Origin of the sequence: Serratia sp. CY76391, from assembly GCF_052166695.1 — a bacterium.
Taxonomy (GTDB): Bacteria; Pseudomonadota; Gammaproteobacteria; order Enterobacterales; family Enterobacteriaceae; genus Serratia; species Serratia nematodiphila.
Genome location: NZ_JBJNOJ010000001.1, coordinates 273,729 through 498,228 on the forward strand (window position 1 = coordinate 273,729; position 224,500 = coordinate 498,228).

Annotated in this window: 214 protein-coding genes, 12 tRNA genes, 2 other RNA genes, 1 pseudogene and 1 riboswitch (2 of these 230 only partly in view); of the genes and pseudogenes, 128 read left to right on the forward strand and 101 right to left on the reverse strand. The window is 60.8% G+C overall.

The window, feature by feature from the left end; genetic code table 11:
* The 5 genes from corC to miaB form a co-directional block, all read right to left on the reverse strand.
* Positions 1-245, reverse strand: the 5' portion of a protein-coding gene (gene corC, locus ACJ8PN_RS01495) for a CNNM family magnesium/cobalt transport protein CorC (RefSeq protein ID WP_004939973.1). Its footprint begins 634 nt before the window's first position; the window shows 245 of its 879 coding nt (coding positions 1-245); its start codon is at positions 243-245; its stop codon lies beyond the left edge, outside the window.
* Between the two features lie 85 nt (positions 246-330).
* Positions 331-804, reverse strand: a complete 474-nt coding sequence (gene ybeY, locus ACJ8PN_RS01500) for an rRNA maturation RNase YbeY (protein WP_004939970.1) — start codon at positions 802-804, stop codon at positions 331-333.
* Complete coding sequence (locus ACJ8PN_RS01505) at positions 801-1,856, reverse strand: PhoH family protein (protein ID WP_004939969.1); 1,056 nt, start codon at positions 1,854-1,856, stop codon at positions 801-803. The genes ybeY and ACJ8PN_RS01505 overlap by 4 nt, the downstream gene beginning before the upstream one ends.
* Positions 1,857-2,090: 234 nt before the next feature.
* Entirely contained in the window at positions 2,091-2,426 is a 336-nt protein-coding gene (locus ACJ8PN_RS01510; protein WP_442534550.1) for a zinc ribbon domain-containing protein YjdM, read from the reverse strand.
* A gap of 120 nt (positions 2,427-2,546) precedes the next feature.
* A complete protein-coding gene (gene miaB, locus ACJ8PN_RS01515) occupies positions 2,547-3,971 on the reverse strand; it encodes a tRNA (N6-isopentenyl adenosine(37)-C2)-methylthiotransferase MiaB (RefSeq protein ID WP_033633929.1) in 1,425 nt (474 codons plus the stop codon).
* Between the two features lie 197 nt (positions 3,972-4,168).
* Here miaB and ubiF point away from each other — a divergent pair, with 197 nt between their 5' ends.
* A complete protein-coding gene (ubiF, locus tag ACJ8PN_RS01520; RefSeq protein WP_442534551.1) occupies positions 4,169-5,350 on the forward strand; it encodes a 3-demethoxyubiquinol 3-hydroxylase in 1,182 nt (393 codons plus the stop codon).
* Positions 5,351-5,437: 87 nt separating this feature from the next.
* On the opposite strand, the gene ACJ8PN_RS01525 is transcribed toward ubiF, so the two are convergent.
* The 12 genes from ACJ8PN_RS01525 to nagB form a co-directional block, all read right to left on the reverse strand.
* Positions 5,438-5,512, reverse strand: a tRNA-Gln gene (locus tag ACJ8PN_RS01525).
* Between the two features lie 4 nt (positions 5,513-5,516).
* A tRNA-Met gene (locus ACJ8PN_RS01530) sits at positions 5,517-5,593 on the reverse strand.
* 41 nt (positions 5,594-5,634) lie between these two features.
* A tRNA-Gln gene (locus tag ACJ8PN_RS01535) sits at positions 5,635-5,709 on the reverse strand.
* 44 nt (positions 5,710-5,753) lie between these two features.
* Positions 5,754-5,828, reverse strand: a tRNA-Gln gene (locus tag ACJ8PN_RS01540).
* 30 nt (positions 5,829-5,858) lie between these two features.
* Positions 5,859-5,943, reverse strand: a tRNA-Leu gene (locus ACJ8PN_RS01545).
* Positions 5,944-5,959: 16 nt separating this feature from the next.
* Positions 5,960-6,036, reverse strand: a tRNA-Met gene (locus ACJ8PN_RS01550).
* A 218-nt stretch (positions 6,037-6,254) separates the two neighbouring features.
* Positions 6,255-7,919 (reverse strand): asparagine synthase B, encoded by a 1,665-nt coding sequence (gene asnB / locus ACJ8PN_RS01555; RefSeq protein WP_004939961.1) that lies wholly within the window; start codon positions 7,917-7,919, stop codon positions 6,255-6,257.
* A 284-nt stretch (positions 7,920-8,203) separates the two neighbouring features.
* Entirely contained in the window at positions 8,204-9,646 is a 1,443-nt protein-coding gene (locus ACJ8PN_RS01560; protein ID WP_033633926.1) for a carbohydrate-binding protein, read from the reverse strand.
* A 190-nt stretch (positions 9,647-9,836) separates the two neighbouring features.
* Positions 9,837-10,589: an HAD-IIA family hydrolase gene (locus ACJ8PN_RS01565; RefSeq protein WP_004939957.1), complete on the reverse strand. Its 753-nt coding sequence runs from the start codon at positions 10,587-10,589 to the stop codon at positions 9,837-9,839.
* 67 nt (positions 10,590-10,656) lie between these two features.
* Positions 10,657-11,877 (reverse strand): DNA-binding transcriptional regulator NagC, encoded by a 1,221-nt coding sequence (gene nagC / locus ACJ8PN_RS01570; RefSeq protein ID WP_004939956.1) that lies wholly within the window; start codon positions 11,875-11,877, stop codon positions 10,657-10,659.
* A 27-nt stretch (positions 11,878-11,904) separates the two neighbouring features.
* Entirely contained in the window at positions 11,905-13,044 is a 1,140-nt protein-coding gene (gene nagA, locus ACJ8PN_RS01575; protein ID WP_004939953.1) for an N-acetylglucosamine-6-phosphate deacetylase, read from the reverse strand.
* 18 nt (positions 13,045-13,062) lie between these two features.
* Positions 13,063-13,863: a glucosamine-6-phosphate deaminase gene (nagB, locus tag ACJ8PN_RS01580; RefSeq protein WP_004939952.1), complete on the reverse strand. Its 801-nt coding sequence runs from the start codon at positions 13,861-13,863 to the stop codon at positions 13,063-13,065.
* A 334-nt stretch (positions 13,864-14,197) separates the two neighbouring features.
* Between nagB and nagE the strand changes: the two genes are divergently transcribed.
* From nagE to ACJ8PN_RS01605, 5 genes are all read left to right on the forward strand, one after another.
* Positions 14,198-16,234: an N-acetylglucosamine-specific PTS transporter subunit IIBC gene (nagE, locus tag ACJ8PN_RS01585; RefSeq protein WP_031299992.1), complete on the forward strand. Its 2,037-nt coding sequence runs from the start codon at positions 14,198-14,200 to the stop codon at positions 16,232-16,234.
* Positions 16,235-16,474: 240 nt separating this feature from the next.
* Positions 16,475-18,139: a glutamine--tRNA ligase gene (gene glnS / locus ACJ8PN_RS01590; RefSeq protein WP_171453476.1), complete on the forward strand. Its 1,665-nt coding sequence runs from the start codon at positions 16,475-16,477 to the stop codon at positions 18,137-18,139.
* Between the two features lie 578 nt (positions 18,140-18,717).
* A complete protein-coding gene (chiP, locus tag ACJ8PN_RS01595) occupies positions 18,718-20,121 on the forward strand; it encodes a chitoporin ChiP (protein WP_004939945.1) in 1,404 nt (467 codons plus the stop codon).
* Between the two features lie 46 nt (positions 20,122-20,167).
* Positions 20,168-20,494: a ChiQ/YbfN family lipoprotein gene (gene chiQ / locus ACJ8PN_RS01600; protein WP_004939944.1), complete on the forward strand. Its 327-nt coding sequence runs from the start codon at positions 20,168-20,170 to the stop codon at positions 20,492-20,494.
* A gap of 13 nt (positions 20,495-20,507) precedes the next feature.
* Entirely contained in the window at positions 20,508-23,165 is a 2,658-nt protein-coding gene (locus ACJ8PN_RS01605) for a beta-N-acetylhexosaminidase (RefSeq protein WP_442534552.1), read from the forward strand.
* A gap of 248 nt (positions 23,166-23,413) precedes the next feature.
* Here ACJ8PN_RS01605 and fur read toward each other — a convergent pair whose 3' ends face one another.
* The 4 genes from fur to ybfF all read right to left on the reverse strand — a co-directional run bounded on the left by fur (position 23,414) and on the right by ybfF (position 26,302).
* A complete protein-coding gene (gene fur / locus ACJ8PN_RS01610; RefSeq protein ID WP_004939939.1) occupies positions 23,414-23,860 on the reverse strand; it encodes a ferric iron uptake transcriptional regulator in 447 nt (148 codons plus the stop codon).
* 329 nt (positions 23,861-24,189) lie between these two features.
* Positions 24,190-24,729 carry a flavodoxin FldA gene (gene fldA / locus ACJ8PN_RS01615; RefSeq protein ID WP_004939938.1) on the reverse strand — a complete coding sequence of 180 codons (540 nt, stop codon included), beginning with the start codon at positions 24,727-24,729 and terminating at the stop codon, positions 24,190-24,192.
* Between the two features lie 255 nt (positions 24,730-24,984).
* The gene (ybfE, locus tag ACJ8PN_RS01620) at positions 24,985-25,272 is read right to left on the reverse strand and encodes a LexA regulated protein (RefSeq protein WP_004939936.1); all 288 of its coding nucleotides are present in this window, start codon (positions 25,270-25,272) and stop codon (positions 24,985-24,987) included.
* A gap of 256 nt (positions 25,273-25,528) precedes the next feature.
* Positions 25,529-26,302 (reverse strand): esterase, encoded by a 774-nt coding sequence (ybfF, locus tag ACJ8PN_RS01625; protein ID WP_442534553.1) that lies wholly within the window; start codon positions 26,300-26,302, stop codon positions 25,529-25,531.
* 224 nt (positions 26,303-26,526) lie between these two features.
* Here ybfF and seqA point away from each other — a divergent pair, with 224 nt between their 5' ends.
* The 4 genes from seqA (at position 26,527) to ACJ8PN_RS01645 (ending at position 29,919) form a co-directional block, all read left to right on the forward strand.
* Positions 26,527-27,069 carry a replication initiation negative regulator SeqA gene (gene seqA / locus ACJ8PN_RS01630; protein ID WP_131164582.1) on the forward strand — a complete coding sequence of 181 codons (543 nt, stop codon included), beginning with the start codon at positions 26,527-26,529 and terminating at the stop codon, positions 27,067-27,069.
* 77 nt (positions 27,070-27,146) lie between these two features.
* Positions 27,147-28,790: a phosphoglucomutase (alpha-D-glucose-1,6-bisphosphate-dependent) gene (pgm, locus tag ACJ8PN_RS01635; protein ID WP_351106953.1), complete on the forward strand. Its 1,644-nt coding sequence runs from the start codon at positions 27,147-27,149 to the stop codon at positions 28,788-28,790.
* A gap of 191 nt (positions 28,791-28,981) precedes the next feature.
* Positions 28,982-29,620 (forward strand): PadR family transcriptional regulator, encoded by a 639-nt coding sequence (locus ACJ8PN_RS01640; protein ID WP_015376959.1) that lies wholly within the window; start codon positions 28,982-28,984, stop codon positions 29,618-29,620.
* Positions 29,620-29,919 (forward strand): DUF3861 domain-containing protein, encoded by a 300-nt coding sequence (locus tag ACJ8PN_RS01645; RefSeq protein WP_004939927.1) that lies wholly within the window; start codon positions 29,620-29,622, stop codon positions 29,917-29,919. The genes ACJ8PN_RS01640 and ACJ8PN_RS01645 overlap by 1 nt, the downstream gene beginning before the upstream one ends.
* Before the next feature lie 27 nt (positions 29,920-29,946).
* On the opposite strand, the gene kdpE is transcribed toward ACJ8PN_RS01645, so the two are convergent.
* The 6 genes from kdpE to ACJ8PN_RS01675 all read right to left on the reverse strand — a co-directional run bounded on the left by kdpE (position 29,947) and on the right by ACJ8PN_RS01675 (position 37,884).
* Positions 29,947-30,636, reverse strand: coding sequence for a two-component system response regulator KdpE (gene kdpE / locus ACJ8PN_RS01650; protein WP_033637458.1), 690 nt, complete (start codon positions 30,634-30,636; stop codon positions 29,947-29,949).
* 16 nt (positions 30,637-30,652) lie between these two features.
* Positions 30,653-33,349, reverse strand: coding sequence for a two-component system sensor histidine kinase KdpD (gene kdpD, locus ACJ8PN_RS01655; protein ID WP_033633919.1), 2,697 nt, complete (start codon positions 33,347-33,349; stop codon positions 30,653-30,655).
* Positions 33,350-33,422: 73 nt separating this feature from the next.
* Positions 33,423-33,992: a potassium-transporting ATPase subunit KdpC gene (kdpC, locus tag ACJ8PN_RS01660; protein WP_015376963.1), complete on the reverse strand. Its 570-nt coding sequence runs from the start codon at positions 33,990-33,992 to the stop codon at positions 33,423-33,425.
* An 18-nt stretch (positions 33,993-34,010) separates the two neighbouring features.
* Positions 34,011-36,080 carry a potassium-transporting ATPase subunit KdpB gene (gene kdpB, locus ACJ8PN_RS01665; protein ID WP_351106959.1) on the reverse strand — a complete coding sequence of 690 codons (2,070 nt, stop codon included), beginning with the start codon at positions 36,078-36,080 and terminating at the stop codon, positions 34,011-34,013.
* Between the two features lie 26 nt (positions 36,081-36,106).
* Positions 36,107-37,795: a potassium-transporting ATPase subunit KdpA gene (gene kdpA / locus ACJ8PN_RS01670; protein WP_004939918.1), complete on the reverse strand. Its 1,689-nt coding sequence runs from the start codon at positions 37,793-37,795 to the stop codon at positions 36,107-36,109.
* Positions 37,795-37,884: a K(+)-transporting ATPase subunit F gene (locus ACJ8PN_RS01675; RefSeq protein WP_016928742.1), complete on the reverse strand. Its 90-nt coding sequence runs from the start codon at positions 37,882-37,884 to the stop codon at positions 37,795-37,797. Before ACJ8PN_RS01675 ends, kdpA begins: the two co-directional genes overlap by 1 nt.
* Before the next feature lie 441 nt (positions 37,885-38,325).
* On the opposite strand from ACJ8PN_RS01675, the gene ACJ8PN_RS01680 reads away from it, so the two are divergent.
* The 12 genes from ACJ8PN_RS01680 (at position 38,326) to nei (ending at position 48,614) form a co-directional block, all read left to right on the forward strand.
* Complete coding sequence (locus ACJ8PN_RS01680) at positions 38,326-38,535, forward strand: YbfA family protein (RefSeq protein ID WP_004939916.1); 210 nt, start codon at positions 38,326-38,328, stop codon at positions 38,533-38,535.
* A 141-nt stretch (positions 38,536-38,676) separates the two neighbouring features.
* Positions 38,677-39,633: a YbgA family protein gene (locus tag ACJ8PN_RS01685; protein ID WP_084826673.1), complete on the forward strand. Its 957-nt coding sequence runs from the start codon at positions 38,677-38,679 to the stop codon at positions 39,631-39,633.
* A 15-nt stretch (positions 39,634-39,648) separates the two neighbouring features.
* The gene (gene phrB, locus ACJ8PN_RS01690; RefSeq protein ID WP_437189226.1) at positions 39,649-41,079 is read left to right on the forward strand and encodes a deoxyribodipyrimidine photo-lyase; all 1,431 of its coding nucleotides are present in this window, start codon (positions 39,649-39,651) and stop codon (positions 41,077-41,079) included.
* Between the two features lie 22 nt (positions 41,080-41,101).
* Positions 41,102-42,082: an MBL fold metallo-hydrolase gene (locus tag ACJ8PN_RS01695; RefSeq protein WP_351106967.1), complete on the forward strand. Its 981-nt coding sequence runs from the start codon at positions 41,102-41,104 to the stop codon at positions 42,080-42,082.
* An 18-nt stretch (positions 42,083-42,100) separates the two neighbouring features.
* The gene (locus tag ACJ8PN_RS01700) at positions 42,101-42,844 is read left to right on the forward strand and encodes a type 2 GTP cyclohydrolase I (protein ID WP_351106970.1); all 744 of its coding nucleotides are present in this window, start codon (positions 42,101-42,103) and stop codon (positions 42,842-42,844) included.
* A gap of 156 nt (positions 42,845-43,000) precedes the next feature.
* On the forward strand, positions 43,001-43,657 hold the full coding sequence (gene pxpB, locus ACJ8PN_RS01705) for a 5-oxoprolinase subunit PxpB (protein WP_099032706.1): 657 nt from the start codon (positions 43,001-43,003) through the stop codon (positions 43,655-43,657).
* Positions 43,651-44,583, forward strand: a complete 933-nt coding sequence (gene pxpC / locus ACJ8PN_RS01710) for a 5-oxoprolinase subunit PxpC (protein ID WP_171453484.1) — start codon at positions 43,651-43,653, stop codon at positions 44,581-44,583. Before pxpB ends, pxpC begins: the two co-directional genes overlap by 7 nt.
* Complete coding sequence (gene pxpA / locus ACJ8PN_RS01715) at positions 44,573-45,313, forward strand: 5-oxoprolinase subunit PxpA (RefSeq protein ID WP_171453486.1); 741 nt, start codon at positions 44,573-44,575, stop codon at positions 45,311-45,313. The genes pxpC and pxpA overlap by 11 nt, the downstream gene beginning before the upstream one ends.
* 54 nt (positions 45,314-45,367) lie before the next feature.
* Positions 45,368-46,099, forward strand: coding sequence for a DUF969 domain-containing protein (locus tag ACJ8PN_RS01720; protein WP_015376970.1), 732 nt, complete (start codon positions 45,368-45,370; stop codon positions 46,097-46,099).
* Complete coding sequence (locus tag ACJ8PN_RS01725; RefSeq protein WP_442534554.1) at positions 46,096-47,115, forward strand: DUF979 domain-containing protein; 1,020 nt, start codon at positions 46,096-46,098, stop codon at positions 47,113-47,115. The genes ACJ8PN_RS01720 and ACJ8PN_RS01725 overlap by 4 nt, the downstream gene beginning before the upstream one ends.
* Positions 47,116-47,123: 8 nt before the next feature.
* The gene (pcp, locus tag ACJ8PN_RS01730; RefSeq protein ID WP_049186579.1) at positions 47,124-47,768 is read left to right on the forward strand and encodes a pyroglutamyl-peptidase I; all 645 of its coding nucleotides are present in this window, start codon (positions 47,124-47,126) and stop codon (positions 47,766-47,768) included.
* A 54-nt stretch (positions 47,769-47,822) separates the two neighbouring features.
* Positions 47,823-48,614 carry an endonuclease VIII gene (nei, locus tag ACJ8PN_RS01735; RefSeq protein WP_171453487.1) on the forward strand — a complete coding sequence of 264 codons (792 nt, stop codon included), beginning with the start codon at positions 47,823-47,825 and terminating at the stop codon, positions 48,612-48,614.
* 56 nt (positions 48,615-48,670) lie between these two features.
* Here the strand turns inward: nei and ACJ8PN_RS01740 are convergent, their stop codons facing one another.
* Positions 48,671-49,963 (reverse strand): citrate synthase, encoded by a 1,293-nt coding sequence (locus tag ACJ8PN_RS01740; RefSeq protein ID WP_016928730.1) that lies wholly within the window; start codon positions 49,961-49,963, stop codon positions 48,671-48,673.
* 728 nt (positions 49,964-50,691) lie between these two features.
* On the opposite strand from ACJ8PN_RS01740, the gene sdhC reads away from it, so the two are divergent.
* The 8 genes from sdhC to sucD all read left to right on the forward strand — a co-directional run bounded on the left by sdhC (position 50,692) and on the right by sucD (position 60,448).
* Positions 50,692-51,081, forward strand: a complete 390-nt coding sequence (gene sdhC, locus ACJ8PN_RS01745; RefSeq protein ID WP_004939893.1) for a succinate dehydrogenase cytochrome b556 subunit — start codon at positions 50,692-50,694, stop codon at positions 51,079-51,081.
* Entirely contained in the window at positions 51,075-51,422 is a 348-nt protein-coding gene (gene sdhD, locus ACJ8PN_RS01750) for a succinate dehydrogenase membrane anchor subunit (protein ID WP_004939891.1), read from the forward strand. Before sdhC ends, sdhD begins: the two co-directional genes overlap by 7 nt.
* Positions 51,423-53,189 carry a succinate dehydrogenase flavoprotein subunit gene (sdhA, locus tag ACJ8PN_RS01755; RefSeq protein WP_015376974.1) on the forward strand — a complete coding sequence of 589 codons (1,767 nt, stop codon included), beginning with the start codon at positions 51,423-51,425 and terminating at the stop codon, positions 53,187-53,189.
* A gap of 16 nt (positions 53,190-53,205) precedes the next feature.
* Positions 53,206-53,922 carry a succinate dehydrogenase iron-sulfur subunit gene (locus ACJ8PN_RS01760; protein ID WP_015376975.1) on the forward strand — a complete coding sequence of 239 codons (717 nt, stop codon included), beginning with the start codon at positions 53,206-53,208 and terminating at the stop codon, positions 53,920-53,922.
* 275 nt (positions 53,923-54,197) lie between these two features.
* A complete protein-coding gene (gene sucA, locus ACJ8PN_RS01765; protein ID WP_015376976.1) occupies positions 54,198-57,005 on the forward strand; it encodes a 2-oxoglutarate dehydrogenase E1 component in 2,808 nt (935 codons plus the stop codon).
* A gap of 64 nt (positions 57,006-57,069) precedes the next feature.
* The gene (gene odhB / locus ACJ8PN_RS01770) at positions 57,070-58,287 is read left to right on the forward strand and encodes a 2-oxoglutarate dehydrogenase complex dihydrolipoyllysine-residue succinyltransferase (protein ID WP_015376977.1); all 1,218 of its coding nucleotides are present in this window, start codon (positions 57,070-57,072) and stop codon (positions 58,285-58,287) included.
* Between the two features lie 122 nt (positions 58,288-58,409).
* Complete coding sequence (gene sucC / locus ACJ8PN_RS01775; protein WP_015376978.1) at positions 58,410-59,576, forward strand: ADP-forming succinate--CoA ligase subunit beta; 1,167 nt, start codon at positions 58,410-58,412, stop codon at positions 59,574-59,576.
* Entirely contained in the window at positions 59,576-60,448 is an 873-nt protein-coding gene (sucD, locus tag ACJ8PN_RS01780; protein WP_004939878.1) for a succinate--CoA ligase subunit alpha, read from the forward strand. The genes sucC and sucD overlap by 1 nt, the downstream gene beginning before the upstream one ends.
* Positions 60,449-60,520: 72 nt before the next feature.
* Here the strand turns inward: sucD and ACJ8PN_RS01785 are convergent, their stop codons facing one another.
* Entirely contained in the window at positions 60,521-62,419 is a 1,899-nt protein-coding gene (locus tag ACJ8PN_RS01785) for a bifunctional metallophosphatase/5'-nucleotidase (RefSeq protein WP_437189224.1), read from the reverse strand.
* Positions 62,420-63,102: 683 nt separating this feature from the next.
* Here ACJ8PN_RS01785 and cydA point away from each other — a divergent pair.
* From cydA to pnuC, 21 genes are all read left to right on the forward strand, one after another.
* Entirely contained in the window at positions 63,103-64,671 is a 1,569-nt protein-coding gene (gene cydA, locus ACJ8PN_RS01790) for a cytochrome ubiquinol oxidase subunit I (RefSeq protein ID WP_004939873.1), read from the forward strand.
* Between the two features lie 14 nt (positions 64,672-64,685).
* Positions 64,686-65,825 (forward strand): cytochrome d ubiquinol oxidase subunit II, encoded by a 1,140-nt coding sequence (gene cydB, locus ACJ8PN_RS01795; protein WP_015376980.1) that lies wholly within the window; start codon positions 64,686-64,688, stop codon positions 65,823-65,825.
* Between the two features lie 17 nt (positions 65,826-65,842).
* The gene (cydX, locus tag ACJ8PN_RS01800; RefSeq protein WP_004939868.1) at positions 65,843-65,956 is read left to right on the forward strand and encodes a cytochrome bd-I oxidase subunit CydX; all 114 of its coding nucleotides are present in this window, start codon (positions 65,843-65,845) and stop codon (positions 65,954-65,956) included.
* Entirely contained in the window at positions 65,956-66,252 is a 297-nt protein-coding gene (gene ybgE / locus ACJ8PN_RS01805; protein WP_004939866.1) for a cyd operon protein YbgE, read from the forward strand. The genes cydX and ybgE overlap by 1 nt, the downstream gene beginning before the upstream one ends.
* Positions 66,253-66,382: 130 nt before the next feature.
* Positions 66,383-66,787, forward strand: coding sequence for a tol-pal system-associated acyl-CoA thioesterase (ybgC, locus tag ACJ8PN_RS01810; RefSeq protein WP_004939863.1), 405 nt, complete (start codon positions 66,383-66,385; stop codon positions 66,785-66,787).
* Entirely contained in the window at positions 66,784-67,467 is a 684-nt protein-coding gene (tolQ, locus tag ACJ8PN_RS01815) for a Tol-Pal system protein TolQ (RefSeq protein ID WP_004939862.1), read from the forward strand. The genes ybgC and tolQ overlap by 4 nt, the downstream gene beginning before the upstream one ends.
* 12 nt (positions 67,468-67,479) lie before the next feature.
* Positions 67,480-67,908 carry a colicin uptake protein TolR gene (gene tolR / locus ACJ8PN_RS01820; protein ID WP_004939859.1) on the forward strand — a complete coding sequence of 143 codons (429 nt, stop codon included), beginning with the start codon at positions 67,480-67,482 and terminating at the stop codon, positions 67,906-67,908.
* An 81-nt stretch (positions 67,909-67,989) separates the two neighbouring features.
* On the forward strand, positions 67,990-69,216 hold the full coding sequence (gene tolA / locus ACJ8PN_RS01825; protein WP_411261180.1) for a cell envelope integrity protein TolA: 1,227 nt from the start codon (positions 67,990-67,992) through the stop codon (positions 69,214-69,216).
* A gap of 133 nt (positions 69,217-69,349) precedes the next feature.
* Complete coding sequence (gene tolB / locus ACJ8PN_RS01830) at positions 69,350-70,642, forward strand: Tol-Pal system beta propeller repeat protein TolB (protein WP_004939856.1); 1,293 nt, start codon at positions 69,350-69,352, stop codon at positions 70,640-70,642.
* 44 nt (positions 70,643-70,686) lie between these two features.
* Positions 70,687-71,202 carry a peptidoglycan-associated lipoprotein Pal gene (gene pal, locus ACJ8PN_RS01835; RefSeq protein ID WP_004939853.1) on the forward strand — a complete coding sequence of 172 codons (516 nt, stop codon included), beginning with the start codon at positions 70,687-70,689 and terminating at the stop codon, positions 71,200-71,202.
* A gap of 9 nt (positions 71,203-71,211) precedes the next feature.
* Positions 71,212-72,006 (forward strand): cell division protein CpoB, encoded by a 795-nt coding sequence (cpoB, locus tag ACJ8PN_RS01840; RefSeq protein WP_004939852.1) that lies wholly within the window; start codon positions 71,212-71,214, stop codon positions 72,004-72,006.
* A gap of 178 nt (positions 72,007-72,184) precedes the next feature.
* Positions 72,185-72,260, forward strand: a tRNA-Lys gene (locus ACJ8PN_RS01845).
* Between the two features lie 131 nt (positions 72,261-72,391).
* A tRNA-Val gene (locus ACJ8PN_RS01850) sits at positions 72,392-72,467 on the forward strand.
* Positions 72,468-72,474: 7 nt separating this feature from the next.
* A tRNA-Lys gene (locus ACJ8PN_RS01855) sits at positions 72,475-72,550 on the forward strand.
* 152 nt (positions 72,551-72,702) lie between these two features.
* A tRNA-Lys gene (locus ACJ8PN_RS01860) sits at positions 72,703-72,778 on the forward strand.
* 13 nt (positions 72,779-72,791) lie between these two features.
* Positions 72,792-72,915: non-coding RNA, RtT sRNA (locus ACJ8PN_RS01865), on the forward strand.
* A gap of 45 nt (positions 72,916-72,960) precedes the next feature.
* A tRNA-Val gene (locus ACJ8PN_RS01870) sits at positions 72,961-73,036 on the forward strand.
* A 6-nt stretch (positions 73,037-73,042) separates the two neighbouring features.
* Positions 73,043-73,118 (forward strand) — tRNA-Lys (locus ACJ8PN_RS01875).
* Between the two features lie 75 nt (positions 73,119-73,193).
* Positions 73,194-73,318: non-coding RNA, RtT sRNA (locus ACJ8PN_RS01880), on the forward strand.
* 321 nt (positions 73,319-73,639) lie between these two features.
* Entirely contained in the window at positions 73,640-74,701 is a 1,062-nt protein-coding gene (gene nadA / locus ACJ8PN_RS01885; protein WP_015376982.1) for a quinolinate synthase NadA, read from the forward strand.
* Between the two features lie 20 nt (positions 74,702-74,721).
* Positions 74,722-75,447 carry a nicotinamide riboside transporter PnuC gene (gene pnuC, locus ACJ8PN_RS01890; protein ID WP_351106984.1) on the forward strand — a complete coding sequence of 242 codons (726 nt, stop codon included), beginning with the start codon at positions 74,722-74,724 and terminating at the stop codon, positions 75,445-75,447.
* A 35-nt stretch (positions 75,448-75,482) separates the two neighbouring features.
* Here the strand turns inward: pnuC and zitB are convergent, their stop codons facing one another.
* The 3 genes from zitB to ACJ8PN_RS01905 are packed head-to-tail and all read right to left on the reverse strand — an operon-like array spanning position 75,483 to position 80,250.
* A complete protein-coding gene (gene zitB, locus ACJ8PN_RS01895) occupies positions 75,483-76,445 on the reverse strand; it encodes a CDF family zinc transporter ZitB (RefSeq protein ID WP_351106987.1) in 963 nt (320 codons plus the stop codon).
* Complete coding sequence (locus ACJ8PN_RS01900) at positions 76,445-79,648, reverse strand: ATP-binding protein (protein WP_442534555.1); 3,204 nt, start codon at positions 79,646-79,648, stop codon at positions 76,445-76,447. Before ACJ8PN_RS01900 ends, zitB begins: the two co-directional genes overlap by 1 nt.
* Positions 79,645-80,250: a response regulator gene (locus ACJ8PN_RS01905; RefSeq protein WP_442534556.1), complete on the reverse strand. Its 606-nt coding sequence runs from the start codon at positions 80,248-80,250 to the stop codon at positions 79,645-79,647. Before ACJ8PN_RS01905 ends, ACJ8PN_RS01900 begins: the two co-directional genes overlap by 4 nt.
* 212 nt (positions 80,251-80,462) lie before the next feature.
* Here ACJ8PN_RS01905 and aroG point away from each other — a divergent pair, with 212 nt between their 5' ends.
* From aroG to ACJ8PN_RS01920, 3 genes are all read left to right on the forward strand, one after another.
* Positions 80,463-81,515 (forward strand): 3-deoxy-7-phosphoheptulonate synthase AroG, encoded by a 1,053-nt coding sequence (gene aroG / locus ACJ8PN_RS01910; protein WP_033633901.1) that lies wholly within the window; start codon positions 80,463-80,465, stop codon positions 81,513-81,515.
* A gap of 259 nt (positions 81,516-81,774) precedes the next feature.
* Positions 81,775-82,965: a YjgN family protein gene (locus tag ACJ8PN_RS01915; RefSeq protein WP_411261177.1), complete on the forward strand. Its 1,191-nt coding sequence runs from the start codon at positions 81,775-81,777 to the stop codon at positions 82,963-82,965.
* 7 nt (positions 82,966-82,972) lie between these two features.
* A complete protein-coding gene (locus ACJ8PN_RS01920) occupies positions 82,973-84,010 on the forward strand; it encodes a M48 family metallopeptidase (RefSeq protein WP_351107000.1) in 1,038 nt (345 codons plus the stop codon).
* A gap of 46 nt (positions 84,011-84,056) precedes the next feature.
* Here ACJ8PN_RS01920 and gpmA read toward each other — a convergent pair whose 3' ends face one another.
* The 9 genes from gpmA to modE all read right to left on the reverse strand — a co-directional run bounded on the left by gpmA (position 84,057) and on the right by modE (position 93,117).
* Positions 84,057-84,809 (reverse strand): 2,3-diphosphoglycerate-dependent phosphoglycerate mutase, encoded by a 753-nt coding sequence (gpmA, locus tag ACJ8PN_RS01925; RefSeq protein WP_004939834.1) that lies wholly within the window; start codon positions 84,807-84,809, stop codon positions 84,057-84,059.
* 216 nt (positions 84,810-85,025) lie between these two features.
* Entirely contained in the window at positions 85,026-85,373 is a 348-nt protein-coding gene (locus ACJ8PN_RS01930) for a PsiF family protein (protein WP_033633898.1), read from the reverse strand.
* Between the two features lie 197 nt (positions 85,374-85,570).
* A complete protein-coding gene (galM, locus tag ACJ8PN_RS01935) occupies positions 85,571-86,614 on the reverse strand; it encodes a galactose-1-epimerase (RefSeq protein ID WP_442534557.1) in 1,044 nt (347 codons plus the stop codon).
* A complete protein-coding gene (galK, locus tag ACJ8PN_RS01940) occupies positions 86,608-87,759 on the reverse strand; it encodes a galactokinase (protein WP_116403658.1) in 1,152 nt (383 codons plus the stop codon). Before galK ends, galM begins: the two co-directional genes overlap by 7 nt.
* Positions 87,756-88,808: a galactose-1-phosphate uridylyltransferase gene (gene galT, locus ACJ8PN_RS01945; RefSeq protein WP_351107006.1), complete on the reverse strand. Its 1,053-nt coding sequence runs from the start codon at positions 88,806-88,808 to the stop codon at positions 87,756-87,758. Before galT ends, galK begins: the two co-directional genes overlap by 4 nt.
* A gap of 286 nt (positions 88,809-89,094) precedes the next feature.
* Positions 89,095-89,913, reverse strand: a complete 819-nt coding sequence (locus ACJ8PN_RS01950) for a CPBP family intramembrane glutamic endopeptidase (protein ID WP_048322415.1) — start codon at positions 89,911-89,913, stop codon at positions 89,095-89,097.
* Positions 89,914-90,080: 167 nt separating this feature from the next.
* Positions 90,081-90,653 (reverse strand): cysteine hydrolase family protein, encoded by a 573-nt coding sequence (locus tag ACJ8PN_RS01955; protein WP_004939825.1) that lies wholly within the window; start codon positions 90,651-90,653, stop codon positions 90,081-90,083.
* A gap of 94 nt (positions 90,654-90,747) precedes the next feature.
* Positions 90,748-92,235, reverse strand: a complete 1,488-nt coding sequence (gene modF, locus ACJ8PN_RS01960; RefSeq protein WP_442534558.1) for a molybdate ABC transporter ATP-binding protein ModF — start codon at positions 92,233-92,235, stop codon at positions 90,748-90,750.
* Between the two features lie 90 nt (positions 92,236-92,325).
* Positions 92,326-93,117 carry a molybdenum-dependent transcriptional regulator gene (gene modE / locus ACJ8PN_RS01965; RefSeq protein WP_442534559.1) on the reverse strand — a complete coding sequence of 264 codons (792 nt, stop codon included), beginning with the start codon at positions 93,115-93,117 and terminating at the stop codon, positions 92,326-92,328.
* A gap of 188 nt (positions 93,118-93,305) precedes the next feature.
* Here modE and ACJ8PN_RS01970 point away from each other — a divergent pair, with 188 nt between their 5' ends.
* The 9 genes from ACJ8PN_RS01970 (at position 93,306) to modC (ending at position 102,018) form a co-directional block, all read left to right on the forward strand.
* Complete coding sequence (locus tag ACJ8PN_RS01970; protein ID WP_171453505.1) at positions 93,306-95,468, forward strand: TonB-dependent siderophore receptor; 2,163 nt, start codon at positions 93,306-93,308, stop codon at positions 95,466-95,468.
* 4 nt (positions 95,469-95,472) lie between these two features.
* Positions 95,473-96,468, forward strand: a complete 996-nt coding sequence (locus tag ACJ8PN_RS01975; RefSeq protein WP_442534560.1) for an ABC transporter substrate-binding protein — start codon at positions 95,473-95,475, stop codon at positions 96,466-96,468.
* A gap of 1 nt (position 96,469) precedes the next feature.
* The gene (locus ACJ8PN_RS01980; protein ID WP_171453509.1) at positions 96,470-97,225 is read left to right on the forward strand and encodes a class I SAM-dependent methyltransferase; all 756 of its coding nucleotides are present in this window, start codon (positions 96,470-96,472) and stop codon (positions 97,223-97,225) included.
* Position 97,226: 1 nt separating this feature from the next.
* Entirely contained in the window at positions 97,227-98,252 is a 1,026-nt protein-coding gene (locus ACJ8PN_RS01985) for a FecCD family ABC transporter permease (RefSeq protein ID WP_442534561.1), read from the forward strand.
* Positions 98,253-98,275: 23 nt separating this feature from the next.
* A complete protein-coding gene (locus ACJ8PN_RS01990; protein ID WP_442534758.1) occupies positions 98,276-99,037 on the forward strand; it encodes an ABC transporter ATP-binding protein in 762 nt (253 codons plus the stop codon).
* 145 nt (positions 99,038-99,182) lie between these two features.
* Positions 99,183-99,332, forward strand: a complete 150-nt coding sequence (locus tag ACJ8PN_RS01995; protein ID WP_004939813.1) for an AcrZ family multidrug efflux pump-associated protein — start codon at positions 99,183-99,185, stop codon at positions 99,330-99,332.
* A 158-nt stretch (positions 99,333-99,490) separates the two neighbouring features.
* A complete protein-coding gene (gene modA, locus ACJ8PN_RS02000; RefSeq protein WP_075685567.1) occupies positions 99,491-100,264 on the forward strand; it encodes a molybdate ABC transporter substrate-binding protein in 774 nt (257 codons plus the stop codon).
* Positions 100,261-100,950 carry a molybdate ABC transporter permease subunit gene (gene modB / locus ACJ8PN_RS02005; protein WP_015377003.1) on the forward strand — a complete coding sequence of 230 codons (690 nt, stop codon included), beginning with the start codon at positions 100,261-100,263 and terminating at the stop codon, positions 100,948-100,950. Before modA ends, modB begins: the two co-directional genes overlap by 4 nt.
* On the forward strand, positions 100,951-102,018 hold the full coding sequence (modC, locus tag ACJ8PN_RS02010; protein ID WP_004939810.1) for a molybdenum ABC transporter ATP-binding protein ModC: 1,068 nt from the start codon (positions 100,951-100,953) through the stop codon (positions 102,016-102,018).
* A gap of 31 nt (positions 102,019-102,049) precedes the next feature.
* On the opposite strand, the gene ACJ8PN_RS02015 is transcribed toward modC, so the two are convergent.
* Positions 102,050-102,868, reverse strand: coding sequence for a pyridoxal phosphatase (locus tag ACJ8PN_RS02015; RefSeq protein ID WP_004939809.1), 819 nt, complete (start codon positions 102,866-102,868; stop codon positions 102,050-102,052).
* Between the two features lie 178 nt (positions 102,869-103,046).
* Between ACJ8PN_RS02015 and pgl the strand changes: the two genes are divergently transcribed.
* Positions 103,047-104,042 (forward strand): 6-phosphogluconolactonase, encoded by a 996-nt coding sequence (gene pgl, locus ACJ8PN_RS02020; RefSeq protein ID WP_004939808.1) that lies wholly within the window; start codon positions 103,047-103,049, stop codon positions 104,040-104,042.
* A gap of 64 nt (positions 104,043-104,106) precedes the next feature.
* Here the strand turns inward: pgl and ACJ8PN_RS02025 are convergent, their stop codons facing one another.
* A complete protein-coding gene (locus tag ACJ8PN_RS02025; RefSeq protein WP_131164562.1) occupies positions 104,107-104,589 on the reverse strand; it encodes a kinase inhibitor in 483 nt (160 codons plus the stop codon).
* Positions 104,590-104,621: 32 nt separating this feature from the next.
* A complete protein-coding gene (gene dmeF / locus ACJ8PN_RS02030; protein ID WP_131164561.1) occupies positions 104,622-105,590 on the reverse strand; it encodes a CDF family Co(II)/Ni(II) efflux transporter DmeF in 969 nt (322 codons plus the stop codon).
* Between the two features lie 78 nt (positions 105,591-105,668).
* Here dmeF and ACJ8PN_RS02035 point away from each other — a divergent pair, with 78 nt between their 5' ends.
* Positions 105,669-105,944 (forward strand): metal/formaldehyde-sensitive transcriptional repressor, encoded by a 276-nt coding sequence (locus tag ACJ8PN_RS02035; RefSeq protein WP_004939805.1) that lies wholly within the window; start codon positions 105,669-105,671, stop codon positions 105,942-105,944.
* Positions 105,945-105,946: 2 nt separating this feature from the next.
* Complete coding sequence (locus ACJ8PN_RS02040; protein WP_025301916.1) at positions 105,947-106,348, forward strand: YkvA family protein; 402 nt, start codon at positions 105,947-105,949, stop codon at positions 106,346-106,348.
* A 4-nt stretch (positions 106,349-106,352) separates the two neighbouring features.
* Here ACJ8PN_RS02040 and bioA read toward each other — a convergent pair whose 3' ends face one another.
* Positions 106,353-107,627, reverse strand: a complete 1,275-nt coding sequence (gene bioA, locus ACJ8PN_RS02045) for an adenosylmethionine--8-amino-7-oxononanoate transaminase (RefSeq protein ID WP_442534562.1) — start codon at positions 107,625-107,627, stop codon at positions 106,353-106,355.
* A gap of 88 nt (positions 107,628-107,715) precedes the next feature.
* Here bioA and bioB point away from each other — a divergent pair, with 88 nt between their 5' ends.
* Genes bioB through bioD form a run of 4 tightly spaced genes read left to right on the forward strand, consistent with a single transcriptional unit; the run spans position 107,716 to position 111,322 of the window.
* Positions 107,716-108,753: a biotin synthase BioB gene (gene bioB, locus ACJ8PN_RS02050; protein ID WP_025160023.1), complete on the forward strand. Its 1,038-nt coding sequence runs from the start codon at positions 107,716-107,718 to the stop codon at positions 108,751-108,753.
* Positions 108,753-109,904: an 8-amino-7-oxononanoate synthase gene (gene bioF / locus ACJ8PN_RS02055; RefSeq protein ID WP_411261162.1), complete on the forward strand. Its 1,152-nt coding sequence runs from the start codon at positions 108,753-108,755 to the stop codon at positions 109,902-109,904. Before bioB ends, bioF begins: the two co-directional genes overlap by 1 nt.
* Positions 109,888-110,655: a malonyl-ACP O-methyltransferase BioC gene (gene bioC, locus ACJ8PN_RS02060; protein ID WP_015377013.1), complete on the forward strand. Its 768-nt coding sequence runs from the start codon at positions 109,888-109,890 to the stop codon at positions 110,653-110,655. Before bioF ends, bioC begins: the two co-directional genes overlap by 17 nt.
* Entirely contained in the window at positions 110,648-111,322 is a 675-nt protein-coding gene (gene bioD, locus ACJ8PN_RS02065) for a dethiobiotin synthase (RefSeq protein WP_442534563.1), read from the forward strand. Before bioC ends, bioD begins: the two co-directional genes overlap by 8 nt.
* Before the next feature lie 26 nt (positions 111,323-111,348).
* On the opposite strand, the gene ACJ8PN_RS02070 is transcribed toward bioD, so the two are convergent.
* Positions 111,349-112,071, reverse strand: a complete 723-nt coding sequence (locus tag ACJ8PN_RS02070) for an ATP-binding cassette domain-containing protein (RefSeq protein WP_154870526.1) — start codon at positions 112,069-112,071, stop codon at positions 111,349-111,351.
* Between the two features lie 1,108 nt (positions 112,072-113,179).
* On the opposite strand from ACJ8PN_RS02070, the gene uvrB reads away from it, so the two are divergent.
* Both uvrB and ACJ8PN_RS02080 read left to right on the forward strand, forming a co-directional pair.
* A complete protein-coding gene (uvrB, locus tag ACJ8PN_RS02075) occupies positions 113,180-115,192 on the forward strand; it encodes an excinuclease ABC subunit UvrB (RefSeq protein ID WP_004939786.1) in 2,013 nt (670 codons plus the stop codon).
* 100 nt (positions 115,193-115,292) lie between these two features.
* Positions 115,293-115,559 carry a VF530 family DNA-binding protein gene (locus ACJ8PN_RS02080; RefSeq protein ID WP_044031724.1) on the forward strand — a complete coding sequence of 89 codons (267 nt, stop codon included), beginning with the start codon at positions 115,293-115,295 and terminating at the stop codon, positions 115,557-115,559.
* Positions 115,560-115,565: 6 nt separating this feature from the next.
* Here the strand turns inward: ACJ8PN_RS02080 and ACJ8PN_RS02085 are convergent, their stop codons facing one another.
* Positions 115,566-116,483 (reverse strand): gluconeogenesis factor YvcK family protein, encoded by a 918-nt coding sequence (locus tag ACJ8PN_RS02085; protein WP_171453524.1) that lies wholly within the window; start codon positions 116,481-116,483, stop codon positions 115,566-115,568.
* 260 nt (positions 116,484-116,743) lie between these two features.
* A riboswitch (molybdenum cofactor riboswitch) is annotated at positions 116,744-116,888 on the forward strand.
* Here ACJ8PN_RS02085 and moaA point away from each other — a divergent pair.
* The 6 genes from moaA to ACJ8PN_RS02115 all read left to right on the forward strand — a co-directional run bounded on the left by moaA (position 116,875) and on the right by ACJ8PN_RS02115 (position 120,437).
* The gene (gene moaA, locus ACJ8PN_RS02090; protein WP_162091434.1) at positions 116,875-117,861 is read left to right on the forward strand and encodes a GTP 3',8-cyclase MoaA; all 987 of its coding nucleotides are present in this window, start codon (positions 116,875-116,877) and stop codon (positions 117,859-117,861) included. Its footprint overlaps the riboswitch before it by 14 nt.
* 24 nt (positions 117,862-117,885) lie before the next feature.
* Positions 117,886-118,401, forward strand: coding sequence for a molybdenum cofactor biosynthesis protein B (gene moaB, locus ACJ8PN_RS02095; protein ID WP_019453987.1), 516 nt, complete (start codon positions 117,886-117,888; stop codon positions 118,399-118,401).
* A gap of 3 nt (positions 118,402-118,404) precedes the next feature.
* Entirely contained in the window at positions 118,405-118,884 is a 480-nt protein-coding gene (gene moaC / locus ACJ8PN_RS02100) for a cyclic pyranopterin monophosphate synthase MoaC (RefSeq protein WP_004939770.1), read from the forward strand.
* Positions 118,881-119,126 carry a molybdopterin synthase sulfur carrier subunit gene (moaD, locus tag ACJ8PN_RS02105; protein ID WP_004939768.1) on the forward strand — a complete coding sequence of 82 codons (246 nt, stop codon included), beginning with the start codon at positions 118,881-118,883 and terminating at the stop codon, positions 119,124-119,126. The genes moaC and moaD overlap by 4 nt, the downstream gene beginning before the upstream one ends.
* A gap of 2 nt (positions 119,127-119,128) precedes the next feature.
* A complete protein-coding gene (gene moaE / locus ACJ8PN_RS02110; RefSeq protein ID WP_033633871.1) occupies positions 119,129-119,596 on the forward strand; it encodes a molybdopterin synthase catalytic subunit MoaE in 468 nt (155 codons plus the stop codon).
* Between the two features lie 130 nt (positions 119,597-119,726).
* On the forward strand, positions 119,727-120,437 hold the full coding sequence (locus ACJ8PN_RS02115) for a Bax inhibitor-1/YccA family protein (protein WP_004939761.1): 711 nt from the start codon (positions 119,727-119,729) through the stop codon (positions 120,435-120,437).
* Positions 120,438-120,507: 70 nt separating this feature from the next.
* On the opposite strand, the gene ACJ8PN_RS02120 is transcribed toward ACJ8PN_RS02115, so the two are convergent.
* Genes ACJ8PN_RS02120 through cecR form a run of 5 tightly spaced genes read right to left on the reverse strand, consistent with a single transcriptional unit; the run spans position 120,508 to position 126,226 of the window.
* Positions 120,508-121,614, reverse strand: coding sequence for an ABC transporter permease (locus ACJ8PN_RS02120; RefSeq protein WP_015377019.1), 1,107 nt, complete (start codon positions 121,612-121,614; stop codon positions 120,508-120,510).
* A gap of 12 nt (positions 121,615-121,626) precedes the next feature.
* The gene (locus tag ACJ8PN_RS02125; protein WP_033633869.1) at positions 121,627-122,781 is read right to left on the reverse strand and encodes an ABC transporter permease; all 1,155 of its coding nucleotides are present in this window, start codon (positions 122,779-122,781) and stop codon (positions 121,627-121,629) included.
* Positions 122,778-124,514 (reverse strand): ATP-binding cassette domain-containing protein, encoded by a 1,737-nt coding sequence (locus tag ACJ8PN_RS02130; protein ID WP_442534564.1) that lies wholly within the window; start codon positions 124,512-124,514, stop codon positions 122,778-122,780. Before ACJ8PN_RS02130 ends, ACJ8PN_RS02125 begins: the two co-directional genes overlap by 4 nt.
* 8 nt (positions 124,515-124,522) lie before the next feature.
* Positions 124,523-125,509, reverse strand: a complete 987-nt coding sequence (hlyD, locus tag ACJ8PN_RS02135; RefSeq protein ID WP_442534565.1) for a secretion protein HlyD — start codon at positions 125,507-125,509, stop codon at positions 124,523-124,525.
* A gap of 18 nt (positions 125,510-125,527) precedes the next feature.
* Complete coding sequence (cecR, locus tag ACJ8PN_RS02140) at positions 125,528-126,226, reverse strand: transcriptional regulator CecR (RefSeq protein WP_021503995.1); 699 nt, start codon at positions 126,224-126,226, stop codon at positions 125,528-125,530.
* A gap of 297 nt (positions 126,227-126,523) precedes the next feature.
* Between cecR and rhlE the strand changes: the two genes are divergently transcribed.
* The 3 genes from rhlE (at position 126,524) to dusC (ending at position 129,964) form a co-directional block, all read left to right on the forward strand.
* Positions 126,524-127,873: an ATP-dependent RNA helicase RhlE gene (gene rhlE, locus ACJ8PN_RS02145; RefSeq protein WP_171453527.1), complete on the forward strand. Its 1,350-nt coding sequence runs from the start codon at positions 126,524-126,526 to the stop codon at positions 127,871-127,873.
* Between the two features lie 114 nt (positions 127,874-127,987).
* Positions 127,988-128,947 (forward strand): D-2-hydroxyacid dehydrogenase family protein, encoded by a 960-nt coding sequence (locus ACJ8PN_RS02150; RefSeq protein ID WP_171453528.1) that lies wholly within the window; start codon positions 127,988-127,990, stop codon positions 128,945-128,947.
* Positions 128,948-129,031: 84 nt separating this feature from the next.
* Positions 129,032-129,964 carry a tRNA dihydrouridine(16) synthase DusC gene (gene dusC / locus ACJ8PN_RS02155; protein WP_004939740.1) on the forward strand — a complete coding sequence of 311 codons (933 nt, stop codon included), beginning with the start codon at positions 129,032-129,034 and terminating at the stop codon, positions 129,962-129,964.
* A 41-nt stretch (positions 129,965-130,005) separates the two neighbouring features.
* On the opposite strand, the gene ACJ8PN_RS02160 is transcribed toward dusC, so the two are convergent.
* The 8 genes from ACJ8PN_RS02160 to ACJ8PN_RS02195 form a co-directional block, all read right to left on the reverse strand.
* The gene (locus ACJ8PN_RS02160) at positions 130,006-130,272 is read right to left on the reverse strand and encodes a hypothetical protein (protein WP_004939738.1); all 267 of its coding nucleotides are present in this window, start codon (positions 130,270-130,272) and stop codon (positions 130,006-130,008) included.
* A gap of 246 nt (positions 130,273-130,518) precedes the next feature.
* On the reverse strand, positions 130,519-131,565 hold the full coding sequence (gene fbpC, locus ACJ8PN_RS02165) for a ferric ABC transporter ATP-binding protein (RefSeq protein ID WP_171455031.1): 1,047 nt from the start codon (positions 131,563-131,565) through the stop codon (positions 130,519-130,521).
* Positions 131,566-131,576: 11 nt separating this feature from the next.
* Entirely contained in the window at positions 131,577-133,655 is a 2,079-nt protein-coding gene (locus ACJ8PN_RS02170) for an ABC transporter permease (protein WP_437189204.1), read from the reverse strand.
* Positions 133,656-133,722: 67 nt separating this feature from the next.
* Positions 133,723-134,754 (reverse strand): ABC transporter substrate-binding protein, encoded by a 1,032-nt coding sequence (locus tag ACJ8PN_RS02175; protein WP_004939729.1) that lies wholly within the window; start codon positions 134,752-134,754, stop codon positions 133,723-133,725.
* Entirely contained in the window at positions 134,751-136,073 is a 1,323-nt protein-coding gene (gene uhpC / locus ACJ8PN_RS02180; protein ID WP_351107249.1) for an MFS transporter family glucose-6-phosphate receptor UhpC, read from the reverse strand. Before uhpC ends, ACJ8PN_RS02175 begins: the two co-directional genes overlap by 4 nt.
* A 66-nt stretch (positions 136,074-136,139) precedes the next feature.
* The gene (locus ACJ8PN_RS02185; protein WP_015377032.1) at positions 136,140-137,681 is read right to left on the reverse strand and encodes an MASE1 domain-containing sensor histidine kinase; all 1,542 of its coding nucleotides are present in this window, start codon (positions 137,679-137,681) and stop codon (positions 136,140-136,142) included.
* Positions 137,681-138,310: a response regulator transcription factor gene (locus ACJ8PN_RS02190; protein WP_033633858.1), complete on the reverse strand. Its 630-nt coding sequence runs from the start codon at positions 138,308-138,310 to the stop codon at positions 137,681-137,683. Before ACJ8PN_RS02190 ends, ACJ8PN_RS02185 begins: the two co-directional genes overlap by 1 nt.
* A 123-nt stretch (positions 138,311-138,433) precedes the next feature.
* Positions 138,434-139,198 carry an arylamine N-acetyltransferase family protein gene (locus ACJ8PN_RS02195; RefSeq protein ID WP_442534566.1) on the reverse strand — a complete coding sequence of 255 codons (765 nt, stop codon included), beginning with the start codon at positions 139,196-139,198 and terminating at the stop codon, positions 138,434-138,436.
* Between the two features lie 151 nt (positions 139,199-139,349).
* On the opposite strand from ACJ8PN_RS02195, the gene ACJ8PN_RS02200 reads away from it, so the two are divergent.
* Positions 139,350-140,102 carry an SDR family NAD(P)-dependent oxidoreductase gene (locus ACJ8PN_RS02200; RefSeq protein WP_049187178.1) on the forward strand — a complete coding sequence of 251 codons (753 nt, stop codon included), beginning with the start codon at positions 139,350-139,352 and terminating at the stop codon, positions 140,100-140,102.
* Here the strand turns inward: ACJ8PN_RS02200 and ACJ8PN_RS02205 are convergent.
* Positions 140,087-140,983 carry a LysR substrate-binding domain-containing protein gene (locus ACJ8PN_RS02205; protein WP_351107062.1) on the reverse strand — a complete coding sequence of 299 codons (897 nt, stop codon included), beginning with the start codon at positions 140,981-140,983 and terminating at the stop codon, positions 140,087-140,089. The genes ACJ8PN_RS02200 and ACJ8PN_RS02205 overlap by 16 nt on opposite strands.
* A gap of 117 nt (positions 140,984-141,100) precedes the next feature.
* On the opposite strand from ACJ8PN_RS02205, the gene ACJ8PN_RS02210 reads away from it, so the two are divergent.
* Positions 141,101-141,880: a HalD/BesD family halogenase gene (locus ACJ8PN_RS02210; RefSeq protein ID WP_351107065.1), complete on the forward strand. Its 780-nt coding sequence runs from the start codon at positions 141,101-141,103 to the stop codon at positions 141,878-141,880.
* A 38-nt stretch (positions 141,881-141,918) separates the two neighbouring features.
* Here the strand turns inward: ACJ8PN_RS02210 and ansP are convergent, their stop codons facing one another.
* Both ansP and ACJ8PN_RS02220 read right to left on the reverse strand, forming a co-directional pair.
* On the reverse strand, positions 141,919-143,385 hold the full coding sequence (ansP, locus tag ACJ8PN_RS02215) for an L-asparagine permease (RefSeq protein WP_171453536.1): 1,467 nt from the start codon (positions 143,383-143,385) through the stop codon (positions 141,919-141,921).
* Positions 143,386-143,816: 431 nt separating this feature from the next.
* Positions 143,817-144,254, reverse strand: a complete 438-nt coding sequence (locus tag ACJ8PN_RS02220) for a PACE efflux transporter (protein WP_004939694.1) — start codon at positions 144,252-144,254, stop codon at positions 143,817-143,819.
* 112 nt (positions 144,255-144,366) lie between these two features.
* Between ACJ8PN_RS02220 and ACJ8PN_RS02225 the strand changes: the two genes are divergently transcribed.
* Positions 144,367-145,260 carry a LysR family transcriptional regulator gene (locus ACJ8PN_RS02225; RefSeq protein WP_004939692.1) on the forward strand — a complete coding sequence of 298 codons (894 nt, stop codon included), beginning with the start codon at positions 144,367-144,369 and terminating at the stop codon, positions 145,258-145,260.
* A gap of 16 nt (positions 145,261-145,276) precedes the next feature.
* On the opposite strand, the gene ACJ8PN_RS02230 is transcribed toward ACJ8PN_RS02225, so the two are convergent.
* Together ACJ8PN_RS02230 and ACJ8PN_RS02235 are read right to left on the reverse strand one after the other, a co-directional pair.
* Positions 145,277-145,840: a DedA family protein gene (locus ACJ8PN_RS02230; RefSeq protein WP_004939690.1), complete on the reverse strand. Its 564-nt coding sequence runs from the start codon at positions 145,838-145,840 to the stop codon at positions 145,277-145,279.
* Positions 145,841-145,890: 50 nt separating this feature from the next.
* The gene (locus ACJ8PN_RS02235; RefSeq protein WP_171453538.1) at positions 145,891-146,568 is read right to left on the reverse strand and encodes a DJ-1/PfpI family protein; all 678 of its coding nucleotides are present in this window, start codon (positions 146,566-146,568) and stop codon (positions 145,891-145,893) included.
* A gap of 91 nt (positions 146,569-146,659) precedes the next feature.
* Here ACJ8PN_RS02235 and ACJ8PN_RS02240 point away from each other — a divergent pair, with 91 nt between their 5' ends.
* The 3 genes from ACJ8PN_RS02240 (at position 146,660) to pbpG (ending at position 149,834) form a co-directional block, all read left to right on the forward strand.
* A complete protein-coding gene (locus tag ACJ8PN_RS02240; RefSeq protein WP_171453539.1) occupies positions 146,660-147,604 on the forward strand; it encodes a GlxA family transcriptional regulator in 945 nt (314 codons plus the stop codon).
* A gap of 45 nt (positions 147,605-147,649) precedes the next feature.
* A complete protein-coding gene (locus ACJ8PN_RS02245; RefSeq protein ID WP_171453540.1) occupies positions 147,650-148,753 on the forward strand; it encodes an adenosylhomocysteinase in 1,104 nt (367 codons plus the stop codon).
* Positions 148,754-148,904: 151 nt separating this feature from the next.
* Entirely contained in the window at positions 148,905-149,834 is a 930-nt protein-coding gene (pbpG, locus tag ACJ8PN_RS02250) for a D-alanyl-D-alanine endopeptidase (protein ID WP_015377045.1), read from the forward strand.
* A 34-nt stretch (positions 149,835-149,868) separates the two neighbouring features.
* On the opposite strand, the gene ACJ8PN_RS02255 is transcribed toward pbpG, so the two are convergent.
* Entirely contained in the window at positions 149,869-150,324 is a 456-nt protein-coding gene (locus ACJ8PN_RS02255; protein ID WP_033652381.1) for a GNAT family N-acetyltransferase, read from the reverse strand.
* Between the two features lie 76 nt (positions 150,325-150,400).
* Here ACJ8PN_RS02255 and ACJ8PN_RS02260 point away from each other — a divergent pair, with 76 nt between their 5' ends.
* The 8 genes and pseudogenes from ACJ8PN_RS02260 to ACJ8PN_RS02295 all read left to right on the forward strand — a co-directional run bounded on the left by ACJ8PN_RS02260 (position 150,401) and on the right by ACJ8PN_RS02295 (position 157,482).
* Positions 150,401-150,805, forward strand: a complete 405-nt coding sequence (locus tag ACJ8PN_RS02260) for a VOC family protein (protein WP_351107072.1) — start codon at positions 150,401-150,403, stop codon at positions 150,803-150,805.
* A 629-nt stretch (positions 150,806-151,434) separates the two neighbouring features.
* Positions 151,435-152,574 (forward strand): tail fiber domain-containing protein, encoded by a 1,140-nt coding sequence (locus ACJ8PN_RS02265; protein WP_351107075.1) that lies wholly within the window; start codon positions 151,435-151,437, stop codon positions 152,572-152,574.
* 94 nt (positions 152,575-152,668) lie between these two features.
* The gene (locus ACJ8PN_RS02270; protein ID WP_351107078.1) at positions 152,669-152,803 is read left to right on the forward strand and encodes a hypothetical protein; all 135 of its coding nucleotides are present in this window, start codon (positions 152,669-152,671) and stop codon (positions 152,801-152,803) included.
* A 14-nt stretch (positions 152,804-152,817) separates the two neighbouring features.
* Positions 152,818-154,878: an S-type pyocin domain-containing protein gene (locus tag ACJ8PN_RS02275; RefSeq protein ID WP_351107081.1), complete on the forward strand. Its 2,061-nt coding sequence runs from the start codon at positions 152,818-152,820 to the stop codon at positions 154,876-154,878.
* The gene (locus ACJ8PN_RS02280) at positions 154,878-155,141 is read left to right on the forward strand and encodes a bacteriocin immunity protein (protein ID WP_025301956.1); all 264 of its coding nucleotides are present in this window, start codon (positions 154,878-154,880) and stop codon (positions 155,139-155,141) included. The genes ACJ8PN_RS02275 and ACJ8PN_RS02280 overlap by 1 nt, the downstream gene beginning before the upstream one ends.
* Before the next feature lie 127 nt (positions 155,142-155,268).
* Positions 155,269-155,394: pseudogene (locus ACJ8PN_RS02285) on the forward strand (recombinase family protein); the annotation flags it as partial.
* A gap of 135 nt (positions 155,395-155,529) precedes the next feature.
* The gene (locus tag ACJ8PN_RS02290) at positions 155,530-156,459 is read left to right on the forward strand and encodes an alpha/beta fold hydrolase (protein ID WP_442534567.1); all 930 of its coding nucleotides are present in this window, start codon (positions 155,530-155,532) and stop codon (positions 156,457-156,459) included.
* A gap of 102 nt (positions 156,460-156,561) precedes the next feature.
* Positions 156,562-157,482, forward strand: a complete 921-nt coding sequence (locus tag ACJ8PN_RS02295; RefSeq protein ID WP_171453544.1) for a DUF808 domain-containing protein — start codon at positions 156,562-156,564, stop codon at positions 157,480-157,482.
* Between the two features lie 42 nt (positions 157,483-157,524).
* Here the strand turns inward: ACJ8PN_RS02295 and ACJ8PN_RS02300 are convergent, their stop codons facing one another.
* The 7 genes from ACJ8PN_RS02300 to ACJ8PN_RS02330 all read right to left on the reverse strand — a co-directional run bounded on the left by ACJ8PN_RS02300 (position 157,525) and on the right by ACJ8PN_RS02330 (position 162,076).
* Positions 157,525-157,608 (reverse strand): membrane protein, encoded by an 84-nt coding sequence (locus ACJ8PN_RS02300; protein WP_016928643.1) that lies wholly within the window; start codon positions 157,606-157,608, stop codon positions 157,525-157,527.
* A 103-nt stretch (positions 157,609-157,711) separates the two neighbouring features.
* Positions 157,712-158,251 (reverse strand): GNAT family N-acetyltransferase, encoded by a 540-nt coding sequence (locus ACJ8PN_RS02305; RefSeq protein ID WP_351107088.1) that lies wholly within the window; start codon positions 158,249-158,251, stop codon positions 157,712-157,714.
* Between the two features lie 314 nt (positions 158,252-158,565).
* Entirely contained in the window at positions 158,566-159,015 is a 450-nt protein-coding gene (locus ACJ8PN_RS02310; protein WP_442534568.1) for a type II toxin-antitoxin system PemK/MazF family toxin, read from the reverse strand.
* Positions 159,016-159,167: 152 nt separating this feature from the next.
* On the reverse strand, positions 159,168-159,980 hold the full coding sequence (locus tag ACJ8PN_RS02315; RefSeq protein ID WP_015377051.1) for a MetQ/NlpA family lipoprotein: 813 nt from the start codon (positions 159,978-159,980) through the stop codon (positions 159,168-159,170).
* A gap of 130 nt (positions 159,981-160,110) precedes the next feature.
* Positions 160,111-160,962, reverse strand: a complete 852-nt coding sequence (locus ACJ8PN_RS02320) for a DUF1460 domain-containing protein (protein ID WP_442534569.1) — start codon at positions 160,960-160,962, stop codon at positions 160,111-160,113.
* A 104-nt stretch (positions 160,963-161,066) separates the two neighbouring features.
* Positions 161,067-161,609, reverse strand: coding sequence for a GNAT family N-acetyltransferase (locus ACJ8PN_RS02325; RefSeq protein ID WP_171453548.1), 543 nt, complete (start codon positions 161,607-161,609; stop codon positions 161,067-161,069).
* Positions 161,609-162,076, reverse strand: coding sequence for an acyltransferase (locus tag ACJ8PN_RS02330; protein ID WP_171453549.1), 468 nt, complete (start codon positions 162,074-162,076; stop codon positions 161,609-161,611). Before ACJ8PN_RS02330 ends, ACJ8PN_RS02325 begins: the two co-directional genes overlap by 1 nt.
* 205 nt (positions 162,077-162,281) lie before the next feature.
* On the opposite strand from ACJ8PN_RS02330, the gene ACJ8PN_RS02335 reads away from it, so the two are divergent.
* Entirely contained in the window at positions 162,282-162,872 is a 591-nt protein-coding gene (locus tag ACJ8PN_RS02335) for a Yip1 family protein (RefSeq protein ID WP_033633836.1), read from the forward strand.
* Between the two features lie 57 nt (positions 162,873-162,929).
* Here the strand turns inward: ACJ8PN_RS02335 and ACJ8PN_RS02340 are convergent, their stop codons facing one another.
* Positions 162,930-163,781: a DMT family transporter gene (locus tag ACJ8PN_RS02340; protein ID WP_442534570.1), complete on the reverse strand. Its 852-nt coding sequence runs from the start codon at positions 163,779-163,781 to the stop codon at positions 162,930-162,932.
* Positions 163,782-164,378: 597 nt separating this feature from the next.
* Between ACJ8PN_RS02340 and ACJ8PN_RS02345 the strand changes: the two genes are divergently transcribed.
* From ACJ8PN_RS02345 to ACJ8PN_RS02355, 3 genes are read left to right on the forward strand one after another with little or no spacing between them, the layout of a single operon-like run.
* Positions 164,379-165,095, forward strand: a complete 717-nt coding sequence (locus tag ACJ8PN_RS02345) for an ABC transporter ATP-binding protein (protein WP_044031702.1) — start codon at positions 164,379-164,381, stop codon at positions 165,093-165,095.
* Positions 165,096-165,111: 16 nt separating this feature from the next.
* Entirely contained in the window at positions 165,112-166,068 is a 957-nt protein-coding gene (locus ACJ8PN_RS02350; RefSeq protein WP_171453551.1) for an ABC transporter substrate-binding protein, read from the forward strand.
* Entirely contained in the window at positions 166,065-167,072 is a 1,008-nt protein-coding gene (locus tag ACJ8PN_RS02355; protein ID WP_351107099.1) for a FecCD family ABC transporter permease, read from the forward strand. Before ACJ8PN_RS02350 ends, ACJ8PN_RS02355 begins: the two co-directional genes overlap by 4 nt.
* Positions 167,073-167,135: 63 nt before the next feature.
* On the opposite strand, the gene dld is transcribed toward ACJ8PN_RS02355, so the two are convergent.
* The 3 genes from dld to ACJ8PN_RS02370 all read right to left on the reverse strand — a co-directional run bounded on the left by dld (position 167,136) and on the right by ACJ8PN_RS02370 (position 169,963).
* Entirely contained in the window at positions 167,136-168,842 is a 1,707-nt protein-coding gene (gene dld / locus ACJ8PN_RS02360) for a D-lactate dehydrogenase (protein ID WP_076740453.1), read from the reverse strand.
* Between the two features lie 126 nt (positions 168,843-168,968).
* Positions 168,969-169,763, reverse strand: a complete 795-nt coding sequence (gene map, locus ACJ8PN_RS02365; RefSeq protein WP_033642282.1) for a type I methionyl aminopeptidase — start codon at positions 169,761-169,763, stop codon at positions 168,969-168,971.
* Entirely contained in the window at positions 169,760-169,963 is a 204-nt protein-coding gene (locus tag ACJ8PN_RS02370; protein ID WP_004939618.1) for a ParD-like family protein, read from the reverse strand. The genes map and ACJ8PN_RS02370 overlap by 4 nt, the downstream gene beginning before the upstream one ends.
* 168 nt (positions 169,964-170,131) lie before the next feature.
* Here ACJ8PN_RS02370 and ddlA point away from each other — a divergent pair, with 168 nt between their 5' ends.
* On the forward strand, positions 170,132-171,235 hold the full coding sequence (ddlA, locus tag ACJ8PN_RS02375) for a D-alanine--D-alanine ligase (RefSeq protein ID WP_015377061.1): 1,104 nt from the start codon (positions 170,132-170,134) through the stop codon (positions 171,233-171,235).
* 34 nt (positions 171,236-171,269) lie between these two features.
* On the opposite strand, the gene ACJ8PN_RS02380 is transcribed toward ddlA, so the two are convergent.
* Together ACJ8PN_RS02380 and ACJ8PN_RS02385 are read right to left on the reverse strand one after the other, a co-directional pair.
* Positions 171,270-172,049 (reverse strand): ABC transporter substrate-binding protein, encoded by a 780-nt coding sequence (locus ACJ8PN_RS02380; RefSeq protein WP_046896852.1) that lies wholly within the window; start codon positions 172,047-172,049, stop codon positions 171,270-171,272.
* 34 nt (positions 172,050-172,083) lie between these two features.
* On the reverse strand, positions 172,084-173,238 hold the full coding sequence (locus ACJ8PN_RS02385; protein ID WP_442534571.1) for a methionine aminotransferase: 1,155 nt from the start codon (positions 173,236-173,238) through the stop codon (positions 172,084-172,086).
* A gap of 118 nt (positions 173,239-173,356) precedes the next feature.
* Here ACJ8PN_RS02385 and ACJ8PN_RS02390 point away from each other — a divergent pair, with 118 nt between their 5' ends.
* From ACJ8PN_RS02390 to ACJ8PN_RS02405, 4 genes are all read left to right on the forward strand, one after another.
* A complete protein-coding gene (locus ACJ8PN_RS02390) occupies positions 173,357-174,277 on the forward strand; it encodes a LysR substrate-binding domain-containing protein (RefSeq protein WP_171453553.1) in 921 nt (306 codons plus the stop codon).
* 112 nt (positions 174,278-174,389) lie between these two features.
* A complete protein-coding gene (gene bglX, locus ACJ8PN_RS02395) occupies positions 174,390-176,687 on the forward strand; it encodes a beta-glucosidase BglX (protein WP_442534572.1) in 2,298 nt (765 codons plus the stop codon).
* A 72-nt stretch (positions 176,688-176,759) separates the two neighbouring features.
* Positions 176,760-177,683 carry a DUF7916 family protein gene (locus ACJ8PN_RS02400; protein WP_351107109.1) on the forward strand — a complete coding sequence of 308 codons (924 nt, stop codon included), beginning with the start codon at positions 176,760-176,762 and terminating at the stop codon, positions 177,681-177,683.
* Positions 177,684-177,813: 130 nt separating this feature from the next.
* Positions 177,814-178,710, forward strand: a complete 897-nt coding sequence (locus ACJ8PN_RS02405; protein ID WP_171453556.1) for a cation diffusion facilitator family transporter — start codon at positions 177,814-177,816, stop codon at positions 178,708-178,710.
* A gap of 33 nt (positions 178,711-178,743) precedes the next feature.
* Here the strand turns inward: ACJ8PN_RS02405 and ACJ8PN_RS02410 are convergent, their stop codons facing one another.
* A complete protein-coding gene (locus ACJ8PN_RS02410) occupies positions 178,744-179,544 on the reverse strand; it encodes an alpha/beta fold hydrolase (protein ID WP_442534759.1) in 801 nt (266 codons plus the stop codon).
* A 236-nt stretch (positions 179,545-179,780) separates the two neighbouring features.
* Here ACJ8PN_RS02410 and ACJ8PN_RS02415 point away from each other — a divergent pair, with 236 nt between their 5' ends.
* The 5 genes from ACJ8PN_RS02415 to ACJ8PN_RS02435 all read left to right on the forward strand — a co-directional run bounded on the left by ACJ8PN_RS02415 (position 179,781) and on the right by ACJ8PN_RS02435 (position 185,272).
* A complete protein-coding gene (locus tag ACJ8PN_RS02415; RefSeq protein ID WP_442534573.1) occupies positions 179,781-180,536 on the forward strand; it encodes a CDP-diacylglycerol diphosphatase in 756 nt (251 codons plus the stop codon).
* A gap of 168 nt (positions 180,537-180,704) precedes the next feature.
* Positions 180,705-181,229, forward strand: coding sequence for a MarR family winged helix-turn-helix transcriptional regulator (locus ACJ8PN_RS02420; protein ID WP_171453557.1), 525 nt, complete (start codon positions 180,705-180,707; stop codon positions 181,227-181,229).
* A complete protein-coding gene (locus ACJ8PN_RS02425) occupies positions 181,226-182,557 on the forward strand; it encodes a c-type cytochrome (RefSeq protein WP_253718517.1) in 1,332 nt (443 codons plus the stop codon). The genes ACJ8PN_RS02420 and ACJ8PN_RS02425 overlap by 4 nt, the downstream gene beginning before the upstream one ends.
* A gap of 16 nt (positions 182,558-182,573) precedes the next feature.
* Positions 182,574-183,026 (forward strand): (2Fe-2S)-binding protein, encoded by a 453-nt coding sequence (locus ACJ8PN_RS02430; protein ID WP_033633817.1) that lies wholly within the window; start codon positions 182,574-182,576, stop codon positions 183,024-183,026.
* Between the two features lie 2 nt (positions 183,027-183,028).
* Positions 183,029-185,272, forward strand: coding sequence for a xanthine dehydrogenase family protein molybdopterin-binding subunit (locus tag ACJ8PN_RS02435; protein ID WP_171453558.1), 2,244 nt, complete (start codon positions 183,029-183,031; stop codon positions 185,270-185,272).
* A gap of 38 nt (positions 185,273-185,310) precedes the next feature.
* Here ACJ8PN_RS02435 and ACJ8PN_RS02440 read toward each other — a convergent pair whose 3' ends face one another.
* From ACJ8PN_RS02440 to lsrK, 7 genes are all read right to left on the reverse strand, one after another.
* Positions 185,311-185,613, reverse strand: a complete 303-nt coding sequence (locus ACJ8PN_RS02440; protein WP_004939584.1) for a hypothetical protein — start codon at positions 185,611-185,613, stop codon at positions 185,311-185,313.
* On the reverse strand, positions 185,610-186,245 hold the full coding sequence (locus ACJ8PN_RS02445; RefSeq protein ID WP_015377071.1) for an AAA family ATPase: 636 nt from the start codon (positions 186,243-186,245) through the stop codon (positions 185,610-185,612). The genes ACJ8PN_RS02440 and ACJ8PN_RS02445 overlap by 4 nt, the downstream gene beginning before the upstream one ends.
* A gap of 277 nt (positions 186,246-186,522) precedes the next feature.
* Positions 186,523-186,864, reverse strand: coding sequence for an HNH nuclease YajD (yajD, locus tag ACJ8PN_RS02450; protein ID WP_004939576.1), 342 nt, complete (start codon positions 186,862-186,864; stop codon positions 186,523-186,525).
* Between the two features lie 105 nt (positions 186,865-186,969).
* On the reverse strand, positions 186,970-187,380 hold the full coding sequence (locus tag ACJ8PN_RS02455; protein WP_442534574.1) for a GNAT family N-acetyltransferase: 411 nt from the start codon (positions 187,378-187,380) through the stop codon (positions 186,970-186,972).
* 55 nt (positions 187,381-187,435) lie between these two features.
* Entirely contained in the window at positions 187,436-188,329 is an 894-nt protein-coding gene (locus ACJ8PN_RS02460) for a LysR family transcriptional regulator (protein WP_004939572.1), read from the reverse strand.
* A gap of 59 nt (positions 188,330-188,388) precedes the next feature.
* On the reverse strand, positions 188,389-189,573 hold the full coding sequence (locus tag ACJ8PN_RS02465) for an MFS transporter (RefSeq protein ID WP_171453560.1): 1,185 nt from the start codon (positions 189,571-189,573) through the stop codon (positions 188,389-188,391).
* A gap of 220 nt (positions 189,574-189,793) precedes the next feature.
* Positions 189,794-191,359, reverse strand: coding sequence for an autoinducer-2 kinase (gene lsrK, locus ACJ8PN_RS02470; RefSeq protein ID WP_442534575.1), 1,566 nt, complete (start codon positions 191,357-191,359; stop codon positions 189,794-189,796).
* A gap of 193 nt (positions 191,360-191,552) precedes the next feature.
* On the opposite strand from lsrK, the gene lsrG reads away from it, so the two are divergent.
* From lsrG to ACJ8PN_RS02485, 3 genes are all read left to right on the forward strand, one after another.
* A complete protein-coding gene (lsrG, locus tag ACJ8PN_RS02475) occupies positions 191,553-191,846 on the forward strand; it encodes a (4S)-4-hydroxy-5-phosphonooxypentane-2,3-dione isomerase (RefSeq protein ID WP_004939559.1) in 294 nt (97 codons plus the stop codon).
* An 87-nt stretch (positions 191,847-191,933) separates the two neighbouring features.
* The gene (locus ACJ8PN_RS02480) at positions 191,934-192,839 is read left to right on the forward strand and encodes an O-acetylserine/cysteine exporter (protein ID WP_004939557.1); all 906 of its coding nucleotides are present in this window, start codon (positions 191,934-191,936) and stop codon (positions 192,837-192,839) included.
* Between the two features lie 83 nt (positions 192,840-192,922).
* Positions 192,923-193,513, forward strand: a complete 591-nt coding sequence (locus tag ACJ8PN_RS02485; RefSeq protein WP_411261909.1) for a LysE family translocator — start codon at positions 192,923-192,925, stop codon at positions 193,511-193,513.
* Here the strand turns inward: ACJ8PN_RS02485 and ACJ8PN_RS02490 are convergent.
* Complete coding sequence (locus ACJ8PN_RS02490) at positions 193,489-194,316, reverse strand: AraC family transcriptional regulator (protein WP_171453563.1); 828 nt, start codon at positions 194,314-194,316, stop codon at positions 193,489-193,491. The genes ACJ8PN_RS02485 and ACJ8PN_RS02490 overlap by 25 nt on opposite strands.
* Before the next feature lie 69 nt (positions 194,317-194,385).
* Here ACJ8PN_RS02490 and ACJ8PN_RS02495 point away from each other — a divergent pair, with 69 nt between their 5' ends.
* Positions 194,386-194,604, forward strand: coding sequence for a DUF7661 family protein (locus ACJ8PN_RS02495; protein WP_171453564.1), 219 nt, complete (start codon positions 194,386-194,388; stop codon positions 194,602-194,604).
* 8 nt (positions 194,605-194,612) lie between these two features.
* On the opposite strand, the gene ACJ8PN_RS02500 is transcribed toward ACJ8PN_RS02495, so the two are convergent.
* From ACJ8PN_RS02500 to ACJ8PN_RS02520, 5 genes are all read right to left on the reverse strand, one after another.
* Positions 194,613-195,461 (reverse strand): PA4780 family RIO1-like protein kinase, encoded by an 849-nt coding sequence (locus ACJ8PN_RS02500; RefSeq protein WP_411261910.1) that lies wholly within the window; start codon positions 195,459-195,461, stop codon positions 194,613-194,615.
* Positions 195,462-195,581: 120 nt separating this feature from the next.
* Entirely contained in the window at positions 195,582-197,072 is a 1,491-nt protein-coding gene (amyA, locus tag ACJ8PN_RS02505) for an alpha-amylase (RefSeq protein ID WP_437189187.1), read from the reverse strand.
* A 112-nt stretch (positions 197,073-197,184) separates the two neighbouring features.
* Positions 197,185-197,841 carry a DUF799 domain-containing protein gene (locus ACJ8PN_RS02510; protein WP_171453566.1) on the reverse strand — a complete coding sequence of 219 codons (657 nt, stop codon included), beginning with the start codon at positions 197,839-197,841 and terminating at the stop codon, positions 197,185-197,187.
* The gene (locus ACJ8PN_RS02515) at positions 197,838-198,194 is read right to left on the reverse strand and encodes a DUF4810 domain-containing protein (protein WP_411261912.1); all 357 of its coding nucleotides are present in this window, start codon (positions 198,192-198,194) and stop codon (positions 197,838-197,840) included. Before ACJ8PN_RS02515 ends, ACJ8PN_RS02510 begins: the two co-directional genes overlap by 4 nt.
* 18 nt (positions 198,195-198,212) lie before the next feature.
* Positions 198,213-198,884 (reverse strand): CsgG/HfaB family protein, encoded by a 672-nt coding sequence (locus ACJ8PN_RS02520; RefSeq protein ID WP_004939528.1) that lies wholly within the window; start codon positions 198,882-198,884, stop codon positions 198,213-198,215.
* Between the two features lie 482 nt (positions 198,885-199,366).
* Between ACJ8PN_RS02520 and ACJ8PN_RS02525 the strand changes: the two genes are divergently transcribed.
* Positions 199,367-200,272 (forward strand): bifunctional helix-turn-helix transcriptional regulator/GNAT family N-acetyltransferase, encoded by a 906-nt coding sequence (locus tag ACJ8PN_RS02525; protein ID WP_437189804.1) that lies wholly within the window; start codon positions 199,367-199,369, stop codon positions 200,270-200,272.
* Between the two features lie 84 nt (positions 200,273-200,356).
* Entirely contained in the window at positions 200,357-201,655 is a 1,299-nt protein-coding gene (locus ACJ8PN_RS02530) for an SLC13 family permease (protein ID WP_437189186.1), read from the forward strand.
* Here ACJ8PN_RS02530 and dapF read toward each other — a convergent pair.
* The 3 genes from dapF to bhsA (ACJ8PN_RS02545) form a co-directional block, all read right to left on the reverse strand.
* Positions 201,630-202,505, reverse strand: coding sequence for a diaminopimelate epimerase (dapF, locus tag ACJ8PN_RS02535; protein WP_437189184.1), 876 nt, complete (start codon positions 202,503-202,505; stop codon positions 201,630-201,632). The genes ACJ8PN_RS02530 and dapF overlap by 26 nt on opposite strands.
* Positions 202,506-202,619: 114 nt before the next feature.
* Positions 202,620-202,877: a multiple stress resistance protein BhsA gene (gene bhsA / locus ACJ8PN_RS02540; protein WP_411261913.1), complete on the reverse strand. Its 258-nt coding sequence runs from the start codon at positions 202,875-202,877 to the stop codon at positions 202,620-202,622.
* A gap of 192 nt (positions 202,878-203,069) precedes the next feature.
* The gene (gene bhsA, locus ACJ8PN_RS02545) at positions 203,070-203,327 is read right to left on the reverse strand and encodes a multiple stress resistance protein BhsA (RefSeq protein WP_015377085.1); all 258 of its coding nucleotides are present in this window, start codon (positions 203,325-203,327) and stop codon (positions 203,070-203,072) included.
* Between the two features lie 175 nt (positions 203,328-203,502).
* Here bhsA (ACJ8PN_RS02545) and ACJ8PN_RS02550 point away from each other — a divergent pair, with 175 nt between their 5' ends.
* On the forward strand, positions 203,503-204,147 hold the full coding sequence (locus ACJ8PN_RS02550) for a TetR/AcrR family transcriptional regulator (RefSeq protein WP_004939509.1): 645 nt from the start codon (positions 203,503-203,505) through the stop codon (positions 204,145-204,147).
* 35 nt (positions 204,148-204,182) lie between these two features.
* Here ACJ8PN_RS02550 and ACJ8PN_RS02555 read toward each other — a convergent pair whose 3' ends face one another.
* The 4 genes from ACJ8PN_RS02555 to ACJ8PN_RS02570 all read right to left on the reverse strand — a co-directional run bounded on the left by ACJ8PN_RS02555 (position 204,183) and on the right by ACJ8PN_RS02570 (position 207,552).
* Positions 204,183-205,001 carry a MetQ/NlpA family ABC transporter substrate-binding protein gene (locus tag ACJ8PN_RS02555; RefSeq protein WP_004939506.1) on the reverse strand — a complete coding sequence of 273 codons (819 nt, stop codon included), beginning with the start codon at positions 204,999-205,001 and terminating at the stop codon, positions 204,183-204,185.
* A 19-nt stretch (positions 205,002-205,020) separates the two neighbouring features.
* The gene (locus ACJ8PN_RS02560; protein WP_004939505.1) at positions 205,021-205,689 is read right to left on the reverse strand and encodes a methionine ABC transporter permease; all 669 of its coding nucleotides are present in this window, start codon (positions 205,687-205,689) and stop codon (positions 205,021-205,023) included.
* On the reverse strand, positions 205,682-206,707 hold the full coding sequence (locus ACJ8PN_RS02565) for a methionine ABC transporter ATP-binding protein (RefSeq protein WP_021503958.1): 1,026 nt from the start codon (positions 206,705-206,707) through the stop codon (positions 205,682-205,684). Before ACJ8PN_RS02565 ends, ACJ8PN_RS02560 begins: the two co-directional genes overlap by 8 nt.
* A gap of 401 nt (positions 206,708-207,108) precedes the next feature.
* Positions 207,109-207,552, reverse strand: a complete 444-nt coding sequence (locus ACJ8PN_RS02570) for an acetyltransferase (protein WP_004939500.1) — start codon at positions 207,550-207,552, stop codon at positions 207,109-207,111.
* A 242-nt stretch (positions 207,553-207,794) separates the two neighbouring features.
* Here ACJ8PN_RS02570 and ACJ8PN_RS02575 point away from each other — a divergent pair, with 242 nt between their 5' ends.
* The 3 genes from ACJ8PN_RS02575 (at position 207,795) to ACJ8PN_RS02585 (ending at position 210,489) form a co-directional block, all read left to right on the forward strand.
* Positions 207,795-208,667, forward strand: a complete 873-nt coding sequence (locus ACJ8PN_RS02575; RefSeq protein WP_171453569.1) for an oxygenase MpaB family protein — start codon at positions 207,795-207,797, stop codon at positions 208,665-208,667.
* Positions 208,668-208,829: 162 nt separating this feature from the next.
* Entirely contained in the window at positions 208,830-209,933 is a 1,104-nt protein-coding gene (locus ACJ8PN_RS02580; protein ID WP_021503957.1) for a suppressor of fused domain protein, read from the forward strand.
* 28 nt (positions 209,934-209,961) lie between these two features.
* On the forward strand, positions 209,962-210,489 hold the full coding sequence (locus tag ACJ8PN_RS02585) for a cysteine hydrolase family protein (protein ID WP_015377091.1): 528 nt from the start codon (positions 209,962-209,964) through the stop codon (positions 210,487-210,489).
* Positions 210,490-210,521: 32 nt separating this feature from the next.
* Here ACJ8PN_RS02585 and ACJ8PN_RS02590 read toward each other — a convergent pair whose 3' ends face one another.
* The gene (locus ACJ8PN_RS02590) at positions 210,522-211,397 is read right to left on the reverse strand and encodes an NAD(P)-dependent oxidoreductase (RefSeq protein ID WP_049239833.1); all 876 of its coding nucleotides are present in this window, start codon (positions 211,395-211,397) and stop codon (positions 210,522-210,524) included.
* Positions 211,398-211,687: 290 nt separating this feature from the next.
* On the opposite strand from ACJ8PN_RS02590, the gene trpS reads away from it, so the two are divergent.
* The 9 genes from trpS to uca all read left to right on the forward strand — a co-directional run.
* Positions 211,688-212,695 carry a tryptophan--tRNA ligase gene (trpS, locus tag ACJ8PN_RS02595; protein WP_171453571.1) on the forward strand — a complete coding sequence of 336 codons (1,008 nt, stop codon included), beginning with the start codon at positions 211,688-211,690 and terminating at the stop codon, positions 212,693-212,695.
* A 117-nt stretch (positions 212,696-212,812) separates the two neighbouring features.
* Positions 212,813-213,646, forward strand: a complete 834-nt coding sequence (gene phnC / locus ACJ8PN_RS02600; RefSeq protein WP_019454697.1) for a phosphonate ABC transporter ATP-binding protein — start codon at positions 212,813-212,815, stop codon at positions 213,644-213,646.
* A gap of 41 nt (positions 213,647-213,687) precedes the next feature.
* Entirely contained in the window at positions 213,688-214,620 is a 933-nt protein-coding gene (phnD, locus tag ACJ8PN_RS02605) for a phosphonate ABC transporter substrate-binding protein (protein ID WP_004939482.1), read from the forward strand.
* Positions 214,621-214,698: 78 nt separating this feature from the next.
* Entirely contained in the window at positions 214,699-215,562 is an 864-nt protein-coding gene (phnE, locus tag ACJ8PN_RS02610) for a phosphonate ABC transporter, permease protein PhnE (protein WP_171455035.1), read from the forward strand.
* Complete coding sequence (gene phnE, locus ACJ8PN_RS02615; protein WP_171453572.1) at positions 215,559-216,458, forward strand: phosphonate ABC transporter, permease protein PhnE; 900 nt, start codon at positions 215,559-215,561, stop codon at positions 216,456-216,458. The genes phnE (ACJ8PN_RS02610) and phnE (ACJ8PN_RS02615) overlap by 4 nt, the downstream gene beginning before the upstream one ends.
* A 231-nt stretch (positions 216,459-216,689) precedes the next feature.
* A complete protein-coding gene (locus ACJ8PN_RS02620) occupies positions 216,690-217,154 on the forward strand; it encodes a DUF1456 family protein (protein WP_442534576.1) in 465 nt (154 codons plus the stop codon).
* A 177-nt stretch (positions 217,155-217,331) separates the two neighbouring features.
* Positions 217,332-219,899 carry a putative mucin/carbohydrate-binding domain-containing protein gene (locus tag ACJ8PN_RS02625; protein WP_442534577.1) on the forward strand — a complete coding sequence of 856 codons (2,568 nt, stop codon included), beginning with the start codon at positions 217,332-217,334 and terminating at the stop codon, positions 219,897-219,899.
* A gap of 223 nt (positions 219,900-220,122) precedes the next feature.
* Complete coding sequence (gene atzF / locus ACJ8PN_RS02630; protein WP_442534578.1) at positions 220,123-221,952, forward strand: allophanate hydrolase; 1,830 nt, start codon at positions 220,123-220,125, stop codon at positions 221,950-221,952.
* Positions 221,953-221,954: 2 nt separating this feature from the next.
* Positions 221,955-224,500, forward strand: partial view of an urea carboxylase gene (gene uca, locus ACJ8PN_RS02635; protein ID WP_442534579.1) — the 5' portion only. Its footprint extends 1,075 nt past the window's final position; 2,546 of the gene's 3,621 nt are visible here — the first part of the coding sequence; its start codon is at positions 221,955-221,957; its stop codon lies off the right edge, out of view.

Sequence of the window (224,500 nt, forward strand, 5' to 3'; positions counted from 1 at the left end):
AGCGTCACCATCTGGGAGCGGGGGATCATGATGTCGCGCACGCGCTGTTCGGCGATATCCATCACGCCTTCCAGCATGTCGCGGGTATCGGGATCGATCAGGTCGTTTTGTTCGGAATCGCGGATCAGCTCGACCAGATCGCCACGGTTTTTGGGCTCGCCGTGGAACAGCTGGTTAAGGATAAGAGTAAAGAACCCCTTCTTGGGACTGGGGCTGTCATTGCTTTGTGAATGGTCGTCGCTCATGGCGTTTTCGTTACTGTCACTCATGTCAGAGTTAAGGGGCGTCAGCGACAGCCCCGCAGAGGGGCTGTAGGGTAAACGGCTGACGTCAGACGGGGTCTTTTTCCGCCAGGTACGGATCAGGATAGCCCAGTCCGTGCATGATTTCGGTTTCCAAAGACTCCATTTCTTCGGCTTCATCGTCTTCGATGTGGTCATACCCTAGCAGATGGAGGCTGCCGTGGACAACCATATGCGCCCAGTGGGCCTCCAGCGCCTTGCCTTGCTCAATCGCTTCCTGTTCAACCACCTGGCGGCAGATGATCAGATCGCCGAGCAGCGGCAGCTCGATGCCCGGCGGGGCTTCGAACGGGAAAGAGAGCACGTTGGTCGGCTTGTCTTTGCCGCGGTAGGTCAGGTTCAGCTCGTGGCTTTCCGCTTCGTCCACCAGACGCACGGTCACCTCGGCCTCTTCCTGAAATTGCGGCAGCACGCCTTCCAGCCAGCGCTGGAAGGTGGCCTCGTCCGGCAGGCCGTCGCTGCTTTCACAGGCAATCTGCAAATCCAAAATCACCTGGCTCATGGTGTCTCCTGCTCGGAGGCGGCGAGCGCCTCGCGCTTACGTTGTTCGGCAATCGCGTCTTTGCGTTTCTGTTCGGCCGCTTCCCAGGCCTCATAGGCGATGACCACGCGGGCCACCACCGGGTGGCGCACCACGTCTTCGCTGTGGAAGAAGTTGAAGCTCAGCTCTTCCACGTCCGACAGCACTTCCACCGCGTGGCGCAGGCCGGATTTCTGGTTGCGCGGCAGGTCGATCTGGGTGACGTCGCCGGTGATGACCGCCTTCGAGTTGAAACCGATGCGCGTCAGGAACATCTTCATCTGTTCGATGGTGGTGTTCTGGCTCTCATCCAGAATGATAAAGGCGTCGTTCAGCGTGCGGCCGCGCATATAGGCCAGCGGCGCGACTTCGATCACGTTGCGCTCAATGAGCTTCTCCACGCGCTCGAAGCCCAGCATTTCGAACAGGGCGTCGTACAGCGGGCGCAGATAAGGATCGACCTTCTGGCTCAGATCGCCCGGCAGGAAGCCCAGCTTTTCGCCGGCTTCGACCGCAGGACGGGTCAGCAGAATGCGGCGAATTTCCTGGCGTTCCAGCGCATCCACCGCGGCGGCGACCGCCAGGTAGGTTTTGCCGGTACCGGCCGGGCCGATGCCGAAGGTGATGTCGTGATCGAGAATGTTGGCGATGTACTGCGCCTGGTTAGGCGTGCGCGGTTTCACCATGCCGCGCTTGGTTTTGATGGTGACCGCCTTGCCGTAATCCGGCACGCTGTCCGCCACCTGTTCCAGCACCCGGCTCTCTTTGATAGCCAGATGGATTTGCTCCGGATCGATATCCGGGATCACGCCGCGAATCGGCGCGGTATCCACGTAAAGATGGCGCAGGATATCGGCGGCGGCGACCACGCACAGGTTCTTGCCGACCAGCTTGAAACGGTTGTCGCGGCGATTGATTTCGATGCCCAATCGGCGCTCGAGTTGCTTGATGTTGTCATCAAACGGGCCGCACAGGCTGAGCAAACGCTGGTTGTCTGCGGGCTCTAACAAAATTTCTTGTGTTGCGACGTTCAAACTATTCCTCTAGGTCACATCGGGCCTGGTTGATGTCACATAGCGCGTCCGGGACGCGCGCGTTCAGGGCGAGCCTGAATACTCTCTTTCTTGAATTATTCATGGTGCGCCGCAACGGCGCAAGTTTACCGCTGATCTATCTGTGCGCCGTCGGCGGAATTCAAGGGAAGACAAGGAAAAAACGCGGCGGGGCGCAAAGCCCGCCGCGTCATCACAGGACAAGACCGCCGGGAATCAGTTCTTTTTCACGAATTCGGATTTCAGTTTCATCGGGCCGAAACCGTCGATTTTGCAGTCGATGTTGTGATCGCCTTCCACCAGACGAATGTTTTTCACCTTGGTGCCGATTTTCAGCATCGAGGAACTGCCTTTGACCTTCAGGTCCTTGATCACGGTGACCGCGTCGCCGTCCGCCAGCAGGTTGCCGTTGGCGTCTTTGACGATCAGCGCGTCCTGATCTTCCGCCGGGGCGCTGTCGCTCCACTCATGGGCGCACTCAGGGCAGATGAACAGGGCATTGTCCTGGTAGGTGTATTCGGACTTGCACTTCGGGCAGTGTGGGAGTTGCATGTTATGTCGCCTCTTCAACAATAAAAAAAATAAAAAAAGAACATCACCGGGCGCGGACGCCCGGCGGAGAAACGGTAAGGAGTAGCGCGAACGGGCGGCGATAAGGCGGCCGCCGCGGCGTCAGGGCTGGTAAATGCCGACGCCCAGCGCGTTTTCTTTGCGGGTACGGGCGATCACCGACTGCGGGGATTCATGTACGCGCAGATCCATCTGCTGTTCGGTGCGTACCACTGCGCCACGCAGGGTGTTGGTCAGCACCTCGGTAATTTCCACGTCGACAAACTGGCCGATCATGTCAGGCGTGCCTTCGAAGTTTACCACACGGTTGCATTCCGTGCGCCCGGCCAGTTCCATCACGCTTTTGCGCGAGGTGCCTTCCACCAGAATGCGCTGGACGGTACCGAGCATGCGGCGGCTGAACTGCAGCGCCTGCTGGTTGATGCGATCCTGCAGAATGTACAGCCGCTGCTTTTTCTCTTCTTCGCTGACGTCGTCAACCATGTCCGCCGCTGGCGTACCGGGGCGCGACGAATAGATGAAGCTGAAGCTGACGTCGAAGTTGACGTCGGCGATCAGGTTCATGGTCTGTTCGAAGTCGGCCTGGCTCTCGCCCGGGAAACCGACGATGAAGTCGGAGCTGAGCTGAATGTTCGGGCGCGCCTTGCGCAGCTTGCGGATAATCGCCTTGTACTCCAGCGCGGTGTGCGCGCGTTTCATCATGGTCAGGATGCGATCCGAACCGCTCTGCACCGGCAGATGCAGGAAGCTGACCAGCTCCGGCGTGTCTTCGTATACCGCGATGATATCGTCGGTGAACTCGATAGGGTGGCTGGTGGTGAAGCGAATGCGATCGATGCCGTCGATGGCCGCCACCAGGCGCAGCAGTTCGGCGAACGAGCAGATATCGCCGTCATGCGTGGCGCCGCGGTAAGCGTTGACGTTTTGGCCAAGCAGGTTGACCTCGCGCACGCCCTGCGCCGCCAGTTGGGCGATTTCGAACAGCACGTCGTCGCTCGGGCGGCTCACTTCTTCACCGCGGGTGTAAGGCACCACGCAGAAAGTGCAGTATTTGTTGCAGCCTTCCATGATCGACACGAACGCGGTCGGGCCTTCGGCGCGCGGTTCCGGCAAACGGTCGAATTTTTCGATCTCCGGGAAGCTGATATCAACCACCGGGCTGCGGGTGCCCTGAACGTGGTTGATCATTTCCGGCAGGCGGTGCAGGGTCTGCGGGCCGAATACCACGTCGACGCAGGGCGCGCGGCTGCGGATCAGTTCACCTTCTTGCGAGGCCACGCAACCGCCGACCCCGATGATGACAGACGGGTTCTTTTCTTTCAGCAAGCGCCAGCGCCCCAGCATGGCGAAAACTTTCTCCTGCGCTTTTTCGCGGATCGAGCAGGTGTTCAGCAACAGCACGTCCGCTTCTTCGGCGTTTTCGGTCCACTCGAAGCCGTGCGTGCTGTTCAACAGGTCGGCCATTTTCGATGAATCGTACTCATTCATCTGGCAGCCCCAGGTTTTGATATGTAGTTTTTTCGTCATTGACTTGCCATTACTCAGTGCGGAGCGAAAGTTGCGTTACGCGACATGCAGGGCGCGTATTGTAATCATTTGCCGCCGTTGTGACCAGCGCGGGGGAAAATGGCACGCAACCTGAAGCCGAAGCGAAAATCCGGTACACTGCGCAAAACGCCATGCCGGGTGGGATGGCGAGCATTCACACAGAAAACATAGCCAATATGAAGACATCTCAAAATCGGTATGACGCGGTGGTGGTGGGCGGCGGCATGGTCGGCGCGGCGGCGGCTCTGGGCCTGGCGCAGGCGGGCTGGTCGGTGGCGTTGCTGGAACATCAGGCGCCGCAGGCGTTCGAGGCGCAAAGCCCGCCGGACCTGCGCATTTCCGCTATCGGCTGCACCTCGGTGGGGCTGTTGAAACAGCTCGGTGCCTGGCCGGCCGTGACGGCGATGCGCACGGCGCCGTATCGCCGGCTGGAGACCTGGGAATGGACATCGTCGCGGGTGGCGTTCGACGCGGTGTCCCTGGGGCTGCCGGAGCTGGGCTTTATGGTGGAAAATCGTATTCTGCAGCTGGCGCTGTGGCAGCAGTTCGCGCAGTGCGCCAATCTGACGTTGCTGTGCCCCGCCAGGCTGCAATCGCTGCAGCGGGCGGACAAGGCCTGGCAGCTGACGCTGGACGGCGCTGAAACGCTGCAGGCGCGGCTGGTTATCGGCGCCGATGGCGCCAACTCGCAGGTGCGCAAGCTGGCGGCGATCGGCACCAACGGCTGGCAGTATCGTCAGGCGTGCATGTTGATCACCGTCGATACCGGCGCGCCGCAGCAGGATGTGACCTGGCAGCGCTTCTTCCCGACCGGGCCGCGCGCCTTCCTGCCGCTGTACGACAGCTGGGCATCGCTGGTGTGGTATGACAGCCCGCAGCGCATTCGCCAACTGCAGGCGATGCCGCCGGCGCAGCTGGAGCGCGAGATCGCCGCCGCTTTTCCAGCGCGGCTGGGCTCGGTCAAGGTGCACGCCGCCGGATCGTTCCCGTTGACGCGGCGTCATGCGCAGCGCTACGTGCTGCCGGGGTTGGCGCTGCTGGGGGATGCGGCGCATACCATCAACCCGCTGGCCGGGCAGGGCGTCAATCTGGGGTATCGCGACGTGGATGCCTTGCTGAGCGTGTTGAGCGAGGCGCGGGAGCAGGGAGAGGACTGGAGCAGCGAGGCGGTACTGCTGCGCTATCAACGCCGCCGCCGTACCGACAATCTGCTGATGCAGAGCGGCATGGATCTATTTTATACCGCCTTCAGCAATAATCTGGCTCCGCTGAACGTGGCGCGCAATCTGGCGCTGATGGCCGCGCAGCGGGCGGGCAAGCTGAAAGAACATGCGTTGAAGTACGCCTTGGGATTGTAACCGGTAGGGCTCAGCTGCGGCTGGGCCTATTAAGGATGGCTGAACGCCAGACAGCAAAAAGCCCGCCGAAGCGGGCTTTTCTAAATATGGCTGGGGTGCCAGGATTCGAACCTGGGTATGCTGGTATCAGAAACCAGAGCCTTACCGCTTGGCGACACCCCAATTATGGTGGCTACGACGGGATTTGAACCTGTGACCCCATCATTATGAGTGATGTGCTCTAACCAGCTGAGCTACGTAGCCGATGTTACTTTTTACTTCTTTGATTTGCAAGCAGTTTGTTATGGCTGGGGTACCTGGATTCGAACCAGGGAATGCCGGTATCAAAAACCGGTGCCTTACCGCTTGGCGATACCCCACCTGCAAACAAATCTTATGTTGAAACCCCGTTCCCGAAAGAATATGGCTGGGGTACCTGGATTCGAACCAGGGAATGCCGGTATCAAAAACCGGTGCCTTACCGCTTGGCGATACCCCATCAACATACTGCGCCGACGATGAAGAGAAATGGTGCGGGAGGCGAGACTTGAACTCGCACACCTTGCGGCGCCAGAACCTAAATCTGGTGCGTCTACCAATTTCGCCACTCCCGCAAATGCAAAAAAGAGATGGTGGCTACGACGGGATTCGAACCTGTGACCCCATCATTATGAGTGATGTGCTCTAACCAGCTGAGCTACGTAGCCCTCTTTTTTTGCTTTGCCTTCATCGGCGTTGCGGGGCGCATTATGCGTATATGACCGATTTGCGTCAACAAGTTTTTTCCCGAAAAAGCGCCCGGAAGCGCCGTTTGTCTGGGTTGTGAACATTATGGCGATAAAATCGGCAATTCAGGCAGTTGGCGGGCGGAAAAGGCAACAAAAAGGCGGGCCAAAAGGCCCGCCCCGGGGAGAATGCCGCGCGATTATTTATAGGCGGCCTGGTGCACGCCGACGGCGCGGCCGGAAGGATCGTCCATCTTCTTGAACGATTCGTCCCATTCGATGGCCTTGGCGGACGAGCAGGCGACGGACGGGCCGCCCGGCACGCATTCGGCGGCGCTCGGCAGCGGGAACAGCTCTTCGAAGATCTCGCGGTACAGGTAGCCTTCTTTCGAGGTCGGCGTGTTGTACGGGAAGCGGAAACGCGCGGTTTCGAGCTGTTGATCGCTGATTTGCTGCGCAGCGACCTCTTTTAGCGTGTCGATCCAGCTGTAGCCGACCCCGTCGGAGAACTGCTCTTTCTGGCGCCAGGCCACGCTGGCCGGCAAATAGGACTCGAAACATTCGCGAACGATGTGTTTTTCCATTTTGCCGTTGCCGCACATTTTATCTTTCGGGTTGATGCGCATCGCCACGTCGAGGAATTTCTTGTCCAGGAACGGCACGCGGGCTTCGACGCCCCAGGCGGACATCGCCTTGTTGGCGCGCGCGCAGTCGAACATGTGCAGCGCCAGCAGTTTGCGTACGGTCTCTTCGTGGAATTCGCGGGCGTCCGGCGCCTTATGGAAATACAGGTAGCCGCCGAACACTTCGTCCGCGCCTTCGCCGGAAAGCACCATCTTGATGCCCATCGCCTTGATTTTGCGCGACATCAGGTACATTGGCGTCGAGGCGCGAATGGTGGTGACGTCGTAGGTTTCGATGTGATAAATCACGTCGCGGATGGCGTCCAGGCCTTCCTGTACGGTGAAGTGGATTTCATGGTGCACGGTGCCCAGATGGTTGGCCACCTCTTGCGCGGCGCGCAGATCCGGCGAGCCCTCCAGGCCGACGGCGAAGGAGTGCAGCTGTGGCCACCAGGCCTCGCTGCGTTCCTGATCTTCCACGCGGCGTGCGGCGTACTTCTTGGTGATCGCCGAAATGACCGAGGAATCCAGCCCGCCCGACAGCAGCACGCCGTAAGGCACGTCGGACATCAGATGGCTTTTCACCGACTCTTCCAGCGCGGTGCGCAGGGCGGCGGCGTCGGTCACGTTGTCCTTGACGCTGTCGTAATCGAACCAGTCGCGGCGATAATATTCACGAATCTCACCGTCCTGGCTCCACAGGTAGCTGCCGGCCGGGAATTCCTTGATGGTGCGGCACACCGGCACCAGCGCTTTCATTTCCGAGGCGACGTACAGGTTGCCGTGCTCGTCGTGGCCCATGTACAGCGGAATGATGCCCAGGTGATCGCGGCCGATCAGGTAGGCGTCTTTTTCGGTGTCATACAGGGCGAAGGCGAACATGCCTTGCAGATCGTCGAGGAAGTCCGGGCCTTTCTCCTGGTACAGCGCCAGGATCACTTCACAGTCGGAACCGGTCTGGAACGCGTAGCGGTCGCTCAACTGTTGGCGCAGCGCCTGATGGTTGTAAATTTCGCCGTTGACCGCCAGAACGTGAGTGTGCGCAGCGTTGTACAGCGGTTGAGCACCATTGTTGACGTCGACGATCGACAGGCGTTCGTGAGCCAGAATGGCTTTGTCGCTGGCGTAAACGCCGGACCAATCCGGGCCGCGGTGGCGCATCAGACGTGACAGCTCCAGCGCTTTCTTACGCAGTTCAACGGGATCGGACTTCAGATCGAGCACACCGAAAATAGAACACATACAACTCTCCTAACGGGCTTTTATGACTGTGATGTTGTTTTTTACTGTTATGGGCAGCATTGCCGATTTATCAGCGATAACCCGGTTTTGCTGCGCTGTGGTTATGAAAATGCGCCAAAAGCTGCGAGAGATGCAAGCGTTTTAGCCATGCGTTGAGAAATAGTTGTTTGCTTAGGTGTGGTTTTTAACGGATGTTCAGTTATCGACGCGAAAAATTATCGATTATGCAATTTTTAGCGTGATGGCGGGATTGCCGGCCAGTTTGACCGGCAATCGATTAGCGATTAGGCGATGAGCTGCCACAGGGTGAAGGCGGCGTCCGGCGTCCAGCCGGCGTTGGAGGTGTGCGCCTGGATACAGGTATATTTCTTGCCTTTATAGCTCACCACGTCGCCGGCTTTGTAGCTGTGGTTGTTCTGCCACTCGGGCGCCCCCGGATCGGGCGGCGTGCCGTCGTTGGCGGTTTTGACCGCCAGCGCGCTGCTCGGCAGCGAGGTATTGCCCTGGCTGTCGGTCGCGGTAACGAAGTAGCTGTACTGGGTCGCCGGCGTCAGACCGCCGTCGGCCAGCGACAGACCGGCGGTTTGGCCGATCGGGTTGCCGTTGCGGTAGACGGTGTAACTGGCGATCGGTGAGGCGCCGGTGGCGGCGGCCCAGCTCAGTTTCAGCGAGGTGGCGCCCAGCTCGGCGACCGTCAGCGCCGTCGGCGCATTAGGCTTTCCCGGCGGTGGGGTGACGCCGCCCTGAATCAGCGGCGCATAGCGGGTTTTGAACTCCCAATTGTAGGCGACGCCGGCTTTGCTCTTGCCGTTGTCCCAGTTGATTGACCAGGTCATCAGGCCCTTGATCGACAGGTTTTTGGCGTCGAGACGCGAGAACGCGTTATACACCGCCTGTTTGTCGATCACGTAGCCAGTGGCGGCGGCATCGTTGTTGCTTGGCAGGCCGATGACGAATTTCGCCGCCGGGATCTTCGCATAGCCGCGGGTCCCGGTGACCAGGCTTTCCGTCAGATAGTAGAGGAAGTCCTCTTTCATGGCGTCGTTATTCTGCGTGATCCAGGCGTTGAGTTCATCCACCCAAATACCGTCGCCGCCCTGATTGTAATATTGCGGCGCGATAAAGTCGTAATAGCCTTCGAGGGCATTGATATAATCCAGATAGGTGCCATTGGTGCGCAAATACGGGAATTCCGGCGCCATGCTGATAATAAAGTTTTTCCCCTGCGCGGCGTAATGGTCTTTTACTTTTTTCAATGCCGCAGGCAAGACGGTTTTATTATTGGCGGCGCCGATCGCCGCCTGTTCCAGATCGATATCCAGGCCGTCGAAGCCATAGACTTCCACCAGGCGAATAATCTCGTCTTTCAGCTTGTCTTCATCGCCGGTCTTTAGCTCGATATGCGCGTCTGCGCCGCCGAGGGAGATCAGCACCGCGCGGCCCTGGCTGTTCAGCACGCCCACCTGGCGGCGGAACTCGGCGTCGGACAGGTTGTAAGGCTTGAAGGTCGGGATGCCCTGGCCTTTCATAAAGGCGACGGCCACCACGTTGTATTCGGCGGGAATGTCGGTCAGGTTCATCGTGGCGAACTGCCCTTGCTGGTAGCCGTCACTGGCGCCGGCGGCCCAGTTGTGCCAGAAACCCATCAGGATCTTTTTATTGGCGATAGACGGCATAATGGCCGCATCATCGGCGGCGACGGCATTAATAATGTTATTGGTGCTCATGGTAGCCTCATTAATTAGGGGTAAGAGTTTTCCGCTCGCCGGCAATATCAGCTATTGGCGGGGCGTAAACTTATAATGAGGATTTTTAGCGCAGGCAGGCTGAAACCTTTTGCGGCCATGAACGAATTAAATTCAAACTGACGCTGAGGGAGAAGGAAATAACGGCGGCCGGGCGGCCGCCATCGATGGATCAGAAGATAGTGATATCGGCGACGGAAGGATAGACGTAGCTCGGGCGGAACGGCATGGTTTCGATGTCGCTCAGCGTGGAGACGCCGGACAGCACCAGCACGGTTTCCAGGCCAGCCTGGAAGCCCGCCAGAATGTCGGTGCGCAGGTTGTCGCCGACGATCACCGTCTCTTCCGAGTGCGCCTGCATTTTGTTCAGTGCGGCGCGGATGATCCACGGGCTGGGTTTGCCGACATAAAACGGCTTGCGGCCGGTGATCTTCTCGATGGGCGCACACAGGGCACCGCAGGCCGGCGAGAAGCCGTGGCCGTGGCTATCCGGATTAGTCGCGATAAAGCGCGCGCCGTTACTGACGAAGTAGGCGGCTTTGTGCATCATGTCCCAGTTGTAAGAGCGGGTTTCACCGACGATCACAAAATCCGGGTTGATGTCGGTGATGGTGAAACCGGCTTTGTACAGCTCATGGATCAGCGCGCCTTCGCCGACCACATAGGCTTTTTTGCCTTCCTGACGGCGCAGGAAGTCGGCGGTGGCCATCGCCGAGGTATAGAACGCGCTCTCCGGCACTTCCAGCCCGGCGGCGGCGAAGCGGTTCGCCAAATCCTGTGCGGTCTGTGACGGGTAGTTGGTCAGCACCACCAGCGGCATGCCTTGTTCCTGGATGCGCGCCAGGAACAGATCGGCGCCGGGCACCGGCGTATTGTCATGCAGCAGCACGCCGTCGATATCGCATATAACGTTTTTGATTTTCATTTGTCGCTGTTTCTCATGATTACGGCAGGCAAGGGGTGACGATAACACACCTGCCAGAAGCGGCGGATCAGCTTTCCAGCAATCGCTGCAAGAGCACGCCGTTGAGCATCGCGCGTTTGGCCAGGGCGAAAGCGCCGATCGCCGAGCGATGATTGAGTTCGGAGGTCACCACCGGCAAGTTTTTGCGGAAGTCCTTCAGCACCTGGGTATTGATGCAGCTCTGGATGGCCGGCAGCAGCACCTTGTCCGCTTCGGTGATCTCACCGGCGATCACCACCTTCTGCGGATTGAACAGGTTGATGGCGATGGCCACCGCCTTGCCCAGATAGCGGCCGACGTGTTCGATCACTTCGCTGGCCAGCAGATCGCCGCGGTTGGCGGCCTTGCAGATGGCGTTGATACCGCAGTCTTCCAGCGTCAGTTTGCTCGGGTAGCCCTGGCTCAGCAGCTGGCGCACGCGCTGTTCGATCGCCGCGTTGGCGGCCACCGTCTCCAGGCAGCCGAAGTTGCCGCAGTGGCAGCGTTCGCCGAGCGGATCGATCTGGATATGGCCGATCTCACCGACGTTGCCGTTGTTGCCGAGAAAAATCTGCCCGTTGACGATGATGCCGGCGCCGGTACCACGGTGCAGGCGCACCAGAATCGAGTCTTCACAGTCGCGGGTGGCGCCGAAGTAGTGCTCCGCCAGCGCCAGGCTGCGGATGTCATGGCCGACGAAGCTGGTGACGTTAAAGCGCTGCTGCAGGTTGTCTACCAGCGCCCAGTTGCTGACGCTGATGTGCGGCATATAGCGCACCACGCCCAGCGCCGGATCCACCAGGCCAGGCAGGATCACCGCGATGGCGATCAGTTCGCGCAGGCGGCGCTGGTTCGCTTCGATGAATTGGGCGATGGCGGCAAACAGCGCATTCTCCAGCGTTTCCTGGGTACGTTCCGGCAGCGGATAGTGTTCTTCACTGAGCGATTTACCGCTCATGTCATACAGCGTGATGGTGGCGTCGTGGCGGCCGAGGCGCACCGCGACGGTATGGAAATGACGGGTTTCCGACACGATGGAGATCGCGCGGCGGCCGCCGGTGGAGGCTTGCTGATCGACTTCTTTGATCAGCCCGCGCTCCAGCAGCTGGCGAGTAATCTTAGTGACGCTGGCGGGGGCGAGCTGGCTGAGTTCGGCGATTTGAATGCGCGAGATCGGGCCCTGTTGGTCGATCAGGCGATAAACTGCCGCGCCGTTAAGTTGTTTGACTAAGTCAACGTTCCCTATTTGTGCTTGTCCGCCAGTGCTCATCAATAATGTTACTCGCTGTTCATTGAATTAAACCTCGTTACCGTTAACGAGCGTTTTGGTGATCTTGAAATCACGGGTGAAGGCGGTCAGGTTAGCCACCTTGCCGGCTTCGATGGTGCCCAGACGGTGATCGGCGCCGATCGCGCGCGCCGGGTACAGCGTCGCCATGCGCAGCGCTTCGTCCAGCGCGATGCCGATATGCTCGACGCTGTTTTGCACCGCTTCGATCATGGTCAGCGCGGAACCGCTAAGTGTGCCGTTCTCATCCACGCACAGCCCATCCCGATAGTATATTGTTTTACCGGCGAAAATAAATTGGTCAATATCTGCACCCGCCGGTGCGGTCGCGTCGGTGACCAAGACCAATTTATCACCTTTCAGGCGTTTGGCGTTACGGATACTCGCCCAGGCCACGTGATGGCCGTCGGCGATGATGCCGGTATAGACCTCCGGCGTATCGAAGATAGCCCCCATCAGCCCCGGTTCGCGGCCGGTGATATACGGCATGGCGTTGTACAGGTGGGTGGCGAAGCTGATGCCGGCGGCGAAGCCGGTGCGCGCCTGATCGTAGGTGGCGTTCGAGTGGCCGGCGGAGACCACGATGCCGGCCTCGGTCAGCTGCTTGATAAAGTGCGGCTCAACCATTTCCGGCGCCAGCGTCACTTTGGTGATCACGTCGGCGTTGGCGCACAGGTAATCGATCATGTCCTGGGTCGGCTTGCGAATGAACGCCGGGTTGTGGGTGCCTTTTTTCACCGGGCTGAGGTACGGCCCTTCCAGGTGCAGGCCCAACGCCTGGTTTTGGTGCTTTTTGAGATAAGCGCGCATCACGTCGACGCTGTGCTTCATGAATTCGTCGCTGCTGGTGATCAGCGTCGGCAGATAGCTGGTGCAGCCGGATTTCTCGTTGGCGCGCTGCATGATCTCCAGAGTTTCTTCCGAGATCGCTTCCAGCGAATCGTTGAACTGGACGCCGCCGCAGCCGTTCAGCTGCACGTCGATAAGCCCGGGGGCCAGGATGGCGCCACCCAGGTCGCGCGTTTCGATGCCGGCGGGCAATTCAGCCACCGGGCAGACTTTCTCGATCAGCCCATCAGCGATAATGACTGCATGGTCATCAAGTACGTCGTGGCCGGTATAGATTCGGCCGTGGGTTAAAGCGAACATCGTAGCCCCCTGCAAAGATTAAAGACTTTTCACGCTTTCCGCTTCTAACTCGCGGAAGTATTTGACGGTTTTGACTTTCAGTTCCATGGTGGCCGGTTCGTCGCACACCACCACCGCTTTGGCGTGCAGCTGCAGGCAGCTGATGGTCCACATGTGGTTGATGTTGCCTTCCACCGCGGCTTCCAGCGCCTGCGCCTTGGCGTGGCCGGTGACCAGGATCATCACTTCTTCCGCGTCCAGCAGCGTGCCCACGCCGACGGTCAGCGCATATTTCGGCACCAGGCTGACGTCGCCGCCGAAGAAGCGCGAGTTGGCGATGCGGGTGTCTTCGGTCAGCGTTTTGATGCGGGTGCGCGAAGCCAGGGACGAAGCCGGCTCGTTGAACGCGATATGGCCGTCGATGCCCACGCCGCCCATGAACAGGTTAATTTTGCCGTAAGACTTGATCTTCTCTTCGTACTGGCGGCACTCGGCGTCGACATCCGCAGCGTTGCCGTTCAGCAGGTTGATGTTTTCACGAGGAATATCAACGTGATCAAAGAAGTTGCGGTACATGAAGGTGTGGTAGCTTTCCGGATGTTCCTGCGGCAGGCCAACGTACTCGTCCATGTTGAAAGTCACAACATGCTTAAAGCTTACTTCACCTGCTTTGTGCATCGCAATCAGATGTTTGTAGGCTTCCAGCGGCGTGCCGCCGGTAGGCAGGCCGAGTACAAACGGGCGCTCTGCGGTTGGCTTGAATGCGTTGATGCGTTGAACGATATGACGCGCGGCCCATTTGCCGACTTGTGCGGTATCTTTCAGTGGGATAAGTCTCATCTAACACCTCTTGGGATAAGTAAACTAAAGCTATACTGTACGGGCCTGCGGGAGTCCTAAGCGTAACCCAGCTTTATGATTCTCGCGTGAATCGTCCGTCCGGTTGATTTTTTGAATGATAAAATAAGTTTTGTGTGATGGCCAGCAATCTGGGAGGTAAAGACTACTTTTTGGTGATATTTATCACAAAAAGGGAGGTTTTAATTTGCGATACAAAATAAATTTTTTACACTCGGCATGAGTGATACGTGCCATGCGTTTTTTCTAAAAAGGTAGTGAGAGCTCCAAATAAACTACTAATAGGGTCCGTCCGCGGACAACATAGGGGGAAAAGGTGAACATTCTTAGTTATTTGCAAAAGGTGGGACGGGCGCTGATGGTGCCGGTCGCCACGCTGCCCGCCGCCGCCATCTTGATGGGCGTCGGGTACTGGATTGACCCTGTTGGTTGGGGCGGCGACAACGCGCTCGCCGCTTTCTTCATTAAATCCGGCTCCGCTATCATCGACAACATGTCGGTGCTGTTCGCTATCGGCGTGGCCTACGGTATGTCCAAAGACAAGGACGGCGCCGCCGCGTTGACCGGCTTCGTTGGTTTCCTGGTGCTGACCACCCTCTGTTCGCCGGCCGCCGTGTCGATGATTCAGAAGATCCCGCTGGATCAGGTGCCTGCCGCGTTCGGCAAGATCCAGAACCAGTTCGTCGGTATTCTGGTGGGCATCATTTCCGCCGAAGTGTACAACCGCTTCAGCGGCGTCGAGCTGCCTAAGGCGCTGTCGTTCTTCAGCGGCCGCCGCCTGGTGCCGATCCTCATCTCCTTCCTGATGATCCTGGTGGCTTTCATTCTGATGTACATCTGGCCGGTGATCTTCAACGGTCTGGTGAACTTCGGTGAACACATCCAGAAAATGGGCTCGGTCGGCGCGGGCATCTATGCCTTCTTCAACCGCCTGCTGATTCCGGTTGGCCTGCACCACGCGCTGAACTCGGTGTTCTGGTTCGACGTGGCCGGCATCAACGATATTCCTAACTTCCTCGGTGGCCAGCAGTCGATCGAAGCCGGTAAAGCGGTTGTCGGCATCACCGGCCGTTATCAGGCGGGCTTCTTCCCGATTATGATGTTCGGTCTGCCGGGTGCGGCGCTGGCCATTTATCACTGCGCGCGTCCTGAGAACAAAGCCAAAGTGGCGGGCATCATGCTGGCGGCCGCTTTCGCCGCCTTCTTTACCGGTATCACCGAACCGCTGGAGTTCTCCTTCATGTTCGTGGCGCCGGTGCTGTACGTGATCCACGCCGTGCTGACCGGTATCTCGGTGTTCATCGCTGCCAGCATGCACTGGATCGCCGGTTTCGGCTTCAGCGCCGGCCTGGTGGATATGGTGCTGTCTTCCCGCAACCCGCTGGCGACTCACTGGTACATGCTGATCCCGCAAGGCTTGGCGTTCTTCGTCATCTACTACGTGGTGTTCCGCTTCACTATCAACAAGTTCAACCTGATGACCCCGGGCCGCGAGCTGGCGGTTGCCGGTGACGAAACCGACGGCTACGACGTCAACGTCGACAGCAACGCGGGTAAAGACGAGAACGAAACCACCACGCTGGCCCGTCGCTACGTCGGCGCGATCGGCGGTTCCGACAACCTGACCGGCATCGATGCCTGCATCACCCGCCTGCGTCTGAATGTGAAAGACTCCGCGCTGGTGAACGACGCGTTGGCGAAACGCCTCGGCGCATCGGGCGTTATTCGCCTGAACAAGCAGAGCGTGCAAGTGATCGTCGGCACCCGTGCTGAACTTATCGCCAGCGCGATGCGCAATGTGATCGCGGCCGGCCCGGTAGCGGCTGCGGCGGCTCCGGCGGCGGCCCCTGCTGCAGAAGCCAAACCGCAGGCGGTGCCGAACGCACCGAAAGCCGCGTTTGAAACGCTGGTGGCGCCGGTAACCGGTGAAGTGGTGGCGCTCGATCAGGTGCCGGACGAAGCCTTCGCCAGCAAGGCGGTAGGCGACGGCCTGGCGATTCGCCCGACCGACAACATCGTAGTGTCGCCGGCTGACGGCACCGTGGTGAAAATCTTCAATACCAACCACGCCTTCTGCCTGGAAACCGACAAGGGCGCTGAGATCGTGGTGCACATGGGGATCGACACCGTCGCGCTGGAAGGCCAGGGCTTCAAACGCCTGGTGGAAGAGGGCGCGGAAGTGAAAGCCGGTCAACCGATTCTGGAACTGGATCTGGATTACCTGAACGCCAATGCGCGTTCGATGATAAGCCCGGTGGTAGTCAGCAATTCTGACGACTATGCCGGCCTGGCGGCGCTGGCCAGCGGCTCTGTGGTCGCCGGTCAGACCAAGCTGTACGAGATCCAGAAATAAGGCTGTTTTTACCTGAGTAGTACCCGGGGCCGGTCACGCATCATGGCGGAGTTTGCCCCGACTTGGCGGGAAGAGAGCGATCTCTTCCCGCTTTTTTTATCCCGTTTCGCTCCACGGCGGTGCGCTGCGCAACGATGGTGCAATCTGCCGCATTTTTCGTGAAACAAACGGTTGTTTCCAGACGTGGCTTGTTGGATCATAGGCGGTTATGTGTAGCGCTTTGCATTGAGGAACAGTGAAATGAGTGAGGCTGAAGCCCGCCCAACCAATTTTATCCGTCAGATCGTCGATGAAGATCTGGCGTCGGGGAAACACACGTCGGTACATACCCGTTTCCCGCCGGAGCCTAACGGCTATCTGCATATCGGCCACGCCAAGTCCATCTGCCTGAACTTTGGCATCGCCAAGGACTATCAGGGCCAGTGCAACCTGCGTTTCGATGACACCAACCCGGTGAAAGAAGACATCGAGTTCGTGGAGTCAATCAAGCACGACGTGGAGTGGCTGGGCTTTGAGTGGAGCGGCAACGTTCATTACTCCTCAGACTATTTCGATCAGCTGCACCAGTATGCGGTTGAGCTGATCACCAAGGGGCTGGCCTACGTCGATGAGCTGTCGCCGGAGCAGATCCGTGAATATCGCGGCACCCTGACCTCGCCGGGCAAAGACAGCCCGTACCGCGACCGCAGCGTGGAAGAGAACCTGGCGCTGTTCGAGAAGATGCGCAATGGCGAGTTCGCCGAAGGCGCCGCCTGCCTGCGCGCCAAGATCGATATGGCTTCGCCGTTTATCGTGATGCGCGATCCGGTGCTGTACCGCATCAAGTTTGCCGAACACCACCAGACCGGCAACAAATGGTGCATCTACCCGATGTACGATTTCACCCACTGCATTTCCGATGCGCTGGAAGGGATCACCCATTCGCTGTGCACCCTGGAGTTCCAGGATAACCGCCGTCTGTATGACTGGGTGCTGGATAACATCACCATTCCTTGCCACCCGCGGCAGTACGAGTTTTCGCGTCTGAACCTCGAATACGCCATCATGTCGAAGCGCAAGCTGCACCAACTGGTGGCCGAGAAGATCGTCGAAGGTTGGGATGACCCGCGCATGCCGACCGTCTCCGGTCTGCGCCGCCGCGGTTATACCGCCGCCTCGATTCGCGAGTTCTGCCTGCGTATCGGCGTGACCAAGCAAGACAACAACGTCGAGATGGTGGCGCTGGAATCCTGCATTCGCGACGATCTGAACGAGAACGCCCCGCGCGCCATGGCGGTGCTGGATCCGGTGAAAATCGTCATCGAGAACATGAGCGATGCGGTGGAAATGGTCACCATGCCTAACCACCCGAACAAGCCGGAAATGGGCAGCCGCGATGTGCCGTTCAGCCGCGAGATCTATATCGATCGCGCCGACTTCCGCGAAGAAGCCAACAAGCAGTACAAGCGTCTGGTGCTGGGTAAGGAAGTGCGTCTGCGCAATGCGTACGTGATCAAGGCCGAGCGCGTCGAGAAGGACGAAGCGGGCGAGATCACCACCATCTTCTGCAGCTACGATGCGGAAACGCTGAGCAAAGATCCTGCCGACGGCCGCAAGGTGAAGGGCGTGATCCACTGGGTGTCCGCGGCGCACGCGCTGCCGGCGGAAATTCGCCTGTACGATCGCCTGTTCAGCGTGCCTAACCCGGGCGCGGCGGAGGATTTCCTCTCCACCATCAACCCGGAATCGCTGGTCATCAAGCACGGTTTCGTCGAGCCGAGTCTGGCGGCCGCCCAGCCGGAGAAGGCCTACCAGTTCGAGCGTGAAGGCTACTTCTGTGCTGACAACCGTTACTCGTCGGCCGAGCATCTGGTGTTTAACCGCACCGTTGGCCTGCGTGATACCTGGGCGAAAATCGAAGGCTAATCTTATTCGCCTTGGAAATTAATGAATCAGCGCGGCTTAGGCCGCGCTTTTTTTATGTCTGCCATCGAGCAAATCATCTATTCCAGCAGCGTTATTCCGGGCTGTGCTTAATTAATCGTGGTGCGTTAATCAATAAGTTTTCTGATATTGGGCTTAATAGTCTTAATTTTTACTTATATATTCGTGATGCGAATTAATTTCATTTGGAGAGCGCTCTCAATTTTTATTGTCTGAATGACGAATTTGGTCAGGCTGAAACCATTAATCGTCTCTGGTTGACCTTGTATCTCAATTTATTCTGATTTAATTGAATTTTTTATTCGACACCTTCCATGAACACCGGCGTAACAAAATCTCACTGATATGTGCTCCTTGTCATATTTTGACAAATCTCCCGCATTTTTCATTTGATAATTCGCGTCGCGAAAAATAGTCTGTCTGTAGCAATTAGTGCTGTGGGAATAACATCTCGTCGGCAATTTTTTTTACCCGTTCGGGTTTTTTATTGGCAGTCGTGCAGGGCAGTGGTGAACATAGGCGGCTGCAACTTTTAAGTTAAGTCAAAGAGGAATTTCAATATGGGTACGCACGGTGCTCAGCGTAAAACGCTGGCGCTCGCAGTCGCGGGCGCGCTGTTGGGAACAGGGTTTGCCATGGCGCCTGAGGCGAAAGCCGCAGGGTTTATCGATGACTCCACGCTGACCGGCGGCATCTATTACTGGCAACGTGAGCGCGACCGTAAAGATCTCAATCCGGACAGCAAGGATTACAACCAATACACCACCAACCTGTCGCACTCTACCGCCAACCTGAGCCTGGATTTCGCGTCGGGTTATGCCTGGGACATGTTCGGTCTGGACGTCGGTGCCTTTACCGCCATCGAGCTGGCGGAATCCAGCGCCAGCGGCCACCCGAACGAGATCGCGTTCTCCTCAAAAAACCGTACCTATGACGAAGACTATTCCGGTGACAAAGGCGGCGTCAGCCTGTACAAAGCCGCCGCCAAGTTCAAATACGGCCCGGTCTGGGCACGCGCCGGCTATATTCAGCCGAGCGGCCAAACCCTGCTGGCGCCGCACTGGAGCTTTATGCCGGGCACCTATCAGGGCGCCGAGGCCGGCGCCAAGTTCGACTACGGCGATGCCGGCGCGTTGAGCTTCTCCTACATGTGGGCCGACAAATACAAGGCGCCGTGGCATATCGAGGTGGACGACTTCCGCCAGAACGATAAGAAAACCCGCGTCTCCTACCTGCACTCGCTGGGCGCCAAGTACGATTTCAAAAACGATCTGGTGCTGGAAGCCGCCTTCGGCCAGGCCCAGGGTTACGTGAATCAGTACTTCACCAAGGCGTCTTACAAATTCGATGTGCTGGGCAACCCGCTGACCACCAGTTACCAGTTCTACGGTGCGGAAGATCGCATCAGCGACAAGAACGATCCGAACAGCATCTACGACGGGCTGGCCTGGCTGCAGGCGCTGACCTTCGGTTACACCACCGGCCAGTTCAACTGGCGTCTGGAAGGCACCATGGTCAAGGCGGAAGGCAATCAGGGCTTCTTCCTGCAGCGCATGACCCCGACCTACGCCTCGTCTAACGGTCGTCTGGACGTGTGGTGGGATAACCGTTCCGACTTTAACGCCAACGGCGAGAAAGCGGTGTACGCCGGCGTGATGTATGACCTCAGCAACTGGAACCTGCCGGGCATGGCGGTCGGCGGCTCTTATGTCTACGCTTGGGACGCCAAGCCGAGCACCAACCCGATCTACGATCAGAGCCAGCGCCTGAAAGAGAGCGCCTGGAGCCTGGACGCGATGTACACCATCCAGGAAGGGCGCGCCAAGGGCACCCTGATCAAGCTGCACTACACCCAGTATGACAACCACACCAACATCCCGAGCTGGGGCGGCGGTTACGGCAACATCTTCCAGGACGAGAAAGACGTCAAGTTCATGGTCATCGCGCCATTCACCATCTTCTGATGCGTTCCCCGGCCTCGTCGCCGGGGGCAGTTAAGGGAATTCAACGATGAAAAAAATCATGCTGATGTTGGCGGCCGCCGCGGCCTTGAGCGCCTGCGCGCAACCCGCCGCGCCGCCGGAAGACGCCAAATTGAAGCAGGCTTACAGCGCCTGCATCAACACCGCCGAAGGTTCGCCGGAGCGTCTGCAGCCCTGCAAGGCGGTGTTGAACGTGCTGAAACAAGAGAAACAGCACCAGCAGTTCGCTGCGCAGGAAACGGTGCGGGTGATGGATTATCAGAACTGCATTATGGCGGTGCACAGCGGTAACGGTCAGGCTTACGACGCCAAGTGCGGCAAGCTGTGGCAAGAAATTCGCGATAACAATAATTAAGAAGGACGAGAAGATGAACGCATTCAAACTGAGCGCACTGGCCGCTTTGACGGCAACGATGGGATTCTTGGGCGGCATGGGTAATGCCATGGCCGATCAACAGCTGGTGGATCAGCTGAGCCAGCTGAAGCTGAACGTGAAAATGCTGGATAACCGCGCCGGCGAAAACGGCGTGGATTGTGCGGCGCTGGGCGCCGACTGGGCCTCATGCAACCGGGTGTTGTTCACCCTCAGCAACGACGGGCAGGCGATCGACGGCAAGGACTGGGTCATCTATTTCCACAGCCCGCGCCAGACCCTGCGGGTGGATAACGATCAGTTCAAGATCGCGCATCTGACCGGCGATCTGTACAAGCTGGAGCCGACCGCCAAATTCAGCGGTTTCCCTGCCGGCAAGGCGGTGGAAATCCCGGTGGTCGCTGAATATTGGCAGCTGTTCAGAAACGACTTCCTGCCCCGCTGGTATGCCACTTCCGGCGACGCCAAGCCGAAAATGCTGGCGAATACCGACACCGAAAATCTGGATCAGTTTGTGGCGCCGTTCACCGGCGATCAGTGGAAGCGCACCAAGGACGACAAAAACATTCTGATGACGCCGGCTTCGCGCTTTGTCAGCAATGCCGATCTGCAGACGCTGCCCGCCGGCGCGCTGCGCGGCCAGATCGTGCCGACACCGATGCAGGTGAAGATCCACGCACAGGACGCCGACCTGCGCAAAGGGGTATCGCCGGATCTGAGCACGCTGGTCAAGCCGGCGGCGGACGTCGTCAACCAGCGTTTCGCGCTGCTGGGCGTGCCGGTTCAGGCCAACGGTTACCCGATCAAGACCGACATCCAGCCGGGCAAGTTTAAAGGCGCGATGGCGGTGCCGGGCGCTTATGAGCTGAAAATCGGTAAGAAAGAGGCGCGGGTGATCGGCTTCGATCAGGCCGGGGTGTTCTACGGGTTGCAGTCGATCCTGTCGTTAGTGCCGAGCGACGGCAGCGGCAAGATCGCCACGCTGGACGCCAGCGATGCGCCGCGCTTCCAGTATCGCGGCATTTTCCTCGACGTGGCGCGCAACTTCCATAAGAAGGACGCGGTGCTGCGCCTGCTGGATCAGATGGCGGCTTACAAACTCAATAAATTCCACTTCCACCTGAGCGATGACGAAGGCTGGCGCATCGAGATCCCCGGTTTGCCGGAGCTGACGGAAGTCGGCGGCCAGCGCTGCCACGATCTGAGCGAAACCACCTGCCTGCTGCCGCAGTACGGCCAGGGGCCGGCCGTCTACGGCGGCTTCTTCAGCCGTCAGGACTATATCGACATCATCAAATACGCCCAGGCGCGCCAGATTGAGGTGATCCCGGAGATCGACATGCCGGCGCACGCCCGCGCCGCGGTGGTGTCTATGGAGGCGCGTTATAAAAAGCTGCATGCCGCCGGCAAAGAGCAGGAGGCCAACGAATTCCGCCTGGTGGATCCGACCGATACTTCCAATACCACCTCGGTGCAGTTCTTTAACCGCCAGAGCTACCTGAACCCGTGCCTGGATTCCTCCCAGCGCTTTGTCGACAAGGTGATTGGCGAGATTGCCCAGATGCATAAAGAAGCCGGGCAGCCGATCAAAACCTGGCACTTCGGCGGCGATGAGGCGAAAAACATCCGCCTGGGCGCCGGCTATACCGACAAGGCGAAACCGGAGCCAGGTAAAGGCATCATCGACCAGAGCAACGAAGACAAGCCGTGGGCCAAGTCGCAGGTTTGCCAGACGATGATCAAAGAAGGCAAGGTGGCCGACATGGAGCACCTGCCGAGCTACTTCGGCCAGGAGGTCAGCAAGCTGGTGAAGGCGCACGGCATCGACAGAATGCAGGCCTGGCAAGACGGCTTGAAAGACGCCGAGAACGCAAAGGCGTTCGCCACCTCGCGCGTGGGCGTCAACTTCTGGGATACGTTGTACTGGGGCGGTTTCGATAGCGTCAACGACTGGGCCAACAAAGGATATGAAGTGGTGGTCTCCAACCCGGACTACGTCTACATGGACTTCCCTTACGAGGTGAACCCGGACGAGCGTGGTTACTACTGGGGTACCCGCTTCAGCGACGAGCGCAAGGTGTTCAGCTTCGCGCCGGACAACATGCCGCAGAACGCGGAAACCTCGGTCGACCGCGACGGCAACCACTTTAACGCCAAAAGCGACAAGCCGTGGCCGGGCGCCTACGGTCTGTCCGCTCAGCTGTGGAGCGAAACCCAGCGCACCGATCCGCAGATGGAATACATGATCTTCCCGCGCGCGCTGTCGGTGGCGGAACGCGCCTGGCACCGCGCCGGTTGGGAGCAGGACTATCGCGCCGGCCGTGAATACAAAGGCGGGGAAACCCACTTTGTCGACACCAAGGCGTTGGAGAAAGACTGGCTGCGCTTCGCCAATATCCTGGGCCAACGAGAACTGGCCAAGCTGGACAAAGGCGGCGTCGCCTACCGTCTGCCGGTGCCGGGCGCCCGCGTGGCGGGCGGCAAGCTGGAAGCGAATATCGCGCTGCCGGGATTGGGCATCGAGTACTCCACCGACGGCGGCAAGCAGTGGCAGCGTTATGACGCCAAGGCCAAGCCGGCGGTATCGGGTGAGGTGCAGGTGCGTTCGGTCAGTCCGGACGGTAAACGTTACAGCCGCGCCGAGAAGGTCTAAGCCCGGCACATCGGCCTGTCGTCATGGCGGCGGGCCGCTTAACGAAGGGGGAATGCGTTCGCCCCCGCGCGTGCCGGCGTGGGGCGGATGTTGAAGTGAGAGCAGTACGTGGAGTCGCAGTGCCGCTGCAATTGTAGTATTTCATGACATGATCTTTCCCCGGCTGGTCCGGGGATTTTTTTGCCCGTTGTACGGCGGGCATAAAAAAACCGCCTCAATGTGAGGCGGTTTCTCATAGCCGGTGGGGCTTATTTCTTGTCGTGCAGCGATTCGTCTTCGCGGCAGTCACCGGTTTCACAGTGGCCGTACAGGTACAGACTGTGGTTGGTAAGCTTGATGCCGTGCTGCTTAGCGATATCACGCTGGCGCACTTCGATGGATTCGTCGCTGAATTCGATCACTTTGCCGCAGTCCAGGCAAATCAGGTGATCGTGGTGATGCTGTTGGGTCAGCTCGAACACGGACTTACCGCCTTCGAAATTGTGACGTGTCACAATGCCCGCATCGTCAAACTGGTTCAGTACGCGATAAACCGTTGCCAGGCCGATCTCTTCGCCCATATCAATCAGTTTTTTGTACAAATCTTCCGCACTGACGTGATGGCATTCCGGATTTTGCAGTACTTCCAGGATTTTGAGTCGCGGAAGCGTGACTTTTAAGCCGGCCTTCTTCAATGCGATGTTGTTGTCGGTCATGCGAATTCAGTCCTGTTACTATGCTAATCAAGTTGAGGCGTACTCGCCTGTGGCATCGGTCGGCACAAAGAGTTAATGCGTCTCATTATAGAACCGGTTGTACTAAATGGAAACCGCCGGTTGTTAACAAAGATATAATTGCACTATTGCATGTTTTGCATGCAACGCCTTGATGGATGGGATAAACCGATATCTCAGTCTACCGTGACGGGGTGGGAAGTTACAAATCTGTAGCTTCTATCGCAGCAATCCCTGTTGCCGATGACGGCCCTGTCGGCACACTATGCACTTTACAGGGCCTTTGTTCAACCTTTCGCCAGTCCCGGCGTTTAGCCGACGATATCGGCCAGGCTCAGCTCTTCGACGATCTGTTTGACCCAGGCGTCGACACGCTCGTTGGTCAGCTCCGGCTGACGGTCTTCGTCGATCGCCAGACCGATGAAGTGGTTGTCGTCCGCCAGGCCTTTGGAAGCTTCGAAGTGGTAGCCTTTGGTCGGCCAGTGGCCCACGATGGCCGCGCCGCGCGGTTCGATGATGTCGCGGATGGTGCCCATCGCGTCACAGAAGTATTCCGCGTAGTCTTCCTGGTCGCCGCAGCCGAACAGCGCCACCAGTTTGCCGTTGAAATCGACTTCTTCCAGCGTCGGGAAGAAATCGTCCCAGTCACACTGCGCTTCACCGTAGTACCAGGTCGGGATACCCAGCAGCAGGATATCGAACCCTTCCAGGTCTTCTTTGCTGCTTTTGGCGATGTCGTGCACTTCAGAGACGTCGTCGCCAAACTGTTTCTGGAGAATTTTCTGGATCATTTTGGCAATGTTTTCGGTATTGCCAGTGTCGCTGCCAAAGAAAATGCCTACAGTAGCCATATCGCGTATAACCTTTAAATTCAATTAATTGCATTACTCGGCGCCGGCACTGCCGCCGATTAAAATGATGCCATGGCAAGAGCCTTTCGCCACGGTGGCGGGCGCCGACAGGCGCAGTCTCTTACCGGTAAATGCGTATCATGCCAGAAAGTGGCGCCGGGGTTTTATCGCATTTATGCGATGCCGAAGGATGAAGAAAAGCGTGGTCGATCCGGCGTTGTCCTTAACGCCGCGCCGCGCGTGCGGCCGAAGAGATCAATGTTCCGGCTGTTCTTCCGCCAGTTGCGCCAACAGCATCTGCTCGATGAGTTCGCTGCGGCTGATGTTGCGCTGTTCCGCCAGTTTGTTCAGGGCGTCCACCGCATCCGCGTTGATTTTCAGCTCTACGCGCCGCAATCCGCGCACTTTATCGCGCCGTAACTGATTGCGCTTATTGATTCTAAGCTGTTCATCGCGGGAAAGCGGGTTGGTTTTCGGGCGCCCCGGACGGCGTTCATCTGCGAACAGATCCAGCGTCGTGCGATCCGTTTGTTCTTTTGCCATAGGTAGCGGTACTGCAAGGGAGTTTGCATCAAAAAGCGCTCGCACGCTTCCGGAGGCATCGGTTAACACACTTCGGGCCAATAAACCCTAACCCAAATTTACCCCCGAACCGGCGTTCGCGAACGCGCCGGCGCGGCGGCAAAATTATAGCGCGCCATATTACCCCAGCAGATGGAGCGGCGACAATGCCTAACTGCGGGCTAAACGCGCTAAGCCGTTATCTTTAGCGCGTTTTTTCGCCAGGTGAGCGCGTTTTTCAGGCTTCGCCGAGGAAACGGTGGATGGCGCGCAGCACCGCTTCCGGTTTTTCGGCGTGCACCCAATGGCCGGTGCCGGCGACGACGTGCGCGCGTGCCTGCGGGAATTGGCGGGCGATGTCTGCACGGTAGCTGTCCTGCACGTACGGCGACAGGCCGCCGCGAATGAACAGGGTCGGGTGTGGCCAGGCCGGCACGTCCTGCCAGCCGGTGATGTCTTCGTAGCGTTCGATCAGCACCGGCAGGTTGAAGCGCCATTCACCGTTATGGAAGGACTTCAGCAGGAACTGGATCACGCCTTCTTCCTGCAGGTAGTCGCGCATCAACTGGGCGGCCGCCTGGCGCTGGGTAATGCCGGCGGCGCTGACGGCCTTCAGCGCGGCGAAGATCTCGTCATGGCGTCGGATCTGGTAATCCACCGGCGCGACGTCGATGACGATCAGCTTGGCGATGCGCTCGGGCGCGATGGCGGTCAGCGCCATCGCCGCTTTGCCGCCCATCGAGTGGCCGATGACGATCGCTTTCTCCAGCTGCAGTTCGTCGAGCAGCGCCAGCAGATCCTGCGCCATGGCGGGGTAGTTCATATCGTCGGCGCGCGGGGAGAGGCCGTGGTTGCGCAGATCGACCTTGATCACACTGTGCTGTTTATGCAGATCGCGCGCCAGCACGCCCAGGTTGTCGAGATTGCCGAACAGCCCGTGGATCAGCAGCACCGGCAGCGCGTCTGACTCGGCGGCCAGCAGTTGATAATGTAATTTCATGGCGAAGTTCATACTGAGAGAGATTCAGATTAGGGTATCATGATTGAATCGCACGATGAATCATGCGGAATTTTCGCGGCGCGGGCTTGGCAGTGCCGGCTATAGGTATTAGTCTGCATTTGCCGTCCGGAGGCACATTGTTGTGTTCGCCCCAGCGCTTTTAACCTTATAATCCCATGGCTTGAATGCAGGATCTGGCTTCAGGTTCTAAGTAGAAAAAACAGTATTGGATAAAGATGAAAACTATTGAAGTCGACGAAGAGCTTTACCGTTATATTGCCAGCCACACGCAACACATCGGTGAAAGCGCGTCCGATATTTTACGCCGCATGTTGAAATTCACCGCCGGGCAGCCGGTGCGCGCGTTGCCTGCCGCCAGTGCGTCGCAGTCCGTCGAGCTGGAAAAAGCGGCACCGGTTCAGCGTCCGCGCGATCGCGTGCGCGCCGTGCGTGAACTGCTGCTGTCGGATGAATACGCCGAGCAGAACAAAGCGGTCAACCGTTTCATGCTGGTGCTGTCCACGCTGTACACCCTCGATGCCGCCGGTTTTGCCGCCGCCACCGAGGCGTTGACCGGCCGTACCCGCACCTATTTCGCCGGCGATCAGCAGACCCTGCTGGCCAACGGCACGCATACCAAGCCGAAGCATGTGCCGGGCACCCCTTACTGGGTGATCACCAATACCAATACCGGCCGCAAACGCAGCATGATCGAACACATCATGCAGGCGATGCAGTTCCCGGCGGAACTGATCGAGAAAGTTTGCGGTACCGTCTAATTTAGCGAACAGCCCGTCATGATGGCCGTGCGCGACGTATTTGCCCGGTCACCGACAGGGATGAGGGAGATATGTCGATGGCGAATAATCCACGTGCCGGGCAGCCCGCCCGTCAAAGCGATCTGATCAACGTAGCCCAGCTGACGTCGCAGTACTATGTGCTGCAACCGGAAGCCGGCAATCCCGCACATGCGGTGAAGTTTGGCACCTCCGGCCACCGCGGCAGCGCGCAGCGCCACAGCTTCAACGAAGCGCACATCCTCGCCATCGCTCAGGCGATCGCCGAAGTTCGTCATCAGCAGGGCACCACCGGCCCGTGCTACGTGGGTAAAGACACCCATGCGCTGTCCGAGCCGGCCTTTATTTCCGTGCTGGAAGTGCTGACCGCCAACGGCGTCGATGTGATCGTGCAGGAAAACAACGGCTTCACGCCAACGCCGGCGGTATCGCACGCCATTCTGTGCCACAACCGCCGCGGCGGCGCGCAGGCCGACGGCATCGTCATTACGCCGTCCCACAACCCGCCGGAAGACGGTGGCATCAAGTACAACCCGCCGAACGGCGGTCCGGCTGACACCAACCTGACGTCGGTGATCGAAAAGCGCGCCAACGAACTGCTGGCGCAGCAGCTGAAAGGCGTTCAGCGCCAGTCGCTGGACAAGGCCTGGAACAGCGGCCACCTGCACGCCAAAGATCTGGTGCAGCCTTATGTCGAAGGCCTGGTTGACGTGGTCGACATGCCGGCCATTCAACGCGCCGGCCTGAAGCTGGGCGTGGATCCGCTCGGCGGTTCCGGCATCGCCTATTGGCAGCGCGTGGCGGAACACTACAAGCTGGATCTGACGCTGGTGAACGACTCCATCGATCAGACCTTCCGCTTTATGCACCTGGATCACGACGGTATCATCCGCATGGACTGCTCGTCCGAGTCGGCGATGGCCGGCCTGCTGGCGCTGCGCGACAAATTCGATCTGGCGTTCGCCAACGATCCGGATTACGACCGTCACGGCATCGTCACGCCGAAGGGCCTGATGAACCCGAACCACTATCTGGCGGTAGCCATCAACTACCTGTTCCGGCATCGCCCGCAGTGGGGCGCCGATGTGGCGGTAGGTAAAACGCTGGTGTCCAGCGCGATGATCGATCGCGTGGTGGCTGACCTGGGCCGCAAGCTGGTGGAAGTGCCGGTCGGTTTCAAATGGTTCGTGGACGGCCTGTTCGACGGCAGCCTGGGCTTCGGCGGCGAAGAGAGCGCCGGGGCCTCGTTCCTGCGCTTCAACGGCCAGCCTTGGTCGACCGACAAAGACGGCATCATCATGTGCCTGCTGGCGGCTGAAATCACCGCGGTAACCGGTGAAAATCCGCAGCATCACTATGACGATCTGGCCAAGCGCTTCGGTGCGCCAAGCTACAACCGCATCCAGGCGCCGGCAACCCATGCGCAGAAAGCGGCGCTGTCCAAGCTGTCGCCGGAGATGGTCAAGGCCAGTACGCTGGGCGGGGACCCGATCACTGCGCGTCTGACCGCGGCACCGGGCAACGGCGCGTCGATCGGCGGCCTGAAAGTGATGACCGACAACGGTTGGTTCGCGGCCCGTCCTTCCGGTACCGAAGAGGCTTACAAGATCTACTGTGAGAGCTTCCTCGGGGCGGAACACCGCGAGAAAATCGAGCACGAAGCGGTTGAGATCGTCAGCGAAGTGCTGGCTTCCGCCAAGTAATCACTTTTCTTGATGGATAAAAAGCGCTGTTTTTACAGCGCTTTTTTTATGCCTGTAATTTAGATATATCTTTTTCATGGCACGCGCTTGCGCATTTAGATATATCGATCTAGATTAGCGTTATCGACGCTGTTTAGATATATCTAAACAACCTCGTATTGATGTTCACTGTTAAAGCGAGGTATCACCCTATGTTTCATCGATTAGGTTTACACCGGCATCATCACCATCATGAATGTGAAGAAGGGCGCCGTCATCGCGGTGGGCGCCATCACTTCGGCGGCGACGGCGAAGAGCATGGCCGTGGCGGACGCGGCGGCCGGGGCGGGCGTCATCGTCTGTTCGAACACGGCGATCTGCGCCTGGTGTTGCTGGCGCTGGTGGCGCGCAAGCCCAGCCACGGGTACGAATTGATCAAGGCGATCGAGGAAGCCTCTTCCGGCCTGTATGTGCCGAGCCCGGGGGTGATTTACCCCACGCTGACGCTGCTGGAAGAGCAGGATTTTCTCGAACCGCTCACCACCGGCAACGGCCGCAAAAGCTACCGCATCACCTCGGCGGGCGAGGGCGAGCTGCAAAAGCATCAACAGGTGGTTGAGGTCATTCTGGCGCGTCTGGCGGGTGCCGGCCGCGAGCATCATCGGCACGGCAACTTGGCGGAAGGCATTTACGACGCCATGAACCGTCTGCGCAGTCTGCTGCGCGGCAACGTGATGCGCGCCGATCTTACGCCGCAACAGGTGGAACGCATCAACGCCGCACTGTTGACCGCCGTGGCGGCGATCGAAAGCGAAATGCACATTCAGCCCACGCAGCAGGAGGAGAACTGATGCCCGGCCACCGTTTTAACATTACCGTTGAAGCCCTGAGCGACCGCCAGGGCAACCCCGTCGAGAAGGCACCGCTGAGTTTTGAGGTGACCAACCATGACGATATTCTCGAGATCGTCGAGCGCATTCGGGCGCGTGACGATCTGAACTTCGGCCCTGAGCAGAGCGCGGCCTTCGCCGTGGGGTTGAAACTGTTCTCCGAAGTGATGATCGAAAACCGCAAACACCCGGTGTTCGCTCCGCTGCGCGAGGCGTTCAAGGAATTTATGGTCGGATTGAAGAAGGGCCCGGCGGCGTAACGGCGCGGCAAACCGCGCCCGTCGGGGTTAAGGCATGAAACGGTAGCCGACGCCGGTTTCGGTCAGCAGGTGTTTGGGCCGGGCCGGATCGGCTTCCAGCTTCTGCCGCAGATGGCCCATGTAGATGCGCAGGTAGTGGCTGTGTTCCACGTAGTTCGGCCCCCAGACGTGGCTCAGCAGCTGGCGTTGGGTGATCACCTTGCCGGCGTTGGCCAGCAGCTCCGCCAACAGGCGAAACTCGATCGGCGTCAGGTGCAGATCTTCGTCGTTGCGCAGCACCCGGCGATTCACCAGATCGACGGTGATCGCCGAAAAGCTCACCAGCGGGCTTTCCTGCTGGCTGGCGGAGTGACGGCGCAGCGCGACCCGCACCCGCGCCAACAGTTCGCCGATGCCGAACGGTTTGCTGAGATAGTCGTCGGCGCCGGCGTCCAGCGCGGCAATTTTGTCCTCTTCGGCGTTGCGCGCCGACAGCACGATCACCGGAATGGCGCTCCACTGCCGCAGATCGCGGATGTAGCTCAGCCCGTCGCCATCCGGCAAGCCCAAATCCAGGATGATCAGATCCGGTTTGCGCGTGCCGGCCTCAATCAGCCCCCGCTGCAGGGTTTCACTTTCAAACACCCGCAGGCCTTCGCTCTCCAGCGCGGTGCGCACGAAGCGGCGGATCTCTTTTTCATCTTCAACAATCAGAATGTTGGTTGGCGTTATGCTCACGTTTCCCCTGCGTTGATTACAGATCGAAGGCGTCGCCGTCGATCTCGGGCGGTTTTTCCAGCGGCAGCACGAAGCGGAAGCTGGCGCCGCCGTTGGCGCCGTTTTCCGCCCAGATGCGGCCATCATGCACTTCAATAATGGCACGACAAATGGCTAACCCCAAGCCGACGCCGGGGATCGCCGACTCTTTATTGCCGCGTGAAAACTTGTCGAAAATCAGCTGCAGCTGATCGGCGGGGATGCCGGGGCCGTTATCCCAGACCTCGACTTCCAGCCACTCGGGCAGCGTGCGGGCACGAATGCCGATGGTGGCCTCGGCGCCGGCGTATTTATTGGCGTTTTCCAACAGGTTGGTGAACACCCGTTCCAGCAGGCTGCCGTCGCAGTTGACCAGGATCTGTTCCGGCGGCAGCTCGACCTCGATCGGATGCTGGCTGAGCAGCGGCTCCAGCATGTGCAGCGAAGCGCCGACGATCTCTTCCAGCGACTGCCACTCTTTACGCAGGCTGAAACCGCCGGACTGGATGCGCGCCATATCCAGCAGGTTGTTCACCAGCCGGGTGGTGCTCAGCACCTGCTGGCGGATCTGGCTGGCCTGGGTGGCGTGATTGGAGCCTTCGGCCGCCAGGTCCAGCGTGAGAATTTCCGCCTGGCCGAACAGCACGGTCAGCGGGGTGCGCAGATCGTGCGACAGCGCCGCCAGCAGCGAGTTGCGCAGCTGCTCGCGTTCGGCGTCCAGCTTGGCTTCTTCGGCGCTGCGCGCCAGGTGCAGCCGTTCCAGCGCGCTGGCGATCAGCACTGCGAAGGTTTGCAGCAGCCGCTGTTGTTCCGGCACCATCAGCTGGCGCAGGTTGTTGGGTTCGATCGCCAACAGGCCGAAGGTCTGTTTGGGGGTATTGAGCGGCAGCAGCTGGTAAGGCACGCCGGGCAGAGTGTCGGTGCCGGCACCGGCCGGCAAGCCTTTATCGAAACTCCAGCGCGCGATGGCTTCGTCTACCGACAGCAGCCCGCCTTCCTCGCCGATCATTTGCTGCAGCCGGCCGTCTTCCTGCGGCAGCAGCAGCACGGTTTTCGCCTGGAAGCTGCTGGAGAGGAAATGACGGCTGGTGTTGGCGATGTCGGCCACGGTCAGCGCGCGGCTCAGCCCGCGTGACATTTCGTACAGATGGCGCGCCCGCTGCTCGCGGTAGCGCGCCACCCGGGCCTGATAACGCACCCCGGCGGTCAGGTTGCCGATGATGATGCCGACGGCGAGCATCACGCCGAAAGTCAGCAGATACTGCATATCGCTGACGGCGAACGACCATTCGGGCTGGACGAAGAACAGATCGAAACTGGCGACGTTGATCACCGCCGCCAGCACCGATGGCCAGCGGCCGAAGAACAGCGCGACGATCGCCACGCCGAGCAGGTAGACCATCACCAGGTTGGCCTGATCGAAGCCCGGCAGCAGCCACTGCGAGAGCAGGGTGATCAGTGCGCACAGCGCCACCGCCACCGCGCAGCCGCGCAGCTGCATGCGCCATTTCTCATTGAAGCTGCGGCCGTCGTGCTCCTTGCCCGGCGGCGGCTGTGCGGCGTCGCTGTCCAGCGCGACGATCACCAGATCGAGATCCGGGCCCAGCCGGCCGAGGCGATCGGCGAAGCTGCCGCGCAGCTTCCAGCGTTGCTCGCTGCGGCGGCCGATGATGATTTTGCCGAGGTTATGTTCGCGGGCGTAGCGCAGCACTGCGCGCTCTTCGGACGGATCGGCCAGGGTGGCGGTTTCGGCGCCCAGCTCCTGCGCCAGCCGCAGCGCGCGCAGAATGGCGCGGCGCTGGTTTTCCGGCAGCCGGTGCAGCTTGGGGGTTTCCACGTAGACCGCATGCCAGTGGCAGCCGAGCCGCGCCGCCAGCCGGGCGGCGATGCGCACCAGCTTTTCGTTGCCGCTGTTGTGGCCGACGCACAGCAGAATGCTGTCGCGGGTGTGCCACACTTTCTCGCGCCCTTGGGTGTCGCGAAACTCGCGCATCTGGTCATCGACCCGATCGGCGGTGCGGCGCAGCGCCAACTCGCGCAGGGCGATCAGGTTGCCTTTACGGAAAAAATGCTCGATGGCGCGCTCGGCCTGACCGGGAATATACACTTTGCCTTCGTGCAGCCGCCGGCGCAGATCGTCCGGCGGCAGATCGACCAGCACCACTTCGCTGGCCTCGTCAAACACGTGGTCGGGCACCGTTTCGCGCACCCGCACGCCGGTCACGCCGCCCACCACGTCGTTCAGACTTTCCAAATGTTGCACGTTGACGGTAGTCAGCACGTCGATGCCGGCGTCCAGCAGCTCTTCCACATCCTGCCAGCGTTTGGGGTGGCGTGAACCGTGGGCGTTGCTGTGCGCCAGTTCATCCATCAGGATCAGCGCCGGATGGCGCGCCAGCGCGGCGTCGAGATCGAATTCATGCACCAGCCGGCCGCGATGCTGGATGCGCTTTTGCGGCAACAGCGCCAGGCCGTCGAGCAGGGCGGCGGTCTCGCTGCGGCCGTGGGTTTCCACCACGCCGACCAGCACGTCCAGCCCCTGAGCGCGCAAACGCTGGGCCTCCTGCAGCATGGCGTAGGTTTTGCCCACGCCGGCGCAGGCGCCGAAGAATACCTTCAACCGGCCGCGCGGTTTTTCATTGGCCAGCGCCAGCAGGCTATCGGGATCGGGACGCTGCTGTTCTTCTTCGACCATGACAATTCCTTGTGTTACCAAGCAAAAAGGGGTTCGGCACGCCGAACCCTATCACTATGCTGAATACGGCGCGCTACTTCAACGCATCCAGCGCCAGGTTCAGCTTCAGCACGTTGACCACCGATTCCCCCATGAAGTTGGGCGTGGCCCGATCGGTGTTGTCTTCGATCAGTTTGGCGACCTGTTCCGGCGGCAGATGACGCGCCGCCGCGACCCGCGCCAGCTGATACCGCGCCGCGGCGATCGAAATCTGCGGATCCAGCCCGCTGCCGGAGGCGGTCAGCAGATCCACCGGGATCGGGCCGCTCATGGCCGGATTGGCCTGGCGCAGCTGCGCCGCGCGTTCGGCGATAGCCTTATCCAGCGCCGGGTTGGTGGCCGCCAGATTGCTGCCGGCGGAGGCCTGTGGATTATAAGCCGAATCGCCGGTCGCCGACGGGCGGCCCCAGAAATAGTCGGCGCGCGTGAAGTTCTGGCCGATCAGCGCGGAGCCGACCGCCTTGTCGCCCTGGTACAGCAGCGAACCGTTGGCCGCGCCCGAAAACAGCAGCTGCGCCAGCCCGGTGGTCAGCAGTGGATAGGCGATGCCGGTGATCAGCGTCAGCAGGATCAACATCACCAGCGCAGGTCGTAAATACGTCATGTTCATTTCCCTCAATGGTTAACCGGCGACGTGCAGCGCGACCAGGATCAGGTCGATCAGTTTGATGCCGATGAATGGCACCAGCAGGCCGCCGACCCCGTACAGCCACAGGTTGCGGCGCAGCAGGGCCGCGGCGCTCATCGGTTTGTAGCTCACCCCTTTCAGCGCCAGCGGGATCAGGAACACGATCACCAGGGCGTTGAAGATCACCGCCGACATGATGGCGGAGGCGGGGGAGTGCAGGTGCATCACGTTCAGCGCGTTCAACTGCGGATAGGTGGCCGCGAACGCCGCCGGAATGATGGCGAAGTACTTGGCCACGTCGTTGGCGATGCTGAAGGTGGTCAGCGAACCGCGCGTCATCAGCATCTGTTTGCCGATATGCACCACTTCGATCAGCTTGGTCGGGTTGGAATCCAGATCGACCATGTTGCCCGCCTCTTTGGCGGCCTGGGTGCCGGAGTTCATCGCCACCGCCACATCGGCCTGTGCCAGCGCCGGGGCGTCGTTGGTGCCGTCGCCGGTCATCGCTACCAGACGGCCTTCCGCCTGATACTGGCGGATCAGCGCCAGCTTGGCTTCCGGCGTGGCTTCCGACAGGAAGTCGTCCACCCCGGCTTCGGCGGCGATCGCCGCTGCGGTCAGCGGGTTATCGCCGGTGATCATCACCGTTTTGATGCCCATCTTGCGCAGCTCATTGAAGCGTTCCTTGATGCCGCCCTTGACGATATCCTTCAGTGCCACCACGCCCAGCACCCGGGCGCCTTCCGCCACCACCAGCGGCGTGCCGCCGGTGCGGGCCACGCTTTCCACCAGATCGTCCACCGCCCGCGGGAAGTGCCCCTGATTGGATTCGACGTGACGGCGAATGGCGTCCACCGCGCCTTTACGGATCATGCGCTCCTGCACGTTGACGCCGCTCATGCGGGTCTGGGCGGAGAAAGGCACGAAGGTGGCGTTCAGCGCCTGCAGATCGCGCTCGCGCAGGTTAAAGCGCTGTTTGGCCAGCACCACGATGCTGCGGCCTTCCGGCGTTTCGTCCGCCAGCGAAGCCAACTGCGCGGCGTCCGCCAGCTCTTGCTCTTTGACGCCCGGCGCCGGCAAAAACTCCGAAGCCTGACGGTTGCCCAGCGTAATGGTGCCGGTTTTATCCAGCAGCAGCACGTCCACATCGCCGGCGGCTTCCACCGCGCGGCCGCTGGTGGCGATCACGTTGGCGCCAAGCATGCGGCTCATCCCGGCCACGCCGATGGCGGACAGCAGACCGCCGATGGTGGTGGGGATCAGGCAAACCAGCAGCGCGACCAGCACGGTGATGGTGACCACGCTGCCGCTGCCGGCCGCCTCGACGCTGTATTGCGAGAACGGGAACAGGGTGGCGGTGGCCAGCACGAACACGATGGTCAACGCCACCAGCAGAATGGTCAGCGCGATCTCGTTCGGTGTTTTGCGGCGCTTGGCGCCCTCCACCATGGCGATCATGCGATCGAGGAAGGTTTCCCCCGGGTTGACGCTGCACTGCACCACCAGCCAGTCGGACAGCACGCGGGTGCCGCCGGTGACCGAGGAGAAGTCGCCGCCGGACTCGCGGATCACCGGCGCGGATTCCCCGGTGATGGCGCTTTCATCCACCGAAGCGCCGCCTTCCAGCACTTCGCCGTCGCACGGGATGGTATCGCCGGCTTCCACCAGCACGATATCGCCTTTGCGCAGGCTCTCGGCGGCCACTTTCTCCGTGGCGCCGTCGCGGCGCGGGCCGGCCAGTTTTTTCGCCCAGCTGGTTTTCTTGGTGCCCTTCAGGCTTTCCGCCTGGGCCTTGCTGCGGCCTTCGGCCAGCGCTTCGGCGAAGTTGGCGAACAGCACGGTGAACCACAGCCACAGGGAGACGCTGCCGGTAAAGGCGGCGGCGCCGTCGGTCTGGCCGGTGAGGATCGCCAGCCAGATGGCGGTGGTCAGCAGGCTGCCGATATACACCACGAACATCACCGGGTTGCGCCATTGAACGCGAGGGTCCAGTTTTTTCACCGCATCGATCAGCGCGGTACGCACCAGAGCCGGTTCAAACAGCGCGCGTTGTTTGCGAGTCATCTCTTATTCTCTCTCTGTGACGTCGGTTAGTTTGCCAACCAAAGCTGCAAATGCTCGGCCACCGGGCCCAGCGCCAGCGCCGGCACGAAGGTCAGCGCGCCCACCAGCAGCACGGTGCCGATCAGCAAGCCGATAAACAGCGGCCCATAGGTCGGCAGGGTGCCGTTGCCCGCCGGCTGGCGTGGCTTGGCGCTCAGCGAACCGGCGATCGCCAGCACCGGCAGGATCACCCCGAAGCGGCCGACGAACATGGCGAAGGCCAGGAGCAGGTTGTAGAACGGTGTATTGACGCTCAACCCGGCGAAGGCGCTGCCGTTGTTGTTGGCGGCGGAGGACAGGGCATACAGCACTTCGCTGAAGCCGTGGGCGCCCGGGTTGAGGATGCCGGCGCGGCCCGCGTCGGTGCCGATGGCCAGCGCGCTGCCCAGCAGCACCAGCGTCGGCGTGACCAGGATCGCCAGCGCGGTCATCTTCATGTCATAAACGTCGATTTTCTTGCCCAGGTATTCCGGGGTGCGGCCGATCATCAGACCGGCGATAAACACCGTCAGCAGCACGAACAGCAGCATGCCGTACAGGCCGGAGCCGACGCCGCCGAACACCACTTCACCGATCTGCATCAGCCACATCGGCACCATGCCGCCCAGCGCGGTGAAAGAGTCGTGCATGGCGTTGACCGCCCCGCAGGACGCGGCGGTGGTCACCACCGAGAACAGGCTGGTGGCGAGAATGCCGAAGCGCGACTCTTTGCCTTCCATATTGATGTTGCTGTCGGCGCCCAGCGCACTCAGGTGCGGGTTGCCCGCCAGCTCGGCAACCATCACCACCACCACCGCCACCACGAAGATCAGCGCCATCGCCCAGATCAGCGCGTGGCCCTGACGGTTTTCACCGGCCAGTTGTCCGAAGGAGAAGCACAGCGCGCAGGGGATCAGGAAGATGGCCAGCATCTGCACGAAGTTGGTCAGCACGGTCGGGTTTTCGAACGGGTGCGCCGAGTTGGCGCCGAAGAACCCCCCGCCGTTGGTGCCGAGCATCTTGATCGCTTCCTGCGAGGCTACCGGCCCCATCGGCAGCGTCTGCTGCGCGCCTTCCAGCGTGGTGACGTGCAGGTAAGGCAGGAAGTTTTGCAGCGTGCCCTGGCTGACGAAGAACAGGGCGATCAGCAGCGCGATCGGCAGCAGCACATACAGCGTGATGCGGAACAGATCGGCCCAGGCGTTGCCGACGGTCTTGCCGGCGCGGCGGGTAAAGGCGCGGATCAGCGCAAAGGCCACGGCGATGCCGGTGGCGGCGGAGACGAAGTTCTGCACCGCCAGCCCGGCCATCTGGCTGAAATAGCTGAGGGCGCTTTCACCGCTGTAGGCTTGCCAGTTGGTGTTGGTGACGAAGCTGACGGCGGTGTTGAGCGCCAGATCCCAGGAGAGGCCCGGGAAGCCTTGCGGGTTGAGCGGCAGCGAGCCCTGCGTCATCAGCAAGGCGAACAGCAGCGCCAGCCCGAGCAGGTTGAATGCCAGGATCGCCAGCGCGTACTGCCACCAATTCATCTCGGTGGCGCGGATGCCGCAGGCGCGCCAGACGCCGGCTTCCACTGCGCGCAGCGCAGGCAGCGGCTCACCTTCGATCAGGCGCGCCATAAAACCGCCCAGCGGCCGGGCCAGCAGCAGAAGCACCAGCAGGAAACTGGCGATCAGTAAAAAGGCTGAAGCCGCCATCAGAAATCCTCCGCGTTAAACAGGGCGTAGACCAGATAGGCCAACAGCAGCAGGACCAACAGCGCACCACCAATAACGCTGAAACTCACGGGACACCTCCAGAGGTGTTGTTTTTGATAGAGGCAGTGTAGGGAGAGGGGTAGAAAGAAGATGAAAAAATCGCGCGGGCAGGTGTAAAAAAAGTATAAAAATGGCTGAAATTTCAGCGGAAATTGGCCGTTTCAGGCAGCCTGCTTGCGGCGAGATTGCGCCTGATGTGTGAATAAGCCGGGGCTGAGGTGTGGGATGAAGAACCGAATAATAACCACAATGTAACCCATGTTTAGTTAAAAATTAACTTGATTGTAACAAAATTACGAATCGCTGCGGTGATTAGCGATTTTTTGTGCGATTTAGTGGTCGGATGAGTAGTAAACTTTCATCAAGTGCGCTAAAATTTTGTCCAGTTACCAAATTACCGATTGTTCATTTGATACGCCGACGCCGTTTTCCCTGACAAATCAACGGCAGGCGTTTTTAAGGAGGTTCGCATGTCTACGACCTATCACGCTTATTCACTGCATCGGATTCTCCTGCGCCGCAGCGCAGTGGTTATCGCGGGCATTTTGGCCCTGCCGGTGATGCTGTTCCGCAGCGATCGCGGGCGTTTTTACAGCTACCTGCATCGCGTCTGGTCAAAAACCAGCGATAAGCCGGTCTGGCTGCAGCAGGCGGAACTGGCGTCCTGCGATTTCTACTGAGTCGCTGCCGATTCACGAACAACCCTCGCCTTGCGGCGGGGGTTTTTTTATGCCCTGGCCGTCCCTACCCAACGTAAGGTCGTATTCGGCAAGCCGTTCTTCTACACTTTCCTCAATCGGCTAACAACGCGGGAGAGTGGTATGAGCGACAAGATCCCTATCGGCATCAGCGCCTGTTTACTGGGTGAAGCGGTGCGTTTCGACGGCGGCCACAAGCGGCTGGCCTTTGCGGTGGAACAGTTGGCGCCCTATGTGCGCTTTGAGCCCGTTTGCCCGGAAATGGCGATCGGCCTGCCCACGCCGCGCCCGGCGCTGCGCCTGGTGAAACAGGCGCAGCCCTGGCCGGCGATGCGTTACAGCAACGACGCGAGCGTGGATCTGACCGAGGAGATGCGCAGTTTCTCCGCGCAGCGCGTAGCCGCGTTGCAGCATCTGTGCGGTTATATTGTCTGCGCCAAGTCGCCGAGCTGCGGCCTGGAGCGGGTGCGGGTCTACAGTGAGAACGGCAAAGACTCGCGTAAAAACGGCGTCGGGCTGTTTACCGCCGAACTGCTGCGTCAGATGCCGTGGCTGCCGGTGGAAGAAGACGGACGATTGCAGGATGCGGCATTGCGGGAAAACTTCATTGAACGGGTGTACGCGCTGTATGAGTTGAATATGCTGTGGCGCCAGGGGCTGACCCGCGGCGGGCTGATCGCGTTTCACAGCCGCTACAAGCTTTCACTGCTGGCGCATTCGCAGCCGGCTTATCGCGAGCTGGGGCGCTTCGTCGCCGATATTCACCGCTGGGACTCGCTGGAGGCCTTCGCCGTGGAATACCGCAGCCGCCTGATGGCGCTGTTGGCGCACAAAGCAACGCGGCGCAATCATACCAACGTGCTGATGCACGTGCAGGGGTACTTCCGCCGTCAGCTCAGCACGGCGCAGCGCCAGGAGCTGGCGCACCTGATCGATCGTTATCGGCAGGGCATGCAGCCGCTGCTGGCGCCGATCGCGCTGCTTAAGCATTACATGGCGGAATACCCTGACCGCTATCTGGCGGAACAACGCTATTTCGAACCTTACCCGGAGGCGCTGCGTTTGCGTTACGGCCATTGATTGACAAGGAGTTTTATGACCACGCATCTGGTCTGGTTGCGTAACGATCTGCGTATCACCGACAACAAAGCGCTGCACGCCGCCTGCAGCGATCCCAAAGCCCGGGTGCTGGCGGTGTTTATCGCCACCCCGCAGCAGTGGCGGCAGCATGAGATGGCGCCGCGGCAGGCGGCGCTGATCCACGCCAGCCTGCGGGCGGTACAGCAGGCGCTGGCGCAAAAGGGCATTGCGCTGCATTGCCATGCCTGTTCGGACTTTGCTGCATCGATCGACTGGCTGGCGGACTATTGCCGGCGAGAGCAGGTGGACGCGCTGTTTTACAATCGCCAGTACGAACTGAATGAACGGCGCCGCGATGCGCGGCTGGAGCAGCAGTTGAATGGACGGGTAACGTGCCACGGTTTTGATGACAGCCTGCTGTTGCCGCCGGGCAGCGTGCTAACCGGCGGCGGCGAGATGTACAAGGTTTATACGCCGTTTCGCAACGCCTTCATTCAGCGCCTGACTGAGTCCGACGTGAGCTGCCTGCCGGCGCCGAAGATCCGTGCCGATGGCGCGTTGCCTGCGCCTGAAGCGCCGGCGGCGTTCGATTATCCCGCGGCGGAGATCGGGGATGACTATCCCGCCGGCGAGGAGGCCGCGCTGCAGCGGCTGCGCGCCTTTTGTCGTGAGCAAGTGCAGGATTACCTTCGCCAGCGCGATCTGCCCGCCATCGCCGGCACCAGCAGTCTGTCGCCCTATCTGGCGATTGGCACGCTGTCGCCGCGCCAGTGCTTCAATCGCCTGCGCGCCGAATGCCCGCAGCTGCTGGAAGATCGCGAGAGCGGCGCTTTCGCCTGGCTGAACGAGCTGATTTGGCGCGAGTTCTACCGCCATCTGCTGGTGGCCTATCCCGAGCTGTGCCGCCATCGGCCGTTTATCGCCTGGACGGACAAAGTGCGCTGGTGCGATGACGCGGCGAAGCTGCAGGCCTGGCAGCGGGGCGAGACCGGCTATCCGATCGTCGATGCCGCCATGCGCCAGCTGAACGCTACCGGCTGGATGCACAACCGGCTGCGCATGATCAGCGCCAGTTTCCTGGTGAAGGACCTGCTGATCGACTGGCGCGCCGGGGAGCGCTACTTCATGTCGCAACTGCTGGACGGCGATCTGGCGGCCAATAACGGCGGCTGGCAGTGGGCGGCCTCCACCGGCACCGACGCCGCGCCGTATTTCCGCATCTTCAACCCGACGACGCAGGGTGAACGTTTTGATCCACAAGGCACTTTCATCCGTAAATGGTTGCCGGAACTGGCGGATGTGCCCGACAATGACATCCATTACCCCCACCGTTGGGCGGAAAAGCAGCGCCGTACGCTGAACTACCCGCTGCCGATCGTCGATCACAAACAGGCCCGCGTGGAGACGCTGGCGGCGTTCGAGGCGGCGAAACGGGGAGAGTCTTGAGGCAACTGCAAGGAGCGACGTAATGATGAAAAAGGTGCTGGCCCTGTGCCTGAGCGGCTATTCCGCGCTGGCGATCGCCGGCTTTGACGTGGTGGCGCTGGGCGTCGACGGCGGCGTCAGCGACGGCAACCTGACTTCCTACCTGATCCGCAGCGATAATCAGCCGCAGTATGTGGCGCTGGACGCCGGCTCGCTGCTGCCGGGCATCGCCAAAGGGCTGGAGAAGGGCAGTTTCCCGCAGGTGACCCCCGAGCTGGCCGCGCCTTACACGCCACAGGGCTACGTGTTCCGGCAGTTGATCGGCAGCTACTTTATCAGCCACGGCCATCTGGACCACGTGGCGGGGCTGATCGTCGGCTCGCCCGAGGATAATAAAAAAACCGTTTACGCCCAGGCGGACACCGTGCTGACCCTGCGCAACCATTACTTCAACTGGAAGGCCTGGCCGAACTTTACCGACGCCGGCAATGGTGCGCGGCTGGGCACCTACCGGCTGCAAACGGTGCGGCCGCAGCAGCGATTTACCCTCGGCCTGACCGGGTTGACCGGCGTGATGTATCCGCTCAGCCACGATCGCTATCCGTCGTCGATGCTGCTGATTTCCAACGGCAACGAGTTCTTCGCCTATTTCGGCGATACCGGGCCGGATAAGGTGGAGCAGTCGCGCGATCTCGATACCGTCTGGCGCGCGCTGGGGCCGCTTGTCGAGCGGAAAAAGCTCAAGGGCATGATTATCGAAACCTCTTACCCTAACGGGGTGGAGGACAAACATCTGTACGGCCATTTGACGCCGGCCTGGTTGCTGAAGGAGCTGAATAATCTGACGCAGTACAGCGGCGGCGAAGGCTCGCTGAACGGTCTGCCGGTGGTCATCAGCCACATCAAGCCCAGCCTGAAGCAGGGCGAAGACGCGCGCGCCGCCATTGCGCAGCAGCTGGCGCAGGGCAACGATCTGGGGGTGAAATTCATCCTGATGGCGCAGGGCGACCGGCAGACATTTTGACTATGAAGAGAGAAGAGAATGCGTAACCTCGATCTGGAACAACTGATCAACACAGAACTGAACGCCGCGGTGTTTCAGGACTACGCCCCCAACGGTTTGCAGGTAGAGGGGCGTGCGCATGTACAGCGCATCGTGACCGGCGTCACAGCCTGTCAGGCGCTGCTGGACGCCGCGGTGGCGCATCAGGCCGACGCGATCATCGTGCATCACGGCTATTTCTGGAAAAACGAGGCGCCGGCGGTGCGCGGCATGAAGCGCAACCGCCTGAAAACGCTGTTGACCCACGACATCAACCTGTACGGTTATCATTTGCCGCTGGACGCGCATCCGGTGCTGGGCAACAACGCGCAGCTGGCGCAGGCGCTGGGCATTCGGGTGATTGGTGAAATCGAGCCGCTGGTGCCGCACGGGGAATTCGAACAGCCGCTGACCGGCGAAGCGCTGCAACAGCGCATCGAAAGCCGGCTGGGGCGCGCGGTGCTGCACTGCGGCGATAACGCGCCTGAGCATATTCGCCGAGTGGCCTGGTGCACCGGCGGCGGCCAGGGCTTTATCGACAGCGCGGCGCGCTTCGGCGTCGATGCGTTCATCAGCGGTGAAGTCTCTGAGCAGACCATTCACAGCGCGCGCGAAATGGGCGTGCATTTCTTTGCCGCCGGTCACCACGCCACCGAGCGCGGCGGCGTGAAGGCGTTGGGGGACTGGCTGGCCCAGCACCACGGCTTTGATGTGACCTTTATCGATATCCCGAATCCCGCCTGATCTTTTTCTTCCCCGGATCCAGCCCGGCCTGCGCGCCGGCTGAATCCTTTTATCGCGCTATTTCCTTATTTTCCTTATGGTTGCGTTCTATTGACAGCCGGGGCCGCGTCACGCATAACTGGTGTGTTTTTCAGCGCGATAATAAGGAGAATAAGGGTGCAACAAGCACGTTATTACCTGTTGGGTGAAAGAGCGGTAGTGCTTGAACTGTCGCCGCCGGTGACGTTACCGAGCCAGCAGCGCATTTGGGCGCTGGCGGAAAAGCTGAATCACCACCCCGACGTGCGGGAAGTGGTGCCGGGGATGAATAACCTGACGCTGCTGCTGCATACGCCGCAGGCCGACGCCGAGGCGATGCTGGCATTGCTGCAGCAGGGGTGGGAGAGCAAAGAGCGCCTGACGCCGGAATCGCGTCAGGTGGATATTCCGGTTATCTACGGCGGGGAACAGGGCCCCGACCTGGATGAGGTGGCGCGTCATACCGGCATGACGCCGCAACAGGTGGTGGAATGCCACGCGGCGGCGGCCTATGTGGTTTATTTCCTCGGCTTTCAGCCGGGCTTCTCCTATTTGGGCGGCATGCCGGAACAACTGGCGACGCCGCGCCGCGCCGAACCGCGTCTGGCGGTGGCGGCCGGCTCCGTCGGTATCGGCGGCGGCCAGACCGGCATCTATCCGCTGGCGACGCCCGGCGGCTGGCAGCTGATCGGCCGCACGCCGCTGGCGCTGTTCAATCCGCATGAAATGCCGCCGACGCTGCTGCGCCCAGGCGATAGCGTACGCTTTGTGCCGCAGAAGGAGGGCGTATGCTGATTATTCTGCGCGCCGGCATCTATACCACGGTGCAGGATTTGGGCCGCGAGGGATTCCGCCGCTTGGGCATCAGCACCGGCGGAGCGCTGGATCAACCGGCGCTGAAGATCGCCAACCTGCTGGTGGGCAACGCGCCGGAGGCCGCCGGGCTGGAGATCACCCTCGGCCAGTTCAGCGCCGAGTTTACCCGTCCCGGCTGGATCGCCCTGACCGGCGCCGGCTGCGACGCGCAGCTGGACGGTAAGCCGTTGTGGACCGGCTGGCGCTACCCGGTGAAAAAGGGGCAGCGGCTGGTGCTGGGCACGCCGAAGCGCGGCATGCGCAGTTATCTCGCGATCGCCGGCGGCATCGCCGTGCCGGAAATGCTGGGCTCGCGCAGCACCGACATGAAAGCCGCTTTTGGCGGGTGCGAGGGGCGTAATCTGAAGGACGGCGATCGGTTGCCGCTGGGCAAATCCGCCGCTGAACCGCAAACCCGCTGTGGCGTGAAGCAGTTGCTGTTCACCAACCGCATCCGCGCGTTGCCGGGGCCGGAGTACGCCGAATTCAGCGAAGAGGCGCAAGATACGTTTTGGCGCGCCGCCTGGCAGCTCAGCCCGCAGAGCAACCGTATGGGCTACCGTCTGCACGGCGGTACGCCGCTGGCACGCACCACCGAGAGAGAGATGCTGTCGCACGGCCTGATGCCCGGCGTGGTGCAGGTGCCGCACAACGGCCAGCCGATCGTGCTGATGGCCGATGCGCAAACCACCGGCGGTTACCCGCGCATTGCCTGCGTGATCGAAGCCGATCTCTACCATTTGGCGCAGATCCGGCTCGGCGAACCGATCCACTTCGTTCTCTGCTCTCTGGCGGAGGCGCAGCGCGCCAAGGCCGAGCAGGATCTCTTCCTTCGACAGATTGCCTGGGGGTTACATGATCGTTGATTTGAACGCCGATCTCGGCGAGGGCTGCGCCAACGACCAGGCGCTGCTGCAATTGGTGAGTTCGGCCAACATCGCCTGCGGCTTCCACGCCGGCGATGCGCAGACCATGCGTCAGTCGGTGCGCTGGGCATTGCAGTACGGCGTGGCGATCGGTGCCCACCCGAGTTTTCCCGATCGGGAGAATTTCGGCCGCACCCGCATGCAGCTGCCGTCGGAAACGGTGTACGCGCAGGTGGTGTATCAGCTCGGGGCGCTGGCGGCCATTGCCCGCGCCGAGGGCGGGGTGATGGTGCACGTTAAGCCGCACGGTATGCTGTACAACCAGGCGGCGGTTGAGCCGGCGCTGGCGGAAGCCATCGCCCGGGCGGTGCAGGCGGTCGATCCGGCGCTGCGGCTGGTGGGGCTGGCCGGCAGCGAGCTGATCCGCGCCGGGCAACGGCTCGGTCTGACCACCCGGCAGGAGGTGTTCGCCGATCGCGGTTATCAGGCCGACGGCACGCTGGTGCCGCGCGGTTTGCCGGGGGCATTGATCGAGGATGACGAACAGGCGCTGGCGCAAACCCTGGAGATGGTGCGCCATCACCGGGTGCGCAGCGTCGATGGCGTCTGGACCGCCGTACAGGCGGAAACCGTCTGCCTGCATGGAGACGGTGAGCATGCGCTGGCGTATGCGCGCAAGCTGCGGGACAGTTTTGTTCAGCAGGGGATCCGCGTCAGCGCGGAGCAGTAAAGCAAGACACAACATCACAAGCAAAAAACTATTAGAAAATATCGAGGGAAGACTATGGAACAGGCCGTGAATCTCTGGCCACTGATCGGCATCGCCGCTATCGTGGTCGGGTTTGTATTGCGTTTCAACCCGGTGCTGGTGGTGATCGCCGCCGGCATCATCACCGGTCTGGCGGCGCTGATGCCGCTGGACGTCATTCTGGAAAAGCTCGGCGAGGGCTTTCTCAATACCCGCAACCTGCCGCTGATCCTGCTGCTGCCGCTGGCGGTGATCGGCCTGCTGGAGCGCCACGGGTTGAAAGAGCGGGCGCAGGCGTGGATCGCCAGGATCAAAAGCGCCACCGCCGGCCGTTTGCTGATCGTGTACCTGTTCGTGCGCGAGATCACCGCGGCGATGGGGCTGACCAGCCTGGGCGGGCACCCGCAGATGGTGCGGCCGCTGCTGGCGCCGATGGCGGAAGGGGCGACGGAAAACCGCTACGGCGAGCTGCCGGAGCGCACCCGCCACCGCCTGCGTGCCATGTCGGCCGCCACCGACAACGTCGGGCTGTTCTTCGGCGAAGATATCTTCGTGGCCTTCGGCGCGATCATCTTCATGCACAACTTTATGCTGGAGTCCGGCGGCATTCAGACCGAGCCGCTGCATATCGCGCTGTGGGGCATTCCGACCGCCATTTTCGCTTTCCTGATCCACGCCTTCCGGCTGTATCGGATGGATAAACAGCTGAGTGCCGAGCTGGCGCAGCTGAATCAGGCGGCGCTGCAGGCGAAGGGGGAAGCACGATGAACGTCCAGCAACAATATCTCTACTGGCTGGCCGGCGCGGTGCTGCTGATTGTGGCGGTGATGTCCTTCCGCGATCGCGCCAACCCGCGCCGCATCACCACCGGGCTGTTTTGGGGGCTGTACGGCCTGGTGTTCCTGGTCGGCGACTGGACTTACCGCCTGCTGGGCGACGTGCTCGGCGAAGGCAGCAACGAGAAACGCATGCTGCACATCATCGTTGGCGTGGTGGTGGTGGTGATGGCCCTGATCGCCGGCTTCGGCGGCGTGCGCCTCGGCAGCTATCATCAACGAACGCCGCAGGAGCGCGAGGCCAGCGCCAAGCGCCTGGGCAACAAGCTGTTTATCCCCGCGCTGGCTATCCCGGTGGTGACGGTGATCGGCGTGCTGCTGTTCAACAACATTCCGGCGTTGCAAAGCGCGGTGTTCGGCAGCGGTAACCATGCGACGCTGATCACCCTGTTCTCTATGACCGTCGGCTGCCTGATTGGCCTGGCGATCGCGGTGAAAATGACCCATGAGAAGGCCTTGCAGCCGGTGCAGGAAGCGCGGCGCTTGCTGGATTCGATCGGCTGGGCGTTCATTCTGCCGCAGATCCTCGCCACGCTTGGCCTGCTGTTTACTGTCGCCGGCGTCGGCACCGCAATCTCGCATTTGACCCAGGAGTATTTGGCGGTGGATAACCGCTTTATCGCCGTGGCGGTCTACGCTATCGGTATGGCGGTGCTGACCATGGTGATGGGTAACGCCTTCGCCGCGTTCCCGATCGTCACCGCCGGCATCGGCATTCCGATCCTGGTGCTGCAACACGGCGGCAACCCGGCGGTGATGGCGGCGATCGGCATGTTCTCCGGCTATTGCGGCACCCTGATGACGCCGATGGCGGCGAACTTCAACATTGTGCCGGCGGCGCTGCTGGAGCTGCCGGACAAGAATGCGGTGATCAAGGCGCAGGTGCCGACCGGCGTGCTGCTGCTGTTGGTTAACGTGTTCCTGCTGTATTTCCTGATGTTCCTGTAGGAGTAAGGATGCAAAAAGTATTGATTACCGGCTTCGAGCCGTTTGGCGGTGAGCGGCTCAACCCCTCCTGGGAAGTGGTGAAGCAGCTCAATGATATGGAGCTGGTGGGCACGCGCATCGTGGCGCGCCAGCTGCCGTGCGTGTTCGGCGCGGCGCTGGAGGCGCTCAATGCGGCGATCGACGAGGTGCAGCCGGTGATGGTGCTGGCTGTCGGCCAGGCCGGCGGCCGCACCGACATCACGATTGAACGGGTGGCGATCAACGTCGACGACGCGCGCATTCCCGACAATCAGGGGCAGCAGCCGGTGGACGAACCGATCGTCGCCGGCGGTCCGGCGGCCTATTTCAGCACCTTGCCGATCAAGGCGATGGTCAGCTCGATGCGCGAGGCCGGCATTCCGGCCTCCGTTTCGCAGACCGCCGGCACCTACGTGTGCAACCATGTCATGTACGGCCTGCTGCACCGGTTGAGCGGCCAACGCGAGGTGAAGGGCGGGTTTATTCATATCCCGTACCTGCCGGAACAGGCGGCGGCGCACCCCGGCGCACCGAGCATGGCGGCCTCGACGGTGCTGTTTGCGCTGGAGCTGGCCGTTTCCATCGCGTTGCAGGTGGAACACGATCTGAAAGTGGCGGGCGGCGCAACGCATTAATCAAGAGAATCCCCGGCGCATCGGGCTGCGCCGGGTCTACGCAAGGAGTGGTCTATGCCGGAAGGACCGGAGATCCGCCGGGCGGCGGACAAACTGGCGGCGGCGGTGATCGATCAGCCGCTGACCTCCGTCGATTTCGCTTTTCCCCAGTTGAAGCACTATCGCCAGCGTCTGCTCGGCGAGCGTATCGTCGCCATCGAGCCGCGCGGCAAGGCGCTGCTGACCCATTTCTCCAATGGGTTGACGATGTACAGCCACAACCAGCTGTACGGCGTGTGGAAAGTGGTGGCGGCGGGGGAGGCGCCGGAGACCAAACGCGATCTGCGGGTGCGGCTGGAAACCGCTCATAGCGCGATTTTGCTCTACAGCGCTTCCGACATTACCGTCGGGCCGCGCGAGGAAATAGAGCAACACCCGTTTTTGCAACGCATCGGCCCCGACGTGTTGGACATGTCGCTGACGGTGGATGAGGTGCAGGCGCGTTTGCTGACGCCGCGTTTTCGCCGCCGGCAACTGGGCGGCATGCTGCTCGACCAGGCGTTTCTTGCCGGATTGGGCAACTATCTGCGCGCCGAAATCCTGTGGCAGGCCGAACTGGCGCCGCAGCACAAACCACAGGATCTGGCGCCAGAGGCGTTGCGGCGCCTGGCGGAGGCATTGCTGGCGGTGCCGCGCCTTTCCTACCAGACGCGCGGGCAGGCGGATGACAACCGGCATCACGGCGCGCTGTTTCGCTTCAAGGTGTTTCATCGCAGCGGCGAACCCTGTGAACGCTGCGGTGGGATGATCGTGCGTACCGAGCTGTCGTCGCGGCCGTTTTATTGGTGCCCGGGCTGCCAGAAATAACCCAAAAAAACGCCGCCCGAAAGGGCGGCGCTGTGCGTTTCAGCCGGTAAAACGGTTTACTTGTTTTTCAGCTGGGATTTGAAATCACGCTCGGCATAGCCGGTGTACAGCTGACGCGGACGGGCAATTTTGATGCCTTCGTCGTGCATTTCGTTCCAGTGGGCGATCCAGCCGATGGTGCGCGCGATGGCGAAGATCACGGTGAACATGGAAGAAGGAATGCCCATCGCCTTCAGGATGATGCCGGAGTAGAAGTCGACGTTCGGGTACAGTTTCTTCTCGATGAAGTACGGGTCGTTCAGCGCGATGTGTTCCAGCTCCATCGCCACCTGCAGCAGGTTGTCGTCCTTCTTGTTCAGCTCTTTCAGCACTTCGTGACAGGTCTCGCGCATCACGGTGGCGCGCGGATCGTAGTTCTTGTACACGCGGTGGCCGAAGCCCATCAGGCGGAAGGAGTCGTTCTTGTCCTTGGCGCGCTTGATGAATTCCGGAATGTGCTCGACGGTCTTGATCTCTTCCAGCATTTTCAGCGCCGCTTCGTTGGCGCCGCCGTGCGCCGGCCCCCACAGGGAGGCGATGCCGGCCGCGATGCAGGCGAACGGGTTGGCGCCGGAAGAGCCGGCGGTGCGCACGGTTGAGGTAGAGGCGTTCTGCTCATGGTCGGCGTGCAGGATCAGGATGCGATCCATGGCGCGTTCCAGTACCGGGTTCACCACGTACTCTTCGCACGGGGTGGCGAACATCATGTGCAGGAAGTTGCCGGCGTAGGACAGATCGTTGCGCGGGTAAACGAACGGCTGGCCCAGGGAGTATTTGTAGCACATCGCGGCCACGGTCGGCATTTTGGACAGCAGACGGAACGCGGTGATTTCACGGTGACGCTCGTTGTTGACGTCCAGCGCATCGTGGTAGAACGCCGCCAGCGCGCCGGTCACGCCGCACAGCACCGCCATCGGGTGCGAATCGCGGCGGAAGCCACGGAACAGATGGGTGATCTGGTCGTGGATCATGGTGTGACGGGTCACGGTGGTCTTGAAGGTTTCGAATTCTTCCGGCGTTGGGGTCTCGCCGTACAGCAGGATGTAGCACACTTCCAGGTAGGAAGATTCTTTCGCCAGCTGCTCGATAGGGAAGCCGCGGTGCAGCAGCACGCCTTTGTCGCCGTCGATGAAGGTAATCTTGGATTCGCAAGAAGCGGTGGAGGTAAAGCCGGGATCAAATGTGAAATAACCTTTGGAACCCAGAGCGCGGACATCAAGGACATCGGGGCCCAGTGTCGGTGTCAATACGCCCAGTTCGATCGGAGCTTCGCTGTCGTTAATGGTTAGCGTCGCTTTCTTATCAGTCATTTACTGTCTCCTTAGCGCCTTATTTTAAAAACCACTAACAACTGAAATACCTTAAATCTCTGCAGGTTGCCCGCAAAAAATGGTGCGGACGCTAACTCTGTGAGCGACTGCGCAACTGTGCGCGGGTAGGGTACAGAGTGCTGACCAGGCGAACGAGACGGGTGACCAGTTGTTAACGATTCAGAGTAATTCGTTATAGTCTGTTAATCTTACCTATGAGCTGTTCGAAGAGATGTGAACCTATCCCAATAATCTGTTTTTGTGTGCTTTATTTGCTTTTGACGCCGGCAAACTCGAGCGGGAAACAACGGCTATTGGGATAGGTTCGCCAAATACACTGTTGCATAACTCGAACCCGGGAGGAAGTGTATCTGCTGACCCATAGCGCATCATAGGACCGTTTGTGCCCCTATATGTAATGGAAATGTTGATCTCTTGTCAAATCAGATAATTAATTTTGCACTAATTGTGAAATCCGTGATCTGAATCACTGTTCGGGGGAAATGTTATCAAAGCGGTTGTATGAGAATTGTAATCAGAATGTGATCCTCCTATACTGCCGCCAGGTCTCCGGATTACCCTGAAGTAGGAGCACCCAGCGTTATAAATGCGCGCCGTTTGAGCACAGAGGATGTTGATGTTTGAGCGCGTGACGTGTAAGGGTTTTAGGCTCTTAACGCTGTCTGATCCCCGCCCAGGCCCGGAGGAAGGAAAATAATAAGAGCTGTGTGGGCAAATACGTGAAAAAACAACGACCTGTCAACTTGGATCTGCAAACGATCCGGTTCCCCGTAACTGCGATAGCGTCTATCTTACACCGAGTCTCTGGCGTAATTACCTTCGTTGCCGTGGGTATCCTCCTCTGGCTGCTGGGCCTGTCACTCTCTTCCCAAGAGGGGTTCCTGCAGGCGGCCGCCATCATGAATAGCTTCATCGTCAAATTCATATTCTGGGGCATCCTCACGGCGCTGGCCTATCACATTTGCGGTGGCATCCGTCACTTGTTAATGGATTTTGGCTACATCGAAGAGAGTTTGGCCGCCGGCACCCGTTCCGCCCAGGTGGCGATCGGTCTGACCGTCGTGCTGTCAGTTCTGGCTGGAGTCCTCGTATGGTAAACAACGTTTCTGCATTAGGGCGCAACGGCGTGCACGATTGGCTGCTGCTGCGCGCTTCCGCTATCATCATTACCCTGTACGTCCTGTATATCCTGGGCTTTTTCGTCACGGCTCCGGAACTCACTTATGACATCTGGCGCGGTTTCTTCGCCACTTCCATTACGAAAGTGTTCACTCTGCTGACCCTGCTGTCGATTCTGGTGCACGCCTGGATCGGGCTGTGGCAGGTGCTGACGGACTACGTCAAGCCGCTGGCGGTTCGCCTGGTGTTGCAGCTGGCTGTCGTGGTCGCGTTGCTGGTCTATTTACTGTACGGAACAATCGTAGTGTGGGGTGCTTAAATGAAACTGCCAGTCAGAGAGTTTGATGCCGTCGTAATCGGCGCCGGCGGTGCGGGCATGCGTGCCGCGCTGCAAATTTCCCAAGCGGGCTCGACCTGTGCCCTGCTGTCCAAAGTTTTCCCGACCCGTTCCCATACCGTGTCCGCACAGGGCGGCATCACCGTCGCGCTGGGCAACAGCCACGAGGATAACTGGGAATGGCATATGTACGACACGGTGAAAGGTTCCGACTATATCGGTGACCAGGACGCCATCGAATATATGTGTAAAACCGGCCCGGAAGCGATTCTGGAACTGGAACACATGGGTCTGCCGTTCTCTCGTCTGGACGACGGCCGCATCTATCAGCGCCCGTTCGGCGGCCAGTCGCTGAACTTCGGCGGCGAGCAGGCGGCGCGTACCGCAGCCGCGGCCGACCGTACCGGCCATGCGCTGCTGCACACCCTGTATCAACAGAACCTGAAAAACCACACCACCATCTTCTCCGAGTGGTATGCGCTTGATCTGGTGAAAAACCAGGACGGCGCGGTGGTCGGCACCACGGCTATCTGCATCGAAACCGGTGAAGTGGTTTACTTCAAAGCCAAGGCCACCGTGCTGGCGACCGGCGGCGCTGGCCGCATCTACCAGTCCACCACCAACGCCCACATCAACACCGGCGACGGTGTCGGCATGGCGCTGCGCGCCGGCGTGCCGGTGCAGGACATGGAAATGTGGCAGTTCCACCCGACCGGCATCGCCGGCGCGGGCGTGCTGGTGACCGAGGGTTGCCGCGGCGAAGGCGGTTACCTGCTGAACAAACACGGCGAGCGCTTCATGGAGCGTTATGCGCCGAACGCCAAAGATCTGGCGGGCCGCGACGTGGTTGCCCGTTCGATCATGATCGAAATCCGCGAAGGCCGCGGCTGCGACGGTCCTTGGGGCCCGCACGCCAAGCTGAAGCTGGATCACCTGGGTAAAGAGGTGCTGGAATCCCGTCTGCCGGGCATTCTGGAACTGTCCCGCACCTTCGCGCACGTCGATCCGGTGAAAGAGCCGATCCCGGTTATCCCAACCTGCCACTATATGATGGGCGGCATTCCGACCAAGGTGACCGGCCAGGCGCTGACCGTGAACGAGAAAGGCGAAGACGTGGTGATCCCGGGGCTGTTCGCCGTGGGCGAAATCGCCTGCGTATCGGTGCACGGCGCCAACCGCCTGGGCGGCAACTCGCTGCTGGACCTGGTGGTGTTCGGCCGTTCCGCCGGCATGCACCTGCAGGAATCGCTGGAAGAGCAGGGCGTGAGCCGTGACGCCAGCGACTCCGACGTGGAAGCTTCGCTGGATCGTCTGAACCGTTGGAACAACACCCGTTCCGGCGAAGACCCGGTCGAAATTCGCAAAGCGCTGCAGTCTTGCATGCAGCACAACTTCTCGGTATTCCGCGAAGGCGATGCGATGGCCAAGGGCCTGGAAGAACTGAAAGTGATCCGTGAACGTCTGAAGAACGCACGCCTGGACGATACCTCCAGCGAGTTCAACACCCAGCGCATCGAATGCCTGGAGTTGGATAACCTGATGGAGACCGCGTATTCCACCGCCGTGTCGGCCAACTTCCGTACCGAGAGCCGTGGCGCACACAGCCGCTTCGACTATCCGGAACGCGATGACGCCAACTGGCTGTGCCATTCGCTGTATCTGCCGCAATCGGAAAGCATGACGCGCCGCGAAGTGAACATGCAACCGAAGCTGCGCCCGGCATTCCCGCCGAAAGTGCGTTCTTACTAATTGCGGAGATCGACAGATGAAACTCGAATTTTCCATTTATCGCTACAATCCGGATGTCGACGACGCCCCGCACATGCAGGACTACACCCTGGAAGCGGAAGAAGGCCGTGACATGATGCTGCTGGATGCGTTGATCCAGCTGAAAGAAAAAGACCCGACCCTGTCGTTCCGTCGCTCATGCCGCGAAGGCGTGTGCGGTTCCGACGGCCTGAACATGAACGGTAAAAACGGCCTGGCGTGCATCACTCCGGTTTCGTCGCTGCGCAAAGGCAACGGCAAGATCGTGATCCGTCCGCTGCCGGGTCTGCCGGTGGTGCGCGATCTGGTGGTGGATATGGGCCAGTTCTATACCCAATATGAAAAGATCAAGCCATACCTGCTGAACGACGGCAAGAACCCGCCGGCGCGCGAGCACCTGCAGTCGCCGGAGCAGCGCGCCAAGCTGGACGGTCTGTACGAGTGCATCCTGTGCGCCTGCTGTTCGACCTCTTGCCCATCGTTCTGGTGGAACCCGGACAAGTTCATCGGCCCGGCCGGTCTGTTGGCGGCGTATCGCTTCCTGATCGACAGCCGTGACACGGAAACGCAAGAACGTTTAGATGATCTGGACGACGCTTTTAGTGTTTTCCGCTGCCATAGCATTATGAATTGTGTCAGTGTATGTCCTAAAGGCTTGAACCCGACGCGTGCGATCGGGCATATCAAGTCCATGCTGCTGCAACGCGGCGCATAAACGGAATGAGATGCTGCGCCGGGCTCTTTTCCGGCGCACGTCCCATAGGGGAGGGAACCTCTAAAAACTGACCCGCGGCTGCGGCGCTATGCAGCCTGGTTCTTCCGCCGGTTTTTAGAGGTTCCTTGTAAGGGACCGCAAGGTCCATAACAGAACGTATCGGGCCGACATGGCCGCAAGTACGTCGAGTGAACCGTTTTACGGCAAACCGTATTCATCACGGTAATTATGTTAACCACGGCGAAAACTAAAGCTTCAAAGCTTAAGGGATCATGATGCAGAACGGCGCAATGAAGGCCTGGCTGGATTCCTCCTATCTGGCGGGCGCGAACCAGTCTTACATAGAGCAGCTCTATGAAGACTTCTTAACCGATCCGGGTTCCGTTGAAGATAGCTGGCGTTCCATTTTTCAACAGCTACCAACCGCGGGTGTCAAACCCGATCAGCTTCACTCTCAAACGCGCGATTACTTCCGCCGCCTGGCGAAAGACTCCGCGCGCTACAACACCACCATCACCGATCCGGAAACCGACGCCAAACAGGTCAAGGTACTGCAGCTGATCAACGCCTTCCGCTTCCGCGGGCATCAGCATGCCAACCTCGATCCGCTCGGCCTGTGGCAGCGCGAGCAAGTTCCTGACCTTGATCCCGCTTACCACAACCTGACCGAAGCCGATTTCCAGGAAACCTTCAACGTGGGCTCTTTCGCCATCGGCAAAGAAACCATGAAGCTGGGCGATCTGTACGCCGCGCTGAAGCAGACCTATTGCGGGTCGATCGGCGCTGAGTACATGCACATCACCAACACCGAAGAGAAACGCTGGATCCAGCAGCGCATCGAGTCGGTGGTGGGGCGCGCCAGCTTTACCGCCGACGAAAAACGCCGTTTCCTGAACGAGCTGACCGCGGCGGAAGGCCTGGAGCGCTACCTGGGCGCCAAATTCCCGGGCGCCAAACGCTTCTCGCTGGAAGGCGGCGATGCGCTGGTGCCGATGCTGAAAGAGATGGTGCGCCACGCCGGCAAGAACGGCACGCGCGAAGTGGTGTTGGGCATGGCCCACCGCGGCCGTCTGAACGTGCTGATCAACGTGCTGGGCAAAAAGCCGGCCGATCTGTTCGACGAATTCGCCGGCAAGCATAAAGAACACCTCGGCACCGGTGACGTGAAATATCACCAGGGCTTCTCCTCCGACGTGGAAACCGAAGGCGGCATGGTTCACCTGGCGCTGGCGTTCAACCCGTCGCACCTGGAGATCGTCAGCCCGGTGGTCATGGGGTCGGTACGCGCCCGTCGCGATCGTCTGGACGAAGCGCGCAGCAACATGGTGCTGCCGATCACCATCCACGGCGACGCCGCCATCACCGGCCAGGGCGTGGTTCAGGAAACCCTGAACATGTCTCAGGCTCGCGGCTACGAAGTGGGCGGCACCGTGCGTATCGTCATCAACAATCAGGTTGGCTTCACCACCTCCAACCCGCTGGATGCGCGCTCTACCGAATACTGCACCGACATCGCCAAAATGGTTCAGGCACCGATCTTCCACGTTAACGCGGACGATCCGGAGGCCGTGGCCTTCGTCACTCGCCTTGCGTTGGATTTCCGTAACACCTTTAAGCGTGACGTGATGATCGATCTGGTCTGCTACCGTCGCCATGGGCACAACGAGGCCGACGAGCCGAGCGCCACCCAGCCGGTGATGTATCAGAAGATCAAGAAACACCCTACGCCGCGCAAAATCTACGCTGACGTTCTGACCGAACAGAAAGTGGCCAGCCTGGAAGATGCCACGGAAATGGTCAACCTGTATCGTGATGCGCTCGACCGCGGCGATTGCGTGGTTGAAGAGTGGCGTCCGATGAACCTGCACTCCTTCACCTGGTCACCGTACCTGAACCACGAGTGGGATGAAGAGTACCCGAGCAAGGTTGAGATGAAGCGCCTGCAGGAGCTGGGGCGCCGCATCAGCACCGTGCCGGAAGCGATCGAAATGCAGTCGCGCGTGGCGAAAATCTACGCTGACCGCGCCGAGATGGCCGCAGGCAACAAGCCGTTCGACTGGGGCGCCGCCGAAACGCTGGCCTACGCCACCATGGCGGATGAAGGCATCCCGATCCGCATCTCCGGCGAAGACGCCGGCCGCGGCACCTTCTTCCACCGTCACGCGGTGGTGCACAACCAGAAAAACGGTTCGGTCTACGTTCCGCTGGCGAACATCCACAGCGGCCAGGGCGAATTCAAGGTCTGGGACTCCGTGCTGTCTGAAGAAGCGGTGCTGGCGTTCGAATACGGCTACGCCACGGCGGAACCGCGCACGCTGACCATCTGGGAAGCGCAGTTCGGCGACTTCGCCAACGGCGCACAGGTCGTTATCGACCAGTTCATCAGCTCCGGCGAGCAAAAATGGGGCCGTATGTGCGGCCTGGTGATGCTGCTGCCGCACGGCTATGAAGGCCAGGGCCCTGAGCACTCTTCCGCGCGTCTGGAACGCTATCTGCAGCTGTGCGCAGAGCAGAACATGCAGGTGTGCGTCCCGTCTACGCCGGCGCAGGTTTACCATATGCTGCGTCGCCAGGCGCTGCGCGGTATGCGCCGTCCGTTGGTGGTGATGTCGCCGAAGTCGCTGCTGCGTCATCCGCTGGCGATTTCTTCGCTGGACGAACTGGCCAACGGCACCTTCCTGCCGGCAATCGGCGAGATCGACGACTTGGATCCGAAAGCGGTCAAGCGCGTCGTGCTGTGCTCCGGCAAGGTCTACTACGACCTGCTGGAACAGCGTCGCAAGAACGAGCAGAAAGACGTGGCCATCGTGCGCATCGAGCAGCTGTATCCGTTCCCGCATCAGGCCGTGCAGGCCGTGCTGGAGCAATACTCGCACGTGCATGACTTCGTCTGGTGTCAGGAAGAGCCGCTGAACCAGGGCGCCTGGTACTGCAGCCAGCACAACTTCCGTGAAGTGGTGCCGTTCGGTGCTTCTTTACGTTACGCAGGACGTCCGGCCTCCGCTTCTCCGGCGGTGGGCTATATGTCCGTACACCAGAAGCAGCAGCAGGCTCTGGTGAACGACGCGCTGAATATTGACTAATGTTCGCTCGCTTGCCGGCCGAGGGGCCGGCAAGCAGATGATAAAAAACTTAAGGGAAAGCTAAATGAGTAGCGTAGATATTCTGGTTCCTGACCTTCCTGAATCGGTTGCCGATGCGACCGTAGCCACCTGGCACAAAAAACCGGGCGACAGCGTGCAGCGTGATGAAGTCCTGGTTGAAATCGAAACCGACAAAGTGGTGTTGGAAGTGCCGGCCAGTGAAGCGGGCATTCTCGATGCTATCGTGGAAGAAGAGGGCGCGACCGTGCTGTCTCGCCAGCTGCTCGGCCGCATCCGCCCAGGCGACAGCTCCGGCAAACCGACCGCCGAGAAGAGCCAGGAGAAAGAGTCCACGCCTGCACAGCGCGCGACCGCGAGCCTGGAAGAAGAAAGCAATGACGCGCTCAGCCCGGCGATTCGCCGCCTGATCGCCGAACACGACCTCGATGCCGGCGCCATCAAAGGCACCGGCGTGGGTGGCCGCATCACTCGTGAAGACGTGGAAGCGCACCTGGCCAAAGGCGGCGCCGCCGCCAAACCGGCCGCCGCCGCTGAAGCCGCACCGCAGCCTGCTCTGGCCGGACGCAGCGAAAAACGCGTGCCGATGACCCGCCTGCGCAAACGCGTCGCCGAGCGTCTGCTGGAAGCGAAGAACAGCACCGCGATGCTGACCACCTTCAACGAAATCAACATGCAGCCGATCATGGACCTGCGCAAGCAGTACGGCGAAGCCTTCGAGAAGCGCCACGGCGTGCGTCTGGGCTTCATGTCCTTCTACATCAAGGCGGTGGTTGAAGCGCTGAAGCGCTTCCCGGAAGTGAACGCGTCGATCGACGGTTCCGACGTGGTTTACCACAACTACTTCGACATCAGCATCGCGGTTTCTACCCCGCGCGGCCTGGTGACGCCGGTACTGCGCGATGTAGACGCCATGAGCATGGCTGACATCGAGAAGAAAATCAAAGAGCTGGCCGTTAAGGGCCGCGACGGCAAACTGACCGTGGAAGAGCTGACCGGCGGTAACTTCACCATTACCAACGGCGGCGTATTCGGCTCCCTGATGTCCACCCCGATCATCAACCCGCCGCAGAGCGCCATCCTGGGCATGCACGCCATCAAAGATCGCCCAATGGCGGTCAATGGTCAGGTGGTGATCCAGCCGATGATGTATCTGGCGCTGTCTTATGACCACCGCCTGATCGACGGTAAGGAATCCGTCGGTTATCTGGTGACGGTCAAAGAGATGCTGGAAGATCCGGCTCGTCTGCTGCTGGACGTTTAGTAACCCTTGCCGGGCGCGGCGTGCCGCGCCCGCACTCTGTGCTATGTGGCCGGAAAACCATGCGGTTTACCGCGTAATAATGGTCCGGCTAAAAACCTTCAGAACTGAATGGATAGAACATCATGAATTTACACGAATATCAGGCAAAACAGCTGTTTGCTCGGTATGGCATGCCGGCACCGACCGGTTACGCCTGTACCACTCCGCGTGAAGCAGAAGAAGCCGCATCCAAAATCGGCTCCGGCCCGTGGGTGGTGAAATGTCAGGTTCATGCTGGCGGCCGCGGTAAAGCGGGCGGCGTTAAAGTCGTCAACAGCAAAGAAGATATCCGTGCTTTCGCGGAAGCCTGGTTGGGCAAGCGTCTGGTGACTTACCAGACTGACGCGCTGGGCCAGCCGGTTAACCAGATCCTGGTTGAAGCGGCGACCGACATCGATAAAGAACTGTACCTGGGTGCCGTCGTAGACCGCGCGACCCGTCGCATCGTATTCATGGCGTCTACCGAAGGCGGCGTGGAAATCGAGAAAGTGGCGGAAGAAACCCCAGAACTGATCCACAAAATGACCATCGATCCGCTGGCGGGTCCACAGCCTTATCAGGGCCGTGAGCTGGCCTTCAAACTGGGCCTGACCGGCAAGCAAGTCAGCCAGTTCGCCAAGATCTTCATGGGCCTGGCGACGCTGTTCCTGGAGCGCGACCTGGCGATGGTTGAGATCAACCCGCTGGTGATCACCAAGCAGGGCGATCTGGTGTGCCTGGACGGCAAACTGGGCGCCGACGGCAACGCCCTGTTCCGTCAGCCTGAACTGCGTGAAATGCGTGACCCTTCTCAGGAAGACGAGCGTGAATCCCGTGCGGCCCAGTGGGAGCTGAACTACGTTGCCCTCGACGGCAACATCGGCTGCATGGTGAACGGCGCCGGTCTGGCGATGGGCACCATGGACATCGTTAAACTGCACGGCGGCGAACCGGCCAACTTCCTGGACGTGGGCGGCGGCGCGACCAAAGAGCGCGTGACCGAAGCGTTCAAAATCATCCTGTCCGACGACAAGGTGAAAGCGGTTCTGGTTAACATCTTCGGTGGTATCGTACGTTGCGATCTGATCGCCGACGGCATCATTGGCGCAGTGGCTGAAGTGGGCGTTAACGTCCCGGTCGTGGTGCGCCTGGAAGGGAACAACGCCGAACTGGGCGCCAAGAAACTGGCGGACAGCGGCCTGAATATCATTGCTGCGACCAGCCTGACTGATGCGGCTCAGCAAGTTGTTGCAGCAGTGGAGGGTAAATAATGTCCATCTTAATCGATAAAAACACCAAAGTAATTTGCCAGGGCTTCACCGGTAGCCAGGGGACTTTCCACTCCGAACAAGCTATCGCTTACGGTACCAAAATGGTTGGCGGCGTCACCCCAGGCAAAGGCGGCACTCAGCACCTGGGTCTGCCGGTGTTCAACACCGTGCGCGAAGCGGTTGAAGCGACCGGCGCGACGGCCTCCGTCATCTACGTTCCAGCGCCGTTCTGCAAAGACTCCATTCTGGAAGCGATCGATGCCGGCATCAAATTGATCATCACCATCACCGAAGGCATCCCGACCCTGGACATGCTGACCGTGAAAGTGAAGCTGGACGAAGCCGGCGTGCGCATGATCGGACCGAACTGCCCAGGCGTGATCACCCCTGGCGAGTGCAAAATCGGCATCATGCCTGGCCACATTCACCTACCGGGCAAAGTGGGCATTGTTTCCCGCTCCGGCACCCTGACCTATGAAGCGGTGAAACAAACCACCGATGCCGGTCTGGGCCAGTCCACCTGTGTGGGCATCGGCGGCGACCCGATCCCGGGCTCCAACTTCATCGATATCCTGAAGATGTTCCAACAGGATCCGCAGACCGAAGCGATCGTGATGATCGGTGAGATCGGCGGCAGCGCTGAAGAAGAAGCGGCGGCTTACATCAAAGAACACGTCACCAAACCGGTTGTCGGCTACATCGCCGGCGTGACCGCGCCGAAAGGCAAGCGTATGGGCCACGCAGGCGCCATCATCGCCGGCGGCAAAGGCACGGCGGACGAGAAGTTTGCTGCGCTGGAAGCGGCGGGCGTGAAAACCGTTCGCAGCCTGGCGGACATCGGCGATGCGGTAAAAGCGGTGCTGAAGCGCTAAGAACCTGGTACGAAATAACAATATCTCGACATGTTTGGCCACCCATTGGGTGGCCTTTTTTATGGGCGAAACTCAGAAAACGTTGAGCGCCTTGATCAGCGCGATCCGATCCTGCAGGCGGCGCTGCTGCACCGGATCCGCGGCGGCTTGCCGCTGCTGCTCCAGCGAAGCGAGGGCGGCGCGGTAATCGTCGGTGTTGCGGAACAGCGCGTCTTTGACGTTGATCGACGCGACGTTGGTGTAGCGGCCATCGTCGGTGGTCGGCACCTGGATAACGCCTTCATTCAGCAGCCGTTTAACGATCGCCCGCTGCGGTTCGTATCCCTCCATGCCGATCAGTTTCCAGCGCTGCGGCGGCACGCCCTGGTATTGGCCGTGTTTCACTTCCGTCAGGTAGCGCAGGGCCAGGTGGCGAATGGTGCCTTCTTCTTCACCGTACTGCGCTTTGCTGTCGAACAGCACCGGGAAGGATTGCCCTTCCAGCGCGCCGCCCTTTTGCGTCAGGTGGCCCATGCGGTAACTGTTCATGCCCAGACGGATCGGCATGTCGTCCGTGACTGGCGTGCCGTCCGCCAGATGCAGATCGACGATGCGCGAACCGGCGGGTTGGCGCAGATCAATGGTATAGGTGACGCCATCGAAGAAATCGTTGGTGGAATATTTGGACGAACGCCGCGCCGGGTTAAAGCTGTAGGTGACGTCGCCCGGCTGCAGCTGATTGAAGTAGCCGGCGGACCACTCCATGTAGCGTTTAAGCGCTTTACCGTTAAGCTGATAAACGGTGATCTCGCCGCCGGCGTATTGGTAGTTAAAGGCGATATCCTTGGCCTTGATGTCGCCGACGTCCAGTTTGGCGCGATCGTTGTCGATCTGCAGGGCGATCACCTGCGCCAGCGGTGCGTAGTGACGGGCGGCCTGCTGGAACAGCGCGCTGATGCCGGTATCCTGCACGTGTACCTGAGGAATGCCGCGGAACTCGTCGGCAGGCACCAGATCGCTGCCGCTCAGCTTCGCCACCACCCGGTTGGCGTTGGCGCGCAAAATGTCATGATACGGCTGGTAGAGAGCCTGCATGGCGCTGTCGGGCGTCAGCCCTTTGATCGGGTAGGTGTAGCTGTTTTTATCGATCAGCGTGAATTTGCCGTCGCGGCGTTCAAATTGCAGATCGATGCGTGACAGCGCGCGGCCGTATTTGTCCGGTTCGGTGATGATGACGCCGTTGACCACCGCCTTGTCGATCTTCACATGCATGTGGCCGGCGACGATCGCCGCCAGTTCCGGGTTGGCGTTGGCAATGTCGGCCACGCCGGTGCCCGGGCGCTGGTTCTCGTTGTCGATGCCCATATGCGCCACCAGTACGATGGCGTCGACCTGGCCGTCGATTTGTTTGATGACCTGTTTCACCGCCTGCACCGGATCGGTGAAGTTCAGCCCTTTGATGCGATCGGTGCCCTTGGCGAATTCAGCGGTCATCGGCGTGTCCATGCCGATAATGCCGATCTTCACGCCCTGACGTTCGAGGATGGTGTAGGCCGGCAGATAAGGCTTGCCGTTGTCCCAGACGATGTTGCCCGCCAGCGCCGCGCCCTTGAACTGCTTGAGCGGGGTGGCCAGCACCGGCAGGCCGAAGTCGAACTCGTGATTGCCCATCACCCAGACGTCGTAATTGAGCGCATTGAGGCCCAGCATCATCGGGCTGATGGCCTCATGCTTGAAGGTTTCAACGAAGTTGCCCTGAATAGTGTCGCCGGCGTCCACCAGGATCAGGTTAGGCTGCTCGGCGCGCACCTTTTTGACCTGAGTGGCTATCTGGCTCAGGCTGCCCGCCAGGTTTTCCGTGTCGCTGGCGTAGTCCCAGGGCACGAAGGTGCCGTGCAGATCGGAGGTGCCCAGCAGGGTGATGTTTACCGTTTCGGCGGCCATGGCGTTTCCCGAGAGTCCCAACACAGAGGCAAAGATGATTTTTTTCATAACTTATTGTCACTCAATGTAATTTTAACATAAGTGGTCATTTTGCTACAAAATCGCAACCTTTACGATCCCATCGCGAGAAATAGACTAATATTGGAGAGAGATTTGTTGTTTTGTGACTGCAATCACTGTCACGGCTTAATGGAAATAAAAGGTTAATTATGTCGCAGAATAAGCGCGTAATAATACAATGGCGGCTCTTTTAAATTACATTTATTTAACACAAAAATATCATTAAAAAACAATTAAACCATTGCGCAACATGCCCTCAAGAAAAATAGGCGAAATGTGCTGATGAATATGGAAATAATATGCGGATAGGCTTAAATTGTCTCAGATCAAATTAGCCCGAAGTACCTCTTTCGGCTAAGATTTGACCTGTAACCAAAAGTCCAACCCACGTCACGTAAAAACCTATTTATTGTGTGGGATTGGGCGAGTATCATCCATGTTGTGATTATGGATGGTTGATCTTGTTGCATTTGTTACCCGTTGTCGGTTTTCAGTGGCGTGCTTGTCGGCGGCCCGAGGGGCTATTGGCCGAGTGTGCGGTTGAAAGCGGAGAAGCTGGATCAAATTTGTTGTGTTTAAGGGCATTCACTGCGGGGCGTTACTGGCGGCTTTGAAAGAAGTATGCCGATAACCGCGTGTCGGAGTCTTCCTGCGAGGAGCAAGGAGTCAAGATGTTTGATATTGTCGAACTGTCGCGCTTACAGTTTGCTTTAACGGCGATGTACCATTTCTTATTTGTCCCATTAACGCTCGGTATGGCGTTCTTGCTGGCAATTATGGAAACGGTATATGTCCTGTCTGGCAAACAAATCTATAAAGACATGACCAAATTCTGGGGAAAGTTATTTGCGATTAACTTTGCTCTGGGTGTGGCCACCGGTTTGACCATGGAGTTCCAGTTCGGGACCAACTGGTCGTATTTCTCTCACTACGTCGGCGATATCTTCGGGGCCCCACTGGCCATCGAAGGTCTGATGGCGTTCTTCCTTGAATCGACGCTGGTCGGCCTGTTCTTCTTCGGCTGGGATCGTCTGAGCAAGGTGCAGCACATGGCGGTAACCTGGTTCGTGGCCCTCGGCTCAAACCTGTCCGCGCTGTGGATCCTGGTCGCCAACGGCTGGATGCAGAACCCGATCGCGTCGGATTTCAACTTCGAAACCATGCGCATGGAGATGGTCAGCTTCTCCGAGCTGGTGCTTAACCCGGTTGCGCAGGTGAAATTCGTTCACACCGTGGCTGCAGGCTACACCACCGGCGCCATGTTCGTGCTGGGCATCAGCGCTTACTACCTGCTGAAGGGCCGCGACATCGCTTTCGCCAAACGCTCCTTCGCCATCGCCGCCAGCTTCGGCATGGCTGCGGTGCTGTCGGTGATCGTGCTGGGTGACGAATCCGGTTACGAAATGGGCGACGTACAGAAAACCAAACTGGCCGCCATCGAAGCGGAGTGGGATACCCAGCCGGCGCCGGCGTCCTTCACCCTGTTCGGCATTCCCGACCAGGACAAGATGGAAAACTCCTTCTCTATTCAGATCCCGTATGCGCTTGGCCTGATCGCCACGCGTTCTACCGACACGCAGGTCACTGGCCTGAAAGATCTGCTGGCGCAACATGAAGTGCGCATCCGCAACGGCATGAAAGCCTACCAGCTGCTGGAAGAGCTGCGCGGCGGCAATACCGATCCTGCGGTGCGTGCGGAATTCAACAAAACCAAGCAAGACCTGGGCTACGGCATGCTGCTGAAGCGTTATACCCCGAACGTCAGCGACGCGACGGAAGCGCAGATCCAGCAGGCGACCAAGGACTCCATTCCACGCGTGGCGCCGCTGTACTTCGCCTTCCGCATCATGGTGGCCTGTGGCGTGCTGATGCTGCTGATTATCGGCCTGTCCTTCCTGAGCGTGGTGCGCGGCCGCATCGGCCAGAAGAAATGGCTGTTGCGTGCGGCGCTGTATGGCCTGCCGCTGCCGTGGATCGCGGTGGAAGCCGGCTGGTTCGTGGCGGAATACGGCCGTCAACCGTGGGCGATTGGTGAGGTGCTGCCGACCGCAGTCGCCAACTCTTCGCTGACCGCGGGCGACATTCTGTTCTCAATGGGGCTGATTTGCGGCTTGTACACCCTGTTCCTGGTGGCTGAAATGTACCTGATGTTCAAGTTTGCGCGTCTGGGTCCAAGCAGCCTGAAAACCGGCCGCTACCACTTTGAACAACCGACTGCCGCCGTGCAGGAAGCGCGCTAAACAGGAGTCCACGTATGTTTGACTATGAAGTACTGCGATTTATCTGGTGGGTGCTGGTTGGCGTACTGCTGATCGGCTTCGCCGTCACCGACGGTTTCGACATGGGCGTCGGCATCCTGGTGCGCATCATCGGTAAAACCGATACCGAGCGCCGGGTGATGATCAACTCCATCGCCCCGCACTGGGACGGTAACCAGGTGTGGCTGATCACCGCCGGCGGCGCGCTGTTCGCCGCTTGGCCGATGGTCTACGCAGCGGCCTTCTCGGGCTTCTACGTCGCCATGATCCTGGTGCTGGCGGCCTTGTTCTTCCGCCCGGTCGGTTTTGACTACCGTTCCAAGCTGGAGAGCAGCCGCTGGCGCAACATGTGGGACTGGGGCATCTTCATCGGTTCCTTCGTGCCTGCATTGGTATTCGGCGTGGCGTTCGGCAACCTGCTGCAGGGCGTGCCGTTCCATGTGGACGAATACCTGCGTCTGTTCTACACCGGCAACTTCTTCCAACTGCTGAATCCGTTCGGTCTGTTGGCAGGCGTGGTCAGTCTGACCATGCTGGTCACTCAGGGCGCGACCTACCTGCAGATGCGCACCACCGGCGAGATCCACCTGCGGTCACGCGCCGCAGCGCAGATCGCGACGCTGATCATGGCGGTATGCTTCCTGCTGGCGGGGGTGTGGCTGGTGAAAGGCATCGACGGCTACGTGATCACTTCGGCGCTGGACACCATGGCGGAATCCAACCCGCTGCGTAAAGAAGTGGCGCATCAGGCCGGCGCATGGTTGATCAACTTCAACAAGTATCCGCTGCTGTGGGCCTTGCCTGCACTGGGCGTAGTGCTGCCGTTGTTCACCATCCTGTTCTCGCGTCTGGAGAAAGGCGCACTGGCGTTCGTCACTTCGTCGCTGACCATCGCCTGCGTCATCCTCACCGCCGGGGTCACCATGTTCCCGTTCGTGATGCCGTCCAGCACCGTGCCTAACGTCAGCCTGACCATGTGGGACGCGACCTCGAGCCTGTTGACGCTGAAAGTGATGACCGTCGTGGCGGCGATCTTCGTGCCTATCGTTTTGGCGTACACCAGCTGGTCGTACTACAAAATGTTCGGTCGTCTCGACAAGAACTACATCGAAAACAACAAGCATTCGCTGTACTAAGGATAAGGAGCTAAACCATGTGGTATTTTGCCTGGATTCTCGGAACGCTTCTTGCCTGCGCCTTCGGCATCATCACGGCGCTGGCGCTTGAGCAGAGCGAAGCGACCAAAGCTCAGCAAGACGGTAAGTAATGAGCTCGTCCGTGATTGACAAGCTGTACGCTGTCACCGACAAGGGCCCGGTTCGGGCCCTTTCCCTGGTGCTGGCGTTGATTTTGGCGGGGTGCGTGTTCTGGGATCCGACGCGTTTCGCCGCCAAAACCAGCTCGCTGGAGATTTGGGAAGGGCTGTTGCTGATTTGGGCCGTATGTGCCGGAGTGATCCACGGTTTCGGATTTCGCCCGCAGCGCAGCGTCTGGCGCGCTTTTTTCGCGCCGCTTCCTGCAATTGTGATCTTGTGCGCAGGATTACTTTACGTTTCTTTATAATCTCCCCGATGTCCCCACGTTATGGGCCCTCACGGCCCATAATTATTTTCATTCCCATCTTGTAACCCATTCCCAACCCGATCCGTCTTGCGTATAGTAGCAGCGTTAAATTGCATTGCTGGGAAGTAGAGTGAGTAATACGTTGTTTCGATGGCCGGTTCGCGTTTACTACGAGGATACCGATGCCAGTGGTGTGGTCTATCACGCCCGCTACGTCGCCTTTTTTGAAAGAGCGCGCACAGAGATGCTGCGTCAGCACAACTTTCATCAACAGCAGCTGCTCAGTGAACAAGTCGCTTTTGTCGTCCGGCGCATGACGGTGGATTATCTGGCTCCGGCTCGTCTTGACGAGCAACTGGAGGTCCAGAGTGAAATCACCTCTCTACGCGGGGCTTCTCTCACGTTTGCTCAACGCATTGTCAATTCTGACGGGGCCCTACTGAGCCAGGCAGATGTCCTGATTGCCTGTATTGATCCACACCAAATGAAGCCAAGAGCGCTTCCTAAGTCTATTGTCGCGGAGTTTAAGCAGTGACTGACATGAACATCCTAGATTTATTCTTGAAGGCGAGCCTGCTGGTTAAGCTTATCATGTTGATTTTGATATGCTTCTCGGTAGCCTCTTGGGCGATCATCATTCAGCGCACCCGCATCCTCAATGCGGCGACGCGTGACGCCGAAGCCTTTGAAGACAAATTCTGGTCCGGTATCGAGCTTTCCCGTCTGTACCAGGAAAGTCAGGCGCGTCGCGATAGCCTGACCGGTTCCGAGCAGATCTTCCATTCCGGGTTCAAAGAGTTCGCCCGCCTGCACCGCGCCAACAACCATGCGCCGGAGTCGGTGATCGAAGGGGCGTCGCGCGCGATGCGCATTTCGATGAACCGCGAGCTGGAAACGCTGGAAACCCATATTCCGTTCCTCGGCACCGTCGGTTCGATCAGCCCGTACATCGGCCTGTTCGGCACCGTGTGGGGGATCATGCACGCCTTTATCGCGCTGGGCGCGGTGAAGCAAGCCACGCTGCAGATGGTGGCGCCGGGTATCGCCGAAGCGCTGATCGCCACCGCGATCGGTCTGTTCGCCGCCATCCCGGCGGTAATGGCCTACAACCGTCTCAACCAGCGCGTCAACAAGCTTGAGCAGAATTACGACAACTTTATGGAAGAGTTCACCGCTATTCTGCATCGTCAGGCCTTCTCCAGCGACAGCAAATAAGTAGGAGGTAGCATGGCGAGAGTACGTGGACGTAGTCGGCGTGAGCTGAAGTCCGAAATTAACATCGTTCCGCTGCTCGACGTGTTGCTGGTGCTGCTGCTGATTTTTATGGCAACCGCGCCAATCATCACGCAGAGCGTGGAGGTTGACCTGCCGGACGCCACCGATTCCAAGACGGTGTCCAGCGATGACAATCCGCCGGTGATCCTCGAGGTTTCCGGCGTAGGTCAATACACCCTGGTGGTGGATCACAACCGTATGGAGCTGCTGCCGCCTGAGCAAGTCGCGGCCGAAGCCAAGTCGCGTTTAGCGGCTAACCCGAAAACGGTCTTTTTGATCGGCGGTGCGAAGGAAGTCCCTTACGATGAGATTATCAAGGCATTGAATATTCTCCATCAGGCGGGCGTGGCTTCCGTGGGGCTGATGACCCAGCCGATCTGACCGTAAGGCCAACGGCAACCCGGTTCCTGTGCTGCGGCCCAGGAACCCCGTATAAGCAACACCAGTTTTTGGGAATCTATTTTGGTAAAGGCAACTGAGCAAAACGATAAGCTGAACCGCGCCGTTATTGTTTCGGTCGTTCTGCACTTCATACTGATTGCCCTGCTGATTTGGGGATCGCTGCAGGAAAAGGTCGACATGAGCGCCGGCGGCGGCGGCGATGGTTCTGTAGTGGGTGCGGTAATGGTCGATCCCGGCGCTGTGGTAGAGCAGTACAACCGCCAGCAGCAGCAGAGCAACGATGCGCAGCGTGCCGAGAAGCAGCGCCAGAAAAAAGCGGAGCAACAGGCCGAAGAGCTTCAGCAGAAGCAGGCGGAGCAACAGCAGCGCCTGAAAGAGCTGGAGAAAGAGCGTTTGGCGGCGCAGGAGAAAGCCGCGCAGGACGCCAAGGCGCAGGCTGAGCAACAGCAGAAGGCGGCGGAGCAGCAAAAACAGGCCGCCGAGCAGCAAAAAGCGGCGGAAGCGGCCGCAGCCAAGGCCAAAGAACAACAGAAGGTCGCCGAAGCCGCCGCCGCCAAGGCGAAGGCCGAAGCGGACAAGGTCGCCAAGGCGCAGGCGGAAGCCCAGAAGAAAGCCGAAGCGGAAGCCAAGAAAGAAGCGGCAGCTGCCGCCGCCGCCAAGAAACAGGCGGAAGAGGCGAAGAAAGCCGCCGCCGCCGCGGCAGAGCAAAAAGCTGCAGAGGCTGCGGAGAAGAAAGCGGCCGCTGAAGCCGAGAAAAAAGCCGCAGCGGAAGCCGAGAAGAAGGCTGCCGCCGAGGCAGAGAAGAAAGCGGCGGCCGAGAAAGCCGCTGCCGCCAAGAAAGCCGCTGCGGACGCCAAGAAGAAGGCCGCCGCCGAGGCTGCGAAACAATCGGAGGAAGTTAGCGATCTGTTTGGTGGCCTGGCGGACGGCAAGAACGCGCCGAAGGGCGGCGGTGCCAAATCGAAGGGCGACGGTAAACCGGCCGGGCAGGGCAATGCCAAGACGGCTGGCGCCAGCGGGGCGGAAATCAATGGCTATCTTGGCCAGATTACCGCTGCGATTCAAAGCAAGTTCTACGATGCGGATCTGTACAAGGGCCGTAAATGTGACCTGCGAATCAAGCTGGCGCCGGACGGTTTTCTGGTAGACGTAAAATCTGAAGGGGGCGATCCGGCACTGTGTCAGGCGGCGATAGCCGCGGCGAAACAGGCGAAGATCCCGAAACCGCCAAGCCAGGCGGTTTATGAGGTGTTTAAGAATGCTCCCCTTACGTTCAAGCCGCAATAATGGTTGTTTGAGCTGAGTAATATCACAGGGATGTACTAAGGTAACCAACAGGGATTATGTAGTTTTAAGTAAGTTGGTTTGTTAAAATTCTGCTAATTTATCGCAGGCATCCCGCCTGGATAAGGGAGATGAGATGAAGCAGGCATTTCGAGTAGCGCTAGGTTTTTTAATTCTGTGGGCGTCCGTGCTGCACGCGGAAGTTCGCATTGAAATCACCCAAGGGGTCGACTCCGCTCGCCCGATTGGCGTGGTGCCGTTTAAATGGGCGGGCCCAGGCACGCCGCCGGAAGATATCGGCAAGATTGTCGGCGCGGATCTGCGCAACAGCGGCAAATTCAACCCGATCGACGTGGCGCGTATGCCGCAGCAACCGACCTCCGCGTCTGAAGTGACGCCGGCGGCCTGGACTGCATTGGGCATCGACGCCGTAGTGGTCGGTCAGGTTCAACCTGGCGCCGACGGCAGCTACCTGATCTCCTACCAGTTGGTGGACACCTCGGGTTCGCCGGGCACCGTATTGGCGCAGAACCAGTATAAAGTGACCAAACAGTGGTTGCGTTATTCTGCCCATACCGCCAGCGACGAAGTGTTCGAGAAGCTGACCGGCATCAAGGGCGCGTTCCGCACCCGTATCGCCTACGTGGTGCAGACCAACGGCGGGAAATTCCCGTACGAGCTGCGCGTAGCGGATTACGACGGTTACAACCAGTTCACGGTGCACCGTTCGCCTGAACCGCTGATGTCGCCGGCCTGGTCGCCGGACGGCAGTAAACTGGCTTACGTGACCTTCGAGAGCGGCCGCTCTGCGCTGGTGGTGCAGACCCTGGCTAACGGCGCTATCCGCCAGATCGCCTCGTTCCCGCGCCACAACGGTGCGCCGGCGTTCTCGCCGGACGGCAGCAAGCTGGCCTTCGCGCTGTCCAAGAGCGGCAGCCTGAACCTGTACGTGATGAACCTCGGCTCCGGCCAGATCACGCAGCTGACCGATGGCCGCAACAACAACACCGAACCGACCTGGTTCCCGGATGGCCAGTCTCTGGCGTTTACCTCCGACCAGGGCGGGCGTCCGCAGATTTATAAAATCAGCGCCAGCGGCGGTGCCGCACAGCGTCTGACGTGGGAAGGCTCTCAGAACCAGGATTCTGAAGTCAGCTCCGACGGTAAATTCCTGGTGATGGTCAGCACCAACAGTGGTGCACAACACATCGCCAAACAAGATCTTGGATCGGGCGCCGTTCAGGTTTTGACCGGCACCTTCCTGGATGAAACGCCTAGTATTGCGCCAAACGGTACCATGGTGATCTATAGCTCCACGCAAGGTATGGGCTCCGTGCTGCAGTTGGTGTCAACTGATGGGCGTTTCAAAGCGCGTCTTCCGGCAACTGATGGACAGGTCAAATTCCCTGCCTGGTCGCCGTATCTGTGATGCATGTGTAAATATGTATGGCAAACTATAAAAGGATCAAAGAAATGCAACTGAACAAAGTGCTGAAAGGGCTTCTGCTGGCACTGCCAGTTCTGGCTGTAGCAGCTTGTAGTTCTAACAAAAGCGCGAACAACGACCAATCTGGTATGGGCGCTGGCGCCGGCACTGGTATGGAAAACGGCAGCAGCAACCTGTCTTCCGAAGAACAAGCTCGTCTGCAGATGCAAGAACTGCAGAAGAACAACATCGTTTACTTCGGCCTGGACAAGTATGACGTAAGCTCCGAATTCGCTCAGATGCTGGACGCGCACGCTGCATTCCTGCGTAACAACCCGTCTTACAAAGTGACCGTTGAAGGCCACGCTGACGAACGCGGCACGCCGGAATACAACATCGCTCTGGGTGAGCGTCGTGCTAACGCCGTTAAAATGTACCTGCAGGGTAAAGGCGTTTCCGCTGACCAGATCTCTATCGTTTCTTACGGTAAAGAAAAACCAGCAGTACTGGGCCACGACGAAGCGGCTTATGCTAAAAACCGTCGTGCCGTTCTGGTTTACTAAGAGAATCGCATGAACAGTAACTTCAGACGTCACCTGTTGAGTCTGTCGTTACTGGTTGGCGTAGCGGCCCCCTGGGCCGCTACTGCCCAAGCGCCAATCAGTAATGTCGGCTCCGGCTCGGTCGAAGACCGCGTCACCTCGCTTGAGCGCATCAGCAATGCTCAAGGCCAGCTTTTAAACCAACTCCAGCAGCAACTCTCTGACAATCAACGCGACATTGATTCTCTCCGTGGGCAAATCCAGGAAAGCCAGTATCAGTTGAATCAGGTCGTTGAACGCCAGAAGCAAATCTATCAACAGATGGATAGCCTCAGCCAGGGCGGCGCTCAGAGCGCCTCTGCGGCAGCGGGCGCTGCCGGCGGGGCAGCCGCAGGCGCATCTTCCGATGCGGGCAGCAGCGCTCCTGCAGCCGCTTCTGCAACGCCGAGTGGCGGTGATGAGAACAGTGACTACAACGCCGCTGTTTCTCTGGCGCTGGAAAAAAAACAGTATGACCAGGCGATTTCCGCCTTTCAGTCCTTCGTAAAACAGTACCCGAAGTCTACTTACCAGCCCAACGCCAACTATTGGCTGGGTCAGTTGTTTTACAACAAGGGTAAAAAAGACGATGCGGCCTATTATTTTGCGGTGGTGGTGAAGAATTACGCTAAATCACCGAAGGCGCCGGACGCCATGTACAAGGTAGGTATCATCATGCAGGAAAAAGGGCAGGCTGATAAAGCCAAGGCCGTGTTCCAGCAGGTGATTAAACAATACCCAACCAGTGCGGCGGCCAAGCAGGCGAAAAGTCGCGTAGGCGGTTAACGGTTAGAAAAATGAGCCCAGAAGTTAGTCGATTTGACCGATTTCTGGGCTCATTCGCGTGAAGAACAAGCAGTTGAACGCATCAGTAAAAAATTTAGGTTGCGCTGCCAAGATAAATTAGTAATATATGCCGCCGTTGCCAAGACATCTTGCAAGATGTTAAAGCGGCAGGGAAATTGGGTCGTTAGCTCAGTTGGTAGAGCAGTTGACTTTTAATCAATTGGTCGCAGGTTCGAATCCTGCACGACCCACCAATTTTGAAGCAAGAAATGAAGTGGAATCGGGAAGGATAACATCACGAAGTGATGGCCCGTCAGGGCGAGGCCAAAGGCCGAGTCATCCTGCACGACCCACCAATTTCTGAAGTAGCAGTAACCACAACAGTGGGTGATTAGCTCAGTTGGTAGAGCATCTCCTTTACACGGAGGGGGTCGGCGGTTCGAGCCCGTCATCACCCACCACTGTTATGGGTCGTTAGCTCAGTTGGTAGAGCAGTTGACTTTTAATCAATTGGTCGCAGGTTCGAATCCTGCACGACCCACCATTCTTAGAGAATGGCAGCTTCAGAATAGGTTTGATGTGGCAAAGTAAAGGTCCGAGTCGAGTACCCGTCGAGTTGTCCTGAACATCCCCATCCTTGTTTTCCGCGAGTCGGTTTTTGTAACCTATTCGCCATCAGCAGTAAACCACATCAGTGGGTCGTTAGCTCAGTTGGTAGAGCAGTTGACTTTTAATCAATTGGTCGCAGGTTCGAATCCTGCACGACCCACCACTCTTTGATAGAGCAAGGTGTTAAATCGTCAGGATGAGAACCGTAGAGGTTCGAGTCTCGCAAAGCGAGACAACATCACTCCAGTGATGGCCCGTTAGGGCGAGGCCAAAGGCCGAGTTATCCTGCACGACCCACCACTCTTTGATAGAGCAAGGTGTGAAAAATAGCAGTACCACAGCAGTGGGTGATTAGCTCAGTTGGTAGAGCATCTCCTTTACACGGAGGGGGTCGGCGGTTCGAGCCCGTCATCACCCACCACACTGCGGGTCGTTAGCTCAGTTGGTAGAGCAGTTGACTTTTAATCAATTGGTCGCAGGTTCGAATCCTGCACGACCCACCAATTCAGAAAAAAGCGCCTTTTGGCGCTTTTTTCACATCTGCGCCACCTGACTCTGCCTTTATCTTCTTGCTGACATGGCCCACTGAGTCGTGCGGGTGAGATCCTGCGTTCAGGTTCGAGCATCGCGTAGCGATACGACAACGCGCAGCGTTGCCCGCAGGGTGAGGCCACAGGCCAAATCAATCCTGCACGACCCACTCATTCAGAAAAAAGCGCCTTTTGGCGCTTTTTTCGTATCTGTCACCCCACACCCGAATCTTTTGCTTTCTCGTTTCAACAACACACCGATCATCATCCCGCTCTTCTCTGAACGCCATACGCCCTCACCAGGGCATTATCCGCCGTGATCTGCGTGGTCAATGTCTGTGTTTTTAATTCATTAAACACTGGGCGCGTAAATATGAAAATATCAGCGGACTTTTCGCGCGGTTTTAGGTATTTTGTTTAGTATATAAAACGAAGGGCGTTGCGGCAGGCGATATTCACGCGGCAGGCGCCCAGCCTAGCATGAGATTGCAGCGATGAGTGAAATGTTTGATGTCAATGCGGCGGTGTATCCCTTCCCGCCGAAACCGGTACCGCTGGACGTAGCGGAAAAAGCCTTTTATCGCGAGAAGATCAAAACCCTGCTCAAGCAGCGCAATGCGGTGATGGTCGCCCACTATTATACCGATCCGGAAATCCAGGCGCTGGCGGAAGAAACCGGCGGCTGCGTGGCGGATTCGCTGGAAATGGCGCGCTTCGGCAGCGCCCATCCGGCTTCCACGCTGTTGGTGGCCGGCGTGCGCTTCATGGGGGAGACCGCCAAGATCCTCAGCCCGGAAAAACAGGTGCTGATGCCGACCCTGTTTGCCGAATGTTCGCTTGACCTGGGTTGCCCGGAAGAGGAGTTCCATGCGTTTTGCGACAGCCATCCCGATCGCACCGTGGTGGTCTATGCGAACACCTCGGCGGCGGTCAAAGCGCGCGCCGACTGGGTGGTGACCTCCAGCATCGCCGTCGAACTGATCGAGCATCTGGATAGCCTGGGCGAGAAAATTATCTGGGCGCCGGATCGCCATCTCGGCAGCTACGTGCAGAAGCAGACCGGCGCCGACGTGTTGTGTTGGCAAGGCGCCTGCATTGTCCATGACGAGTTCAAGACCCAGGCGCTGCGGCGCATGAAGGCGCTCTATCCGCAGGCGGCCATCCTGGTGCATCCCGAATCGCCTCAGGCGGTGGTCGAGCTGGCGGATGCGGTGGGATCGACCAGCCAACTGATTCAGGCGGCGAAAACATTGCCGCATCAACAGCTGATTGTCGCCACCGATCGCGGTATCTTTTACAAGATGCAGCAGGCTTGTCCGGACAAGGAACTGTTCGAGGCGCCGACCGCCGGAGAAGGCGCGACCTGCCGCAGCTGCGCGCATTGCCCGTGGATGGCGATGAATGGCCTGAAGGCGATTGCCGAAGGGCTGGAGCAGGGGGGCGCGCAGCATGAGATCCACGTGGACGCCGCGCTGCGTGAAAAGGCGCTGGTGCCGCTGAACCGCATGCTGGATTTCGCCGCTCAGCTTAAGATGCAGGTTAAAGGCAACGCTTAACCGTTTAAAAGGATGACCTCATGAGCTTCTTCAGTACCAGCAATATTCTGGTGCATATTCCGCTTGGCGCGGGCGGTTACGATCTGTCGTGGATCGAAGCCATCGGCACACTGTTCGGGTTGCTGTGCATCTGGTACGCCAGCAAGGAAAAAATCATCAACTACCTGTTCGGCCTGATCAACGTCACGCTGTTCGCGGTGATTTTCTTCCAGATCCAGCTGTATGCCAGCCTGCTGCTGCAGCTGTTTTTCTTAGGCGCCAATATTTACGGTTGGTATGCCTGGAGCCGCCAAACCCAGGATAACCAGGCCGAGCTGCAGATCCGCTGGCTGCCGCTGCCGAAAGCGTTGACCTGGGCGGCGGTTTGCGTCATCGGCATCGGCCTGATGACCTTTAACATCGACCGCGTGTTTGCCTGGCTGACGCAGATTGCGGTGGCGGTGATGCAAGGGCTGGGGCTGAACGTACAGATGCCGACGCTGCAGCCGGACGCCTTCCCGTTCTGGGATTCGGCGATGATGGTGCTGTCCATCGTGGCGATGATCCTGATGACGCGCAAGTACGTGGAAAACTGGTTGCTGTGGGTAGTTATCGATGTCATCAGCGTGGCGATCTTCGCCTACCAGGGCGTGTACGCGATGGCGCTGGAGTATGTCATTCTGACGCTGATCGCCCTGAACGGCTCCTGGCTGTGGATCAAGAGCGCCGGGCGCAACCGTTCCAATCCGTTATCTTCCGCTCCGTAACAACGCAGAGGGCGCCGTGATGGCGCCCTCTTGGCTTAGTGACGATGCCCCAGGTGCGAATGCGCTTCGCCATGTGAGTGTTCACTCGGCTCCGGCGCCCGATTGATACCGCAGTCCTGCGTCTCGCAGTGCCGGTACTCCATCTGAATGGTCACGTGGCCGATCTTGTAGTGTTCCAACAGATAAGCCTGGATGCGTTGCAATAGCCCATCGTGGTCATGCGGCGGGATCACCTGCGCATGCAGCGTCATCAGCTTCTGCTCGCCGATCTGCCAGACGTGTACGTGGTGGATATTGCGCACTTCCGGGATGTTCAGGCACAGGTCTTTTTGCAGCTTGGCGATGTCGACCTCCTGCGGCGTACCTTCCAGCAGCTCGTGGAAGCTCTCCTTCAGCAGCCGCCAGGCGCTGCGCAGCACCAGACAGGAGACCAGCACCGACAGGATCGGGTCAATCGGCGTCCAGCCGGTGGCGAGAATAACGATGGCGGCGACGATGGCGCCCACCGAGCCGAGCAGGTCGCCCAGCACATGCAGCGCGGCCGCCCTCACGTTGATATTTTTCTCTTCGTTGCCGCGATGCAGCAGCCAGAAGGCGAACAGGTTCGCCAGCAGCCCCGCTATGGCGATGATCAGCATCGGAGTGCCCATCACCGGCTGGGGTTCGAAGAAACGCCGTATCGCCTCCCACAGGATGAATACCACGATCACCAGTAGCGCCGCGGCGTTGAGGAAGGCCGCCAGGGTGGTCAGGCGCAGATAGCCAAAGGTGTGGCGCGCGTTGGGCTTGCGCTGGGAAAAGTGCACCGCCATCAGCGCCACCAGCAGCGCGGCGGCATCGGTCAGCATGTGCCCCGCATCGGCCAATAGCGCCAGCGAGCCGGACAACAGGCCGCCTACCACCTCGGCCACCATAAAGACGGCGGTGACTAAAAAAGCGGTCAGTAGGCGTTTACTATTACTGTCTTTCGGCAGGTGTACGTGTGGAGTGTCCGACATTATTCATCCTTATGCATAGCGAAAGTGGGGGCGGCGGCGAGCAGAGCGTCCAGCTCCGGTTCTATCTGCGCCACTAACGCCTTTAATTTAGTATAAGCGGCGGCGGCAAACTCGCCCCGACGTGCGGTTTCCACCAGTTGCTGGCACAGCTGCGCGGCTTCCGGCAGCTGCAGCATCAGCAGGCTGCCCTTGATGCGGTGCGCCGCCTGCTCCAGGCGAGGCCAGTCGCTCGCGGCGACGGCATCTGCGAGCCGCTGCCGGTCTTGCCGCAGCGTGTCGCTGAGCGTCTGCGCCAGCCGCTGCAGCATGGCGCGATCGCCGCCCGCCATTTCGGCCAGCGTTTGCCGCAGGTCAGTAAGGACTGACTTTTCTTCCTGAACCTGCGGTTGCTGAGCCAATACGTGGCCGATCGCCGCCAGTGAAATCGGCTTGGTCAGGAAGTGATCGATCGCCACCAGCCCTGGCGGGATGCGGGTAAACTCCTGCACGTCTGCCGAGCAGAGCACGATGCGGCAAGGCGGGCGCCGTAGCCGCTGTTCGTCGCGGCGGATCAGCCTGGCCAGCGTCAGGCCGTCCGGGCGCGGCATGTTATAGTCGATAAACAGCAGATCGAAAGGCTGCCGGCGCTGAGCCTTCAGCAGCGCATAGCCTTGTTCAAAGCGGGCCGGCTGCAGCCCGAAGTGGCGCAGCTGGCGTTCCAGCAACAACAAATTGGTGGGATGGTCGTCGATCAGCGCGGTACGCAAGGCGGAAGACGGCAGGGCAAAGGTGTGCTCCTCCTGGGCGCCAGCCGTCGCGGCGCCGCTCAGCTCGACCGGTATCGCGACCTCGACGCGGGTGCCGACGCCCGGCTGCGAGTGCAACTCGATGCGGCCGCCCATCTGTTCGACGATTTCTTTGCAGATCGACAGGCCCAAACCGGTACCTTGCACCGAGATGCGTTGCGCGCCGCGCGCGCGGTAAAACGGTTGAAACAGCTTGCCTACCTCATCGGCGGCGATGCCGCAGCCGCTGTCGTTCACCGTTAACTGCAACTCTCCCCGTCGTTCATTCTGTGCGCGCCAGCCGACGTCGACCTGAATGGCGCCGCGCGGCGTGAACTTTATCGCGTTGTTTATCAGGTTGTTAGCCACCTGAAGTAAACGCTCACCATCAATAATCACCGCCTCCGGCAGCGCCGGATCCGCCACCACGCTCAAGGTCAACGGCCGTTCGCCGATAAGCGGCCGGTAAAGGGCGTCGATGCGCGCGACCCAGGGGCGCAACGCCACCGGTTTCGGCGCCAGCGTCAACGACCCGGTTTCCAGCCGCGCGTGATCCTGCAGGTCGTTGAGCAGGTTGAGCAGCGATGAGGCCGAACTGTAAATCACCGGCAGGCCTTCCGGCGCAGGTTGGCGTTTGAGCTCCAGTTCCAGCAGGCCGAGGATGGCGTGCATCGGCGTGCGCAGTTCATGGCTGACGGTGGCGAGGAATTTGCTCTTCATGCGATTTTCCGCTTCGGCGCGTCGGCGCGCCTGCTCGAGCTCTTCGCGTTCGCGTTTTTCACGGCGCTGCAGCATGAAACGGCGCAGCGTCAGCGCCAGCAGCAGCACGGTGGCGGCGGCCAACAGCGCCAGCAGCCAGGTGGTCTGCGGCGGCATGCGGTTGTCGTTCACCGCGTCGATCAGGTTGCTGCGATCGACGATCCACTCGTCGCGCAGCGATTGCAGGGTATCCGCCGGGATCTGCATCAGGTTCTTATCCAGGATCGCCAGCAGCAGCGGTTGATCGCGGCGCACGCCGAAGGCCACCGGATAGGGGATGTTGTTGGCGGCGAAGGCCAGCTTGATGGCGCCGGAATAGCGCGACAGGGCCAAAAAGTTGGCGGAGATGACGTTATCCACCAGCGCATCCAGCTGGCCGTTGGCCAGCGCGTCGTACATCGACTTGCTGTCGGCGAAGCTGACGGTCTGTTCCTGCTCCGGCACCAGCCCCTGAGCCAAATCGCCCTGCAGGACGCCGATGCGCTTGCCGGCCAGATCGCCCCAGGTCGATACGCCGTTGGCATACTGGCCGACGTAAACGCCCCACAGCGAACGGTGGATCGGCATGCTGGCGCCATAGCGCGCCTTGACGCCGCGCGCCAGCGGCAGGGCGGCGCGGAAGCTGGCCTGGCCGGACTGCACCAACTGATCGGCCTGCTCGGCGTTGCGCGCCCACAGCGGCGCGAAACGCAGCCCGGTGTTTTGCGCGATGATGTTGAGAATATCGATGGCGTAGCCGCGCGGCTGGCCGTCGGAACCGCGGTAGGCGAACGGGAAGTTGTTCTCGATGGCGGCGTAGTAAACCACGCGGTGGCTCGCTACCCAATTCTTCTCCATCGTCGTCAGATCGGCATTGCCGGTATCGAGGTAGCTGGGGATCTTTTTGCTCCAGCGGCTCTGCAGGGCATTCATCAGTTCCATCGGCGCGTCGGCGATGGCGGTGTTCAGCGTGTCTATCAGCCGCGGATCGGCGGCGGCGAACACGAAGGAGAGGTTGCCCAGGTTCTCGTTGCTTTCAATCTGATAGAGCTGGCCAAGCTGCAGCTGGTCGATGATAAAGCTGGCGCTGGCCTCGTCGGCGATAAAGTAGTCGCTGCTGCCGTTCAGCAGCGAATAGACCGCCTGCAGGTTGTTGTCGTAGCGCTGGATCTGCGATGCCACCGCCTGCAGGGCGCCGCCGGACTGCATGTCGGTCAGCGCGCCGATCGCGACGCGGGCGTTGGCGGAATTGAGCATCACCGGCCGATCGTTGCTGCGATCGCGCAATACGCGCAGGTTGCTGACGTAGTAAGGCTGGGAGATCTCCAGCCCGTGCAGCGCTTCGCTCTGCGGGATGCCGTACAACAGATCGACCTTGCCGTCGTGCAGCGCCTGCTCCAGCTGGGTCAGGTCGGCGAAGCCGTAAATGGCGAAGCGGATGCCGGTTACCTGCTGGATATAGCCGAGGTAGTCGGCGTTCAGCCCATACAGATCGTCATCCACAATGATGTTGTACGGGCTGGTGTTCTCACTGATGATGCCGACGCGCAGCGTGCGGTCGCGCCAGGGATTTTTCTCGCCGACGATCAGCATATTCTCGGGGGGATTCAGGTTGCTGACCAACTGATAGCGCACCGGCTCCCCCGCCTGCGCCAGGCCGCACCACAGGATCAGCAGCAGCAGCAGGGCGCGGCGCATCATGGCGCCAGCTCTTTAAACACCGCCACCAGCTCCAGCAAATTGCCGGCGCCGGTTTTGCGCTGGATGTTTTTCTTGTGCGTGCTGACGGTCTTGTTGCTGATGTGCAGCCGGTCGGCGATCTGCAGGTTGGACAGCCCCTGGCTCAGCAAACCCAGCACCTCGAGCTCCTTGGGCGTGAGCAGCCCGCCGTCCGCCTTCGGCGCTTCTTCGGCCAGCGCGGCGGCGGGGAAACTGGTTTCACCGTCCAGCACCTGCTCGATCGCCTGCACCAACTCCGCCAGCGAGCTGCCTTTGTTGACGAAACCGTCGGCGCCGGCGGCATGCGCCATGCGCGCATACACATCGGCCTCTTGCGCGGTATAGATCAGGATCTTTTGTTGCGGGTAGCGGCGGCGGATTTTTTTCAACAGCTGCAGCCCGTCGACCTGCGGCAGGCCGATATCCAGGATCACCAGGCTGAAAGCGGTCTCGGCCAGCAGAGCCAGCGCCTGGACGTCGTCCTGCGCCGCCTGCAGACGGTAGGGGCGGGATGATTTCATTAGCGCCGCTTCCAGTGCGACATGAACCACCGGGTGGTCATCAACTAATAACAGAGAAGGCATGTTCAACTCGGGTCGCTTTATATTCCGATCGCTAGCATAGCGAAAAAGGAGGCTCTGCGCTCCCCTGATGAAACAGCACAATCTGCTGTTAATTTGGCGGTTCCAGCGGAGGGGGGCAAAGGTGATTTACAGCGCCATTCCCACAGGCTAGATTGTTGGGATCTACACCGTTACGCACTGCGAAATACCCCTCGATACCGAATGGAAAAGCTATGAATTACCAAAACGACGATTTACGCATTAATGATATTAAGGAACTCCTGCCGCCGGTGGCTCTGCTGGAGAAATTCCCGGCCACTGAACGCGCGGCAAAGACGGTGTCCCAGGCCCGCAGCGCAATTCACAATATCCTTCGTGGCAGCGACGATCGCCTGCTGGTGGTGATTGGCCCTTGCTCCATCCACGATACCCAAGCCGCCAAAGAGTACGCGGGGCGCCTGCTGGCGCTGCGTGAAGAACTGAGCGGCGAGCTGGAAGTGGTGATGCGCGTATACTTCGAAAAACCGCGCACCACCGTGGGCTGGAAAGGCCTGATCAACGATCCGCAAATGGACAACAGCTTCAACATCAACGACGGCCTGCGCCTGGCGCGCAAGCTGCTGGTGGAGATCAACGACAGCGGGCTGCCGGCCGCCGGCGAATTCCTCGACATGATCACGCCGCAGTACCTGGCGGATCTGATGAGCTGGGGCGCCATCGGCGCGCGTACCACGGAATCGCAGGTGCACCGCGAGCTGGCCTCCGGCCTCTCGTGCCCGGTCGGTTTCAAGAACGGCACCGACGGCACCATCAAGGTGGCGATCGACGCCATCAACGCCGCCGGCGCGCCGCACTGCTTCCTGTCGGTGACCAAGTGGGGCCACTCGGCGATCGTTAATACCAGCGGCAACGGCGACTGCCACATTATCCTGCGCGGCGGCAAAGAGCCGAACTACAGCGCGGCGCACGTGAAGGACGTCAAAGCCGGCCTGAGCAAAGCCGGGCTGCCGGCGCAGGTGATGATCGACTTCAGCCACGCCAACAGCAGCAAACAGTTCAAAAAGCAGCTGGACGTGAGTGCGGACGTGTGCGGGCAGATCAGCGGCGGTGAAAAAGCGATTATCGGCGTGATGATCGAAAGCCACCTGGTGGAAGGCAACCAGAGCCTCGAAAGCGGCGAGCCGCTGGTTTACGGCAAGAGCGTCACCGACGGCTGCATCGGCTGGCAGGACACCGAAACCGTGCTGCGCGATCTGGCGGCGGCGGTGAAAGCGCGCCGCGGTTAATCGCGTAAAGAGGGGCTCGCCAGCGGGCCCTTTTTCTATTTACCTTAAAATTTTATATCTCCTGTCAATTTAAGGCCTACAGTCAATAGGCTTATTAAATCTTTAAGCGGCCGTATTCGCATTATTCCTATTTAATAAAAGAATAATTGTCACCGCTCTCGGCATTGTGCTTATATAAGACGCTTTTTTATTCCATAAACCCCGCAGGCCTAATAAGTGGGGGAGTGGTATGACCTATTCCTTTCAGGACGAAAGAATTATGACAAACAATACCTCGCAGCCGCTGGGGCTGCACCGGATTAAATTCCATGGGAAAGGTGGTGAGTACTTCGCTATTTGGTTAGTCAATGCATTATTGACCGCCCTGACCCTGGGCATCTATTCCGCCTGGGCGACGGTGCGCCGTCGCCGCTATTTTTACGGCAACACGGAATTGGACGGCGATCGTTTCGACTACCATGCACAACCGCTGCAAATTCTGAAAGGGCGGCTGTTGGTGATCGGCGGCATCATCGTGTTTTATATCTTGCTGGCGATAACGCCACTGTTGGGGCTGCTGGCTTTGCTGGTGTTGCTTGCCCTGCTGCCGTGGATAGTTATTCGCAGCTGGCGCTACAATGCGATTATGTCGAGCTATCGCGGCGTGCGTTTTAATTATGTCTGCCGCACCGGGCGCGCCTATTGGGCTTTACTGTTCTGCCCGTTATTGCTGATTATCGGGCTGTATGTCGGTCTGATCATCTTGCTCGGCATTGGCAGCGGTCTTGGCAGCATCAACGCCATCGCTTTTATGCTGGTGCTGACGCTGATTTTGGCCGTGCCGGCATTTGCGGCGGTAAACGGCATTATTAGCGCACTGCAGCATGATTTGTACGTTAATAACCTGTTCTTCGGGCGCACACCGTTTATTGCCGAGCTGAAGAAATCGGCCTTTATCAAATTTGCCTTGATCGGCCTGCTCATATTCCTGCCATTCATGTTGGTCGCGCTGGTGTGCATCGGTTCATTCTTCTTTACTCTCTATCAGATGGTGTTGATGGGCCAGTTGACCAACGAAGCCATTGATGTGCTGGTGCTGGACAATATCAGCAGCCTTCTGCTGATGGTGGTGGTGCTGTTGATCGGCGCGCTGGTGGCCAGCAGCTACCAGGTCGTTGCCCAGCGTAACTATCTGTTTAACCAGGCAAGGCTGAACGGCGACATCAAGCTGCATTCCTCAATGAAAACGCTGCCATACATGGGATTGTTGATCACCAATACCCTGATTACCCTGTTCTCGCTCGGTTTGGCGACGCCGGTGGCGGAAGTGCGTCATGCCCGTTATCTGGCGGCCTGCACGGCGGTTGAAGGCGATCTGGCGCTGCTGGACATTACGGCGCATCAGGAAAGCGCCAACAGCGCGGTGGCCGAAGAAGCGCTGCAGGCGCTGGATCTGGGCGGCAACTTCTGAGGCGCCGATGATCCTTGAAGGCGCTTATCAGTTGCCGGGACGGGCCGCACGTGAGGCGGCTCGTCTGCTGGTGAACGAAAGCGGCGAAGGCGTGACGTTGCAGCGGCAGGATGAACAGCGTTACATCCCGCTGACGGACATCACCGTTTCTGCCGCGCTGGGTAATATTCCGCTGACGCTCACCTTCAAGGGCGGCGGGCGCTTTGTGCCTGACGACGACGCGGCCTTTCGCCGCTGGTTCTATCAGCGCCGTTCGCCAGGGTGGGTGCATCGCCTGGAACGCCATAAACGCGGTGTCGCCCTGGCGCTGCTGATGACGCTGCTGGCGGTAGTGGCTTACGTTTACGTGGTGCTGCCGTGGGCGAGCAGCGAGATCGCCATGCGCATCCCCACCTCGGTGGAACAGACGCTGGGCAAACATACGCAGACGTTTTTGGACCAGAGCGGCTTCGCGCCCTCTGCACTGCCGGCCGAGCGGCAACGGGCGTTGCAGCAGCTATTCCGGCAGGTAATGCCGGCCGAGATGCGCCAGGAGCGCACGCCGCTCTCGCTGAAGCTGATGGCGGCGCCCGGTGCGCCGAACGCCTTTATGTTGCCCGACGGCACGCTGGTGCTCAGCGATAGCCTGGTCACCTTGTCAAAAAACGACGATGGCTTGGCGGCGGTGATGCTGCATGAGATGGGGCATCACGCTCATCGTCACCCGATGCGCATGTTGGTGCGTTCGTCACTGGTGGCGTTGACGCTGATGTGGATGACGGGTGACGTCAGCGGCATCGGCGATACGCTGCTGCAGTCTGCGTCCTTCGTGAATGAGATGCAGTTTTCTCGCGGGATGGAGCGTGAGGCGGATGCGTTTGCGATAGCGGAAATGCAGCGCCAGGGGCGTTCGCTGGCGGAAATGGCGGCGATCTACCGCGCGTTGGCGCAGGCGCCTGAACGAGAAAGGACCGATGACTGGGCGCTGCCTGCCTGGCTCAGCACCCATCCGGCGATGCAGGAACGGCTGGACGCGGTGAATGAGGCGATGGCGCAGCAGCAATAAAAAAGCCCCCGGTGAAAACCGGGGGCTTTTTCGTGAACGGGCGAAATTACTTCGCTTTACCCTGGTTCGCTACGGCCGCCGCTTTTGCTGCGATCTCGTCGGCGTTACCCAGGTAGTAACGTTTGGTTGGCTTGAAGTTCTCGTCGAACTCATACACCAACGGCACGCCGGTTGGGATGTTCAGCTCGAGGATTTCATCTTCGCTCAGGTTATCCAGGTATTTCACCAGCGCGCGCAGGGAGTTGCCGTGCGCCGCAACTATCACGCGCTCGCCGCTCTTGATGCGTGGCAGGATCTCTTCGTCCCAGTAAGGAATAACGCGATCGATGGTCAGCGCCAGGCTTTCGGTCAGCGGCAACTCTTGCTCGGTCAGCGAAGCGTAGCGCGGATCGTGGCCAGGGTAACGTTCGTCTTCTTTGGTCAGCTCAGGTGGGGTCACCGCGAAGCCGCGACGCCATTGTTTCACCTGCTCGTCGCCGTATTTTTCCGCGGTTTCCGCTTTGTTCAGACCCTGCAGCGCGCCGTAGTGACGTTCGTTCAGCTTCCAGGATTTTTCGGTTGGCAACCAGGCCTGATCCAGCTCGTCGAGGATGTTCCACAGGGTGTGGATCGCGCGCTTCAGTACGGAGGTGTAAGCGAAGTCGAAAGTGAAACCTTCTTCTTTCAACAGCTTGCCTGCTGCTTTCGCTTCGGTGCGGCCCTTGTCGGACAGATCAACATCATACCAACCGGTGAAGCGGTTTTCTTGGTTCCACTGGCTTTCGCCGTGACGCACCAGAACCAGCTTAGTTACAGCCATAGCTTAACTCCTTAATAATCTGACATTTCAATGATAACGAAAATCATTATATTGCCGCGGGCCGGGGCTCGGCAATCGATAGTGTCTAACCATAGCCAATTTCTTGCCGCAAAGTAAGGGCTGGCGAAAGGAAAAAGCTGAATCGTTCAGGCTGAGGCGAAAGGGGGAGAAACGGCACGTCGGAATCGCTCCGGACGCGCCGTGGCGTGGGGAAAATCAGGCCGATTTTTTCAGGCAGTTGCTCATGAAGGTTTTACGCGCGTCGCCCTTCAGATCCTTGGTCTTGGCGTCGGCATTGCAGCTTTTCATTTTCTGCTGCTGCGGCGTCAGGGTTTTGCCGGACGCAGCGGTGCCTTCGGACTTCAGGCAGGTGCTCATAAAGGTGGAGCGATCGGCGCCTTTCAGCGACTTGGTGGATGCCTGCTGGTTGCAATCGGTCATGCGTTTCTGTTGGGCCGCCTGCGCCGGCGAAGGCGTTTTCGTCGCCGTCGTCGCGTCGGCCGCCATCAGATTGGTGCTCAGCATTAAGCCCGCCAGCAATGGAAGTGCAGTAATCAGACGCATAGGTGTTCCTTCAGCTATTGATTGGCCGCCATCGGCCGAAAATTGTGACGTTGCACAAGGCGTTGTGCTTATCACGGTAGCCTGAGTGTAGTGCGCGCTTTGGAATAAGGGAAGGTGGGTGCCGGTGGGGGGATAGCGCTAAAAGGTAAGCATTTATAACAAATTGCCCCCGGCCGCACGGCGAGGGGCGTAGCGGGTCAGATAGGATAAAACTGATAATGCGTGGCGCTGCGGTAGCGGCTCCCCGGTTGCAGCCAACAGTCCGGCTGCGGCCACTCGGGATGGTGCGGGCTGTCCGGCAAAAACTCGCTCTCCAGCGCCACGCCGGCATGGTTGGCGTAGCTGCCGCCATCGCGCGCCGGCGTGCCGGCCAGATAATTGCCGCTGTAGAGCTGCAGCGCAGGCGCGTCGGTGAACACGCTCATTTGCACTTGCCCGTCGGCGGACCACAAATGCGCCGCCGGGCTCTCCAGCGCCCCGCAGGTACGATGCAGCAGAAAGGCGTGATCGTAGCCTTTTACCCGCTGCTGGTCGCGGTCGCGCAGAAAATCCTGCAGCAGCGTTTTCGGCTGGCGGAAATCCATGCCGCTGCCGTCCACCGGCGTCAGATCGGCGCAGGGAATGCCCTCGGCGTCGACAGGCAGGTAGCGATCGGCGAACAGCTGCAGCCGTTGGGCGCGGGCGTCGGTGCCGGCGCCGTCCAGATTGAAATAGGCGTGGTTGGTCAGATTGACCGGGCAGGGGCGATCGACCTGCGCCAGATAGTTGATTTCCAGGCGATTATCCGAGGTCAGGCGGTAACAAACCTGCACGTCGAGATTGCCGGGGAAACCCTGATCGCCTGCCGCCGAATGCAGCGCATAGCAGACCTGCTGCGCATCATGCTGCACCCGGCGCCAGCGGCGGGCATGAAAACCGTCGGGGCCACCGTGCAGCTGGTGGACGCCCTGATTGGCGGCCAGCGCATGGGTTTTCCCGCCGATGGGCAGACTGGCATTGGCGATGCGGTTGGCGTAACGGCCGACGGTGGCACCCAGATAGGCACCCTGACGTGGGTAGTCCGCCGGGCTGTGGCAACCCAGCAACAGCTCGCGCTTTTCACCGGATTTGAGCGGCAAGACGGCGGACAGCCAGGTGGCGCCCCAGTCCATCAGCGTCACCGTCATGCCGTCGGCGTTTTGCAGCAGTGTCAGCTGGTAAGGTTGCCCATCGGGCGCCGCTGCCGCGGTTGCCGTCAGCATGTACCGGCTCCCTGCGAAGCCTGGCAGACATAGAAGGTTTCCTGTAATCCGCCGGTTTGCCGCGGATACTCATGCGCTACGGCGGCACGCACAGTCTCCACGAGATCCTGCGGCATCAGCGCGACGATGCAACCGCCAAAGCCGCCGCCGGTCATGCGCACGCCACCGCGCGGGCCGATCGTCGCTTTGACGATCTCGACCAACCGATCGATCGGCGGCACGGTGATTTCAAAGTCATCGCGCATCGAGGCGTGGGATTCCGCCATCAGCCGGCCCATGCGCTGCAGGTCGCCGGCCGCCAGCGCGTCGGCCGCCGCCAGCGTGCGGGCGTTCTCGCTGATGACGTGCCGCGCGCGTTTGGCCACCAACGGATCCAACTGATGTTGACGCGCTGCAAACTGTTCCGGGCTGACGTCGCGCAGCGCCTTGACGCCGAAGAACCGTGCCGCTTCTTCGCACTGTGTGCGGCGGGTGTTGTACTCGCTGTCCACCAGCCCGCGTTGCACATTGGAGTTGACGATCACCACCGCGACGCTGTCCGGCATCGGCACCGCGCGGGTCTCCAGCGAGCGGCAGTCGATCAGCAGAGCGCTGTCGCGCCGGCCGAGCGCGGAGATCAACTGGTCCATGATGCCGCAGTTGCAGCCGACGAACTGGTTCTCCGCCTCCTGGCCGTTCAGCGCCAGCGCCACGCCGTCCAACGGCAGTTGATAGAGCGCCTGCAGCGCCTGGCCCACCGCCACCTCCAGCGCGGCGGAGGAGCTGAGCCCCGCCCCTTGCGGCACATTGCCGGCGATCACCAGATCCGCGCCGCCGAAGTCGGCGTTGCGGCGCTGAAGATGTTTCACCACGCCGCGCACATAGTCGGACCAGCGCTGATCGGGGTGGCTGACGATCGGCTCGTCGAGCGAGAATTGATCCTGCTGATTCTGATAATCGGCGGCCAGCACGCGGATCTGGCGGTCGTCGCGCTTGGCGCAGGCGATGACGGTTTGGTAATCGATGGCGCAGGGCAGCACGAAGCCGTCGTTGTAATCGGTATGCTCGCCGATCAGGTTCACCCGCCCCGGCGCCTGGATGGTCAACGCCGGCGCGTAGCCGAAGTGTTCGGTAAACAGGGAATGGGTAAGCGGTTTCAGGCTCATGCTTGGGCTCCGGCTTCACGGTAATGAATATCGCTGACGGCGCGCAGACGCTCTGCGGCCTGTTCAGCGGTCAGATCGCGCTGGGTTTCCGCCAGCATCTCGTAACCGACCATAAACTTGCGCACGCTGGCTGAACGCAGCAGCGGCGGATAGAAATGGGCGTGCAGCTGCCAGTGCCGGTTGTCGGCGGCGTTGAACGGCGCGCCGTGCCATCCCATCGAATAGGGGAAGGAACACTGGAACAGGTTGTCGTAGCGGCTGGTCAGCTTCTTCAGCGCCAGCGCCAGATCGTGGCTTTGCGCCGCACTGAGATCGGTAATGCGCTGCACCGCCGTTTTCGGCAACAGCAGCGTTTCAAACGGCCAGGCGGCCCAGTAGGGCACCACCGCCAGCCAGTGTTCGGTGTTCACCACGATGCGCTCGCCTGCGGCCAGCTCGCGCTGCGCATAATCCAGCAGCAGCGGGGAGGCGTGTTCCCTAAAATACTCATGCTGCAGGCGATCTTCGCGTTCGGCCTCGTTCGGCAGAAAGCTGTTGGCCCAGACTTGCCCGTGCGGGTGCGGGTTGGAGCAGCCCATCGCCGCGCCTTTGTTTTCGAACAGCTGTACCCAGGGATAGTGTTTGCCCAGCTCATCGGTTTGCGCCTGCCAGGCGGCGACCACCTGTTCCAGCGCCGGCAGCGCCAGTTCGGGCAGGGTTTTGCTGTGATCGGGAGAGAAGCAGATCACCCGGCTGACGCCGCGCGCGCTCTGGCTGCGCATCAGCGGATCCTGGCTATCGGGCGCCGGCGGCGTATCGCTCATCAGCGCGGCGAAATCGTTGGCGAAAACATAGGTACCGCGATAATCCGGATTGCGATCGCCGGTGACGCGCGCATTGCCCGGGCACAGGAAACAGTCGGGATCGTGCGTCGGCAGTGTTTCCGTCGGGACGGCTTCTTGTTGGCCCTGCCAGGGGCGCTTGGCGCGGTGCGGTGAAACCAGCACCCACTGGCCGCTGAGCGGGTTGTAGCGGCGGTGCGGATGATCGATAGGGTTAAATTCCGTCATACGGTTCCTTTCTTGGCGCCGACGAAAGTGTAATCGCTTCCAATTACCGTCTTGAGACGCCCGTTGCTGAACAGGGAGAGGCTATTGCGCAGAAAGATAGCACGCCCGCGGCGGTAAAAAGGTGATCTAACGCGAAAAATGGAATCGTTTACACTTCATAGAAAAGCGCAGGAAGGGCGAAGAAAAGCGGGCGACAACGTGATTGAGGGCATTGCGGTGAGGTGCCGGTGATAGCGTTTTCACCCGACCAGCCGGCAGAGAGGGGGCTCTCTGCCGGCTTCAGCCGTTAAGAATGCTGGTACAGCGGATAGGTGAAGAACAGCAGATGAGTCAGATTAAGCCCGAAATGGAACAGAATCGGCACCCACAGACGGCCGCTCCACATCCACGCCAGGCCGTAGATCACCCCGGCGAGGGTCGCGAAGATCACCATCAGCGTACCGCCCGCCAGATGCGCGGCGCCGAACACCAGGGAGGCGACGATCAGCGCCGGCCAGGCGCCCAGCCACTGGCTGAGACGCTGTTGCAGGTAGCCGCGAAACAGCGCTTCCTCGGCCATGCAGACGAAGAACAGGTTTGCCATCACGAAAGGCAGGATCCAGGCGGGCGCATGCAACTCGATTTTTAAGCCGCCCAGCGCGACGGCCAGCAGCAACAGCGCCGGCACGGCCAGCAGCAGCGCAATCCAGCCCGCTTTGCCGGCGTTGCCGCCGCGTTCGGCGGAAAACAGCGTGGGCAAGCAGGCGAACAGCAGGAAGGGCACCATCGCCTTATCGAAGTTGTAATACATGGTGAACGGCGCGCTGAGCGGGCCGGCTTTTTCGCCGTCGATCATCAGCTGATTGTGGATGCCCGGCACCAGGTGCAAGAACAGCGCCACGCAGCCGGCGACCACCAACCCTTCGAGCGCAATCGCCAGATTACGCTGCTCGCGAAAATGGTGGCGCAGCCCCGCCAGTGCCACGATGGCCAACAGGCAACCCAGGCTGAGCGGCGTCAGTACCCCATGATAAAGCCCCATGCCCGCCGAGGCGGCCAGGATCACCCAGGCTATCAGCCGATTGAACGGCAAGAAAAATAACGAAGCAGCCAGTACGCCCCACATAATATGTCCCTTTAAATATGTACACGGCGCTCAGCGCCTTTGCGGCGTGCGATGATGGCGAAATTGAGCGCTAGAGCGGATAGTAGCACACCAAGATGACGCTAAAGGTCGGGGCAGTGATGCATTTGTGCATGATGCCGGCCCACACGACCGGCGGCGATGAGGGGTTAGCCTTTCATCCATGCCTGCGAACGGGTGATTTCGGCCAGGTTTTGCAGGGTATCCAGGCTCTGCTGGTGGATCTCCTGCGTGGGGGCTGCGCACAGATCGTGCAGTACGGTCACCTGAAAGCCGGCGTCGTGCGCCTGCCGCGCGGTACTCTCGATGGCGAGCGGCGTGCTGACGCCCGCCAGCAGCAGATGGTGGCACCGATGTTGCCGCAGCCAGGCTAACAAATTGTTACCGGAGAAAGCGCTGACGGCCGTTTTTTCAAACTGCAGATCGGTCTCTTCCTGATGCAGTTCGGGCATCCAGCGGCAGCCCGGGCCGTTTAACCGCAGCGCGCCGATCTGCTTGAGATGGTTGAACAGCGGCGAATGGGGCGGAATGTCATGATAATCGTCGGCGAATCCCACCCGTACCCAAATCACCGGGATTTTTCGCACCCGGGCATAGGCCGCGGCGGCATTGACGTTGGCGAGCAGGTGGGTCGCCGCTACCTGTTCGCGGCAGTGGTTGGCGCGCCCTTTGGGCCCGATCAGATCTTCGATCAGGTCGATGATAATCAACGCAGCGGACATGGCGTCTCCAAAAATGGCCTTCTTACTTTCTATGATAAAAGGCCAAATGTGATGTACTGCGGTGAAGTGTTGCCGGATATGTTTACGCCGCGTTTCAGGCGGAGGCCGCCTCCAGCCGTTGCTGTTGGTAACCATAGCCGCCTTCGCCGTCGGGTACGAAGCTGAGGCGGTGAGTGATGCACTGCGGCGCATCTTCGGCATGGTGCGAGACGAACAGCAGCTGGGTAGCGCCCTGGCCGATCAGCACGTCGATGAAGCGGCGCACCAGCTGGCGATTGAGCGGATCCAGCCCCTGCAGCGGCTCGTCGAGGATCAGCAGCGCCGGGTGTTTCACCAGCGCGCGGGCGATCAGCGCCAGCCGCTGTTGGCCCCAGGAAAGGCTGTGGAACGGGGCGTCACCGCGCGCGCCGTTGAGCCCGAGCAGCGCCAGCCATTGCTCTGTCAGCTGCCGCTGACGATCCGAAACCGCCTGATAAATGCCGATCGAATCGAAAAACCCTGACATCACCACGTTGCGCACGCTGGTGTTGACGCGATAATCCAGATGCAGGCTGCTGCTGACGTAGCCGATATGGCGTTTGATTTCCCAGATGGTTTCCCCGCTGCCGCGGCGGCGGCCGAATAGCGTCAGATCGTTGCTGTAGCCCTGTGGATGATCGCCGGTGATCAAGCTGAGCAATGTGGATTTGCCGGCGCCGTTCGGGCCGACGATCTGCCAGTGTTCGCCGGGATTTACCTGCCAGTCGAGGTGATTGAGGATCGGCCGATCGTTATAGCTGACCACGCCGTCACGCAGGACGATCAGCGGCCGATCCGCCGGCAGGGCTACTTTTTGCGTCGGATCCTCGGTTTCCGGCAGCGCCAGCCCGCTGAGATTTTCGCTGTGCGCCAGCTGCGCCACCAGCGCGTCCGCCATCACCTGGCTGCGCGGCCCGCGGCTGGTCAGGGTGCAGTCCGCCAGCACGCCCACCCGCCGGACAAAATCCGGGATTTCGTCGAACCGGTTGAGCACCAGCACCAGGGTCTGGCCCTGGGCGGAAAGCTCGCTCAGCAGCGTGGCGAGCTGCGCGCGCGAGTGCACGTCCAGCCCGTCGAAAGGCTCGTCGAGGATCAGCAGGTCGGGCTCGGGCATCAGCGCCCGGCACAGCAGGGTCTTGCGCGTTTCGCCGGTGGAGAGGTATTTGAAGCGGCGCGTCAGCAGGGCGGTGATGCCGAACTGTGCGGCCAGCCGCTCACAGCGCGCGGCGTCTTTCACCTCTTCCTGAATGATCTCAGCCGCGGTGCGGCCGGTGTCGTCTTCGTCCGCGCTGAGCAGATCGGTGTTGTTGCGTTGCCACTCGTCGCTGACCATTTTTTGCAGCTGTTCGAAGGAGATGCGCACCGCGTGCTGAAAGTCGCTGCGGCGCTCGCCGCTCAACAGAATCAGTTCGTCGGCCAGCGCCCGTGCCAGGGCGGATTTGCCGCTGCCGTTGGCGCCGACGAAGGCCCAGCTGTCGCCGGCCTGGATTTCCAGCGCGTCCAGCGTCAGGGTGCGGGTATCGCTTAAGCGGAATGAACCTTGCGAAATGTGCAACGACGACATCACCTGTTCCTTTTTTTGCAATTATTTGCCTTAGAAATAGGCGCATTGCAGGGGGATGTCAATCAACAAAAATGCAACGTTACGTTGCGCTTAACACAACGTGGCGACAATCACGTGGTCGGCGTTGAACAGGGCGTGTACGGCGGCGCCGACGCTCAGTTGCAGACGCTGCAGCTCCGCCGTCGTCAGCGTGGCGCACAGGGTTTCGCCTCCCGCCAGCGTCACCAGCACCTCGCTGTGTTCGGCGCCTGGCTGAATGCCGGCCACCACGCCCGCCAGCGCGTTATCCGCGCCGGCATGTTCTGCCGTCTCGACGCTTAACCGCACCCAGGGCGCCTTGATCAGCGCCAGCACCTCTTTGCCCGGCGTCAGCTGCAGCCGGTCGGCGCTTTGCTGGGTTATGGCCGCCGCCAGGCGAGTGCTGCCGTCGTTCAACAAAATCGCCAGGTGCTGCTGCACCTGCTGATGATCGCGTTCAATGACGGTACCGAAGAACTGATTGCGCGCGCTGGTTTGCAGCGAGAAGCGCGAGATGGCCGCCAGCAGGCTGTCGAGCGGCAGAGCATCCTGCTGCAACACGTCGAAGGCCTTTTGCTGCACCTGGCCCAGCAGGTCATACAGCTGGATCAGCCGTTGGCCATAGTGCGTCAGCTGTGCGCCGCCGCCGCCTTTCCCGCCGGTGGCGCGGTCCACCACCGTTTTTTCCGCCAGCTGGTTCATCTCATTGATGGCATCCCAGGCGCTTTTGTAGCTGATGCCCGCCAGTTTGGCGCCCTGGCTGATGGAGCCGGTGTGCTGCACCTGTTTCAGCAGCGCGATGCGGCGCGGATCGGCGAACAGCTTTTGCTGGAGTTTGAGAGTCAGAAGAATTTCGGCCTGCATAGCGCATCCTGTCGGCGGCAAAAATCTTATTGTCGCCGATTTGGCGGCAAAGCGCCAAACGCAGTGCGCTGGAGAGCGGGGTAATAAAGACTGGCATTGCTTTGTTGTTATAATATAACATAACAGAAAAACGATAAGGCTTTACGCCGGCTGCGGCCGGTTTTTATTTCACCACAGGGATGCTCCACATGAGTACGACACGCCGGCGTCTTGTCACGCCCAGAAAATCTTTATGCCTGGCCGCCGCCTGGTTCGGTGGCGCACTGACGGCGCCGCTGGCTTTCGCCGCCGACTGCGATAAAGCCCGCAGTGCCACGGGATGCGAAGAACATCTCACCGTGGAGGCGGCAGCCCCCGCCGGGCGCTACGATGCGTTGAACGCCGTGAGCCGCAGCGCGTCACAGCTCGGGCTGACCGCTCGGGAGACGCCGCGCAGCATCGATATCATCAGCGCACGGGCGATCCAACAGCGGGGCGACCGCTCGCTGGCTGCCGCCGTCGAGCGCGCCACCGGTCTGTCCGGCGTCGCTTCGCCAACGTTGTCGAACAACTTTTCCGCGCGCGGTTTCCGGCCGATCGCCTGGCTGTATAACGGCGTAGAAATGCCCGGCAGCACGCTGCAGCTGGGCGATCCGGCGCATTACGACAGCATCGAGATACTGCGCGGGCCGGGATCGGCCTTGAACGGCCTGAGCGCCGCGGGCGGCAGCGTCAACCTGATCTCGCGGCGGCCGACCTTCAGCCGCCAGCCGGTTGAACTCGACTATGGCTTCGGCAGCTACCGCAGCCAGCGTTTGCATCTGGGAGCCGGCGGCGCGCTGGTGGACGATGCGGTGGCGTATCGGCTGGACGTCAGCGGCAACGACAGCGGCAGCAACGTGCAGGACGAGCGCGATCGGCAGAAGCGGGTTTCCGGCTCGCTGCTGTTTAAGCTGACCGACGATGCGCTGTTGACGCTGAGCCTGGACCGCATGCTCAACCGCACCAACAACCCTTACTACGGCACGCCGCTGCTGGATGGGCGCATTGCCGGCGAGCTGCGTGACATCAATTACAACAACCTGACCGACAGCCGCATCCAGAGCAACGCCACCGCATTTCAGGCCAGTCTGGACTGGTTTATGACGCCCGAAGTGGAGTGGCATAACCAATTCTATTACTACAGCGGCTTTCGCGAATGGCGCAACGTCGAGCGTTTCCGCGTCGCGGCGGCGGCCCGGCCCGGCGACGTCAACCGCGACTCTTTCGGCGCCCTGGCACACGACGACGATCTGATCGGCAACCGCAGTTCGCTGGTGTTCGATCGCGCCATTGCCGGTTTCGATAACCGGTTGCTGGTCGGCTTCGATCTGAGCAAGCGGCATTTCCAGTACTACTCCAACGGCTTCCCCGGCTCGGAAGATGTGCCGCTCGGCGCGCCGCCCAGAGAGCCGTTCGCGCAGGGCACCGATCGCCAACGCGCACCGGTGCGCCACGTCACCCAGAATCAGTACGCCGCCTTTCTTGAAGATCGCTTCAACCTGACCGAGCGTTTAACGTTGCTGGGCCAGTTGCGCTACAACCATATGAACATGGACTGGCGCTTCCAGGGGCCGCAGGAAGAGAGCCGCGCGCGCACCTATGTTTTCAGCACCTGGAGCCTGGGCCCCAGCTATGCATTGACCGATAACCTCACGCTCTACGCCAACTACACCACCGGCCAGGAGCCGGGCAACGATCTGTTCTTCCTCAGCCCGACGCAGACCGATCTGCCGCTGACGCGAGCGCGCCAGTGGGAGGCCGGTGCCAAAGGGCAGTTTTGGGGTAACAAGGGTGAGGCGACGCTGGCGCTGTACGAACTGCGCAAGGACAACCTGTTTGTGCCCGACGCGCAGCGGCCGGATGCGTTGAACGCGGTAGGCAGGCAGACGTCACGCGGCATCGAGCTTGGCGTGGTGCTGCGTCCCGACGAGCGCTGGGAGCTGGCCGGCAACGCCGCCTACACGCACGCCCGCTACGACGACTATCGCGGCGGTAGCCCGCTGCGCAGCTACAACGGCAATCGCCCGGCCTATATCCCGGACTGGACCGCCAACCTCAGCGTGCATTATCAGGCGACGGAACGTTTGGGGCTGGCTTCTTCGCTGCGCTACGTCGGCAGCAGTTACAACGACGATGCCAACCGGCGCAAGATGCGCGCGTACACCACGCTTGATCTGGCGGCGGACTATCAGCTGACGCCGATCGTCGATGTCGGTTTCCGCATTCGCAACGCCACCAACCAGCTGTACGCCTATCAGCGCACCTACCCGGATCAGGCGCTGATTGCGCCGCCGCGTAGCTATGAAACCTTCGTGTCGGTCAGGTTCTGACGACGTGAAACGCTCGCTTTACCTGTTGTTGTGCGCCCTGGGATTGGGCTGGGGGGCGCCGCTGCGTGCCGATGCCGTCAGCCTGCACAATTGTGGGGTAACGCGCGATTACCCGCAGCCGCCGCAGCGGGTGCTGGTTTACGCCAACCCGGCGCTGGAAAACCTGCTGGCGCTGGGGCTGGCCGGCCGTGCGATCGGCGTGGTCGGGTATGACCGCGCGCGCGATCCCGCGCCGACGGCGCCGGCCGAGGCGCTGCGGGCGCCAGCCAGCCCGGCACCGCCTACGGCGGAAGCGTTGCTGCTGATGCGGCCGGATTTTGTCTATTCGGCCAGCTATTACTGGCTGCACAGCCCGGAAACGCCCGATCGGGCGCGGCTGGCGGAATGGCGCATCGGCACTTATCTCTCTCCCGGCGCCTGCAGCGGCCAGCAAAGCGCGATCGCCGCCGCGCTGACGTTCGAAGACATTTTCACCGAGCTGCGGGAGCTGGCGCGTATCTTCAACGTCAGCCGCGCCGGTGAAGCGCTGATCGAACGGCTGCGCGGGCAGTTGAGGGCGCTTGAGCCGCAGCGCGCGCCATTGCCGCATCGGCGTCTGCTGTGGTGGTATGCCGGCACGCAGACGCCCTACGTGGCGGGCTGCTGCGGCGCGCCAGGCTTGCTGAGCCGCAGCATCGGCAGCGAGAACCTGTTCGGCGATCTGCCCGAGCTGTGGCCGACGGTATCCTGGGAGGTTATCGCTGCCCGCGATCCGGATGCGATCGTGCTTGGCGATCTGCCGCGCGGTGGCTTCGGGGACAGCGCGGCCGACAAGATCGCCTTTCTGGAGCATCACCCGCTGACCGCGACGCTGCGCGCCGTGCGTCAGCGGCGCTACGTGATCCTCCCCGGTTACGACATGGACCCTTCCGCCCGCACCGTGGCGGCGCTGGGCCGTTTGATTCGGGGCCTGGCGGCCTTGCCGCCGCAGGCTCCGACGCTTTCCAACAAGGAACCTTGATATGACTGCCGTTTCATTCTCTTCGCTGCTGGACTCCTGGGATCGCCAGCAGGCGGCCTACATCGCCGAACGCGAAGCGCGTTTTAACGCCCAGCTGGACGTGCTGGCGCTGGCCGTCGGCCAGGATTTTCACGTGCTGGATCTGGCCTGTGGCCCGGGATCGCTGAGCTTGCGTATTTTGCAGCGCTTTCCGCAGGCCAGGGTGACCGCCATCGATCTCGATCCGCTGCTGCTGGCGGTGGCGCGCGGCGCGCTGGCGGAGTATGGCGATCGGATCCGTATCTTGCAGGCCGATCTGGCGGATCCGGCCTGTTTTTCCGTGCTGTCCGGCTCCACGCCGCAGGCGGCGGTGTCCAGCACGGCGCTGCACTGGCTGATGCCGGAGCAGCAGCTGGCATTGTACCGTAATGTCGCCGGGCTGCTGGCCGCCGGCGGCGTATTCCTCAATGCCGATCATCAGCGCTGTGACCACCGTCAGCCGAGGTTGAAAGCGTTGGCGGAGCGGCACGACGAGCAGACCCAACAGCGCGCCTGGGACAGCGGCGTTGAGGATTGGGATCGTTGGTTCGCCGGCGCACTGCAATCGCCGGCCTTGGCCGCTTATCAGGCCGAGCGCGAAGCGCTGTTCGCCGGCCGGCCGGTACCGCCGCCGACGCCGGTGGATTTCCAGCTCGCGGCCCTCAGACAAGCCGGTTTCAGCGAGGCGGGGACGGTATGGCAACTGTTGGACGACTATGTGATCGCAGGCTGGAAATAGCATGAGCCGGCGGTTACTGCCCGGCCGTGAGGCCGGCTGGTTGTTGCTGCTGGCGGCGGCGCTGCCGCTGGCCCTGCTGGGCGCCACCTTGTCGGGGCCCGCGCCGATCGCGTGGCGCGACGCCTGGCGCATTGTACTCGGCGTCAGCGGCGGTGCGCAGACCGATGCCGAGGTGTATCAGCGCATCATCTGGTCGCTGCGGATGCCGCGCGCCCTGTTGGCGGCGCTGGCCGGCGCCGGGCTGGCGTTGGCGGGCACCGTGCTGCAATCGCTGACCCGCAACCCGCTGGCCGATCCCTGGGTGCTGGGGATCTCCTCCGGCGCCGGCGTGGGGGCGGTGACGGTGTTGGTGTTGGGGTTGGGGGGCGGCCTGCTGTCGGTGTCCGGCGGGGCGTTTATCGGCGCGCTGGCGGCGTTTGCGTTGGTGATGCTGCTGGCCGGGCGTTCGCTGCAGGGGGAGTCCACGCTGTTTATTCTGGCCGGGGTGGCGGTGACGCAGCTGCTCTCCGCGCTGACTTCGCTGATCACCCTTTGGCAGGCGGACGCCAACGCCACGCGCGGCGTGATGTTCTGGCTGCTGGGATCGTTCAGCGACGCGCGCTGGCCGCAGGTCGGGCTGTGCGGGCTGGCGCTGGCGGCGACGCTGCTGCTTTGCTGGCTGCGGGCGGGTGAACTGGACGCGCTGGCGTTTGGCGGCGTGACCGCCGCTTCGCTGGGGGTGGCGGTGGCCCCGCTGAAGCTGCTGCTGTATGTGGCGACCACCGCGCTGACGGCGGCGATCGTCGCGTTCAGCGGCGCGGTGGGGTTTATCGGGCTGACGGTGCCGCATGTCGCCCGGCGGCTGGTCGGTTCGCGGCATCGGCTGCTGTTGCCGGCCAGCGCGCTGTGCGGCGCCCTGTTCGCCGTGGCGGCGGACACGCTGGCCAGAACGCTGTTTGCGCCGCGCGAGCTGCCGGTCGGGGTGCTGACCGCACTGCTGGGGGTGCCGGTATTCCTGCTGTTGCTGTATCGGAAGGTCAATGCATGACGATTGAAAAAGCGCGCTCTGGCCTGTGTGCCGAAGCGGTGAGCTGGCGAGCGGGGGCGCGTACGGTGCTGGAAAATCTCAGCTTCTGCGCCTTGCCCGGTGAGGTCACCGGTGTACTGGGCGTCAACGGCAGCGGTAAATCCACGCTGCTCAAACTGCTGGCCGGGCTGCAGCCCGCCGCCGGGGGCCGCGTTTGGCTGGAAGGGCGCGAAATTACCGCGTTTTCCGGGCGGGAGCGCGCCAGGCGCATCGCCTTTCTCGAGCAATCCGCCCCCGGCGCCTTCGCGCTGCCGGTGAAGGAGGCGGTGCTGCTGGGGCGCCTGGCCCATACCGGCCGCTGGCGCGGTTTCGGCGCCGAGGATCGCCGCCTCGCCGAGCAGGCGATGGAGCAAGTGGGCATCAGCCACCTGGCCGATCGCGATTGGCAGCGGCTGTCCGGCGGCGAACGGCAGCGGGTGCATTTGGCGCGCGCGCTGGCGCAGCAAACGCCGTGGCTGCTGCTGGACGAGCCCGCCAATCATCTGGATATCGCCCATCAACAGCAGTTTATGGCCTTGCTGCGGCGGCTGAAACTCAGCGTGGTGGTGACGCTGCACGATCTTAATCTGGCGGCCTGTTATTGCGATCGGATCGCGCTGCTGCAGCGGGGCGGGATCTGTGCGGCGGGCGTGCCGCGGCAGGCGTTGACGCCGGAGAACATTCACGCGGTATACGGTGTGGAGGCCAGGCTGGCGGCGCCCGCCGGCTATGCGCCGCCGTTGATCTATTACCCCGCGCCGGGATGAGGGCGGCTGAAAGGGCACGTTTGGCCGATCACAATTTCGCCTCGCTGGCTAAAATAACTCCGTTTTACCGATTTTTTTGGGTTAGAATAACCCGATATGCGGTGAAAGGCATTTGCCGCTCAATGGGCAGTTAAGCGAGGCTATCATGTTGGAATTATTGAAAAGTCTGTTGTTCGCCGTGGTGATGGTGCCGGTGGTCATGGCGCTCATTCTCGGCCTGATCTACGGTTTTGGCGAAGTGTTCAACGTCTTCTCCAAAGTGGGCCGTTCGAAAGAAAACCGCACCCAGCACTGACCGTTCCCCATCCCGATACCCGCCGGCATTCCCCGGCGGGCATTCCTCAAGTTATCTCACGCTTTGCCGATAAACCGCATGACAAGCTTTCGCGCAACGTTATATTATTTTTTATATAACGAAGAGTGATAATGCACGTTAACTTGCGGAGAAAAACAATGAAACAGCAATGGACCAAATGGGTTGGCGGGATCGTTCTGGCATCGGGCCTGGTGGCTCAGGCTTCGGCGGCGGAAAAGATCACCGTGTTCGCTGCCGCGTCGCTGACCAACGCGCTGCAGGACATCGCCACCCAATATCAAAAAGGCAAGGACGTGCAGGTGGTTTCCTCCTTCGCGTCGTCCTCGACGCTGGCGCGCCAAATTGAGCAGGGTGCTCCGGCCGATCTGTTTATCTCCGCCGATCAGCAGTGGATGGATTACGCCATCGACAAGCAGCAGATGGTGAAAGACACCCGTTACACGCTGCTGGGCAACGAACTGGTGCTGATCGCCGCCAAGAGCGATAAGCAAGACAAGATCGCCATCGACAAGCAGACCGACTGGGCCAAGCTGCTCAACGGCGGCCGCCTGGCGGTGGGCGATCCGGATCATGTGCCGGCCGGTATCTACGCTAAGGAAGCGCTGGAACACCTGGGCGCCTGGAGCCTGCTGGAGCCGAAACTGGCGCGCGCCAACAACGTGCGCAGCGCCATGGCGCTGGTGGAGCGGGGTGAAGCGCCGCTCGGCATCGTCTACGGCTCCGACGCGGTCGCCAGCGACAAGGTGAAAGTGGTGGGCGTGTTCCCGGAAGACAGCCACAAACCGGTTGAATATCCGATGGCGATGGTGAAAGATCGTCAAAATCCGACGGTCAGCGCTTTCTATACCTATCTGAAGAGCCCGGAAGCGGCCGCTATTTTCGAACATTATGGATTCACCCCGCGTAAATGATTCTGAGTGAGTACGAGTGGCAGGCGGTTGAGCTGAGCCTGAAAGTCTCCGGTTTGGCGGTGGTCTGCAGCCTGCCGTTCGGCATTCTGATGGCCTGGGTGCTGGTGCGTTGCCGCTTCCCCGGCAAGGCGCTGCTGGACGGCGTCATTCACCTGCCGCTGGTGCTGCCGCCGGTGGTGGTCGGCTATTTGCTGTTGATCGCCATGGGGCGGCGCGGCGTTATCGGCGAGTGGCTGTACGACTGGTTCGGTTTCAGCTTCAGTTTCAGCTGGCGCGGCGCCGCGCTGGCGTCGGCGGTGGTGGCGTTTCCGCTGATGGTGCGCGCCATCCGGCTGGCGCTGGAGGCGGTGGATACCCGGCTGGAGCAGGCGGCGCGCACGCTGGGCGCCAATCCGTGGCGGGTGTTTTTCACCATCACGCTGCCGCTGTCGCTGCCCGGCGTTATTGTCGGCGTGGTGCTGGCCTTCGCCCGTTCGCTGGGGGAGTTTGGCGCCACCATCACCTTCGTCTCCAACATTCCCGGTGAAACCCGCACCATTCCGCTGGCGATGTATACGCTGATTGAAACGCCGGGGGCGGAGGCCGCCGCCGCGCGTCTGTGCGTGATCGCCATCGTGCTGTCGCTGGCTTCGCTGATGGTGTCCGAATGGCTGGCCCGCTGGGGCCGCAAACGGATGGGGGTGTAAATGCTGGAGCTGGATTTCTCGCAGCAGCTGGGCGACCTCAATCTCAACGTCCGCGCCGATTTGCCGGCGCAGGGCATCACCGCGATTTTCGGCCTGTCCGGCGCGGGCAAAACCTCCCTGATCAACGCCATCGGCGGCCTGACCCGTTTGCAGCAGGGGCGCATCGCGCTCAATGGCCGTACGCTGGTGGATACCGCCTCCGGCCTCTGCCTGCCGCCGGAAAAGCGCCGTATCGGCTATGTGTTTCAGGATGCGCGGCTGTTCCCGCACTACCGGGTGCGCGGCAACCTGCAGTACGGCATGGCGGCCGGCATGCGCGCGCAGTTCAATACCATCGTCGAGCTGCTGGGCATCGGGCCGCTGTTGAACCGGCTGCCGCTGACGCTCTCCGGCGGTGAAAAACAGCGGGTGGCGATCGGCCGCGCGCTGCTGACCGCGCCGGAACTGCTGCTGATGGATGAACCGCTGGCCTCGCTCGATCTGCCGCGCAAACGCGAGCTGCTGCCGTATCTGGAGCGGTTGGCGCAGGACGTGAACATCCCCATCCTTTACGTCAGCCACAGCCTGGACGAGATCCTGCGGCTGGCCGAGCAGGTGATGGTGCTGGATCGCGGCGAAGTGCGTGCGTTCGGCGGGCTGGAAGAAGTCTGGGCCAGCAGCGCGCTGCGGCCGTGGCTGCAGCGTGAAGATCAGAGCAGCGTGCTGCGCGTCAGCGTGATTGAGCATCATCAACGTTATGCCATGACGGCGCTGGCGCTTGGCGATCAAAGGCTGTGGGTCAGCGGCATCGACGCTGAATTGGGCACCCAACTGCGCATCCGCATCAACGCCGCCGACGTCTCGCTGGTGCTGCAGCCGCCGGTCAACAGCAGTATTCGCAACGTCTTGCCAGCCAAGGTGAGCGAGTGTCTGGACGTGGACGGGCAGGTGGAAGTGAAACTGGCGGTCGGCGAACACGTGCTGTGGGCGCGCATTACGCCATGGGCGCGCGATGAACTGGCGATCCGCCCCGGGCAGTGGCTGTATGCGCAGGTGAAAAGCGTGTCGATCAGCCGCGAGAGCCGTTAAGGCGGGCCCTCCCGGCGGGAGGGCGAAAAGACTACAGCACGCGGGTGCGGATCACCTCGGCGATGCCCGGCTGCAGGTTATCGGCGATCACCAGATCGGCGCGTTCCTTGATGGCGTCATCGGCATTGCCCATCGCCACGCCCAAACCGACCGCTTCCAGCATGCTGATGTCGTTGTAGTTGTCGCCGAACGCCACCACCTGATCCATGCTCAGCCCCTGCGACTCTACCCATTGGCGCAGGCGCTTGCCTTTGCTGTTGCCGCCTTTGGCGATATCCACCTGATCGTGCCAGGACCATTCGCACGCCAGCCCCAGCTCTTTTTCCACCGTGTCGGCAAACTCGCGCAGCGCCGGAATATCGGCGTGCGAGGTGGCGAATTTCCAGATCGCCTGCGCGTCGTCGGCCGCCTGCGTCAGGCTGCCGACCTGCAGCAGCGTCGGGCGCTGCGCCGCCGGCAGGGTTTCGGCCCAGGCCAGCGAGCGAATCACGTGGCCGCTCGGTTCCTGATACAGCATGGCGTCGTCAACGTACATCAGCCCGTGAATGTCGGTCTGTTTGAGCATCTGCAGCACCTGTTTGGCCTGCTCCTTCGCCAAGGGATCGGCGGCCAGCACCTTTTTCTGCTGAAAATCATACAGGTAGGTGCCGTTACAGCAGATGGCCGGGGTATCTATCTGCAGCGCCTGGTAAAACGGATGGATGGCGACGTGGTGGCGGCCGGTGACCACCACCACCTGGACGCCGGCGGCGCGCGCCTGCGCCAGCGCTTCCAGCGACTGCGGTAAGATGCGTTTTTGGTTGTCCAACAGGGTGCCGTCAAGATCGAGGGCGATGACGCGGTAGCTCATAGGGTTCTCGTTATCGTTAGCCATAAAATTAATCCGATGGTACACCGTATAGCCTATGGAGAAAACCGCGTGAGCTTCCGGTGCTAAGCAGGGTTGCCATGCGACGGATGTGCGGTAAGCTAGGGGCAAGCGAACGGCCTGAAACCGGTTCCTCTTTTACCCTTTGCAAGGAGAACACATGAAGCAAATCGTTTATGTCGCCAGCCCGGAGAGCCAGCAGATCCACGTCTGGCAGTTGGACGACGCCGGCGCGCTGGCGCTGCTGCAAACCGTTGACGTGCCGGGCCAGGTGCAGCCGATGACCCTTCATCCGGACAAGACTCACCTGTACGTCGGCGTGCGTCCGGCGTTCGGTATCGTCAGCTACCGCATCGAGGCGGATGGCACGCTGCAGCAGGCCGGCATGGCACCGCTGCCGGGCAGCCCGACCCATATCTCGACCGATTTGCAGGGGCGTTACCTGTTCTCCGCTTCCTACAGCGGCAACTGCGCCAGCATCAGCCCGATCGGCCACGACGGCGTGGTCACGGCGCCGATCCAGCAGATCGACGGCCTGAGTGCGCCGCACTCGGCGAACATCGATCCGACCAACCAGCTGGTGCTGGTACCGTGTCTGAAAGAAGACCGCATCCGCCTGTTCAACCTGAGCCTGGCGGGCCAGCTGACGCCGCACGCGCAGGACGCGGTGGATATCGCCGCCGGCGCCGGTCCGCGCCATATGGCGTTCCACCACAACGACAAGTTCGCTTACTGCGTCAATGAGCTGAACGGCACGGTGGACGTGCTGGCGATTTCGGAAAACGGCGGCAAGTACAGCGTGACGCAAACGCTGGACATCATGCCGAGCGATTTCGACGGCACCCGCTGGGCGGCGGACATTCATATCACGCCGAACGGCCGCTTCCTGTACACCAGCGATCGCACCGCCAGCATTCTGACCCTCTTCAGCGTTTCCGAAAACGGTGGCACGCTGAGCGTGGTCGGCTATTATCCGACCGAAGCGCAACCGCGCGGTTTCAATATCGATCACAGCGGCCGCTTCGTGATTTCGTCCGGCCAGAAGTCCGATCACATCGCGGTGCATGAAATTGACCAGAGCAGCGGCGAGCTGACCATGCTGGCGCGTTATCCGGTGGGCAAAGGCCCGATGTGGGTGAGCGTGCTGGCGAAGTAATTCGTCCGCCAGACTCGAGTGGAAAGCGCGGTGCGGTTGACCGCGCTTTTTTATTGGCGGGGGATCAGTTGAACATCACCGTCAGCGTGGCGCTGCCGAGACTGTGGAAATGGACGTTGAAGCCCACCAGCGCGCCGCTGGAACCCTCATCCACGTCAATGTGCTCCACGTCCAACGCATGCACGGTGAACTGATAGCGGTGGCTTTCGCCATTCGGCGGCGCGGCGCCGCCGTAACCGGCCGAGCCGAAGTCGGTACGGGTTTGCAGCGCGGCGTTCGGCAGCGGCGTTTTGCCGGAGCCTGCGCCCTGCGGCAGCTCACGCACGTCGGCCGGAATATTGGCCACCACCCAGTGCCACCAGCCGGAGCCGGTAGGGGCATCGGGATCGTACAGGGTGACAACGAAGCTCTTGGTGCCCTTGGGCACGCCGTCCCAGGCCAGGTGGGGCGACAGGTTATCGCCGTGGTAGCCCATGCCGTTGAAAACCTGCTGCTGCGGCATCTTGCCGCCGTCCTGCAGATCGTTGCTGTACAAACGAAAAGCCATAATGACTCCCAGTTGCGATAAAAGCAGAGCCCTTAAGCTAGATCTTTTCGGTGGAACAATACAACCCCTTGCGCCAACGGTGGGCGGTTGATCTCGACGGTAATGTGCACCAGTTCGGGATGCGCGGCCAACAGTTGGCGCACCCGGTCGGCGGTGAGGGCGCGATCGGCGCTGCTCAGGGCGAGGACGCAATGATATTTTCCTTTACCGATGCGGCCTAAATGCAAATCGGTCAGCGTGAGTGGGTGGCCGGAGGTGGCCAGGGTCTGACGTATCTCTTGCGCCACGGGGGCGTCCATTTCGGCATCCAGCAAAATCTTCCCGCTATCGCGCATCAGGCTATAGGCCCAGGCGGCCACCATCACCGCGCCGACGATGCCCATCAACGGATCGAGCCAGGCGGCGCCCCAAAGCTTGCCGCCGAACAGCGCGACGAGGGCCAACACCGAGGTGGCGGCGTCGGCGATGACGTGGATATAGGCGGAACGCAGGTTGAGGTCATGATGATGGTCATCGTGGTGATCCCCGTGGTGGTGATGGTGGCCGCCGCCGCGCAACAGCCAGGCGCAGAGCAGGTTGACGGCCAGCCCGATCGCGCCGATGGCGATGGCTTCGTTATAATGAATCGGGCTGGGATTCAGCAGCCGCTGCGCTGACTGAAACAGCATCAGCGCCGCCACCAGCACCAACAACACCGCGCTGGTGTAACCGGCCAGCACTTCTATCTTCCAGGTGCCGAGGCTGAAGCGGCGATCCTTGGCCAACCGGCGTGCGGCGCCGTAAGCCAGCAGCGACAAGCCCAGAGCCAGCGCATGCGAGCTCATGTGCCAGCCGTCGGCCAGCAATGCCATCGAGTTAAACAGCCAGCCCCCGGCTATCTCGATGACCATCATACTGGCGGTGAGTATCACCGCCCATCTGGTGTTTCTTTCGGCCAATGGGTTACCATCGTCAAAAACGTGGCTGTGCTCGCGGTGCAAAGCGGGCGCGTGAGACGTCATGGTGAAGTTCCTCAGCAAAAGGTAGTGTACTGAAATATACTATACCCCAGTATAGTAAATAACAATCAGGCGGAAATAATGAGCCATACCCTCAGAGATCAAAAGAAGCTGTTGGCGCGGGTGCGCCGCATTAAAGGGCAGGCCGAAGCGCTGGAGCGCGCGCTGGAGAGCGGCGGCGAATGTTCTGCTGTGCTGCAGCAGATCGCGGCGGTGCGCGGCGCGGTCAACGGTTTAATGGCGCAGGTGCTGGAAGGGCATGTGCGCGAACATCTGGCTGCCGCGGACGCTACGCCGCAGCAGCGCGAGCAGGACATCGAGCAATTGATGACCGTTTTACGTTCTTATATGAAGTAATCATGATTTCACTGAAAAAACGCACGCCGTGGTTCGGCTGGCTGCGCCGTTGGGCCAAAGGCATCAAGCGCGATATCTACGCGCTGTGGCTGGCCGCCCGTGATAAGCGCACCCCGTGGTACGCCAAGCTGATCGCGCTGCTGGTGGCCGGCTATGCGATCTCGCCAATCGATCTGATCCCGGATTTCATTCCGGTGCTGGGCTATCTGGACGATGTGATTATCGTGCCGTTGGGCATCATGCTGGCGGTGCGCCTGATCCCCAAGCCGCTGATGGCCGAGCTGCGCGAGAAGGCGCAAAAGCGCGTCGACAACCCCACCGGCCGCATGGCGGCGGCGATGATCATTTTACTCTGGCTGCTGTGTCTGGGATTGCTGGCCCGCTATCTGGACCAGCATTGGTAAGGCATTAACGCGCGGCGGCGGCCACGGCGGCGGTCAGGCGGCTGAGCTGTTCCGCTTCGATGATGTAAGGCGGCATCAGGTAAATCAGTTTGCCGAACGGCCGGATCCACACCCCGCGCTCGACGAACCCGCGCTGCAGCCCGGCGACATCCACCGGTTCGCGCATCTCCACCACCCCAATCGCCCCCAGCACCCGCACGTCCGCCACTTTCGGCAGCGCCGCCAACGGCAGCAGTTCTTGCTTCAGCTGGGCTTCGATGGCGCTCACCTGCGCCTGCCAGCGATTTTCCGCCAGCAGCGCCAGGCTGGCGTCCGCTACCGCGCAGGCCAGCGGGTTGCCCATAAAGGTCGGCCCGTGCATAAAGCAGCCGGCCGCGCCGTTGCTGATGGTCTCCGCCACGTGGCGGGTGGTCAGGGTGGCGGACAGGGTCATGTAACCGCCGGTCAGCGCCTTGCCCAGACAGAGAATGTCCGGCACCACCTGCGCGTGTTCGCAGGCGAACAGCTTGCCGGTGCGGCCGAAGCCGGTGGCGATCTCGTCGGCGATCAGCAGCACCTGATGACGATCGCACAGCTCGCGCACCCGCTTGAGGTAGGTTGGGTGGTAGATGCGCATGCCGCCGGCGCCTTGCACCACCGGTTCCAGGATCACCGCCGCCACTTCACCGGCGTGCTGCTCCAGCAGCGCGGCGAACGGCGCAATGTCCTCTTCGCGCCATTCCTCGTCGAAGCGGCACTGCGGCGCGGTGGCGAACAGGTGCGGCGCCAGATAGCCCTGATAGAGGCTGTGCATCGAGTTGTCCGGATCGCAGACCGACATCGCGCCGAAGGTATCGCCGTGATAGCCGTGGCGCAGCGTCAGGATGCGCTGCCGGCGCTCGCCGCGCGCCTGCCAGTACTGCAGCGCCATCTTCAGCGACACTTCCACCGCCACCGAACCGGAATCTGCCAGGAACACGCACTGCAGCGCTTCCGGCGTCATCGCCACCAGCCGACGGCACAGCGAGATGGCGGCCGGATGGGTGATGCCGCCGAACATCACGTGCGACATCTTCTCCAGCTGCTGGCTGGCGGCCTGATTCAGACTCGGATGGTTGTAACCGTGGATCGCCGCCCACCAGGAGGACATGCCGTCCACCAGGCGCCGGCCATCCGCCAGCTGCAGCTCGACGCCGCTGGCCGACTCGATCGGGTAACAGGGTAACGGGCGGCTCATGGAGGTGTAGGGGTGCCAGATATGACGTTGGTCAAACGCCAGGTCGGAAGCGGTGACAGACATACTTGTAAACCAAATTGAATTAAGATTGGTTGACAGTATATCCACAATATTTAAACTGGCGACACTTTTTCGTTTTGGAGACGCCATGATGGCCGACCGCATTCACTGGACAGTAGGGCAAGCCCAGGCCCTGTTTGATAAACCGCTGCTTGAACTGCTGTTCGAAGCGCAAACCGTACACCGCCAGCACTTCGATCCGCGTCAGGTGCAGGTCAGCACGCTGCTCTCGATCAAGACCGGCGCTTGCCCGGAAGACTGTAAATACTGCCCGCAGAGCTCACGCTACAAGACCGGCCTGGAGTCTGAGCGGTTGATGCAGGTCGAGCAGGTGCTGGAATCGGCGCGCAAAGCTAAGGCGAACGGCTCGACCCGTTTTTGCATGGGCGCGGCGTGGAAGAACCCGCACGAGCGCGATATGCCTTATCTGCAGCAGATGGTGCAGGGCGTGAAAGCGATGGGCATGGAAACCTGCATGACGCTGGGCACGCTTGACGGTACTCAGGCCGAGCGGTTGGCGGAGGCCGGGCTGGATTATTACAACCATAACCTCGACACCTCGCCGGAGTTCTACGGCAGCATCATCACTACCCGCAGCTACCAGGAGCGCCTGGATACGCTCGACAAGGTGCGCGACGCCGGCATCAAAGTGTGCTCCGGCGGCATCGTCGGGCTGGGTGAAACGGTGCGCGATCGCGCCGGGCTGTTGGTGCAGCTGGCCAACCTGCCAAAGCCGCCGGAGAGCGTGCCGATCAACATGCTGGTGAAGGTGAAAGGTACGCCGCTGGCGGATAACGATGACGTCGATCCGTTTGATTTCATCCGCACCATCGCAGTCGCGCGTATCATGATGCCGGCCTCTTATGTCCGTCTCTCCGCCGGCCGCGAACAGATGAACGAACAGACGCAGGCGATGTGCTTCATGGCCGGCGCCAACTCCATCTTCTACGGCTGCAAGCTGCTGACCACGCCGAACCCGGAAGAAGACAAAGACCTGCAGCTGTTCCGCAAGCTGGGGCTCAACCCGCAGCAGACCGCAACCGAACACGGCGACAACCAGCAACAGCAGGTGCTGGCCAAGCAACTGCTGAACGCCGATACCGCCGAGTTTTACAACGCGGCGCCGTGATGAGCTGGCAGCAACGAATCGAGCAGGCGCTGACAGAGCGGCGCCTGAACGCCGCCTACCGTCGGCGACAGGCCACCGAGGGCGGCAACGGCCGCCAGATCCGGCTCGGCGATCGTCTCTACCTGAACTTCTCCGGTAACGACTACCTGGGGCTGAGCCAGGATGCGCGGGTGATCGCCGCCTGGCAGCAGGGCGCGCAGCGTTACGGCGTCGGCAGCGGCGGTTCGGGTCACGTCACCGGCTTTAGCGCGGCGCATCAGGCGCTGGAGGAGCAACTGGCGGCGTGGCTCGGCTATCCGCGCGCGCTGCTGTTCATCTCCGGTTACGCTGCCAACCAGGCGGTGCTGGCGGCGTTGATGCAGAAGGGCGATCGCATTTTGGCCGATCGCCTCAGCCATGCCTCGCTGCTGGAGGCGGCGGCGCAGTCGCCGGCCGAGCTGCGCCGCTTCCAGCACAATCAGCCGCAGGCGCTGGCGGATTTGCTGGCCAAACCCTGCGACGGGCAGCGGCTGGCGGTGACCGAAGGGGTGTTCAGCATGGACGGCGACGGCGCACCGTTGGCGGAGCTGCATCGCTTAACCCGCGCGGCGGGCGCCTGGCTGATGGTGGACGATGCCCACGGCGTCGGCGTGCGCGGCGAGCAAGGCCGCGGCAGCTGCTGGCAGCAGGGCGTGCGTCCTGAACTGCTGGTGGCGACCTTCGGCAAGGCGTTCGGCGTCAGCGGCGCGGCAGTGCTGTGCGATGAGGCGACTGCCGAGTATCTGCTGCAGTTCGCTCGCCATCTGATCTACAGCACCGCGATGCCGCCGGCGCAGGCCTGCGCGCTGCAGGCGGCGCTGGCCTGCATTCGAGAGGGCGATGAACTGCGCGCCCGGCTGCAGGATAACATCCGGCGTTTCCGCCAGGGCGCGGCGCCGCTGGCGCTGACCCTGACGGATTCCGACACCGCCATCCAGCCGCTGCTGGTGGGGGACAATCAGCGTGCGCTCGATCTGGCGACCCGTCTGCGCGATCGCGGCCTGTGGGTGAGCGCCATCCGTCCACCGACGGTACCGCCGGGCGGCGCGCGGCTGCGCATTACCCTGACGGCGGCGCACCAGCCGCAGGATATCGATCGCCTGCTGGAGGTATTGCATGACGTCAGCCAATGACACAGTGAACAAACAGGCGGTCGCCTCGGCCTTCAGCCGCGCGGCCGGCAGCTACGACGCCGCCGCCGCGCTGCAGCGTGACGTTGGCGAGCGCTTACTGGGGATGGGGAGTTCCCACCCGGGCGAACGGCTGCTGGATGCCGGCTGCGGCACCGGCTATTTCAGCCGTCTGTGGCGTGAGCGAGGCAAGCAGGTGACGGCGCTCGATCTGGCGCCGGGGATGTTGGCATTCGCCCGTCAGCAACAGGCGGCGCACCATTATCTGCTGGGCGATATCGAGCAGGTGCCGTTGCCCGACGCGGCGATGGACATCTGTTTCAGCAGCCTGGTGGTGCAGTGGTGCAGCGATCTGCCCGCCGCGCTGGCAGAGCTGTATCGCGTCACCCGGCCCGGCGGCGTGATCCTGTTCTCCACGCTGGCGGCGGGCTCGCTGCAGGAATTGGGGGACGCCTGGCAACAGGTGGACGGCGAACGTCACGTGAACGCCTTCCTGCCGCTGGCGCAGATCCGCGCCGCCTGTGCCGACTATCGACACGAGCTGGTGACGGAGCTGCGCACCCTGAATTACCCGGACGTGATGACGCTGATGCGTTCGCTCAAGGGCATCGGGGCGACGCATCTGCACCAGGGACGCGAGGGCGGCCTGATGTCGCGCGGCCGCCTCGCCGCGCTGCAGGCGGCTTACCCGTGCCGGCAGGGGCAGTTCCCGCTCAGCTATCATCTGGCTTATGGAGTGATTTATCGTGATTAAACGTTGGTTCGTGACCGGCACCGACACCGAGGTCGGGAAAACTGTCGCCAGCAGCGCCTTGCTGCAGGCCGCCAATCTGGCGGGCTACCGCAGCGCCGGCTATAAGCCGGTGGCTTCCGGCAGCGAGATGACCGCCGAGGGGCTGCGCAACGGCGACGCGCTGGCGCTGCAAGCCAACAGCGGCGTGGCGCTGGGGTACGACGAAGTGAACCCTTACGTTTTTGCCGAACCGACTTCGCCGCATATCGTTAGCGCCGATGAAGGCCGGCCGATCGACGCAGCGCGGCTGTCCGACGGCCTGCGCCGGCTGGAACAGCGCGCCGACTGGGTATTGGTCGAGGGCGCCGGCGGGTGGTTTACTCCGCTGTCGGCGCAGTACACCTTCGCCGACTGGGTGCAGCAGGAGCAACTGCCGGTGATCCTGGTGGTGGGTATCAAGCTGGGCTGCATCAACCACGCGGTGCTGACGGCCCAGGCGGTGCAACAGGCGGGGCTGACGCTGGCCGGTTGGATCGCCAACGACGTGGCGCCGCCGGGGCGGCGGCATCAGGAATACCTGGCTACGCTGCGCCGTATGCTGCCCGCGCTGCTGCTGGGCGAAATCCCGCACCTGCCGCAGGCCGAACGGGCGCCGCTGGGGCAGTATCTGGATATCAGCCTGTTATAAACTCTCAATGAGGGAGCCTCGCTCCCTCATCCTCCGTCCTGTTCCGCCAGCCCGGCGCCGATCAGCGCCTCATCCAGCTGCGTCAGCGCGCCGTGCGCCACGGTGCGCCCGCTATCCAACAGGCAAAAGCGATCCGCCACCCGGCGCACGAACGGCAGCTGATGCTCTACCAGCAAAATGGTCATGCCCAATTCATAGTTGAGCCTGCGGATCACGTTGCCGATGTCGGCGGCGATCGAAGGCGGCACGCCCGCCGTCGGTTCGTCGAGGATCAGCAGCGCCGGTTCCTGCGCCAACGCACGGCCGATGGCCAGCTGGCGCTGGGCGCCTGCGCACAGATCGCCGGCGCGGCGGGTACGCATCTGGCGCAAATTGGGAAACAGGCTGTAGATCAGCGGCGGAATGCGGCGAGGGGCGCCGCGCACGGCCATCTGCGCCACCTGCAGATTCTCTTCCACGCTCAGCTGCGAGAAGAGTTGCCTCCCTTGCGGGACGTGGCTGATGCCGAGTGCGGCGCGGCGCTCCATCGGTTGCAGCAGCAGGTTTTGCGGCGGCTGATCTGCCGGCTGCCAGGTCATGCTGCCGCTCACTACCGGCAAATGCCCCATGATGCAGTTGACCAGCGTGGTCTTGCCCACGCCGTTGCGCCCGAGCAGCACGGTGCACTGGCCGCGCGGCAGCTCCAGGTTGATGTCCCACAGGGTGTGGTTTTGACCGTAGAATTGATTGACCGATCTCAGGCTCAGCATTTGGCATTCTCCTCATAGACGCTCGTTTCACTCGTTGGCGGGGGACAGCAAAGGCCGCATGCGCGGCGAATTTCCCGAGTGTGGCAATGTCTGGAACAAGATGCCGTCCGTCCGATGAGCCAGAGCAAGGTCTGCGGTGGACGGAATGACAGTCAATATGTCGTTAAAAACGACGCTTGTGACGACTTGGTGTCGTTCTTGCGCTTTTACAGGCGATAGCACCGCGAGGGGTACACGCTGCGGCTGGCAGCGCATCACGCCGCCGCACCGCATTGATACGCAGGAAGATAAAGCAACTCCCAGGCCAATTTTGTCGCCGGGTGAAAACGGGAGGTTGTTATCGCCTTGTTAACCGCTAATCAGGCCTGACGCGCTCTGCCGCGGCGGCCTGAAAATACGCCGGGAAGTTAACCCGGACGTTTTTTGCACTCTTGTGGTGCTCTGCGGTGAGGGCGTGGTGCAAGGCATTGCGCCGCCGTCAAGCGCGATCCGCGAGAAAGGGGGCAATGCGATTTTGGCAATGGGGATTTTTAGTATTAATCGGCATAAACAAAGCGATATTTTTATGAAAAAATAACTAAAAAAGCCATTTTGGCGAGTGTAAAGGGCGAAAAGCTTTCTTTCTGTAACTCCCGCCCCGGGCGGGGCGGTGAGAGTTATCCACTATTCCTGTGGATAACCTTGTGCATTAGATTTAGAAAAACGCTGTAAAGCGAGAGCCGACGCGGGTTCTGTTCGCTTTGCCCGCATTCTCGTCTTTTTATTAAATATCTTATATATCAATAGATTAATTAAAATCAAGACACAGGGGTATTGATCAGGTCTCTATGTATGATTTTTCGACGCGGTGCTATCAATAAGTTAATTCGCGGCAAGTTCTGGGGATAAATCTGTTATTGACAATAAAAATGTCACCCGGCTGTAACCTCACGGTGCAACGGCATCGCCGCCGTGCCGGGCGCAGCGACGAATCCGCTTGAAGCTGGTTTTATATCCAGTATCATGGGCACTGGCGCAAATCGCCGACACTTTCCATAATTAGGGGCCATGTCCGGCGCAGAGCCGGTTGGCCGCCTGAGCGCGCGCATCTCCACAGGGTAGCCGAGCAATGAGTAAACTTTTCAAACTGCATTCCGAGTTCAAACCGGCCGGCGATCAGCCGGAAGCCATCCGCAAGCTGGAAGAGGGGCTGGAAGACGGCCTGGCGCACCAGACGCTGCTGGGGGTCACCGGTTCGGGCAAGACATTCACCATCGCCAACGTGATAGCCGATCTGAATCGGCCGACCATGGTGCTGGCGCCGAACAAGACGCTGGCGGCGCAGCTGTACGGCGAGATGAAAGCGTTTTTCCCTGAGAATGCGGTGGAATACTTCGTCTCCTACTACGACTACTACCAGCCGGAAGCCTACGTGCCCAGCTCCGACACCTTCATTGAAAAAGACGCTTCGGTGAACGAGCACATCGAGCAGATGCGTCTTTCCGCCACCAAGGCGTTGCTGGAGCGGCGCGATGTGGTGGTGGTGGCGTCGGTATCGGCGATCTACGGCCTGGGCGATCCGGATCTTTACCTGAAGATGATGCTGCACCTGACCCAGGGAATGATCATCGATCAGCGCTCCATTTTGCGCCGCCTGGCGGAGCTGCAGTATTCCCGTAACGATCAGGCTTTCCAGCGCGCCACCTTCCGCGTGCGCGGCGAGGTGATCGACATCTTCCCTGCGGAATCGGACGAGCTGGCGCTGCGCGTCGAGCTGTTCGACGAAGAAGTGGAACGGCTGTCGCTGTTCGATCCGCTGACCGGGCAGATTGAGCAAGTGGTGCCGCGTTTTACCATTTACCCGAAGTCGCACTACGTGACGCCGCGCGAGCGGATCATGCAGGCGATGGAAGAGATCAAGGTCGATCTGGCGGACCGCCGCAAGGTGCTGCTGGCCAACAACAAGCTGCTGGAAGAGCAACGCCTGACGCAGCGCACCCAGTTCGATCTGGAGATGATGAACGAGCTGGGCTACTGCTCGGGCATCGAAAACTACTCGCGCTACCTTTCCGGGCGCGCCGAGGGCGAGCCGCCGCCGACGTTGTTCGACTACCTGCCGGCGGACGGCCTGTTGGTGGTCGACGAATCCCACGTGACCATTCCGCAGATCGGCGCGATGTTCAAGGGCGACCGCGCGCGCAAGGAAACGCTGGTGGAGTACGGCTTCCGTCTGCCGTCGGCGCTGGACAACCGCCCGCTGCGCTTCGAGGAGTTCGAGGCGCTGGCGCCGCAGACCATCTATGTTTCCGCCACGCCGGGCAAATATGAGCTGGAGAAATCCGGCGGCGATCTGATCGATCAGGTGGTGCGCCCGACCGGGCTGCTGGATCCGATCGTGGAAGTGCGGCCGGTCGCCACTCAGGTGGACGATCTGCTCTCCGAGATCCGCAAGCGCGCGGCGATCAACGAGCGCGTGCTGGTGACCACCCTGACCAAACGCATGGCGGAAGACCTGACCGAATACCTGGAAGAGCATGGCGAGCGCGTGCGCTACCTGCACTCGGACATCGATACCGTGGAACGGGTCGAAATCATCCGTGACCTGCGTCTGGGCGAGTTTGACGTGCTGGTGGGCATCAACCTGCTGCGTGAGGGCCTCGACATGCCTGAGGTGTCGCTGGTGGCGATTCTGGACGCCGACAAGGAAGGCTTCCTGCGTTCCGAGCGTTCACTGATCCAGACCATCGGCCGTGCGGCGCGTAACCTGAACGGCAAGGCGATCCTGTATGGCGATCGCATCACCGATTCGATGGCCAAGGCGATCGGTGAAACCGAGCGGCGCCGCGCCAAGCAGCAGGCCTATAACGAAGCCAACGGCATCGTGCCGCAGGGGCTGAACAAGAAGATCGGCGATATTCTGCAGATCGGTCAGCCGGTCAACCGCGCCAAGGGTAAAGGCAGGAGCAAGGCGGCGGACGGTGGCGCTCAGCTGCAGAACCTCACGCCGAAAGCGCTGGATCAGAAAATCCGCGATCTGGAGGCGCAGATGTACACCCATGCGCAAAACCTGGAGTTCGAGCAGGCGGCTGCGCTGCGCGACGAAATCCACCAGCTGCGCGAGCAGTTCATCGCGATTTCCTGACCGTTGGACGGCGCCCGCGCTGTGGGCGTCAAAATTCCTTGTCGGCCGCGTCAAAGCTGTTATGGTGTGCGGCCCGATTTGACCACGAAGAGTACCGAACATGAGCCAACACCAGTCTAAAGACCCGCTGCACGGCGTGACGCTGGAGCAACTGCTGAATAAACTGGTGGATCACTACGGTTGGTCCGAACTGGGCGCGCGCATTCGCATCAACTGCTTCCGCAGCGATCCGAGCATCAAGTCCAGTCTGAAGTTTTTGCGTCGCACGCCCTGGGCGCGCAAAGAGGTGGAAGAGCTGTATATCGATATGGTCAGCCATCCCGCCCCGGCCAGCGATAATCCCTGGCTGCGCGGGCGAGACGGTTAAATTCGGTCAGCGGCGTGCGGCCAGCTCCACCAGCGCGTGATCCAGCGCCTGGCGCAGCAGCTGGCGATCGTGGCGGTAGGGGATGTCGCTCGCTTCCAGCGGTTGTTGAATCACCACCCGATCCTGCACTTCACTGGTGTCCACCCCCGGACCGACAATCAGCGCATCGATCATCCGGCGGCCGATCTTCTCTTCCATCAGCGTCAGCTTATCCTTTAACGACAGTGCCGCGGCGGCCACGCTCAGTTCGCGGCCGAGGTTGCCGATATAAATCATGCTGGCGCTGCTGCGGCGCAGCGCCTGGGTGAGATCGTCCAGCAGCAGCAGCGGCATCAGGCTGGTGAGGAAGCTGCCCGGCCCGATCAGGATCACGTCGGCTTGCGCGATGGCGTCCAGCGCTTCGCGCGTGGCGTTGACCGGGGGCGACAGCATCAGCTCCTGCGGCATATGGGCCAGTTGATCGACATTCACTTCACCGTAAACGTGATTGCCTTCGTGATCGTGCGCCATCAAATCCACCGGCTGCTCCGACATCGGGATCAGCGCCGCGTCCACCTTCAGCAAGCTGCGCACCAGATTGATCGCTTCCAGCGGGCGCACGCTCAGGTGATCCAGCGCTTTCAACATCAGGTTGCCGAGGTTATGGCCGGCCAGTTCGCCGTTGCCGCTGAAGCGGTATTCGAACATCGCCGAGGCGACGCTCGGCTCGGTGATCAGCTGGTTGAGACAGTTGCGGGTATCGCCCCAGGCAATGCCGCCTTCCGAACGGCGTATGCGGCCGGTGGAACCGCCGTTGTCGGTGGTGGTAACGATGCCGGTCAGGCGGGAGCCTAAGGACGACAGGGCCGACATCACACGGCCCAGGCCGTGTCCGCCGCCCAACGCCACCACGCGGTCGAGATCGGCCAGGGTACGATTACGCATAAATTTCCTTACAAAGGGGCTGAACTGCCCGCATAAGGTAGCGGATCCGGCATAAAAACGCGATAAAGAGTGTCATTTGCGTGATTCTGGTCAATTCGTCCACGCAAGCGATGTTTATCATGGTTTACCCGATTACGCGGCGTCTAAAAACGCTGTATAGACAATTATATAGCGAATTAACGCGTTGGCTATCGTTGCCGATTAGCGCTAGAATTCTGCTGAAAACCACGGTTTCATTCCGGCTACTCAAGGTAGCGGGAAGAGAAATCAAACTCCTAGCCCCTGCGCCTACGTTGTTCATCCGGAACGATATGGCGCCTGGGCCGTGGCGAAGTCAGCCACCAGGGTGCAGAGGGGAAACGCTCGCATCTCCCGACTTTGGAAAGGTGTTATGGTACCGCAACTCATTGATGCTTATGAGCGCAAGTTCTATTACCTGCGCTTGTCGATCACCGACGTGTGCAACTTTCGTTGCACCTATTGTCTGCCCGACGGCTACAAGCCGAGCGGCAGCCCGAAAAGCTTCCTGTCGCTGGATGAAATCCGCCGCGTCAGTCGCGCGTTCGCCGAACTGGGCACCGAAAAGGTGCGCCTGACCGGCGGCGAGCCTTCGCTGCGCCGCGATTTTACCGAGATCATCGCCGCCGTGCGGGAAAATCCGGCCATCCGCACGCTGGCGGTCACCACCAACGGCTACCGTCTGGCGCGCGACGTCGCCGCCTGGCGTGACGCCGGTCTGACGGCGATCAACGTCAGCATCGACAGTCTGGATCCCCGCCAGTTTCACGCCATTACCGGTCAGGACAAGTTCCGCCAGGTGATGGACGGCATCGACGCCGCCTTCAGCGCCGGTTTCAGCAAGGTCAAGGTCAACGCCGTGCTGATGCGCGACGTCAATCACCAGCAGCTCGGCGCGTTTCTCGCCTGGATCAAGGATCGGCCGATCCAGCTGCGCTTTATCGAACTGATGGAAACCGGCGAGGGGGGCGAACTGTTTCGCAAACACCACGTTTCCGGCGAAGTGATTCGCCTGCAGCTGGAGCAGCAGGGCTGGCAGCGCCAGGCGCGCGGCCGCAGCGACGGCCCGGCGCAGGTGTTCAGCCACTCGGATTACCAGGGTGAGGTGGGTCTTATCATGCCGTATGAAAAAGACTTCTGCGCCAGCTGCAACCGGCTGCGCGTTTCTTCCATCGGCAATCTGCACCTGTGCCTGTTCGGCGAGCAGGGGGTGCCCCTGCGCGATCTGCTGGCGGAGGACGGCCAGCTCGACGCGCTGAAGGCGCGCATTCAGAGCGGGCTGCTGAGCAAGAAGCAGACCCATTTCCTGCATCAGGGCAACAGCGGGATCACCCAGAACCTGTCGTTTATCGGCGGCTGACAGCCAATAGGAGCTTATTGAACCATGAGCCATGCGAGCAGCGAGTTTATTGCGGCGCATATCGCCATCCTGACCGTGTCCGACAGCCGCGGCGCGGCGGAAGACACCTCCGGCCAATATCTGCAGGAAGCGGCGCAGGAAGCCGGCCATCAGGTGGTGGATCGCGCCATCGTCAAAGATGACATTTACCAGATCCGCGCGCGGGTTTCCGCGTGGATTGCCGATGACAACGTGCAGGCGGTGCTGATCACCGGCGGCACCGGTTTTACCGCGCGCGACAACACGCCGGAAGCGCTGTTGCCGCTGTTCGACAGAGAGGTGGAAGGGTTCGGCGAACTGTTCCGCATGGTGTCGTACGAAGAGATCGGCACCGCGACGATCCAGTCGCGCGCGCTGGCCGGCCTGGCCAACCGCACGGTGATTTTCGCCATGCCGGGTTCCACCCGCGCCTGCCGCACCGCCTGGGAGCGGATTATCGAAGAGCAGTTGGACGCGCGCCATCGGCCGTGCAACTTCCAGCCCCATTTAAAGAAGCCCTGAGTCATGACACAGCTAACCCACATTAACGCCGCCGGCGAAGCCCATATGGTCGACGTTTCCGCCAAGGCCGAAACGGTGCGCGAGGCGCGCGCCGAAGCCTTCGTCGAGATGCTGCCCGCCACGCTGGCGATGATCGTCGACGGCAGCCATCACAAGGGCGACGTGTTCGCCACGGCGCGCATCGCCGGCATTCAGGCGGCCAAACGCACCTGGGAGCTGATCCCGCTGTGCCACCCGCTGATGCTGAGCAAAGTCGAAGTGCAGCTGGAGGCGCAAACGGAGCACAGCCGGGTGCGCATCGAAACCTGCTGCCGGCTGACCGGCAAAACCGGCGTCGAGATGGAGGCGCTGACCGCCGCCTCGGTGGCGGCATTGACTATCTATGACATGTGCAAAGCGGTACAGAAAGACATGGTGATCGGCCCGGTGCGCCTGCTGGCGAAAAGCGGCGGCAAATCCGGCGATTTTAAGGTGAACGCATGATCGATATTCTTTTCTTCGCGCAGGTGCGCGAACTGGTGGGCACCGGCGCGCTGTCGATGCCGGCGGATTACCCAACCGTCGAGGCGCTGCGCCAGGCGCTGTGCGCGCGCGGCGATCGCTGGGCGCTGGCGCTGGAGTCCGGCAAACTGCTGGCGGCGGTCAATCAGTCGCTGGTGGCGGCGGATCATCCGCTGCGCGCCGGCGATGAGGTGGCCTTCTTCCCGCCGGTCACCGGGGGATAAGCATGGAAAACACCCGCATTCGCGTGGGCGAAGCGCCGTTCAACGTCGGCGACGAGTATCAGTGGCTGGCACAGTGCGACGCCGACGGCGCGGTGGTGACCTTCACCGGCAAGGTGCGCAACCATAACCTCGGGGACGACGTCAGCGCGCTGACGCTGGAACACTACCCCGGCATGACCGAGAAGGCGCTGGCGGAGATCGTGGCCGAGGCGCGCAGCCGCTGGCCGCTGCAGCGCGTGACGGTGATCCACCGCGTCGGCGCGTTGTATCCCGGCGACGAGATCGTGTTCGTTGGCGTGACCGGCGCGCATCGCGGCATGGCGTTCGCCGCCAGCGAGTTCATCATGGACTACCTGAAGACCCGCGCGCCGTTCTGGAAGCGCGAAGCGACCGGCCAGGGCGATCGTTGGGTGGACGCTCGCGACAGCGATCGCGAGGCCGCGCAGCGCTGGCACGACGCGGCTAAATAACGCCTCAACAGCGGAAACAAATCAAGACCTTTGCCGCTTTCGCGCGGCCTATTCTGTGGTACGCTTATAGCAGGCGAAGCCCCGTTTGCGGGGCTTCGGAATCTTGTTTACAACGCAAAAGGTAACCGTCATGGACCGATATCCACGCTCTAATGGTTCAATCGTCGAACGTGCCAACAGCGGCATTCAGGCTTACATGGCGCAGGTTTACGGCTGGATGACCTGCGGTCTGCTGCTGACGGCGTTCGTTTCCTGGTATGCGGCCAATACGCCCGCGATCCTTAACTTCATCTTCTCCAGCCAGATCACCTTCTTCGGTCTGATCATCGCCCAGTTGGCGCTGGTGTTCGTGATTTCCGGCATGGTCAACCGCCTGAGCGGCGCGGTGGCCACCTCGCTGTTCATGCTTTACTCGGCGCTGACCGGGCTGACGCTGTCGAGCATCTTCATCGCTTATACCTACAGCTCGATCGCCAGCACCTTCGTGGTCACCGCCGGCATGTTCGGCGCCATGAGCCTGTACGGCTACACCACCAAGCGCGATCTGAGCGGCTTTGGCAGCATGCTGTTCATGGCGCTGATCGGCATCGTGCTGGCCTCGTTGGTGAACATCTGGCTGAAAAGCACCGCGCTGATGTGGGCGATTACCTACATTGGTGTGGTGGTGTTCGTCGGTCTGACCGCGTACGACACGCAAAAACTCAAAGCGATGGGCGAGCAGCTGAACGCCGATGATAAAGACGGCTTCCGCAAGTACGCCATCGTCGGCGCGCTGACGCTGTATCTCGACTTCATCAACCTGTTCCTGATGTTGCTGCGCATCTTCGGCAACCGCCGCTAAATCCGTCGTCTTTCAAGCCTTAGGGTATCTGGCGATCAAAAAGCTCTGCATGTGATATGCAGAGCTTTTTTTATGCGATCTTGCGGCGGAACAGCGCGTAGGCGGCGCTGCCGGTGGTGGCGGTGATCACCAGCAGCGGCCACAGGCTGCGCCAGATAATGCTGAAGCTGGCGTCCTTCAGGTAGATCTGCTTGGTGATGTCGGTGAAGTGGCGTATCGGGTTCACCCAGGTCAGATCCTGCAGCCACACCGGCATATTCTCCACCGGCGAGACATACCCCGAGAGCAGGATCGCCGGCATCATGAACACGAACACGCCGATAAACGCCTGCTGCTGAGTGGCGCACAGCGACGAGATCAGCAGGCCGAAACCGACCAGCGACAGCCCGTAGAGCAGCATGGTGGCATAGAACAGCAACAGCGATCCGGCGAACGGGATCTGGTACAGGAAGATGCCGATCAACAGCACGATGCTGGACTGGAAGCTGGCGACGATCAGCGCCGGCACCGCCTTGCCGATAAAGATCTGCCAGGTGGTGAGCGGCGAGACCAGCAGCTGTTCCAGCGTGCCCTGTTCGCGTTCGCGCGCCACCGACAGCGAGGTGACGATCAGCACGCCGATGGTGGTGATCATGGCGATCAGCGACGGTACCACAAACCATTTGTAGTCCAGATTCGGGTTATACCAGTTGCGCACCACCAGTTCGCTGTTGTTGGGTTTGGCGCGGTTGCCGAGCAGTTCGTTCTGATATTCCTGCACGATCTGCTGCACGTAGTTGGCGGCGATCTGCGCGCTGTTGGAGTTGCGCCCATCGAGCAGCAGCTGCAGCGGCGCGGTGTGGCCGGCGGCGATATCGCGCGAGAACTGCGCCGGGAAGCGGATCAGCAGCAGCGCCCGCTGGTTGTCGATGGTGGTCTTTATCTCCTGCGGATTGCGCAGCAGCAGCACATGGGAGAAGGCTTTGGCCTTGGCGAAGCGTTGGGTCAGCTCCACCGAGGCCTGGCCGCTGTCCTCACTGTAGACCGCGATGGTGGCGTTGGTGACTTCCAGCGTCGCGGCGAACGGGAACAGCAGCACCTGCAGGATCACCGGCATGATCAGGATGGCGCGGGTTTGCGGATCGCGCAGCAGCGCCTGCATTTCCTTGATGATAAGCGTCAACAGACGGTGAAACATCGCTCTTTCTCCTTAATCCAGCCGGCGCTGGGTTTTCCAGGCCGTCAGGCCGATGAACACCACGGCGGAAGCGATCAGGAACAGCAGATTGATCGCCAGCACGGTGCCGACGTTGCCCGCCAGGAACAGCGTTTGCAGCGTGCTGACGAAGTAACGCGCCGGAATGATGTAGGTCACCGCGCGCACGATGGCCGGCATGCTGTCGATTTGGAAAATGAAGCCGGACAGCATGATCGACGGCAGGAAGGCGGCGTTCAGCGCCACCATCGCCGCGTTGAACTGGTTGCGGGTGAGGGTGGAGATCAGCAGGCCCATGCCGAGGGTGCTGGCGAGGAACAGGCTGCTGATCAGCAGCAGGATCGGCAGCGAACCGCGATAGGGCACGCCGAGCACCCACACCGCCACCGCCATGCACAGCGCCATGGCGATCATGCCGAGGAAGTAATAGGGGATCAGCTTGGAGAGCAGCAGCTCGCTGCGCGTCACCTGGGTGGACAGCAGGGCCTCCATGGTGCCGCGCTCCCATTCGCGGGCGATCACCAGCGAGGTGAGAATGGCGCCGATCACCGTCATGATGATGGTGATGGCGCCGGGAATGATGTAGTGCCGGCTGATGGCCGCCGGGTTGAACCAGTAGCGCATCTGCACGTCAATCAGCGGCTTGTCGCTGCTTCCCCGATCGGCGGCGCGTTGCTGCTGCCAAACTTGCCATACGCCCTGGGCATAGCCCTGCACGAAGTTGGCGGTGTTCGGCTCGCTGCCGTCGGTGATCACCTGGATAGGGGCGCTGTCGTGCGGGCGCGCCATGCGCTGGTCGAAATCCACCGGGATCACCACCAGGCCGCGGATCGTGCCGGCCTGCATCTGCTGGATCAGCTGCTGGCGGTTGTCGCTGATGGTCGGTTCGATATAGGGCGAGCCGGCGAAGGCGTGGGCCAGATCGCGCGCGTCTTCGCTCTGTTGCTCCATCAGAATGCCCAGATGCAGCTTGCTGGAGTCCAGGTTGATGCCGTAGCCGAAGATAAACAGCAGCATCAGCGGGATGACGAAGGCGATCAGGCCGCTGCTGGGATCGCGCAGTATCTGCCGCGTCTCCTTCAGGCACAGCGCGCGCAGCCGGCGCCAAGAGAAGCCGCCGTCGTCGATTGGGGGTCGGTTATCGCTCACCGCGTTTCCTCCTCGTCGTAGCCCTGCACCAGCTCGATAAACGCCTGCTCCATCGAAGGGCTGGGATTGTCGTCGCGCGCCACCTGTTGTTTGAGATCGTCCGGCGTGCCGGCGGCGATGATCTTGCCGCGATACACCAGGCCGATGCGGTCGCAGTATTCCGCCTCGTCCATAAAGTGGGTGGTCACCATCACCGTGACGCCCTTGTCGACCATGCCGTTGATGTGCAGCCAGAACTCGCGCCGCGTCAGCGGATCGACGCCGGAAGTCGGTTCGTCGAGGAACAGAATATCCGGTTCGTGCATCAGCGCGCAGGCCAGCGCCAGGCGCTGTTTGAAGCCGAGCGGCAGCGCGTCCGGCGTCTGATCGAGGATTGGCGCGAAGTTGAAGGCGCGCGACATCTCGTCGATTTTGTCGCGCTGCGCCTTGCCGCCCAGGCCGTAGACGCCGGAGAAGAACTTCAGGTTCTGCGCCACCGTCAGGTTGCCGTACAGCGAGAATTTTTGCGCCATGTAGCCGAGGCGTTGGCGCGCCTTGCCGGAGCTGGTCTTCAGATCCATCCCCAGCACCAGCGCCTTGCCGCCGGACGGCACCAGCAGGCCGCACATCATTTTGAAGGTGGTGGACTTGCCGGCGCCGTTCGGGCCGAGCAGGCCGAAGATTTCTCCGCGCCGCACCTGAAAGTCGACGTGATCGGTGGCGGCGAAGTCGCCGAATTTTTTGGTCAGCTGCACCGCTTCGATCACCGTTTCGCCGCTTTCACCGTTGACGGTCGGCATGATCTCCGCCAGCGCCGAGCGATGGTTGGGGCCGCCGCCGAGCAGATCGATAAACGCATCCTCGAAGCGCGGATCCGCTTCGTCCAGTTCGGCGTCCGGCAGATCCAGCGCCTGCAGCAGCTGCCGGTGATCTTCGCCTTCTTTCAGGATCAGGCGCAGGTACTTGCCCTGGATCACGCCGTCGGTGACCGCCGGCAGGCAGATCGCCCGCTGCAGCAACGATCGATGGCTGCCCGGCGGCGCGGCGATCAACACCGTGCGCCCGGCCATGCGCTGGGTCAGATCCTGCGGCGCGCCGCTGAACAGCAGCTCACCCTCGTTGAGCAACAGCACTTCGCGGCACTGCTCGGCCTCGTCGAGATAAGAGGTGCTCCACAGGATCAACATGCCGTCGTTGGCCAGCTCGTGCACCATGCGCCACAGCTCGCGGCGCGAGATAGGATCGACGCCGACGCCCGGCTCATCCAGCAGCAGCACCTGGGGTTCGCCCACCAGCGTGCAGGCCAGTCCCAGTTTTTGCTTCATGCCGCCGGACAGCTTGCCCGCCAGGCGCTCGGTGAAGCGGGTCAGATCGGTGAATTTCAATAGCCGTTCGAAGGTCTGGCGCCGCAGATCGCCGGTGACGCCACGCAGATCGGCGTACAGCGTCAGGTTCTCCATCACCGTCAGATCCTCATACAGCCCGAACTTCTGCGGCATGTAGCCGAGGATCGCGTGCAGTTGACGATCCTGCGCGATCGGATCCAGCCCGGCGACCCGCAGCTTGCCGTTGCTGGGCTGCAGCAGCCCGGCCAGCATGCGCAGCAGGGTGGTTTTGCCGGCGCCGTCCGGGCCGACCAGCCCGATCACCGCGCCGCTGCGCAGGGTGGTGGTCAGGCTGGCGACCGCCGGTTTTTCAAGCGACGGGAAGCGTTTTTCCAGCCCTTCCAGCTCGATGGTGTGCGCCTGTTCCATGGCCGGCCTCAGGGTTTGGCGAAGCGCAGGGTGACCGGCATGCCCTGGCGCAGCGCGTCGTCGGCGTCGGTGACGATCACCCGCAGGCGGTACACCAGATCGGTGCGCAGATCCGGCGTTTCAACGCTTTTCGGCGTGAATTCCGCGGTCGGCGAGACGAAACCGATCTTGCCGTGGTAAGGCTTGCCGGGGCGGCCGTCGGTGTAGATCTCCAGCTCGGTGCCGGGCACCGCCTGGTTCAGGCTGGTTTCGTTGACGTAGGCGCGCACCCACACCGGCCGGGTCAACGACAGGGTGAACACCGTGCCGCCGGCGCCGAGCATGGTGCCCGGCTCTACCGCACGGGTCAGCACCGTGCCGGCGGAAGGGGAGAGCAGCGTGGCGTCTTGCAGGTTCAATTGCGCCTGCGCCAGCGCCGCTTCGCTTTGTGCCACCTCGGCCTTGGCCTGTTCAATCTCTTGCGGGCGATTGCCGCTGCGGTATTGTGACAGCTTGTCCTTCGCCGCCTGCAGATTGGCCTGCGCCTGATTGCGGGCGGTGCGCGCATCCTCCAGCGCGTCGGCGGACGTGGCGTTTTTCGCCCACAGCCCTTGCTGGCGCTTCAGGAAGCTGTCGGCGTAGGCGAAGGCGGACTGGCGCTGCGCCATTTCTGACTGCACCTGGGCGATCTCTTCGGTGCGATAGCCGGCCTGCAGCAGCGACAGTTTGGCACGCGCGCTGCCGAGGTTGGCCTCGGCCTGCTGCAGTGCGTTGCGATAGGGGGCATCGTCCAGTTTGCCGAGCAGCTGGCCCGGCTGAACGGCATCGCCTTCATCCACCGTCAGCGACGCCAGGCGGCCGTCGACGCGGAAGCCGAGGTTGACCGTGCGGATATCGACGTTGCCGTACAGCGTCAGCGGCTTATCCTGCTGCTGTTGGTAATGCCAGACCGCGTAAGCGGCGGCCGCGATCAGCAGAATTAACAACACGACCAAGGCACTGCGTTTTTTGTTCATAACACTCCCTGCCTGAATTTACGCGCCGTGACGTTGGCGCAGCCCAATAACCAAAATCTCGATATGCTCGCTCAGCACCGCCGCGATCTGCGCAGCTTCACTTTCACCAATCTCTTGCCAGCCGGCCTGACGGCGGATGGTCTCTCGCGCCACGCGGAACGACAGCACCTCGCCGATCAGCGCGTGGGTATGCAGCACCAGGCGAGTGGCGTGCTCGTCAATGCCGGTGGCGGCAGACAGCAGGCGGCACAGCCGCTCGTGCATCGGCGCGATCACCTGGCGGTGGATCAGCGGATAGGCCTCGGTCGGGGCGAGCTGTTCGCGCGACATGATTTTGCTCAGGTTCAGCGTGTGCGGCTGGGTCATCAGCTCGCTGAAGGCCAGCAGGCCGCGCTGCAGCAAGCGCAGCGCCGCGTCGGGTGAGCGTTGTTCGGGCGCTTCTTGCCCAAAGCGATCGACCTCTTCGGCCAACGGGGCGAACGCCTGCTGGATGAAATCGGCGAGCGACTGCGCCACGGCCAGATACAGCCCCTCTTTGGAGCTGAAGTAGTAGGTGATGGCGGCGATGTTCTGGCCGGCGCGCTGGGCGATATCGCGCGTGGTGGCGCCCTGCAGGCCGAATTCGCCGAACAGTTCGGTCGCCGCGGCGAGCAGTTGCCGGCGCGTTTGCTCGCCGCGCGCCCGGCCGGCGGCCTGATGAGGGACGGAAGCTGGCATGGGTCACGCTCGAAGTTAATCAATCATATGATTAACTTTATGCCAGATTGTCTAAAACGCAACCGCTAACCACAATGAGTTATGTGATCGGCTTCAGACAATGCTGAATTTACGGCAGATTGTGCTCTGGGTGCGTAAAAGTGCTTTTTATTGCGCGACTTCTGTTACAATCGCCGCCTGGTGCACTGCAGTTTGTGCCAATCCCTCGTGGTCATGCTTAATGCCCCGTCTGATCATCCTCCCAGGAAACTGCACCGAACACCGTTAGGTTAGGGGGGATCTGGAGTTTTTCTCTTTATGTCATTTGAAACCCTCGGCTTAAGTGCTGAAATTGTGCGCGCTGTTGAAGAACAGGGCTATCGCGAACCGACGCCAATCCAGCGTCAGGCTATCCCTGTCGTGCTTGAAGGTCGTGACCTGATGGCCAGCGCCCAGACCGGCACCGGTAAAACCGCCGGTTTTACCCTGCCGCTGTTGCAGCTGCTGAGCAAGCATGACCATCCGGTCAAGGGCCGTCGCCCGGTGCGCGCGCTGATCCTGACGCCAACCCGTGAGCTGGCGGCGCAGATCGGCGAAAACGTCGATGCCTACAGCAAACACCTGCGCCTGCGTTCGCTGGTGGTGTTTGGCGGCGTGAGCATCAACCCGCAGATGATGAAACTGCGCGGCGGCGTCGATATCCTGGTGGCGACGCCGGGCCGTCTGCTGGATCTGGAGCATCAGAACGCGGTTGACCTGTCCAAAATCGAAATTCTGGTGCTGGATGAAGCGGACCGCATGCTGGACATGGGCTTTATCCACGACATCCGCCGCGTGCTGGCCAAGCTGCCGGCCAAGCGTCAGAACCTGCTGTTCTCTGCCACGTTCTCCGACGACATCAAGGCGCTGGCCAACAAGCTGCTGCATAACCCGGCCTCGGTGGAAGTGGCGCGCCGCAACACCGCGTCCGAGCAGATCGAACAGAGCGTGCACTTCGTCGACAAGAAGCGTAAGCGGGAACTGCTGTCGCAGATGATCGGCGAAGGCGACTGGAAACAGGTGCTGGTGTTTACCCGCACCAAGCACGGCGCCAACCACCTGGCGGAACAGCTGAACAAAGACGGCATCACCGCCGCGGCGATCCACGGTAACAAGAGCCAGGGCGCCCGTACCCGTGCGCTGGCCGATTTCAAAGACGGCCGCATCCGCGTGCTGGTGGCCACCGACATCGCGGCGCGCGGTCTGGATATCGACCAGCTGCCGCACGTGGTGAACTACGAGCTGCCTAACGTGCCGGAAGACTATGTGCACCGTATCGGCCGTACCGGCCGTGCGGAACGCACCGGCGAAGCTATCTCGCTGGTGTGCGTGGATGAGCACAAGCTGCTGCGCGACATCGAACGTCTGCTGAAGCGTGAAATTCCGCGCATTGCGCTGCCGGGCTACGAGCCGGATCCGACCATCAAGGCCGAGCCGATCATCAACGGCCGTCAGGGTGGCGGGCGCGGCGCGCCGCGCGGCAACGGCGGCGGTCAGCGCAGCGGTAACGCGAACGGCGGCCAGCGTGAAAACCGTGGCAATGGCAACGCCCGCCCGCAGGGTGATGGCCAGCGTCGTTCCGGTGCGCCGTCTTCGCGCCGCCCGCGCAACCGCAAACCGGCCGAATAAGCCTGATTGCTCAAAGAGTAAGCCGCCGATACGGGCGGCTTTTTTTTTGCCTGGCGGAACGGCATTTTCGTACTAGGCTGGACGGTGGCTACCCCTAGATTCCAGGAGACGGAGATGAAATTGAAGTGCGCAATTCTCGATGATTACCAGCAGGTGGCGCTCAAGATGGCGGACTGGTCGGCGCTGGCCGATCGGGTGGAGGTGTCGGCCATCAGCGCGCACTTTACCGATGAAGCGGAGCTGGCGGTGCATCTGCAGGAGTGCGACATTTTGGTCATCATGCGCGAGCGCACGCCGATGACTGCCTCGCTGCTGGCGCGGCTGCCGAAGCTGAAGCTGCTGATCACCTCCGGCATGCGCAACGCCGCTATCGATCTGGCCGCCGCCGCCGAACGCGGCGTGGTGGTGTGCGGCACCGCCAGCGGCTCGGCCGCGCCGATGGAACTGACCTGGGCGCTGCTGCTCGGGCTGGCGAAGCATATCGTGCCGGAAAACGTCGGGCTGCGGAACAACGGCCCGTGGCAGCTGGGCTTGGGCGTCACGCTGCAAGGAAAAACGCTGGGGCTGCTGGGGCTTGGCAAGATCGGTGGCCAGATGGCCCGGGTGGCGCAGGCGTTCGGCATGCGGGTGCTGGCCTGGAGCCAGAACCTGACGGCGGAACGGGCGGCGCAGGAGGGCGCTGAGCTGGCGCCGTCCAAACGGGCGCTGTTTGAGCAGAGCGATTTTGTCTCCATTCACCTGGTGCTGAGCGAGCGCAGCCGCGGGTTGGTGGGGCGTGATGAATTGGCGGCGATGAAGCCCACCGCGTACCTGATCAATACCTCGCGCGCGGGCATCGTCGATCGGGCGGCGTTGGTGGACGTCCTGCAACAGCGGAAGATCGCCGGCGCCGGGCTGGACGTGTTCGAGACGGAGCCGCTGCCGGCCGACGACGTGTTTCGCCAGCTGCCCAACGTGCTGGCGACGCCGCATGTGGGTTATGTGGCGGACGACAATTACCGCGCCTACTTCACCGAGGCGGTCGAGGACATTGCGGCGTTCCTTGCCGGCCAACCGATCCGCCGGCTGGGCTGACGGCATTTTTAATGCCCGCTGAGGCTTGTCTGGCGCGGGCATTCACCCGTATCATTGCGGGTCTTTTTTTAGCTGGGATTGGTCATGCGCGTATTATTGGCTCCGATGGAGGGCGTTCTCGATTCTTTGGTGCGTGAGTTACTCACCGAAGTGAACGACTACGATCTGTGCATCACCGAATTCTTGCGCGTGGTCGATCAGCTGCTGCCGGCCAAGTCGTTCTACCGGCTGTGCCCGGAGCTGCGCCACGCCAGCCGCACGCCGTCGGGCACGCTGGTGCGGGTACAGCTGCTGGGGCAGTATCCGCAGTGGCTGGCGGAAAACGCCGCGCGTGCGGTGGAATTGGGCTCTTACGGGGTCGATCTCAACTGCGGCTGCCCGTCCAAGCTGGTGAACGGCAGCGGCGGCGGGGCGACGCTGCTCAAAGATCCGGAATTGATCTACCAGGGCGCCAAAGCGATGCGCGCGGCGGTGCCGGCTCATCTGCCGGTCACGGTGAAGGTGCGCCTGGGCTGGGACTCCTCCAATCGCAGCTTTGAAATCGCCGATGCGGTGCAGCAGGCGGGCGCCAGTGAGCTGACGGTGCACGGCCGCACCAAAGAGGACGGCTACAAGGCGGATCGCATCAACTGGGCGGCGATCGGCGAGATCCGTCAGCGGCTCAGCATCCCGGTTGTCGCCAACGGCGAGATCTGGGATCACCAGAGCGCACAGGATTGCCTGCAGGCGACCGGCTGCGACGCCATCATGCTGGGGCGCGGCGCGCTCAACGTGCCGAATCTGAGCCGGGTGGTGAAGTACAACGAGCCGCGCATGCCCTGGCCGCAGGTGGTTGAGCTGCTGCAAAAATATGTTCATCTGGAAAAGCAGGGCGACACCGGCCTGTATCACGTGGCGCGCATCAAACAGTGGTTGGGCTATTTGCGCAAAGAATATGACGAAGCCACCGAACTGTTCAGCGAAATACGCGCGCTGACGACATCCGGGGATATTGCGCGCGTCATCTGCCGCAGCTAAAAATAAACCCGCGCGCGGCGGGTTTATTTAAATTGGTATTATCAGGCGGCTTTGTCGAGACGGTTCAATTCTATCTCGATATCCTGAATGGTTTTTTCCAGCCCTTCCAGACAGGCGCCCTGTTTATTCAACAGGTCGTTAATGGCTTCGGCGAATGCCTTATTTTTGCATTCCCCCTGATCGAAGGCCAGCCAGTGTGCGGAGAGCGTCTCGGTATTTGCCTGTGCATAGTGGCGCATTTCCTTCAGCTGGGAAGCGACGTTGCGTAAATTATCCAGTTGCGCCTGTGCGTTTGCATTGTTGCTCATGAATTTCTCCTTGAGTTGGCCGTTAAATAATTTCGACTGCGGGACTAATCTTACCCTATCTAAATAAAAATATCACCCTGAGTGGTCTGGGTGGTTATTTTTGAGTGGGTGTGGGGATATTTATTATTCGGCTGAACAAGGACTTGGGTGGAATTGTAAAAATAGATAAATACGGTATTTTTGGCGATTATTTCCGGCCATCCCATACGGGATGACCGTTATTCTAACGCTTAAGAGTGATGCTTATTATGCCGCGTCCGCCAGCATAAACATGCCGTAGGGGTGAATTTCCAGATAATAGCGCTCGCCGACGTTCGGCTGCAGGCGGGTGGCGTTCACCTGCAGCAAAATCTGCTGCCCGTGCCACGCCACCGTCACCTCATACTGCGGCCCCATGTAGGCGACATGCTGGATCTCGCAGCGCTGGCTTTCATCGCCATGCTCGCTCAGCGTGATCGCCTCCGGGCGCACGCCCACCGTGCCGGCGCCCTGGGCGGCAAAGTGCGCGGGGCGCGGCAGGCGATAGCCGCTGATATCGACATGGTCGGCGCTGAAGCTGGCCGGGAACAGGTTGGCGTCCCCCATAAAGCTCGCCATAAAGCGCGAGGCGGGCTGCCGATAGAGATCCTGCGGCGACCCCATCTGCATGATATGCCCTTTGTTCATCACCAGCACGGTGTCGGAGACCGCAAAAGCCTCGCTCTGATCGTGGGTGACGTACAGCGACGTGATATCAAACTGCTTTTGCAGCTCGCGGATCTTTTCACGCATGCTGCGGCGCAGGTTGGCGTCGAGGTTGCTCAACGGCTCGTCGAACAGCAGCACTTTCGGCTTGAGGATCAGCGCGCGCGCCAGAGCCACGCGCTGCTGTTGGCCGCCGGAGATCTGATCGACATAGCGATCGTCAAACCCCGCCAGATCCACCATCGCCAGCGCTTCCTGCACGCGCGCTTTCACTTCGGCACGCGGGATGCCGAGCATCTTCAGGCCATAGCCGACGTTCTCCCCCAGTGACATATGCGGGAACAGGGCATAAGACTGGAACACCATGCAGATATCACGCTGCTGGATGGAACGATGGGTAACGTCTTCACCATCAATGAATATCTGCCCGTCGCTCGGCTTTTCCAGCCCGGCGACCAGGCGCAAAATGGTGGTCTTGCCGCAGCCGGAAGGGCCGAGCAGCGTCACCATTTGCCCCCGCGGGATGGTGAGCGTGATGTTATCGATTACCGTGTTGTTGCCGAACCGTTTGGAGACGTTGCGCAGTTCAACGAAATTTTTCTGGCTCATCATGGGCTCCATTACGCCTGGTTTTTGGCTTTTGAACGGGAGATGCGTGCCTCGCCGATCAGCCAGTCAAAGAGGAAAATAATCGCCAGCATCACCACGATCAGAATTGAACCGTAGGCGATCGCCACGCCGTATTCGCCGTCTTCCACGCGGTTGAGGATGTAGGCGGTGGCCACGCGGGTATCGGGGGTGACCAGGAAGACGATGGCGCTGACGGTGGTGATGGCGCGCACGAAGCTGTAGATCAGCGCCGACAGGATCGCCGGGCGCAGCAGCGGCAGCAGGATGTGCGTGATGGTGCGCAGCGAGCCGGCGCGCAGGCTGAGCGAGGCTTCGTCCAGCGATTTGTCTATCTGGCCCAGCCCGGCGATCCCGGCGCGAATGCCCACCGGCACGTTGCGCATCACCATCGAGATAATCACGATGGCGGCCGTGCCGGTGAGGTACACCGGCGCGCCGTTAAAGGCGAGAATGTAAGAGACGCCCGCCACGGTACCCGGCACCGCAAAGCACAGCATGGTGGTGAACTCGATGGTCTTTTTGCCCTTGAACTGCTGGCGCACCACGATCCAGGCGATCAGCAGGCCGAACGCGGCGGTGATCGGCGCGGCGATCCCGGCGTACAGCAGCGTGTCGAGCAGCGAAGGCCACGCGCCGTCGCTCATGCCCTGGCCGAACAGCTTGATGAAGTTATCCAGCGTCAGCGTGTAATCCACCCCCCAGTTGACGGTGAAGCTGCCGTAGAAAATGCTGCCGTAAAGCAGGGCGTTAAAGGCTACCCACACCGCCAGCAGCGCGATCACGCTCCATACCAGCGTGACCGGCAGCGGCTGTACGTCGCCGCGATAGGATTTGCCGGACACGGTGACGTAGGAACGCTTGCCGATCCACATATACTGGATGCAGAACACCAGCAGCGAGAACAGCAGCAGGAAGGCGCCGAGGGTGCTGGCGGCCTGATAATCGAGCTGTGAACCGGTAATGTAGAAATAGATTTGCGTCGCCAGCACGTCGAAGTTGCCGCCGAGCACCAGCGGGTTGCTGAAGTCGGCCAGCGATTGCACCACCACGATCAGAAACGCGTTGGCCAGCGCCGGTTTCAGCAGCGGCACGAACACGCCGTTAAAGGTTTGCCAACGGCTGGCGCGCAGGGTGTAGGAGGCCTCTTCCAGCGAAGGATGAATGGTCTTGATCGCGCCGTCGAGGATCATGAACGCCATCGGGGTGAACGCCAGCACCTGCGCCAGCCAGATGCCGGTAAAGCCATACAGCCAGTTGGTGTTGGTCAGGCCGAACCAGGCCACCATCCACTCGGTCACGTAGCCGGAGCGCCCCATCATCAGCGTGACGCCCAGGCCGACGACGAATGGCGGCGTGACGATGGGCAGGATGGAGAAGATACGGCCGATAATGGCGCTGCGCCTGGCGATGCGGGTGGTGTAAATCGCCAGCACCAGGCCGAAGAAGGTGCAGCCGGCGCCCACCGCGATCGACAGGGCGATGGAGTTGAGGATCACCTGGACGATGTGCGCCTGCGACAGCACGTTCATAAACGCCAGCGGCGCGAAAGCGCCCGTCTGGTCGGTGAACATCGGAATGAAAATCGCGATGCTCGGCCAGACGATGAAGACGCCGATCAGCGCTACGATGGTGACCAGCGCGCCGATAACGAAACGGTCGCCGCCCAGCCAGTCGAGGCGGGTCAGCGCCAACGTCATGATGGCGCCCAGCGCGGTCAACTGCACCAGGGTGGCGTAGCCTAAACCGCGTCCCGCCACCGTGGCGCTGACGACGATAAAGGCCATGCACAGCAGCGCCCAGCCGGCGTCGAACGCGTGGCGCCGCCGCCGTTCACCGCCCGCCGCAGCGTAAGGGCGCAGCAGCAGCAGGCTCGGCAGCAGGCACCAAAGCCAGCTGATATTGCGGTGCGACCAACCATAGGCCGCGAGGATCTCTTCGCCGGTGGACTCCAGCAGGCCGTAATCCAGGCTCCAGCTCGGCAGCAGGGCGAACGCCAGCCAGCCGAGCAAAACCCAAAGGAATATCGCATCTCGTTTTTTTACGAGATGGAGTGCATGTGTATGTGACATAAGTTTCCCGGATGTTCAGGCCGGGCAAGCCGTGAGGCTTACCCGGCAACAGGCGCAGAATGTGGGCTTATTTACCCATCTTGACTTCGCTGACCCATTTGTTGATCAGCGCCTTGCGGACCTCGGTTGAGCCGTACTTGTCCATGTCGTAGTTGATCAGCTTCAGATCGTCGAGCTTCAGCGAGTTCGGCGAGGTGTCGGCGGTGGTGTTGGTCAGGATCTGATAGGATTTGCCTTGCTTCCACGCCAGCTCCTGCGCCTCTTTCGACAGCACCCAATCCACGAACAGTTTGGCGTTGTCGAGGTTGCGCGCGCCTTTGAGGATGCTGACGCCGCCGATTTCATAGCCGGTGCCTTCGCAAGGCGAGATCAGCTCCAGCGGCGCGCCCTGTTCTTTTTCAAGCGAATAGTCATGCAGGAAACCGATGCCGATCGCCGTTTCACCGCGGGCGGCGTTGCGCGCCGGGGCAATGCCGGACTTGGTGTACTGCGAGACGTTGGCGTTCAGCTGCTTGAGGTAATCGAACGCCTGATCGTCTCCCCACAGCTGGGCAAAGGTCGCCAGCGCGGTATAGGCGGTGCCGGAGCTTTGCGGATCGGCGATTTGAATCTCGCCTTTGTATTCCGGCTTGGTCAGGTCTTTCCAGCATTTGGGCACCGGCAGGTTTTTCTCTTTCAGGCGTTGGGTGTTGACGCCAAAGCCGAGAATGCCGACGTAGACCGCCGAGGAGTAGTTGCCTTTCAACTTGGCCGGATCGCGGAATTGCGTCATCACCTGGTCGAGATTCGGCGATTTGTACGGCTGCAGCAGCCCCATTTCACCGGCCTGGGATTGCGGATCGAGCGTGCCGCCGTACCAGACGTCCGCCTGCGGGTTTTTCTTTTCGGCGTCCACTTTCGCCAGCGTGCTGCCGGAGCCGTTGCGGATGAACGAGGTTTTCACGTCATATTTCTCGCCGAAGGCTTTGGTTTCCGCTTCGCACATTTCATTGGTGGCGCTGCAGTAGACCACCAGGCGGCCCTTGGCGTGCGCGGCGCCGCTCAGAGTCGCCAGCGCGATGCCGGACGCTATCAGGGTAGTGACCCACGTTTTTTTCATTGTTCTATCCTTCTCTCGGTAGAGGTGGTAACGCTCGCCATCAGCAGCGGCATCAGCAATAAACCCATAAGAACGGCGGCGATGGACAGCAAACTGAACATGCCCGACCAGCCGTAGCCTTCGATAACCCGCGACAGCGGCCAGCCCGCCAGCGCCGCCCCCAGGTAGGCGAACAGGCCGAGAAAGCCGGTGATGGAGCCCGCGGCGCCTTTGTGCCCGCATTCCACGGCAGCGAGGCCAATCAACATCTGGGGGCCGAAGACAAAAAAGCCCACCGTAAAGAAACAGCCCGCCAGCAGCGCGTAGTGATGCACCGGCGCCAGCCACAGCGCGGCGACGGAAACCATCAGCCCGAGCGTGAACAGCAAAATCATCGGCGCGCGCTGCCCGCCGAACAGCAGATCCGAGCCCCAGCCGGCGAACAGCGCGCCGAGCAGGCCGCCTATCTCGAACAGCATCACCGTCGCGTTGGCGCTGAGCAGGTTGACGCCGTGGCTTTCCGTCAGCCACAGATTGCCCCAGTCGTTCAACGCAATGCGGATCAGGTAGACCAGCACGTAAGAGACGCCCAGCAGCCAGATCATCGGGTTCTTCAGCATCGTGGTGCGCAACATCCGCCACAGCCCCATCGGCGGGCTTTGCTGTTCCTGGCGCAGCTCCAGCGGATCGTGGCGCCACCGGCCGACCGACGGCAGGCCTTCTTCCTGCGGCGTGCCTGTCAGCCGCCGCGTCAGCCAGAGGCCCAACACCATGCTGACGGCCCCCGGGATCAACATCGCCGCCTGCCAGCCCCAGCGCTGGGCGGCGAAGGCGCTGATCAGCGGCACGATCGCGCCACCGAGGTTGATCGACATATTCCAGCAGCCCCACCAGAAGCCGCGCTCGTTGCGCGAATACCAGTGGGTCAGCAGCCGCGCGCAGGGCGGCCAGCCCCAGCCCTGAAAGAAGCCGTTCAGCGCCCAGACCGCCAACAGCAGCGTCAGCGATTCGCCGAAGGCGAACGCCACGTTCAGCACGCCGGTGGCGAACAGGCCGATCCCCATAAACCTGCGCTGCCCGTGGCCGTCGTGCCACAACCCGGCGGCGAATTTCGACAGGCCGTAGCTCAGATAAAACAGCGAGCCGAGCAGGCCGATGTCCCCTTTATCCAGCCCCAAATCCATTTGCAGCGCCGGCAGCACGTAATTCACGCTTTTGCGCGTCAGGTAAAAGGCGGCGTAGCCGATGACCATGTACAGCAGCAGTCGCGGGCGCAGCGCGCGGTAACGATGATCGATTTCAGATGCCGAGCGTGTCTGCATAGCCGTCTCCCTGGTGATGACTATAAGAAGGTGAAAGGGAAAGGGGATGAGAGAAAGTCCGGACTGGCTAAGACTTTTTCCTAGTTAGTCGGCGGTTTGTTGCAAATTTGTGGGCAGGTTAACAATTACCCGCGTGCCGCGCTGCGTGTCCAGCGTCAGTTCGCCGCCGAGCGCGCTGACCCGTTCGCGCATCCCCTGAATGCCGAGGCCGGGCGCCTTGTCCGCCCGGATGCCGATGCCGTTGTCCCGCACCTCGAGGTGCAAAAGTGCCCCCTGTTGATACAAAACGATGGCGACTTCGCTGGCTTCGGCGTGTTTGCACACGTTGTTGAGCAGCTCTTGCAGCAGCCGGTAGAGGGTGAAGCGCACCGTCTCGCCGGCGGGCGTGTCGATGAGTCGGTAGTCGAAACGGCAACGGATGCCCCGTTCGCTGAAGGCGAATTCATTCAGCAGGTGGTGAAGCGCGTCTTTGAACGCCAGCTCGTCCAGCGCGGGCGGGCGCAGCTGGCGCAGCAGCTGGCGCGTGGAGTGATGTATGCGCCGGGCGAGATCGGCTATCTGGTTCGCGGCGGCCTGGGTTTGCGCCGGATCGCGCGCCCGCTTGACCAGCTGCGACTGAATTTGAATCGCGGTGATGTTCTGGCCGATTTCATCGTGCAGCTCGCGCGCCAGGTTCTTTCGCGTGTCTTCTTCGGTGTGGATCAGTTTTTCGGTCAACGCCCGCCGCGCCGCCAACTCTTCTTCCAGCCGTCGGCGATAGTGGTGCAGGTTTTGCGCCAGGTGCTGCTGACGGCTGATGGCGATGCCCAGACCGATGCCAAGCAGCGCCTGCGTCGCCAGAAAGATTTCCAGCTCGACCAGATTGCCGAACCCCACGCCGACCTGTCGCGCGAGGGTGATCATCATGCTGCCGAGCAGGCCGGACAGCACGCCGCCCTGCCAGCCGAATTTCCACGCCATCACCACGTTCGGCAAAAACACCACGATCAGCAGCAGGCGTTCGATTTCCGGCGACAGCACCATCTGGGTGCCGATGCCGATAACGAAAAACAGGCTGCACCAGATGATTAAGGACGCGCGCAGCGGCGGGTTGCTGGTGTCCAGCCCCAGCAGATGGTAACGGTGCTGCTGGCGCAGAAATTCAAAAATCAGGTAGACGAACGGGGTCAGCAAGACGCCGCCGGTAAATGACGCCAGGCCGAGCAGCATCGCCGGGCTGTGCGCGAAAGGCGCAAGCAGGGCGGTATTGAGCAACGAGGCGGCGGTCACTGCGGCCAGCAGCAGCGTCAGCCGCTGCCAGTAGAGTGGAAAACGGCGCCAAAATCGCTGTGCGAGCGCGGCCGGGAGCAGGGTGATGAACGGCGCGGCCAGCAGGCTGTAGCCGCTCAGCAGGCGTTCGCCGTGCAGCCAGAACAGCAGCAGCACCGGCGGTATTATCAGGGCGGGCCAATAGCGGCGCGCCAGCAGGATCAGCAGCGCGAGATAGACGCCGTGAGGCAGAAACAGCGCCGCCTGATTGCCGTTGTGGGTCAGGTAGAAACCGAGCGTCCACAGCATCAGCCAGCCGCTGCCCCAGGCCAACAGGATAAACAGCGAGATAACCCAGGGCCGGAAGCGGGGCGACATCAATGCCCCGCCAGCAGCTGATGGTCGAGGGCGAAATGCACCAGTTCAATGGTGCTGCTGCACTGCAGCTTGCCCAGGACGTTGGCGCGATGCACGTGCACCGTTTTGTGGCTGAGATCGAGCTTGAAAGCGATCTCCTTTACGCTGTCGCCTTTGACCAGCAGATCGAAGATCTCGCGCTCGCGCGGGGTCAACGCTTCCAGCGCCGTGGCCGGCTGCTCGCCGCCGCGCAGCGCCCGCAGCGCGTCGGCGCACAGGTAATGGCCGCCCATATCGACGGAGCGCACCGCCTGCACCAGTTCTTCCGGCCCGCAGCGTTTGGTCAGATAGCCGCTGGCGCCGGCATCCAGCGCGCTCTGCACGAAGGTCGGGGTATCATAGATACTGAGGATGATCGCACGAAACTGCGGCTTCTGCGCCCGCAGGCGTTTCAACAGGCTCAGGCCGTTTTCATCCGGCATGGCGATGTCCATCACCGCGACGCTGACGTCGTCGCGCAGCAATGCCGGCCAGGCCGCCGCCGCGCTGCTGTATTGCCCCACCACGTCGAGATCGTCCTCGAGGCTGAGCAATTGCGCAAAGCCGGAGCGCACCACCACATGGTCATCCACCAGTATCACACGGATCATTTTTCGCACTCTATTGCCGAATCATGGCCCTATGATGCCTGCCGCCGCGGTGCTGGCAATCAGCCAAGCGCGGTTATGCAATCGGTGTAACAGAATCGTAATAAAAGGGCGCCGCCGGCGCCGTCAACGCTCCAAATCGATGGCGAAATGCTGCCACAGTACGGCGCGCCGTTCCTCTTCCGAATGCAACGTCGTTTCGTGGCGTTGGTGATCTTCGGTCACGATCAGCTTCATGTCGCTGAGGGTCACCCGGCCGTGGTCCGTCGGCCGTGAACACACCAGGCGCTGGGTGAAGTGCGACTGCGGCGAGGTGCTGTGGAATCGGCACATCTCGTCGAACTCAGACAACTCGCGCGGCTGAACGGTAAAGCGATACAGCGTTTTGGCATGCGAGCGTTGGTCGCCGTTGCGGCGCTCCAGCAGGTAATTCTCGCCTTCCCGCTCCAGGTGGAAGGTGCCGCTGGCCTGCGGTTGCGGCTCGGCGACGACGATTTTGAGCGGCGTCAGGAAGGAATCGCCAAAACCGACATCCACCAGCCAGGCCTGCCCCGCCAGATCCACCCGCAGCGCCAGATGGTCGTAGGGCGGGCCGAAATGGCCGTCGCGCGCGCGGATCTCGCCGGAGATAAAGCTCACCTTGAAACCGATCTCCCGCAACAGCAGGGCGAACAGCGTGTTCAGCTCATAACAGAAACCGCCGCGGTTACGCTCGACCACCTTGCTGAACAGCGCTTCGGGCGCCAGCTGAATACCCTGATGATAAATAATGCTCAGGTTCTCGAACGGGACGCTCAGCATGTGGCGATGGTGCAGCTGTTGCAACGTGGGGAGGTCAGGGCGGGCGGTGCCGGCAAAGCCGATATGCTGCAGGTAGCGTTGGGTATCCACAGGGTGTCTCGCATGAGAAAAAGTAGGCATAAAATAGCGGGCTTTGCGGTATTTGTGAGCGCATTCCGTGCTGCGTTGTCGCTGCTGCCGCAAACTGTCACTTGCCGGCGCTAGCCTGTCCCCCTGAGTTCAACGTTGCAGGAGAACGACTATGCAAGATTTCAAACATCGGGTGGCGCTGGTGACCGGCGCATCCACCGGCATTGGCGAAGCGATCGCCGCCGAGCTGTTTCGGCGCGGAGCCACGGTGGTGATGACCGGCCGCCACGCTGCGCCTCTCGCCGCCGCCGCCGCGCGGCTCGATCCCGATGGCCGGCGGGTGATGACGTTGCGGATGGACGTGCGCGACGCGCAGTCGGTGCAGCAGGGGATTGAAGAGATCGTGCGGCGCTGCGGCGCGCTGCATCTGCTGGTCAACAACGCCGGGATCACCGGCCCGCACGAGGTGGATATCGATCGGTACACGGTCGAAGATTGGCATGAGGTGATCGCCACCTGCCTGAGCGGCACGTTTTTCGGCATGAAGTACGGCCTGCCGGCGATCGTCGCCGGCGGCGGCGGGGCGGTGGTGAACCTCTCTTCCGCCAACGGCGTGGTGGGCATTGCCGGGATTGCGCCCTATACCGCCGCCAAGCATGGCGTGCTGGGCCTGACGCGCTCGGCGGCGCTGGAATTCGCTACGCGCGGCGTGCGCGTCAACGCCGTCGGGCCGGGCTATGTAGATACGCCGGCGATGGGGGAACTGCCGGCGTCGGCGCGGGCGCAGATGGCCGCTTCGCACCCGATGGGGAGAATGGCGACGCGGGAAGAGGTGGCGAAAACGGTGGCTTTCCTGCTTTCGGACGACAGCAGTTTCACCACCGGTGCGTTTTACAGCATCGACGGCGGTTATACCGCGTGCTGAGCCAGCGCCTGCAGCCAACGGAGAAACGCCGCTGCGCCGGTTTTTTCCAGCGTACGCGGCGGGTAAACCACGTAGTAGGGCTTGCTGAGCGGCAGCGCCGGTTCGGCCAGGGTGACCAGCCGGCCCTCCGCCAGTTCACGGGCGATCAGCCGCCGCTGGCCGAGCAGCACCCCGCGCCCTTGTACGGCGGCGTCGATGGCCAGCGAGGTCAGGTTATAGGTCAGCCCGCGCCGCGGCGGCGGCGACCGATCGGCGGCGGTGAACCACTCGTGCCAGCCCGGCAGAAACTGGCTCTCCTTGCCCCAGTCGACGTGGATCAGCGGCAGCTGCGTCCAGTCGCCGCGATCGCGCAGCGCCGGGCTGCATACCGGCTGCACCCGATCCTGAAACAGCTGCACCTTTTCCAGCAGCGGATAATCCTGATCGCCGAAGCACAGGGCGAAATCCGCCGCCGAACGGGCGAAATCGACCGCCGCATGGGTCGCGTGCAGCCGCAGATCGCCGTCGGGGCACTGCGCCAGCCAGTCGCCCAGCGCCGGATTCAGCCATTTAGACGCCAGCGCCGGCAGGGCGAACACCGTCAGCGCCTGTTTGCCGCGCTGGCGTTCGACGTGTTGCTGCGCCACGCGCAGCGTTTCAAACGCTTCCTGCACGTAGGCCAGGTAGTCCGCGCCCTGTTCGGTCAGCGTGACGCCGCTTTTGGCGCGAATGAACAGCGTGATGCCCAGATGTTGTTCGAGCTGGCGGATCTGCTGGCTGACTGCGGCGGCGGTCAGCGCCAGCGCATCCGCCGCACGGGCCAGGCTGCCGGTGCGAGCGGCGGTTTCGAACGCCAGAATGGCGCTCAGCTTGGGCAAGCGCGCACGGGACGGTGAGTGCATGAGCAGGGCTTATCGCTAAGAATTCGTTAGCTTATCCATAACGTATTTTTGTTATGGCGGCAATGCGGCATTCGCTACAGTGAGAGGCATCCGGCTTTCGCACACGAGGGGAACGTCATGCCGCCACTTGCCGATATTATCGATCTGTCCGCCCATCCCATCGACGACGCCGCGTTCCGCGTCCGCTGCCGACAAACGCTGGCGCGCGCCGGCGCGCTGGTGCTGCCGGGATTTCTGCGTGAAGCCGCGCTGGCGACGGTGCGGCTGGAGGGCGCTGAACAGCACCATGCGGCGTTTTACGCCACCAGCAAACACAACGTGTATCTACGGCCGCAGGACGACGCGCTGCCGGCCGATCACGCGCGCAACCGGCTGGTGGTGTCGTCCAAGGGCTGCATTACCGACGAGGATATTCCGCCGCAGTCGCCGCTGCGCGCGCTGTACGACGCCCCGGCGTTTCGCGCGTTCCTGTGTGCGGTGCTTGACGAGGCGCAGCTCTATCCCTACGCCGATCGGCTGTCGTCGATTAACCTGCATTACGCCCATACCGGTCAGGAGCTGGGCTGGCATTTTGACAACTCCTCGTTCGCCATCACGCTGCTGATCCAGAAACCGCAAGCGGGCGGGCGCTTCGAATACGTGGAGAACCTGCGCGACGCCGATCGCGGCGAGATGAACTATGCCGGGGTCACGCAGGTGCTGGACGGCGAGCGGGCGGTCAAGCGGCTGGCGATGGAGGAGGGGGATTTGGTGCTGTTTCGCGGGCGCAACGCCATGCACCGGGTGACGCCGACCGAAGGCGACACCACGCGCATGCTGGTGGTGTTGGCCTACAATGCGCAGCCGGACGTGATGCTGTCGGAAAGCGCCCGAATGACGTTCTACGGCCGGTTATAGCGGATAAAAAAAACCGCCCCGGAGGGCGGTTTGTCGATTCAGCGTTGGCTCTGTTCTTCGTGAGCCTGCTGTTCCAGCTTCACTTCCTGCGCGCGTTTGCGCAGGCCGAACCAGCCCAGCGTCAGCAGCACCGCCAACACCGGAATGGTGGCGATGGTCCAGGTGCCGTTCGGGTAGTCGAAGGCCATCATCACCACCACGATCAGCAGGAACGCCAGCGTCAGCCAGGAGGTGAACGGCGCGCCCGGCATTCTGAACGACACCGGCTGCGCGCGGCCTTCGCGCACGGCTTTACGCAGGCGCATCTGGCAAACGATGATAAACGCCCAGGAGGCGATGATGCCCAGCGAGGCGATGTTCAGCACGATCTCGAACACCTGCGCCGGCACCAGGTAGTTGAGCACCACGCCGATCACATAGATGCCGCAGGTGACCAGGATGCCGGCGTAAGGCACCTGCTGGCTGCTCATTTTGGCCATCAGCTTCGGCGCGGAGCCGCCCATCGCCAGCGAACGCAGGATGCGGCCGGTGGAGTAGAGGCCGGAGTTGAGGCTGGACAGCGCGGCGGTCAACACCACGATGTTCATGATGGTACCGATGTAAGGTACGCCCAGCTTGCTGAAGAAGGTGACGAACGGGCTTTGGCCGGCCTGATAAGCGTTCCACGGCAACAGCAGCACCAGCAGCACCACGGAGCCGACGTAGAACAGGCCGATACGCCAGATCACGCTGTTGATCGCTTTAGGCATCATTTTGGCCGGATCTTTACACTCGCCGGCGGCGGTGCCGATAAGCTCGATGCCGGCGAAGGCGAAGATCACCCCTTGCACCAGCACCAGCGCCGGCAGCAGGCCGTGCGGGAACATGCCGCCGTTTTCGGTGATCAGGTGCATGCCGGTGGTGTGGCCGGCGACCGGGGTGCCGGTGCCGAGGAAGACGACGCCGACAATCAGGAACAGCGCGATGGCGGCGACCTTGATCAGCGCGAACCAGAACTCCATCTCGGCGAACCACTTCACGCCGATCATGTTCATGGTGGCGACGATACCGAGCGCGCCGAGGGCGAACAGCCACTGCGGCACGTCGGCGAAAGTGCCCCAGTAGTGCATGTACAGTGCCACGGCGGTGATGTCGACGATGCCGGTCATCGCCCAGTTGAGGAAATACATCCAGCCGGCGACGTAAGAGGCTTTTTCACCGAGGAATTCGCGGGCGTAAGAAACGAAGCTGCCGCTGGAAGGGCGATGCAGCACCAGTTCACCCAGCGCACGCAGGATGAAGAAAGAGAAGATCCCGCACACCAGATAGACCAGCGCCAGCGCCGGCCCGGCCAGTTCGAGACGGCCGCCGGTACCGAGGAACAAGCCGGTGCCGATGGAGCCGCCGATGGCGATCATTTGGATTTGCCGGTTGCCCATGCTTTTGTGATAACCGGATTCATGAGAGTCTAGCCAGCGTCTTCTGGCGGCGTGTTTTTCATCCGCAGACTGTTTTTGTGAGTGCATTATCCGTCCTGTTTACCTGTCTATGTTAACCCTGCTCTCAATGAGAGCAAACGATTGCTATGACCAATCGTCATGAGAATGAGGTCGTGGCATCATTCCGCTGTTTATTGTGTATACAGCCATCATTAAAATAACGGCGAAGCATGCTACCTTTTCTCCGTAATGGTGGCAAAAAATACTGCGCATAAAACGTGAACAAGTGTGTTTGTTTTTTAATCCAAATATAAAAGGATATATTATTCAAAAAGATGTGATGTTTTATCAAGACGGAAATATCGAGGAATAAAAAGTGATTAAAATCACAAAATAATAATTACCGTGCAAATTACAGGGTGTTGTTCTTATATTTCGCGGCGAGAAATAAGAGGAAGGAAATGGCGACCCGCGCAGAAAATGGGATAAGCAACGGGTCGGTTGGTGCGTAACGAGTCTTAGGCGGATTCACCGGCCGGCAGGGCCGATGCGGGCAGACCGAACAGCTTGTCGAACGCCCAGTTAAACAGGAAGGTGTAGCAAGGAATGATGACGATCAGCGCCATATCAAGCAGCAGCGCCTGCCACAGCGTGATGCCCATCCACCAGGCGATCAGCGGGATCAGATACACCACCAGCGTCAGCTGAAAGCCGACGGCGTGCAAAATGCGGCGTTTGAGCGTGCGGGTGCGCGACACCTGGCGGCTTTCCCACCACTCGAATAAATAGTTGTAAATAAAGTTCCAGCTGACCGCGATGGTGGTGATCACCACCGCCAGCGGCCCGGTGCTGCTCGGCGCATGGCCCGACAGCAGCGCCAGCCCCAGCGCCGAGATCGCCATGCCGATGATTTCATAAGCGGTGACATACACCAGTTTGCGTTTGACGCCTTGCATCGTTTTCTCCCGATCTGTTTTTAGTTGCCTCTGTGGCGACGGCGGCTAAGATAACGTCAACCACATTGATAGAAAAAGTCAGGAGCTGTCAGTTTTATTGACAGATAAAACAATGAATTTCTCCAGCGACAATATCGAACTGTTTTTGGCGGTGCTCGATCGCGGCTCGTTTTCCGCCGCCGCCCGCGCGCTGCGGCGCGTGCCCTCCGCTGTCAGCATGGCCATCGCCAACATGGAGGCGGAGCTCGGTTTTGCCTTGTTCGACCGTTCTCACCGTGAACCGACGCCGACCGCGCTGGCGCTGGCTCTGGCGCCGCACGCCCGCCTGATCGCCGGGCAGCTCAAGCAGCTGCAGGTGCACGCCATCGAACTGTCTCAGGGGCTGGAGAGTCGGCTTTCGATCGGCGTGGCGTCGGATATCAACGGCGCCGGCCTGCTGGCGGCGGTGAAAACGCTGTCGCAGCGTTATCCGCTGCTGAACATCGAAGTGCTCAGCGCGCCGCAGGACGACGTGTTGCACATGCTGCACGAGGGGCGCATCGGCGTTTGTCTGGCGTTCGGCGGGCTGAACGTCAACAGCGCGGAACAGTTCCACTTCGTCGGCGCGGAGTCGCTGGTGGCGATGCTGTCGCCGCAGCACCCGGCGCTGGACGGTGCGGCGGGCGAGCTGTTTCTCGAGGATCTGGTCAACGTGCGGCAGATCATGGTGGCCAGCCGCGATCTGCCGATCGGCGATCTGCGCCCGCAGGTGGCAGAGGCTTACTGGCGCACCGACAGCCTGCCGATGGCGCTGAACATGGTGGAAGCGGGCTTGGGCTGGGGCAATTTTCCGCTGTCGTTGGCCGAGCCGCTGCTGGCGCAGGGGCGTCTGGTGCGGCTGAAATTCAAAAACACCAAGAACGAGCTGCGTTTGCCGATGCATTTGATCTGGCTGAAGAATCGCCCGTTGGACAAAGCGGCGCGCGAGCTGGTCGAGCTGATGCGCGCGGCGCCGCAGGAAAGCTGACGCCCGCTGCGTTTGCTTACTCCGGGTGGCGTTTACGCCACCAGAAACGCACCAGCAGGATAGCGGCGATCGCCAGCGCGACAAACAGCAGGCTGGAGAGCTTTTTGTCGAAGCCGGTAACGAAGCGTTCGATCGCCTGGCCGCCAAAATAACCGAGCATGACGAAGATCGTCGCCCAGAGAATGGCGCCGAGGATGTTCAGCGGCACGAAGCGCGACGGCGGCAGGCGGCTGGCGCCGATCAACACCGGGCCGATGATGCGGAAACCGTACATGAAACGCACCCCGATAACGAACAGCATCGGGTGGCGAGCGATCAGCCTTCTGGCGCGCGCGATGCGCTTTTCCTGTCCCTTGAGCCGCGAGATGACTTTGCCTTCGAACCGGCGGCCGGCGAAGTACAACAGCTGGTCTCCCATCATGCCGCCGAGCGCCACTACTGCGATCACCCACGGCCAGTGCAGCAGCCCTTCATGGGCGGCGATGCCGCCCAGCAGCGTGATGGTTTCCCCCTCAGCCAGGCAGCCGATAAACAACGCCCAGTAGCCATAGTCCGTAATGTAGTGGGCCAAATCGGTCATTCCTTACTCCTTATGTGACTGACGCATAAGGGCAAGTATACGCCCGATCGCTAGCCTTGGGCGATCTGGGCCACCAACGCTCTGCGCTGCGCCAGACTTTCCGCCATTTGTGCCTGTACCCTGGCGTAAATGTGCGGCGGGGCCAGTTCCGGCGTGCCGCCCTCGAACGGCGGGGCCGGGGCGTATTCCAGATAGAGCTGGATCGTTTGGGCAGTGTCTTCGCCGTGCAGTTCGGCGATCAGCGCCAGTGCAAAGTCGATGCCGGCGGTAACGCCGCCGCCGCTGATCACGTTGCCGTCACGCTCTACGCGTGCAGCGCTGGGCACGGCGCCGAACAGCTTCAGGCTGTCGCGCATCGACCAGTGGCAGGCGGCGCGTTTGCCCGGCAGCAGGCCGGCGGCGGCCAGGATCAGCGAACCGGTGCATACCGAAGTCAGATAGCGGGCATCGGCGCCCAGCCGCCGGATTTGCTGCATGAATGCTTTATCCTGCAGCGCCTGGGTGCAGCCGCTGCCGCCCGGCACGCACAGCACATCGCAGCGTGCGATCTCCGGCAGCGGGCGCAGCTGGGTGAAGTGCAAGCCTTCCGACTCGACATCCGCGCCGTCTACTGAAGCGACGATGATTTCCGCGCCCGGCATGCGGCGCAGAAACTGTAGTGGGCCAGTGAAGTCGAGTTGGGTGACGCCTTGATAGATGGGAAATACAATCACGAGTGGTTCAGACATGACATTCGCCTCATTTTTATCGTTGGACCTGAGCCATAATAGCCGCCCTGTATTTGGCTGATATGACAGATAACCCTCAAAAAGCGCCATCATGAAAACGATCGGTTTTGTGGTTTTTCCCGGTTTCAACCTGCTGGACTTTGCCGGCCCGCTGGCGGCGTTCGATAACGTCAACCAGTTCACTGACCCGCCGGCCTACCGCTGCGTGGCGATCTCGTCGCAGGGTGGCATGGTCGCCAGCTCGGCCGGGGTGGAAATCGCCACGCAGCCGTGCGGCGACGAGCGTTTCGATACGCTGGTGGTGGCCGGTGGCAGCGGCAACGTGATGGCGGCGCAGTCGCCGGCGCTGATGGCGTTCCTGGCCAACCAAAGCCGACGAGCGCGGCGCATCGCCAGCGTGTGCACCGGGGCGTTTATTCTGGCGGCCTGCGGGCTGCTGGACGGCAAGCGCGCCACCACTCACTGGTATCACGCGGCGCGGCTGCAGCAGAACTACCCACGCATTCGCGTCGACAGCAACCGCATCTTCATTCGCGACGGCGATATCTGGACCTCGGCCGGCATCAGCGCCGGCATCGATCTGGCGCTGGCGCTGATCGAGGACGATCTGGGCGCCACCCTGGCGGCGGCCGTGGCGCGGCAGCTGGTGGTCTATCACCGCCGCCCCGGCGGGCAGTCGCAGTACTCGTTGCTGCTGGCGCTGAATCCGTCGTCGGATCGCATGCGTGCCGCGCTGTCGTACGCGCGCGAACATTTGCACCAGCCGCTGTCGGTGGCGGATCTGGCCGACGCCGCCTGCCTGAGCGAGCGTCAGTTCGGCCGGCTGTTCCGCGCCGAAACCGGGCAGACGCCGGCCAAGGTGGTCGAGCAATTGCGGGTAGAGGCGGCCAGGGTGCGCATCGAAGAGAGCGCCGAGCCGCTGGAAGCGATCGCCCGTTCGGTGGGGTTCAGCGATCCGGAACGCATGAGGCGGGCGTTTATCCGCGTATTTGGCCTGTCGCCGCAGGCGATCCGCCGGCTTGGCCGCGCGGGTTAACTTTTTTGCCACGCCTGGCGGCGGGGCGCATCAGAGGAGCAACGGATGTATCAGGATTTTGACAGTGAATTGAGCTGGGCGACGCGCCATATGCCGCGCACCCGGGCGGCGGTGGCGGCGTTGCCGGACCTGCACGGGGTACGGCTGGCGTGCAATATGCACCTGGATCTGAAAATGGCGCCGCTGGTGGCCGGCTTGCTGGACAAGGGGGCAGCGATCTTCCTGACCACCTGCAATCCCACTACGGTGCAGGACGACGTGGTGGCCTGGCTGGAACGGCGGGGCGCGCAGGCCTATGCCTGGCGTGACATGAGCGCCGGCGAATGGTCGGAATCTTTCGATCGCGCGTTGGCCTGGCAGCCGACCCACCTGTGCGAAATGGGAGCGGATTTGACCACCCGTTTGCACCAATCGCCGAACGGCCCGCAGATCGTCGCCGGGCTGGAGGCCACCGGATCGGGCATCAATCGGTTAAACGGCGTGGCGCCGCGCTACCCGATCTTCAACTGGGACGATCTGCCGGTGAAAGAAGGGCTGCACAATCGGCATATGGTTGGGCTGACCGCCTGGCACACCTTCTTCCAGACCACCCATTTGACGCTGCATGAAAAGCGCGTGCTGGTGATTGGCTACGGTCTGGTCGGGCAGGGGACGGCGGCCGCGGCCAGGGCCTACGGCGGCCAGGTGATGGTGGCGGAAATCGATCCGGCGCGTGCGCTGCAGGCGCGTTATGACGGCTGGCAGGTGGTGGATCTGGCGAGCGGGGCCGCGCAGGCGGACGTGATCGCCACCGCGACCGGCGCGAAAAACGTGCTCTCGGCGCAGCATCTGCAGCAGGCGCAGGACGGCGTATTTATCCTCAACGTCGGCCACGTGGCGGAAGAGATCGACGTCGGCTTCCTCAAAGGCCTGCCGCACCACGAGCCGATGCCTTATGTGAATGCTTACCAACTGAATGAAAAGACGGTCTATTTGCTGGCCAACGGGTCGATGTTCAACCTGACCGCCGGCTATGGCGACAGCCTCAATGCCTTCGACGTCACGCTGGCGGTGATGGCGGCCGGCATCGGCCATATTGTCGGCGCAGGGGCGCGGCAAACGCCGGGGTTGTACCTGTTGCCGCAGTCGGCCTGGCAGCCGGCGCTGTAACTTTTTCTACGCGGGCGTTCATCCCAGAGCGCCCGCGGGCTGTGCCGATTTTCGGCCGACAGAATTTGTCACAAATCCGCCCTATAATCCCAGTGCCAAGCGCTGAACCCTCACATATAATTCGCTGAGTTCAAGCCCCCATTTCAGAGTAATGCCTGTGAAAATACGTGTTTTGGTTCTGACCCTGCTCGCTTTGCAGGCGGGCGCAGGCTTTGCGCCGCGCGCGCTGGCCAGCGACAACGCTGCCGCCCTGCACGCCACCCAGCCTGAGCTGGCCTCCGGCAGCGCGATGGTCGTCGATATGCAAACCCATAAGGTGATGTACGCGCGCAACCCGGATGAAGTGGTGCCGATCGCCTCGATCACCAAGCTGATGACCGCCATGGTCACGTTGGACGCGCACCTGCCGCTCGACGAGATGCTGTCGGTGGACATCCACCAGACGCCGGAGATGAAAGGGGTGTATTCACGGGTGCGGCTGAACAGCGAAATCAGCCGCAAGGATATGCTGCTGCTGGCGCTGATGTCGTCGGAAAACCGCGCGGCCGCCAGCCTGGCGCACCACTATCCGGGCGGCTACAACGCCTTCATCAAAGCGATGAACGCCAAGGCCAGGGCGCTGGGTATGACCAACACCCATTACGTGGAACCGACCGGGCTCTCTATTCATAACGTGTCGACGGCGCGCGATCTGACCAAACTGCTGATCGCCACCAAGCAATACCCGTTGATCGGCCAGCTCAGCACCACCACCGAGCGCATGGCCAGCTTCAAGGATCCGAACTACACGCTGCCGTTCCGCAACACTAACCACCTGGTGTACAACCCGAAGTGGAACATTCAACTGACCAAGACCGGTTTCACCAACCAGGCGGGCCACTGCCTGGCGATGCGCACCATGATCGGTAACCGCTCGGTGTCGCTGGTGGTGCTGGACGCCTTCGGCAAATACACCCACTTCGCCGACGCCAACCGGCTGCGCAGCTGGATTGAAACCGGCAAGGTGACGCCGATCCCGGCCGCCGCCCGTGACTATCGCCGCCAAAAAGACGCCCGTCTGGCGAAGAACGACAGCGAATAACCCGCCTGGCGGTCCGCCCGTTTGCGGCGGGCCGCTATCGGCCCTCGGGCCGTCTGATGACAAATCCCCGCTCGCGATCGCCGTCGAAGCCCGCTTTCAGGTAGAGCTGGTGCGCGCCGGTGCGTTGCTGCCCCGACAACAGCATCACCTTGTAACAGCCTTTGCGCCAGGCCAGCTGCAGCGCGTATTCGATCATGGCGAGCGCCACGCCGTGGCCGCGGTAGGGCTCCGCCGTCACCACGTGTTCGATGACGCCGAACGGCTGCGCCTGATGCGCCAGCCCCGGGATCAGCGCCAGCATGCAGGTGGCGATCGGGTATTCTTCTTTCGCCGCCACCACCAGACGGATCGCCGGATCGTCCAACAGGCGTTGCAGGGTACGGCGCGCATCGTCGGCGCGCAGCGGCGCGTCCTGCGGGCGCAGCTCGCGATACAAGGCTAACAGGCCGTTGAGATCGTCCGGCTGCGCCAGGCGATGAATGATGCTCATGGTTGCTCCTTTCCGCCGCTTCAACGGTAATCCGCTATCCTCCATTAATACCACAACGTTTGCCGGAGGGGATGTTATGAGTCAGGTTTCGACCTTTGTCATGTTCCAGGGAGAGGCGCAGCGGGCGATCGATCTCTACAGCCAGGTGTTCGAGCGTTTTCGGCTCATACAGGTGCAGCATTACGATCTGACGCCGGACGGCCGGCGGTTGATCAAGCATGCATCCATCGATTTTGATCGGCAGAACCTGGTGTTTACCGATAGCCCGATCAGCCATGACTTCAGCTTTACCCCGGCAGTGTCGCTGTTCATCAACCTGCCTAACGAAGAAGCGTTGGAGCGGGCCTTTCACCGGCTGGCGGAGGGCGGCAAGGTGCTGATGCCGCTCGATGACTACGGCTTCAGCGCCCGTTTCGGCTGGCTCAACGATCGCTTTGGGCTTTCCTGGCAGCTCAATGTGCCGGCGGGGGATCTGCCCTGATACCAAGTGTAACGACTCGCGTTTGAAATCCCGCCGATTCGCATTTAACCGTTTTTTCGGCTCACATTAGTTGCAAATGAAAAATGCTGCTGGCCATTGTCATTACATGACAATGGCCAGCATTTATCCGCCGTCGCCCACAATAACTGCAAATCAAACTTTCTTCTGTGTTCGCAGCAGGAGCTGCCTTTCTCCTGAACAAGAATGCGACTCAATTAATACTTCGGTCATGATGATGGGGTTTTACGCCGGAAACCTCGAAAATTTTGTCGCTTTTAAACATCAGCCAAATATTGGGGTTAAGGGAGTATCGGAACAGTAAATACCGTTAAGTGATTGATTTAAGTATTTTAATATAAATCAATGGGTTATCTGGTTTTGCCATAAGTCATCAGTTCTTCTTTCTTGTATCATTCACCACACATCAAATGATAGTGATTATCATTTGATATCAATTTCTAATGCGCTTAATTTACTGTTCATACATACAGTACTTGTGTTTTCTGTAGGTATCTTCACCTTAAATTCGCAGTCTCGTTAACTGTCTGTCAAACGTTGCCATATGCCATATGCCATGTGCCATGTGCCATGTTAATGGTGGTAATTTTTTAATAAATAAAGGAATTATTATGTCTGAACAAAAGAAAAATGCCCAGGTACAGAGTGGCGTCAACGACGACATCACCGAACTAAAGTCGCTGACTACACTGCGCAAACGGGTCGTCAGCGACGGTGAAATCGTCTCAAAATCTGCCAACGGCTTTCGACTGGCCAACGGCAACACCGGCGTGATGTTGCGTAACGACGGCAAGGATTTTTATGCTCTGGTTACACCAATCGGGCAGGCGCAGGACGGGCAGTGGAACACGTTGCGCCCCTTCTCGTTCAATCTGGCTTCCGGTCGGGCGGCGTTGCGCAACGGCGTAGATATCTCCGGCGGAGCGATGGTGTCGCATAATGCCGGCATCTCCACCGCGGCCACCGGCCCGGCGCCGCTTATCAACGGGCAGGTCTATAATGCGGCAACTATACATACCAAATTTACCAGCGGTGATGTCACCACGACCATGCTGATGGGGTCGCGCGTGGTCGCCGGCAAAGAGGATTATGGCCTGCTCTCTTACCGTGACTGGCAGGGAAACTGGAATGAACTCCGGGTCAAACCCAATGCCGAGCTGTCTGTTGGGCAACTGACCAAACGCAACGCTCACGGCTGGTTCACTGCAAGCCCGCCTGAGAATGTCGATAAATCGCAGGAGTCCATTACCAACGGGCTTTATTTACCTAATCCAGGTAACAAACACGTAAAAATTTATCATCACGACCATGTGAAGTACAACGAGCTGGTCATTAACGTGAGTGACGGCAATAAAAATAGCTGGTTCGTTTTCAAAGAAGATGGCTATGCCGTCACCGGCGGCGGATGGAACATCAGCTCTGACGTCCGTATGAAAACGGAAATAACCCCAATTGGCAGCGCCCTGGACAAACTGACCCATATCGGCGGTTACACCTACCTCAAACAGGGCGTGCCGGAAGCCGGCGTGATTGCACAGGAAGTGGAAGAGGTTCTCCCCCAATCCGTGACACAGACCGAGCTGAAACTCAATGACGGCAGCGTGCTGAAAGACGCCCGCAGCATCAATATCAACGGCGTAGTGGCGTTGCTGGTTGAGGCGCTTAAGGAAGAACGCTCACTGCGCGAAGCAGAACGAGAAACTTTTGAAACACGACTGGCTGCTTTGGAAAAAGGCATTGAACGCGCCTGATTAACAATCTTGCAGTGGTTTGCACTGAATACCTCTCAGCGCCTTTACAGGCGAGTACCGCGCTTACAATACGATGACGAAAAGGAACTCAATTATGAATGGATTTAATTACGGTGATGGTAAAGGAAAGAAACGTCAAGGCGGTGTAAATGCAGAAGCTGCTTCCCGGTTCAGTAATGTCTGCGTTATTCGCAGCTCGGCAGCGCGTCGATTACATCGTTCTATTTGAAGAGGGATCGGATTATGACACGATATGAAGATACAACGCAGTATGAACGCGATGTAATGACTTCAATGGGATACAACTGGAATGGACATGGGTGGCAACGAGGGTTTGACTTATCAGATAGCAATATGGTTGTAGAAGCATGGGTTGGCGAGGGTTTACCTGATAGACAGAAGGAATTAAGTAGTATTACCCACATCTGGGATAAAAAAATTTCCGATATTAATAAACCGATAAGTGCTTTTGATCCTGAAGATGATGATATCAGGCCATTCAGCAATGAAGCGAAAGAGAGTTATCGTGAGGATTCGGACAAAGCCATTCAGTTTTACGCTAATAAAGTCAATGAAATTGACAACCAAATTAAAGGAATTCAAAAGGATATTGATGCATTAAGCAAGAAAGCTGAAAGCAGTCAACTTAGTGAATTCGAGAAAGCAAACCTAAAAGCAATTATTAGTAAGTTAAAGGTAAGCAAAGAACGTCTTACCATTCTTCGAAACGAAGCTAATAAAAGAAGAGTACATCAGGAATATTTAAAGCTGAATAATGAAAGCTGGTTCTTCTCTAGAGAGAAACCTACACCCTGGGTTAGAGAACAGCAATCATTGACCAGAAAAGAGATGGGTAACAAACTGGAAGAAGAGAAGAGAATACAATTAGAAATTGACGCAGCTAAACAAAATATTGAACATTTAGAAAGTGAACAGCGCGAGAAGGAAGAGGATGTCCGCAAAGCTGATGAGGCTCGTAAGGCTGAGGAAACGCGCAAAGCTGAGGAAGCCCGTCGCGCTGATGAAGCTCGCAAAGTTGAAGAGGCCCGTAAGGCTGAAGAAGCCCGCAAGGCTGAAGCAGCACGGGAAGCATTGTTCGCCAAAGCCGGCGTACTGGACGCCCCGGTCTATACACCCGACATGATAAAAGCGGCCAATGCCGCGTTGGCCACGGCCGGGGTCATGGTGCTCAACCGCGCGGGCGGTATGGTACAATTATCGACATGGGGCAACAGTGTGATGACCACCGCCAGTGAGCTGGCCGGCTGGGTATCCAGTGCCGTGTGGCGCGGCGCCGTTGAAGTTTCCCGGGTTGCCACGCTCAGTGCGGTAGCTCCGGCAGTCGGCGCCTTCGTTGTCGGATTCTGGCCGGGGAAAGCCGGTGAAAGTCAGAGCGATATTGATAAATTGCTGGGCCGTGATTTGACACAGATGTTTACCGTTCCGGCCAGCCTGGTTGCCGCAGGGAAAACACAGATCCAGCCGGAAATGACCACGGTCGATTTGCCAGTGCGCGGGTTTATTCGCCGGGGGAATAGCCGTCAGCAAGAGGTAATACTGGTCAAAACCGGAACAGGCGGCATCTCCGCTACCGTGCCGGTGTATCGGCCGGTTCGCGATGAAAAAACCGGCCTGGACCGGATAACCTTGCCGGCGGTCGCCGGTGCGCCGGGGCGAATCATTTTGATAAACCCGGGCACCGCCCCGTCGAGTCCGTGGCATACCGGCAATCCTGCGCCTGCAGCGCCGGTAACGCCGGTGCATACCGGTACGGAGATAAAGCAGGCCGACAGTATCGTCACGACGACTTTCCCGGCAGACGACATGCCGCTGCAGGATTTTATCTACTGGCAGCCGGACGCGACCGGGACGGGTGTAGAAGCAATCTATGTCATGCTGAGCAGTCCGCGTGACATGCCGGGTAAAGTGAGTGGTAAGGGAGAGCAAGTGGGTGAGGGCTGGTTGAACAAAGCGGGGCAGGAACTTGGCGCGCCAGTCCCCCGTCAGATTGCGGATACATTGCGTGGTCGTGAATTTGCGAACTTTGATTCGTTCCGAAAGGCATTCTGGCAGGAAGTGAGTAAAGATTCTGCATTAAGCAAGCAATTCATTGTTCCTAATCGTAGCCGTATGGCTGTAGGTAAGGCACCGAAAGCACGTAAATTGGATGCCGCCGGTAAGCGAACCTCTTTTGAAATTCATCATGTAAATGAGATATCCAAAGGTGGTGATGTTTACAATATAGACAATTTGCGAGTTATGACACCGAAACGGCATGTTGATATTCATAAAGGAGGTAAATGATGGACCTTAAGAATGATATTACTGAATACAGCGAAGCTGAATTTATTTCATTATTGAAAGAAATCTTCAAAGAGAATGTTGCTGAAACAGATGATCGTCTAGATATTCTTCTGGAACACTTCGAGAAGATTACAGAGCATCCAGAAGGAACGGATCTAATCTATTACGCACCATCGGATGCTGAAGCAACCCCTGAAGCAATAGCTAAGAGAATAAAAGAATGGCGCGCCAAAAACGGCAAGCCAGGTTTCAGGAAAGCCTGAACGCCAAAACCTCTCACTTTTTCAGCCCGGCTTAACGCCGGGCTTCTTTTTTTGGGCACCCAAAACGCGCAGTCTGGTGAGACTGTTTTTGTCTCATCTTGGTTTTACGGTTTCATTCGCGCAGAAAGAAAAAGCCAGTGGCAGCAGCCGGGATGATCGGGCTGAATTGCAACTGTTACTGGATTTTCTGCAGCCAGGCGACACATTGATGGTCACTCGTGCCAATCGGTTGGCTCGCAGTATCAAGGATCTGTAGGATATCGTTCATACCTTGAATCAGAAAGGCATTACCCTCAAGGCAATAGATCGGCGGGATTTCAAACTCGGGTTGTTACAGGTAAGGAATTCTGCCGTGGGCAATACCGACAACATCATGGAAAGGTGCGCTTTGATTGATTTTGACCGCTATGTTGAGCAAGTGAAGTCTTACGGCGAGTGGCCGGGGGCGCAGGTGAGCATGTTGTCCGGTTGCGTTGAGGGATTGAGCTACCGCCTGTATCGGCAAACTGCCGAGAGCGAAGACGCGATCGTGGTGTATCACGGCGGCGGGGTTAACAGCGCCGCCGGGTATGACGTTCTTGCGCGCCAGCTGGCCGCCGTGCCAACGCTCGCGGTGTGCCTGGTGGACATCCGCGGGCACGGCGATTCCGCGGGAGAGCGGGGGACGGTTGAGCGGCCTGAGCGTATTTGGCGCGATGTCGATGTCATCCTGGCGGAAATGCGCCGCCGTTTACCGTTAGCGCGCAGGCACCTGCTGGGCCATTCGAGCGGCGCCGGGATGTTGCTCAACTACCTGACCCGCTATCCTTGTGAACAGCAGGCGGACAGCCTGGTCATGCTGGCACCCGAGCTGGGGCCATTTTCCGGGATGGCCCGCGATCTGGCGGCGACGGCCCGTTTTGCCCAGGTGCGCCAATGGCCGTTTGTCGCCAATGCGCTCAGCGGCGGGCGCTGGTTGGGGCAAGTTCGGGCGGTCAGCCTGAATTTTCCCCCGGCTGTGCTGGCCGCCGCCCCCGATTTTATCTGCCAATACAGCGTCAATATGGCTAACGCGTTGACGCCGCGCGCCCCGGCCAAGCAACTGGCGGCGCTGCGATTGCCGACCTTGCTGCTGGCGGCAGCGCAGGACGAGTTGTTCAATGCGCAATCCATGCAGCGCTTCGTCGAACAGCATGGCAACGCCCAAACCGCCTTTGGTTTGCTTGAAGGCAGCACGCATTTATCGTGCGTCTTTGATGCCCATCGCCTTGTCCTTCAACATATCTCGCGTGTGGCCGCTATCGGATCCGATGAGGGGCTGGCGGGCGAGGGGGCTTAACGCCCGCCCGGCATTTTCCGAGATCCTCCCATATCCTTTTATGACGCTTTACCGCTATGCTAAACATAGAATGGCCCGTGAATATGAAAAGGATGAATCATTTTGGCAGGAAGTAGTTTACTTACCCTTATCGACGACATCGCCTCATTGCTGGACGATGTCTCTTTAATGAGCAAGATGGCGGCGAAAAAAACCGCCGGGGTGCTGGGGGACGATTTGGCGCTCAACGCGCAGCAGGTCACCGGCGTTAAAGCCGACCGCGAGCTGCCGGTGGTGTGGAGCGTCGCCAAAGGCTCGCTGATCAACAAGGCGATCCTGGTGCCATTGGCGCTCTTGATCAGCGCCTTCGCGCCCTGGGCGATTACGCCGCTGCTGATGGTGGGCGGCGCCTACCTGTGCTACGAAGGGTTCGAAAAGGTGTTCCACAGCCTGAGCCACGGCAAGCCGGCGCAGGAGGAGAAATCGGACGGGCCCGGCGCCAATGAGGATGCCGCAGCCTATGAGAAGCGCAAGGTGAAAGGGGCGATACGCACCGACTTTGTGCTGTCCGCCGAGATCATCGCCATCACGCTGGGCACCGTCGCCGGCGCCACCTTCAGCCAGCAGGTGATCGTCTTGTGCGGCATCGCCGTCGTGATGACGCTCGGCGTGTACGGCATTGTCGCCGGCATCGTCAGGCTGGACGATCTGGGGCTGTATCTGAGCCGCAAAGGCAGCGCGTTGGCGCGCGCCATCGGCAGCGGCATCGTGCGTGCCGCGCCTTATCTGATGAAAACGCTGTCGATCGTCGGCACTGTCGCCATGTTTATGGTCGGCGGCGGTATTCTGACCCACGGTTTGCCGCCGGTGCATCACCTGTTCGAAGACTGGGCCTCGTACACCACCGTGGTGCCGACGTTTGGCCATCTTTTGCAGGGGGTGATCCCGGCGCTGTTGAACGTGGCGTTCGGGCTGGTGGCCGGCGGCGTGGTGCTGGCGGTGGTATCGGCGCTGGGGGCGGTACGCGCGCGTTTCAAGGCATGATGAAAAGTCTCGCCCCGGAAGGGGCGGGACGTATTAAGCGCATTAAAAGATCAGTTTGAGAACGCCGGTAATCGTCAACAAACCCACGATAAAGATGATGGCGACTATCCACAGAATAATTTTCATTTGATTCTCCCTTACCGGTTAAAGGTGGCGCGCGATTGGCGCTAACTCAATGAAATCACTCTTCACTATAGACGCTAACTCCCTATCGTGCGTCGCCATGCCTTCAAGGATGCTGATTGTCGCCCGCGCCCAGCGCGCGCTGCATGATGTGGGTGTCGCGCCATTCCCCCAGCTTGAATCCCACGGCCTTTAACGTCCCGACGCTGGTAAAGCCGAGCGACTGGTGCAGCGCCAGCGAGCCGCGGTTGGCGGCGGAATCACCGACGATCGCCAGCATCTGGCGCCAGGGACCTTGCTCGCAGCGGGCGATCAGCGCGCTCAGCAGCGCCTTGCCGACGCCTTTGCCCTGCTGCCCTTCGGCGATATACACCGAGTCTTCCACGGTAAAGCGATAGGCCGGCCGGGGGCGATACGGCGTGGCATAGCAGTAGCCCATAATACGGCCTTCACTTTTCGCCACCAGCCAGGGCAGCCCGGCTGCTTGCACCTTGGCCAGCCGCAGCTGCATTTCCGCCCGCGTCGGCGGTTGTTCTTCAAACGAGGCGGCTCCGTGCAGCACGTGGTGGGTGTAAATACGCTGCACGGCGGCCATATCGTCCGGCGTGGCATCGAGGAGGCTGAGTACGGGAGCGGAGAGCGTCATGGTGATGGCTGTTTACCTTGAAAATCAGCGGGTAAACGCCATTATGCGCGCCGTTCGCCGCCGGGGTAAATCGGGTTTTCTTATGGTGAGATAAGAAAACCCTATGGGAACGTTCGCCGCGCATCGGTCAGGGTAGAAAGGCTGAGGGGGCAAGAGCGGAAAGATAAGAAATCGGTGGCGCTTGATAGGCAAAAGCCCAGCTGGATGGCTGGGCTTCGCAGGTCCCTGAAAGGGAGGGTATAGCATAAGGGCCTTTATCGGCTACGGCGATAATTTCACCTGATTTGTCTGTTTTGTCAACAACAGCTTACTGGTCAGAACAGCATATTTTTGGCATTGATCGACTTAATGACGGCGCGTTGTATGTCAGCAACAAGCTCGCGCGACAGACACTGGGTAAGAAAGCCTCTCTCTTTACGGGCTCTGTTCAGCCGTTGGCGGCTGACTTGCTGCACCAGATCGCCCTTTGCCCAGCGGGTTTGCGGATGAAAGAATCTCATATCTTCGATGAGTTCACGCGTAATTTCGATGTGCAATCCCCGTTCGATCTTGTTCGAATCTCTGGCGGTCGACAGCGGTACGATAATGCAGGCGTTGCCGTTAATTTTGCCATTTAACACAACAACTAAACGGTTCTTCACCATTTCTGGTGGAATGTGGCCATCATAAAAGCCGGCTTCATGCGGTTGGCAGACTGATAGGGGAGAGTTGCCATAGTTGCACTCAAGAATTTCCCCGACCTTGGGGGCAAATTTGATCGGCATCGAGACACTCCTTTGTTGTGAACAATCCGTGTTATGGAGGAATGAGCATGCGGGCGTTTTGCTTTTAGAGAAAGGTGTGGCGTAAGGAAACGGGGAATGAAAGTGAAATATTGCGGATTCGTACGCAGAATCCGCCTTGATGGTGGCCGAATTTACCAGCCTTTCACCGCGCCGCCGTTGAAGATTTTCTCGGCGGCCTTGGCCACTTCGTCCGACTCATAGGCCTTGATGAAGTTCTGCACGTTCGGCGCGTCCTTGTTGTCTTCGCGCGTGACGATGATGTTGGTGTACGGTGAGTCTTTATCCTCGATGAAGATGCCGTCTTTGGTCGGCGACAGGCCGGTCTGGTTGATGTAGGTGGTGCTGATGACGGCGACGGTGACTTTCGGATCGTCCAGCACGTGCGGCAGCTGCGCGCCTTCCAGCTCCATGATCTGATAACGATGCGGGTTGGCGCTGATGTCCAGGGCGGTAGGCAGCAGCCCCTTACCAGGCTTCAGGCTAATCAGCCCGGTTTTTTCCAGCAGCAGCAGGGCGCGCCCCAGGTTGGTCGGATCGAGCGGGATGGCGATCACCGCGCCGTCCGGCAGCTCTTTCAGCGATTTTATCTTTTTGGAGTAGCCGGCCATCGGGAAGACGAAGGTATTGCCGACCGCCACCAGCTTATAGCCGTGATCTTTGTTTTGCTGTTCGAGGAATGGGCGGTGTTGGAACACGTTGGCGTCCAGTTCGCCCTTGTCGGTGGCGTCGTTCGGCAGCAGCGAGCCGCTGAAGCCGACCAGCTCGACGTCCAGCCCATATTTCTCTTTCGCCACCTGCCTGGCGACTTCCGCCACGTCCTGTTCCGCGCCGTTGATGACGCCGACTTTGATATGGTTTTGGTCGGTTTTTTGATCGCAGCCCTGCAGCGCCAATACGGCGGCGAAGGCCGCCGCCAGAGGGGTGATACGCCAGCGTAAGGTCATCGAAGTCTCCCTGAAAAGAACAATAAAATCAGTTGGTTTTTGTTCTTACAGCTAAGCCTGAACCGCCGATGAAGTCAAACACTCGTTCAGCATAAACGGCTATAGCTTATAGCCGTTATACGGCGGGGAGTTATCGGCTGAGCGAACGCAGCACCACGATGCCCGGCGTAGCCATCACGTAATCCATAAAGGGCGAATCGACCACCCGCATGTTGGCTTTGCGCGACGAGGCGTTGCGCAGCACCGGGCCGTTATCGGTCATCACGAAGATGCCGGTGTGGGTCACGTCCAGCCCGGCGAGGTTGGTGTAAATGCCGATGTAATCGCCGGTGCGCAGTTGGGCCAGCACCTTGTCGTCGACGCTGTCGCTGGGGATATAGGTCACGCTGCGCTGTACGTCGGGCAAGCCGGGCAGGTAGCTGCCGCCGTCCGCTTTGCGGTTGAGGGTTTTCACGAGGGTGACGGCGTGCGGGCTGAGCTGCGCGGTGATGTCTTCGGCCACCTGGTGCGGCCGCTGCGCCCAGTCGGTGAAGAAGTGTTTGCGCTGCGGGAAGGCGATTTTGCCGTCGACGTAGCGAATGTCTACCAGACGCTGAACGAACTCGGTCTCGCTGCGGGCGGCGCTGAGCGCTTCCACATAATCGATGTAGGTGAAGCAATCCAGCCCGCGGAAGTCGATCACCAGTTGCTCGGGCGTGCTCTGCGAGCCGATCAGGCGGTTGGCGAGGTAGGGCGTGCCGAGGAATTCGCGCGAAATCAAATCGACGGTGCGGCCATGCGGCTGAGCGGCGGGCCAACCGGCGCGCAGCGCGAGGATCTCACGCAGCTTGTTGCGGGTGCTGGCGTCCATCTGCGGTTGTAGGTTCTGCGGCGAAACGGCGGCGTCAGTCGACGGCGTTGCGGGGGTGACGGCGGTGGGGCGATCGGCGCATCCGCTCATGGCGATAGCTAACATCAGTAATATAGCCTTGTTCTGGTTCATACGGCCCTCCCTGGGTGTCGCTGGCTTATCAGAGTAAGTGATAACAGTTCTCATCCGATGGTAGGGGTTAAAAAGTAAACATAGCCTCAATGAGGCCCGATAAATCAGTAACCGATTTCGTTATTGAACGGCAAATACCAGAACAGCGCGATCTCGTGATCGGCGATCTCCGGCTCGGCGCGGTACAGCAAACGATCGATGCCGCCGAGAATAAACCCGTAATGCTGGTAGCAGCGGCAGGCCGCCAGATTGTTGTTCTGCGTTTCGAGCATCATACCTGAGGTTTCCTGCTGCCGCGCCCACTGTTTGGCGCAGTCCAGCAGCGCCCCGGCGATGCCCTGGCGGCGTGCATGAGCGCTGACCGCGATCTCGTCGATCAGGGTGTAGCCGTTCCAGTTTTTGCTCAGCGTGATGTGGCCAACGGCGTCGTTCTGGCGATACGCCAGGAAGGTCACGCTGTCTTCGTTGGCGAACGGCGCCAGCGGATACTGCTTGCGAAACGGCGCCACCGGGCGGGTTGGCCAGCTGTCCACCGGGCTGTCGAACTGCGGCAGGGCGTAACAGGCGATAGTGAAGCTGAAATCGCCGCGGGCCAGATAATCGTCGGGCAACGTCTCAATGGCCGCGATGCGGATGGCCGGGGTCATTACGGCAGCTCCCGCAGCAGACGCGCCGGGTTGCCGGCGTAGATCCCCTTGCGGGTGATGTCGCGGGTCACGACCGCCCCGGCCCCGATCACCGCGTCGCTGCAGATCTCCACCGCCAGGATCGTGGCGCCGGAGCCGATGGACACCCGATCGCCGATGCAGGTGCGCCCCCAACTGGCCGGATCGGCATTGGGCGCGCCCTCTTTGAACAGATCGTTGGCGAAGGTGACGCCATGGCCGACAAAGCACGCTTCGCCGAGGGTGACGTATTCGCAGATAAAGCTGTGCGACTGAATTTTACTGCGCGCGCCGATGCTGACGTGGCGCTGGATCTCGACGAACGGGCCGATGAAGACATCGTCGCCGAGCCGGCAACCGTACAGATTGCAGGGTTCGATCACGGTAACGTTGCGCCCGGCTTCGACGTCGACGATCCCCGCCTGGCGGGTGGTGATAACGGATGACATGACCTTCCTCACAGCCTGGTTTTCATGGTGGGAGTATAAGACAAAGCGCCGCGGCGTTGCGCTTTCCGCACGTTTTTTCGCCGAAAGACTATAATTAGTACAGGGGAGAGAGCCCCGTGGCCGCAATCCTCGCACGGGTAGCAGTCCGTCAGAGGTGTGAAATTCGTTCGCCGATCGCGGCCTACGGCGAGATTGGAGGTGTCTCATGGTCAGTCATGTTTGGGGACTTCTGGCGCATCCCAGCGCCGAGTTCGAACAGATCAAAAGCGAGAATGAAAGCGTCTCGCACCTATACACCCATCACGTGTTGCTCTTGGCAGCCATCCCGGTGGTCTGCGCCTTTATCGGCACCACCCAGTTGGGCTGGCTCTCCGGCGAGGGACATGCCATCAGGCTCGACATGTTTACCGCGCTTTATACCGCCGTGGCGTTCTACCTGCTGATGCTGGCGGGCGTAGCGGCCATGGGGAAAGTCATTCACTGGATGGCGCGGCGTTATGAATCGCGCCCCAGCCTGCACCGCTGCATGGTGTTCGCCGGCTATGTGGCGACCCCGATGTTCCTCAGCGGGGTGGTGGCGCTTTATCCGGTCGTCTGGCTGTGTCTGTTTGTCGGCATTATCGGCCTGTGCTATTCGGGCTATCTGCTGAATCTGGGGATCCCGCACTTCCTGAATATCGACAGTAAGGAAGGGTTCATCTTCTCCAGCTCGACCTTCGCTATCGGCATTCTGTTGCTCGAGCTGCTGCTTGGGGTGACGGTGCTGCTGTGGGGGTACGGTTCCTGGTTGTTCTGAGTTAACGGCTGTTGTTGTCGCCCCCGCGCCGGTGGAACGGCGCGGGGGCTTTTGCTTTTATGCGCGGCGGAAAACCAGCATCACGCCGAGCACGATGCCCGCCATCCCCAACAGGCTCAGCGCGGCCAGCGCGTGGCCGAGCAGCAGATAATCCAGCAGGGCGGTCACCACCGGGATCAGATAGAACAGGCTGGTGACCTGCACCAGGTTGCCGCGCTGGATCAGGCGATACAGCAAGAACGTCGCCAGCACCGAGATCACCACCGCCATCCACAGCAGCGGCAGCACGAACTCAGGCCGCCAGTCGACCCGCAGCGGCTCAAACGGCAGCGCCAGCGTACACATCAATAGCCCGATGGCATACTGCAGCGGCAAGACCGCCAGCGGCGGCTGCGTCATGCCCTTTTGCAGCAGGGTGCCGGCGGTCATGCTCCCCAATGCGATAAAGGCGAACAGCATGCCGCTCGGCGAGAAATGAGCCACCATCAGGCTTTGGTACACCACCAGCGTGAGCCCGGCCATCGCCAGCGCCAGCCCGAATGCGCGCAGCCCGGTGCAGCGCCGTTCGGTGATGAACTGGGTGAGGATCGGCTGTACGCCGAGCAATGTGGCCAGCACGCCGGGCGTAATGCCCTGTTCCAACGCCAGCAGATAGCAGATCTGATAGCTGCCGATCATCAACACGCCGATCAGCGCGACGCGCCGGCGGGTGCCGGGGGCGGGCAGGCACTGGCGCCGCCACAGGCCGATGGCCAACAGCACCGCCAGCGCGATGGCGCAGCGGAAGAACAGAAAAGCGAAGGCGGAGGCGTGCTCCAATCCCCAACGGGAGAAGATCGCGCCGCTGCTCCAGAGCAGGACGAACAGCGTAGCCAGGCCGGCATTGGCCCAGAGAGAAGGTAATCGCATATCAATTTCACCTGTCGTGAAAATTACAGGCTCCGGCGCGCGCGGCGGTCTACGCCTGAACGCAACAGATCACTAAGCCGGAGGTAAAAAGTCGGTTTGGCTTAACGCACAACCACAAGGCGTGGCGGGTAAGCGGCAACCGCAGAAACGACAGAAGAAATGGCGGGTGGGGCGGAGGAAGCACACAGCAAAACGACGGCCGGAACGGTCGCGTTTGTCGGATCTGTGCTGTGCGCCAGGTAGGTCATGTGAGTTCCTGAAAACCGTGAATGAAACCAGTCGCTTCAAACATAACCAAGTTCAGCGGGGCGTGCAATCCGAAATCACAGAGACATTAATGATAATGGAAATCATTATCATTAATAAAAAGGTGTGCTATGTTGCTTTAACCACGCCGTTTTGACGCAGGGCGCGGCTTGCCCTCTGCCTTGCTTCACGCAACGCGTGCGGCATAAGAGTTTGTGATTCGCTTTTGCAGAAGGCGAGCAATCGTGGTAAAACACTGATATGTTATAATATAACAATTTATGCATGATGAATTCAGCTCACGACATCCTCCATGTTGATGGAGTTAGCCTGACCGGACACGGCGGGGCATTGATACTCGACAACATCCATTTCGCGCTCCGCGCCGGTGAGAAGCTGGCGGTGATCGGCCCCAACGGCAGCGGCAAGTCCAGCCTGTTGCGCACCCTGATCGGCGAAACGCGGCCGGACAGCGGCGGCATTTACTGGCGAGGGCGCGCCTTGTCCGCGTGGCCGGCGGCGGAGCGCGCCAGAAGCATTGCCTTTCTGGCGCAAAACGATCTGCCGGATTTGCGGCTGTCGGTTGAGGATTACGTGGCGTTGGGCCGTTTACCGCATGGCGAACGCTCTGCGACGGGAAAGCGCATCGTTGACGAGGCCATCGGGGAAACCGGGCTGGCGCCGCTCAGGCACCACCCGTTAGGGCGGCTCTCGGGCGGCCAGCGCCAGCGCGCCGCACTGGCCCGGGCGTTGGCGCAGTCTCCCGACTTGTTGTTGCTGGATGAACCGACCAATCATCTCGATCCGCCCGGGCGCTCGGCGCTGCTGTCGTTAGTGAAAAATAAAGATATCGCCGTGATTGCGGTGCTGCACGATTTGCCCGTGGCGGAGGCGTTTGCCGATCGGATCCTGGTGCTCAACGAAAGCCGCCAGGTAGCCTGTGGTACGCCCGAGGCGGTGTTGCAGACCCCGGTTATTTTGCCGGTGTTCGGCATGAACAGTTTCAAGGTGGCGCACCCCGTCAGCGGGAAAACGCTGCGTATTTTTGACGTTCCCCATTGCGCTTGATAAACCAGAGAGAAATATGAACACACGCGTATTCCCCCTGCTCCTGCTGCTGGCCGGCGGGGCGGCGGCGGCCGAAAAATTTCCCGTCACCGTAGACAGCTGCGGTTCGCCGATCACCTTCAACCAGGCGCCTCAACGCGCCGTCATCAACGACATCAACATGGCCGAGATGGCCTTTGCGCTCCATCTGCAGGATCGCATTGTCGGGCTGACCGGCATCACAGGCTGGTACAAACTGACGGCCGACTTCAAGGCGGCGATGGGCGCCATTCCCGAACTGGCGCCGAAATATCCCGCTTTGGAAACGTTGCTGGCGGCGCAGCCGGATTTCTTCTTCGCCGGCTGGAATTACGGCATGAAGATCGGCGGCGACGTCACGCCGGAGAAGCTCGCCCCGTTCGGCATCAAAACGCTGGTGTTGAGCGAGAGCTGCGTGCAGGCCGGCGGGCGGCCGCAGAAGGCCGATATGAACCTGCTGTATGACGATGAGCTAAAGCTCGGCAAGATTTTCGGCAAGCCGCAAGAGGCAGCCGCGTTGGTTGAAGGCTGGCGGCGCCGGTTGGCTGCGCTGCCAGTCAGGCCGGCGGGTCAGACGCCGCTTAAAGTGTTCGTCTATGACTCGGGGGAGGAGAAGCCTTTCACCAGCGGCAGATACGCCATGCCGACGGCGATCATCGAAGCGGCGGGCGGCCGCAACGTGATGGACGGTTTGCCGGCGAGCTGGACGACGGCGTCCTGGGAGGCGGTGGCGGCGGCCGAGCCCGACTTCATTATTCTGCTGGATTATCAGACCGGTTCGGGGGCCGATGCGCTGCGGCGCTTCCTCGAGTCTCACCCGTTGATGAAATTGACGCCCGCGGTACGGCACCATCGTTATCTGAAACTGCAGTATGCGGAGCTGACGCCGGGGCCGGCCAACATCGGCGCGGTGGAAAAGCTGGCGCGGGCGCTGTACGCGCCGGAGGCTGAATGAACTCGCCGACCCGGCGATTTATGCTGCTCGCGCCGCTGGCGCTGTCGGTATTGTGTGGGCTAATGATCTGGAGCCTGCAGCTGGGCAGTGTCGCGCTGTCATGGCGACAGGCGTTGGCGGCGTTAGGGCTCGGTTCGGCGCCCCTCTCCGGCATGCTGGATACCATCGTCGTGCAACTGCGAATGCCCAGAGCCCTGTTGGCGGCGTTGACCGGCGCCGGGCTGGCGATGACCGGCGCGTTGCTGCAGACCACCACCCGCAATGAGCTGGCCGATCCTTTTCTGTTTGGGCTCTCCTCCGGCGCCTCCGTCGGCGCGGTGCTGGTCATCACGCGCTTCGGCGATGCGCTGGGCGCGCTGACGTTGCCGCTGTCCGCTTTCGCCGGCGGCATTTTGTCCGCGATGGCGGTGATGATCCTGTTTCGCGTCAGCCGGGTCAGGCGCGCCGAGCAGCTGATCGTCTGCGGCCTGGCGGTCTCGTTTTTGTTCAGCGCGCTCACCAGCTACCTGGTGTTTTCCGGCGATCAGCGGGCGGCCGGTTCGGTGTTGTTCTGGTCGCTGGGCGGGCTGGGGCTGGCGCGTTGGGATAATCTGTTCATTCCGCTGGCGAGTTTCGTGCTGCTGGCCGGGTTTACGGCGCTGCGTTGGCGGGCGCTGGACGCGCTGCTGGCGGGCGAGCACACCGCCCATTCGATGGGGGTCAACGTGGCGCGCCTGCGCACCGAGACCTTTCTGTGCTGCGCATTGTCTACGGCGTTTCTCGTTTCGCTGACGGGCGTGATCGGTTTTGTCGGGCTGATGGTGCCTTATCTGGCCCGGCGCCTGGTGGGCGTGCGCCACCGCTTGTCCGTGCCGATGTGCGGCCTGCTGGGGGCGATGCTGCTGACCGGCGGCGATATGCTCAGCCGCAGCCTGATCCCCAATCAGGAGCTGCCCATCGGCATCATTACGGCGGGGCTGGGGGGCGCGTTCATCGTCTCCTTGCTGCTGCGTGCGGAACGCTGAATGGGCCATTGAAGGCCAAGAGGAAGGTGAGGTGGCCCGCGGCGGCAGGCCAATCGGGTGCTCTTAGCGGGGGGCCTCGGCCCAGCCTTTGCGTTTGCTGGTTTTGCCGATGCCGGGGTTGAAGCTGTTGGTCGGATCGGCGGTGCGGTAGAACGCCTGCAGATCCGGTTTGGCGTGGTACAGGTGGCCGACGTTATGCTCCGCCGGGTACTCGGCGCCGCGCCGGTTGAGGATCTCGAGCATCTTTTCTTTCAGTGCATGGCTGTCCACGCCTTTTTTCACCACGTAGTCCTGGTGGAAGACGTGGCACATAAAGTGGCCGTAATACAGCTTATGCACCAACTGACTGTCGATCTCCGGCGGCAGCGTTTCGAACCAGTCGGTGTCGTTGCGGCGCAGGGCGATGTCCAGCGCCAGAATATCCTCCACCTTGTCGGCGTGCACCGCGTGGTAGCGCACCGCGGCGCCGGCGGCGGCGAAGCGGTGCAGGAAGGCCTTTTTGCCTTCGTCAGGCGTGCAGGCGAAGAAGGCGCCTTCGGCCTGGGCGAAATAGTCGGTCAGGTAGCGCTGCGCTTCGTCTACGCCGGGGCCGGCCATCTTCAGCAGCAGGTGGTGTTCGAAACGTTCGCGGTATTCCTTCATGCGCTTTGGCAGGTGGCTCGGCGCCAGATGGCTCAGGCCCTGCATCAGCCGATCGGTCAGGTTGTGCGGCAGCAGCGGCAGCTTGTTGAGGCTGGCGTCCATGCGGCCTTTCAGGGTGAAGAAGCGCGGCATCTGATCGGTGCCGAGCTTGTCGATCATCATGAAGGTGTCTTTGCCGTACACCTCGGCGATGTCGAAGATATCGCGGTGCATGTATTCACCGGCCACCGGCAGGTTTTCGAATTTGCTCAGCATGTGGCGGCGCAGTTCGGTCAGCACCGCGGTGTCGTTGGTGCCGATATAGAACACCTGCTCTTTGCCCTCTTTCTCGAAGGTGTCGAGCCGCACCGCGAACACCGCCAGTTTGCCGGCGCAGCCGGAGGCCTCGTACAGGCGGCGTTTGTCGGCGTTGAAGCGGGAAGGGGTGTCGGCATCGACGTCGCGCACCCGGCTGGCGTATTCGTTATCCGAGGCGCGCAGCTCACCGTATTCGACGTCCTCCGGGCGATAGTCGCCTTTTTCCAGCCGGGTGAGGATCTCTTCCGGCGTGTCGCCAAGCCGGATGCCCAGATGGTTCACCAGGCGCAGCTGGCCGTCTTCCCCTAGCTGGGCGTACAGCGCCATTTCGGTATAGGCCGGGCCGCGTTTCACCAGTGAGCCGCCGGAGTTGTTGCACACGCCGCCAATCACCGAGGCGCCGATGCAAGAAGAGCCGATCACCGAATGCGGTTCGCGGCCGTAGGGTTTGAGCAATTTCTCGAGGTGGTGCAGGGTGCTGCCGGGAAAACCGACCACCTGCTTGCCGTTGTCCAGCACCTGAATATGATCGAGGCGCAGGGTGCTGACGATGACGATGTCGCGATCATAGTCGTTGCCGCTGGGGGTTGAGCCCTCGGTCAGGCCGGTGTTGGCGGCTTGCATGATGACGATTTTGTCGGCGGCCACGCAGGCCTGCAGAATGCGCCACAGCTGCAGCAGGCTGGTGGGAAACACCACCGCCAGCGCCTGGCCTTCGCCGGAGCGGAAGCCCTTGCGATAACGCTCGGTGTTGCGATCGCCGGTCAACAGCTGCGGGCCGCCGACGATGTCCTTGAGCTGATTGATAAACGTCTGATTGCCTGACTGCATGCTGCCTGTCTCCCTGTCATCCCCGTCGCCTTAACCGCGGCGCCGAAGTGCCACGCAATAAGCTAAGAGGCTATCAATTAAATAGCTTATTAAGCTATCAGCTTAGTGGGCTAATGGCTTGTGGGTTTAGTAGCGCTCGGCGTAGCCGGCCCGGCGCTCTTCGTCGCGCAGCGTCAGGATCTCCACGCCGTCGGCGGTGACCGCCACGGTGTGCTCCCACTGCGCCGACAGTTTTTTGTCGCGCGTCACCACCGTCCAGCCGTCTTTCTTCTGCTTGATGCGGCGGTCGCCCTGATTGATCATCGGCTCGATGGTGAACACCATGCCTTCCTGCAGCGCCATGCCGCTGCCGGGTTGACCGTAGTGCAATACCGCCGGCTCTTCGTGCATGTCGCGGCCGATGCCGTGGCCGCAATACTCCCGCACGATGCTGTAGCCGGCCTGCTCGGCGTGCCGCTGGATGGCGTGGCCGATATCCCCCAGAGTGGCGCCCGGTTTGACCGCGCGAATGCCTTGCCACATCGACTCATAGACGTTGTTCACCAACCGTTTGGCCAGCGGCGTCACCTGGCCGATGCAGTACATCTTGCTGGAGTCGGCGATATAGCCGCCGTTTTCCAGCGTGATATCCACGTTGACGATCATGCCGGAACGCAGGATTTTGCTGGCCGACGGCACGCCGTGGCACACCACGTCGTCTACGGAGGTGTTGAGCACATAGGGGAAATCATACTGCCCCTTGCTGGCCGGGCGCGACTTCAACTCTTCGACGATAAACGCCTCGGCGCGGTCGTTGATCTCCATGGTGGAGATGCCTTCGACGATGACTTCATCGAGCATAGCAAACACTTTGGCCAGCAGGGCGCCGGAATGGCGCATTTTGGCAATCTCTTCCGGCGTTTTAATCACAATCTGTTTCACCCGACAATCTCCTTCAGCGTCAGCGCGTTATCTTTCATCATTTTTTTTACCAGTTGCGGGTAAGTCAGTTCCGGATGGAACTCCGCCAGCATGCCGATCCTGATCCAGTACTCGGCCTGCGCGTTGATCGAACGCGTCATGGTCAGGCTGGCGAGGCGCAGATCGTCATGCAGCGCGTCCGAAATTTTTACGATGCCCATTGGCGTCTCCATAAATGAACAATATACGAAGTGTATACGTTTTGGATGGTCGCGATGTGGCATTCTGTGGCGTAAGAAGATTCTGGCAACAACGATTGCCGCCGCCAGGCAATGCGTTTATTGTGATAAACGACTTTTTTGCCATGATTTTTCAGAAGGATTTAAGGCGTGACTAAACTACGTGTTGGGGTGATTTTTGGCGGTAAATCGGCGGAGCATGAGGTGTCTCTGCAGTCGGCCAAAAACATTGTGGATGCAATCGACAAAGAGAAGTTTGACGTCACGCTGCTGGGGATCGACAAACAGGGGCAGTGGCACATCAACGACGCCTCCAACTATCTGCTCAATGCCGAGAACCCGGCGCTGATCGCGCTGAACCGCTCGAACAAGAACGTGGCGCTGATCCCGGGCCAGGAAAAGCAGCAGCTGATCGAAGCGGGCAGCGCCGGCGCGCTGGGCCAGCTCGACGTCATCTTCCCGATCGTGCACGGCACGCTGGGGGAGGATGGTTCGCTGCAGGGGTTGCTGCGCATGGCCAATATGCCGTTCGTCGGCGCCGGGGTGCTCGGCTCGGCGGTCAGCATGGATAAAGACGTGACCAAACGCCTGCTGCGCGACGCCGGGCTGGCGGTGGCGCCGTTCGTCACCCTGACGCGCGCCAACCGTGCCGGGTTCACGTTTGAGCAACTGAGCGAGCGCCTCGGCCTGCCGCTGTTCGTCAAGCCGGCCAACCAGGGGTCGTCGGTCGGGGTCAGCAAGGTGGAAAACCGCGCCGAGTTCGACGCGGCGGTGGCGTTGGCCTTCAGTTTCGATCACAAGGTGCTGGTGGAGTCGGCGATCGTCGGCCGCGAGATCGAGTGTGCGGTGCTGGGCAACGACGATCCGCAGGCCAGCGTATGCGGCGAGATCGTGCTGAGCGACGCTTTCTACTCCTACGACACCAAATACATCAATGAGCAGGGCGCTCAGGTGGTGGTGCCGGCGGCCATCGCGCCGGAAGTAAGCGACCACATCCGCGAGGTGGCGCTGAAGGCGTTCCGCGCGCTGGAGTGCTTCGGGCTGGCGCGGGTGGATGTGTTCCTGACGCCGGACAACCAGGTGGTGATCAACGAGATCAACACGCTGCCGGGCTTCACCAACATCAGTATGTATCCCAAGCTGTGGGCCGCCAGCGGCGTCAGCTATCAGGCGCTGATCACGCGCCTGATCGAATTGGCGCTGGAGCGCCACCAGCAGGATCGCGCGCTGAACAGCTCGGTGTTCGATCGCTAAACGCGGCAGGGGGCGGCGGTGCCGCCCCCGTCCATCACTTCACCGTCACGTCGATATCGCCGAAATACTTCTTCGACAGCGCCGTCACCGTGCCTTGTTGTTTCACTTTGGCGATGGCGGCATCCAGTTTCTTCTTCAGCGCCTCATCCCCTTTGCGCAGGCCGAAGGCAATGCCTTCACCGAGGATCTTGTCGTCGCGCACCGCCTCGCCGACGAAGGCGAAGCCCTTGCCGTCCGGCTGCGACAGGAAGCCGCTTTGCCCCGACGGCGCCATCACCAGCGTGGCGTCGAGCCGACCGGCCGCCAGATCGAGATAAACCTGATTCTGATCCTGGTAAGACACCACATCCACGCCCGCCGGCGCCCAATGGGTTTTGGCGTAAATCTCCTGAATCGAGCCTTGCAGCACGCCCACGTGTTTGCCCGCCAGCGCTTTGGCGTCCGGCAGCAGGCCGCTGCCGGCCTTGGCGATCAGGCGGTTCGGCACCTGATAGATGGCGTCGGTAAAGGCGATCGCCTGGCGCCGCTGTTCGGTCACGTTCATCGCCGAGTTGATGGCGTCGAACTTGCGCGCCTGCAGCGCCGGGATCAGGCTGTCGAACGAGGTTTCCACCCAGCTGCATTGCAACTGCGCGGCGGCGCACACCGCGTCGCCCAGTTCAATGTCGAACCCTTCCAGTTTGCCGCTGGCGGATTTGGATTCGAACGGCGGATACAGCGCTTCCAGGCCGAAGCGCAGGCTGTTTTCCGCCGCCAGAGAAGAGCCGGCGGCCAGCAGGCATCCGGCGGCGAACAGCGTTTTCAAAGCTTTCATAGGCAGTGCCCCTTTCCCATGGTCGGACAAAAAATTACACCTGGCTCAGGCGGCGCGCGCCTTCCAGCAGGGTCTCGTTATCTTTGGAAAAACTCAGCCGAATAAGGCCGGTATCGGTGCCGTCGCTGTAGAACGCCGACAGCGGGATCGTCGCCACCTTCGCTTCGCGGATCAAGCGCACGGCGAAATCATTGTCGCTTTCGTGACTGAAGCCGCTAAAGCGGGCCAGCATGAAGAAGCTGCCGCGGCTGGGCAGCAGCTCAAAGCGCGAATCCTGCAGGGCGCTGGCCAGCAGATCGCGCTTTTGTTGGTAAAACGCCGCCAGCCCCAGGTAGCTCTGCGGGTTGGCGAGCGCGGCGGCGAAGGCGTGCTGCATCGGCGTATCCGCGGAGAACACCATGAACTGGTGCACCTTGCGGATCTCGTCCGTCAGCGCCGCCGGCGCCAGGCAGTAGCCGACGCGCCAGCCGGTGACGTGGTAGGTTTTACCGAACGACGACACGATCACGCTGCGTTCCGCCAGCTGCGGATAGCGCGCCATGCTATGGTGAATTTCACCGTCGAACACCACGTGCTCGTAGACCTCGTCGGACAGGATCACGATGTCGGTGTCGCGGGTCAGGGCGGTCAGACGGTCGATATCCTGCGCGTCAAACACCGCGCCGGTCGGGTTATGCGGTGTGTTGACGATAATCATGCGCGTTTTGCCGTTGATGGCGGCGGCCACTTCGTCCCAGTCGACGCGAAAATCCTGCAGCGACAGTTTGATCGCCACCGGCGTGGCGCCCTGCAGGCGCACGATCGGCGCATAGCTGTCGAACGCCGGTTCGAAATAGATCACCTCGTCGCCGGGATGCACCAGCGCGCTGATCGCCGAGTACAGCCCTTCGCTGGCGCTGGCGATCACCGTGATTTCTTCGTCGGCGTCATAGCGCGCGCCATACAATCGTTCAGCTTTTTCCGCCAGAGCAGCACGTAACGCCGCCACGCCGCTCATCGGCGCGTACTGGTTATGACCTGCGCGCATGGCTTGCGCCGTTGCCTCGATCAGCTGCGGGTCACCGGCGAAGTTGGGCGCGCCCTGCGACAGATTGAGGGCCTGATGTTCGGCGCTGAGTTGGCCAATGACGGTGAAGATAGTGGTGCCGACGTCCGGCAGCTTCGAGCGGGATGAGCAGGCGCTCTGCATGATGGGCTCCAGGCAAACAGGGAAGTGTTGAGCGATTAAGCATCAGCCGGCGTAGGCGGACAAGGGAAAGTTTGTCATACTTGCCATGCACTGTGATCATAGCTAATCGAGGCTCGCTATGCCGATATCCCTGCCGTCGCTCGACGTGTTGAAAACCTTTGTGGTGGTGGCGCAACGCCTTAACTTTACCCATGCCGCCCGGCAGCTGCACCTGACGCAGGGGGCGGTCAGCCGGCAAATTCTCGGGCTGGAACAGCGTCTGGGCTATCCGCTGTTCAGCCGCCAGGCGCGCGGTCTGGCGCTGACGCCGCAGGGCGCGCAGCTGCTGGCGCCGGTACAACAGGCGCTGGGGCAGTTGGATGAAGCCCTGACGCGGGCCGCCGCTCCGCCGGGGGCGCTGCGCATCAAATGCCCGACCTGCGCCATGCGCTGGGTGCTGCCGCGCATCATTCGCCTGCAAAATGAACGGCCGGACATGCATATCGAGCTGACCGCCTCGGTGTCGCACGGCCTGGATTTCAGTACCGAGCAGTTTGACGCCGCGGTGGTGTTCGGCCGGCCGCCGGGTAAAAAGCTGACCGCGCACTTGCTGTTCGATGAAATCCTCACGCCGGTCTGCACGCCGACGTTTCTGCCGCCGGCGGCCCGGTTGACGGACTTGACGGACAAAACCCTGCTGCACCCGACGCGCGATCGGCGCGACTGGCTGCGCTGGCTGAAGGCGGCGGGCGCCGATGCGTTGCCGTCCGGCAAGGCCCAGCATTTTGATACCCTCGATCTGGCGATGAGCGCCGCGCTGCAAGGGTTTGGCATCGCCATCGGCGATCTGTGCCTGCTGGAGGAGGATATTCAGGCGCAGCGCATCGTCACGCCGTTCCCGCTCTGCGTCAGCAGCGGCGCGGCCTATTATTTGGTCTATCCTGAACGCACGGTAGCGCCGCCGACGTTAACCGCGCTGATCGATTTTCTGGCGGCGGAGGCCGCCGACAGCCGCGCCCGGCTGCAGAATTACCTGCCGATAACCTGTAATGCTTTGTAAACATTAGCGATGCGAATTCCCTTGGCGATGAAACAGAGTGTGGCAAACTGTTTCTTCACTCCGATTAAACTCCGCGGCGTTGGCGGCGGAAACACGCCTGAGATAAAACAAGATGAAATGGCTTTGTGTGGTGAGTATGTTGTCCGGTCTGGCCCTCAGCCCGGCTTGTGCGCAGGAAACGCCGATAACGCAGGGCATTCACGCCCAGCAGCGCGACGCCTTCGTGTCCAATTTGATGAAGCAGATGACGCTGGAAGAGAAGATCGGCCAGCTGCGGCTGATCAGCGTCGGGCCGGATAACCCGAAAGAAGCGATCCGCGAGGGGATCCGCAAAGGGCAGATCGGCGCCATCTTCAATACCGTCACCCGGCCGGATATCCGGGTGATGCAGGATCAGGCGATGCAGCTCAGCCGCCTGAAAATCCCATTGTTCTTTGCCTATGACGTGGTGCATGGCCAGCGCACCGTGTTCCCGATCAGCCTGGGGCTGGCGGCCAGCTTCGATCTGGAAGCCATTGCGCTCAGCGCCCGCGTGGCGGCGCAGGAGGCCAGCGACGACGGCCTGAACATGACCTTCGCGCCGATGGTCGATATCACCCGCGATCCGCGCTGGGGCCGGGTCTCCGAAGGCTTCGGCGAAGACACCTGGCTGGTCTCGAAAATCGCCAAGGTGATGGTCGACGGTTTCCAGAACGGTGATTCGGCCAAACCCGGTTCGGTGATGGCCAGCGTCAAGCACTTTGCATTGTACGGCGCCGTCGAAGGCGGCCGCGATTACAACACCGTCGATATGAGCCCGCTGCGCATGCATCAAGACTATCTGCCGCCTTACAAAGCGGCGGTGGACGCCGGCAGCGGCGGGGTGATGGTGTCGCTCAACGCGATCAACGGCGTGCCGGCCACCGCCAACCCGTGGCTGCTGAAAGATCTGCTGCGCGAGCAGTGGGGCTTTAAAGGCATCACCATCAGCGATCACGGCGCGATCAAAGAGCTGATTAAACACGGCGTGGCCGCCGACGCGCGCGACGCGGTGCGCCTGGCGATCACTTCCGGCGTCGACATGAGCATGAGCGACGAGTTCTACGACAAATACCTGCCGGGTCTGGTGAAGGACGGACTGGTGTCTGAAAGCGATATCGACCGCGCCTGCCGCGACGTACTGAACACCAAATACGACATGGGGCTGTTCACCAATCCTTACGTGCATCTGGGCCCGGCGGGCTCCGATCCGCAGGACACCAACGCCGAAAGCCGCCTGCACCGCGCCGAAGCGCGGGTGGTGGCACGCAAGACGATGGTGCTGCTGAAGAACGATAAACAGACGCTGCCGTTGAGCAAGCAGGCGACCATTGCGTTGGTCGGGCCGATGGCCGACAGCCAGCGCGACGTGATGGGCAGTTGGTCAGCCGCCGGGGTGGTCAAGCAGTCGGTCACCCTGCGCGAGGGGCTGGAGCGGGCGGTGGGCGACAAGGCGCGCATTCTGTACGCCAAGGGCGCCAACGTCACGCAGGATAAAGGCATCATCGACTATCTGAACGAGTATGAGCCGGCGGTGGCGTTCGATACCCGCTCGCCGCAGCAGATGATCGACGAAGCGGTGCAGGCGGCGAACAAGGCCGACGTGGTGGTGGCGGTGGTGGGGGAATCGCAGGGCATGGCGCACGAGGCCTCCAGCCGCGCCGACATCACGATCCCGCAGAGCCAGCGCGATCTGATCGCCGCGCTGAAAGCCACCGGCAAGCCGCTGGTGCTGGTGCTGATGAACGGCCGCCCGCTGGCGCTGAGCTGGGAGAGCGAGCAGGCGGACGCGATGCTGGAAACCTGGTACAGCGGCACCGAGGGCGGCAACGCGGTGGCGGACGTGCTGTTCGGCGATTACAACCCGTCGGGCAAGCTGCCGATGACCTTCCCGCGCTCGGTCGGCCAGATCCCGATGTACTACAACCACCTGAACACCGGCCGGCCGTTCGGCAAGGAGAATCCGGGCAAGTACACCTCGCGCTACTTCGATTCGCCGAACGGCCCGCTGTATCCGTTTGGTTACGGCCTGAGCTACACCACCTTCAGCCTGTCGGATCTGAAGTTATCCAGCCCGACGATGGCGCGCAACGGCAAGTTAACCGCCAGCGTCACGCTGAAGAATACCGGCAAGTACGACGGCGCCACGGTGGTGCAGCTGTATCTGCAGGACGTCACCGCGTCGGTCAGCCGGCCGGTGAAGGAGCTGCGCAACTTCAAGAAAGTGACGCTGAAGGCCGGCCAGTCGCAACAGGTTGAGCTGCCGATTAGCGAAGAGGATCTGAAGTTCTACAACGCCAGCCTGAAGTGGGGGGCGGAGCCGGGAAAATTCAACGTGTTCGTCGGCCTGGATTCCGACAACGTGCAGGCGCAAAGCTTTACCCTGAAGTAACCTTTCCCCCTCTTTCACTGCGGTGGGAGAGGGGTACCATCCATTCCCGCCAACGTCATCGGAGCCTGTCTCATGAAACGTTATCTGGACTGCAGCGCCAGCGATCTGGCCGATATCGGCAAAGCCGATCTGCTCTATGCCATCCGCGCCAGCGAAGGGCGCATCTTGGTCAGCGAAACCATCGCGGTCACTCAGCCGCTGCTCAATAACGTCACCAACGCCGAACTGGCGGCCAGCCAGGGCGCCGATCTGCTGCTGTTGAACCTGTTCGACGTCGATCGTCCGCATATCGCGGGCCTGCCCGCCGACGTGCCGCCGCAGGAGGCGCTACGCACGCTGCAGCGGCTGACCGGGCGGGTGATCGGGGTGAACCTGGAGGCCGTCGATCCGGCTTTCGCCACCGAACATAACGACTTCTGGCAGATGACGGCGGGCCGCGCCGCCACCGCCGAGAATGCGCGCAAGCTGTATCAGCTCGGCGCGCGCATGCTGGTGCTGACCGGCAACCCGAACAACGGCGTCAGCAATCAGGCGATCGCCGCCGCGCTGAAAGCGATCCGCGATGAGGTAGGCGACGAGATGGTGCTGGTGACCGGCAAGATGCACGGCGCCGGCATCGTGCGCGAAAGCGGCAGCCAGCTGATCGGCGAGCAGGATATCGCGCTGTTCGTGGAGAACGGCGCGGACATCGTGCTGCTGCCGGCGCCGGGCACCATTCCCGGCATGTCGCAGGAGAAAGTGGCGGCGTTGATCGCTTTTGCCCAGCGGCAGGGCGCGCTGGCGATGACGGCGATCGGCACCTCGCAAGAGGGGGCCGACGTGCAGACCGTGCGGCAGATTGCGCTGATGAGCAAAATGGCCGGCGCCGATCTGCACCATATCGGCGACACCGGCTATTTGGGGCTGGCGCTGCCGGAAAACATCTTCGCTTACAGCGTGGCGATCCGCGGTGTGCGCCACACCTATAGCCGCATGGCGCGTTCTATCAACCGCTAAGATCGCGCGGATGGCAGTTTTGCGCCGCCAGCGTCTGTGACGGGCCTCAATAACGGCAGGCGTGCGTCGATTAATGCACTTATAATTCCTGAGATTATAGTCAGCCACTCTGAGGAATATTGAGGAATATATGGCGCAAGAAACAAGGTTGTTAAAGCAATCGGCATTGATGATGTTGATGGTTGCTGTCGTAGGTATCACGGTTGGCGTGATGACGGGCTCCGAAGCCATTTTGTTCGACGGCATGTTTTCTCTGATCGCCACATTGATAAAGCTCTTGATGGTATTAACCTCGCGATTAATCAAAAAAGAATATTCGCGGCGCTTCCAGTTTGGCTTTTGGCATCTCGAACCGATGGTGTTGACCACCGAGGGCGTTTTCATCGGCGTAATCGCCCTGTATGCCTTGTTGAATGGCGTGCAGGGCCTGTTACAGGGCGGAACGGCGGTAGAGTTCGGCGGCGCGATCCTCTATGCGTTTCTGTTTACCCTGATTAATTTCAGCTATTACTTCTATGTTAAAAAGCGCAATCAGCGAGTGCAGTCGAGCCTGGTGTCTTTCGACAACATCAGTTGGTTTGTCGATGCGCTGTTGGCGCTGGGCTTGCTGGTCAGTTTCAGCATCGCCTTCCTGTTAACGAAAACGCAATATGCTTGGCTGGCGCCTTATGTCGATCCGGCATTGCTGGTGGTGATCGCCCTGGCGATGCTGCCGTCGGTGATTAAAATCTTGCGGCCCGCGTTGAAGGACATGCTGCGTGTGGCGCCGATTGAGCTGGATGCGTTGGTTGAGAAGACGATGGCGGCCTTGGTGGCCAGACACAATATCATCGATTATCACAGCTATTGCCAAAATGACGGCCGCATCAGCATTGTCGAAATCAATATTCTTATGGGGGTCGTCCAGGGCGTTAAGTTAGAAGAGTTGGATGCAATACGGGAAGAAATCCAGTCAGGTTTGGGAATGGATAGCGAAGAACTGTGGTTGACCGTTTCCTTTACTCGCGATCGCAAATGGCTGAACTGAGAGGAAACTCCGGGCCTGATGGCCCGGGGAATTTTACCAAAACAGCGGCGTGGTACTTTCGGCCAGAAACGCCAGCAGCGTTTCATTGACCACCGCCGGATTTTCCTTGTTGCTGATATGCCCGGCGTTGGGGATCAGCACATGTCGGCAGCCGAGAAGATCCGCCATGCGCTGGCCTTCCGCCGGCGGGCGCGGCTTATCCTGCGCGCCGGTGATGACGATGCTGGCGGCGGTGATGTGTTCCAGCAGCGCCAGCTTGTCGGGGCGGCCGAAGATCATCCGGCCAAGCGGTACGATGCTCTCGCGCAGACGATCGGCGGGCAGGCTTTGCAGATGGGCCAGCAATGGCTGCGACAGAGCAGCGGGCACTTCGTCGGAATAGAACTGCGCGGCGATATATTCCAGCAGCGGTGACGTGATGGCGCCGGCCTGTTCCACGGCGGCCAGCATGCCCATATAGCGCTGCCGCGCCTCCGGCGTTTCGTCGCCCAGGTAGCTGTCCAGCAGCGCCAGCACTTTCACCCGCTCCGGCGCCAGCGCCGCCAGTTCCGCGCCCCACATGCCGCCGACGGACAAGCCGACGATGCCGAACTCTGCAATATCCAAATGATCCATCAGCGCCAAATGATCGGCGGCGATATCCGACAGGCTGCTTCGCCCAGGCGGCAGCGCCGGGGAGTCGCCGTGTCCCCAGAGATCGGGCACGATCAGGCGGTAGCGTTTCGCCAGCGCCTCGAACTGCGGTGCCCACATATTCAGATCGAACAGATAGCTGTGGCCCAGCAGCAACGGAAAGCCCGAACCCACGTCGAGGTAATGCAAGGATTTGCCCATCGTTGGCATCTTGTCGGTTCCTTATATAAAGAGAGTCCGGCTGCTTATATCACACTCATATTCAACCTGCGGTATTAATTTACCTTAAATTACTTAGGTAAACCCTTATTTTTAATTTTTATTGATAACAAGACGTCAATGAAAGGTGACACTAAGGATAATATTCTGGTGACGATAAGAGCCTTGGTTTATGCTGGCGCTTCTTTCAAGATGGAATAGGTAAACAGGGCGTCGCGATGAAAAGACTTTTCAGACTATTAATTATTTTGCTTGTCATTTTGCTGCTGGCGGCGGTGCTGTGCTGGTTCTTCGGGCGCGGTAATCCGAATGCGCTGTGGCAAATCGTCAGCCAACAGTGCGTGCCCAATCAGCAGCAGAACAACGATCCGGCGCCCTGCTTAAAGGTTGATTTAACCGAGGGTTATGTGCTGTTTAAGGACAGCAAAGGCCCCTATCACGATCTGGTGATGCCGACCGAAAAGGTCAGCGGCATCGAGAGCCCGATATTGCAAGCGGAGCGAACGCCGCCTTATTTCGCCCAGGCCTGGAATAACCGCGAACATATATCCAGCGAGCTGGGTAAACCGTTAAAAGACGCATGGGTTTCTCTGGCGGTCAATTCGAAATATGGCCGCTCTCAAAATCAGCTGCATATTCACGTTGCCTGCTTGCGCCAGGATGTCTATAACGCGCTGGGGCAGCAGGCGGAACAATTAGATCAACAGTGGCGGCCGCTGGCGGTGAAATTGGTCGGCCACCAATATCTGGCCAGAAAATTGGCGGGCACCGATTTAACCCAGGAAGATCCTTTCCGCTTGTTGCAAAACTACGTGGTCGAGCAGGGCGACAGCATCGGCAATTACGGCCTGGCGCTGGCGGTCAGCCCGCAGGGCGAGATGCTGCTGTTGGCAAACCGTTTGAAGTTGACCGATCTCAACCTGGGGTCGGCCGGTGAAATTCAGGACTACCGGTGCGAGGTCGCGGGGAACTGAGTTTTTCTTATCGCTCCCCGTCGTTGGGGAGCGTACGCCGTGCGATACAAACTAACCAAATGTATTAACTCGCTTTTATTTTATTCTCCCTCATCTGCTTGATCCTGTTCTCATGTTCGATCTACTATTTGTTTGCACAAGCAAATAAATAATCGAGAGCAATCCGGTATGTCACAACCACGCAAACTTCCTGCTGCACTGGGCATCCATCTGGATGTGACCAATCGCCTGTGGCGCACGGCGATGGACCAGTCGGTGAAAATGACCAATCTGACACGCCCGCACTGGCTGGCGCTGAGTGCGATTGCCGATCTGGGTGATGGCTGCACGTTGAAGGACGTTTCGCAGCATTTGAACGCCGAAGTCTCGACGATGTCGCGCGCGCTGCTGTTTCTGGAAAAAAATCGGCTTATCGCTCGCGATGCCCTGTCTGAAGATAAGCGCGCTAAAGGCGTGAGAATGACCGAGGCCGGGCAGGAGATGCTGGCGCAGTTGGATCATTCCAGCCAGCAAGCGCGGCAAAAGCTGCTTAGCGGCATTTCGGCCAACGATCTGGAGGCTTTTTACCGCGTATTGTTTGGCATCAAGCATAACGCGATAGCGATGCTCGAACAGGAAAATCTGTTGCCGGACGAGTTTGCTCTTCTGGCGGAGGAGCGAGCGGGGGCGATGAAGCCGGAAGGTGAAGCGTGAACGGCCGCTGGCGGAGAGCACAACAGCTGTGCGTTATCGCGTTGGGGATCTTCTCCTGCCCGGTCTTCGCCAGCCAGAATGACCAACAGGTCATCGCACGCGGAAAATACCTGGCGATCGCCGCAGATTGCGCGGCTTGTCACCGCGGCAGCAGCCAACAGGACGCCCCCTACGTCGGCGGTTATGCCATCGCTTCGCCGATGGGCGATATCATCGCCAGCAATATCACGCCCGCCAAAGGAACCGGTATCGGCGACTACAGTGAACCAGAGTTTCGCCGCGCGTTAACGCAGGGCATCCGGCGGGACGGTCAACCCTTGTATCCCGCCATGCCTTATACCGCTTATCAGGGGTTGAGCGATGAAGATCTGCACGCGCTGTATCGCTATTTTATGGCCGGTGTCGCACCGGTCGATCGTGCGGTGCCTGAGACCCAGCTGACGTTCCCTTTTTCCTGGCGTTATGCGATCCACGGCTGGAACTGGCTGTTTCTGAAAAAAAGGCCCGGCGATGAAGATGAGAAAAAAGCGCGGGGTCGCTATCTGGTGGATGTTTTGGGGCATTGCTCGGCGTGTCACAGCCCGCGTAACGGGATGATGGCCGAATGCGACGATCGCTATCTGGCGGGAGGGGAGGCCGGCGGTTGGATCGCGCCGAATATCACCTCGGATCCCGTCAGCGGCATCGGCGGCTGGAGCCGGAAAGAGTTGGTACAGTATCTGCGCACCGGGCGCAATGACAAAGCCCAGGCGGCCGGCGGCATGGCGGAGGCGGTGGAGCATAGCCTGCGTTTCCTGAGTGACGACGATCTCAACGCCATCGCCGACTGGCTTAAACAGACGCCGCCGATCGTCACCGTGCAAGGAACGAAAGCAGCCTATCAATACCAAGGGGGCGGTAAAGGCCGTGCAGCCGGGCAGGCGCTGTATGCCGCTGCCTGCGCCAGCTGCCATCGCCTGGGCGGCGAAGGCGCCTATGACGGCTATTTCCCTGCTTTGACTCACAATTCCACCGTAGGCAGCGAGCGGGTCAATAACCTGATCATGGTGATGCTGCATGGCGTGCAGCGCCAGGGAGAGACGCTGCAAACCTGGATGCCGGGATTCGCCGATAGTCTGGATGACCGACAACTGGCCAAGTTGGGCAACTATGTATTGCATCAATTCGGCAATCCGGCAGTCAGGATAACGCCGGAGCAAGTGGCTCGGCAGCGGGAGGGCTGTGAAAAACCGCTGTTGATCGCGTCATTGCCTTATGTGTTCTGGGGCGGTGTATTGCTGGCATTGATCGTCATCGGAACGTGGGTGAAACGTCGGATGACGCATTGATCTAAGAGAGGATGGCATGAAGTTCAATCTGAACGGCCAGGCGGTCGAATTTAACGGCGAGCCGGATACGCCGCTGCTATGGGTGATCCGAGAGCATTTTAAGTTGACCGGCACCAAGTTCGGCTGCGGTATCGGCGCCTGTGGCGCCTGTACGGTACATGTCGACGGTAAGGCAGTGCGTTCATGTTGCTATCCGCTGCAATTGGTACGCGACCGGCAGGTGACCACTATCGAAGGGTTGTCTACCGATCGCAGTCATCCGGTGCAGCAGGCCTGGATTGCGGAGGACGTGCCGCAGTGCGGCTACTGCCAATCAGGCATGATCATGGCGGTCAGCGCGCTGCTGGCGGAACACCCGAGGCCGGACGATCGGCAGATAGATACGGGCCTGACCAATCTGTGCCGCTGCGCCACTTACCACCGTATCCGTGCGGCGGTGCACCGCGCCGCCGACAAGGGAGAACCCTGAGTATGGCGATCACCCGCAGAACCTTGTTAAAAGGCAGCACGTTGGCGGTGGCCGCCATGCTGCTGCCGATATCGACGCGCAGCCTGGCGGCCGTGGTTTCACAGGACACGGTGCCACCGGACGGTCAGTACGAATTGAACGATTGGATCTGGATCGATAGCGGTGGCCGCATCGTCATCGGCGTGTCGCAATGTGAGGTCGGGCAGGGGATTTATACCGGCCTGGCCGAAGTGGTGGCGGCGGAGATGGATGCCGATTGGGCGCAGGTGACGGTGAAATTCGTCACCGGGCGTGATGCTTACCGTCAGGTTGCCGGGGGCGAGGCTTTCGCGCAGTTTGTCGCCGCTTCAACCTCAATGACCAAATTTTATCAGCGCACCCGGCTGGCCGGCGCACAGGCGAGAGATTTCTTTCTGCGCGCCGGCGCAAAACATTTCGCGCTTTCACCGCAGCAGTGCCGCACGGAGAAAGGCTGGGTGCGTGAGGAGGGCGGGCAGCGCAAGGTCGCCTATGGCGATCTGGTGCGCTATGCCGCCGAGCTGCCGTTGGATCCGCAGCCTGCTTTAAAGAGCGAAGCGCAAGAGCAAGAGAGTTTCATCGGCAAGCCGCTGTTGCGGGTCGATACGCCGGAGAAAGTGGACGGCAGTGCGATTTACGGTATCGATATCGATCTGCCGGAGATGCTGATCGGCGTACCCTGGATGGTGCCCGACCTCAGCGGAAAGCTGGTCGCCGTGCGTAATGAACGGCAGATTCGGGCCATGCCGGGCGTGGTGGATCTGGTGCTGACCCGGCAGTGGTCGATGAACAACATGGTCGGATTGGATCACGATATGTCACTCAATACGGTGATCGTGGTGGCGGCGAGCTACTGGCAGGCCAAAAAGGCGGCGGATTTGCTGGAGGTCGACTGGCTGCCGGGCGCAGGGCAAGCGCTGACCGGCAGCGCGATTGCGGCGGAGAATCTGGCGATGCTGGACGGCGATACCTTGGTGCCGGCGGTCGATCGCGGCGAGGCGTCGGCGTTGATTCATAACGCTGAGCAGGATCCGCGCCTGCATGAGGCGCGTTACAGTGCACCTTATGTGGCGCATGCCACCCTGGAGCCTTGCAACGCCACCAGCCATTATGAAGAGGGCCGTATCGAAACCTGGGGCCCTTTCCAGGGGCAGGACATGGTGCGCAACGTTCTGGCGAAAATGTTTGGGCTGAAGCCGACGGATGTGGTGGTGAATACGACCTACCTGGGGGGCAGCTTTGGGCGCAAATATCTGCCGGATGCCGTGATGCATGCTACCGCCGCTTCCCGGGCGGTGGGGAAACCGGTCAAAGTGATCTATCCGCGCGAGATCGACATGCGGCATGAATACTATCGTCCGGCCTGCATCAGCCATTATCGGGCGCTGTTGGATGAAAACGGCTACCCGCAGGCACTGTGGGCGCGCTATGCCGGGCAGTCGCTCTTCTGGCAAATGCGGCGCGAAACGGTACACGAGGCCGGGGGATGGGATGAAAGTATGGTGGAGTGCGTTTACAGCACGCCGTATCGCATCCCTCATCTGAAAGTGGAGGCCGGCATCGTCGAACAGCCGATTTCCCTGAGCTATCTGCGCGGCGTCGGCAGCGTCGCCAGCCTGTTCTTTTTGGAAAGCTTTATCAGCGAACTCAGCCATAAGGCCAACCGGGACGAGTACCAGTATCGGCGGCATCTGTTGCAGGACACCCCGGAAGCGTTGCGCGTACTGGACGCCACCGCGGCGGCGTCTGGTTGGCAGCATGAACCGCCGCCGGGCGTTTATCGCGGGATGTCGTGCAATATTTGGGTTGGCCGCAATAACGCTTTCACCACTTACGTCGGTTTGGTGGTTGAAATCGCCATTCAGGAGGGGCGACTGCGGGTGCTCCGCGCGATATGCGCGATTGACTGCGGCAAGGTGATAAACCCGAACCTGGTGCGCGCCAACGTAGAGGGCGGCATCGGCTTTGCGCTGACCACCTGCCTGCACAGCGAACTGCATTTCGAACGGGGCGGCGTGGTGGAAGGGAATTTCGATCGTTATCCGCTGCTCGCGATCGCCGAAATGCCTAAGGTGGAAGTGGTGGTGCTCGACAGCGCGCGTGCGCCGCAGGGATGCGGGGAGGTGTCGACTGCGGTGGTCGCTCCGGCGATGGCCAGCGCGCTGCATAAGGCCACAGGTAAAACCTATCGTACTATGCCGTTCCCGCGCCAGTTTTCATCCGTTTAACGGCCCGCCGGCGTAGTCAGCCGGCGGCTGCCGTGCGGTCAGAGTTTTTTCAGCAATGCCAGCAGCTGCGTTTCGCTTTTCTCCGCCAGCCCGTCGATGGCGAGCTTGATGATGTCGGAGCGGGTGATGCGCACGATGCCGTTGCGTGCCGCCTGCACGATCACCTCATCGATGGCTTCGATGTGGTTGTCCGTCAGGCTGACGGAAATCGCCTTATAGGTGCGCTTGCGGCCGGCCGGCTTGGCTTCCGGCGCGGGCGCCGCAACCGGCAACGTATGCGAGGTGGCGCTGTTGATGAATTCGTCTTCCGACATGCGGTGGGTGGGGGTGCGCTTCTTCACAGGATCACCTCTTTCACCAGGCATTCGATCTCGGCCTGCGCCTTTTCGTTGTTCGCCTCATGCACGGTGATGGCTTCGCCCCAGGCGTCGCGGTAAATTTTGCGATCGCACAGGCGGTGGCTCACCAGGGTGAACTCCGGGTATTCGCTCAGCACCTGCGCCGCTTCGTTGGCTTCATTAATGAAGATATTGGTCGGGCACATGTTCAGCACGATGTAGCCTTTGACCTTCTCGTTGTATTCCTGCGCGGTGGAGAACATCTCCGACAGGTAGCCGATGGTGTCGAGATCCATCTGCGAAGGGCGCAGCGGCGAGAGGAACAGATCGGCGGCCAGCAGGCCGGAGCGCAGTTCGGCGCTGTCGCGGCCGGCGGTGTCGACGATCACGTAGTCGTAATGGCGATCCAGCTCCAGCAGCGTTTCCTTGATTTTACCCGACGCGGCCACCACCGGAATGTGCGGCAGCCCCTCGACGTTCTGACGGTCGTTGTACCAGGTCATGATCGATTTCTGGTCGTCGGCATCGACGATGATCGCCGTCTTGCCTTGCTTAAGAATCAGATACCCGGCGATATTCACCGCTTTCGTCGACTTGCCGACACCGCCTTTTTGCGAGCCAATCAGAACAATCATGCTGCCATCTCTCAAGTTATTAAGCAGTTAACTTATTAAGTTAATGTGCTTATTAGGTTGATAATCAAACAGGTTAACAAGAACAACTCGCGAACAATATGCACCAACTGCGGCGGCTTGCCAAGCCAGTATGTCGTTAACTGTGCAGCTTATTTTGCGCTGGATGGCCCGGATGGGTAAGTAGGAATTCTCTGGGAAGTGGCGATGCGGAGGGGGGGGGGGGGGTTATTAATTTAACAGCTTAATAAGTTAGTGACTCATTAAGCTGTTGTAGACATTATTTCTTCATCATCGCCTTCAGGTTGGCGAACGGGTTGTGGGTGGCGACGCCGATATCTTTTTGCGCATCTTCACCGGCCACCACCGTCGAACCGTATTGATCGGCCTCGGTGTATTTCGAGTGTTCGTGGTCGTGGCAATACAGGCACAGCATTTCCCAGTTGCTGCCGTCTTCCGGGTTGTTGCTGTGATCGTGATCGATATGGTGCACCGTCAGCTCGCGCAGGTTGGAATAAACGAATTCGCGTGAGCAGCGCCCACACACCCAGGGGAACAGTTTCAGCGCTTTTTCGCGGTAGCCGGTTTCCAGCTTCGCATAGTTTTTGGGGATATAGGCCATGGTGGTCGTCCGTCGGGAATCACTATGCGGCCAATAATACCACAGTGCGTGCGGCTACAACGTGCGGCTCATCACCGTGACGGTTTCACCGGCGACCTGGCGTTGCTACAGAGGGCGCCAGCCGAGTTTCTGATACAGCGTCTGCTGGTCGGGCGTATACAGATACAGTTCGCTGATGCCCTGGGTTCGGCCGTGCTCGATGCAGCGCGCGATCAGATTGCGGGCAATGCCTTGGCCGCGGTGCTGCGGGTGGGTAAAGACTTCGCTCAGCCAGTATTGGCGCTCCGGTTTATCCGTCAATTCATACCGCGTCAAACTGGCGGTGCCGACGATCTGTTGCTGCGGCGACAGCGCCAGCAACACGACGCCTTGGCTCTCGGGCGCACAGCGTTCAGCCAGCCGCCGGCTGATGGCGTCGCGGTTGCTCCACTGCGCAAAGGCACCCCATTCCTGGTGCAGTAACGTGGCCAGTTCCTCAATGCGCCGGCGATGGGCGAGCAGCGGTTCGATATGCATAATTTGCCTATTTTTTAAAAGTCGGGAAAAAAGCCGCTCCTGCCTAAGCGGCCGGTTAGTGAAACGTCTCCACCGCCCAGTCGATGAACGCCCGCAGCTTGCCGCTGAGGTGGCGATTGGATGGGTAGACCACGTACATCTGCTCCGGCGGTGGCTGCCAGTCGTGCAGCAGGCTGATCAGCTCGCCGCGCTCAAGGTGTGGCTGCGCCATAAACCGATAAATCTGGATGATGCCTAATCCGGCCAGGCTCGCCGCCAGCAGCGCGTTGCCTTCATTGATGCTGACCGGGTAGCGCTGCTGGATGGCGATCTCTTTGCCGCGCTCGACATAGCGTTGCGGATGGATGCGGTCGTTGACCGGATGGCGGTAGTGCACCATCGGAAAGCCCTGTTCCAGATCGCACGGGTGGCGCGGGGTGCCGTGGCGCGCCAGATAGGCCGGGGTGGCGCAGCTGACCCAGTCCAGATCGAACAGACGCCGGGCGATCAGGCTGGAGTCGGCCAATGGGCCGCTGCGGATCACGCAGTCGGCGCTGTCGCTGATCAGATCGATAACGCGATCGCCGATGCTGAGATCGATTTGGATTTGCGGGTAGCGTTCCAAAAAGCCGGGCAGCGCCGGCAACAGCAGTTGGCGAGCGGTGCCGCTGCCGGTGTCGATGCGCAGCACGCCCTGCGGAGAACTTTGCGACTCGGTCAGGCAGCCCTCCATCTGCTCCAAATCCGCCAGCCATTTCACCGTATTTTGGTAATAGCATTCGCCTTCGCGGGTGACCGACACGCTGCGAGTGGTGCGCTGAAACAGCTTGGTCTGCAGGTGATCCTCCAGATTTTGGATCAGCTTGGTGACCGTCGCTTTCGGCATGCCCAGCGAATCGGCGGCGCGGGTAAAGCCGCCGGTTTCCACCACGCGGTTAAATACCCGGATAGCGAGCAAATGATGGTCCATAGGTTCTCAACGCCATGCCCCGGCGGTGGCCGGGGCGTGTTTCTGCAGATAGATAATGATTAACACTGTTTAGCGCCAATCGCGCCGGCGCGCAAGCTGAGACCGAACACCAGAGCGGCGGAGAGGATCAGCGCGCCGCCGAACAGCATGGCGCTGCTGACGCCCTGCCAGTCCACCACCTCACCGCCCAGCAATGCGCCGGAGGCCAGCGCAATCTGAACGACGCACACCAGCAGCGCCTGGCCGGCTTCCGGCGCCTGCGGCACCGCGGCGAACATCCAGTTGGTGGCGCACACCGGGACGGCGCCAAAGGCCAGCCCCCACACCAGCACCATCAGTGTGGCGCCGCCGAGGCCGCTGAGCAGCGGTGAGACGATCAGGATGCCCGCCAGCATGGCGGCGATCAGGATAAAGGTGGCGCGCAGGCTGTATTCCCCCAGGCGTTCGCCGAGGAAGGTGCCCAGCAGGCCGATGGCGCCATAGGCCAACAGCTGTAGCGAGATCGCCGACGGGCTGAGCACGAACACCTGCAGCAGCAGGGGCCGCAGATAGGTGTAGGCGGCGAAGTGGCCGATGAACAGCAGCACGATGGCGATCAGGCCGATGCGCGCCATCGGCAGACGCAGCGGCAGCACCAGATCGCGCGGCGTGACCGGCCGGGAAGGGGGCACCGAGGTCAGCAAACGCAGCTGCGCCAACAGTACGCCGACCGCCAGCGCCGCGCCGCCGAAGAAGGCGGCGCGCCAGCCGAACAGATCGCCGACCAGTGCGCCGATCGGCACGCCGCATACCGCGCCGACCGAAACGCCGCTGAGGATCAGCGCGGTGGCTCGCCCCTGGCTGGCTTCCGGCACCAGATGGCGGCCATAGTTGGCGGCGAACGACCAGAAGCCGCCGACGCAGATGCCCAGCAGCACGCGGCCGAGCAGCATCATCGGGAAGTTGACGGCCAGCGCCGCCACCAGATTGGATACCACCAGCAGCAGCGACAGCCCCAGCATCAATAAACGCCGATCCAGGCGGCCGGACATCAGGCTCAATACCGGTGCGGCCACCGCTGCCACGATGCCGGGCATGGTGACCATCAGCCCGGCGGTGCCGGTACTGACGCCGAGCGAGGGGGCGATGTTGGTCAGCAGGCCGATCGGCAGAAACTCGGTGGTGACCATGACAAAACAGGCGACCGTCAGCGAGAAGATCGCCGGCCACGGGGATGATGCAGGGTTATCTTTATTATTCAGCATAATGCCGCTCGTCTCAGGTGAATGCGCAGGCCGCGCGCGGGGCGCGGTGTGACAGAAGTCACAATCTACGGCAGGTGCAAGTCGCGGATAAATCCATCTGCGGTGGTTACACTGTTTCTGAGGGGGAACAATCGCGGCAGTGAGTTAAAGCGCGGCTTGCGCCGCGCCGAGGGGAAAGGAATAAAACGGCATAAGGTTATGACCGAATGCCGCGTGGCGCTTACAGCCCCGGCGCTTTCCACAGCGAGGTGGTCAGGCCGTTGTCCACCAGCGTCAACTGATCGGCGTAGATCCGCCGCCAGGTTTCTTTCTGTTCCTGATACAGCGCGTGATGGGTCATGTCCGGCTGATGCTCGCGCTCCCAGCGCACCAGGCGCTCGCCGGTTTCGGCCAGCGACGCGTACAGCCCGGCGCCGACGCCGGCGGCGATCGCGCAGCCCAGCGCGGTGGCCTCTTTCACCACCGGCACCCGCACCGTCAGCCCGGTGACGTCGCTGAGGATCTGGCTCCACAGTTTGCCCTTGGCCCCGCCGCCGGCGAACACCAGCGAGCGGGCCTGCACGCCGGAAAAGGCGGCAATCTGCTCCAGATTACAGGCGGAGACGATGGCGGCATTCTCCTCCAGCGCGCGGAACAGCGTCTGTTTGTTGCAGCGTTCAGGATCGATAGACATGTTGATGAACGACGGCGCCGCGTGATACCAGGTTTTGAAATGCATGGCGTCGGAGAAAATCGGCATCACGCCGTAGGCGCCCGCCGGCACTCTGGCCGCCATCTCTTCCAGCAGGCTGTAGGCGTCGACCCCCAGCCGCTCCGCCAGCAGTTTTTCTTCGGCGCAGAAGGCGTCGCGGAACCAGCGCATGGTCAGGCCGGTAAAGAAGCTGATGGATTCCGCCTGCGCCATGCCGGGAATGACGTGGGGGTTGATGCGGATGTTCATCTCCGGATCGATGGCCGGCTCCGGCAGGTTGACGATTTGCTGCCAGAAGGTGCCGCCGAGCACCGCCGTCTGCCCGGCGCGCACGATGCCGAGCCCCAGGCTGCCAAGCTGCACGTCGCCGCCGCCCATCACCACCGGGGTGCCGCGCAGCAGCCCACACTCCTGCGCCGCCTGTTCGGTGACGCGCCCCAGCACGCTGCCGGTCTCTTTCACCGGCGACAGAATATCGGCGCGCAGGCCGGCCATGTCGAGCAACGCCGGCCGCCAGTCGCGGCTGGTCAGATCCAGCATGCCGGTGGTGCCGGCGTTGGAAGGATCGACCGCCAGTTCGCCGCTCAGCATGTTGGCCAGCCAGTCGCTGATCATGGTCAGCGTCGCCGCCTGGCGGTAGATGTCCGGCCGATGGTGCGCCAGCCACAGCAGGCGCGGCATGGCGCTCAGCGCCAGCGTCTGGCCGGAGTGCTGGTATACTTCGCGTTCGAAGCCGTGGTTGTGCAGCTCTTTCAGCTCGCTGACTTCGTGGCTGGCGCGTGCGTCGACGTTGGCGCAGGCCCAGATCGGCACGCCGTTGCGGTCGTACAGCACGATGCCTTCACGCATCGAGCAGCAGGCCACCGCGCGGATCGCCTGAGCGCTCAATCCTGCACGTTGCATCGCCTGGCGGATGCACTGGCAGGCCAGCTGCCAGTTGCGGCTGAGGTCAAACTCCATCGAGCCGGGCACGCCCGGCACCGCGAGGTGTTGCCACTCCGCCTGGCCGTGCGCGATCTGGTTACCCGCCAGATCGAAGATCACCGCGCGAATGCTGCCCGTTCCTGCGTCCAGCGCCATCAAGTAGTTATCCATAGCCTATGCTCTCAGGGGGAGGAATGTTAACTATAGATGCCGCCGCCTTACCCCGCCGGGGGAGGAGTGGGCGTCGCCGACGCGATTTGTGAGCCAGACGGCAAAATTGCCGTTGCGGCAGGGCAATCGACGGGAATAAACCTATGGTTGGAAAGCGCCATGTTACGGCGCGCCGTTTAAACAAGGAGTTGCCATGCACGTCACATTGGTTGAGATCAACGTTAAACAAGACAAAATCGACGAATTTATCGATGTTTTCCGCGCCAATCACCTGGGCGCGATCGAAGAGCCGGGCAACCTGCGCTTCGATGTGCTGCAGGATGAACAGATCCCGACGCGGTTTTACATCTACGAAGCCTATCGCGACGAGCAGGCGGTGGCGGCGCACAAGCAGACCCCGCACTACCTGCAGTGCGTGGAGAAGCTGGAAGCGCTGATGACCGGCCCGCGCAAGAAGACCACCTTTATCGGCCTGATGCCTGAATAATCGCCGGCGTTTGCCGGTGTCCATGCGCCCGGTTTGGTTGTAACCTGCAAGGCAAAGCGAATTTTCAATGGGATAAGCGGGGCGAGGATGACATTGCGCGATCGGCTGTTGGCGCTGTTGGTGGTGGTGATCTGGGGCGTGAATTTCGTCGTGATCAAGTTCGGTTTACAGGGCATGCCGCCGTTTCTGCTGGCCGGGATGCGTTTTTTGCTGGTGGCGTTGCCGGCGATCTTCTTTATCCCGCGCCCGACTATTCCGTGGAAATGGCTGCTGCTGTACGGCATGACCATGAGCTTCGCGCAGTTCGCGTTTCTGTTCGTCGCCATCAAGGTGGGCATGCCGGCGGGGCTGGCCTCGCTGGTGCTGCAGGCGCAGGTGTTCTTCACCCTGCTGTTGGGCGTTGTGCTGATGGGCGAAAAGTTGCGGGTTAACCATTTCGTCGGCATCGCTATCGCCAGCGGCGGCATGCTGGTGCTGGCGCAGGCCAGCCTGCATAAGCCGGGCAGCGGCGCGGTCCCCCTGGCGGGCCTGCTGTTGACGCTGGCGGCGGCGTTTTCCTGGGCGCTGGGCAACCTGACCAACAAGAAGATCCTGGCCGGTTTCCCGCAGCGTAATATCTTATCGCTGGTGGTGTGGAGCGCGCCGATCCCGGTCGTGCCGTTCCTGGCCTGCAGCTGGCTGTTCGACGGCCCTGAGGTGGTGCTGAGCAGCCTGAGCCATGTGCAGGTTGGCACCTGGCTGGCGGTGGCCTATCTGGCGTTCGCCGCCACGCTGTTCGGTTATTCGGTGTGGGGCAGCCTGCTGGGGCGCTATGAAACCTGGCGCGTTGCGCCGCTGACGCTGCTGGTGCCGCTGGTCGGGCTGTTCGCCGCCTGGCTGCTGCTGGACGAAGCGTTGTCGCCGGCGCAGTTCGGCGGCGCATTGCTGGTGCTGGCAGGCATGGCGGTCAACACCTTCGGGCTGCCGCGCCGCCGGGCCGTCGCCGTGCGCTAAACCGAATAGGGTAATTCTGTTCAATACGCTGTCGGCGGCGGTCGGCATTCTGGCGCCTGTGAATATTTTCTCAGGTGTCCATCATGAATATCTATCTTTCCATGGCCGCGTTTGCGCTGGCGGCCTCCATCACTCCCGGCCCGGTCAACATCGTCGCATTGAGCGCCGGGGCGCAATTCGGCTTTGGCGTAACCCAGCGCCATGTGTTCGGCGCCACGCTGGGGTTTACCCTGTTGCTGGTGCTGCTGGGATTGGGCATGCACCAACTGCTGATCCTGTGGCCGGGGCTGACCCGCTTGATCCAGTGGGCCGGCGTGGCCTTTCTGCTGTTTATGGCCTACCGGCTGGCGTTTGACGACGGCAGGCTGGGCAACGGCGCGGCGCAGGCGCCTTCCTGCTGGTACGGCGCGCTGATGCAATGGCTGAATCCCAAGGCATGGCTGGCGTCGGTGGCCAGCCTCGGCGCCTTTGTCGGCGATGGCGACATGCTGTTGCTATGGCAGTTCGCCGGGCTCTACTTCGTGATTTGCTATGCCTCGGTAGCCTGCTGGGCCTATGTCGGCGCGATGCTGCGCGGCCTGCTCAGGCAGGCGCGCAACGTACAGCGCTTTAATCGCGCGATGGCGGCGTTGCTGGCGGCCAGCGCTTGCTATCTGTTGGCGGAGGGTTTTTGATACTGGCCGGGCGTGGCGGCCAACAGCTGTTTGAAGGTGCGCTGAAAGTGCGCCTGATCGGCAAAGCCGCTTTCGCTGGCGGCCGCGGCGATCGGCAGGCCGCTTTTCAATAGCCGATGGCCGTGCTGTACGCGGCGGTTGACCAGATAGGCGTGCGGCGTCATGCCGTAACGCTGGCGGAAGGCGCGGATCAGGTAAGAAGGGGACAGTGCGGCGGCGCGGCAAATGTCGTCCAGCGTCAGCGGCCGGGTGCAGTGCGCGTCGATAAACGCCGCCGCCGCTTCCAGTCGGGTATGCGGCGGCGTCTCCGGCTGGCGGACATCGCCCAGCCCGAGCTGCAGGGCGCTGAAATACTCCACCATGGCGATCTGTTTTTCCAGTGCGCTGCACAGCGGATCCGTCAGCAGCGTATAAAGCCGGTTCAGCCCGTGGAACAGCGCCGGATCGCGGCTGAGCGGCTGGCTGAACGGAACAAAACGGTCGCCCTCGCCGCCGAGCAGCTCCTGCTGCAGCGCGCCGAGCCAGGCGAGATCGAGATAGAACATGATATACGACCAACGGCGATCGGCGATGGGGTTGCAGGCGTGCGCCTGCTGCGGGTTGATGACAACCAGATCGCCGGCGCTGACCTGCATGCGTCGTTCGCCATTGACATAGGTGCTGACGCCGCCGGTGATGGCGCCGATGGAAAAGAATTCGTGGCTGTGCAGGCTGTAACACACCTGGCGGCCATCCGCGATGGCGCGGGCTTCGACGAACGGTAACTGCGGATCGCGCCAGAACTGCGGCGTTTTTTCACTCATACGCTTTCCTTTTCACTGCGGCGGCATCACAGTGTTATAGCCTGAAAGCGACGAGAGGGGGAATGGCGGATGATGATTTTTAACGTGTTCGGCCGTCTGCTGGGCGTGAAGCGCATCGGGGACGAATGGCGGCTGTTCCGCGTGACGCTGCCGGAGCGCAAATATGCTCCCAGCTACGATATCGTGCTGCCGGCGGATCTGCGCGAAGAGGAGATCGCCGGCTATCTGGGGGATATTTATCACGAGGCCGCGACGCCGAAGCGGCCGGAGGTGTTTCGCGTCGAATAGCGCGGCCGTTACTCCTCCGTATTGCGCGCCATGAGGCGGCGCTGGTGTTCCTCGCTGGCGGCCTGGATTTCTTCCAGCACCGAGCCGACGTCGGCGCGCTTCTGGATTTCGTTGAACCGGCCGCTGAGGGCGCTGTCCGGCGTCAGGTTGCCTTCCTGATACAGCGCCCAAATCTCTTTGGCGTATTGGCTGTTGCGCAGTTCCGGCGCGAACTGGCCGTAATATTCGGCCAGATTGCCGATATCGCGCTCGAACATGCTTTTGGCGTGGTTGTTGGCGGCGGCGTCCACCACCTGCGGCAGATCGATGATCACCGGTCCGTCTTTATCCATCAGCACGTTGAATTCCGACAGGTCGCCGTGCACCAGCCCGGCGCACAGCATGCGCACCGCGTAGTTCATCATCAGGGCGTGATCGGCGCGCGCCTGTTCCGGCGTCAGGATGACATCGCTCAGGCGCGGCGCCACCAGGCCTTCTTCGTCGGTGATCAGCTCCATCAGCAGCACGCCGTCCAGGCAGATATCCGGCTGCGGCACCCGCACCCCGGCCTTGGCCAGCAGATACAGCGCGTCCACTTCGGTGTTTTGCCAGGCTTCTTCCTGCTGCTGGCGGCCGAATTTGGAGCCTTTGCTCATGGCGCGTGCGTCGCGGCTGTTGCGCACCTTGCGCCCTTCCTGATAGTGGACGGCCTGCTTGAAGTTGCGCTTCTCGGCCTCTTTGTACACTTTGGCGCAGCGGATCTCATCGCCGCAGCGCACGATAAACACGTCGGCTTCTTTGCCGCTTTTCAACCGGCGGATGACGTCGTCGATTAACCCGTCATCCACCAGCGGCTGGAGTCGTTTTGGAATTTTCATGCAGCCTTGTACCCTATTTAGGCTCCGGTGTGAATGGCTTGCGCAGTTGATAGCGTAAGTTAGACCCGAAAGGCAAACATTAGTTTTGCCGCCGCGTCATCATTACGCGGCGGCGGGCGTTCAGAGGCTGGCGGCCGGCACCCAGACGCTGACGCTGCCGGCGTTAACCGGGAAATGGGCGCTGCCCTGGTCGTCGGCGGTGATTTCCTCCGGGCGGTTGCCGAGGAAATCGCGCCAGGCGGTGTGCGCGAGATCGGCGCCGAGCGTAACCGTCTTGCCGCTCTCGCCGCCGTTGGTCAGTACCACCACGCAGCCGGGGGCCTCGGCAGTGCCGGCGCGGCTGAAGGCCACGCAGTGGCTGTCGTCGAAGTAGTCGGTTTGCGGGCCGTTGGCGAAGCGCTGGCGGGCGGCGATCAGCTTCTCCAGCTCCGGGATCGCCGGCATGTCGATCTGGTATTCGCCGCCGTCGCGCCCCTTGTCGCGGTAGCTGGCGCCATACAGGTCGGGGTAAAACACACAGGGCACGCCCTGTTCGCGCAGCAGGATCAGCGCGTAGGCCAGCGGTTTGAACCAGGGTTCCACCGGCGCTTCCAGCGATTGCAGCGGCTGGGTATCGTGGTTGGCGACCAGCGTCACCGAGTGGGCCGGATCGGCGGCGGTCAGGGTATCGGTGAAGATCTGCGCCATGTCGAAGCCGTCGCCCTGTTTCGACGCCTGATGAAACTTCAGGTGCAGCGCCACGTCGAACAGCATCACCTTGCCGTCCACCAACTCGATGTATTGCTGCAGCGCGCCGAGATCGTGCGACCAGTATTCGGCAACGATAAACAGGTCGCGTTGCGCGCTGTCGCGCACGTGATCCGCCCACTCTTTGAAGAACCAGGCGGGAATGTGTTTGGCGGCGTCCAGGCGGAAGCCGTCGCACGGCAAGGTTTCCAATAGCCAGCGCGCCCAGTATTTGAGTTCCTCCGTCACGGCGGCGTTGCGGAACTCCACGTCGGCGCCCATCAGATAGTCGTAGTTGCCTTTCTCGTCGTCGACCTGATCGTTCCAGCCGTCGTCGCCATAGTCGTTGGCGATTTTGAACACCCCTTTGTCGTCCGGCTGCTCAACATAGTCGACGCCGCTGAAGCATTTGTAATCCCAGATAAATTCGGAATGCACGCCCTGGCGGCCGGGGAAGGTGAAGCGGGTGTAGGCCAGCGCGTCAAAGCCCTGATCGTCGATGTTGTTGCGGTTGTTGGCGTCCACCTTGAACACGTGCACCCGTTCTTTCTCGTCCGCGCCGAGCTTGTGGTTGAACACCACATCGTAAAGCACGCCCACGCCGTGTTCGCGCAGCGTATTGGCGGCATGTTCCAGCGCCGCCTTGTCGCCGTATTTGGTCGCCACGCTGCCTTTCTGGTCAAACTCGCCCAGATCGAACAGATCGTAAGTATCGTAGCCGACGGAGTAGCCGCCGGAAGCGCCCTTGTAGGCGGGCGGCAGCCACAGATCGGTGATGCCCAGTTCGGCCAGGTGCGGGGCGCGCTCGGCGGCCTCCTGCCACAGTTTGCCGCCGTCGGGGTAGTACCAGTGGAAGAATTGCAGCAGGGTGGTTTTTTTCGTCATGAGCCAGCGTCCCGGTTAGCCAGAAGGAGAGAAGCAGTTAAAGCATGGGCTACTTTTGGCAAAAGGGACAAGTTTGGCATAGGCGGCCCGAGAAGGCCGCCCGAGAGACTGCTTAACGCTGGCTGGCGTAATGAGGCGAGCGCGGGCCATAAAGAATTGCGCCGTTCTGACCTGTTGCCGACAGGAGGCGAGTGTTGGCGATGGCACCAATGTCGAACCCTTTGTCGCTGATGGTATCGGCGATTTGTGAAATCGCGGCGCTGATCACCATGCCCAGCAGGCCACCGGAATTGTTGTTGCCTTCGTTGCTGGATGCGGTGGCGGTGCCGGCCCACAGCTGTTTGCCGTTGCGCAGGTCAACCAGGCGAGCGGCTACGGTAACGCGAGTTTCGCTGCTGATCACCATGTAGCTGGTACCGTATTGCGTGACATCCAGATACAGCACGGTGTCGGCGCCGAAAATCTGGTGCAGTTTTTTCGGACTGACGGCGCGGATGTCGTTGGCGTTGGTCAGACCGTTTTGCAGGAAGGTTTCCTCCACTACAGCGACCGGCAGCACATAGTAACCGGCCTCGGCCAGCGGTAAGGTTGCACTGGCGAGCACGCTGTGGCTGGCTTTGACGTCCGGCGACTGATTAACCGGCGGCAAGACCAGGATCGACTTCGGCTTGCTCTCATGGAATGCCGCATAGTCATAAGGCGTTTGCTTGGCACAGCCGCTCAGCAACAGGATGGCGGCAACGCCGAGGAAAGTGAGTACACGCTTCATTTAAAGCTCCTCTTATCCTTGGCCATCAGGAAATTCATAAACGGTGCCGATTCCGGGAACAGCGTTTTTTCCGTGTTGAATTCACTCATGGCTTGTCCGTCGTTGCCGGTTTTGCTGTACAGCAGCCCCAGTTGCGCATGCAGCCCCGGCGGTACGGCTTTATCCTTGGCGCGGGATTTCTCGACGATCTCTTTCAGCGTGGCGATCTGCTGCTCAGGGCTTTGCCCCTCCTGCTGGTAGTATTGATAGAGAGAAGTTTGGTAGCCATCCCAATTGTAAAGCGTTTTCGGCGCGGCGCAGCCGGCCAACAGGGTCGCTGCAAACAGCGCCCCGCCCATTTTTTTAGTTATCATCTTTCTGCTTCTATTCCGTTAGTTAGCAGGGCGCCATGCGCCGTTTTCGATACCGGTGACCAGGTTATTGACGGCTTCACGCACGGCCAGATCCAGCACCTTGCCGTTAAGGGTGGAGTCGTAGCTGGCGGTGCCCCCGAAACCAATGATTTCGCGATTGGACAGTTCGTATTCACCGGCACCCTGAGAGGAAAAGACAACTTCTGAGGTCTGTACGTTTACGACGTTCAGATTGACTTTGGCGTAAGCGACTTGTGATTTACCACGGCCCAAAATCCCCCACAGCTGATGATCGCCGACTTCTTTACGGCCGAATTCGGTGACATCGCCGGTAATCACATAATTGGCGCCTTTCAGCGTTTGTGCCTTCCCTTTGATACCGGCTTCAGTTTTCAGCTCTTCCATATTGGCGCGATCCAGCACGTTGAAACGGCCAGTCTGCTGCAAATGCGTGATCAGGATAGTCTTGGACTGATTGCCCAGCCGATCGACGCCATCGGAGAAGATGCCATTCATGTAGCTGGAGCGGTTGTCGAATTTGCCGACGGCGATAGGGCTGCGCGGGCCCTGATAAGTGGTGTTGTAGGAAGCTACTTTCGGCACTTCCAAAGTGCGAGAAGATTCGGTCGCGCAGCCCGCCAGCAAAGTGACGGAAAGGGCGACGGAACAGACGGCGAGTGATTTTTTCATTAGCGTGCAATCTCTCCATGAGCATAAAACAGCGCGGGAGCAACCCGCGCCCGACGTTGATATAACGAGCGTTGTTGTCGTTATAGAAACGCCGCGATCCTGCCATGAATATGTAACAAATTACAACAAGATATCGGCATTAATGCCGCTATTAACATCGTTGTAACCTATTGGAATTAAATGGATTAGTATCGGTTATCTCTCTTTCTTGCAAGTTTTTTTCACGGTTGTACGTTTTTTAACTGGTTTATGGTTTTTTTAATCTTAAATATATGGATTTTTATTCCGAAATTTTTTAATTAATAAGTTTTATATATTGGATAATATTACATTTTGCATCAGCTCATCTGTTATGTCGGGGTTCATGGCGGCTTGATGATCCGATAAGGTAGTGAAAATTAGGTAACACTATCAACCAAGTGTCATTTTTCATCGGTAGCGAATCGGGGATATCAATTGTGAACATCAGGGATTTCAGAGCATTGGCGCGCAGTTTGGTCAGAGAATTCGGCATGTTGAACAAGCAGAGCAACGGCTCGCGCTTTTCGCCGCTGCAGATCCATCTGATGATCGAAGTCAGCGAGCAGCCGCTGGGCGTCACCGAGCTGGCGGCCCGGCTGTGCATCGACAAGGCCAGCGCCAGCCGGGCGCTGCGCAGCCTGGTGGCCGCCGGCGTGATAGAAACGGTGGATCATCCTGATGACAAGCGGCACAACCTGCATCGGCTGAGTAAACAGGGCGGCAAAACGCTGGCCGGCATCGAGAGCGACGCCGACGGTTTTATGCAGGCGGCGCTGGCGCAGTTGGACGACGATGAGCTGGCGAGCACCACTGCGGCGATGAAAAAGATGACCGCGGCGCTGCGCAGCGCGCGCAAACAGCGCGACGCCAATCTGCGGGTGCGGCCGATCGCCGAGCGCGACGATGCGGTAATGGCGGCGATCATTCGCGACGTGTTTCGCGAGTACGGCATGGACAAAATGGAAGGGGTCAGTCTGCACGATCCGGATCTCGATCGGCTGACCGGTCTGTATCGCGACAACGGCGGCCACTACTGGGTGCTGGAGCGGGACGGACAGGTGGTGGGGGGCGTCGGCATGGCGCCGCTGGCCGGCGAAGAGCCCGGCTATTGCGAGCTGCAAAAACTTTTTTTCAAACCCGGCGCGCGCGGGCTGGGCATGGCGCGCCATATGGTGGTGCAGGCGCTGAAGGCGGCGCGGGCGGCGGGGTATCGCTACTGCTACCTGGAAACCACCGAACAGTTGAAAGAGGCGATCGGGTTGTACTATGCGCTGGGGTTCACGCTGTTGACGGAACGGCGCGGCAATACCGGCCACCACGGCTGCAACGTATGCATGCTGAAAAATCTCCAGAACGACGATATGTGAGCGGTTTCAAGGTTAGCGCCCGCGCCTTGTGTCACCCTGTTAACCGTTTGATAACAATCACAACGTTTTATCAGGGAGGAAACTATGTTGGGGGATCCGATGGCGCTGCCCGCGCTGGTCACGCTGGTGGTCATCGTGCTATGGGCCAGCGCCCGCTTGCCGGAGTATTTGGTCGCGTTGCTGTTCTTTGCGGCGGTGATGGTATTGCAGCTGGCGCCCGCCGCGGTGACCTTTTCCGGTTTCGCGTCTTCCGCATTCTGGCTGGTGCTCAGCGGTTTCGTGCTGGGCTCCGCCATCCGTAGCACCGGCTTGGCGGATCGCCTGGCCAACCGACTCTTGCCGCATCTGGCCGGTTCCTGGCCGCGCCTGGTGGGCGGCGTGGTGGCGATAAGCTACGCGTTGGCGTTTGTCATGCCATCCAATATGGGGCGGATTACGCTGCTGATGCCGATCGTTATGGCGTTGGCCGAGCGCGCCGGCCTGGCGGAAGGCTCGCGCGGCCGCATCGGTTTGGCGCTGGCGGTGGGGTTCGGCACCTTCCAGCTCTCCGCCAGCATCCTGCCGGCCAACGTGCCTAACCTGGTGATGAGCGGCGCGGCGGAAAGCGCCTATGGCAGCCACTTCGCTTATCTTTCTTACCTGCTGCTGCACGCCCCGGTACTCGGGGTAGCCAAAGGCGCGCTGCTGACGCTGTGCATCTGCGGCCTGTTCCGTGCGCGGCCGCAGCCGGTGGCGGCCGAGGCGGCGCAAACCCCGCTCAGCGCCGCCGAATGGCGACTGATCGCGCTGTTGGGCGCCACGGTGCTGTTGTGGATGACCGACAGCTGGCACGGCATCGCTCCCGCTTGGGTGGGGTTGGCGGCAGCGTGTTTCTGCCTGTTGCCGCGTATCGGGTTTCTCAACGGCGAGCAGTTCGCCGCCGGGGTTAACGTGCGCACCTGTATCTACGTGGCGGGGATCTTGGGGCTGACCGCATTGGTCAGCCACTCGGGGCTCGGCGATCGGTTGGGCGGCGCGCTGCTGGCGATGATGCCGGATCTGCACGGCAAGCCGTTTACCGCATTCGGTTCGCTGGTGGGGATCACCGCGCTGTTGAATTTCGTGGTGACCGCCAACGGCGTGCCGGCGCTGTTTACCCCGCTGGCGCAGGCGTTGTCCGCAGGCAGCGGCTTGCCGCTGCTGACGGTGCTGATGACCCAGGTGATCGGTTACGCCACGCCGCTGTTGCCGTATCAGGCCTCGCCGATCGTGGTGGCGATGGGGATGGGTAAAGTGCCGGCGCGCGAAGGGCTAAAGCTGTGTCTGCTGTTGGCCGCGCTCAGCTTCGCACTGCTGGTGCCGTTGGACTATCTGTGGTTCAGGCTGCTGGGGTGGATCCCGTAAACAGCCCCGCGCCGCCGGCAAAACAATCTTCGTCCAGCGTCAGAGTGGCGATTTTATGCACCGGTCCGCGCATGCTGACCTGAAAATCGCCGCTGAAGGCGATCTGCAGCTCGCCGCCCGGCATCCGCACGCTAACCCGATCGCCGACTCGTCCCAACTTGCGCATCACGCTGGCGGCGGCGCAACTGCTGCTGCCGGAGGCGAGGGTAAAACCGGCGCCGCGCTCCCAGATGCCGATGCGCAGCGTCTGGCGATCGACCACTTCCACCAGTTGTACATTGGTGCGTTTCGGGAACAGCGGATGGCGTTCAATCTGCGGTCCGAGCCGATGCACCTGCGCCAGATCCAGTTTTTCCACCGGCACCACGCAGTGCGGGTTGCCCATCGACACCAGCGAAACGCTTAACGTCTCCTCCCTCAGGGGCAGCGGATAGTTCAGCGCCTCCGGCAGATCGATCAACGCCGGCAGCGCCGCCGGGCTGAAATTGGCGCGCCCCATTTCCACCGTTATCTGATGCGCGTCTTGCGCCACCTGGCAGCGCACGTCGCCGCCGGCGGTGTGCACCAAAAACGGTTGATGGCCCACGCGGCCGCTGTCAAACAGATAGCGCGCGTAGATGCGCAGGCCGTTGCCGCTCTTCTCCGCTTCGGAACCGTCCGGGTTGATGATGCGCAGGGTGGGATTGACGGCGTCGCCGCTGTCGATCAGCAGGCCGTCGGAACCGATGCCGTAATGCGGGTGGCACAGCAGACGGATCTGTTCCTGGCTCAGCCGATCGGCGACCGAACGGTGGCATACCAGGTAGTCGTTGCCCAGACCGTGATATTTGTGGAACAGCAGGGGAGTCATGGCGTTGCTCGGCTCAGCGGAAAAAAGGTCGCTACAGCTTACAACAGAACGTTGGCGTTAAAGCAAACAAAAGGCGGCCTGAGCCGCCCTTTTGCACGATTGCCGATCCGGCCATTAATTGTAGATGATCGCGGTGCCGTGCAGTTTATTGTCACCGGTGGTGGCGATGATCTGGAAGGATTTTGCGCCCGCAGCATCGGCTTTGGCCGCTAGTCTGTTTTCCAGGCTGCTCAGGTCGGACGCGCCGCTGACGGTGACGACGCCGGCTTTTTGCAGGTCGGCGGGTTGTGCGTTAACCAGTTCGGCGGCGAAGCTGCCGAAGGAGACGGAAGCCAGTGCGATGGCGGCGATGGTCATTTTCAGGTTTTTCATGGTCTTATTTCCTATCTTTGTTCTTTACGATGTTTGTTTTGTAAGGTCGTTAAATTAATTAACGATCGATAATTTAATGTTAGATGCCGGTTTGACGGATTGCAAGTATTTTTTTAATGCTCGTTAATTAATTTTTTTGACGCCCTGGCGTCGAGAGCAGAACTTATCGCGATCCGCTGGTTTAATTACTTGTTATTGATAGATTTCTGCGGTGCCGTGCAGCTGGTTGTTACCGCCGGCGCCGATGATACGGAAGGATTTTGCACCGGCCTGATCGGCTTTGGCGGCCAGGCTGCTTTCCAGCGAGGTCAGATCGGATGCGCCGCTGACGGTAATGACGCCCACTTTCTGCTGGTCAGCCGGTTGGTTCTGAACCAAATCAGCGGCGAAGCTGCCGAAGGAAATGCTGGCCAGAGTGAGGGCTGCTAAGGTTAATTTTAAATTTTTCATAATGTTAATTCCTTTCCGATAACGGTGAATAGAGGGGGTTAATCCGCTTCGCTAAATTATCTTAACGATCGATAACTAAATGCTAATCGGTTCTCGACGAGGGCGCAATATTTTTTTATAATGATCGTTAAGTTATTTGTGCTAACCCTGCTGTGGAGCGGGACAGGAGAGAATGATGAGCATCAATGAAGAGGTCTGCGGCAAAAAGAGCCGTGGCAGGCCGAAACAATTTGATCGCGACCGGGCGCTGGAAAGCGCGCTCGATCTGTTCTGGCGGCACGGCTATGAAGCCACCTCGCTGGCCGATCTGGTGGAAGTGACCGGCGCCAAAGCGCCAACGCTGTATGCGGAATTCGGCAACAAGGAAGGGATGTTCCGCGCGGCGGTGGAACGCTATCTGCAAAAATACACCACCTGCACCAACCAACTGTTGGAACAGGCGTTGCCGGTGGCCGAGATCGTCGAGGCCTACGTGCGTTCTTCCGTCGAAGTGTTTACCGATCCCGATACGCCGTCAGGTTGTTTTATGGTGTGCGCCTCCGCCGCGCTGTCGTCCGCGTCCGACGACGTCGCCCAGATGCTGCGCAAAAAACATCATGCCCAGGAAGCGGCGCTGAAAGCCTGTTTCGATCGCAAGGTGCAGCAGGGTGAACTGCTGGCGAAGACCGACACCGCGCTGCTGGCGAAATACGTCATTTGCACCATTGAAGGCATGTCGGTGCAGGCGCGCGAAGGGGCAAGCCGCAGCGATCTGCTGCGGTTGCTGGAGGCGTTGATGCTGGTGTGGCCGCGGCTCAGCCAGATTGGCAATAAGGTGTGACAACCGGCCCGGCTTTTACCGGGCCGCGTAACCCATTACTGATTGACCGGGATCACCGCGCCCTGGTACTTCTCGCGGATAAAGTCCTGAATCGGTTTGGAGTGCAGCACTTTGACCAGCGCCACGATCTCCGGCTTGTTCACGTCGGCTTTGTGCACGGTGATGATGTTGGCGTACGGGTTGTTTTCGCCGCTTTCGACCGCGATCGGATCCTTGGTCGGATTCAGCCCGGCGTCGATGGCGTAGTTGGCGTTAATCACCACCGCGTCGCCTTCGTTGTTGTTATACATCTGTGGCAGCAGCGCGCCCTCCACGTTGGCCTGGAACTTCAGGTGTTTCGGGTTTTCCACCACGTCGGTGATGCGCGCGTCCACTTTGCTCACCCCCGGCTTCAGCTTGATCACGCCTTCCCGTTCAAAAATAGACAGGATGCGGCCTTCTTCCGCCACCGCGTCGCGCATGATGATTTTGCCGTTTTCCGGCAGATCTTTCAGGCTCTTGTACTTCTTCGAGTAGATACCGATAGGCTCAATATGGATCGCGCCGGCGCTGACGAAGTCGTAGCTCTTGTCGTCGGCGTGGTCTTTCAGCACCGAGTTCAGGTAAGGCACGTGCTGGAAATAGTTGGCGTCAATGTCATGGCTGGCCAGCGCAGTGTTCGGCAGGATGTAGTCCTGGAAGCGTTTGATCTGCAGATCGATGCCTTCCTTTGCCAGTATCGGTTTAGCCTGTTCGAGGATCTCGGCGTGCGGCACGTTGGAGGCGCCGACCACCAGCTTGGTCGCCGCGGCGGCGCCAAAAGAAGCCAGAGTGGCGACGGAGGCGAAAGCCAACATCAGTAGGTGCTTTTTCATCATCGTTTTCCTTGGTTAATTAACGTTTATCGAGCGTTCTTGTCAGGGTGTCGCCAATGAACTGAATGACGAAAACGATCAGCAGGATCGTCAGCGTCGCCACCAGCGTCACGTCACTGTGGTTGCGTTGGAAACCTTCCAGATAGGCCAGATTGCCCAGGCCGCCGGCGCCGATCACCCCGGCCATCGCGGTGTAGCTCACCAGCGCGATCAGGGTGACGGTGATGCCGGAAACCAGCGCCGGCGAGCTTTCCGGCAGCAATACGCGGAAAATCAGGGTGCGGTTTTTGGCGCCCATCGAGCGCGCCGCTTCGATCACTCCTTTGTCGACCTCGCGCAGCGCGATCTCCACCAGCCGGGCATAGAACGGCGCCGCGCCGACGATCAGCGCCGGCAGGGCCGCATCTGCGCCGAGAATGGTGCCGATAAGCGACTTGGTGAACGGGATCAGCAGCACGATCAGAATGATGAACGGAATGGAGCGGAAGACGTTGACCAACACGGAGATCAGCGAGTAGACCGCCCGGTTCTGCAACAGCTGGCCCTTCGAGGTTAAAAACAGCAGCACGCCGAGCACGATGCCCAGCACCAGCGTGGCCAAACCGGCGATGCCGGTCATATACAGCGTTTCCCAGGTGGCGTCCCACAGTTGGTCCAGACGCAGGTGGGGGAACAGGGATTCAATCATGTTGGATAACCTCGACGGCGATGTTTCTTTCGTTCAGCAACTTGAGCATGTCGGCGACTTGTTGTTCGTTGCCTTCGGCGTGGATGTACAGTTCGCCGAACGAACCGTTGAGGGTGTGGCTGATCTTGCCGTGCAGAATGTTGATGGTCAGGGCGTAGCGCCGGATCACTTCAGAGATCACCGCCTGATGGGTTTGCACGCCGACGAAGGTCAACTTGAAAATCGCCCCCGGCAGGTGGGCGGTGAGCTGCGGGTTGAAGCTCTCTTCGGTGTCCGCATACTGCGACACCTGTTTGACGAACTGCCGGGTGATCGGCTGCTGCGGCCGGGTGAACACGTCGAGCACCGGGCCTTCTTCGACGATGCGGCCGTTTTCCATCACCGCCACGCGGTGGCAGATTTTGCGCACCACGTGCATCTCGTGGGTGATCAGCACGATGGTCAATTTCAGCTGACGGTTGATGTCCAACAGCAGGTCGAGAATGGCGTCGGTGGTCTGCGGATCGAGCGCCGAGGTGGCCTCGTCGCACAGCAGCACGCTCGGGTTATTGGCCAGCGCGCGGGCGATGCCGACGCGCTGCTTTTGGCCGCCGCTGAGCTGCGACGGGTAGGCGTTTTCGCGCCCCTGCAGGCCGACCAGCGCGATCAGTTCCGCCACGCGCGGCGCAATCTGCGCCTTGGGCACGCCGGCGATCTGCATGGAAAACGCGATGTTCTGGCTGACGGTGCGCGACCACAGCAGATTGAAGTGCTGAAACACCATGCTGATTTTCAGCCGTGCCTGGCGCAGATGGCTGCCTTTGGCGCGGGCGATATCGAAGCCGCCGACGTCGATGCGGCCGCTGGTGGGCGTTTCCAGGCCGTTGAGCAGGCGGATGAGCGTACTTTTGCCGGCGCCGCTGTAGCCGATGATGCCGTAAATTTGCCCGGCCTCTACCGCCAGGCTGACGTTGTCTACCGCTACGACGCGGCCCTGTGTGCTGTCAAAAGTTTTGCAAACGTTCGAAAGAACGATCATAGCGAAGCGGATCCTTATCGATACATCACAGCATTCCGTCCAGAGCGCGGTGCGCCGGACAGAGATCGTTCGGCTTTTCGGCTGACGGAACCTCTGTTGCGGGTGAATACCGGGCAATCCTACCGAGGGTTGATAGTGACAGGAAGAATGTAAAATCTATTACTTATTCTGATTTGATATATAAGGCGGCGGGGGAGGCGGGGGAAGAAAACCGGCCGCAGGGCGGCCGGCGAGATTGATGACAAACCTTATACCCTTGCCGGGTTGGCAGAGAGCACCGAATAAAAAACAAGGAAAATCAATTTATTGATTTTCGGCTGATCACCACAAAGAGGGGAAAAACCACGCTTTTTCCCCTCTTTGTCAATAGACTGACCGGCCGCAGGGCGGCCGGCGGAGGGCTAACGTTTGTCCAGCTTCATGTGCAGCAGCGGGAACGGGTTGCCCTGGCCGTCGAGCGGCGAGCGGCCGGTGATGACAAACCCGTAGTGGCGGTAGAAGCCGCTGGCCTGCGGATTTTGCTCGTTCACGTCCAGCTGCAGCTCATCGTGCAGCGTTTCCGCGTGGGTCAACAGCGCTTTGCCCACGCCTTGGCCGCGCTGATCGGCGTCGATAAACAGCATCTCCACCTTGTTGCCGTTCAGGCCGATAAAGCCGCAGGGATGCCCCGGTCGGTCTTCGGCCACCCAAACGTTGACCGCCGGCAGGTAGTCGTTCAGCACCAGCGGGAACAGCTGCGCGATGTTGTCTTCGGTTAAAAAATGGTGGGTGGCGCGCACCGAACGCAGCCAGATATCTGCCAATTGCGCGTTGTCTTCCGCCGCGCGTGCTCTGATGGTAATCATCGAACTCTCTGCTATCTAAGTTGAAGGAAAAGAAACTAGATAGAGGTTTTGTGGGGTTAGTGCCGAATTAACGTGGGTTAACGCCCTGCAAAGCGCCTCTGCAGTGGATCGAATAGGCCCGCCTTTTCGCAAGCGGTATAACAACTGTAATTCAGCAAGTTAATGCTTTCAACCGCCGCAGGGCGCAATGAGGCGTTCGTCGCGTGATACACTGGCCGCTGAACCAGCAAGGGGGCGGCAGGATGGAAGCGGTACGCGCAGCGATAGAAAAACAGGTGCTCAGCCTGACCGGGCTGGCGCTCGGCGGCGTCGATTTTGAGAACCCGCCGGGCGATCCGGGCTTGTTCGGCCCGCAGTCTGTCATCTGGCAGGTACACCGCGACTTCACCCCGATGCTGTGCGGCGGCGTCAGCGCCTTGCTGCTGCAAATGCTGCACCCGCTGGCGTTGGCCGGGGTGTGGGATCACTCCAATTTTCGCGAAGATATGATAGGCCGCCTGCGCCGCACCAGCCAGTTCGTTTCGGTCACCACCTTCGGCCCGACCGCCGAGGCGCAGCGGCTGATCGCCAAAGTCAAGGCCATCCATCTGCGGGTGACCGGCGTCTGCAGCAACGGCACGCCTTATGCCGCCAGCGATCCGGCGTTGCTGACCTGGGTGCACGTGGCGGAGAGCAGCCGTTTTCTGGCCAGCCACCTGCGCTACCGCAACCCGCACCTTTCCCGCGATTTGCAGGATCAATACTATCGTGAAGCGGCGCGCGTGGCCGCCGCGCTGGGGGCGACGGCAATTCCTCAGTCCTGCGCGGAGGTCGAAGAATACCTGCAGGCGATGCGGCCGCAGCTGGTGTGCGATGAACGCACGCAAGAGGTGGCGCGCATTCTGCTGAAGGCGCCGGCGCCGAGCGCATTGGCGCGCCCCCTCGGCGGGGTGGTGATGCAGGCGGGCATCGATCTGTTGCCCGATTGGGCGCAGCGGCAGTTCGGTTTTCATCCGGGCGCGCTGCGGCGGCGGCTGGTGCGAACGGGCGCCGCCGGTTTGGGCAAGGTGCTGGGCGCGTCGATGCGCAACGGTTCCTATCAGCGTGCGGTGCGGCGCATCACTCAGCCGTCATGAGCCGCAGCCGCTATAATTAGCCTTTGTTTATCTTCGTTTACGGCCGTTTTTGAGACTTTTACGGGTGATCCGGCCAGTAATGCGTTCTACACTTGGGGCAAAGCCACATTCCATTTTTGGCGCGCAGCCGATTCTGCCGCGCCCTGACCCTATTGAGGTGATATGAACGAGTCATACGTACTTGCTGAAGTCAGCAATGAGAACCAGACGTTGGTCGCGGTGGTTCAGCAAGATCACCGGGCAGCCTATTTTTACATTTATCCCGCCGAAGCCTACAGCGATCGCTATCAGGTGCGCGCCTGCTGGCTGCGCAATCTGGCCGCCGCGCCGCTGCAGGAAGATCGCGCCGCGCTGGAGCAGGGGCAGCCGCCGATGCTGGCGGCGGAGTTTTGCCGCAACCTGGAAGGGGAAGCGCCGCTGAACCCGGAAGGGCTGATGGTGGTGTGGAGCGAAAGCGACGACGGCGCGGCCCTGTGGTATTACGGCCAACTGTTGGCGGTGATCCCCGGCTGGAGCCTGTATATCGATCATTCGGTGTGCTACTCGGCCAGCTGTATCAAGGAGAGCCCACTGGCCTATCCGCTCGGTTCGGCCTCGACCAACACCCAATATGCGCTGGCGGAAAGCACCCGCCAGTTTTGGCGCAGCTGGCAGCGTGAAGAGGGCAATCCGTGGCCGAAGATGCAGCGCGATTTTCAGGCGCGCTATGAGCCGCATTTCGGCCCTTCGGTAAAATACTACGCCATCGATCAGGGCAAGTGGCCGCCGATGGCCATCACCCAGCACGAACGCGACGGCATCTATTACTTCCTCACCATGGGGGTCAGCATCCGGCCGATGCCGTGGGTGGAGATCCTGTTCAACGACGAGGCTTCGCGCTATCGCCGCATGGAGATGGCGATCGCCATCGACAGCCAATACATGACCGAAGACAACGCGGTGCAGATGGCCAGCGCGCTGGCCGGTTTCGCTCATGCGCCGTGGGCGCGGCTGACCTGGATCGGCGAAGGGCATACGCTGGAGTCCGACGTGGCGCCGCTGGGCTATGAGGGCTATATTTTATCGTCGTCCTTCTACCCGCATCACGCGCACCTGGCTCTGCCGCAGCAGTATGGCGATCCGGTTAACCTGTTCTGGGCCAGCCCGGTGTTTACCGCCGAGCGCCAATTGGCGCACGCCACGCCGAATGGCGGGCACGATCTGGTGCACAGGCTGCGCGAGCAGGGCGTCGACCATATTTTCCGCCCGCGTCAGCCGGTGTGCTGACGCGCTTATCTTTTCTTCAGGAGCCGCCATGACCACCGCGCTGTTGATTATCGATGTGCAGGAAGGGTTGTTTACGCCGCCGCCGGCGGATGCCGCGGGCACCGTTGCGCGCATCAATCAGCTGAGCGAGCGCGCCCGCCGGGCCGGTGCGCCGGTTGTCGTCATTCAGCACCATACGCCGGACGATGAGTTGCCGCACGGCAGCGCCGCCTGGCAAGTGCTCGCGGCGCTGACGGTGGCGCCGGGCGACCATCGGGTGGAGAAAACCACGCCGGACTCGTTCCTGCGCACCTCGCTCGGCGCGTTACTGATCGCCAACGGCGTATCGCAGCTGGTGGTTTGCGGCTACTCCACGCCGTTTTGCATCGATACCACGGTGCGCAGCGCGGCGGCGCGCGGCTATCCGGTGACGCTGGCGGCGGATGCGCATACCTGCCACGACAAATCCTATGCCGACGGCCTGCTGATCCGCACCCACCATAACGAGACGCTGTCGAACATCGACAGCTTCGGCGTGCCGATCCGCGCGGTGCCCGCGGCGGACATCGTGTTCTGAGAACGGAAAACGGGGGCCAATGCCCCCGTTCGTTATTTCAGGCCCGCCCGCCGCGCCGCCACCTTGGCCAGCGCCGCCCAGTCCAGATCCGCATCCCCCTGCGCCATCGCGTCGAGGAAGTTGTCTTTCAGCACCCCGGCGAACGGCATCGGCGTATGGCTGTCGGCGCCGGCGGCCAGCGCCAGCCCGACGTCCTTCAGCCCCAGCGCCAGCCGGAATCCGGCGGGTGAATACTTCTCGGCGGCGATCAGCGCGCCATAGCCCTGATAGGCCGGGGCGGCGAAGACGGTGCTGCTCAGCATCTGCAGGTAGTCGGCGCCGGACACGCCGTAGTTGCGCACCAGCGCGCTGCCTTCCGCCATCGCTTCAATGGCGCTGGCCAAGGTAAAGTTGGTGGCGATTTTGACCACGTTAGCCTGCGCCGGATCGGCACCGAAGTGCCAGGTTTTCTGGCCAAGGGCATCGAACAGCGGCTGCGCTTGCTTCAGCCGCTCGCTATCGCCGGCCGCCAGAATATTCAGCTTGCCGGCGGCCGCCACGTCGACCCGGCCCAGCACCGGCGCGGCGAGATAGCCGATGCCGTGTTCCGCATGCAGCGTCGTCAGGCGTTTGGCGAGTTCGACCGAGATGGTCGCCATATTGATATGCAGCGCGCCCGGTTTCATCTGTTGCAGCAATCCGCTGTCCACCACCACCTGTTGCGTGGCGGCATCGTCAGCCAGCATGGTGATCAGCACGTCGGCATCGGCCAACTGTTCCGGCCGTTCGGCCTGCCGCGCGCCGGCGCTCACCAGCGGCTGCGCCGCCTGCGGCGAACGGTTCCATACCGTTAAGGCGAAGCCCGCCTGCAACAGGTTGGCCGCCATGGCGCTGCCCATTCCACCCAGTCCGGCAAATCCGATCTTCATCATGCGCTCCTTTTTCAGGTTGAAGGTTTTACCCTAGCGCGCCGGGCCAGGAACACAAATGCCGGAGTGTAACGTCGTCTTACGCACCGGCGGCGGGTTATTGACGCGCCGCCGCAGCGGGTATACCTTGATGCCATGAATATATCGATGCACTCCACCCACAATCAGTCATGGTGGCGCCTCTTCTGAGGCGGCACGAGTATTCACATCTCTTTTTAATGCCGCCGGTTTGGCGGCATTATTTTTTGTGGCGTTGATCCGGCGGTCTACAGACCTTCAGGAGCACTGTCATGAGCTACACCATTCTTACCGGCGATCGCGCCACCGGCCCACTGCATTTAGGCCACTTCGTCGGCTCGCTGCGCCAGCGCGTGGAACTGCAGCACCAGCATAACCAAACGGTGATGGTGGCGGATCTGCAGGGCCTGACCGACAACGGCAACAACCCGCAAAAAATCAGCGCCAACGTGCTCAACGTAGTAGCCGACTATCTGGCGGTGGGCATCGATCCGCACAAGACTACCATTTGCCTGCAGTCGGCGCTGCCGGCGTTGGCCGAGCTGACGATGTACTACCTCAATCTGGTCAGCGTGGCGCGGCTGGAACGCAACCCGACGGTGAAAAGCGAAATCGCCGAGAAGGATTTCGCCCGCAGCCTGCCGGCCGGCTTTTTGATCTATCCGGTCAGCCAGGCGGCGGACATCACCGCCTTCGGCGCCACCCACGTGCCGGTCGGCGAGGATCAGCTGCCGATGCTGGAGCAAACCAACGAGATCGTGCGGCGCTTCAACCACATCGTCGGCCAACCGGTGCTGACGGAGTGCCAGCCGCTGTTGAGCAACGTCGGGCGTCTGCCGGGGCTGGACGGGCAGGGCAAGATGTCGAAATCGCGCGGCAACGCCATCCCGCTTGGCGCCGGCGCCGACGAGGTGCACAAGGCGGTGATGAGCATGTTCACCGATCCCGGTCATCTCAACGTCAGCGATCCCGGCCGGGTGGAGGGCAACATGGTGTTCACCTATCTGGACGCCTTCTGCGAAGACGCCGCGCTGGTGGCGGAGCTGAAGGCGCATTACCGGCGCGGCGGATTGGGGGACGTGAAAATCAAACGGCTGCTGGAGGATTGCCTGCAGAGCCTGCTCGAACCGATCCGCACCCGCCGCGCCGAATTCATCGCCGATAAAGGCGAGCTGACGCGCATCCTGCAGCATGGCACCCGCCGCGCGCATCAGGTCAGCCGGCAGACGCTGCAGCAGGTCAAGGCGGCGCTGGGGCTGGACTTCTTTAGCCTAGAATGATGCGCACGCCTGGGCGGTACGCGTCACGCCCCGGCCATAAAACCATCATCCCACTGTCATAAACTTATCCGTTAATAGGTGCCCATAATGATTAGCCACTGAAACCAGAGAAATCATATGGCTCAGGCACTGTTAAAATTGGCGCAGCACGACTTTCCAGGGCAGCACGCCGCCGCATCCCGCAAAGTGTTATCGGTAAAGGGGCTCGGCAAGGCCTACAAAGCGCAGCAGCGCGTGCTGGATGACATCAATTTCGATTTGCACGCCGGCGAATTCGTGGCGGTGATCGGCCGTTCCGGCGCGGGCAAGTCCACGCTGCTGCACACCCTCAACGGCACTATTCCTTCCAGCTGCGGCGAGATGCTGCACTTCGAAGACGATGGCGTGGCGCAGGATATCGCCCAGCTTGCCGGCCGCCAGATGCGCCAATGGCGCGCGCGCTGCGGCATGATCTTCCAGGACTTCTGCCTGGTGCCGCGGCTGGACGTGATGACCAACGTGCTGCTGGGGCGCCTGAGCCACACCTCCACCCTGAAATCCTTCTTCAAACTGTTCGATGACGCCGATCGCGCTCGCGCCATCGAGCTGTTGCAGTGGCTCAACATGCTGCCGCACGCGCTGCAGCGCGCCGAGCACCTCTCCGGCGGCCAGATGCAGCGCGTCGCCATCTGCCGCGCGCTGATGCAAAACCCGCAAATCCTGCTGGCCGATGAGCCGGTGGCGTCGCTCGATCCGAAGAACACCCGCCGCATCATGGACGCGCTGCAGAAAATCAGCGAAGACGGCATCGCGGTGATGGTGAACCTGCACTCGGTCGAACTGGTGAAAGAGTATTGCTCGCGGGTGATCGGCATCGCCCACGGGAAGATCGTGTTTGACGGGCATCCTTCGCAACTGAACGAACGGATCCTGCACCAGCTGTATGGCGAAGAAGCCAATCAGATCCATTGAAGCACTTTTGACCTTTACCCTTTACACACAAGGCACACCTAATGAAAAAAGTATTGAGTCTGACCACCCTGATGGCCGGCGCGATGATGGTCTTTAATGCTGCCGCAGCGGATGCGCCGAAAGAGCTGAACCTGGGCATTCTCGGCGGCCAGAACGCCACCCAGCAGATCGGCGATAACCAGTGCGTGAAGCAGTTCCTGGATAAAGAGCTGAACGTCGATACCAAGCTGCGCAACTCGTCCGACTATTCCGGCGTGATCCAGGGCCTGCTGGGCGGCAAGATTGACCTGGTGCTGAGCATGTCGCCGTCGTCGTTCGCCTCGGTCTACATCAAGGATCCGAAAGCGGTGGACATCGTCGGCATCGCGGTCGATGACGTCGACCAGTCGCGCGGCTACCACTCGGTGGTGGTGGTGAAGGCCGGCAGCCCGTACCAGAAACTGGAAGACCTGAAGGGCAAGGCCATCGGCTTCGCCGATCCGGACTCCACCTCCGGCTTCCTGATCCCGAACCAGGCGTTTAAAAAGCTGTTCGGCGGCACGGTCGACAACAAATACAACAACACCTTCTCCAGCGTCACCTTCTCCGGCGGCCACGAGCAGGACATCCTCGGCGTGCTGAACGGCCAGTTTGAAGGCGCGGTGACCTGGGCGTCGATGATCGGCGACTACAACACCGGCTACACCAGCGGTGCGTTCACCCGCATGATCCGCATGGATCACCCGGACCTGATGAAGCAGATCCGCATCATCTGGCAGTCGCCGCTGATCCCGAACGGCCCGATCCTGGTGAGCAACTCGCTGCCGGCCGACTTCAAGGCCAAAGTGGTCACCGCCATCAAGAAGCTGGATAAAGACGATCACGCGTGCTTTATCAAAGCGATGGGCGGCAAACAGCACATCGGCGACACCACCCTGGCGGAATACCAGACCATCATCGATATGAAGCGCGAGCTGACCAAAGGCGACCGTTGATTCCCGGCTGCCTCGGCCGCCCGAATGAAGGGGTTCAGCATGCTGAACCCCTTGTTCCATAACGATGGAAGACCTGTTTTGAATACCGATTTCGCACACTATTACCAACGGATCCGCAGCAAGCAAAAGCGCGAAGCGCTGCTGTGGTCGCTCGGGCTGGTGGTGCTGTACCTGGGCGCCGGCAACCTCGCCGAGTTCAACCTGCACACCGTCTGGGTGTCTATTCCGCACTTCTTCGACTATTTGGCCGAAACCGTGCCGACGCTGCACTGGCACCTGCTGTTCGCCGACGGGCGCACCGAAGGCTCGCTGGCCTATTGGGGCTATCGCCTGAACATCCAGTTGCCGTTGATCTGGGAGACCCTGCAGCTGGCGCTGGCGGCGACCATTTTTTCGGTGCTGGTGGCGACCGTGCTGGCGTTTCTGGCGGCCGGCAACACCTATACCCCGGCCTCGGTGCGGCTGGCGATCCGCACGCTGGTGGCGTTTCTGCGCACCATGCCGGAGCTGGCGTGGGCGGTGATGTTCGTGATGGCGTTCGGCATCGGCGCCATTCCCGGCTTCCTGGCGCTGGCGCTGCACACCATCGGCAGCCTGACCAAGTTGTTCTACGAATCGATCGAAACCGCCTCCAACAAACCGGTGCGCGGGCTGGCGGCCTGCGGCGCCACGCCGCTGCAGCGCATGCGCTTTGGCCTGTGGCCGCAGGTGAAGCCGGTGTTTCTCTCCTACAGCTTCATGCGGCTGGAGATCAACTTTCGCCAGTCGACCATTTTGGGGCTGGTGGGGGCGGGCGGCATCGGCCAGGAGCTGATGACCAACATTAAACTCGACCGCTACGATCAGGTCAGCATGACGCTGCTGCTGATCATCGTGGTGGTTTCCGTGCTCGACTATGTGTCGGGCGAGCTGCGCAAGCGCGTGGTGGAGGGGGTAAAATGACAGCGGGCACTCCGGCGTCGGCGGAAACGCTGCGCCAGCTAAAACAGCAGCATCCGGCGATCTTCGCGCAGCAGGGGCGTTACCTGCGCACCGTCGGCCTGATCGCCTTGGCGATCGTGCTGTACTACGTGTTCTTCTTCCTGGTCTTCGGCATTAGCTGGCCGCAGTTTATCAACGGCTGCCAGCAGCTGGGGCGCTATTTCCTGCGCATGTTCGTCTGGCATGACTTCGCCAACTGGCCGTTCATGTACTACTTCCAGCAGATCGGCATCACCATCGCCATCGTGTTCGCCGGCACCATCACCGCGTCGCTGATCGCGCTGCCGCTGTCGTTCTTCGCCGCGCGCAACGTGATGTCGACGCCGCTGCTGCGGCCGATCTCCGTGCTGGTGCGCCGCTTGCTGGACGTGCTGCGCGGTATCGACATGGCGATCTGGGGGCTGATCTTCGTGCGCGCCGTCGGCATGGGGCCGCTGGCCGGGGTGTTGGCTATCGTGATGCAGGACGTCGGGCTGCTGGGCAAACTGTACGCCGAAGGGCACGAGGCGGTGGACAAGTCCCCGAGCCGCGGCCTGACGGCGGTGGGCGCCAACGGGTTGCAGAAGCACCGCTACGGCATCTTCACTCAGTCGTTCCCCACCTTCCTGGCGCTCAGCCTGTACCAGATCGAATCCAACACCCGCTCTGCGGCGGTGCTGGGCTTCGTCGGCGCCGGCGGCATCGGCCTGGTGTACGCGGAGAACATGCGGCTATGGAACTGGGACGTGGTGATGTTCATCACCCTGATCCTGGTGGTGGTGGTGATGATCATGGACAAGGTCTCGTCGCTGCTGCGCAACAAGTACATCATCGGCGAAGACATCCCGCTGTATCGGCAAAAAAGCCAAATCGATTGAGAAACCCCTTGCCGATCCCTATACTGCCGCACATTCAAGGTGTGCGGCCATACCCGTCATACTTGGAGCTGCCTCTTTGTTGGCTGCATTTGCGCGCCCCGGTCACATAGTTAACTATGCTCCGGGGGCTTACAAATTTGCCGCCGCGATGCAACTCCAATTATTTTGGGTATGGGGCATTTTTTTTACAATGCGCACGTCCCCGTTAGACAAATAAGGCAATGCAATCCCATGATGAACAACGACGTGCTGCGCAGCGTGCGCTATATGCTGAGCATTAACAACGCCAAAATGGTCGAGATTATCAAACTGGACGATTTCGAGGTGGCGGTGTCGGCGATGGACGCTTACGTGATCAAAGAAGGCGAGCCGGGCTACGAGAAGTGCCCGGACGAAGTGATGGCGCACTTCCTCAATGGCCTGGTGTTCTTCAAACGCGGCAAGGACGACAAGTTCCCGGCGCCGGCGGTTGAGCTGCCAATCACCAACAACCTGGTGCTGAAAAAGCTGCGCGTGGCGTTCGAGCTGAAAGACACCGACATGCACCAGATTTTCACCGCGGTGGATTTCCGCATCTCCAAGCCGGAGCTGAGCGCGCTGTTCCGCAAAGAGGGCACCAAGAACTACCGCCCGTGCGGCGATCAGATGCTGCGCTACTTCCTCAAAGGGCTGGCGCATCGCGTTCGCGGCGAGTAACGCGCAGCGTTCATCGAACATCAGGCGCAATCGCAAGGTTGCGCCTTTTTTATTATCTCTCTCCCGCCCGCCGTTGTTGTACAGGCCCTCAGCCATCCGTCATCGATGGAGGGCGTGCCGCCCATCCGGTTACTTTTTCATGGTCAATTCAATCCCCCCAACCATGAGGAAAGCAGGATGCCAACCATCACGAAAACCCAATCACTCTACACATTGACCCGGCCGGTCTGGCTGGATGCGGCAGGCATGAGCAAGGGCATCGATCACGATCGCCAGCACCTGGGCATCATTCTCGCCGCCGGGCAGGTGCTGCGCGTGCGGCAGACCAACGCGGCGTTTACCGGCAAGCTCACGCTGCGCTTGCTCAATGACGACAGCAAAACGGAGGCGGAATTCAGCGTCGGTGCGAGCTGGGTCGAGGCCCAGGTCAATGCCGCCTCGGTGCCGTTCATCGATACGCCGTACGGGCAGGGCGAGCCGGCGCTGGAGTTCGAGTACCCGGACACGGCGAAAGCGCTGCCGGTCTATCGCCGTGGCGAAAACGAAGCCGCATTCTTTGCCCGCTGGGACGCTCGGGACGCCGAGTTTGCCCTGGTCGATGCGGAGTACGCAGTGTTGCTGGTGCCGAAAATCAGTAAACCGGCGCTGAAGTCGCTGGGCGAAGCGAAAAACATCGACGGGCTGATCGCCTATTACGACCGCATTTTCACTTTCTACAATGCGCTGACCGGCGTCTCGTTCGAGGCTGAACACGAATCCGATCGCAATATTCGCAACCGCTATTTTATGAAGGCCGATAAGCACGGCGCCGGCGCCGCGTATTACGGCGGCCGCTGGACGGCGGAAACCAGCGACTCGGTCAGCAGCTTCTGGCTGACGCCGAAAGACAGCAACTGGGGCAGCCTGCATGAGATCGCGCACGGCTATCAGGGGCACTTTATGGGCGACAAATATTTCTCCACCGGTGAGATGTGGAACAATATTTATGCCGCTTGCTATCAGGACGTGATGCTGGGAGAGCGTAAATACCAGGAAGGGTGGCTGTATAACTACGGCAACGCGGCCGGCGTCGAGAAGAAAATCGTCGATCTGATCGCTCAGGGCACGCCGCTCAACCAGTGGGATCTGCGCTCCAAGCTGTTCTTCGCGATGCTGATGGTCGACAAGGCTGGCAAGAACGCCTTCACGCACTTTAATCAGCAGTATCGCCAAAGCTGCAATACGCCGGGCTTCGTGCCGTCGGAACATGCCTTGCTGGATCTGCTGTCGGCAAGCTTCGCCGCGGCCGGTGAGCAGATCGACGTGACACCGTTCGTCGAGTTGACCGGCGGCGTGATCACGCAAACGCAGCGTGAACTCAACGCATTCAGCCACGCCAAGGCGGTATATCCGTTGTATCAACTGGTGGATGCGCAGAGTTTGCCGGCGGTGCAGGCGCAGCTGAAGCTGGATTCCTCCCTGCGCCTGGTCGATTCTTATCAGCTCAAGGCCAGCGGGCTGAAAGGCGACGTTACCCTGAGTCTGGATATCGATGACTTTGCGCAGATCTACGGTGAAGACCTGATCCTGATGGAAGGGGCGCGCTATGCCCACAAAGTCCGTATCGATACGCCGACCCTGGCGCTGACTGCGCTGCCTATCGGCGTGTATACCTTGCGGTTGCCGACCGGCAAAGATCGCAAATATCGGCCGACGGCGGAATACCTGACGGTGAAACAGGGGAAAAACGCGGTGACGCTTCGCTTTGAGCGCAAAGCCGCTTCGCCGATCGTTTCGCAGGAGATCAATCTGTTGGGCCTGAGCGATGCGGTCTTTGCCACCGTGGTCGTCGATCGCGCCAAAGGAGCGGTGGTGGTTGACGTGACCAGCACCACGCCGCACGCCTATTTCCCGGGTGAAACCTATGCCCGGGTGACGCTGCGCGATCGGCAGGGCGCGGTGCGCTTCAGCAAGGAGATTCAGGGCACTCAGGCTACCTTAAGTCATGACGAGCTGCCGTTTGCCGAGGGCGATGACATCGAGATTTACCATGTGGAGCCGAGCCGGGTGCGCCTGAATCCGGCGGCGACCGGGGTTATCGATAATAAAAACAAAACCAACGTGCTGCGTATCGAAAAAAGCGGGCTGAAAAACCCGGCGCTGTCCGGCGATCCTGAACAAGCGCTGCTGACGCGTCTGGAACAGGCTGCGCAGCGTTTGCGCCATCTGCTGCCAGCTTACTATGCGCCATCATCGTCGTTCAAAGATGATATTTATCTGGCGATCGGCGCCTTTGCCGAGCCGCAGCGCGAGTCACTGTTGGCGACCTATCGGGATTGTCTGCCGGCCGACAATATGCCGCCGGGTGCCAACGTCGGCAATGCGTTTACCGTGGCTGCCAAAGGGATCGGCGATCGCCAGTTCCTGACCGGCGCCATCGATCTGGTGAAGAAAACCGTTACCGTCACGCTGGCGGCGGGGATTGCTCACCACTACTTTGCCGACAGCTACGCCTTCCTCAGCGTGACGGATGCGGACGGCAACGTCTTGCTCAGTTACGACGTCATCGGCAGCCAGAATCAACCGGCCAAAACCTGGGTGTTGCCGCTGTCGGGTTACGGCGGTGAAGTGATTCATCTGCGGCATGAAGAGCCGGACAACCGCCTGGCGATCGTCAACGAAATGCAGCATCTGCGGCTGACGGAGAAGGGCAAGCAACAGACCTACTGCATTACGCCGGTCGGTTTGAAACGCATCAACGACTGATCCCCATCGGCCTGCGGGGCGGCGAGTGTCGCCGCCCCGTTTTTTCCTCTGCGTCATCCCGCCATTGCACTCTTTTTGTTCCCCCGCTGCGCACCGCTGGTGCAGTCCGTTTGCCGCCGCTGTCATAAGTTTTAATTATAATTTATTGAAATCATGAGATTAAAAATTGGCACGCCGGTTGCTCTGTTGGATCCCATCTTGTGTACCAGATGGAATTCAGCCGATGAGCGAACCTGTTGAAGCGTGCGGTTTTACCCTCAGTGAATGGCAGCACCATTATCAAACCCGTCCGGCGGGCGAGCGCCTTGCCTGCGTCAGTGCGACGATCGAAACGCTGGTCGCCGGCCTGAACCCGGACGATAACGCCTGGCTGTATCTCGCCACGCCGGCGCAGCGCGAGCAGCAGTATCGGCAGCTGGCACAGAGGCTCGAGACGGTCGCCGGCGATCTCAGCCGCCTGCCGCTGTTCGGCGTGCCCTTTGCCATCAAAGACAATATCGACGTCGGCGGCTGGCCGACCAGCGCCGCCTGCCCGGCGTTCACCTATCAGGCCGCGGCGGACGCCACCGTGGTCGCCCACCTGCGCGCCGCCGGGGCGATCGCCCTCGGTAAAACCAACCTCGACCAGTTCGCTACCGGGTTGGTGGGCACCCGCTCACCTTATGGCGCGGTGGTCAACAGCTTCGACAGCCGCTACGTCAGCGGCGGTTCCAGTTCCGGCTCCGCTTCGGTGGTGGCGCGCGGCCTGGTGCCGTTCGCGCTCGGCACCGATACCGCCGGTTCGGGGCGCGTGCCTGCCGGGTTCAACAACATCGTCGGGCTGAAGCCGACCAAAGGGCGGTTGTCCAACCGCGGCGTGGTGCCGGCCTGCCGGTTGAACGATACGGTGTCGGTCTTCGCGTTGACGGTGGCCGATGCCGCGCAGGTGGCGGAGCTGGCGAGCGGCTTTGACGCGGCAGACCCGTATTCTCGTGCCGATCCGCATACCGCGCCGGCGGATATCCCCGCCGCGCCGCGTTTTGCCGTTCCCGCCCAGCTGGAGTTTTTCGGCGACGTGCAGGCCGAGCGGGCGTTTCACCGAGCGCTGGCGCAGCTGCAGGCGGGCGGCGCCACGCTGGAACCCCTCGATTTCGCGCCGTTTCGCACCCTGGCGGAACAGCTGTATTACGGGCCCTGGGTAGCGGAGCGCACGGTGGCGATTGAGCAGGTGCTGGAAGCGAGCCCGCAGGCCATCGATCCGGTGGTGCGCGGCATCGTTGGTAACGGCCTGGGCTACAGCGCCTGCGACGCTTACAAGGCGGAATACCTGCGCGCCGAGCTGGCGCGGCAGATCGCCCAGCGGCTGGCGCCGTTCGACGCGCTGGTGGTGCCGACCGCGCCCACTATCCGCACCCTGGCGGAGATGGCGCAGGAACCGGTGCTGTTCAATTCGCAGTTCGGCACTTACACCAATTTCACCAACCTGGCCGATCTGAGCGCGCTGGCGCTGCCGGGGCCGCTGCGCGAAGACGGTCTGCCGGCGGGTATCACCCTGATTGCGCCCGCCTGGCATGACCGGGCGCTGGCGGCGTTTGGCCTGCGCTGGCAACGGCAAAGCGCCTTGCCGCTCGGCGCTATCGGCCGGGCATTGCCGCCGCAGCCTGTGCCTGCGCCGTCCACAGGGCACGTGCGTCTGGCGGTAGTGGGCGCTCACCTCAGCGGCATGCCGCTCAACGTCCAGCTGACGCAGCGCGACGCGGTGCGGGTGGAACAAACCGTCACCGCCCCCTGTTACCGCCTGTACGCGCTGGCCGAGACCGAGCCGCCGAAGCCGGGGCTGGCGCGCGCGGCGCAGGGGGCGGCGATCCGCGTAGAGCTGTGGGACATCCCACTGGCCCGTTTCGGCGAGTTTGTGGCGGAAATCCCGGCGCCATTGGGCATCGGCACGCTGCTGCTGGCGGACGGCCGGCGGGTGAAGGGGTTTATCTGCGAAGCCTGGGCGCTGGAAGGCGCCACGGATATCACTGAGTTTGGCGGCTGGCGCGACTATCTCGCCAGCGTTAAGGGGGCATGAACATGTTTACTACCGTACTGATCGCTAACCGCGGCGAAATTGCCTGCCGCGCCATTCGCACCCTGAAACGCCTGGGCGTCACCAGCGTGGCGGTTTATTCCGACGCCGACCGCAATGCGCCGCACGTCACCGAAGCCGACAGGGCGGTGGCGCTCGGCGGCGACAAGGCCGCCGACAGTTACCTGCGCATCGACAAGATCCTCGCGGCCGCAGCGGCCACCGGCGCGCAGGCGATCTACCCCGGCTACGGCTTTTTGTCCGAGAGCGCCGAGTTTGCCGAAGCCTGCGAGGCGGCGGGCATCGCCTTTATCGGCCCGACGGCGGCGCAGATGCGCGAGTTCGGCCTCAAGCACCGGGCGCGCGAGCTGGCGGCGTTGGCCGGGGTGCCGATGACGCCGGGCACCGGCTTGCTGGAGAGCGTTGAGCAGGCGGTCGCCGCCGCCGCGCGCATCGGCTACCCGGTGATGCTGAAAAGCACCGCCGGCGGTGGCGGCATCGGCCTGACGCGCTGTGACGACGAGGCGGCGCTGCGCGACGCGTACGACAGCGTCAAACGGCTGGGGGAGCAGTTCTTCCGCGACGCCGGCGCCTTTATCGAACGCTTCGTCGATCGGGCGCGCCACGTCGAGGTGCAGATTTTCGGTGACGGCCAGGGGCGCGTGGCGGCGCTCGGCGAGCGCGACTGTTCGCTGCAGCGGCGCAACCAAAAGGTGGTGGAGGAAACCCCGGCGCCGCATCTGCCGGCGGCGACCCGCCAGGCGCTGCATCGGGCGGCGGTGGCGCTGGGCGAGTCGGTGAATTACCGCAGCGCCGGCACGGTGGAGTTCATATACGACGCCGCGCGCGACGAGTTTTATTTCCTGGAAGTGAACACCCGCTTACAGGTCGAGCACCCGGTTACCGAAATGGTCACTGGCCTGGATCTGATCGAATGCATGCTGCAGGTGGCGGCGGGCGACGCGCTGGATTGGGCGGCGCTGCAACGCGCGCCGCAGGGCGCGGCGATCGAGGTGCGCCTCTACGCCGAAGATCCGCTGAAGAACTTCCAGCCCAGCCCCGGCGTGCTGACCGAGGTGCATTTCCCTGACGACGTGCGCCTCGACGGCTGGGTGGCGACCGGCAGCGAAGTTTCGGCGTTTTACGACCCGATGATCGCCAAGCTGATCGTGCACGGCGCTGACCGGGCGCAGGCGCTGGAAAAACTGCGCGTGGCGCTGGCGGCGACCCGTTTGCACGGCATCGCCACCAACCTCGACTATCTGCGGCAGGTGATCGCCACGCCGCAATTTCAGCGCGGCGACGTCTGGACGCGCCTGCTGGACGATTTGCGTTTCCAGCCGCACTGCCTCGAAGTGTTGCAACCCGGCACCTACAGCAGCGTGCAGGATTATCCCGGCCGCCTCGGCTATTGGGACATCGGCGTGCCGCCGTCCGGCCCGATGGACGACTTCGCGTTTCGGCTGGCCAACCGCATCGTCGGCAACCACCCGGCGGCGGCCGGGCTGGAGTTTACCCTGCAGGGGCCGACGCTGCGCTTTCACTGCGACGCCACCATCGCGCTGACGGGCGCGAGCTGCCCGGCCGATCTGGACGGCGAAGCGGTTGCGTATTGGCGGCCGATTACGGTGCGGGCCGGGCAGGTGCTGATGCTGGGGCGCGCTACGCACGGCTGCCGTACCTATCTGGCGGTGCGTAACGGCTTCGACGTGCCGGTATATCTCGGCAGCCGCTCTACCTTCGCGCTCGGGCAGTTCGGCGGCCACGCCGGGCGCACCTTGCGCGTGGCGGACATGCTGGCGATCGCTCAACCGGCGCTGGCGGCCAGCACCACCCCGGCGCCGATCGCCGCGCCGCAGGCGATGGACGACAGCCTGATCCCGCACTACGGCGATCAATGGCACATCGGCGTGCTGTACGGGCCGCACGGCGCGCCGGACTTTTTCACCGCCGAATCGATAGAGGCCTTCTTCGCCACCGACTGGCAGGTGCATTACAACTCCAACCGCCTCGGCGTGCGTCTGGCGGGGCCGAAGCCCGAGTGGGCGCGGGAGGACGGCGGCGAAGCCGGTTTGCATCCTTCCAACGTGCACGACTGCGAGTACGCCATCGGCGCCATCAACTTCACCGGCGACTTCCCGGTGATCCTGACCCGCGACGGGCCGAGCCTCGGTGGCTTCGTCTGCCCGGTGACCATTGCCAAGGCCGAACTGTGGAAAGTGGGGCAGGTGAAGCCGGGCGACCGCATCCGTTTCCATCCGATCGGCTTCCGGCAGGCGCAGTCGCTGGAGCAGGCGCAGCTTGGCAGCATCGAAGCGCTGGCGGCGGTGAAGGCCATCACCCTGCCGCCGCCGGATCTGGCCCCGGCGGACAGCGTTTCTGCCGCGGTACTGGCAGCGCTGCCGGCGGCGGAGGGGCGCCCGGCGGTGGCGTATCGTCAGGCGGGGGACGGCTACATCCTGATGGAGTACGGCGACAACGTGCTCGATCTGGCGCTGCGCCTGCGCATTCATCTGCTGATGCAGTCGCTGCGGCAGGAGGCGATCCCGGG

Excerpts from the sequence above, each read along its gene's own strand:
- sdhD (WP_004939891.1), top strand. The coding sequence starts at position 51,075 with ATGGTAAACAACGTTTCTGCATTAGGGCGCAACGGCGTGCACGATTGG.
- ACJ8PN_RS02460 (WP_004939572.1), bottom strand. The coding sequence starts at position 188,329 with ATGGACCATCATTTGCTCGCTATCCGGGTATTTAACCGCGTGGTGGAA.
- ACJ8PN_RS01995 (WP_004939813.1), top strand. The coding sequence starts at position 99,183 with ATGTTGGAATTATTGAAAAGTCTGTTGTTCGCCGTGGTGATGGTGCCG.
- ACJ8PN_RS02245 (WP_171453540.1), top strand. The coding sequence starts at position 147,650 with ATGTATCAGGATTTTGACAGTGAATTGAGCTGGGCGACGCGCCATATG.
- ACJ8PN_RS02320 (WP_442534569.1), bottom strand. The coding sequence starts at position 160,962 with ATGAACCAGAACAAGGCTATATTACTGATGTTAGCTATCGCCATGAGC.
- ACJ8PN_RS02520 (WP_004939528.1), bottom strand. The coding sequence starts at position 198,884 with ATGAAAAAATCACTCGCCGTCTGTTCCGTCGCCCTTTCCGTCACTTTG.
- nei (WP_171453487.1), top strand. The coding sequence starts at position 47,823 with ATGCCGGAAGGACCGGAGATCCGCCGGGCGGCGGACAAACTGGCGGCG.
- modC (WP_004939810.1), top strand. The coding sequence starts at position 100,951 with ATGCTGGAGCTGGATTTCTCGCAGCAGCTGGGCGACCTCAATCTCAAC.
- ACJ8PN_RS02380 (WP_046896852.1), bottom strand. The coding sequence starts at position 172,049 with ATGAAAGCTTTGAAAACGCTGTTCGCCGCCGGATGCCTGCTGGCCGCC.
- ACJ8PN_RS02350 (WP_171453551.1), top strand. The coding sequence starts at position 165,112 with ATGAACACACGCGTATTCCCCCTGCTCCTGCTGCTGGCCGGCGGGGCG.
- moaD (WP_004939768.1), top strand. The coding sequence starts at position 118,881 with ATGATCGATATTCTTTTCTTCGCGCAGGTGCGCGAACTGGTGGGCACC.
- ACJ8PN_RS01920 (WP_351107000.1), top strand. The coding sequence starts at position 82,973 with ATGATCCTTGAAGGCGCTTATCAGTTGCCGGGACGGGCCGCACGTGAG.
- cpoB (WP_004939852.1), top strand. The coding sequence starts at position 71,212 with ATGAACAGTAACTTCAGACGTCACCTGTTGAGTCTGTCGTTACTGGTT.
- phrB (WP_437189226.1), top strand. The coding sequence starts at position 39,649 with ATGACCACGCATCTGGTCTGGTTGCGTAACGATCTGCGTATCACCGAC.
- moaC (WP_004939770.1), top strand. The coding sequence starts at position 118,405 with ATGACACAGCTAACCCACATTAACGCCGCCGGCGAAGCCCATATGGTC.
- ACJ8PN_RS01980 (WP_171453509.1), top strand. The coding sequence starts at position 96,470 with ATGACTGCCGTTTCATTCTCTTCGCTGCTGGACTCCTGGGATCGCCAG.
- dapF (WP_437189184.1), bottom strand. The coding sequence starts at position 202,505 with ATGACTCCCCTGCTGTTCCACAAATATCACGGTCTGGGCAACGACTAC.
- pal (WP_004939853.1), top strand. The coding sequence starts at position 70,687 with ATGCAACTGAACAAAGTGCTGAAAGGGCTTCTGCTGGCACTGCCAGTT.
- ACJ8PN_RS01930 (WP_033633898.1), bottom strand. The coding sequence starts at position 85,373 with ATGCGTCTGATTACTGCACTTCCATTGCTGGCGGGCTTAATGCTGAGC.
- phnE (WP_171453572.1), top strand. The coding sequence starts at position 215,559 with ATGACAGCGGGCACTCCGGCGTCGGCGGAAACGCTGCGCCAGCTAAAA.
- moaE (WP_033633871.1), top strand. The coding sequence starts at position 119,129 with ATGGAAAACACCCGCATTCGCGTGGGCGAAGCGCCGTTCAACGTCGGC.
- ACJ8PN_RS02085 (WP_171453524.1), bottom strand. The coding sequence starts at position 116,483 with ATGCGTAATCGTACCCTGGCCGATCTCGACCGCGTGGTGGCGTTGGGC.
- chiP (WP_004939945.1), top strand. The coding sequence starts at position 18,718 with ATGGGTACGCACGGTGCTCAGCGTAAAACGCTGGCGCTCGCAGTCGCG.
- ACJ8PN_RS02590 (WP_049239833.1), bottom strand. The coding sequence starts at position 211,397 with ATGAAGATCGGATTTGCCGGACTGGGTGGAATGGGCAGCGCCATGGCG.
- ACJ8PN_RS02510 (WP_171453566.1), bottom strand. The coding sequence starts at position 197,841 with ATGAAGCGTGTACTCACTTTCCTCGGCGTTGCCGCCATCCTGTTGCTG.
- lsrK (WP_442534575.1), bottom strand. The coding sequence starts at position 191,359 with ATGGATAACTACTTGATGGCGCTGGACGCAGGAACGGGCAGCATTCGC.
- modA (WP_075685567.1), top strand. The coding sequence starts at position 99,491 with ATGAAACAGCAATGGACCAAATGGGTTGGCGGGATCGTTCTGGCATCG.
- nagC (WP_004939956.1), bottom strand. The coding sequence starts at position 11,877 with ATGAGCACTGGCGGACAAGCACAAATAGGGAACGTTGACTTAGTCAAA.
- ACJ8PN_RS01645 (WP_004939927.1), top strand. The coding sequence starts at position 29,620 with ATGCCCGGCCACCGTTTTAACATTACCGTTGAAGCCCTGAGCGACCGC.
- ACJ8PN_RS02325 (WP_171453548.1), bottom strand. The coding sequence starts at position 161,609 with ATGACCCCGGCCATCCGCATCGCGGCCATTGAGACGTTGCCCGACGAT.
- ACJ8PN_RS01605 (WP_442534552.1), top strand. The coding sequence starts at position 20,508 with ATGAACGCATTCAAACTGAGCGCACTGGCCGCTTTGACGGCAACGATG.
- ACJ8PN_RS02330 (WP_171453549.1), bottom strand. The coding sequence starts at position 162,076 with ATGTCATCCGTTATCACCACCCGCCAGGCGGGGATCGTCGACGTCGAA.
- ybfE (WP_004939936.1), bottom strand. The coding sequence starts at position 25,272 with ATGGCAAAAGAACAAACGGATCGCACGACGCTGGATCTGTTCGCAGAT.
- pgm (WP_351106953.1), top strand. The coding sequence starts at position 27,147 with ATGGCGAATAATCCACGTGCCGGGCAGCCCGCCCGTCAAAGCGATCTG.
- dmeF (WP_131164561.1), bottom strand. The coding sequence starts at position 105,590 with ATGACGTCTCACGCGCCCGCTTTGCACCGCGAGCACAGCCACGTTTTT.
- trpS (WP_171453571.1), top strand. The coding sequence starts at position 211,688 with ATGAGCTACACCATTCTTACCGGCGATCGCGCCACCGGCCCACTGCAT.
- ACJ8PN_RS01740 (WP_016928730.1), bottom strand. The coding sequence starts at position 49,963 with ATGACTGATAAGAAAGCGACGCTAACCATTAACGACAGCGAAGCTCCG.
- ACJ8PN_RS02435 (WP_171453558.1), top strand. The coding sequence starts at position 183,029 with ATGGCGATCACCCGCAGAACCTTGTTAAAAGGCAGCACGTTGGCGGTG.
- ACJ8PN_RS02495 (WP_171453564.1), top strand. The coding sequence starts at position 194,386 with ATGATGATTTTTAACGTGTTCGGCCGTCTGCTGGGCGTGAAGCGCATC.
- ACJ8PN_RS02315 (WP_015377051.1), bottom strand. The coding sequence starts at position 159,980 with ATGACCTTACGCTGGCGTATCACCCCTCTGGCGGCGGCCTTCGCCGCC.
- ACJ8PN_RS01510 (WP_442534550.1), bottom strand. The coding sequence starts at position 2,426 with ATGCAACTCCCACACTGCCCGAAGTGCAAGTCCGAATACACCTACCAG.
- ACJ8PN_RS02555 (WP_004939506.1), bottom strand. The coding sequence starts at position 205,001 with ATGAAAAAGCACCTACTGATGTTGGCTTTCGCCTCCGTCGCCACTCTG.
- ACJ8PN_RS02260 (WP_351107072.1), top strand. The coding sequence starts at position 150,401 with ATGAGTCAGGTTTCGACCTTTGTCATGTTCCAGGGAGAGGCGCAGCGG.
- pcp (WP_049186579.1), top strand. The coding sequence starts at position 47,124 with ATGCAAAAAGTATTGATTACCGGCTTCGAGCCGTTTGGCGGTGAGCGG.
- seqA (WP_131164582.1), top strand. The coding sequence starts at position 26,527 with ATGAAAACTATTGAAGTCGACGAAGAGCTTTACCGTTATATTGCCAGC.
- nagB (WP_004939952.1), bottom strand. The coding sequence starts at position 13,863 with ATGAGACTTATCCCACTGAAAGATACCGCACAAGTCGGCAAATGGGCC.
- ACJ8PN_RS02500 (WP_411261910.1), bottom strand. The coding sequence starts at position 195,461 with ATGAAAATTCCAAAACGACTCCAGCCGCTGGTGGATGACGGGTTAATC.
- sdhA (WP_015376974.1), top strand. The coding sequence starts at position 51,423 with ATGAAACTGCCAGTCAGAGAGTTTGATGCCGTCGTAATCGGCGCCGGC.
- ACJ8PN_RS02370 (WP_004939618.1), bottom strand. The coding sequence starts at position 169,963 with ATGGGCATCGTAAAAATTTCGGACGCGCTGCATGACGATCTGCGCCTC.
- ACJ8PN_RS02420 (WP_171453557.1), top strand. The coding sequence starts at position 180,705 with ATGTCACAACCACGCAAACTTCCTGCTGCACTGGGCATCCATCTGGAT.
- tolR (WP_004939859.1), top strand. The coding sequence starts at position 67,480 with ATGGCGAGAGTACGTGGACGTAGTCGGCGTGAGCTGAAGTCCGAAATT.
- ACJ8PN_RS01560 (WP_033633926.1), bottom strand. The coding sequence starts at position 9,646 with ATGAGCACCAATAACATTATTAATGCCGTCGCCGCCGATGATGCGGCC.
- bhsA (WP_411261913.1), bottom strand. The coding sequence starts at position 202,877 with ATGAAAAACCTGAAAATGACCATCGCCGCCATCGCACTGGCTTCCGTC.
- ACJ8PN_RS02580 (WP_021503957.1), top strand. The coding sequence starts at position 208,830 with ATGAACGAGTCATACGTACTTGCTGAAGTCAGCAATGAGAACCAGACG.
- ACJ8PN_RS02530 (WP_437189186.1), top strand. The coding sequence starts at position 200,357 with ATGTTGGGGGATCCGATGGCGCTGCCCGCGCTGGTCACGCTGGTGGTC.
- ACJ8PN_RS02405 (WP_171453556.1), top strand. The coding sequence starts at position 177,814 with ATGGCGCAAGAAACAAGGTTGTTAAAGCAATCGGCATTGATGATGTTG.
- ACJ8PN_RS01900 (WP_442534555.1), bottom strand. The coding sequence starts at position 79,648 with ATGATGCGCCGCGCCCTGCTGCTGCTGCTGATCCTGTGGTGCGGCCTG.
- ACJ8PN_RS02205 (WP_351107062.1), bottom strand. The coding sequence starts at position 140,983 with ATGCACTCACCGTCCCGTGCGCGCTTGCCCAAGCTGAGCGCCATTCTG.
- rhlE (WP_171453527.1), top strand. The coding sequence starts at position 126,524 with ATGTCATTTGAAACCCTCGGCTTAAGTGCTGAAATTGTGCGCGCTGTT.
- ACJ8PN_RS02130 (WP_442534564.1), bottom strand. The coding sequence starts at position 124,514 with ATGGAACAGGCGCACACCATCGAGCTGGAAGGGCTGGAAAAACGCTTC.
- ACJ8PN_RS02015 (WP_004939809.1), bottom strand. The coding sequence starts at position 102,868 with ATGAGCTACCGCGTCATCGCCCTCGATCTTGACGGCACCCTGTTGGAC.
- ACJ8PN_RS02575 (WP_171453569.1), top strand. The coding sequence starts at position 207,795 with ATGGAAGCGGTACGCGCAGCGATAGAAAAACAGGTGCTCAGCCTGACC.
- ACJ8PN_RS02270 (WP_351107078.1), top strand. The coding sequence starts at position 152,669 with ATGAATGGATTTAATTACGGTGATGGTAAAGGAAAGAAACGTCAAGGC.
- sucA (WP_015376976.1), top strand. The coding sequence starts at position 54,198 with ATGCAGAACGGCGCAATGAAGGCCTGGCTGGATTCCTCCTATCTGGCG.
- ACJ8PN_RS02570 (WP_004939500.1), bottom strand. The coding sequence starts at position 207,552 with ATGATTACCATCAGAGCACGCGCGGCGGAAGACAACGCGCAATTGGCA.
- miaB (WP_033633929.1), bottom strand. The coding sequence starts at position 3,971 with ATGACGAAAAAACTACATATCAAAACCTGGGGCTGCCAGATGAATGAG.
- ACJ8PN_RS02210 (WP_351107065.1), top strand. The coding sequence starts at position 141,101 with ATGCCGCCACTTGCCGATATTATCGATCTGTCCGCCCATCCCATCGAC.
- ansP (WP_171453536.1), bottom strand. The coding sequence starts at position 143,385 with ATGCACTCACAAAAACAGTCTGCGGATGAAAAACACGCCGCCAGAAGA.
- ACJ8PN_RS02255 (WP_033652381.1), bottom strand. The coding sequence starts at position 150,324 with ATGAGCATCATTCATCGCCTGGCGCAGCCGGACGATCTCAACGGCCTG.
- cydB (WP_015376980.1), top strand. The coding sequence starts at position 64,686 with ATGTTTGACTATGAAGTACTGCGATTTATCTGGTGGGTGCTGGTTGGC.
- fldA (WP_004939938.1), bottom strand. The coding sequence starts at position 24,729 with ATGGCTACTGTAGGCATTTTCTTTGGCAGCGACACTGGCAATACCGAA.
- ACJ8PN_RS01640 (WP_015376959.1), top strand. The coding sequence starts at position 28,982 with ATGTTTCATCGATTAGGTTTACACCGGCATCATCACCATCATGAATGT.
- bhsA (WP_015377085.1), bottom strand. The coding sequence starts at position 203,327 with ATGAAAAATTTAAAATTAACCTTAGCAGCCCTCACTCTGGCCAGCATT.
- ACJ8PN_RS02480 (WP_004939557.1), top strand. The coding sequence starts at position 191,934 with ATGACATTGCGCGATCGGCTGTTGGCGCTGTTGGTGGTGGTGATCTGG.
- uvrB (WP_004939786.1), top strand. The coding sequence starts at position 113,180 with ATGAGTAAACTTTTCAAACTGCATTCCGAGTTCAAACCGGCCGGCGAT.
- ACJ8PN_RS02150 (WP_171453528.1), top strand. The coding sequence starts at position 127,988 with ATGAAATTGAAGTGCGCAATTCTCGATGATTACCAGCAGGTGGCGCTC.
- bioC (WP_015377013.1), top strand. The coding sequence starts at position 109,888 with ATGACGTCAGCCAATGACACAGTGAACAAACAGGCGGTCGCCTCGGCC.
- ACJ8PN_RS02235 (WP_171453538.1), bottom strand. The coding sequence starts at position 146,568 with ATGTCTGAACCACTCGTGATTGTATTTCCCATCTATCAAGGCGTCACC.
- nadA (WP_015376982.1), top strand. The coding sequence starts at position 73,640 with ATGAGTGAAATGTTTGATGTCAATGCGGCGGTGTATCCCTTCCCGCCG.
- dld (WP_076740453.1), bottom strand. The coding sequence starts at position 168,842 with ATGCAGTCAGGCAATCAGACGTTTATCAATCAGCTCAAGGACATCGTC.
- ACJ8PN_RS02455 (WP_442534574.1), bottom strand. The coding sequence starts at position 187,380 with ATGCATATCGAACCGCTGCTCGCCCATCGCCGGCGCATTGAGGAACTG.
- moaA (WP_162091434.1), top strand. The coding sequence starts at position 116,875 with ATGGTACCGCAACTCATTGATGCTTATGAGCGCAAGTTCTATTACCTG.
- ACJ8PN_RS02485 (WP_411261909.1), top strand. The coding sequence starts at position 192,923 with ATGAATATCTATCTTTCCATGGCCGCGTTTGCGCTGGCGGCCTCCATC.
- kdpC (WP_015376963.1), bottom strand. The coding sequence starts at position 33,992 with ATGACGTATTTACGACCTGCGCTGGTGATGTTGATCCTGCTGACGCTG.
- ACJ8PN_RS01760 (WP_015376975.1), top strand. The coding sequence starts at position 53,206 with ATGAAACTCGAATTTTCCATTTATCGCTACAATCCGGATGTCGACGAC.
- ACJ8PN_RS02025 (WP_131164562.1), bottom strand. The coding sequence starts at position 104,589 with ATGGCTTTTCGTTTGTACAGCAACGATCTGCAGGACGGCGGCAAGATG.
- ACJ8PN_RS01950 (WP_048322415.1), bottom strand. The coding sequence starts at position 89,913 with ATGTGGGGCGTACTGGCTGCTTCGTTATTTTTCTTGCCGTTCAATCGG.
- ACJ8PN_RS02340 (WP_442534570.1), bottom strand. The coding sequence starts at position 163,781 with ATGCGATTACCTTCTCTCTGGGCCAATGCCGGCCTGGCTACGCTGTTC.
- ACJ8PN_RS01565 (WP_004939957.1), bottom strand. The coding sequence starts at position 10,589 with ATGAAAATCAAAAACGTTATATGCGATATCGACGGCGTGCTGCTGCAT.
- ACJ8PN_RS01985 (WP_442534561.1), top strand. The coding sequence starts at position 97,227 with ATGAGCCGGCGGTTACTGCCCGGCCGTGAGGCCGGCTGGTTGTTGCTG.
- ACJ8PN_RS01785 (WP_437189224.1), bottom strand. The coding sequence starts at position 62,419 with ATGAAAAAAATCATCTTTGCCTCTGTGTTGGGACTCTCGGGAAACGCC.
- pxpC (WP_171453484.1), top strand. The coding sequence starts at position 43,651 with ATGCTGATTATTCTGCGCGCCGGCATCTATACCACGGTGCAGGATTTG.
- galT (WP_351107006.1), bottom strand. The coding sequence starts at position 88,808 with ATGACGGAATTTAACCCTATCGATCATCCGCACCGCCGCTACAACCCG.
- ACJ8PN_RS02390 (WP_171453553.1), top strand. The coding sequence starts at position 173,357 with ATGCCGATATCCCTGCCGTCGCTCGACGTGTTGAAAACCTTTGTGGTG.
- ACJ8PN_RS02565 (WP_021503958.1), bottom strand. The coding sequence starts at position 206,707 with ATGATCGTTCTTTCGAACGTTTGCAAAACTTTTGACAGCACACAGGGC.
- ACJ8PN_RS01700 (WP_351106970.1), top strand. The coding sequence starts at position 42,101 with ATGCGTAACCTCGATCTGGAACAACTGATCAACACAGAACTGAACGCC.
- aroG (WP_033633901.1), top strand. The coding sequence starts at position 80,463 with ATGAATTACCAAAACGACGATTTACGCATTAATGATATTAAGGAACTC.
- ACJ8PN_RS01955 (WP_004939825.1), bottom strand. The coding sequence starts at position 90,653 with ATGTCCGCTGCGTTGATTATCATCGACCTGATCGAAGATCTGATCGGG.
- ACJ8PN_RS02240 (WP_171453539.1), top strand. The coding sequence starts at position 146,660 with ATGAAAACGATCGGTTTTGTGGTTTTTCCCGGTTTCAACCTGCTGGAC.
- yajD (WP_004939576.1), bottom strand. The coding sequence starts at position 186,864 with ATGGCCTATATCCCCAAAAACTATGCGAAGCTGGAAACCGGCTACCGC.
- pbpG (WP_015377045.1), top strand. The coding sequence starts at position 148,905 with ATGCCTGTGAAAATACGTGTTTTGGTTCTGACCCTGCTCGCTTTGCAG.
- ACJ8PN_RS02265 (WP_351107075.1), top strand. The coding sequence starts at position 151,435 with ATGTCTGAACAAAAGAAAAATGCCCAGGTACAGAGTGGCGTCAACGAC.
- zitB (WP_351106987.1), bottom strand. The coding sequence starts at position 76,445 with ATGTCGGACACTCCACACGTACACCTGCCGAAAGACAGTAATAGTAAA.
- bioF (WP_411261162.1), top strand. The coding sequence starts at position 108,753 with ATGAGCTGGCAGCAACGAATCGAGCAGGCGCTGACAGAGCGGCGCCTG.
- pnuC (WP_351106984.1), top strand. The coding sequence starts at position 74,722 with ATGAGCTTCTTCAGTACCAGCAATATTCTGGTGCATATTCCGCTTGGC.
- ACJ8PN_RS02190 (WP_033633858.1), bottom strand. The coding sequence starts at position 138,310 with ATGATCCGTGTGATACTGGTGGATGACCATGTGGTGGTGCGCTCCGGC.
- ACJ8PN_RS02385 (WP_442534571.1), bottom strand. The coding sequence starts at position 173,238 with ATGCAGAGCGCCTGCTCATCCCGCTCGAAGCTGCCGGACGTCGGCACC.
- fbpC (WP_171455031.1), bottom strand. The coding sequence starts at position 131,565 with ATGAGCCAGAAAAATTTCGTTGAACTGCGCAACGTCTCCAAACGGTTC.
- lsrG (WP_004939559.1), top strand. The coding sequence starts at position 191,553 with ATGCACGTCACATTGGTTGAGATCAACGTTAAACAAGACAAAATCGAC.
- ACJ8PN_RS02355 (WP_351107099.1), top strand. The coding sequence starts at position 166,065 with ATGAACTCGCCGACCCGGCGATTTATGCTGCTCGCGCCGCTGGCGCTG.
- gpmA (WP_004939834.1), bottom strand. The coding sequence starts at position 84,809 with ATGGCTGTAACTAAGCTGGTTCTGGTGCGTCACGGCGAAAGCCAGTGG.
- ACJ8PN_RS01680 (WP_004939916.1), top strand. The coding sequence starts at position 38,326 with ATGTCTACGACCTATCACGCTTATTCACTGCATCGGATTCTCCTGCGC.
- ACJ8PN_RS02465 (WP_171453560.1), bottom strand. The coding sequence starts at position 189,573 with ATGCTGAATAATAAAGATAACCCTGCATCATCCCCGTGGCCGGCGATC.
- cydX (WP_004939868.1), top strand. The coding sequence starts at position 65,843 with ATGTGGTATTTTGCCTGGATTCTCGGAACGCTTCTTGCCTGCGCCTTC.
- dusC (WP_004939740.1), top strand. The coding sequence starts at position 129,032 with ATGCGCGTATTATTGGCTCCGATGGAGGGCGTTCTCGATTCTTTGGTG.
- ACJ8PN_RS01725 (WP_442534554.1), top strand. The coding sequence starts at position 46,096 with ATGAACGTCCAGCAACAATATCTCTACTGGCTGGCCGGCGCGGTGCTG.
- phnC (WP_019454697.1), top strand. The coding sequence starts at position 212,813 with ATGGCTCAGGCACTGTTAAAATTGGCGCAGCACGACTTTCCAGGGCAG.
- nagA (WP_004939953.1), bottom strand. The coding sequence starts at position 13,044 with ATGTTCGCTTTAACCCACGGCCGAATCTATACCGGCCACGACGTACTT.
- ACJ8PN_RS01695 (WP_351106967.1), top strand. The coding sequence starts at position 41,102 with ATGATGAAAAAGGTGCTGGCCCTGTGCCTGAGCGGCTATTCCGCGCTG.
- ACJ8PN_RS02120 (WP_015377019.1), bottom strand. The coding sequence starts at position 121,614 with ATGTTTCACCGTCTGTTGACGCTTATCATCAAGGAAATGCAGGCGCTG.
- cecR (WP_021503995.1), bottom strand. The coding sequence starts at position 126,226 with ATGCCAGCTTCCGTCCCTCATCAGGCCGCCGGCCGGGCGCGCGGCGAG.
- ACJ8PN_RS02280 (WP_025301956.1), top strand. The coding sequence starts at position 154,878 with ATGGACCTTAAGAATGATATTACTGAATACAGCGAAGCTGAATTTATT.
- ACJ8PN_RS02415 (WP_442534573.1), top strand. The coding sequence starts at position 179,781 with ATGAAAAGACTTTTCAGACTATTAATTATTTTGCTTGTCATTTTGCTG.
- pxpA (WP_171453486.1), top strand. The coding sequence starts at position 44,573 with ATGATCGTTGATTTGAACGCCGATCTCGGCGAGGGCTGCGCCAACGAC.
- ACJ8PN_RS02400 (WP_351107109.1), top strand. The coding sequence starts at position 176,760 with ATGAAACGTTATCTGGACTGCAGCGCCAGCGATCTGGCCGATATCGGC.
- galK (WP_116403658.1), bottom strand. The coding sequence starts at position 87,759 with ATGAGCCTGAAACCGCTTACCCATTCCCTGTTTACCGAACACTTCGGC.
- ACJ8PN_RS02220 (WP_004939694.1), bottom strand. The coding sequence starts at position 144,254 with ATGCAAGGCGTCAAACGCAAACTGGTGTATGTCACCGCTTATGAAATC.
- ACJ8PN_RS01685 (WP_084826673.1), top strand. The coding sequence starts at position 38,677 with ATGAGCGACAAGATCCCTATCGGCATCAGCGCCTGTTTACTGGGTGAA.
- ACJ8PN_RS02625 (WP_442534577.1), top strand. The coding sequence starts at position 217,332 with ATGCCAACCATCACGAAAACCCAATCACTCTACACATTGACCCGGCCG.
- glnS (WP_171453476.1), top strand. The coding sequence starts at position 16,475 with ATGAGTGAGGCTGAAGCCCGCCCAACCAATTTTATCCGTCAGATCGTC.
- ACJ8PN_RS02515 (WP_411261912.1), bottom strand. The coding sequence starts at position 198,194 with ATGATAACTAAAAAAATGGGCGGGGCGCTGTTTGCAGCGACCCTGTTG.
- ACJ8PN_RS02035 (WP_004939805.1), top strand. The coding sequence starts at position 105,669 with ATGAGCCATACCCTCAGAGATCAAAAGAAGCTGTTGGCGCGGGTGCGC.
- ybfF (WP_442534553.1), bottom strand. The coding sequence starts at position 26,302 with ATGAACTTCGCCATGAAATTACATTATCAACTGCTGGCCGCCGAGTCA.
- ACJ8PN_RS02200 (WP_049187178.1), top strand. The coding sequence starts at position 139,350 with ATGCAAGATTTCAAACATCGGGTGGCGCTGGTGACCGGCGCATCCACC.
- ACJ8PN_RS02170 (WP_437189204.1), bottom strand. The coding sequence starts at position 133,655 with ATGTCACATACACATGCACTCCATCTCGTAAAAAAACGAGATGCGATA.
- ACJ8PN_RS02585 (WP_015377091.1), top strand. The coding sequence starts at position 209,962 with ATGACCACCGCGCTGTTGATTATCGATGTGCAGGAAGGGTTGTTTACG.
- ACJ8PN_RS02430 (WP_033633817.1), top strand. The coding sequence starts at position 182,574 with ATGAAGTTCAATCTGAACGGCCAGGCGGTCGAATTTAACGGCGAGCCG.
- phnD (WP_004939482.1), top strand. The coding sequence starts at position 213,688 with ATGAAAAAAGTATTGAGTCTGACCACCCTGATGGCCGGCGCGATGATG.
- ACJ8PN_RS02560 (WP_004939505.1), bottom strand. The coding sequence starts at position 205,689 with ATGATTGAATCCCTGTTCCCCCACCTGCGTCTGGACCAACTGTGGGAC.
- cydA (WP_004939873.1), top strand. The coding sequence starts at position 63,103 with ATGTTTGATATTGTCGAACTGTCGCGCTTACAGTTTGCTTTAACGGCG.
- modB (WP_015377003.1), top strand. The coding sequence starts at position 100,261 with ATGATTCTGAGTGAGTACGAGTGGCAGGCGGTTGAGCTGAGCCTGAAA.
- pgl (WP_004939808.1), top strand. The coding sequence starts at position 103,047 with ATGAAGCAAATCGTTTATGTCGCCAGCCCGGAGAGCCAGCAGATCCAC.
- amyA (WP_437189187.1), bottom strand. The coding sequence starts at position 197,072 with ATGACGAAAAAAACCACCCTGCTGCAATTCTTCCACTGGTACTACCCC.
- ACJ8PN_RS02080 (WP_044031724.1), top strand. The coding sequence starts at position 115,293 with ATGAGCCAACACCAGTCTAAAGACCCGCTGCACGGCGTGACGCTGGAG.
- modF (WP_442534558.1), bottom strand. The coding sequence starts at position 92,235 with ATGTCGTCGTTGCACATTTCGCAAGGTTCATTCCGCTTAAGCGATACC.
- galM (WP_442534557.1), bottom strand. The coding sequence starts at position 86,614 with ATGCTGACGGCAACCGCGGCAGCGGCGCCCGATGGGCAACCTTACCAG.
- ACJ8PN_RS02410 (WP_442534759.1), bottom strand. The coding sequence starts at position 179,544 with ATGGGCAAATCCTTGCATTACCTCGACGTGGGTTCGGGCTTTCCGTTG.
- ACJ8PN_RS02185 (WP_015377032.1), bottom strand. The coding sequence starts at position 137,681 with ATGTCGCCCCGCTTCCGGCCCTGGGTTATCTCGCTGTTTATCCTGTTG.
- kdpB (WP_351106959.1), bottom strand. The coding sequence starts at position 36,080 with ATGACTCGCAAACAACGCGCGCTGTTTGAACCGGCTCTGGTGCGTACC.
- ACJ8PN_RS02305 (WP_351107088.1), bottom strand. The coding sequence starts at position 158,251 with ATGACGCTCTCCGCTCCCGTACTCAGCCTCCTCGATGCCACGCCGGAC.
- atzF (WP_442534578.1), top strand. The coding sequence starts at position 220,123 with ATGAGCGAACCTGTTGAAGCGTGCGGTTTTACCCTCAGTGAATGGCAG.
- bglX (WP_442534572.1), top strand. The coding sequence starts at position 174,390 with ATGAAATGGCTTTGTGTGGTGAGTATGTTGTCCGGTCTGGCCCTCAGC.
- asnB (WP_004939961.1), bottom strand. The coding sequence starts at position 7,919 with ATGTGTTCTATTTTCGGTGTGCTCGATCTGAAGTCCGATCCCGTTGAA.
- hlyD (WP_442534565.1), bottom strand. The coding sequence starts at position 125,509 with ATGAACAAAAAACGCAGTGCCTTGGTCGTGTTGTTAATTCTGCTGATC.
- chiQ (WP_004939944.1), top strand. The coding sequence starts at position 20,168 with ATGAAAAAAATCATGCTGATGTTGGCGGCCGCCGCGGCCTTGAGCGCC.
- ACJ8PN_RS01720 (WP_015376970.1), top strand. The coding sequence starts at position 45,368 with ATGGAACAGGCCGTGAATCTCTGGCCACTGATCGGCATCGCCGCTATC.
- ACJ8PN_RS02115 (WP_004939761.1), top strand. The coding sequence starts at position 119,727 with ATGGACCGATATCCACGCTCTAATGGTTCAATCGTCGAACGTGCCAAC.
- ACJ8PN_RS02335 (WP_033633836.1), top strand. The coding sequence starts at position 162,282 with ATGGTCAGTCATGTTTGGGGACTTCTGGCGCATCCCAGCGCCGAGTTC.
- ACJ8PN_RS02620 (WP_442534576.1), top strand. The coding sequence starts at position 216,690 with ATGATGAACAACGACGTGCTGCGCAGCGTGCGCTATATGCTGAGCATT.
- ybgE (WP_004939866.1), top strand. The coding sequence starts at position 65,956 with ATGAGCTCGTCCGTGATTGACAAGCTGTACGCTGTCACCGACAAGGGC.
- ACJ8PN_RS02225 (WP_004939692.1), top strand. The coding sequence starts at position 144,367 with ATGAATTTCTCCAGCGACAATATCGAACTGTTTTTGGCGGTGCTCGAT.
- ACJ8PN_RS02160 (WP_004939738.1), bottom strand. The coding sequence starts at position 130,272 with ATGAGCAACAATGCAAACGCACAGGCGCAACTGGATAATTTACGCAAC.
- ubiF (WP_442534551.1), top strand. The coding sequence starts at position 4,169 with ATGAAGACATCTCAAAATCGGTATGACGCGGTGGTGGTGGGCGGCGGC.
- ACJ8PN_RS02040 (WP_025301916.1), top strand. The coding sequence starts at position 105,947 with ATGATTTCACTGAAAAAACGCACGCCGTGGTTCGGCTGGCTGCGCCGT.
- sucD (WP_004939878.1), top strand. The coding sequence starts at position 59,576 with ATGTCCATCTTAATCGATAAAAACACCAAAGTAATTTGCCAGGGCTTC.
- ACJ8PN_RS02070 (WP_154870526.1), bottom strand. The coding sequence starts at position 112,071 with ATGCTGAGCCTGAGATCGGTCAATCAATTCTACGGTCAAAACCACACC.
- ACJ8PN_RS02550 (WP_004939509.1), top strand. The coding sequence starts at position 203,503 with ATGAGCATCAATGAAGAGGTCTGCGGCAAAAAGAGCCGTGGCAGGCCG.
- ACJ8PN_RS02300 (WP_016928643.1), bottom strand. The coding sequence starts at position 157,608 with ATGAAAATTATTCTGTGGATAGTCGCCATCATCTTTATCGTGGGTTTG.
- ACJ8PN_RS01905 (WP_442534556.1), bottom strand. The coding sequence starts at position 80,250 with ATGCCTTCTCTGTTATTAGTTGATGACCACCCGGTGGTTCATGTCGCA.
- odhB (WP_015376977.1), top strand. The coding sequence starts at position 57,070 with ATGAGTAGCGTAGATATTCTGGTTCCTGACCTTCCTGAATCGGTTGCC.
- fur (WP_004939939.1), bottom strand. The coding sequence starts at position 23,860 with ATGACCGACAACAACATCGCATTGAAGAAGGCCGGCTTAAAAGTCACG.
- kdpD (WP_033633919.1), bottom strand. The coding sequence starts at position 33,349 with ATGGTCGAAGAAGAACAGCAGCGTCCCGATCCCGATAGCCTGCTGGCG.
- bioA (WP_442534562.1), bottom strand. The coding sequence starts at position 107,627 with ATGTCTGTCACCGCTTCCGACCTGGCGTTTGACCAACGTCATATCTGG.
- ACJ8PN_RS01970 (WP_171453505.1), top strand. The coding sequence starts at position 93,306 with ATGAGTACGACACGCCGGCGTCTTGTCACGCCCAGAAAATCTTTATGC.
- modE (WP_442534559.1), bottom strand. The coding sequence starts at position 93,117 with ATGCAGGCCGAAATTCTTCTGACTCTCAAACTCCAGCAAAAGCTGTTC.
- kdpA (WP_004939918.1), bottom strand. The coding sequence starts at position 37,795 with ATGGCGGCTTCAGCCTTTTTACTGATCGCCAGTTTCCTGCTGGTGCTT.
- ACJ8PN_RS02230 (WP_004939690.1), bottom strand. The coding sequence starts at position 145,840 with ATGACCGATTTGGCCCACTACATTACGGACTATGGCTACTGGGCGTTG.
- ACJ8PN_RS02490 (WP_171453563.1), bottom strand. The coding sequence starts at position 194,316 with ATGAGTGAAAAAACGCCGCAGTTCTGGCGCGATCCGCAGTTACCGTTC.
- moaB (WP_019453987.1), top strand. The coding sequence starts at position 117,886 with ATGAGCCATGCGAGCAGCGAGTTTATTGCGGCGCATATCGCCATCCTG.
- ACJ8PN_RS02175 (WP_004939729.1), bottom strand. The coding sequence starts at position 134,754 with ATGAAAAAAACGTGGGTCACTACCCTGATAGCGTCCGGCATCGCGCTG.
- ACJ8PN_RS02275 (WP_351107081.1), top strand. The coding sequence starts at position 152,818 with ATGACACGATATGAAGATACAACGCAGTATGAACGCGATGTAATGACT.
- ACJ8PN_RS02310 (WP_442534568.1), bottom strand. The coding sequence starts at position 159,015 with ATGCCGATCAAATTTGCCCCCAAGGTCGGGGAAATTCTTGAGTGCAAC.
- ACJ8PN_RS02445 (WP_015377071.1), bottom strand. The coding sequence starts at position 186,245 with ATGATTGTTCTGATTGGCTCGCAAAAAGGCGGTGTCGGCAAGTCGACG.
- tolB (WP_004939856.1), top strand. The coding sequence starts at position 69,350 with ATGAAGCAGGCATTTCGAGTAGCGCTAGGTTTTTTAATTCTGTGGGCG.
- ybeY (WP_004939970.1), bottom strand. The coding sequence starts at position 804 with ATGAGCCAGGTGATTTTGGATTTGCAGATTGCCTGTGAAAGCAGCGAC.
- ACJ8PN_RS01915 (WP_411261177.1), top strand. The coding sequence starts at position 81,775 with ATGACAAACAATACCTCGCAGCCGCTGGGGCTGCACCGGATTAAATTC.
- sucC (WP_015376978.1), top strand. The coding sequence starts at position 58,410 with ATGAATTTACACGAATATCAGGCAAAACAGCTGTTTGCTCGGTATGGC.
- bioB (WP_025160023.1), top strand. The coding sequence starts at position 107,716 with ATGGCCGACCGCATTCACTGGACAGTAGGGCAAGCCCAGGCCCTGTTT.